We start from the raw sequence: 230,686 nt of genomic DNA, 5'->3' as shown, positions 1-230,686 counted from the left end.
CGGTGAGCAGGCATATGCAAAGGTGCTGGATGTTACACCCATGGGTGAAGCGGGATCCGATAAAATTAAGCTTCAATTTACGCTGAGTGTAACGAAAAGCAACGGCGATACCTTTAATGTAACCACGCAAAAGGATGTTTTTTCTTCCCAACTATCCAAGCTGCAGCAAGGAAGCATTATAGAGGTCATTTATTCACCTCAAGATCCTTCAAAATTGGTCTTTAAAACACAAGTGAGTGAAGCCGAGGTACAGCAAGCATTTGGTTCTTCTCGATCATAAAAAAGTTTTTTATGATACCTGTTTCAGATACAGCCTATAGGTGTATTATAATAGTATCCCGACACCAGGAGGTTGATAACGATGGATAACCAAAGTAGATCCGAACTGGCGAATAGGGATGGCCTGTCACGGCCGAGAGGCTTAAATAGACAGGTTGTCGGAAACAACTATGAAATGGGCTATGATCAGGACAAAAGTCCACCACATCTAGGGAGACCCTGATCACAACAAGGCGAGGACAGACACTTTGGGATCACACAGCACATTGGAACTGAGGTAGGACATTCTTGGATACCAAGACTAGAGACCTTAAGGAAAGAAGTGATGCGGGATGGATAAAGTGGAGTTTCCGAGCAAGCGTAGAGTAATCAGGCGAGGCTGACATGAATTTCAAATGAACATGAAATGTGGTTCGTTGAAGACAGATGGAAGCAACATCGCAACAGTGTAATCGAACCCGTGATCTAATTGCAGTATTGAAAGTATAGGGGCGAAGCCCCAGGACCGTCTTCCTCTCTGGCTTGGGCTGGGGAGGAAGACGGTCCTTTTCACGTTCGAGGCTACTTTTGAGAAAGTTGCTCGACCGTTTCTCGGAAGGTATCAATAAAAGCTTCGGCAGCTTTAGACAAATAACGTCCGTTCCGGTAAGCAATGGCCAGGGTACGGCTGGGAGTAGGTTCGGCGAGTGGCAGCAATGCTGGAACAAACTCGCTACTGGCGGCCCGTGCGATAAAACGTGGGACGAGTGTCACGCCCATACCTGTCGCTACGAGCGATTGAAGGGTCTCCATATTAGTGCTTTCAAACACCACATTGGGTTCAAAGCCTGCTTGATGACATAGATCCATCGTCAGCTTGCGAAAGCCTTGCCCTTTTTTCAGGACGACAAAAGGCTCGTCTTTCAGTTCTTCCATATGCACTGGCAGCGGCTGGGTACCATTTTTACGCAGGGCTAGGGGATGACCCGGAGGAACAGCGAGATCAATCCATTCTTCACCGATGGGTACATAAGAAAGTGTAGGTTCTACTAAGGGAAGAGAGAGCAGGCTGAGATCTGTATCGCCACTTGCCGTTTTTTTCTCCAGATTCATGGATGAATCTTCGACTAACACGATTTCAATGTCTGGATGAGCCCTCTTGAATACAGGCAGCACATGCGGCAGCAAATGGGAGCCTGTGATAGGCATACTGCCAACGACGACCTTCCCTTTTCGCAGCTGAGAAATATCGTCCATTTCCTGCCGGAGCTGCTCGACTGCATCAACTATTTTTTTTGCCTTTTCTACAAAGCTTGCTCCTGCATGTGTTAATTCCACCGTGCTGGTGTTGCGTTGAAATAAAAGTACCCCAAGTTCTTTTTCAAGTTTGGACAATTGTTGGCTCAAAGAAGGCTGAGCAATATGCAGTTTTTCTGCTGCGCGTGAGAAGTTTTTTTCCGCTGCAATTTGCAGGGTGTACTGAAGCTGTCTGAATTCCATCGAATTTCATGCTCCTTATCTTATAAACTTTTCCTATTACATCATAGACTGATTATACAATAATAAAATTAAATGCCCAGTCCTGACGAATCTCATGTGTCACAAGTATTATATAGATGAAGCGTTTTGTCACAAATATCGTCTTTTAATATAGATAATGAATTCCTTTAACATTCTCCTGATAAAACATAATTAATCTTAGTTCTGGTTGTACAAAAAAGATCTGGGAGGAAAATGAATGCTAAAATGTTGGGGGCTACATACGAAAAAATCGGTGGCTGCACTCGTAGCGACGATGATGCTAGCAGTAAGCGGTGGGACGGCGATGGCAGTCGAAAAGGACACGTCGATTAAAAACGTAATTATTTTGATTCCAGACGGTATGGCTAATGACGCCACTGCACTGGCTAGATGGTACAAAGGATCCTCCTTAACGTTAGACAGCATGGCAAGCGGCATGGTGCGTACGCATTCTGCGGATGCTCCAATTGCCGATTCTGCTCCAGCGGGTACTGCTTTTGCCACAGGACATAAATCTCATACTGGGTATGTGGGTGTCCTTCCTGATGAGGCGACAATGCCTGGACAACAACCCATTGCAGGGGGTGACGCCAAAAAGCCTGTAGCTTCCATTCTTGAGGCTTCCAAGCTGGCAGGAAAATCGACCGGAATTATTGCGACTTCCGAGATTATGCATGCGACACCAGCTGATTTTACCGCACATTATCCTGATCGTAAAAATTATGATGCACTCAGCATGCAGCAAGCCTACAACGGGGTTGACGTAGTGTTAGGTGGAGGCGGCAAGTTTTTGGAGGCAGCAGGGCGTAAAGATGGCCAAGATTTGGTAGCCCAAATTAAAGACCAGGGTTATGACTTTGTCACGACACCTGAAGGGTTGAAAAAATCGACCTCCAGCAAGCTCTGGGGCAGCTTTTCTCCCGAAGCCCTTGCGTATAACCTGGATCGCGATGCATCCAAGGAACCTAGTCTGGCGGAAATGACATCGAAAGCCATTGATGTGTTGTCCAAAAACGATAAAGGCTTCTTCTTAATGGTAGAAGGCAGTAAAGTGGATTGGGCCGCCCATGCAAATGATCCAACCGGAATTATTAGTGACGTGCTTTCATTTGACGATGCGGTGAAAGTGGCTGTGGATTACGCCAAACAAAACCAAAATACTGTCGTCGTAGCAGTGACAGACCACGGAAACGGTGGATTGACGATTGGTAGCAGCGATACAACTAGCAATTATGACAAAACGCCTTTAGCTGCTTTTATAGACCCGCTGAAAAAAGCGAAGCTGACGGGTGAAGGCTTGGAAGCCAAGCTGAATGCAGATCGCAGCAATATTAAAGAGGTGCTTTCCACGTATTTTGGCATCACCGATTTGACAGACGAAGAAGTGAAAACCATTAAAGATGCCAAAGAAGGCAGCATGAACTATGCTGTCGGACCGATCATTAGCAAACGTGCGAATATTGGCTGGACTACAGGCGGACATACAGGAGGCGATGTCGTGTTGTACACGTACGCGCCGAACGGAGACCGTCCATCCGGTGTAATCGACAATACGGATGTAAATAAGTATATGACACGTGTACTTGGACTGGACTTGGATACAGTCAGCAAGCAGCTTTTTGTTCCTGCAAAAGCCGCTTTTGAAGCTAAAGGAGCCAAGTTTACTGCGGATACGAAAGTCATTACAGTGACCAAAGGCAGTAACAAGCTGGAACTTCCGGTATACAAAAATATTGCTATGCTGAATGGTAAAAATACCACGCTCAACGGTGTAGCTGTATTTAACGGTGTTGATTATTTTGTACCCCAGCAGGCAATTGATTTGATTCAGTAATATGCAGAACCATTCGACAAGGGCTGTTTCTTCCATTAGAGGAAGAGACAGCTTTTTTGTGTGTTGAGCTAAATGTGTATTTTTTGAGGCGGAAGTTGAAGAAGGTTTTTATAAAATGGGATTTTTTGTGAAACTAGTCACGTTACATCTTCTTCGATATTGCTAGAATATACATGTACGGTACAAGCCGCCGATGATGTGAAGTCCGGATGGACGAGGGAAGAAGGGATGAGTCACGGACGAATTATTACTGCGTCTGGCTGACGGCAAGGAATGGACGCATACGGAAATGATGGAGTTGCTGACACGTTTGGACGATGAGCCGACGCTGCGGGCTCAACTGAGGCACCTGGCAGCTCGCACCAAATTGGAGCGCTATGGCAAAGGTGTTTTTTTACGGGGATTAATTGAATTCTCCAGTATATGTCGTCAGGACTGCATGTACTGTGGGCTACGTGCTTCGAATAAACAGGCAGATCGTTACCGTTTGCAGCCGGAAGAAATTCTGGTCTGTTGTGCGGAGGGCTATGAACTCGGCTATCGGACCTTTGTGCTGCAAAGTGGGGAAGATTACTGGTTTACAGCAGCCCGGCTGACGAAATTGATTCGAGAAATTAAAAGCCGTTTCGCGGATGTGGCAGTCACACTGTCCATCGGTGAACGAGATGATGAAACTTATGAGCAATTATACGAGGCGGGCGCGGACCGTTTTTTGCTGCGGCATGAGACAGCTTCCCCCCTTTTGTACGCCAAGCTGCATCCGACGATGACGATGGAAAGCAGGCGCAGCCGTCTGCTGGCTTTGCAACGAATCGGCTTTCAGATCGGGGCCGGATGTATGGTGGGGTTACCAGGACAAACAAATAGTGAATTAGCAGACGATTTGGTCTATCTGCATAGCCTGTCACCAGATATGATCGGGATTGGTCCTTTTTTACCGCATAGCAACACGCCGCTTCGGAATGCCAGTCAGGGGAGCATGGAAAAAGCTCTCGATATTATTTCGTTATCCCGACTGGTTGTTCCAGATGCACTTATTCCGGCGTCCACGGCAATGGGAACGATTCATCCCCAAGGCAGGGAGAAGGCGCTTCAGGCAGGGGCAAATGTGGTGATGCCCAATTTGTCGCCACTGGCGGTGAGGCCTAAGTATGCGATTTATGAGAATAAAATATGTTTGGGAGATGAGTCTGCCCAATGTCGTCATTGCCTGGAACTGCGGATTCGTGGAGCGGGATTTGAAGTCGATATGGGGCGCGGTGATAGTTTGAGGGTGCAACGACAACTTATGAGACAGGAAACTTTGTGAGGCTATGACGGAAACATTGCAGTAACCATGAATAAGGAGATGGGTATACGTGAGTGGAGTACGGGAGAAAGTGTCGGCGGATTTTATTAATGAAGCAGAGATTATGGCAGCAGTGGAGCAGGGGAAACAAGAGGCAACAGATCGACACCGTATTTTAGAAATTTTAGAAAAGGGGAGAGCCTGCCGGGGACTGAGTGCGAGTGAAGCGGCGGCTCTTTTGCATGTGGATGATCCTGAATTATTGGAAGAGATGTTCAAATCTTCGAGGGCAGTCAAAGAGCAAATTTATGGCAACCGGATTGTGTTGTTCGCCCCTTTATATGTAAGCAACCACTGCGTGAATAACTGCGAATATTGTGGTTATAAACATACCAATGACAGCTTTACTCGTAGCCGTCTGACACCGGAGGAATTGGTGGAGGAGGTTAGAGTGCTTCAAGAACTGGGACACAAGCGACTCGTGCTGGAAGCGGGAGAAGACCCAGTCCATTGTCCCATTGACTATATCGTCGATTGTCTGCGCCAGATCTATGAGGTCAAGGTGGATAACGGCAGCATTCGGCGGATCAATGTGAATATTGCATCCACAACCGAGGAGGACTATCGGAAACTGGCAGAGGTGGGCATTGGTACGTATATTTTATTTCAGGAAACGTATCATCGGGAAAGCTATCGTAAATTCCACCTACAGGGACCAAAGCGGGACTTTGATTGGCATACTACCGCCATGGACAGAGCCATGCGTGCGGGTATAGATGATGTGGGGATCGGTGTGTTGTACGGCTTGTATGATTTCCGCTATGAGACTGTAGCGATGCTGAAACATGCCGAGCACTTGGAAGAAGCCTTTGGCTGTGGCCCTCATACGGTTTCAGTTCCACGATTGCGTCCGGCTGAAAATGTAGATCTGGAGCGATATCCGTACCTGGTCAACGATGAGGATTTTATGAAAATTGTATCCGTTCTTCGACTGGCTGTCCCTTATGCTGGTATGATCCTGTCCACGCGCGAGGAGCCGGAATATAGGGACCGCGTCATTGGTCTAGGCGTGTCGCAGATTAGTGCAGGTTCAGCTACAGGCGTAGGGGCATATGCAAAACAGGAAACTGATGATAAGCCTCAATTTGAGGTAGGGGATCATCGCTCACCATCGGAAATTATTAAAAGTCTGTGCCGTGGCGGATATATGCCGAGCTACTGCACAGCTTGCTACCGCGAGGGGCGAACTGGAGATCGTTTCATGGAGCTTGCCAAATCAGGACAAATTCATAATGTGTGCCAGCCGAATTCACTGCTGACCTTCCAAGAATATCTGCTTGATTATGGGGACGAGGAGGCGCGTGAACTGGGGGCTGCCGCTCTGCGAGAGAATCTGGAGCGTATACCACGTGAATCGACGCGCCGTTTGACACTTGACAGACTGGAACGACTGGAAGCAGGCGAGCGTGATTTGTATTTTTAGCAATTTATATTATTCGTAGTATCATTTTACGCAATGAAAATTCTCATGATTTATAATAGAACTTGAAAATAAAAAGCAGTCGCGTTGAAATCAGCGCGGCTGCTTTTGTGTGTCTGGAAAAAATATGAATGACGAGATAAAGTCTTTTAGGAATAACTGCCGGCTTCTACAGCTTGCTCCCATGCCAGCATAGCAGATGGGAAGCATTCAATAGCACGGGGAAAGACCCCCTGTACATAAGCGATGAAAATACCATAGTTCACAATCGGCACTCCGGCAGCTTTCGTTTCCGACATTCGATGAAGCATCGTACGCCGATTGAGCATGCATGCACCGCAATGAATAACCAGTGCGTATTCGCTCAGATCATCAGGGAAGCTGGAGCCGGATGCATGCTCGATGATAAGACGTTTGCCTATCGTTTGGCGGAGCCAGCGGGGAATTTTCACTCGGCCAATATCGTCAGATTGGCATTGGTGAGTGCAGGCTTCGGCAATGAGTACGCGGTCTCCATCCTTGAGGCGATCAATGGCTCTTGCACCTCGTACCAGTTCGTCCAGATCGCCCTTATGACGGGCAAATAGAATGGAAAAAGAGGTGAGAGGCACATCCTTGGGCGTGTCGGCCGCTACTTTCATAAAAACCTGTGAATCAGTAATAACCAAGCGAGGATTGCGTCCCAATCTCTCCAGCGTCAATCGTAGTTCATGTTCTTTGGTCACTACGGCGATGGCATCGCTCTCTAGTGTATCGCGGATTGTTTGCTGCTGTGGCAGAATCAATCGGCCTTTTGGTGCAGCTTTGTCGATGGGAACGACCAGCACAACAACATCGCCGGGTGACAACAGGTCACCGACGATACGGAAACGATCCTCGTTTTGGGGGAGTGTATTCGTGATAGCCTTTTTTAGTTCCGTGTCTCCCCGGAGCAAAGATGCACTAAAAGGAATCAGAGTGAGATCCAGTTCAGTTGCCAGTTTTGTAGCCGTTTTATCTGATTCAGTAAGGGTATCTATCTTATTCAATACCCCAATAACAGGAATCTTTTTGATGCTGAGCTTTTCAAGTAGCTCATACTCGAATGGTCCGACTCCAACGGTAGCATCGATGACCAGCAGGGCCAAGTCTGTACTATTAAGTATTTCGAGCGTTTTGTTGCGGCGCAGCTCTCCGATCTCACCCTCATCGTCCAGTCCGGCGGTATCTACCAAAACAATGGGACCCGCAGGGAGCAGCTCCATCGGTTTGAAAACGGGGTCCGTGGTCGTTCCTCCTACAGGAGATACCACAGCGGCGGGCTGACCGGTCAGGGTGTTCAGAATGCTAGATTTGCCTGCGTTGCGGCGACCGAGCAGGACGATATGTGGTCGGTTGCTGCGAGGGGTATCATTCATTCCCATGGTGAGTTCCTTCTTCCTGCCCCGGAATTCCGGGCTTGGTTACTGTATAGGGATGGCACAATTGGTCAATCCGCGAACGGGTCAGTAGGCCGCGATCTTCTGCAATATCCTCTGGTGCGCGACCTTGCGCAATAGCTGCAGATGCAATGGAGGCAGCTTCATCATAGCCAAGCTCCGCGACCAGCGCGGAAGCCATCACGGCTGAGTTACGCAGATTTGTAGTACAGCGTTCCTCACGCACGATCAGGCCACGCACACATCGTTCTTCGAATAGTCGAACCGCGCTGTTCAGAATATGTAGCGATTCCAGCAACGATTCGGCAATCAGCGGCAGGAATGCGTTTAGCTCCAACTGACCCGAGGCAGCGGCCATAGTGATAGCCGCATCTTCGGCTATCACACGCATGGCTGTTAGTCCTGCCATTTCAGCTATTACCGGATTGACCTTGCCAGGCATAATAGAGGATCCGGCCTGAACTGGAGGCAGAGTGTATTCGCCAATACCACCGAAAGGACCAGAGGCCAGTAGGCGAAAATCGCCAGATATTTTGTACAGATTCACGGCGGCTGCTTTGAGTAGACCGGACACCTCCACAAAGACATCCATATTTTGAATCGGATCCATCGGGTGGTCGCTGCGACTCAGTCCAAAGCCGGTCTCATCCGCCAGTTTTTCGACCATACGATAGCTGTAAGCGCGGGGCGCATTCATACCTGTGCCAATCGCCGTGCCTCCAATAGGGATTTCCCGCAGCCGCTCTTCGGCCTTATAGAGACGCCAGCGGTCGCGCGCTATAGCCTTTGCATAGGCACCAAAGCCCTGCCCGGCCATCATGGGCAGGGCATCTATTAGCTGAGTGCGGCCTAGCTTGAGTAGGTCGGCATATTCTGTTTCTTTGTGCTGTAAAGCATCCTGTAACGAAGACATTGTGTCACATAAAGGCCGAAGCAGCCGTATCGCTGCAATTCGTAGCGCTGTGGGATAGACATCATTCGTAGACTGACAGCAGTTCACATCATCCAGCGGATGTACAATTTCATACTGCCCTGGTCTGCCTCCTAGCTGTACGATGGCCAAATTAGCAATGACCTCATTTACATTCATATGGGTACTGGTGCCTGCGCCGCCTTGCATAGCATCCACGGTAAACATATGTTGGTGTCTCCCGGCGAGTATTTCATCACAAGCATATACAATGGCAGAGGCCCGTTGGACAGGAAGCCGTTTCTGCTCTCCATTCACTTGAGCGGCTACTTTTTTTACCAACACAAGAGCGTGGATCAGGTTTGGGTTCACAGGCCTGCCACTGACCGCAAAATTGTTCATCGCGCGTGCGGTGTGAATACCGTAAAAGGCGTCTGCGGGAATTTCCATCTCTCCTAACGCATCCCGCTCGGTTCGCGTATTTGTAGGTAGAGGGAAACCTTCAGTCATAGACCTGTTGCCGGAATGCGTGTCATATGCAGCAGCTGACGTGCACTTGCAGCGCGTTTTTCCTCAACCCGAGCATGAACCAGATCTGGCTCGACCAGCTTGAGGGCTTGTGTTGGACATTTACCAATGCAGGCCGGGCCGCCGTCCACACCTTCGCACAAATCACATTTGCTGGCAATCATGCGTTCTTTGGGTTGCAAACGGCCTGACATATTGGTGTACAGTCCGTCTTGAACGACAGGCTGCCCGTTTCGATACTCGGGTACCATGGTAATCGCGCCGTAAGGGCAGGCGATCATGCAGGTTTTACAGCCAATGCAGCTTTCACTGTTAATGAGAATGCAGCCATCTGCGTTCGTAATGGAGCCGTTCGGACAAGCGTTAGCGCATGGGGCATCCTCACAGTGACGACACTGAACGGGTGCAGTGACTCCAAATGATTTAATAACCTTCAGACGAGGGTGAAAATGAAACTCATCATCTGGTGAGATAAAAGGGTTCTCCGCTGAATGTGCGATGACACATGCGATTTCACAGGTACGACATCCGATACACTGGTCGGGATCAGCTAAAACAAAACGGTTCATACAATTCGACTCCTCTCTAACTAACGACAAATATAATGTATACAGCATAAAAAACTTAACGTATTAATGAATGGAGTAATCCGTATCCCCTTTGATAGAAATAGTGCTACTGCGGCTTTGCTTGCCGGGCCCCCGTTGTTGGAAGGTCGTGTGCAGAAGATGATGCGACACATGACCCAGCGGCTCACCTAGAAATTCATCATAAAGTTTAATGATGTGAGGGTTCTCATGCGATTTTCGTACCTGGCGTGCAGCATCATGTCCATAGATGGAGGATTTACGTGCCCGATAAGCTTCAATTCGTTGCTTTTCTAACATGATCTTGGGTTGTCCCCCTCCACTGATACATCCGGCAGGGCAGCCCATCACCTCAATAAAATGATAATCACATTCGCCCGCCTGGACACGATCCAATAGCTGATAGGCATGCTGTAGCCCGGCGACGACCGCTACCTTGAGCTGTAGCTTGCCTACCTGAACCTCAGCTACTCGAATGCCTTCCTCACCACGTACAAAATCGAGTTGGAGCTTCGGCAGTTTTTCATTCGTCAGCAGCTCGTAACCTGTACGGATGGCAGCTTCCATGACTCCTCCAGTGACTCCAAAAATGGAGCCTGCACCGGAATATTGCCCTAACGGTGAATCGAATTCTTCATCAGGCAGGTTTGCAAAATCAATTCCGCTCTGCTTGATCCAGTATGCAAGTTCACGCGTGGTCAGTACCTCATCCACATCACGGTAACCGTCTGATTCCATTTCAGGACGATCGCACTCAAATTGTTTACAGGTGCATGGCATGATGGCCACGCTGTATATATTCGCAGGCTCCACCTCGTCCAGTTGTGCGCCATAAGACTTGATAAGCGCTCCTAACATTTGCATCGGAGATTTGCAGCTGGATAGATGGTCTAGCAGATCGGGATATTCAATCTCGGCAAATCGGACCCATGCTGGACAGCAGGATGTGAACATAGGCAAAGGACCGCCTTCGGTCACGCGACGAATCAATTCCGTGCCTTCCTCCATGATGGTCACGTCAGCTCCAAAGTTGGTGTCATATACCCGGTCGAAACCAAGGCGGCGCAAAGCAGCAGCCATTTTCCCAGGCGTCAAGGTGCCGAATGGCATTCCGAATTCCTCCGCGAGTGAAACACGAATGGCCGGAGCACATTGGACGATCCGAAACTGTCCAGGTTTGGTCATCATATCGCTTACCTTATTCAAGTTGTAGCTATAATAGGCAGCGAATAGCGGCTCTCTGATGTCGGCAGGCATATCGCGTTCTTGTATACGCTCCAGCCGTCTAGCGGCGCTTTCCTGTGGAGATGAACCTGCCCAGTCAGATGCGTATACGCTGCATATTTGTACACATTGACCGCAAATAACACATCGGTCTGCATTAATGGTTTGCGGTTCTCCAGGCAGTCCCTCTATGGCATCTACTGGACAAACCTCAGCACAGCGTCTGCATCCCGTGCAGAGCTTCGGGTCAATATGAATGACAGGGTCTGTGCAATCAGTCGTCTTCATACAAGGAGGTGAAGAGATCTTGTCTATAGTGGTTGACATGTTTTTCTACCTTTCTGCGGCTGATTTTGACCTTACAGGCGTGGGAAAAAGACTTCCCGCCGAGGCTCTGGAGGCGAGTCGGATATACCTTTGGCCAGCCGTAGGACATGATTCGGGCAGGCATCTACACATGCAGGCTGTCCGTTCTCTGTTTCCGCACACAGATCGCATTTGCTTGCCGCGGTGCGGGGAAGGGCCACTCGATTTGCCCGGTGAGTCAGGCCGGACTGCGTCACAAGGTGTCCGGCCCGGTAGACCGGAGACACCTCAATTGCCCCGAAGGGGCAGGCCAAAACACAGGAAGTACAGCCGATACATCGATCCTCATCTATCATGACGACTCCGTCCTCCTGACGAATGGCCTGCACCGGACAGGCATGTGCGCAGGGGGCATTTTCGCAATGCCGGCATTGCACCGGCACATACGTATCCCCTGTACGAACAACATACACCTTGGGTACGACAGGAACGCTGACGGTTCCGACCGAAGCTCCTATACCGTTAGCCTGACTGTGAACGGCGAAGCACGCCAGTTCACAGGCTTTGCAGCCGATGCACTGCCCGGCGTCTGCGACTACAAAAGAAGAAGCAACAGCGCTTGTTCTACCGGCTGCTCCCATTCTACTCATCGAAGCTGACCGGGTATCAGTCGGACGGTGCATCATATTCCCTGTGCCGCTCATCTTGTCACCTTATCAGCCAAAACAGCTTCCTGGACGTTCATCTGTTTGCGAATCTGTTGGTACGATTCATGTACATCACGTTCGGCCTGAGCTTGGTCGGCGATTCGTTCCAGGCGGATGGCACAGTATTTTAATTCCGGGGTTTTGGATACCGGATCGAGAAAATCAGCGGTCAGCTCGTTGCATGCTCCAACCCACCAGTGATAGGTCATGTAGGTCGCACCTTGTTGCACACGGTCACTGATTTGTGCCCGAGCCATGATGCGTCCCCGGCGGGAGGATATGGCAACAATTTCACCATCCAGAATATTCAGATCTGCTCCGTCTTCCGGGCTAATCTGAATAAAGCCAGGCTCATCAGACAATTGGCGCAGCGCACGGCAATTGCCAGTCATGGTACGAACGGAGTAGTGGCCTACCTCACGGACTGTAGACAAGACAAGCGGGTATTTTGCATCCGGTTGTTCTTGTGGCGGACGCCATTCGCAGGCGAATAATCTGCCTTTGCCACTAGGTGTCGAAAATTGATTTCCTTTATACAAATACGGTGTACCTGGATGATCCTCAGTAGGGCAGGGCCATTGCACGCCGCCTTGCTGCTCCATTTTTTGGTAGCTGGCACCGGAGAATAATGGGCAGAGGCTACGCATTTCATCCCAAATTTCCTCTGTGTTTGCATAGGACATAGGGTAGCCCATGGCGGTAGCAACCTCGCTAATAATAGCCCAGTCTGGCTTTACATCACCCTGTGGCTCGACGGCCTTTCGGATGCGCTGAAAGCCCCGATCTGCCGAAGAATATACACCGTCATGCTCGCCCCAAGCAGTAGAAGGGAGGATGACATCGGCATGCAGCGCTGTTTTGTTCATGAAAATATCCTGGACCACGACAAATTCCAATTGGTCTAGGGCTTCACGCAACTCGGCGGCGTTCGGATCACTTTGTACAGGGTCTTCGCCGAAAATGTAATAAGCTTTCAGCTTGTTCTCCTTCAGGATGAGGTGTGGTACCTCCGTAAGTGGATATCCTTTTTTACGCGGCAGCTCAACACCCCATGCTTTTTCAAACTTTTTGCGAACCGTGGTGTCTGTTACATCCTGATAGCCAGGATACACATTCGGTAAAGCACCCATGTCACAGGAACCCTGTACATTGTTTTGTCCCCGTACTGGTCCGATACCCACATTCGGCTTGCCCAGATTTCCGGTCAACAGTGCAAGGGAAGCGAGCCCCTTTACTACGTCAACGGCCTGTGAAAATTGGCATACGCCCATTCCGTACAAAATGGTAGCGGTAGGGGCCTTTGCATATTCCCTCATAGCCGCCCGGATATCGGCCGCCTTGACCCCCGTAATGCCTTCCGCATATTCGGGAGTATATTTTTTAATGCTGTCTACATATTCGGCAAAGCCTTCTGTGTTTGCTTCCACATATCGTTTGTCGTACAGTCCTTCATGCACAAGTACATGACCAAAAGCGTTCACCAAAGCCATGTTCGAACCGCCCTTTAAGGGTAGCCACATATTCGAGATACGAGCTGTTTCGGTCATGCGCGGATCGCATACAATAATTTTGGCGCCTCTTTGCTTGGCAGCTACAATGCGTCTTGCGACGATCGGATGTGTTTCGGGTGCATTATATCCAAATACGAAAATGAGATCAGAGTGTTCAATTTCAGGAATAGAGTTGGACATAGCTCCATCTCCGAGCGAGTAAGTCAAACCTGCCACAGAAGGGCCATGGCATACACGAGCGCAATGGTCAATATTGTTCGTGCCAATGACCGCCCGCATGAACTTTTGCATGACATAATTGGCCTCATTTCCCGGACCACGTGCGGAGCCCGTTCCCATAATGGAGTCGGGTCCGTATTTTTCCTTAATTGCTGACAGCCGTTCGGCAGTATATTGAATGGCTTCCTTCCACTCCACTTCCTCCATAACTCCATTTTTGCGAATCATGGGCTTGCGCAAGCGTGCAGTCAGAATTTGCGGGTCATTCAGAAAATCCCATCCGTAGTGTCCTTTTAGACACAACGTTCCTTCATTCGTACGACCACCAGCCGGCTCTGCGCCAATTACCTGTCCTTTTTCCACCAGCAAATGAAGCTGACAACCGCTCCCGCAGTAGGGACATACGGTCAATACCTTGTCTGCCATAAGTGCAGCACCTCTTTTATATGAAATAGATGAAACTCGAAACATAAAAAAAGCCAATACAAAAATGCCGCTTTACGCTGCATCCTGTACTGGCTTATCCGCGAGCGAGGAGACAAGGCTCCTTCCCGCTAATCCAACCGGTGTATGTGTTGTAGTTCTAGAGTAATGATAATGTGTCCGTCTCCATGGACGGAGGGGCAGACCTCCCAAGTATAAGTGAAGGGACTGCCGAGTGTTTTTTCGGCTTCGTTCATAAACTCCTTTTCCAGATAGGGACGAAGGACGTCCCAATATTCTCTGACCTTGTCCTCAGCCCCTTCATGAACGAGGATTTCGGACAGATTAGACAATGTACCTCGAATTTCTACCGTAATCCGGAGCGGCGAATCCAGTGAAACCTTGACGTTGTCCGGTCCTTTTCCCCGGTAGTGTTTGACAATACATACGGCCAACTTCCTGATGCGCTCACGGTATTCCAATTCGGTATTCAACATCTGGACACTCCGCTTCGAATCAAAATAAAGGCGTACTTGCCGCGCATGCCAGACAGCCTGTGTAACTAGTTTAGAACAAGACGTAACCGTCCCGACCAAAGTGGTCTGCCCAGCACGGCGTATCACTCTTCTATGGTAGAACAGGTTGGCCCGGAAAGATGTGAAATTCATTACACTGAACCAAAATTTTACATGGATTAGCCCCCTCTTGAAGCAGCTTTACCTCTATGGTTTGTATGATGCTTCTCGTTCTATCGCATTGCTTGTACAGTTCTAATACAAAAGCAGTAGATGAATTTATTATTATTACATTGAACGAAAATGCTAGTCGAACACCAGAAGATATAGATATGTTATCCAAAATGGGTGATATCGTACGTGATTCTGCAACTACCATGATATGTGTGGGATTGGAAGTGGTATTCGTGAACATCATCTTCAGGTTATGCGAATTCCGGAAGATTAGTTGCTAAGAGGAATACTGGGTACGCTAAATCATCAATCCAACGCTAATTTGTCTGTACACAAACCAACAGATCCTAAGCAGATCGCCCAAGTCATTGTCTGTTACAAACACCCGACGAACAGCGTTGGTTTCCAAGTCGAGACCCATAATAAAGTGGCAGCAAAGCAATTTATCGCACTGTACAATCGCTTTCATCATGGGGTAAAGTGCGGGTTCAAGATGTAGAATCTATGCGAAATTCAGTTGTAGAAGGGCAACTTAAAGGTCGCCAAATGAAGAAATTACTGCAACGTGTGGCTGAACATAAAGCCGCAAGTCAAGCCATGTATAAATAAAGAGAAGAGGTCCGTGCTAGAATGCATGGGCCTCTTCAAACCTTTAATAATTGATTTTATAAAACTTTACTGTTTAACCAGAACGGATAAATCGCCTTCAAAAACTTGCTCCTCTTTGTGGTTGAAAGTCGACAGCATTACAGTAACGAGTCCTGTTCCATTCCTCATCTCTTTTACTCCAATCACTTCAACGATGGTGTACAATTCGTCGCCTGGATATACTGGCTTAATAAATTTAATATTATTCATAGCAGTTCCAGCAATAACCTCATCACCGTAACTCCCTGTTTCAACCCAAAGCTTAAAAGAAACAGCTAATGTTTGAATTCCTGAAGCGATAATTCCATTAAACCTGCCTTGTAATGCTTTCTCTTCATCTAAATGCATATATTGCGGGTCAAACTCCCTTGCAAATCTGGTAATATCCTCTTGAGTTAATTTCAAAGACTTGGTTTTAAATACTTGTCCGATATAAAATTCATGAAACCGCATTATTACACCTCTTGATTAAATTATTTGCTTATTTATAGAGTAGCATAATATCACCAATCAAGTTAAACTGTCCGTTAGCTTAATGACGTATTGTCCGTCTACAAATTTATATTCACTGAACAATATTTCCCTTTAAAACTCGTAGCGTTATAGCAGCAAATTAATTTAAGATACAAGTATGAAAAGCCACTGATAATTCAGGGGCTTATTTTGCGTCTTGAGGAGGTGACGAAATACATGGCAAAGATAAAATCCACATTGGATATACTACTGGATCTAACCAGATCGGTTCAAGAATTGACTGAGGTTATTTCTGCTGTAATTGCTTCACAGCCAGCACGCCGGAAAGAAATTCTTATAGGTTTGGATATTGCGGTAGGAAATGCATTAGCAGAGATACAGGCCCAAGAGGAAAAGAATCAAAAAGCAAATGATGATAGCTCAGGAAAAGTTTCCTGAACGGAGAGACGGGGGAAGAAGGTTGGATAAGTGGGAGTTTTTAAGTTCTGTACTGCTTTAGGAAGCAGCGATGTGACGTATTTTTATGGTGGGTGGTCGGGAGTATTGGGGGTGTTACTTGCCTGGTCATTATTGATTATGTGACCGGATTATTTGCCGCTGCCGTAGAAGGTAAGAAGGGTACCGGACCAGGTTTAAAAAGCAAGATTGGTCTTATCGGTATAGCTCGAAAGGTATTTATTTTTGCAATGGTAGCAGTATCCCATCTAATTGATGGAGTCTTAGGCGATTCGCACCTATTCCGAGATGCGGTCGCCTATTTTTATATGGAAAATGAGCTACGGTCCATTTTGGAGAATGGTGGCAGACTCGGCGTTCCTATCCCGCCTGTGATCCGACAGGCCGTAGAAGTTTTAAAAAGTAAAAGTGGTAAGGAAGGAGAGAAAGAGGATGCAACGACGAAACAGCCGTAATGCCCAAGGAATAGACGTATCCCGTTATCAAGGAAAGATTGATTGGAAGGCGGTTAAACCGACGGTATTTCATTTGCCTACATTAAAGCAAGTCAGGGGCAAGTTATGTTGACCCAACATTCATTACAAATGCAAAAAAAGCCAAGAAAGCAGGCGTGTTGTTGGGGGCCTATCATTTTTTAGATGCCACCAGTGTTGACACAGAGAAAGCGGATGCACGGCATTTTGCTGATGTGTAGGATCAGGTTGGAGGTGCCAAAGCGCTGGAGCTTCCTGCGGTGATGGACTACGAAAACAATCCTGGCAAGCTCTCCAAACACTTATTAGTGCTGTAGCATTAGCCTTTCTTTTGGAATTGGAGCGCCTGACAGGACGAAAGCCAATCATTTACACGGGTAGTGCCTTTGCCGCCAATTTTAACGCCTCATTGGGCGGTTACCCATTATGGATAGCCCGGTATAGTGACACTCGCGTCCCAAGCGACACAGTGACATGGAAACGTTGGGATATTTGGCAATACAGCGACAGCGGCAAGGTAGCTGGGATAAAAGGGAACGTGGACATGAATGAGTTTGACGGTACAGCGGACGAGCTATGTAAGCGATTCGGCGCTGTTGTCCCTGCACAAGAGACAGAATCCGTTACACCCGGCATATTCCGCGTCAATGGCAAAGAAGCGGGGAGAGCACTTCTACATGGCTCCAGAACTTATGTACCGTTGCGGTCTTTGGCAGATGTATTGGGCTTTTCTTATCACTGGGACAACACCCGTAAGGAAGCGTATTTAAACAGAGCCAAGCTGCAAACTGTCCAACTTGTAGACGATACGGCTTATGTGCAACTCAAGCCAATTGCAGAAGCTTACGGGCAGTAGTGTCCTGGGATTCAAAAAATAAAATCGCATCGTTGAAAACGAAAGGGGAAAAGTAATCATGCAATCAATTATCGAAACTGTGCAACCTTACGTAAATACCATCGCCACAGCCGCTGTGGGTGTGCTTACAGCGTTTGTTTTAGGAGGTCTGAACAAAACTCAAAACTAAGGTTAACGTGTGGCTAGAAGCGCGTACTACGGCGGCACAGAGGGAAATAATCCATAAAATTGCTGGGGAGGGCTTTGCTTTTGCTCAAACAGCATTTAAAGAAGCTGGAGGAGAACGTAAGCTTCAGGAGGCTTTGCAGTATGCTTCACTTACTCTTTCCAGTCAAGGTATCGTAGTATCCCAAGTAGAGTTAAAATCCGCGATTGAGAAGGCATATCTGGAGTATAAGGCCAAAACAAAAGTGGCACTCGCTACTGACGCACAGCCAAACGAGGAGGCAACACGGGCAGCAGCTAAGGAAGCTGTATCGGGTCTTGCCGCGAAGCTTAATGATTTTTTGGCTCAGGCTACAGCAGAGGTATCATCCGGTCAGGTTCAGACAGCAACTGAGTCTATTCAAGAACCAACAGAATCAGTACAAGCGCCTGCTACGGAGCAAGACTAATACGGCTATAGTTACAAAGTAAACACTAAACAGATAAGGAAAGCCGGAAAGATAGCGTAAACTTGCTTCTTTCCGGCTTTTTGGCATAGTTCAACAGAATGATTACTTGTTCAGCAGTATGAAGTTATGGATAAAACCCTCTTCTTGTATGAAAATGGGGGTTTGAATTTTCGATGTGAAATCATAATAATATACGCCGCGTCTTTCTGCCTGATTTTTCTGAGAAGTGCTGCCCAAATAATAGACCCCCTTGCCATCCGGGGACATATAGACAAATTGGCGGGATAAAAAGGGCAACTTTATTTTGGTACGTTTACCTGTTGCAATATCAACCAGACTATACTCGGGATTGCCGTGATTAATGAAACGAGTGGTTATGAGGAGCAGCTTATCATTACTGCTGGACATTGAAGTTATTTTCTCTTTTTTTAGTGTGACGATAGAACGCTCTTGCTTGGTAACGTTATTGATTTCTGTAACCTTGTTGTCCGGGGGGACCATAATGGTCTGTGTTCGGTCTGAGATGTCACCTTGTTTATCTCGCTCCCTCTCCGAATACTGTGAATTGTAAATTGTATTTTTTTCTGAATTATAGGCTATAGACCAAGTGATATTATCTTGGTTTTCATCATGCATAAATTTCATGGCGTGCGTTGTTTTATTGTAGAAAATAGTTTTAAGTATACGTTCTCCTTTTTTGACCGCAACCAGAACGAGTGGGCCATCTGGAGTAGTTGGTACGATACGATTGATGGCAAACAAATTATCGGTAAGCTGTTCGATTTTTTTGGTATTCAAGTCATACGAAAATAATTGGTCTCCCTTATCACCAACATCGGCAGAGTAATAAATTTTGTGATCAGGCAAGGACACTACAGAAAGCGGGTATTGAGAGGTATAAGGAACATCGGCCAGCTTGGTCAATTTTTTGCTGTTTAAGTCGTATGTCATAACTCGCATAACCATGCCTTGATCTGATTTCTTCCCATTCACATACTCTGTATAAGTCATGGATAGATACTGGCCTTTCCCGGCCGACACTACTTTTTCATTTGATTGGGCCTTTTTGGGTACAGATGATTCTGCTGGTGGGGTAAAAGAGGGAGAGCAGGATGACAATAAAGCTGGCACGAGCAGGGAAAGTATAAAGAATCTAAAAAATTTGTAGCTACTTGTTCTCAACACGAAGCATCCTTTCTGAGATAAGTGATGAATCAAACTGAAGATGATAACGAAAAGGGAAAGGATAGGACGCGAGATCCTATCCTTTTTTGGTATAAAGATCTTAAAAATCATAGGAATATCTTGCTGAAAATGAGACGTACGAATGCCATTCTAAACCTAACTTCTCTACACCCGTTTTCCAAATATCAATGACTGCATCTGGAAGACTCCCGTTATCAGCTTTATAAAAATTAGCTACGGCATTATTATCATAATTCCTTACCCGAATTTCTGTCCCGAAGTCGGGATTATCAATGGCTCCTTTTGTTGCACAGTCACCTCTTTGGAGTCTATTGGAATTTTCCCCATACGTGTCTGTGAAGTTTGTTCCTCTCCCTGTGCCTCGAACATAGCCACTAGATGTTCCGTTAATTTTAATTTCATTATCATGATCTCCATATGTATAAGTCCCAGGTGATTTGCGTGTACCGCGTGGTAATGCTTGAAGTGAAACATTATTAGTAGTAATCGCATTTTCTTTTTGATCAGGCAAGATAATATCTTTGATAAAACCTTCGCCATCATAAATTACTTTTAAACCAGGCTGAGGGTCAGGGTTATCAATATGATATACCGGTAGTGATTTGGTTGCTTCATCGATCTCTTTATCCTGTTGTTTTTCTTTTTCTAGCTCAGCCTGTTGTTCAGCAGTCAGTGGAGCAATAGCAGCTTTAGATTTTTGCTGTTCAGGTACCGGAGTTCCTTTTTCCAATACAACCATGTTATTGTTCTCATCGTATTGAATGATGGTACCCGCTAACATGCGGTCAGGGATTTTATCTCCTTTTTCGGCATTGGAGGTAGCTGGATAGGCGACCCCAAAAGAAATGAGTAGCGTTGCAGCTAGAAAAGCTTGTGGTAGAAATTTTACTTTCAAACAAAACGCCTCCTTGAAATATTTGTAAATACAAAGCCAGCGTAAAGGAATCTACTAATATTTTCAACCTTTTTATGGCATATATGAATATATTTAATATTTTTTAAGATGGGTATAGGCTGCGGAGAGTGTTCTTTACGTCATTTCATGCCACCGATTATGCCGAAGTTCTTTAATAAAATGCAAAAGAAATAAAGGTTATTGACAACTGTTAAATTATGGACAACAATAGAATGCAATAATATAAAAGTTTTGGAATTTCTGTATGAAGGGTGGATATGACATGAAGCATACACCTACGATTAGAGCAGAATTAGACGGATATTTAAAACAAGAAGGTTTGAGTCTATCGCAATTTGGGCAAGTTGCAGGCATGAATAGGGGGGCGCTAAGTGCCATTGTGACAGGAAACAAGCCTATGTCTGTTAACCAGCTTGATCTAATTACTGAGGCGATGGGTTTACCGGAAGGCCACTTTTACGACTTATTTATAGAAAACTACATCATCGACACGCCCCCGAATATGAGACGAATCGAGCCATTTTTGTATCGTTGTGCGGAGTTGGACAAGTTGGATGCGATCCGTCGAGTGGTAGGAGCCATCATGGACAATCTACTTTATTCGCCCAAACTGTTTGACATTGCAGAAACCCTATTCGCTCAAGGACGCCATGCTGCGGCGCTGCTGCTCTATGAGAGTGTAGCAGAAGCAGAGAAGTACCAACATTCTGAACGTCTGGCAGTCTGTCAATATCGAATATTTACGATTCAAATTGGAGATGATCAAAGTCGGAATATGAAGGCAGCTATACTGTTTGAGCCTTATGTCGAGCGTTTGGATGAAATAGATCAGCTTGACGCATTGAAGGATTTGGCAAACGTATATAGGTCATTACGTAAATGGGACAAGGTAGACGAAATGGCAAGGCAAATGAGAGCTAAAGCGGAAATCCAGTATAGTTTACAACACCAAGAAAAACGAAAGTTTCTAGATGATGAAAAGAGAACAAGAGGGCCATTATTTGGATACATTGCTTATGCTGACCTGTTGTGTGCTAGTGTTTGTGAAGCTCAAGGCGATTATCAACAAGCTCTACAATATACATACGCCTATGCGGATTTAGACTGGGTTAAAGAGGATGACGAGGACACAAAACACTGGGTAAACCTGTTCAGTCACTGGGCGGTAGGAAATACTTACGTATATAAGCTGTTGTCAGGAGAAATAAGCCTGCTGAACGATTATGTTGAATATATTGCTACAACATCAGCCGCTAACGAGAATGAAAAGCTTTCAAAACTGCTGAATGTTATAATCGCAGCAAACCAGTTTAGCATAGATGTAGACGATATACTCAAACGATTTGAAACGCTAATTGCGACTTTTTCACAACAACCATCATCAGATGATATGTATACCCGACAAGTGATACCGGATTATATCGCGTGGTTTGGTTACGAGTTAGGTTTTTATTATTTATACCGAGGGAAGTACATTGATGGCTTTAAATATTTGATGAATGCAATGGTAAAGTCACATATAATAAATAATGAAACTTACTTTATAAACTGTATGGGGTTGTTTGTTCGTTTTCAAGCCCATGCAGTTCCTGAAACTAAAGCTGAGTATTTCAATTTTATTGAAAGGGTGTGGGAAAACAATGTTCAAAAAAATGGTACTTTTAGTCATCGCGGCTAGCTTTTTGTTTATTGTTACTATGCCGGACCAAGCCTTTAACCACCACCATAGTATTCAGCCTAACGTTACCATTGGAGGATTTTAAAGAAAAAGCTCTGCTAACCTTATGGTTGGCAGAGCTTTCTTCAGTGTAGGAATTACCACACGATTTACTCGAATACTATTTCTGAAGTGATCAGCATGAACTATACATATAGAGTGTCAAAGTCGGATATAGAACTTTTTGCAGATGCGTTAGGCCAGGTAAGAGTATATGTAGTACAGCCGTTGAGCAATGAGTTGATAACGGTCGTTGACTACGGCGGAGTAGTGGAAAAGTTTTCGCCTGATGCAATTAAGATTAACGAGTCGTATTTCTTTCGTAAGCAGTTTGAATTTAGAGTAGATCTTAAAGAACCTACCAAATTGTAATCGGTAGCCTTAAAGGTAGACCATAACAAAAAATAGGAGAGGAAAAGGATGAAGAAAAGAATATTTCTGTTCTCGATTTTATCTTTAGCTATAGCAACTACGGTAGGTGCTGCTTCAGCTTCACCAAGTATAACTAGCAAAAACACCATAATTAATCAAAGATCGGGGGGAAGCGCAACTGTAAAAGAATCCTTTAGTGTCCCTAAAGGATGGGGTCATGTTAAACTTCGTATGAAGAATCACTCTGATCATCCAGTAAAGGTAAGTTTAACTCACAGCGGTTCAAACAAACTATATATTGAAGGATTAGTAATCGCTCCTCACGACACAGTGACTTGGAAATCTACTGACCAAGGTTTCAGCGACGGTTTGCGTTCTGGAGACTACATACTTCAGTGGAGAGGCAGCGACTATAAAGTTAATGGGGAAACATGGGGGGTAGCTGATTCACAGCCTGGAAATCTCTAAGTTATCCTAGCTATACAACTGTCCTTCTAGCCGTTTGGTGAGGAGGGCTAATTATGCGTTTGTTCAAGCCAACAAGTGAATTAATCCCCTTAATTGTTCGGTAGAGCTTTTTTTCATTGATCAGTTTGAATTTAGAGTGGATGTGAATAAGGACTCCGCTGGTATGTAACCAGTATGGAGTCCTTTGGTGTTTATTATTTAGTTGAATACTCACTTACTTCAACGTAAGGATTTTGTTGAATATTACGTAGTCTTTACGGTTGCTGAATGGTCCCTTGTTGTTATTGTGCTTATCAATGGCAAAGAATGAAGGACCTCTACCAGTATCCTTTGCGTCATACCAAGCGGTGAAAGCATTCAATTCTTTTTTACTCAGATCGAATTCTTTATCAAACCCATTACCCATGGTTACAGTAAGAATAGCGCGGTCACCAGTTGCTTGAGAGGCCTCATCTGTATCGGACGAACCAGGTGTTGTAGACGGATCTGGTGTTGGTGTTACCGGCAAATTATTGTACATCTCGAAGGCTCCAAGTGAAAATAGAGAATTACCATTATTACTAGTGATGTTCAAACGGTATTTTTTATATTTTGTTTCATTGGTAAATGAAATTCTTTTTTCTCTTTTTCTTTCCAGTTAGTAATATTTTTTTGTGTATCGAGAATGACCCGTGAAACACCGTCCGACCCTTCGAACATCCAATCTTTTGGCGATTCGGTTAAACTAGATCTACGTGGAGCCAACACATATTTGTTGACAACTACAGGACTTTCAAATTCATAAGCAATCCAGCGTGGATACTTCGCCACGCCTCATAATATAGTATTGAGAAGATTTAATATAATTCCAAGTAATAACAGGGGAGTAGGATCGATCTTGGGTAAGTCATCAGTTAGATAAATATGCAAATATTTAAATTGTATTTATAGATTGGCAGGTTTATGTTTAGACACATTTCGAGGAATATACTTCCAAATATATACAGTAAAATAATGAAGCCTCTGTCACTCCACAAGGAGGAGGTCAAACTGACCCTGAGCAACTCTCAGGTAATCGCGCAATCATGGTATTGACCATGACTACCGGTTTGGACAAGGAATTTGACTTAAGCATGAAAGAGGTCAATGACTTTATCGCTTGGTTGAGAGCAGACAGGCTGGTACTGGATTGACTAAGCATTTTTTGTTAAGAAGCCCTTCCTTTAATCAAGACCTCGCATAGCCTATGGAGTATAGTACCCTAAAATAAAGGAGGCGTTACGTGTGGGGGAAATGAAAAGAGACTACGCGGGAATCACCGGAAGAGTTTGGACGTCGATAGCTGCTGTCTTGGCACTGTTCATTTTGCTGGTAATCATCTTGAAATTAATTCATTTATAAAGATTCTTAAGCTCCACCAGCAGCCACATTAGCTCCTGAGGAATGTATAAGGTTCGCCGTTCGACCCGTCCCCGACCTTAAAGAAGTTGGTGAAACAACAACGTTTTGAAAACAACAGAATGACCTTCAGCCGCTTTTCCGGAGTGGGTAGGGGAATAACCCCTTAACTACGCCTGATCCACGCCGGAGCGGCTGAAATAAGTGGACTGTTTTTACTATTAAGAGCTGATAGAAATCAGTGCAAGGAACCGCCTATATTCACCTCATCTATTCTTATAGCCTTAACCTATCACTTCTATAGATATCATATCTTAGACCAATCAGACATCCCGTGGTATATTGTTGACATTCAAGAGAGAGCCGCTCAGCTTCTCTCCACTAGGTTCGAAAAACACAGGGGTGAATAATGATGAGTAAAAAGACTATGTTCGAGAAAATTTGGGATAACCATGTCATCTATCAGGAAGCAGGTAAGCCGAGTATTTTGTACATCGATCTTCACCTCGTACATGAGGTAACATCGCCACAGGCGTTTGAGGGATTACGTCTTAGCGGCCGTCAGGTACGTCGTCCAGAGCTTACGTTTGCAACGATGGATCATAACGTACCGACTAAGGACCGTTACAATATTACGGACCCGATTTCCAAGCAGCAAATTGATACATTAACTCAAAATTGCCGTGATTTCGGTGTCACACTGTATGATTTGGATACGGTGGATCAGGGTGTCGTTCACGTTATGGGGCCTGAACTTGGTCTGACTCATCCGGGCAAAACGATTGTTTGTGGTGATAGCCATACTTCCACACATGGGGCGTTCGGAGCACTCGCTTTTGGTATCGGAACCAGTGAGGTAGAGCACGTAATGGCAACACAATGTCTCCAGCAAGCCAAAGCCAAAACGATGGAAGTTCGCTTTGTAGGTACCCGCAAACCTGGTGTGACAGCAAAAGACATGATTTTGGGTGTCATCGCCAAATACGGTACAGATTTCGCTACAGGCTATGTTATTGAGTATACAGGTGAATCTATTCGCGAATTGAGCATGGAAGAGCGCATGACTGTGTGTAACATGTCCATAGAAGGCGGAGCCAGGGCAGGAATGATTGCACCGGACGAAACCACCTTCAACTACTTGCGTGGACGTCAACATGTAGCACAAGGAGACGCTTTCGAGCAAGCGGTTGCTGAGTGGAAAGAGCTTGTCACAGATGAAGGCGCTGAGTTTGATGTTGTGCTGGAGTTTGACGTAGATGCTTTGATTCCTCAAGTAACCTGGGGAACGAGCCCGGGTATGGGTACAGATATTTCCTCAACCGTACCGATTCCGGCAGAACTGCCAACCGAAAACGAACGTAAAGCGGCTGAGAAAGCGCTTGAATATATGGATTTGAAGCCAGGTACTCCGATCACGGATATTGCGATTGATTATGTGTTTATCGGCTCGTGCACTAATGGGCGGATTGAAGATTTGCGTGCAGCCGCTGAGGTTGCCAAAGGCTACAAGGTTTCTGACAAAGTAACGGCCATCGTCGTACCAGGTTCGGGACGTGTGAAAATTCAGGCTGAAGAAGAAGGACTGGACATCATTTTTAAAGAAGCAGGATTTGAGTGGCGTGAAGCAGGATGCAGTATGTGTCTTGCGATGAATCCAGACGTGCTGCAACCGGGACAGCGTTGTGCTTCGACTTCTAATCGTAACTTTGAAGGTCGTCAGGGACGCGGAGGACGGACTCATCTGGTATCTCCAGCAATGGCAGCCGCTGCGGCGATTCATGGGCATTTTGTTGATGTACGGGATTGGAAATTCAAGCAGGAAGAAGTAGTCCGCTAGGATACAGGGGGAGGAATTACGATGGAAGCTTTCACAACATTAAAAGGAATTGTAGCACCTGTGGATCGGGTGAACGTGGACACAGACGCTATTATTCCTAAGCAGTTTTTGAAACGAATTGAGCGTACGGGCTTTGGACAGTTTCTGTTCTACGAGTGGCGGTTTGATGAAGAAGGCAATATCAATCCTGAATTTGAACCGAACAAGCCTCGTTATGCAGGGGCGTCTGTGCTGATCTCTCGCGCTAACTTTGGCTGTGGCTCCTCACGTGAGCATGCACCGTGGGCGATTATGGACTATGGGTTTCGTTGCGTAATTGCTCCGTCTTATGCAGATATCTTCTATAATAACTGTTTTAAAAACGGTATATTGCCGATCAAGCTGTCTGAAGAGCAAGTAGAGGAATTGTTCCAGCGTACGGCGCAGCATGATAACTACCAACTGAACGTAGACCTGAATGAAAAAACAATCACAGACGACTATGGTCTGAAAATTGAATTCGATCTGGATGAACATCGCCGTCAGTTCCTGCTGCAAGGCTTGGACGATATTGGACTGACACTCCAGCATGAATCTGAAATTCTGGCGTATGAACAAAGACGCGCTGCGAAACAAGGCGCATAATCATAATTCCCAGTTTAGGTTCAATACGAAGCCATATAGCTTGCTCATTTGTTAGACAGAAAGCCCGTACTGGCAATCCTTTTGCCTGCGGGCTTTTATCATGCTCAAAAAATAAATTGGAAAATAAGGGGTTGACGGTTCGACTCAGCATGGTATTGTAAATGTAAAATGGTTGAAGGACTGTGTCTGTGAGAAACACCAAAAAATACATATATAAGTTAGGGGAATGAGGATGAAGAAATATGGTTGGGTGATACTAGCGGCTATCTTGATTTGGTTGTGGCCGTCCTCCCCTCATGTGAACGCGGCTGGAGCAGATTTGTTTTTAGATGGCAAAAGGGTGGAAGCGCCTGCAGATGCCAAGCCTGAAATGGTCAATGGAAAAATCATGGTACCGCTAAGGGTGGTTGGGGAGCAGCTTGGATATCAATTCAAGTGGGAACCACAATCCTATAAAATCTCAATTCAAAAAAATAGTACCGATATGTCTATGTATGTAGGCCGTACATCGGCTGATGTGAATGGAAAAACAGTTAGTCTGGATGCACCTCCTGTGCTTCGGGGCAGCTCAACCATGGTTCCATTACGTTTTGTTGGGGAGCAAATGGGACTAAAAGTAGATTGGAATAATAAAAGTAAATCCGTAAATCTCAGTCAAAAGGCTGCAACTCAACAAGCAAATAAACAGTCACAATCCCAACCATCGTCGCAAACGTCAACACGGAGTACAACAAGCACCAATAAAACGTCTTCAGCAACAGCGACGACAATAAACCCAGTTGAAGCAGATAAGCATACTGAAGCTGCATCTTCACCAACCAAGCAGCAAAATACAGAACAGACCGCAGCAAATGCGTTGATTGTAAAAAATATTACTTTTGAGGGTGAAACGTTAAGGATTTCTCTGAATAAAGATGTTACCCCTAAAGTATCCAAAATGACGGGGAATGATCGTATTGTTGTAGATTTACCCGGGGCTTCACTGGCGACTGATTTTCTTCAGCCGTTCCCGATTCGCACCGATGGCACGCGGGCGTTGACGAATAGTGACAGTGAGGATGTGCAGGAAATTAGATTTGCTCCCGCAGATGGACGAGATGGGGGCGTACGCATTGTCATTGCTTTAAATCAGACACATGATTACGATCTTTCAACCAATGGCCTAGGTGATATCACCCTTCAATTGCGTGAGCGTAGTGTGAATTCAGCAGTGGTAACACCAACGAATGTCGAAGGACGGCGAATCGTCGTAATTGATCCCGGACATGGTGGCAAGGACCCTGGGGCAGGTAGTGTGACTGGGCGACATGAAAAGGAATTTGCATTGGCGGTAGCGTTAAAGGTCGAGCAGCTTCTGCAAAATGATCCCGATATCCAAATCATATTGACTCGTAATGGAGATACGTATCCCACGCTGGATGAACGACCACAGCTCGCTAATAATCAGCAGGCTAGCGTGTTTGTTTCCATTCATGGTAACAGTATGCCAGCTTCTAATAACGGAAAAGCTAATGGGTCAGAAACCTATTATGCACGTCAGGAAAGTTTGAGCCTGGCCACGATCATGCACAAGCATCTTGTAGCAGCAACCGAGTTCAAGGATAACGGCATTAAAGTGGCAAACCATGTGGTGACGAGAAAATCACAAATGCCTGCAGTATTGCTGGAGTGTGGCTACCTTAGTAATATATCTAATGAAGCAGCCATGTTCACAGAAGAAACACAAGAGAGGATCGCTGAAGGTATTGTCGATGGGTTGAAGGAGTATCTCGGAACAGCAGGCACAGCAGCAACGGAACCACTTAACTAAGTGAGGTTTACAATAAAAGCTACTTTCCACCTTTTTAATGAAAATTCATGGGGGTGAAAAGTAGCTTTTTTAGTTTTTTCGGCTGTGACTTTTGATGGAAAGCAAATGATCTATATTTTTAGTCAAAATTCGACAAAAGTAGTTCTTTGGCACGTATATTTCTGTTATGATGGAATATATTCGCAACTTTTGGTGTGAGATAACGTCTAAAAGGTTGTCTGATATTACATAAGCGCGTATATCAGGTCGCCGCACCGGAGCATGTGGCAAAAAAATTATGAATGGAAGGGTGACGAATGAAGAAATTTGGTTTTTTGTTGTTATTATTTGTCTTCATGTGGGCGGTTCCGGGTTATGGACATGCGGCTTCGAGTGGAACACAAATCTATCTCGACGATCAACAGTTAAGTGTCCCTAGTGGTGCTAAGGCACAAGTAATTGGCGGAAGTACAATGGTCCCGCTACGCGTAATTTCTGAAAATTTGGGATATGACGTGACATGGAAGCAGCAGGCGCGAACCATAACGATTGAGAAGGACAGTACCTTGATCCGAATGATAATCGGAAGTAAGACGGCGACTGTCAATGGAAGCGACATTAGTCTGGATGCTTCGCCTCTGCTGCGTTCCAATTATGCCCTTGTACCGCTTCGTTTTATCGGCGAGCAAATGGGACTGGACGTAAAATGGGACAGCAGCTCCAAGTCCGTAAAATTATATACCCGCAGTAGCGGGTCTGGAAACGGGGAATTTACACCTCCCAAGTCCGGAAATAACAGTACAGGTACTGGAAGTGTAACTGCACCAACGAATAATGCAAACTCAGGTGTTACACAGGTGCAGGGAATCAGTTTCAGCCAAAACCGTTTAACTATCACAACAGCCAGTGCCGTCAAGCCGAAAGCGTTTACGATGACAGGCCCTGATCGGGTAGTGGTGGATTTGCCAGCGACTGCGTTTGCTGACAATTTCGGAGACCAGCAAAAGCTGGATAGCAGCTTAAATGGTTCGCTGGACATTGAGAATGAAGCGGATGTGTCCGGTATCCGTTATGCTTTATTCCAAAAGGAACCTTCAACGGTGCGCGTTGTTATTGATTTGAAACATGCCATGAATTATACCGCATATAATGATGGCTCGAATCGTGTTATCGTCGATCTGGCTTCCAAAGATTCAGTGAATACCATGCCAGACGCAACGTTACCAGATGGCTCACAGCCGGATGACACACAGACATCACCAACGAACAGCAATGGTAAAAAGGTCGTTGTTATTGATGCTGGTCATGGAGCAAAAGATTCTGGAGCAGTTGGTGTTTCGAGAAAAAACTATGAAAAGACCTTCAACTTAGCGATGGCTCTGAAAGTAGAAAGCATATTAAAGCAGAACCCCAAACTTGAGGTTGTGCTGACACGCAGTGATGATACATTCTTGGAGCTTAAACAGCGCGTAAAAGTAGCTGAAAACCTTAATGCTAACGTGTTCGTGTCCATTCATGCTAACAGCAGCGGTAGCTCAGCTTCCAACGGTACAGAGACGTATTACCAGCGTAGTGCAAGCAAAGCGTTCGCCAACGTTATGCACAAGTACTTTGCACCTGCGACGGGCCTAACAGACCGCGGCATTCGTTATGGCAATTTCCATGTAATTCGGGAAACGACTATGCCAGCCGTATTGCTTGAAGTAGGATATCTGAGTAATGCAAAAGAGGAAGCCACACTGTTTGATGAAGATTTTCAAAACCGGGTAGCTCAAGGGATTGCAGATGGAATCACAGAGTATCTCGACGTAAAATAAATCTTCAACAAATCGCTTGTCAACGTCAAGCAAGGAGGGGGACATATGAACAAGAAAATCGTAATTGCAGGTCTGCTGGCACTGTTTGCCATTGCAGGTGCAGGGTGTGCCTCTAAGCAAACAACGGCTCCTGCGACTCCATCTCAGGAAACACAAACTTCTAATGCACAAAATAGCACACCCGAACAGACGACCCCTGATCCATCGGCTCAGTCTGCTGAAAATAATGGGGCGAGTCAAACACCTGCATCTCCGTCAACAGAGCCTACAAAGACCAAGACGGACACGGAAAATTCAGGAGATCGACAAACACAACAGATTACGGTGTACTATACGGATACTCAAGAGAATGGCTTGAAAGAACAGAAAAAGGAAATTACCTATCCAAGCGAGCTGGAAAAGTTGCAAAAAGCGTTTGAAGCTCTGCAAAAGAGTGGGGATTCTGCTCTAATCCCGTTGTGGTCCGAGAAAATTTCCGTGCATAAGATCAAATTGGATAACGGTGCATTGACTTTTGATATTTCCCTGCCGGACGAGGCTCGATTGGGAGCTGGCGGCGAGGAATTGGCTATCGATGCCTTGAAGAAAACGATGTTCCAATTCAAGGAAGTCAAAACGCTGGATTTGCTCGTAGATGGTCAATCTCTAGAGTCCTTAATGGGGCATGTAGATTTGGATCATCCCATGAGTCGCTAACCGATCAGACGCTATGAAAATTTCTTGGGAATTTGCACACTTTTCACGTGCAATCTGTGACAGATAATGATAATATAGGAGTGTATTTCTCGCCTATGCAGGCAGTCATGCACAAATAGTATTCGTTTCTTTCCGGATGATTATTTAGAGTGACCGTCTTGATGCGGGCTATCCCGTATCAAGACGTTTTTTTTGGTAGGAGGTAGGATTTCCGTGAATGCAGCAACCGCACGTCATATATTGGACACCATCGGTACGATGTTTCCGGATGCCCATTGTGAGTTGAACCATGACAATGCTTTTGAATTAACGATCGCCGTGTTATTGTCTGCTCAATGCTCCGATCAGATGGTCAATAAAGTAACGGCAGACCTGTTTCAAAAATACAAGTCACCTGAGGATTACCTAGCTGTTCCTCTTGAGGAACTGGAGCAGGATATTCGCAGAATCGGCTTGTACCGAAACAAGGCCAAGCATATTCATAACCTCTGTCGTATTTTAATAGACCAGTACGGGGGAGAGATACCTTCGGAGCACGATCAACTGGTTAAGCTACCCGGTGTTGGCCGCAAGACGGCTAATGTCGTTGTATCTACTGCTTTTAATGTACCAGCTATTGCGGTAGATACGCATGTAGAGCGCGTTTCAAAACGACTCGGCTTTGCAGGGTGGGATGATTCAGTGCTTGAGGTGGAAAAAAAGCTGATGAAGAGGGTTCCTAGGGATGAATGGTCTTTGACCCACCACAGGCTCATTTTTTTCGGGCGCTACCATTGTAAAGCTCAAAACCCTCAATGTCAGGTGTGTCCGTTGCTTGATGTATGCAGGGAAGGCAAGAAACGTATGAAAACGTCTCTTATCAGAAAAGATAAGGAACGTAGAGCTTAAAGACCCACAAAGGTAACAAGAGGGTTTAACCATTTATGTGTAGAAAAGGATGAAGAGTATGAAGTGCATTTCGGTATATACAGACAATTTTGAAGCATTCTCTGATATTTTTGAGCAAATTGTAACAACAGAATTTGCTGAAAACGAAGAGCGCGAGCTTGAGGGAATCACGGTTAGTCATTCCGGTGATGTACCTGAGCATTATCTGGAGCGTATGTCACAAAAGCCAGAAGTGGTCGTAATGAAGGATAAATCCCGTGGGATTACGATTTTACAGCATGGTCAAGTATTTGAAATTTTGCTGCCAGTGCTTGAGACTGCAGCCAATTAAGTTCAATTAGCGGACGACATGCGTTGCATGTTCCGGTATAGGCGGCTCGGCTGGTTTAACCAGCCCGAAGGCGCATATATACACGAACCTTGCAGACCATCCTGATGTGGATAGAGCCTCTTCCAATGAAGTGTGCATACATTTTGTACCCTGAATTATGGTGTCTCGTTCCGCATGTTCCAAAAGGTGAATGTACGTAATGAGCAGGCTCACCCGTTGTTTACATATCTTGCTTCGTCGTTGTCCCTTGAGGGCTTTGATAAATGCATTCGGTTGCCTAAATACTTATTCCTAATGATCCGTTTTGGACAGAATAAAATGAACTTTTTGTTATCATGTACGAAAACAGCGTTCCCTAAAGCCAGGTACTGGCGGGGAGCGCTGTTTAGTTTTTTTGATGTGATGATTCTCACAATGGCTTAGGAATGCTACAATATAGCTATTTGGTGCAGACAAGTGATAAGGAGTGGAACCGTAGCTTATGATGCAAACGATTACAGGGGATGCGGGAAAGTGGTTGGATACGATAGAACAGATACAGAATACACTGCGTAAAGCCGGGGATGAAGCGGGAGCGAAGGCGGTAGGGGATCTGCTGGAAAAAGCATATGCGCAGGAGCTGACCATTGCCTTTTGTGGACATTTTTCAGCGGGTAAATCGAGCCTGATTAACAGCCTGTGTGGTAAAACCGTCCTGCCATCTGGACCGGTGCCTACGAGCGCTAATGTAGTGTCCATCCGTTATGGACGTCCGAGAGCACTCATTCATCCAGCCCAAACAGCGGAAAATCCAGAGCCGGAAAGCATGGAAGCCTCCCTGTCCGAGCTTGCTGAGTATTGTAAAAATGGTGGAGCCTATGAATCGGTTCAAGTGTGGGAGGATGTTCCCATATTATCTAACGGAGGAGTGCTGCTGGATACACCCGGCGTCGATTCCACAGACCACGGACATGCGCTGGCGACACATTCTGCTTTACATTGGGCAGATATTGTTTTTTATGTAATGGATTACAACCATGTCCAATCTGAAAATAATTTGTCTTTTGCCAAAAGTTTATCGGATTGGGGCAAGCCGTTATATTTGATCATCAATCAAATCGATAAACACCGGGAGCGGGAGCTTTCATTTACACGTTATCGTAATGAGGTGGAGACTAGCTTTCACGCCTGGCAAGTTCATTATACGGACATCCTTTTTACTTCCTTGAAGGAGCAGAATCATCCATGGAACCAGTGGAAACAGTTGACGCACCTGATTCCGAAATTGCTGGAGCGAAAAACAGAGCTTTTGGCATACAGTTTAGTGTCCTCTATGCATCATTTGGTAGAGCAACATGTAGAGACTGTGCAGTCAGCTGAAGAAGAGGAACTGAACACACTGCTAAAAGAAGCGGGTGGGGAAGAAGCCATTTTGCGGCTGGATATAGAGCAGAAAACCTTGCAGCAAGAAGACGAACACTGGAAGATGCTTCCCGAGCAGGAGCGTAAACGGCTGCGTCAAGAGCTGGATCATCTACTGGAACACGCACATTTGACGCCAGCGGAGCTACGTGAAGCCGCAGGCGAATACTTAGAGAGCCGCAAGCCGGGCTTCAAAACAGGACTATGGTTTGCAGGAGGAAAGACTGAGCGAGAAAAGGAAAGCCGTTTGGAACGGCTGACAGGAATGCTGACTGATCAGGTGGAGGGACAATTGCTTCCTCATGTACGGGAGCTTCTGCGGTCTTGGGGTGACGGTCAGGGGTTGTGGACCTCTGCGATGGAGCAGGAGCTGGATGGCATCCGTCCTGTGATAGACCGGCAACTGGTAGAGCAGACGGTGAAGGAAAATGCGTTGTCGCCAGAGTATACGTTAAACTATTGCAAGGACCTACGCGCTGCTGTGACCGCCGATTGCCGCCGCAAGGCGCTGACGCTGCTAGACCGCCTGCTGGCCCAGCTAGCAGTGCGAGCCAAAGCCCGCCGCGCGGCTCTCGCAGAGAAGCGCACTGCGCTGTTGGCGCAGGCAGAGGCGGCGGGCTGCTACAGCACCCGCGTGCAGGCCTCGGCTTCGCATGCCACCCTGTTGCGCAGCTTGCTGCCGCAGGCTTCCGCGCCAAGCGGGTTGCCCCGTGCGGACGCGCCTGTACCTGCGTCCGATACCGCCGCTGCTGCGGCGCCAACGGGCGTTGCGCGCCCTGGCATCGCTGGCCCGCGCAACGCATCGGCACAGCCGCTAGCAGGGACGGCGGCAGCACAGCCTGCCGCTGGAGGCCGCCGCACGCGGTTGGATGCAGCAGCGGCCCAATTGAAGGCTGCCGCTGCCCTCGTAAGTCCGTACCCTGCCATGCAAGCGGCGGTACGGGATTTACATGCCCGCGCCGCTGCGCTGGAGGGCGGGCAGTTTACGCTGGCGCTGTTCGGAGCGTTCAGCGCTGGGAAATCCAGCTTCGCCAACGCTTTGTTGGGTGAAGCTGTGTTGCCCGTATCGCCGCATCCGACGACAGCGGCGATTAACCGCATAATGGCGCCTGCAAGTGCTGAGCGCCATGCCACGGCTGACGTCCATATGAAATCAGTGGACGCGTTGCGGGAAGATCTTAAATACTCATTTCGGTTATTAGGATTGGGAGAGCCAGAGGCAGCGGGCTGGCAAGAAGCCGTTCATGCTTTATCTCCGGAAGGCATCCATCCTGCGGGCAGGCCTCATTATAGTTTTTTAAAGGCTGCCGCAGCCGGATGGGAAGAAGCTGAAAGCTTGCTGGGACAACAGCTTCAGGTGAATTTAGAGCAGTATCGAGATTTTGTCGCGTCTGAGCACAAATCATGCTTTGTGGAGCATATTGACCTTTATTATGATTGCGCTCTGACCCGTCAGGGCATCGTGCTAGTGGATACGCCAGGAGCGGATTCTGTGAATGCACGGCACACAGGCGTGACCTTCAACTATATGAAGCATGCGGATGCTCTTGTATTTGTCACATATTATAACCATGCGTTTACGCAAGGCGACCGGCAGTTCCTGAATCAACTAGGTCGAGTCAAAGAGACCTTGGCACTGGATCAGACGTTTTTTATTGTTAATGCATCAGATCTGGCTTCTTCTGAAGAAGAACTGCATTCTGTTACCCGGCATGTACAGGAACAACTACAGGCGAATGGAATCCGAAAACCACGTATTTATCCGCTTTCCAGTATGCTGGCGTTGGAAGCTACCGAACAGGGAGAGGCTTCGCTGCGTTCAGCTTCACGTTTTGATGCATTTGAAGATGATTTCTCGGCATTTGCAGCCGAAGAGCTGGCAGGTTTGTCCATCGCTTCGGCTATGCAGGAACTGGCCCGGCTGCGGAACCGCATAGAGCAACATGCAGCCGATGCCCGCTATAGCGTGGAAGAACGGGAGATACGATTAGAGCGATTAACTCGCATCCGTGGGGAATTGGAGCATACGCTCCTAGGCCTGACTGATAGCAACGGTGCATCTGTGTTATCGGGCGAGACCGATGAACTGCTGTATCATGTACGTCAAAGGCTGTCCTATCGGACTGGAGAATTTATGGCAGAGGCGTTTCATCCATCTGTTCTGCGTGAAGGAGTAGGTGATCTTCGTTCGGCTTTTGCATCTTGTGGTCGTGAGCTGATGCGTTTAATCGAACTGGAGCTGTCTCAGGAATTACTGGCAACCACACTCCAGCTGGAAAAAACGGGACAAACTTTGGTGCACAAGGCTATACAACAGTGCGTAGAACACATGAACCATCAGTTGCCAGGACTAGATTGCACAATACCTGAATCGAGAAAATGGGCTGTTCCCGAGCTGAAGGAAATTTCCCTGCAGGAGTCCATTCATTGGAAGGATTATTGGAATAGCTTTAAAAATCCAAAGCTATTTTTTGAAGGAACTGGTCGAGCGAATCTACAAACCAAACTGGAGCCGATATTACGCGAGCGAATCGGGGAAGCTGTGGATCAGCAACGTGAACGAATGTCTGCTTTTTACGTTACGCTGATGCAGGAGGAACAATTGTGGCAGAAAGCTCAGCTTCGAGAGCAAATGCTGGAGACGACTCGTGGCATGGAGCATGCCCTTATGGGCGGTGAGCAGCCACAGGTTTGGGAAGAACTTGCTGGCAAGATTGCGGCTTTGGAGTAAAGATAAATATGTTCACCAATGATTAAAGATCAGGACACCGGGTTGTGGGACAACCCGGTGTTTTATGCATGCTCCAAAAAGAAAGCAATACTGAGGAAATAGCCACATTCAATAATAAGAAAGCGATTTAATTTGTCTAATCAGCCACCAATTGATAACCTGCCTGAATACGGCTCGTTATCCTCTTTGCCGCCTTGGAACGCGAATGGTAAACTTCACTAAGCCATATAACAACGTCGTGCAACTAATGGAGGGACATTGACATGGAAGTGCTCAGGCAACTGCAAGTTTTTTTTCGCGAGAGGAGACACTATCTGTTTCTTTCTATTTTATGCCTTGCGATAGCGACGGCTCTGGGACTGGTGTATCCGAACCTGCTCCAAAGGCTTATTGATAACGCTATCATCCCCGGTGACTTCGGGAAAGTTCCGGCGCTGGCTCTGACTGTGCTGGGAGTAGTCATCATCAAAGGGTTCATGCAATTTTTACATGGTTTTTTTGGTGGACGGCTAGGTAACTACCTGGCATACCGCCTCCGCAATGCTTGTTACGAAAAGCTGCAATTTTTGTCCTTTAGATATTATGACACGGCCAAAACGGGAGATCTCATGTCCCGACTGACTGGTGATTTGGAGGCAATTCGTAACTTTATTGGGTTTGGTTTTGCCCAACTCCTCAATGTGCTACTGATGGTCGTATTCGGCTCTATGATGATGCTGTATATTAACTGGCAGCTCACCCTCATTACGATGATCAGCATGCCATTGCTGCTCTTCGTCACATTCAAGTTTGAATCCCGGATTCATCCCACCTTTCAGGAAATGCGGATTGCCCTTAGCGCCTTGACGACAGCGGTCCAAGAAAATATAACAGGTGTGCGAACCGTCAAATCTTTTGCCCGCGAATCATATGAAGTTGAGAAATTTTCAGTACGTAATGAGCAATACAAAAGTAATCAAATTCAAGCTGCTTCCTTATGGAGTCGGTTCTTCCCTGCTATGGAACTAATTGCTTCTGTCAGTGTGGTCCTTCTGTTGGGCATGGGCGGGTATCTGGTCATTCAGAAGTCAATGACCTTGGGGCAGCTCGTCGCTTTCTTTAGCTTAATTTGGTATATTATCGGCCCCATCTGGAGCATTGGCTTTCATATCAATAACTATACGCAGTCCAAAGCATCCGGTGAAAGGGTCTTGGAACTGCTAAATCAGTCCATAGATGTAACCGATGAAGCCGGAGCACTTACACTCGATGCCGATCAGGTGGAAGGACATGTTACGTTTGAACATGTTACCTTTGCTTACGGAAATAAGCTTCCTGCTGTTGTTGACATTAATTTAGACGCACCGCCAGGATCAGTCATTGGAATTTTAGGAGGAACGGGGTCAGGGAAGTCTACCATTATTCAATTACTCATGCGTGCTTATAATGTGAATGCAGGAAGTATCAAGTTGGATGGCAAGGATATACGTCACTTGAAGATTCGCGATTTGCGTGCTCAAATTTCTTCTGTGTTTCAGGAGACGTTTTTGTTTTCGTCCTCTATACGTAATAATATTTCATATGGTTTAAGCCATGTCAGTATGGATGACATCATACGCGTTTCCAAACTGGCTCAGGCGCATGAATTCATAACTGAACTACCGCTGGGATATGACACTGTCGTTGGAGAACGTGGATTGGGACTATCCGGAGGGCAGAAACAACGGATCGCCATCGCGCGCGCACTACTCAAAAATCCGAAAATTCTGGTACTGGATGATGCTACCAGTGCGGTTGATATGGAAACAGAGCATGAAATACAGACCGGTTTTCAAGAGGTTATGCGTGGTCGAACAACATTTATAATCGCTCATCGAATCTCTTCGCTTCGCCATGCCAATGAAATTGTGGTGCTTGAGGAAGGACGAATCGTCCAGCGTGGAACACATGAACAGCTTATTGCTACTCCAGGTCCATATCAGGATGTGTATCATATTCAATACGCCGATTACATAGCTCAGGCTCCAGACGGTGTATCCGAAGGGCAGGTGAGACCATGAATATACCCGCAGAAAAAGCCAAACCGTTAAAAAAACCGACGAATGAGCGCTTTGTCTATCAAGATGATGATGTCATTGATAAACCGTTTAACTGGTCAGAATTCAAACGTTTGCTGGCATACATGAAGCCCTATGCCCGTCAGATTCTGCCGATCCTTCTGGTCATGATGATTCTTGGTACCATTACCAAACTGACGGTTCCTTATTTGATCAGTCTGGCCATTGATAAGGCAATTGCTCCCGCATGGCCTGCATTACCCAGCGTAAAGTTACTGCTGCTCATCACGGGTGCCGTGCTCTTGTTATATTTAATTCAATGGGCAGCCAGCACGTACCGCATTAAATTCACCAATATTATCGGTCAACGGGTTATTTACGATTTGCGTGAAGATTTGTTCAAGCATATTCAAAAGCTATCCTTTAACTTTTTTGATAAGAGACCGGCAGGTTCTGTATTAGTGCGCGTGACGAATGACATTAACTCGCTACAGGATCTTTTTACGAACGGTGCAGTGAATGTCCTGATTGACTGCGTACAGCTTATCGGAATTATTGTCATTTTGCTGCTTATTAACTGGAAGCTCGGTTTGGCAGTAATTGTGACCGTTCCGATCATGTTTTTGATCTCGACCAAGCTGCGCGTTCGCATCCGTCGCGCTTGGCAAGAAGTGCGTATGAAGAACTCGCGTATCAACTCTCATTTGAATGAGTCTATTCAGGGGATTCGTGTGACACAAGCGTATACGCAGGAGCAGGAAAACATGGCTTATTTCGACGACATGAACAGCTCTAGCAAAAAATCGTGGGATAAGGCTTCTGCCATGAATCAGGTTTTTGGCCCACTTATTGATATTACCGGAGGATTTGGTACGCTTGTGCTATTCTGGTTTGGAGCGCATTTAATTCAGACAGATCAGCTTACAGTGGGGCTGCTGGTTGCGTTTGCCAACTATGTTGGGAACTTTTGGGAGCCGATTAATCGGCTGGGCCAAATGTATAATCAGTTACTGGTTGCGATGGCTTCGTCAGAACGAATTTTTGAGTTTATGGATGAACAGCCGAATATTGCAAACAAACCGGGAGCAAAAGCCTTGCCACCCATTCGGGGTGACATCCAATTTGAAAAGGTCATTTTTGAATATGAGAAGGGACGTCAGGCGCTTAAAGGTATTAGTCTTTCCGTCGAAGCGGGTCAATCTATAGCGCTTGTGGGTCACACCGGCTCAGGTAAAAGTACAATTATTAATCTGCTCAGCCGTTTTTATGACATTACGTCAGGGAGGCTTACGATTGACGGTCAAGATGTGCGTGATGTCACGGTGGAGAGCTTGCGAAGCCAGATTAGCATCGTGCTTCAGGATACATTTATTTTTTCGGGGACGATACGCGATAATATCCGATTTGGCCGTTTGGATGCAACGGATGAGGAAATTGAAGCGGCTGCGAAGGCGGTCAATGCTCATGAATTCATTGTTCACTTGCCAGCTGGCTATGAAACAGAAGTAGAGGAGCGGGGGGGAATGCTGTCCATGGGCCAGCGACAGCTCTTATCCTTTGCTCGTGCCTTGCTGGCTAATCCGCGAATTCTTATTCTGGATGAGGCCACAGCCAGTATTGATACAGAAACGGAGCTGAAAATTCAGGAGGCTCTTCAGGTTTTACTGGAAGGCAGAACTTCTTTTATGGTCGCTCACCGTTTGTCTACCATTCGAAATGCTGATCATATCGTTGTACTGGATCATGGGGAAATCCAAGAAAGTGGTAATCATGAACAATTGATGAAAAAACATGGAATATATCGGGGGCTGGTGGAAGCACAGTTCAGATTTTTGTAAAAAAAAGATCAAAAAATCGCGTTTTTTGTAAATTTAAATGCCGAGCACTATTGCATTCTTGGAGCTAAACCCTGAAAATAAAGATGAAAAGAGATCAGAGCAATTTTCGTCAGAGGGGGAAGAGTTCAAGATGTGGGGTGCTCCTTTTTCTGCCAAGGCTAAGAAGATGCTGCTGCTGGGTAGCGGCGAATTGGGAAAAGAAGTCATTATTGAAGCTCAGCGGCTTGGCGTGGAATGTATTGCTGTTGATCGCTATGAACTGGCTCCAGCAATGCAGGTAGCCCATCGCTCTCACTGTCTGGATATGCAGGATGCTGAGGCGTTGAAGGCACTAATTCGTGAGGAAAAGCCCGACATAATTGTACCTGAAATCGAAGCTATTGCTACGGGTGCTTTGGAAGAATTAGAGCAAGAAGGATTTCACGTAGTACCAACGGCCCGTGCCGCCCGTCTTACGATGGACCGGGAAGGTATCCGCAGGCTGGCTGCCGAGAAATTACAGCTTCCGACTGCTGCCTATCGTTTTGCAGATAACTTTGAGCAGTTGCGGTCGGCGGTTCATGAGCTGGGCACGCCATGCGTGGTCAAGCCCTTGATGAGTTCGTCGGGTAAAGGGCAGTCTGTATGCCGGGCAATCGAAGATGCAGAATCCTGCTGGAATACGGCGCTGGAAGGCGCGCGTGCCAAAACTACACGTGTCATTGTTGAAGCTTTTGTCCCGTTTGAGAGCGAAATCACCTTATTGACCGTCAGATCGGTTTCGGGTACGACTTTTTGCCCACCGATTGGCCATATTCAGAAAGATGGGGATTATGTCGAATCCTGGCAGCCCCATGGCATGACGGACAAGCAGCTTTCGGAGGCGGAAGACATTGCCCGTACGATTACGGATGAACTGGGTGGTTACGGATTGTTTGGCGTAGAGCTATTTTTAACGACTGATGGCGTCATATTCAGTGAAGTATCCCCTCGTCCGCATGATACAGGTATGGTGACCATGATCACGCAGGATTTGTCGGAATTTGCACTTCACGTGCGGGCCATCCTCGGATTCCCAGTGCCATCTGTCACGTTGCTTACACCAGGAGCTTCAGCTACTTTGAAGGCAGAAGTGGCTACGCGGGATTTTGTAATAAGCGGTCTGCATGATGCATTATTGCTACCCCGGACACAGGTGCGAGTGTTCGGGAAGCCAGAAACCAAGCCGGGTCGCCGGATGGCTGTAGCGCTTAGCGCTGCAGAAGATGTGGAAACAGCACGGAAGACGGCCAAAGAAGCTGCTAATATGCTGAAAGTGGAGGTAAATCATGTCTAACAATGTGATGATTCCAGTACTGACAATTCGTTCCGTAGAGCTTGGCGATTGCGAAGCCGTAACAGGACTACTAAGAGAAGTCGGATACCCGATGACTTGTGGTGTAATGAAAGAAGTTATGGGAACAACGCGGGAGGACAGTCAAGCGAATATGATGGTTGCAGAAATGGATGGTCGTGTTGTCGGAGTAATCGGCATGCATACGGCTCAAAGCTTGGCTTATCCTGATCCTGCCGTACAAATCACCATGCTAGTCGTGAGCGGGGAGTATCGCGGCGAGGGCATTGGCAAGCGCCTGGTGGCTTGTGGTGAGGAGTGGGGACGTGCGCAAGGATGCTATCATTTATTCATTACTGGAGCGAATAACCGCATCAAACAAGTAGAGGCCCGGGCTTTCTACAACCGAATCGGCTTTGAAAAGCAAGGCTACCGTTTCAGCAAAAAGCTTAGATAATCAGCCTACAACAAGACAATTTAATACTTAAAGCCTCACTACTTTTAACTTAGTTCCGCATGGTTCATTCCGAGCGGGGCTATTTTTTTTCCAACTTTTATACCATTGATCCTGCTATAAAACATGATATACTGCTAGAGTAAAGATTACAAAGTTGTAACCGGACGCGTTCACACCAAGGCATTTATACAACAAGGAGATGACGAAATGAAGAATATGTTGAAAAAAACACTTGTGATGGGAAGTCTAAGCGCCATTTTATCCGCAGGATTCATCGTTCCGGCATCAGCTTCACCAGCTGACGATTTGACTGCCCAACTACAACAGTGGTTTCAAAATAACGGATATACCGTCAATATGTCCAACGGGACGACTACGATAACAAAGACCGTAATTAAGGATGCATCTGAAAAGGACAAGGCTAAAAACAAAACAGCAAATCCTTCATCCGGCAAGCAAACAACAACCAAACAAGGTAGCCAAAAGGCTTCGCACTCTAGTAACAAGCAACAGGCCCAAAAACAAAACACAAATTCAGGCGCGAGTCAGTCTGCAGGGTCTGATGCACAACTCAGCAAGTCCCAATTTGCAGCTGAGGTTGTAAAGCTTGTAAACAACGAGCGCAGCCAAAAAGGTCTGAAGCCCCTTACATCTAATGCGAAGCTTACAGAAGTAGCCTTAGCCAAGGCGAAGGACATGAGCACGAACAATTACTTTTCCCATACATCTCCGACCTACGGTTCACCCTTTGATATGATGAAAAAGTTCGGTGTAACTTATACGTATGCGGGTGAGAATATTGCTATGGGACAACAAACACCACAAGAAGTAATGAAAGCTTGGATGAACAGTCAGGGACATCGTGAGAATATTTTGAAGGCAGAATATACGCAAATCGGTGTGGCTTACTACAATGGATATTGGGTACAAGAGTTCACACGTAACTAAGATGATAGTAAATACGTTCGAAACGTCATGCCGCTGTTATGAAAAGATAGTGGCATGACGTTAATCTGGAGACCCGCTGACACGTTCAGCGGGTCTTTTGGTGTCTCTTATTCCTCCACAGGCATAACCCTTGCTTTATACCAGAAAAGACATAAGGGACGTATTTATAGTATGATAGCAGCAAGTTGAATGGATAGCAGACTATTTATGGAAAGCTAGGTGAGCAAATGAGCTACGAAATTGTGCATGAAGGTGCCTTTGCTATGCTCAAGGTGCAGTTGAACCCCGGGGAAATGATTAAAGCGGAAATGGGAGCAATGGTTTCCATGTCTTCCAGTGTAGATATAAAGGGGACAGTAGACGGTGGACTGTTACGTGGTTTAGGCAGAATGCTAAGCGGAGAAAAATTCTTTTTTCAAGAACTGAGGGCAGCCCGTGGGCCGGCTGAAGTGTTGTTAGCCCCTGCCAGTATAGGTGATGTACAAGCGGTAGAATTGGATGGCACGTATAGGTTGATGGTCCAAAAGGACGGTTTTCTAGCTTGTACAGAAGGCATTGAGGTTAGCACCAAAATGCAAAACCTGATGAAAGGTTTATTCTCCGGTGAAGGTTTTTTTATCGTAGAAATCAGTGGTCGAGGTACGGTATTCCTATCCTCTTATGGAGCCATTCATCCCATTTATATCGCGCCAGGAGAGGAGCGTATTATTGATAATGCTCATCTGGTGGCATGGCCGGATTATATGGATTATAAAATTGAAAAAGCATCGAAAGGCTGGTTGTCCAGCGTAACGAGTGGAGAAGCGCTTGTATGCCGTTTTCGCGGTGAAGGAACGGTACTGATACAAAGTCGAAATCCGGGCAGTTTTGGACAATGGATCAAAAGTTTCATACCTGATAGCAAATAGTTTGATTCGTTTGATTAGAGAAGAGAGGATAAACTGTTCGCACAAGAAAGTATAATATAAGGGTGGCCATTTGCCATCCTTTTTTTGCATGTTCATGGGAAATTATATATGACTCTAAGCATTTATTGCGCTTTTATTCCGAACGGTTTATTTGCAAAATGATATAAGAAGCTTTATGTTTATTTCACTAAGCTATCAGGAGGGAACACGAGTGAATTCATCAAAATGGATTTGGCGGTCTGTCGGTTCCGTTTCCATTGCCGCCACATTGCTATTATTGTACGGATTTATTACAGCAGTACAAAGTATCACGGCTCCAGAGCCAATGGTTAGCACTCAACCTGTACATTCCGGTACATCGCAGACACAAACTGCGCCATCCGCTACTAATCAGACGGGAGAGTTTCGGGTAGCTGCCATTGGAGATTCGCTAGCCAAAGGCACGGGGGATGACTCCGGAAGTGGTTTTGTGCGTCGGTCGGTGAGCTTGTTAAATAATCAGGAAGGCCATAAGGCTCAGCTCATAAATAATCTGGGGATTAATGGACTGACGACTCAAGGACTATTGACCAAGCTGGATGAGCCTGGTGTTTCTTATGTGTTGAAAAAGGCTAACGTTATTATGGTCTCGATTGGCGGAAATGATTTATTTCAGGGGGCTCAGGCTGCCCAAACCGGCAAAGAGCCGCCTACACTCAGTGGTTTGCGTAAAGCTGTGCCTGATGCCGCCAAACGTCTGCAAAAAGTGCTGACAAAGGTAGGGAAAATCAATCCGAATGCTAAAATTATCTATGTCGGATTATATAATCCATTCAGTGATCTGCAGGAAATGAAAATTCCCGGTAATCTTGTGGTAACAGAATGGAATCTGGCTGCCATGGCAATTACCAACCAAAACAGCAATATGACTCTGGTTCCAACTTTCGATTTATTCCAGCAAAATTTGCCCGTCTATTTATCATCCGATCATTTTCATCCAAACGGACAGGGCTATCAGGCAATCGCTGAACGTATCGCGCAAGGGTTTGCAGTTGCAAACACGAAGGATGCCGATAAAGTGGATAATGAACAACAGTCTACAAGCAGCCAACCTGCTGAAGTTAAAAAGGGAGGGAACAACTAATGAGCATCCAATCTGCTGACAAGAACGGGACTGGAATAACCGAAAATTCGACCTCAAGGGATGCAGTGTCCAGTTTCCATTCCGCCAATCAGGTTGGCAGCACAGGCAGAGACAGAAGCAATAACGAAACAGTTCTCTCTGTTCAGCACGTTAAGAAACGTATCAAACGCAAAATGATCATTCATGATGTCACATTCGACGTTCGTGCGGGTGAAATTTTCGGATTTCTCGGCCCTAATGGGGCTGGGAAAACGACGACTATTCGTATGCTGGTCGATTTAATTAAGCCTACGGAAGGGACGATTACTGTCTGTGGACATAATGTAAATCGTGACCCTGAGCAGGCTTTACGGCATATTGGTTCTATTGTGGAAAATCCAGAGGTGTACAGCTATCTGACAGGTTGGGAGAATTTAGAGCATTTTGCCCGTATGCAGCCTGGTGTAGACGAACAGCGTATCCGCGAAGTCGTTGAGCTGGTTCGGCTCGATCGCCGTATCCATGATAAAGTAAGTACGTATTCTCTCGGAATGCGCCAGCGTCTTGGTATAGCCCAAGCCTTGCTCGGTAGACCGAAATTGCTGATTTTGGATGAACCGACCAACGGGTTAGACCCCAAGGGGATCAAGGAAATGAGAGCTTTTATCCGTTTGCTAGCGGCAGAAGGCATGGCTGTATTTGTTTCCAGTCATTTGCTTAGCGAAATCCAGCTGCTATGTGATCGGGTGGCAATTATAAGTCGGGGAAAGGTGCTAGCTGTAGGTGGTGTACGAGAACTGGTTGAGACGCACTCACATATGGCCGTATGGCAACTGGAGCCTCGTGATCAGGGTCTTGCCATATTGCAAAATTCTCCGCATGTGCAAATGATTACGAACGCCGATGAATTAATTGATGACAGTATTGTTGCAGGTAGCGGAGCCGATGCAATTTTTACAGAAATGGATGAAGAGCATATTGCGGAGCTGGTGACACAAATGACGGCTTCCGGTATTTCCGTAAAAGGTGTAACCAAAATCAACCCTACACTGGAGCAGCTATTCCTGAAAATGACGGAAGGTGAGATACTTGAATAACATTTTACCGCTCGTACAAAATGAAACACTCAAAATTATCAAGAAGAAACGATTTTATGTCATTTTACTAGTTTTACTTGTGCTTGTGCCGATTTTTACGTACGCTCAGATGAAAGTGGCAGAAAACAATCGCGAAAAATTCGGCAATGATTGGCGGCTTGAACTGCGTCAGGCGATTACCGATAATCAAAACTCGCTGGGAAGTGACCGGGTTCCCGAGGAATGGAAGACCTACCGTCGGGTCTTTGTGCAGCAGATGCAATATTATTTGGAAAATGATGTGAATCCGAATGAGCCGAGTGGTGTCACTTTTACCAGAGAGTTTATGGAGAATTCCATAAATCTGTTCGTTCCGTTGTTGATTATGGCTATAGCCTCCGACTTGGTTTCAGGAGAACGGACGACAGGCACGATAAAAATGTTACTGACCCGCCCAGTCAGGCGGTGGAAAATACTGCTGAGTAAGCTGCTGACATTGTACATGTTCGTTTCGCTCATCATTTTGGCTGTATTTGTAATTAGCTATGTGATATCAGGCTTGTTTTTTGGTTTTCGCGGTTTTAATGTTCCGGTATTTACCGGATTTCAAATTGTTGGATCGACGGTGGATTTGTCTGCTGTACATGCGATTCCACAATGGCATTATCTGATGCTGCAAGCCGGATTAATCTGGTTTGTCAGTCTTGTGGTAGCTTCGTTAGCCTTTATGGTATCTGTCCTGGTACGAAGTACGGCGGCAAGTATCGTGGTCATGATGGCTGCACTCATTTCGGGCACTATTTTGACAAACATGGCTTCGTCTTGGCAGAGTGCTAAATATTTATTTATGGTTAACCTCCAATTAACCGATTATTTATCTGGAAGCCCCGCCCCGATTGAGGGAATGACTTTACCCTTTTCTTTAGCTGTACTGGGCATTTGGGGGGCTGCGGCATTGATTGTTTCATTCGCCGTCTTTACGAAACGGGATATATTGAATTAAAATGGACAAGGTAAAAGAAAACATCTGTTTGCATTTTTGGTGAAAATCATCAAGAATAAGGCAAAACACGGTTACGATTAGACAAAGGGGGAGCATGAATGGTCGACAAAATCGACTTGTCTGCGGGAGTGTCCGGCACACAAAGCGGAGCTTCAGAATATGGCGCGGACGACATTCAAGTGCTCGAAGGGCTTGTGGCAGTTCGCAAACGGCCGGGCATGTACATCGGGAGCACCAGTTCTTCGGGGCTGCATCATTTGGTATGGGAAATTGTAGACAACGCGGTGGATGAACATCTCGCCAAGTTTTGCTCTCGCATTGATATTACAATGCATAAGGACGGTTCCATTACGGTATCAGACAACGGGCGCGGTATTCCTACGGGAATGCACAAAACGGGAATTCCTACGCCTCAGGTTGTATTCACCATTTTGCACGCCGGAGGTAAGTTTGGCGGTTCGGGATATAAAAAGTCCGGGGGTCTGCACGGTGTAGGTGCGTCTGTAACGAACGCTCTTTCGGAATGGCTTGAAGTAGAAATTTACCGAGACGGTAAGATTCACCGTCAGCGGTTTGAATATTGGCAGGACAAGAAGGGCGTGGAGCATGTCGGGGAACCGACCACAGGCCTTGAAGTGCTGGGCAATACTAACAAGACGGGCTCGAAAATTACATTTAAACCGGATATTCGTGTATTTCAGGCAGGCATTCATTTTAACTACGATACGTTGGCTGAACGCCTTCAGGAGATTGCTTTTCTAAATTCGGGCCTTCGTATTCAACTTAAAGACGAACGCAGCGGAAAGTCAGATGAGTATTTTTATGAGGGTGGCGCAAGTCAGTTTGTTGCTTTTCTGAATGAGGGCAAGGATGTGCTGCATGACGTTATTCACTTTAATGCCGAGAAAGAAGACATTGAAGTAGAGATTGCCATCCAGTACAATGCGGGTTATACAGAGACGATTGCTTCGTTCGTTAACTCCATTCCGACACGTGGCGGAGGTACGCATGAAACGGGATTCAAAACCGCTTACACTCGTGTCATGAACGACTATGCGCGCAAAACGGTGATGTTGAAAGAAAAGGATAAAAACTTGGAGGGCAACGATCTACGTGAGGGCATGATGGCTGTAATCAGTGTCAAGATGGCTGAGGTTGAATTTGTCGGTCAGACAAAGGATCAACTGGGTAGCGCTTCGGCACGGAGTACAGTGGATGCCATCGTATCTGAGCAGATGCAGCGTTTTTTGGAAGAAAATCCGCAGATAGCACAAACTTTGATCAAGAAGGCAGTTCAAGCATCCAGAGCGCGTGAAGCTGCACGTAAAGCTCGGGATGAGATGCGTTCCGGTAAAAAGCGCAGTGAAAGTTCCAATTTGAATGGTAAACTGTCGCCTGCGCAGTCCAAGGATTTTACACGTAATGAGTTGTTTATTGTGGAAGGCGATTCGGCTGGAGGATCAGCCAAGCAGGGACGGGATTCCAAAATTCAGGCCATCTTACCGCTAAAGGGTAAACCGATGAATCCGGAGAAATCCAAACTGGCGGATATTATGAAGAATGATGAGTACCGTGCTATTACAGCAGCTATTGGTGCGGGGGTAGGAACAGAGTTTTCGCTGGAAGACAGCAATTATTCCAAAATCATCATTATGACCGATGCAGATACAGATGGTGCGCACATTCAAGTGCTGTTGTTGACGTTCTTTTATCGGTACATGAAAGAGCTTATTGATGCAGGACGCATATTTATTGCTCAACCGCCATTGTATAAAATAACTCGAAAGTCGGGTAAGCTCGAAACGGTGCGTTATGCTTGGACTGACGAGCAGCTTGATAATTATTTGAAAGAATTTGGACGAAATTTTGAGCTTCAGCGCTATAAAGGACTTGGGGAAATGAACCCTGATCAGTTATGGGAAACAACGATGAATCCTGATTCACGCACCTTGTTACGCGTTCAGATAGAGGATGCAGCCAAGGCTGAACGTAGGGTGTCCACTTTGATGGGGGATAAGGTGGACCCGCGCAAACGCTGGATCGTGGAAAACGTAGATTTCACGGAATACGTAGAGTAGTGCTATCAAATGAGGTGTAAACATGAGCTTATCGGAGCAGTTTTTGCCAGCTTTTCTGGAGGAAGTGGTCGGTGACCGCTTTGGCCGATATTCCAAATATATTATTCAGGATCGGGCGATACCCGATGTAAGGGACGGATTAAAACCCGTACAACGTCGTATTCTTTATGCAATGTACGATTCGGGCAATACGCCGGATAAAGCATATCGTAAATCGGCCAAAACCGTTGGGGACGTTATGGGTAATTACCACCCCCACGGTGACTCGTCGATTTACGACGGCATGGTACGGATGGCACAACCCTGGAAAATGAGTCACGTGCTGGTGGACGGTCACGGTAACTGGGGTTCCCAGGATGATGACCCGGCAGCAGCTATGCGTTACACGGAGGCTCGCTTGTCTCCGATCGCAATGGAAATGCTACGCGATATTGAAAAGCGTACGGTTTTGTTCAAGGACAATTTTGATAACTCGGCCAAAGAGCCTGTTGTGTTGCCGTCTCGTTATCCAAATTTATTGGTGAACGGTTCCAGTGGGATCTCGGCGGGATTTGCGACAGAGATTCCTACACATAGTTTACGCGAAGTTATTGATGCCAGCATTGCGGTGATGGAAAAGCCGGAGATTGAGTTGGAAGAGATTATGACCTTTATTAAAGGTCCTGATTTCCCGACTGGTGGACTCATTATGGGTGGCGAAGGTATCAAGGACGCTTACCGCACGGGAAAAGGACGCATTTATATTCGTTCCAAAACGGAAATCCAGTCCTTGCGCGGAGGTAAGCAGCAACTGGTCATTACCGAAATCCCATACCAGATCGTCAAATCAAGACTCGTTACCGCCATGGAAAATATCCGTTTGGAGAAAAAGGTGGAAGGGATTGCCGAGGTTCGTGACGAGAGTGGACGAAATGGTTTGCGCATTGTTGTCGAGCTAAAGAAGGAAGCCGATGCGGAAGGGATTTTAGCATATTTACTGAAAAAAACCGATCTACAGGTGGCATATAACTTCAACATGGTAGCCATTGTGAACAAAGCGCCACATCAGCTTGGGCTAAAGTCCATTTTGGAAGCGTATATTGCTCATCAACGCGAAGTTGTTACTCACCGTATCCAGTATGAACTGGAAAAGGCAGAGGATCGTGCCCATGTGCTGGAAGGTTTGGTCAAGGCGCTGAACATTCTGGATGAGGTCATCGCAGCCATTAAAGCTTCCAAAAATCGCCAGGACGCGCAAAATAATTTGCAATGGATGTTTGGTTTTAGCGAACGTCAGGCAGATTCTATTTTGACTTTGCAGTTGTACCGTCTCACCAATCTGGAAATCACCACGCTTGAAAAAGAACTGGGTGACATCCAGAAAAAAATCGCGCAATATCGTTCTATTCTGGAAAGTGACCGTAAGCTGATCAGCCTAATTCGCAAGGAACTGTTGGAAATTCGCGAAAAGTACGGCATTGACCGTCGTTCAGATATCCAGGGCGAGGTAGAAGAGATTAAGGTAAACCTGGAAGTCATGGTAGGAGCAGAGGATGTGTTGCTGACACTCTCGAAAGATGGCTATGTGAAACGTACAAGTATGTTGTCATTCACTCGTTCAGGCGGGGAACGTTCAAGTTCCGGTGTTAAAGAAGGGGATTACGTTACCCAATTACTTGATGTGAATACGCTGGATGTATTGCTCGTCTTCACTCAGCGCGGACAATACTTTTTATTGCCTGTACATCAGGTGCCAGAGTATAAGTGGAAAGAGCCGGGCACTCCAATTGTCAACGTCATTCCGTTATCGAAGGAAGATCGTATCGTAAGTGTTATTCCGCTCAAAAACATTGAGGAAATCGGCAAAAGCCTGGTATTTGTAACCAAGAAGGGCCAAGTAAAGCGTACAGAATTGAAAGAATATGCTACAAAACGTTCTAGTGCCGTAGCCGCCTGCAAAGTAGCAGGGGACGATGAGGTATTATCGGTAACGTTAAGCGAGGGTACCCGGGATATTATGCTGATTACCCGCGCGGGTATGAGTATACGCTTCAAGGAGCAAGAGGTTAATGCGATGGGCCGCGTCTCGGCTGGTGTCAAAGGTATACAGCTAGCGGAGGGCGATGAAATTATCGCGGCGTTATGGGTAGAAGAGGATGAAGGAGAAGTGTTGGTGCTGACCGAGTCCGGTTATGGTAAGCGTACGCTTCTGTTGGACTATCCTACACAGGGAAGAGGCGGCAAAGGTATCACCACCTTTGAGTTCAAGGAAGGCAAACGAGTACGTTCGAATGGAACTCGAATCGTGGCTGCCTTCTATTGCCGTGAAGCTGTTCAATTATTTGCAATCACAGCAGAAGGACAAACGATGTCCTTCCTTTCGGAAAAGGCTCCTTTGACCGACCGAAAAGATACAGGCAAGCTGCTGGCTCCAGTGGAGAAGAAGGACGAAATTGTGAATGTGCTGCTGCGTAGTGAGCCGCAAGCTTCTCAGTCTATAGAATAATAGGAAAAGTCAAGCGCTTATTAGCTCGAAAAAGAGAGGTCCTCTCGTGCCATTCCGGCACGAATGAGGACCTTTTTGCCGTCATGGTGTCGAACTCTGACCAGCCTTCAAAACCCAGGTGAGACTTCCTTCCCCTTTTCATTTCATGCTTCAAAAACGGCAGGAAACCGGGGCTAAATGGCGAAAATTTAATGTGATGAAATACAATCCGGACGGTGGCCCATACGGTAACTTTGATGCTTTTACTGACCCTGTTATTTAAAGGAGTGAGGCAAAATGCAAACGACCGAATTTGCGAAAATCTGGTCCAGAATGGCTAAGGATTATAAGGTTCATATGGAGCAGCAGCTGGCTCCATCACTAACGGAAGCTCAACTTACGGTGCTGGAGGTTTTGAACGAATACGGCCGTATGAAACCGTCTCAACTAATCCCATATCTCGCCACCACACCAGCCGCGGTTACGATGCTGCTGGATCGGATGGAGCGGAATCGACTGGTCACCCGTTTCAGAGATGTAAAGGACCGTAGAATTGTATGGATTGTTATCTCGGATCAAGGGAGAGAAGAAGTAGAGCGTGGATTGCGAATCCGGGATGATTTTCTGGGTTCTGCACTAAACCGAATTTCTCAGCACAATCAAAATTTGCTGGTTTATTTGTTGGGGAAAATTACAACGAAGGCGAAGACTTCAGTATCGGCAAGTGAGAATGAGGGAGTAAAGGAACCAATAGAGCGAGCAGAATAACTAGAATGGTGGCTACATGAAAAGTAGCTGTACGCAGCAGGTTATCATTTTAAGGTAAGTAGGAGTGCGCGGATGTAAATACCTATCGTGGTATTCATACCCGCGCCTTTTTTGTGTTGAAGTATAGGTGGTATTTGGGTGAATGTTGACATTTACATAAGAGATGATAAAATAATAGTTATAAATAAATAACATTTCGCATGCAAATAGTTGCTAGTTTATGTATATGGATTGTGAATTGGGTAATAGAAAGAAGGATGGTTTCAGTGAGTGACAGAGAGGAAGACAGACTTGAGGTGTACCGGATTATTCAATCGGTAAGGGAGATTAACAAAACGATATTTTATGCCTTCTGGAATGAGGAGCAGCATTTGGATCTGACGGCCATTCAGCATATGGCTTTGGCAATTCTGAATAAACGCCCCGACATCGGGTTATCCGAGTTGGCAGACATAGCGCATGTGGGAAGCAGCTCTATGAGTGGGGTGGTTGACCGCTTGACCAAGGCAGGATATATTGCTCGCGGACGGCATGAGCATGACCGTAGATCCTTAGTGCTGACGCTTACGCCGGAAGGGAAAGATATCATGCAAAAAGTAGACGACATGTGGATGGAGCGCGTCTTGCCCATTCTGGACATCCCGAAGGAGCAGCTAGAGATGGTCCTGGATATCCATAAACAAATGATCATGAAATTAACACCGAAGGGAATGAATCAACTTGAGCAGTCCTCAAATGACACTACCAGGTAATGTACGCAGAGCACCCATTGTGGCCGCTCTGTTGATTGGCGCGATTGTAGCGATATTAAATCAGACGTTAATCAGTGTGGCTTTACCGAAAATGATGAGTGATCTGAATATAGATGCCAATATAGCTCAGTGGCTTAGTACGGGCTTTATGCTTGTGAATGGGGTACTGATCCCGGTGACCGCGTTCTTAATTGCCCGTTTCTCTACTCGTAAATTGTTTATTAGTGCGATGACTATTTTTTCAATCGGCACGCTGTTATGTGCTATAGCGCCAAGCTTCAGCATATTGCTGATCGGTCGACTTATTCAGGCCGCGGGAGCAGGTATCATGATGCCATTAATGATGGTCGTTATCTTGAACATCTACCCAATAGAGCGTCGTGGTCGGGCGATGGGAACCTTGGGGATTGCGATGGGTTTTGCTCCAGCCATTGGGCCAACCTTATCCGGTTATATAGTACAGCATTATGACTGGCGGGTATTGTTTTGGATCATCCTACCGATTTCAGTAATTTCGATTGTGATCGGATTTATTTTTCTGAAAAATGTAACGGACCAGTCTAAGCCTAAGTTGGACATTCCTGGCATCATTTTGTCTACGCTCGGTTTCGGTGGACTGTTATACGGCTTTAGTGATGCAGGAACATCGGGTTGGGGAAGTATTCCGGTCCTGTCTACGCTTATCGTTGGGACAATTGCGCTTATTTTGTTTATTATCCGCCAGCTGAAGGTAGATGAGCCTATGCTGGAGTTCCGTATCTTTAAATACGATGTGTACAGCTTGACGACAATCATTAATGTGATTGTGACGATGGCTTTGTACGCCGGTATGATATTGCTTCCAATTTATTTGCAAAATATTCGGGGTTTTACACCGCTCCAGTCCGGAATGCTAATGTTACCGGGAGCGATTCTGATGGGGCTCATGTCTCCTGTAACGGGGGCTATTTTTGACCGAATCGGAGCGCGTTGGTTGTCTGTAATTGGTTTGCTGATCATGGCTATAACAACTTGGGAATTTACACGGTTGACCGAAACAACCACCTATATGACACTGTTAATTAATTATACGGTGCGGATGTTCGGGATGTCTTTGCTGATGATGCCGATCCAAACGGCCGGGTTGAATCAGCTTCCGCAACGATTGAATGCACATGGTACGGCGATGAGTAACACGCTGCGTATGATTTCCGGCTCAATTGGGACGGCAATTCTGGTGACGGTGATGTCCACACAAAGCAGCAACCGTTTGACGTCGATTGTTACATCTGAGGGACTAACCGTGACGGATAAAGTGGGGATGCTGGCTGCAGGCAATCAAGCTACAATTTATGGGATTAACTCGGCTTTTATCATTGCAACAGTGTTGAGTGTGGCCGCTCTGATTTTAGCGTTTTTTATCAAAAATACGAATGCAAAAAACGCCCATCCCCGTCAACAGTTGGTAAACAGCAAGAAGGGGCAGTCCGTGGCTTCCTCGTCATAAAAGGATAAGATGACGCATTAATTTAATTTTCTACAAAAAAGAACCTGTAACGCATGTGAACAAACATGCATTGCAGGTTCTTTGTGCAAATGGGGATTGAGGATGTAGATATCCAGATGGAGCAGGGCTTTTCGGTTCAAATTTCAGTCGTAATCATGTTCTCGTAAAGCGACCTGGGCCATTCATTCCATGGAAATTGGACAGGAGGTAACGAGTGAAATCTCATATCGTCCTTGCTAACCGGATGCGGTGCTCCAGCGAGTAAGGACCATAGCGCCAGCTGTTGACCGGGCCGACTCAGATGACCCCCATATTTTTGGTCACCGTAGAGGGGACAGCCGATCGCCTGCATTTGCACACGAATTTGGTGTGAGCGTCCGGTGTGCAACTTAATCTGCACGAGACTGAGTCCATCTGCTTGTCCGATTACGCGATACTCCAAAATGGCTTCCTTCGCACCAGCCGTGCCAGGCCGAACCGTTTGAACCGTGTTGGTTCGACTATCCTTTAGCAGGTAATGGGTCAGACGGCCTTGCGGGGCCGTAGGAACGCCATTCAGAACGGCTGTATACAGTTTGTGAAAATGACGACTTCGAACCGACTCTGACAGGCGAGAAGCAGCTTTGGACGTCTTAGCAAAAATCATGGCTCCACCTACAGGCCGATCCAGTCTGTGAACTAAACCCAAAAAAACGTTACCAGGCTTATTGTGTCTAATTTTTAAATCTTCCTTGAGTAAAGACAACAGATCAGGATCACCACTGGCATCCTCTTGCGTTGGAACATTGACAGGCTTTACAACCGCCAAAACATGATTGTCCTCATATAGGACAGGGATGTTCGACTGTGCATGTTCATGCCAAGTAAGTTCATTTTGAGTCATAAGAGGAATTTAAGCCTCCCAGCGTCCGAGAATACCACAAGGCAAATTCAATCCCGAGCGTGTGATCGGCAATCCGATTTCACCAGCGCTAATTTGGCCGCCGTACTTTTGTTGCATTGTCATGCTCAGCATGTTGCGCAATACAGTAGGCGAAATACCTGTAGTATAGGAGTTAATGAGCATGAACAGCGGTTGATCTGAAATGATGCTCATGCAGGATTCGAGAAACGGGTATAAGCTTTCTTCAAGCTTCCAAGTTTCTCCGTTCGGTCCGCGCCCGTAAGAAGGAGGGTCCATAATAATGGCATCATAACGGTTGCCCCGACGTTGTTCTCGTTGCACGAACTTGAATACGTCGTCCGTAATGAAACGTACCGGACGGTCAGCCAGACCGGACAATTGAACGTTTTCCTTTGCCCACTGTACCATGCCTTTGGCGGCATCCACGTGAACCACACTGGCTCCAGCATACGCAGCAGCAGTAGTGGCTCCTCCCGTGTATGCAAACAGGTTCAGTACAGAAATGGGTCTGCCTGCACCTTTGATTTTATCCATCATCCAGCTCCAGTTTGCTGCTTGCTCTGGGAAAAGACCAGTATGCTTAAAGCTGGTCGGTTTAATGTGGAATTTAAGCGGTCCATAGCTAATGGTCCAGCGCTCAGGGATAGGTTTTTTCATATCCCAGTTGCCGCCACCGGAGGAACTGCGGTGATAATGCCCATGAACATTACGCCATTCAGCTGTTTCCTGGGCCAAAGGCCATATGATTTGCGGATCGGGACGACGCAGGACAATATCACCCCAACGTTCTAGTTTTTCACCACCGCCTGTATCCATTACTTCATAGTCTTTCCATTCTTGTGCTACATACATGTACAATCCATCCTTCAGCAGTCAATTCAGGATTCAGGCAGCAAGCTGCACAGAAATCCCCATATGGAGTCTATTGTACAACAAACCACAGCAACAATCGAATGATTACATAAATAAGTAAGTAGTCACTTGGTCTAAAATATTTTTTCTCGGATATACTTGTAATTATAGCGCTTCCATATTAAAATGAAGCCAATCCCACTTGTACGTACAACCATCCGTTTTTTATTATAATAATGAAAATGGAATAAATTGTACGTACATAATATTTTTTTATCAACACAGCTGAAATTCTACTTCATTAAACAGGCCTCTAATTAATTTGCTTATCCATAGGTTTTCAGCCAGCAGCCGCATGTCATGCGGCTGTTTTGCGTATATTTCCCCAAGATTAAACCTAGTTTTTGAAATTAACATTTGACAATGAGAATCATTATCAAATATTATTTGAGTAACAGGGAGTGAAAGCATCCCATATTTCAAATAAAGGTGAGGGATGAACTTGGGTAAAATCATGATTACTTATGCCAGTTTGACCGGTAATACAGAGGAAATTGCGGAATTGATCGCCGAGGGCGTCCGTCAGGCAGGACATGAGGCTGAGTTGAAGGCTTCGTATGATTGCAGCGCGCAAGAACTGCTCGCATATGACGGGTTCCTGCTGGGTGTATATACATGGGGAGATGGTGAGCTTCCTGATGAATTTTTGGATTTTTACGAGGAACTAGACGAACTTGATCTGTCTGGTAAAAAGACGGCAGTATTTGGTAGTGGAGATACATCCTATACGCAATTCTGTGGTGCAGTGGACTTGGTAGAGGAAAAAGTCAAAGAACGCGGCGCATCGGTCATTCAAGAGAGTCTGAAGATTGAATTCAATCCATTGGATGATGATAAGGAGAATTGCCGAGCTTACGGAAGACAATTTGCACAGGCTGGTATTGAAGTGTCCTGAGAAGAGAGTGAGGGATAGGTATGCGCAATAGCGATAGCTTAAGCGGCTTTCCTCTTCTGCACGACTATCAGCTGGAGGAGATGTGGAGAACTCCACAGCCAATCCGTCAATCACAGAGGAAAAGAGGGCGTGAGGGCTGGAATTGGCGGCAACGGGTTCAATATGCAGTAGGGCATGCGCTCAACGAATACTTTGGAATGGAAGTAAAGGTACGGCGGGAAGTCCCTGTCCAGTATGTGCTGGAGAAATGGTGGCCCAAGCAGTCAGACAGCTTTGAATCTTTGTTCCATTATTGGGATGTCAAAAATAAAGTGTCAGGTGAGTTGTCAAAAATTTGTGGCTTAAATAATGACTTGATGGTGCCTGTGATGCTGTATGAACAATTTTGTACGTCTGTGCCTGAGTTAGAGATCAATATTTCGCTTATTGTTCAGGCTGCTTGGCAACTATCAGCAGAAACAGATTCCCTGCTCATTCAAAAGTACATCGTTGACTATAATCCTAACGTTATTAGTACATTCCAACATATGACAAATGTATTTTGTTATTACGCATTTGGGGCCCTTCCTCAGCTTATTGAGGTATACTGTCTGCTGGAAGGCAAGAAGGTCCGCTTCATTCCGGGACCTGCTTCTTTACAGCAATCTCTGGATTATGTGAGGCTATTGAGGGATTCCAAAGATGATGTACATGGGACGTCAGAACGCTGTCGTTGCGGGGGTTGCATGGAAAAGCAAGCTTCTCAAGGGAATAGAATGAATAAGAACACGAAGGAAGGACAGGAGGCGAAAAACTGCAAACAACGGTCAGCTGTACCTACGCCTTTCTCTTAACATTATTGTGTAACCCTTTAATTGTAAACTATCCCTTTTCGTGAAAGAGCCTTGGAAACAAGGTTCTTTTTTATGAAAAAAAATTATGAAAAAACTGAAAATTTATGTTGCCTGAATAGATAAATATATCTATAATATTTCAATGTACAATAGTTATATGAAAATATTTAAATATAAAAGACGGTTTGTGGACCATGGATCAGATTGTCCTATGTACATAAAATAAGTCCTGTCTTTTGCATGGCACGTTGCCATGTGTTTATTTACGTTCTCCATTTGGTTTAATGGCCTAATATTTCAATTTTAAAATATTAGCGTTGAATAATAAAAATTTTTTGGACAACAGGGGTGGAAGAAGTGAGTAAGAAAACTGTATTGCCAATCCTCATTGTACTGCTCGTTCTGAGCGGTGGAGCTATTGGCTACTATTATTGGTATCAAGCAACACACTTTGTTAAAAGTGACGATGCGCGCATTCAAGCCGATCAATATAAGGTAATGCCGCAAATCTCCGGAGAAATAAGCCACATTGATGTGGAAGAAGGAGATGTTGTTCAGCGTAATGAACCGATTGCCGAGCAGGATGTATCGGGGCTGGATGCGAGCATGATCAGCAAGTCCGTACTGCGCGCGCCGATCAATGGAACTGTCATTAAGATTTATTCGAAAGAGCATGAAATCGGATCGCCGGGTAGTGCTGTTGCAACTATGGTGGATATGAACAGCTTGTATGTATCCACGAATATTGAAGAAAATGACATTAACCGCATTAAACCAGGACAGCTTGTTGACATTACGCTTGATGCAGCAGGGGACCAGGTGATTCAGGGTAAAGTTCGTAAAGTAGGCGAAGCCTCCAACGCCGTGTTCTCACTCGTTCCTGCAGTAAACACAAGTGGTAATTTTAACAAGGTGACTCAGCGTGTGCCTGTAGAGATTGCTGTGAACAAGCCGAAGGATCTGAAGCTTATTCCTGGAACGAACGTGGAAGTAAAAATTCATACACCTTAAAAAGGAGGGGTCCATGTGGCTGCCAATGATATTGCTGCTGCTCCTTCGACAGATTCTTCCAAAGAACGCTGGCTTGCCTTTTTCGCTATCGTTTTAGGCGCCTTTGTCGCCATTCTGAACAACAGTCTGATCAATGTCGCCATTCCTAGATTGACGACGGATTTAGGATCTACGACGACACGTATTCAGTGGGTTATTACAGGTTACACGCTTGCATCTGGTGTAATCGTACCGATTACCGGATATATGGAGCAGCGCCTCGGATACAAAAAGTTTTTGATTCTAGCGCTCAGCGTATTTTCGCTGGGAACGGGAATATGTATTTTTGCATGGAGTGATTCTTCCCTGATCGCAGCACGGGTGCTGGCTGGTCTGGGCGGTGGTGTTATTATGCCGCTGAGTATGACGATTATTTACAAAATTATGCCGCGTGAACAAATCGGTATGTCCCTTGGTATATGGGGGATCGCCGCAATGGCAGCGCCGGCTGTAGGGCCTACGCTTAGCGGATATTTGATTGAGTGGTTTAACTGGCGGTTCTTGTTTATTGTCAGTGTGCCGGTTGCTTTATTTGCAATTTTAATGGTTATTCTTCTAATCAAAGAGCCGCCTAAAGTAGAGCCGAAGCCGTTTGATCTACCGGGCTTTTTGCTGGCCGCAACTTGTGCCGGAACACTCTTGTACGCATTGACCAACGGCCAGCGTGATGGCTGGACTTCTTTTGGAATTGTATCCCTGCTGTTTATTGCTTTCTGGGCACTTGTTTTTCTGATCTATGTAGAAAGCGGCAAGGATAATGCTGTAATTGAAATCTCATTATTCAAGAATTCAAAGTATACGATTAGTGTTATTGCCTCTAGTCTGGTCATGATGGGGATGTACGGAGGAACGTTCCTAACACCGTTGTTTTTGCAAAATATCCAGCGTGTGTCACCGATTGATACTGGTATTATCCTCATTCCACAGGCCATTGCCATGGCGGCTATGATGCCTATTGCCGGGAAGCTGTTCGATAAGTTCGGAATTGTGCCTTTGGGGCTTGTGGGCCTGACGCTAACCAGCTTTATGACCTATCATCTTCACCAGCTTACGCCAGATACTTCGCATGCCTGGTTGGAAACCGTAATGGCATTACGGGGTCTGGGAATTGGTATTTGCATGATGCCATTATCCACGGTCGGTATGAATGCCGTTCATCCGAGCAAGGTAGCCAATGCATCTACAGCATCCAATCTGGTACGTACTGTAGCTGCATCTATGGCGATTGCAGTGCTAACCGCCATTATGCAAAGCCGTTCGGCTGCTCATGCCCAGCAAATTTCGGAGTCCATTACACCAGACTCGGCTCATACGCTACAAGCGACATTGGGCAGCTCATGGATGTCATCCATAAGTAGTTTAATCACACTAGATGCCACATCAAGAGGGATTGGGGATACGTTCCTCATTTCATCCATACCGCTGTTTTGCACGATTCCACTAATCTTTTTGTTTATTCAGAGGAAGAAAGCAAAGACACAGCCGGAAGCTTAATCAAGGAACTATAAAATACGACTGGATGGCTTACATTATTTCCACGGACAGAAAGAAAGGGAATTATCATGAAAATATTGAGAGTAGAAAGTACATTAGCGGCTTTAGTGCTCGGCGGCGCAGTGCTGGCAGGCTGCTCCAGTAATAGCGGGGCGGCTCAGGATATGGTCGTTCCGGTTAAAATCAGCCAAGCACAGCAGGGAATTATCGGACAGGGGAATATTTATACAGGAACGGTTACACCATCGGAGACGGTGAACATCGTGCCTAAAGTGGGCGGTAAAGTGGTTGAACTGCCTGTGGATATTGGCTCCGAGGTTAAAAAGGGTCAAGTACTGTTCAAGCTTGATGATAAGGACATGCGGAATAATGTTGCGAAAGCCCGCGCCGCAGCAGCTGCGGCAGCAGCCGGAGTAAGCACCGCTCAAGCATCCCACGAATCTACGATGGTTCAGGCAAACTCGGGCTTAGTGCAGTCCAAGAGTGGCGTGATTCAATCCCAAAGTGCAATCAATCAGGCACAGGGAGCTATTAATCAAGCCACTACAGCCGTAGAACAAGCAACACATGGTGTCTCCTCGGCAGCCAATACGGTGAAACAAACGCAGCAAGCTTTGGCAGATGCACAGAAGAATGTAACACGTACACAAAGTCTATTTGATGCAGGTGCGAGCACCCAAGCTCAATTAGAACAAGCCAAAACAGCAGTCGTGAATGCGGAAGCGGCTTACAATAATGCACAAAATGCGCAGGCTAACGCGCAAGATCAGCTGGTAGCTGCGCAGAAGGCTCTAACTACAGCTCGCAACAGCTATGATTCAGCAAAAAATAGCTACAGTAATGCAAATAGCGGTTACAGTAATGCGCAAAATCAGCTCAAAGTATCTCAAAATACTGCGGTTATCGAGTCCAGCCAACAATCTCTTAAGCAGGCTCAGCTGAATGTGAACATTGCTCAGGATGCATTGGATGACACCGTTGTTACATCACCGATCAATGGTATTGTGGGCACGAAAAATGCAGAAGTGGGCGAAATGGTATCCGCTCAGTCTCCTGCGCTGGTCATCGCTAATCTGAGTACGGTCAATACATTGATCTATGTTCCAGCGGAGCAGATCAACAATGTAAAAGCAGGTGACAAGGTACAGGTTCGTGTTGCAGCTTCCAACATTGTAACAACAGGTACAGTTAAAAATGTAAGCCCGTTGGATGCAAGTGGAAAAGGCTATCCTGTAAAAATCTCAGTAGCGAATCCAGACACGAAACTGAAATCCGGCATGTTGGCTGATATCAGCTTTGTCGCTGCCAATGCACAAGAAGGAATTGTGGTTCCTACTGCGGCAGTTCAAAAGGATCAAGGTAAAGAATATGTATATGTTGTAAACGGAGACCATGCGAAACGTAAGGAAGTGAAGACTGTTCAGACGGCAGGTTCACAAACACTCGTTACCAGTGGCTTGAGCAATGAGGAGAATGTGATCGTGAATAATCTGGCATTGCTGTCCGATAACTCACCGATTACAATTAGCCAATAATTAGGCTCTAAACTTACGTACTATATAATAGTAGAAGTTTATTATGAATATGCAAAGACAGCCTGCTTAGCGGGCTGTCTTGTTTTTATTTCATTCAGCAAATTTTACATAGGATTAATGTCGATATGGGACTATTTTTGACGAACATTGGTAGAATAGGATAGACTAAATTGGAAATAGATAGTTTACGAGATCTCAGACAAGCGATCGGAGGAATTGTAAGATGGAAGTGAAATTGGTAGTGGATTATGAAGCTTATGAGAATGGCCAAACGATGGCTAAATCTATTGAGGAACTGGCAGCCAAGCCGGAGAGCGCGCAAGTTACAGATCTCATCATTGGAGATTGGGGCGGCGCCTATGAAAGTTCACCAGAGGATTTTATCCCAGTGTTAGTGAAACTCAAAGATCAATTCCCTAAGATACGCAAACTGTTTATTGGTGATATGGAATACGATGAGTGTGAGGTTTCCTGGATTAACCAGACGAATCTGTCCCCATTGTTAGAAGCGTTTCCAGCATTGGAGTCCTTTCATATCAAAGGTAGCCAGGACCTGAGCTTGGAGCCGCTTCGTCATAACCATCTTCAAGAATTGGTTATTATCTGTGGTGGTCTGCCTGTGAGCGTTCTTGAGCAAATACGTAATGCTGAACTGCCTGAACTGCGCAAGTTGGAACTGTATTTGGGTGTCGAGAACTATGGCTTTGACGGTAGCCTGAAAGATGTTTTGCCGTTTTTAGACAGCAATCCTTTTCCCAAACTTACATACTTGGGACTCAAAGATAGTGAAATACAGGATGAAATTGCTATTGCAGCAGCTAATGCCCCTGTGATTGGACAATTGGAAGTGCTGGATCTCTCACAAGGTACGTTGTCTGATAAAGGTGCAGAAGCGCTACTGGCTAGTGAAAGTATAAAAGGGCTGAAGCATCTGGATTTGAGCTATCATTATATGTCTAGTGAAATGATGCAACGTTGGAAAAGCTCAGGTCTATCTGTGAACGTGGAAGATCAACAAGAAGCGGATGAGGAAGATGATTGGCGCTATCCATCACTGACTGAGTAATTTGTACAAATGGATTTCTAAAACGGACTGTTTTCAAAATTAAATTGATCTAAAGTGAGGCGGCTCTATGGTTAGGATGTCAGACTGTAATGTCAGCGAGCCGTTTATCTTGTTCGGTAATCCGGGAAATCGTCGAACTACTGGGCTGCAGGAGGCGAGAAGCAGATTAATGCTTCCGCCCGCTCTGGAGGTTTCCTATAAGAATGTGCTGGAAGCTATTCGGCAGAAACAAGGTCTGAGCGAGCTGATGTTGCGAATAGCTGCACGAGCTACGCAAGATAGCGTGAATGGCAGTTCCTTTGTGCAAGAGAGCATTGATCAGTTACTGGCGGGGCAGATGGACAGTGGTCCGCTGCTTCGTCTGGATGCACCGGGCGAAAGCTTTGAGGTAGAGCGTGAGTTGATTGCTCTGGGTGCCTCGGATGGTGAGGGAGACGATTCTCTGTTGCCATGGCCCGAATGGACACAAGGCACAGGTATATCGGCGGCAGAAGCGCGATGTCTGCAGGAGCAGCACGGTCGTATTTGGCACCCGGCACAATGGTTCCGGGGCTATTGCCGTCTGCTGGCCTGGCTACGGGATGAAGTGGCTCTGCTCTGGCCCTCGTCACACTGGATGAACGACCCGGCGGAAGTTGCCGTGATGTTCGACAAACGGCGTTGTAGCGCCGATTTAGGCAAGGCAGATATAAGGGTTCCACCAGTGCTTGCATCTTCAGGTGGTGCATTTCGTGATGTTGTCGATCTGCACACGGCAATGAAGGAGAGCGGGTTTCACCGCGTATTTGTGAAAATATTTTGTGGGTCCGGTGCTTCTGGTGTCATGGCCTATCAGGTACATCCCCACACACACGCGGAACTGGCAGTGACCACGATTGGAACGGAAATCATACACGGACAGCGCGTGTATTATAATGCCGGACGATTGCGTCGTTATACGGATAAGCAGGACATTCATGCTATCCTTAACTGGCTATGCCTGGAAGGGGTACATGTGGAGCGCTGGATTCCCAAAGCGACCTTGAATGGGCGTGTTTATGATGTGCGCCAACTCGTGTGCGGATCAGAAGCTTGCCATGCGGTTTTACGTTTGAGCCACAGCCCTATTACGAATTTGCATTTGCGTAATGAGCGGCTCTCGCTGAAGGAAGCCGGATTACCGCAGAATACGGTGGAATCGGTCCAGCTTACGGCGAAAGCCGCTATGAGTGTTTTTCCAGCCTCCATGGTTGCTGGACTGGATGTGCTGGTTCCGGCTCATGGTGGTCATCCCTATGTGTTGGATGTTAATCCGTTCGGTGATTTGCTGTACCGGGTTGAGCATCAGGGTTGGAATCCGTATGAATGGGAAATGCAGCACCTCGCTAATAGGAGCGTGGGTACGGAAAGGAAAGACAGATATGACTGATATGAATCAAATTGTCGGCTCTCATGATATTGTCATGATTACGCTTGATACTCTGCGTTATGACGTAGCAAAGCTGGAAGAAGAGAACTGTCCGAATTTGTGCGGCTCCGGGTCGTGGGAAAAACGCCATACACCGGGTAGCTTTACCTATGCTGCACATCATGCTTTTTTTGGCGGATTTTTGCCGACTCCAGCGAATACAGATAAGACTTCACATATTCGTCTGTTCCACACCAAGGATACGGGATTGCGTACGCATTCACATACGTGGCTGTTCGATGCCCCGGATATTGTGTCCGGGCTAGAGGGTGAAGGTTATCGGACCATCTGTATCGGCGGCGTTATTTTTTTCACAAAGAAAAATAAGCTTGCCAAGGTGCTGCCTGGATATTTCCAAGAAAGCTACTGGCGTATGAACTTTGGTGTTACCAACCCCCGTTCGACGGAGAATCAGGTGAATCATGCTCTGAAACTGTTGGAAAATGCAGACCCGTCACAGCGCTTGTTTTTATTTCTGAATGTATCAGCGATCCATGGGCCTAATCATTATTTTGTGAAGGGCGCAGCCAAAGATTCAGTGGAGTCTCAACGGGCAGCCTTGCGGTATGTGGATGGTGAACTTGGACGTTTGTTTGATGCTTTGCGAAATCGGGGCAAGACGTTTTGCATGGTTTTTTCCGATCATGGTACAGCTTATGGGGAAGACGGCTATGAAGGACATCGTCTGGCGCATGAGGTAGTCTGGAATGTGCCTTACCGCGAATTTATTTTATAGAGCAAATAGAAGTATAGATTGCACTGGTAAAATATCAAGAAATCAATCCAGCGTGAGGAAGGAGCAGAAATGAAAGCCATAAATCTGAATCACTCGCATCCAGCGGATGCGCCAGCCCCGGAGATAGACACAAACTTAGCACCGTCTAGGTTTCAGTGGCCTGAAACTCCTGCTGAATGGGCAAGCACAATCCGTGAAGCTCCTTACCGCTCCTATCTGTACTCTTACCCGCATAAAACGGCCTATCGTCCGTTTGATACACCACTCTTATTACAGGAGTTGTGGGAGAAGGAGGAGTTAGAAAGCTATTTTTTGTATATGCATATTCCATTTTGCGCGGCTCGCTGTGGGTTTTGTAACCTGTTCACTTTGCCGGACAAGCGTCTGGATGTACATAAGGAGTATGTGGATGCACTAGAAAGACAAGCCAAGCAATGGGCACCCATTATGGGGCGTCGACCTTTTTCACGTTTTGCGATCGGCGGCGGTACACCGACCTTACTGGAGGCTCCTTTGGTGGAGCGCTTGTTTGACATTGCGGAAAATATTATGGGACTGGACCCTAAGCGAGCTTCTATTTCGGTGGAGACCTCTCCCGATACTGTGACTGAAGACAGGTTGGAGGTGCTCAAGCGCCGCGGGACAGATCGTGTCAGTATGGGAATTCAGAGCTTTGTGGAATCAGAAAGTGCCGCCATATACCGACCTCAGAAGCCCAAACTTGTTAGAGAAGCACTTGAGCGGCTGGTGGAATACAACTTTCCTTTGCTGAACGTAGATCTGATCTATGGCTTGCCTGGTCAAACGGTGGAAACCTGGCTGTATTCTTTAGAGGAAGCCCTGTCTTACTCGCCAGGAGAAATATTTCTTTATCCGTTATATATTCGAGAAAATACGATTTTAAAGCCAGGCTATACCGGGCTGGATCATGATATTCGCCTTAGCTTGTATGAAGTGGCGCGCGAACGGCTCAAACAAGCAGGATATGTACAATACTCCATGCGCCGTTTTGCAAAAAATGATGGTATATCCAGCAAAGAGCTTTTGCCCTACAGTTGCCAGGAGGAAGGTATGGCTGGTCTGGGGTGTGGTGCACGCTCCTATACACGCAATGTCCACTATGCCAGCCGTTATGGGGTTAGTGCAGCAGCTACCCGTAGCATTATCGCAGATTATGTTGCTGCGGAACGTCATGATCTGGCTGACTACGGCTTTATTTTAAATGTGGATGAGAGTAAGCGACGCTTTATCTTAAAGGCGCTTCTTCATCGGGAAGGTTTGGAGCTATCAGCCTATGCAGAGCGCTTCGGTGTATCCCTGTCGGACGATTTTACAGGAATGTCGTTGCTGCTGGAATCCGGTATGGCTGTCGTCGAGGAGGGCACGCTGCGACTTACAGAGGAAGGAATGGCCTATTCCGATGCGATTGGGGACTGGATGATCTCCACGTCAGTACGTGAGCGTATGGAAGGATATGTAGGCGCATGAGAGCGACCTTATATTATCGTGGTTCGTTGACCTCGTGTAACTATGCTTGCCCTTATTGCCCGTTCAGTAAAAACGTTGATAGTCGGGAAACGTTGAACAAGGATCGGGTCCAGTTGGAACGTTTTGCTGATTGGGTACGGGAACAGGGCGTTTTGGGGCATCGTCTCTCTATTTTTTTTAATCCGTATGGAGAAGCCTTGATTCATTCCTGGTATCGCAAGACCATGATTGAGTTTTCCCACATGGCGCATGTGGAAAAAGTGGCGGTACAGACGAATCTCTCGACGAAGCTGGATTGGACGAAAGAACTGAACGCGGAGACTGCTGCGCTGTGGGCTACATATCACCCTGGAGAGACGAAAGAGCAAGTTTTTATATCGCAGGCTATGAAGCTATATGAACTTGGTATTTCCTATAGTGTCGGTACCGTCGGGTTAAGACAAGCCTTCCCAGCTATTCGTTCCTTAAGATCGCAACTTCCAAGGGATGTTTATTTGTGGGTCAACGCCTACAAGGATCGACCCCATTATTATACAGATGCTGAAGTCACTGAATTAACTGCGATCGACCCCTATTTTCAATGGAATTTAAAGGATTATAGCAGTCAGGGACGGGCATGTCGCGCCGGTGAAGATGTATTTTATGTCCAGGGTGACGGAAGAGTAAAACACTGCTATCAGGATCGACGGGTGCTTGGACACTTATATAGGGATGGTCTTGAGGGTCTGAGTGGCAAACGTCCGTGCCGGATGAGAGAATGCGGCTGCTATATCGGCTATATTCATATGGAAGAGCAGCCGTTTCGGGAAATGTACGGTAGTAGCTTACTCGAAAGAGTGCCGCAAGTACAGGTATCTCCGGTTCCATCATTTAGCAGACAGGCTATTCATAGAGATAATGAATCCATATAGCAAGGGGTGTCCACTTCTAAATGTAATACTACAGCACCTTGATCTATTAGAGAAACGATCAACAAAAAACCGACCCTTGCCATCAAGCAAAGGTCGGTTCATTTGTTTTATAATAACTCTATACGACTGTTCTATGCGAAATAATCAAGTTTGGACAATAGCAGTAATTTCTTCATCCAGATCCAATCTGATTTGTTCGCGATAGGCACGAATATTGTATTCGGAATATAGGTATCTCAGAATGGCTTCTATCATATTGGCTTCCACCAGATATTGACTGCGGCCCTGTACATGGACTTCTGCTGAATAACCTGTATCCTCTTCCCAGCTTAGTTCTACTGTCACATCCGTGGGCTGGACACCTTTACGTTCAGCCATATGCAAGCAAATAGCGTTGACAATCTCATCCATACTCAAAATCATAGCTTAGTAACGTCCTCCGCGGGAATCATCTGGTCTGCGACGATTTTTAATAGCACGGTAGATACCTACTCCGACCATGATCAGGACGTAAATGGCCAGAACGTTAACGGCAAGGCCAAGCAAGCTGCCCAATGCGCCCATGTTGCCGAACAATCCGCCGAAGAGCATACCTGCCAAACCGCCCAGCATCATACCTTTCAGAAATCCGCCGCCACCGCCAAGGAATCCACCGGTTCTGCTTGTATTACCAGCAGTTGCCCCTGACTTGGCTCCGCTATCTGACTTATTAATTCCATTGCTGTCATTCGCCTTGCTTGGTGTAGATTGGTATGATTTAGGTCCGGATTTAAACCCGCCGCCTCGCCTTGCGTCAGCTGTAGATGGTGCGATCATAGCAATGAGTAGGGTAAAAGCCATCATCAGCATCATCATATTTTTCAAAGTGAATGTTTTTTTCATGTAAATATAATCCCCCTTAGTAAATTTGTTTATAGGTCAAACAACCGCTTACCAGTAATACGAATGGCATGGAAAAGGGTTTCAAAGAATTTTAATTTTTAAAAAATTAAATAATAACGTCCCATAAATCCTATGCATGGATTGGCTAAAACATTCAGCTTTGCGGCTTAAGTGAAAACGGATTAGTGTCAGCACTGACATCACCGGCAAGCAGCATACGCAGAACCATTTGGCACCATTCCAGACCTGCTTTAGCATTCAAAAGTCCTTTTTGTACTAAAATATAGTCACCAAAGTTCTTACTGCCAAAATGTAAATTCTCTGCAGGAATATCGTTCAGGATATCCTCAAGATGCTGGATTTTCTGAATAAAATGACGTTTGCGTTCCTCCAGCATACGATTGGCACTACTTTTGTCCGTTAACCAAAGACAGAACAGTCGAAGACTTAATTCATCCCGTGTAACCGGAGCAGCTAACGCTTCCTGGGACCATTGCTGAAGCATATGGATTCCCTTGTCGGTAATGGTATACATTTTCTTATCAGGCTTGTCGGACTGCTGAATCCAACGGGAGGCTAGCAGTTCCTTGCTCTCCATACGGGCCAGTAGCGGATAGATCTGACTGTGCTTGGCCTGCCAAAAAGGCTGGATACGCAACATCAGATCATAGCCGGAGGATTCCTCTCTTGCGAGAAGCCCCAACAGACCATACGATAGTAAATTCATAGATCTTATCTCCTTCATCCATCATAGTAACGGTTGTAACAGCACTGCGGCAGCTATTCTGCAGCTTCATGAAAAGTGTACACTGAAACTGTATGGTTTGACAACTTTCAGTCAGGTCGTTCACAGGTTAGCCAAAATTGATTCTTGTCATTCTCCACGTATATGTGCTTTTTTTCATAAAAAAGGGTAGTTTAAGCTCGTATGTACGAGCTTAAACTACCCTGGTAACCTTCTGCCGAAGCGTATCCTATTTACTGTTCATTTCCATCAACGAGAAGTGTTAACGCTCCTGTATCTGGATGAATAACCATGCCGTGAACGGGGGCATTAGGAGGGAGAAGCGGGTGATTTTTAATAAGCTTCACGGTAGTTCTTACCCCTTCTTCAATGTTGTCAAAACCTTTTAACCATTTATTTAGCTTAATTCCTGAATTTTCTAATGTATTCAGCACTTCCTGAGAAATTCCGCGATCGAGCATTTCATTGACCATGTGGTCTGCATTTAATGCAGCCATGCCGCACTCATAATGACCTACAACGACGACTTCGTCTGCTCCCAGCTCATACAGGGCGACTAGCACACTGCGCATTACACTTCCAAAGGGCTGTGAAATAATAGCACCCGCATTTTTGATGATTTTCACATCACCGTTGCGCAGGTTCATGGCTTTCGGGAGTAACTCCGTTAGCCGTGTATCCATACAAGTGATAATGACCATTTTTTTATTGGGGAACTTGCCCGTTCTATAGGCCTCGTATTCTTTGTTTTCTACGAAAACACGATTGTACTCTAAAATTTCTTTGATGTGATTCACGATTGTTCCCTCCAGATTCTATTAAAGTTTGATATGTACAGCCCAACGTTTATTTTAGGTCTTAGGAGCTGGTCGTACATGTTGTGAGTTGATTATACTTTTTAATATAAGTATCATCAAGTATAGGTATTGTAAAGTTTTATCCATTTTAAGTTAAAGAGGTGACCTCAAATATGGCGCAACAGACGTTGGATCAATTGACGGCTTTAAAGGAGCTTTCACACAAAATCAGTAGTTATGGCGAAGCAGTAGGTCTGCTGCACTGGGATTTACGAACTGGTGCTCCGCGCAAGGGTGTTGACATTCGGTCGGAGACGTTGGGTATGCTGTCCACTGAAATGTTCAAGCTGATGATCTCGGATGAAATGGGACAATTGCTGCAATTTTTTGCCACAGTAGATAAGCTGGAGCAACTGGAAGACAATGATCGCAGATTGGTGGAGGAATGCCGTAAAAATTATGACCTTAATCGTTCGGTTCCGGCAGACCGATACCGGGATTATAGCATTCTTGCAGCGCAGGCAGAGAGCAAGTGGGAGGACGCAAAGGGACATAGCGATTTTGTCGGATTTGAACCCTACTTGTCTAAAATCGTAGACATGAAGCGCGAATTTATCGGCTACTGGGGGGTTAAGGATACAGAGTATGACACGCTTTTGGATCAATATGAACCGGGGATGACGGTTGAAAAACTGGATGCTGTGTTTGATCGTCTCAAAAAGCGCCTTGTGCCACTGCTGTCTAAAATTCAGGCTTCACCGAACCAGCCGGATAAGAGCTTTTTAGATGGTGTGTTTGATGTGAAGCAGCAGGAGAAGTTCAGCCTGTTCATATTAGGTCAGATGGGGTATGACTTTGACGCAGGCCGCTTGGATGAGAGCGTACATCCTTTCGCAACAGGATTAAATCCAGGTGATGTGCGTATAACAACACATTATCTGCAAGATGATGTAACCAGTGCTATTTTCAGTTCGTTGCATGAAGGAGGCCATGCGCTGTACGAACAAAATATTGCTCCTGAGCTAGCAGGATCACTACTGTCGGGAGGAACCTCTATGGGGATTCATGAATCCCAGTCCCGCTTGTGGGAAAATAAAATCGGACGCAGTCGTGCTTTCTGGGATCGGTATTACGATGATTTGCAAAAGCATTTTCCTGATCGCTTGGCAAAGGTTACGGCAGATCAATTCTATCGGGCAGTCAACCGTGTGGAAAATTCACTGATTCGTATTGAAGCGGATGAGCTAACATATAATTTACATATCATTATCCGTTATGAAATTGAAAAAATGTTGTTTAATGAAAAGCTGGATGTGAAGCGTCTCCCTGAGGTGTGGAATGCGAAATATAAGGAATACCTAGGGTTACTTCCACCGAATGATGGACTGGGCGTACTTCAAGACGTTCACTGGTCCGGTGGTGATTTTGGCTATTTTGCTTCCTACTCGCTTGGCAATATGTATGCAGCACAAATTTTGGCGACATTACGCAAAGAGTTACCAAATCTAGATGAATTAATCTCTGCTGGAGAACTTGAGCCGATCAAGCAATGGCTGACCGAACGTATTTACCGTTACGGCAAGAGCCGGACGCCTTCCGAGTTGATTGTAGCCATTACAGGTGAAGATCTGAACCCGGATTATCTCGCCGACTACCTGGAAGAGAAATATACCTCCATATACAAGCTGTAAATCATATGCCATCTTCCCCACGTTCCCGGGCGAACGTGGTTTTTTTTTGTGCAATTAACCAATATATCGACAACCGCATAACAATATATGAAGTCAACGGATGTAAAAAGGTGGGGAGGGAATAAGGATGAAAAACGGCGCTCGTTTCAAAGCTGTGGTGGCTGCGGCACTACTCGGATTACTGTTGCTCAGTGGGTGCACCCCCAAAGGGGGGGAGCAGACAATTGAGATCAGACTAGGCGAGGTAGCCCGTACGGTCTTTTATGCGCCGCAGTATGTAGCCTTGAGCCAGGGAATGTTTGCTCAGGAGGGACTGGATGTCCAATTGGCAACGATTCCCGGGGGGGACAAGGCGATGACGGCGTTGTTGTCCAACCAGGCGGATATCGCGCTCATCGGCGCGGAAACATCTATTTATGTGTATCAGCAAGGAGCAGAGGACCCTATCATTAATTTTGCCCAACTGACACAGAAGGATGGAACCTTTTTGTTTGCCCGTCAAACGCAGGATAACTTTGCATGGAAAAAGCTGAAAGGACAAAATTTTTTGGGGCAACGCAAGGGAGGAATGCCGCAAATGTCACTTGAATTTACGCTTCGCAAACACGGCATTGATCCTCATAAGGATCTGAAGCTGATTCAAAATATTGATTTTGCTAATGTTGCCTCTGCTTTCGGCTCGGGTACAGGGGATTATGTACAGCTATTTGAGCCACAGGCATCTATTTTTGAAAAGGCAGGTCGTGGGCGGGTAGTTGCCTCTATCGGTGTGGAGAGCGGCGAATTGCCGTATACGGTATATATGGCTAAGCAAAGCTACCTGAAGGCAAATAGCGAGGCTGCACAGAAATTTACAAATGCTGTATATCGGGCACAACAGTGGATTGCTACGCATTCACCTGAACAGATTGCCGAAGCAATCACGCCCTATTTTAAAGATACAGATTTAGCTATTTTGACGAGTAGTATCAAGCGATATAAGGAACAGAGCACCTATGCTTTGAACCCGATGATTGAGGAAAAGGAATGGAAGAACTTACAGGATGTCATGACCTCGGCAGGGGAGCTTAAAAGTCCAGTTGCACTGGATAAGCTAGTGAACCCAAGTTTTGCACAACAAGCGATTTCGTCAAATTCTACCGGAAATACTGAACCGCCTGTGAAAAAGAGCACAACTGAATCTACGGATGCAGGTGTCGATGCTGGAGGTTCGTCATGATGGAGGAACGGAGTGATCTAACTTCGGACGCGACAAGACCGATGGTGAGACTGGAGCAAGTGACGCATGTCTATGTAACGGATCGTGAAGCTTCGCTGGCGGTTGAGAATATTGATTTTTCCGTAGAGACAGGGGAGTTTGTCAGCTTGGTCGGCCCAAGCGGCTGCGGCAAAACGACGATCCTGTCCATGATCGCAGGGCTACTGCGTCCAGCGGCAGGCCTAGTCATGTTGCAAGGTCAGCCGGTAAGTGGGCCGAGTCCAGAAGTTGGTTACATGCTGCAGCAGGATTATCTGTTCCCGTGGCGGACGATCATGGAGAACGCATTGTTGGGTCTGGAACTAGCCAACAGAGTAGATGAAGCTGCACGTGAGCAGACAAGGCTGTTACTGGAAGGCATGGGTCTGGGAGGGAAGGAGCATCTGCATCCATCCCAGTTGTCTGGGGGAATGCGCCAGCGCGTGGCGCTGGTACGGACGCTGGCGACCAATCCGGGATTGCTGCTGCTGGATGAGCCGTTCTCCGCGCTGGATTATCAAACCAAGCTACAGCTGGAAGATCTGATTGCGGAAACCTTGCGCGAGCGGAGGAAGACGGCTATTTTAGTCACACATGATTTGGCCGAAGCCATTGCGGTCAGTGACCGGATTATAGTGATGGGTCGAAATCCTGGTCATGTCCGACGTACCTTCGAGATTCCGGGTTGCATCCGAGAAGCTCAGCCTTTTTATGCACGCGAGCAGCCGGGTTTTAATGAGCTTTTTCATGAAATATGGGGTGAACTGGAGGCTTCGGGAGCAAAGGAGTGAGTTAACGTATGAAGGACGAAGCGGATCAGCTTGAGCAACGTTGGATTCAAGGACTACATCAGGCGTATTTACGCAGCAGGCGTTCGCAACGATGGTTAGTGACAGGGGTACAGACAGCTATTTTACTGCTTTTGTTTGTATTATGGGAAATTGCAGGTCGATTGAAGTGGATTGATGTACTGTTGTTCAGCTATCCGAGCAAAATTTTCACCCAGATCGGTAAGGATGCGGTCAGTGGTGAATTATGGGGACATGTAGGTGTCACCGTGGGAGAGACGATGGCGGGGTTTTTACTCGGTACACTGTTAGGTACGTTGCTGGCTGTACTTATTTGGTGGTCACCGTTTTTGTCGAGGGTGCTTGACCCCTATATGGTCGTGTTCAACAGTATGCCTAAGGTGGCGCTAGGTCCAATTTTTATCGTTATGTTTGGGGCGGGATTTACTGCTATTCTAATGACAACCCTCTCCATTACGGTCATCATTACGACACTAGTCGTATACAACAGCTTTCAGGAAGTCGATTCGAATCTAATCAAAGTGGTTCGCACGTTTGGCGGATCACGCCGTGATACGTTTCAAAAGGTGATTTTGCCTGCATCCTTTCCTGCAATTGTCTCTACACTGAAAGTGAATGTGGGTATGGCATGGGTTGGCGTGATTGTTGGTGAATTTCTGGTGGCTAAAAACGGCTTAGGCTATTTGATTATCTATGGTTTTCAGGTATTCAATTTCACGCTGGTTATGTCCAGTTTGTTGATCATTGCTGTCGTAGCTACTCTGATGTATCAGGCGGTCGTGTATGTGGAGCATCGCCTGCTTTCGGGTCGTCCTCATCGGTAATAATAAAAGTTCTGAACATTTGTGTAAAACGTGAAAATAAAGTACCATGAAAAATGAAAATACTTAAAATTTATGAAAATGCTAAAACAGATTTCATCCAGAGAGGACAGAATTTTTTCATGGGCTTTCGTACGATTAAAACGGCTATTGCCGCATTAATGGCCGTACTTATTGCGGAGGGTTTTGGCATTCATGGTGCTACCTCAGCAGGGCTTTTAGCGATTTTGGGGGTGGATGTCACACGCAAGAGAAGTCTCCGTACTATTTCGGCGAGATTTTTTGCATCCGTCGTGGGGCTTCTTTTTGCTTGTGTTTTGTTTGTAGTATTCGGATTCCATGATTGGGTACTGGCATTATATATTTTAACGGCGTTTCCAGTCATTGTACGGGTGGGCTTTAAAGAAGGGATTGTCACCGGTTCGGTCGTGGTTTTTCGCGTATTCAGCGGCGGCGTGATTGATATGGAGGTACTGCTGACCCAGCTAGGTCTGCTAGTGATTGGACTGGGTTCCGCAATGATTGTCAATTTAGCCTATATGCCGGGTTCTGATAATACCATGCAACAAATTCGGCAGGAGGTAGATCGGACATTTTCTGTTATATTCAGAAATATGGCCAATACGCTGCGTAGTCCAGCATACATATGGGATGGCAAGGAAGTTATTGAAGCGAACAGCGTGATAGCCAAAGGGGTCACTGAGGCGGGGCGTTCCTTGGAAAATCAGATGCTTCGTCCCCAAGAGGGCTGGAATGTGTATTTTTATATGCGAAAAGAACAGCTGGATTCGATCCAAAACATGATGCAGTTGATCGCACAAATGTATCAGCATATGCCGCAGGCCAAGCTTCTGGCTGAGCTGTTCGACCAGCTTAGCAATGACGTTTTGGCTGGACATTATACGGGACAGACCGAGAAGCTGCTGGAGCAGGTTCGTGAAGAATTTAAAGCCATGGAGCTTCCCGCAACCCGGGAGGAATTTGAGATTCGTTCGGCATTATTACAGCTTACACATGAGCTTCATCAGTATTTGAAAATTGCGAAAAAGGACAAGGCCCCTACTCCAGTAAGAAATTAGAGTAAAGGCCTTGAGCGGCTACTATCCATGACGGACAGTAGCCTTTTCTTGTTCAGTGTCGGTTGAAGCCGGATGGTTTAAAGTCCGTTTGTGCCGAATTCGGTCTGTGATCCATAAGACAGCGGTGATCAGGCAAGGATACAGCATAGCCCATCCGACAAAGGGGAAAACGACCGCTGTAGAGATAAACGATATCCAACTAATGGCAACGCCCCAGCGACTACCACGTAGAAGTTTAATTCCTGCTGCGCAACCGCCGAGATAGGTCAGAATAAAGGTGGCGTTCGGGAACTGGATCAGGTTAGTGAGTGAAACAGTACCACTACCGTACAACACCATAATGATCACGAAGCAGACGCTAAGAAAAGCAATGCCTCCGATAGGGGTGTGGAATCGTTGGGATAACATGCCCATCCAGCGAAAGGCCTGTCCTTGCCGGGATAAAGCATAAGCGACACGTGAAGCGGCACCCACATAAGCAATAATAGTAGCGGTACAAATAAAGATACCCGTCAAGCCTGCAATTATCGCGCCCCATGGCCCAATAGCCCGACTAATCACCCATACGAGCGAAGCATCCGAACCCCCTGCAAGGTAACTTTGTGTGCCCACAGTAGCCAGCGCTGTTAAGAAATAAAGCAAACCAACAATGACGGCTGCAATGGTCACACCTCTAACGGCCGCCCGCCGGGGATTAGTGAATTCCTCTGACATATGGGACACGGCCTCCCAACCGATAAAGCACCAAAACAGAATCGCGGCCGCTTGACCGACGGAGAGCCAGCCATGTGGAGCAAACGGGGTGAAGTGGATTGTTTTCATCTGAGGAAGTGCTGCGGCAATGGCGAATATAAGGACAGCAACGATAGCTATGACGACTGCGATCTGAATACGTCCCGCGACCTTCATGCCGATCCAATTGATGATCAGGCCCACCGCCAGCATAGCAGCGGCTAACATCATGCGGCTTTCCTCTCCCCAGCCCATGGCTGCGGTCATATAGCCGGCTCCGGTGAGTGCGGCAACAGGAGCCCCAATCGGAACTGACATGAGAAAAAACCACCCGATATAAGCACCGGCACGTGGTGAAAAGGCCAACGTGACAAAATGCGATACTCCACCCGCATTCGGGAATTTGGCGGATAGAAGACCCATAGAAAGTGCCATTGGCAAGATGAGCAGGGTCATAAAACCCCATGCCAGCAGCGATGCCGGTCCCGCCATTTGGGCGGCAAGACCAGGCACAATCAATATTCCCGAACCCAGTACAGCTCCGATATAGAGTGCAATGGCCTGTGGAAGACCAATGGTGGATTGAAGTTTACTTTCACTTGTCATGCAGAAAAGCCTTCTTTCTATTGTTATTTTCTCCAGCTTATCAGATAATCAATCTATCGGAAAAACGGAATATAACGATTGCTTGCATCGAAAAAAACGATTGAAGGAGCGGATTATGGAATCGCGGCATTTGTTTACCTTTTTAAATGTAGTTGAGGCAGGCAGTTTTACGCGAGCAGCGCGTATACTGGATTATGCACAGTCGAGTATCACTGCTCAAATTCAAACGTTGGAGACTGAGTTGGGTACGCCGCTTTTTGATCGCATTGGCAAGAAAATCATGCTGACGGATGCCGGGCGACGTCTGCTGCCCTATGCGCAGGAAATTTCCAAGATGCATGCTATGGCTAAGGATGCGCTTCGTTCAGAAACGGAATTGGCAGGCACGCTGAAAATAGGAGCACCAGAGTCTCTGGCCGCTTTTCGTCTACCGAGTTTGATCCGTGAGTACAGGGAGCGGTATCCGAAGGTTAAAATTGTCCTCAAACCCGGCGAATGCTGGGAATTACGCGATTTGATCCGTTCCGGTGAGCTGGATTTGGCTTTTTTGCTTCAGCCCGAGACAGAGGATAGAGAACTGAATGTCACCACGCTTATTCACGAGCCGATGGCCTTGGTTGCGCCACTCGAGCATTCGCTGGTTACCTATACCCAGGTAGAGCCTGCCGACTTGAAGGATGAAACCATTTTGCATACAGAGGCAGGATGTACGTACCGTATCCTTTTTGAGCAGTATCTGAATAAACACGGTATTTTTTCAGACCCTAGCCTGGAATTTTGGAGTATTGAAGCCATCAAGCAGTGTGTCATGGCTGGGCTGGGTATTGCGTTGCTCCCGCTAGTAACGGTACAAAATGAGCTGCGAGAAGGTAAAATGGCGCGTTTAGCCTGGGATGACAGTGAACAGCAGGTGGCTACTCAGGTCGCTTATCACACGAAAAAGTGGAAATCCCCGGCTCTTAGCGAATTTTTACAGATCGTTGAGCAGCATGTAACACATTGGCGTGCATGAGTTCAAGCCATCACGGCATATGCTTATACAAATAATATTTTTTCCTTTTCGCCTATTCACTCAACATTCGCCCACAACCTGCATACATATGTATGGAATGATTGATTGTATGGAGGAGGTTCAAGAATGGCATTAAGTCATAAAAATCGTAGAGAGATTATTACCAAAGCGATCTGTGGTAAAGGTCGCAGATTCTCTACCGTAACCCATACCGTAACTCCGCCGAATAATCCGACGAGCATTTTAGGGGCATGGATTATTAACCACCAGTATGAAGCTGTGGCGGCGGGGGACGGCATTGAGGTCGTCGGGACGTATGATATCAATATTTGGTACTCATACGATAAAAACTCGCAGACCGATGTTGCCAAGGAAACGGTGTCGTACGTAGAAAATGTGCCGCTCTCGTATCTTGATCCGAAGCACCGGGCGTCTACAGTGGAAGTATCCGCCGAAGCTACACAGGAGCCGAGTTGCGTCGAGGCCAGTGTGTCTTCTGGAGGTGGCAGCGTAATGATCCGGGTCGAGCGGGAATTTGCGGTGGAGCTGGTAGCGGAAACGAAGATTGTTGTAGAAGTATTCCCGAATGGCAGCAGCGATGATTTTGACAAAGACTTTGATTTTGGAGCGGAAGAGGGGGACTATGAGGAGCTCGACCCCGACCTCATTGACGACGAGCTCTGACAGAAGCAACCAAAAAGAGGGCCGCTTTACTCTTGCGCCGGCTGATTCTGCGCAGGGGGCAAAGGCCCTCCTTTTTTGTTGTTGCGGGTTGAAATTGGATTGAAATCCGTACGTAGTTCGTAGGGGGGATATAATGCAGCAGCCAGGACAGGCGCTCATACGCTTCAGGCAGATGCCAAATGATGAAAAAAAGCGTAGACTGGAGCGTTCAGGCATAGCGGTGCAGTGGATGGATAGCAGTATAGCAGATTTTGCGATAGGCTACGCGGTGCAAATCCATCAACTGCGAGTATTGGAGATTCGTAGGCGTGCCATCGAAGGCCCTTCCAAAGTCCGCGCATACGATCTGTCTGAACTGGATCAACATTCACCGCTCTATGTCCGGATGGAGCGGCTAGCTGTACGTGCGTTGTATACACTGGGTTTGGACAGTGGTGAGGTGATGCTGACTCCGCTGGGGGAGCGCAGCTGTCAGGTGCGCGAAGTCTCGGCACAGCCATGGTTAAATGATAGACGTTTGGCCACGCTATATGAAATTGCTGCGCGCGAAGGGGATGTTGAGGGTGAGAATCTTTCAGCGCAACGAGGGAGAGATCGACTACTCATCGGAATGGACCCTGAATTTGTGCTGATTCGTATGCCAGAGGGACGGGTCGTGCCGGCCTCAAGATATTTGGGTCGTCTCGGCATAGCCGGCTGCGATGCTGTTACGCGTCGAGGACGAACGCTGTATCCAGTCGCTGAGCTTCGTCCAGCGCCGAGTGGAGATCCGGACCGTCTGCTGAAGCACCTGCGTCAAGCTTTTGCAACCGCAGCCCGGCGCATTACCGACCGCACACTCATCTGGCAGGCGGGGGGGATGCCGCAACCGGGTTTTCCACTGGGCGGACATCTGCATTTCAGCGGGGTTGCGCTAAACGGTGCCTTGCTCCGGGCACTGGATAACTATTTGGCACTGCCTTTGGCGCTACTGGAAGACAAGCGTGCGGCCCGGCGCAGACCGCATTATGGCAATTTGGGTGATTTTCGACGTCAGTCGTATGGAGGCTTTGAATATCGTACACTGCCCAGTTTTCTTATCTCGCCACAGCTAGCGAAAGGTGTGATTGGTATGGCGTTTCTCATTGCTACTCAATATCCGCGTTTGCAACGTAGGCCGCTGGGTGAAGAGGAGGCTCACAGAGCCTTTTATGAAGGAAATCAATTTGTGCTTAAGGAGTATATGGAACCTCTTATTTTGGATATGGTTTCACTGGAAATATACTCGCAATATGAAGCTTATGTAGCGCCATTGCTGGACAGCCTCCGCAAGGGGAAGCAGTGGGATGAATCACGGGATTTGCGCCCCTTTTGGAAGCTTACGTAAAATCAAGTGTCGACACCAGGAATGGTTTCATGTTATCGACTGTCATTTTTGATATAATGAGAGATAATTATAAGTTTAAACGGAACAAAGTGTGGGGGTTAGTAAACGGTATGTCTAAATATACACCGATGATTGAGCAATATTTATCCATAAAAGAGCAGGCTAAAGATGCATTTTTGTTTTTCCGTCTGGGAGATTTTTACGAGATGTTTTTCGATGATGCAATTCTTGCATCCAAGGAGCTGGAAATTACACTTACGGGTCGTGAGGGTGGCGCCACGGAAAAAATTCCGATGTGCGGCGTGCCTTATCATTCAGCGGAAAATTACATACAGCGCCTCATTGAGAAAGGTTATAAAGTGGCCATCTGTGAGCAAATGGAGGAAGCCTCAGCTACGAAGGGGATGGTGCGGCGGGATATTGTCCGCGTTGTGACCCCGGGTACAGTAATGGAAGGCAAGGTGCTGGGTGATAAATCCAACAACTACATGGTATGTGTCACAGAGACGGACGGGATGCTGGCTCTTGCGGCGTGCGACTTGTCAACAGGTGAATTGTATGTGACCTCTGTGCCTGATTCGAAAGAATGGCTACTAGATGAAATAAACATTTATGAGCCGTCCGAAATGTTGGGGGATGGTCATCTGCTTGATTTTGTGGCTTCCCGTATGTCCCCCGTTGGACGGCGTGTTGTGTATACGGCCTGGGACAAATCCAAGGATGATTTGGTTCGGGATCAATTTGGCGAAGCCACGTGGGCAAGGCTTACGGAGGAACGCAGACGGTGCGTATCACGCTTGATTTCCTATTTGAATGAAACGCAAAAAAGATCGTTAGGCCAATTGACCCAAATCTCCGTATATGAGCCAAACCATTTTATGATTCTGGATCCATTTACCCGCAGGAATCTGGAACTGGTGGAGACAGTACGTGAACGCTCCAAGAAAGGCTCGCTGCTGTGGCTGTTGGATCGCACAGAGACTTCCATGGGAGCGCGTCTGTTGCGTCGTTGGATCGACAAACCGTTGTTGAGCAGCAGTCTTATTGAGGAACGCTTGGAAGCAGTGGACAAGCTGTACCACCAGTTTATTTTCCGAGAGGATGTACGTGCTCAGCTTAAAGAGATTTACGATCTGGAGCGTCTGGTTGGGCGGATTGCCTTTGGTAGTGCTAATGCACGTGATCTGATCGCCCTCAAGCTGTCGCTGGCCCAAATTCCTTCTTTACGCGAGCTGTGCGCTGAATCTCCTTCGAAGACGCTGAGACGGATTGCACAAACGCTAGATAGCTGTACAGACCTGTGTGCGTTGATTGAGGAAGCGGTGGCGGATGAACCGCCGATTTCCGTAAGGGATGGAGGTCTTATTAAGGAAGGCTACCATCAGCGTCTGGACGAACTGCGCGAGGCGAGTGTCAACGGTAAACGTTGGATCGCTGAGCTAGAGGCCAAGGAACGTGCAGCAACCGGCATTCGGTCACTTAAAATTGGATACAACAAAGTATTTGGTTATTATATCGAGGTGACCAAATCCAATTTGGCTTCATTACCAGAAGGTAGATATGAACGCAAACAGACGTTGGCGAATGCGGAACGGTATATTACACCAGAGTTGAAGGAAAAGGAATCTCTAATTCTGGAAGCCGAGGATAAAATGGTTGATCTGGAGTACACGCTTTTCTCCGAGCTTCGCAGTAAATTGAACGCTGAAATTCCCCGTTTGCAAAAGCTGGCAGAGCAAGTGGCTGAAATTGACGTATATCAGTCGCTGGCATCGGTTAGTGCGGAACGGGGATTCGTGAAACCTGAGCTGACTACAGGATATGATTTTGTAGTGGAGCAGGGGCGCCATCCTGTGGTGGAGGCCGTAATGAAAGATGGTGGTTTTATCGCCAACAGCACGGTGTTGGAGGAAGGGGATGCGCATATTCTACTTATAACCGGGCCGAACATGGCTGGGAAAAGTACGTATATGCGTCAGGTCGCGCTTATTGCAATTATGGCTCAAATTGGCTGCTTTGTCCCTGCTGCACGTGCCAAGGTGCCGATGCTGGATCGCATTTTTACACGGATCGGCGCGGCGGATGATCTCATCGGTGGGCAGAGTACGTTTATGGTCGAAATGGCAGATATCCAAGTAATGACGGACAAGGCAACTCCGCGAAGCTTGATCATTATTGATGAACTGGGACGAGGTACGTCCACCAGTGAAGGAATGGCAATTGCACAGGCAGTTATCGAATTTGTCCATGACACGATCGGCTGTAAGGCGCTGGTATCCACGCATTTCCATGAGCTGGCACATTTGGAGCAAGGCCTGTCTTCGCTGCGAAATTACTCTATGGCCGTGCAGGAAAGCGGCGACAAGGTGAATTTCCTGCGCAAGCTCATACCGGGAGCAGCTAGCAGTAGCTATGGTATTTATTGTGCTCGGCTTGCAGGCTTGCCCAATAACATTATTGAGCGAGCAAATGGACTGCTGAATGGTTTTGAACAGGCAGCGGCTCAAGTAACGGCAGGTACGGAGATAGTAGTAGGAGGGAAGGAAGGGACTGATCTTCGTACAGTTTCAGGGACGGAAGATATTTCTTCTTTGATCGAATATAATTCAGGCCAGACATTGCGAGAAAGCGGAGAAACTGTATCATCAGCTCAGTCTTTATCACAGCAGGCCACCCTGGTAAAAGAAGATACTCTACAGACTGTGGAGGATTCCAGCACTTTGGAGCAAGGAGCAACCGAAGTGGTACAGCTGTCCATTTTCGGTGAGCAGGAGCTTGCCACCTCCAAGCCCCACGCAGAGGCAGTAGAGACTAATCCGATTGTGCGCCAAATTTTGCGCAAGGTGAAAAATGCTGATGTCATGAATATGACTCCCTTACAGGCAATGCAGCTATTAAATGATCTAAAAAACAAGGCCAATGGCCTGTAGTTAAAATAAGTGACATTATTCTTATTTTTCATCACACTTTGAAGGCAGGAGGAGGTTAAAAGGATGTCTAAAATTCGGGTACTGGATGAACATATTGCGAACCAGATTGCTGCCGGTGAGGTCGTGGAACGTCCAGCCTCCGTCGTGAAGGAGCTGGTGGAAAATGCGATTGATGCAGGCGGTACACGGGTGGACGTATGGGTAGAAGAGGGCGGCCTGCAAAGTATCCGGGTGACGGATAATGGAAGTGGCATTGAGCCTGAGGATGTGGAGACGGCATTCTATCGGCACGCGACAAGCAAAATTGGACATGGTCGCGACCTGTTTCAGATCACAAGTCTCGGCTTTCGGGGAGAGGCGTTGCCCAGTATAGCGGCTGTATCGAAAGTAGAGCTGCTTACAGCAGCCGGAGATGACGGGCGTGCCCGTAAATTAGTGATTGAGGGCGGTAAGCTGTTGCTTCACGAGGATGCTGCTAGTAGGCAAGGGACGGATTTTACCGTACGGGAGCTGTTTTATAACACACCTGCACGGCTGAAATATATGAAAACAATCCAGACAGAACTGGGACACATTTCGGATGTATTGTACCGAATGGCGCTATCGCACCCGGAAGTGGCCTTCACTTTGCGGCATAATGGCAATACATTGCTGCAAACGCTGGGCAATGGTGATTTGCTGCAGGTGATTGCCGCTATTTACGGAACTTCTGCGGCGAAATCCATGCTGCTGCTAGAAGGAGAGAGCCTCGATTACCGAATTAGCGGCTATGTCAGCCGTCCAGAGTGGACGAGATCAAATCGCAATGCGATCTCGACGGTAGTGAACGGACGTTTTGTGCGAAGCTACGGACTTAATCAGGCGTTGCTCAAGGCATATCATACCTTGTTGCCGATCAATCGTTTTCCGCTGGCTGTGATCCAACTGGAAATGCATCCTTCTTTGGTGGATGTTAACGTTCATCCTGCCAAGCTGGAGGTAAGGTTTAGCAAAGAAGCTGAACTGTTTCAGCTGGTTGAAGATTCGGTAAAAGCTGTCTTAGGGCAGCAAGTGCTGATTCCGAAGGCAGTCAAGCGCGAGATCGGTGGCAAGGACAGTGGCTCGTTTGTGCAGGAGCAGTTTCACTTCTCAAAGGGAAATGGTGCGGAAGGGGATGTTCCTTCCGGCAAAGACCGGGGGGGAGCACTGCCACTTTCCGTGACCTCGCCGGAGAGCCAGGAACCGCGCCAGTCCAATTACTTGAACAGGGACGAAGAGAATAACAGGGGTAGCCAGGAGCGTGAGCAACGTCCGAGCAGGGATAGCCTCTCAGCCATTGGACGGACAAACAACATTTCAGGTAAAAGTATTAGTGATGACGAACTGGATGCAGATTTTGTGGAAGAAAACAACGGAAGTGAAGTTAGAGGGGACGTGCCGCTCCCTGATGGAGCGACTGTACACTCGCCCGAAGGAGATAATGCCGCAATAGGCACATCTTCCTTATACAATGGAGGAATACAGGAAACGGCTGCTTCTGCTGCTTACCCATCTTCTATGCCGCCGATTGCAGGACACGCTACGGATTCCCGTCATTTTGCGGATCAGAAGCCGCGCCAGCAACGTCTGAATGCAGAGCAATTGGCAGCGGTGTCGGGGGAAGTTCCAGAGTTGCCCACTTTTCCTGAACTGAATTTAATCGGTCAGCACCACGGGACATATCTGATTGCACAGAACGACCAGGGCTTGTATTTAATTGATCAACATGCCGCACATGAACGAGTCAATTATGAATTTTATTATGAAAAATTCGGCAATCCCGAGTCGGTATCGCAGGAGCTGCTACTACCAATTACACTGGATTTTACGCCATCCGAGACAGAAAAGTTGAAAACAAGGCTGCACTGGTTTGAGCAGGCGGGGGTGTATTTGGAGCATTTTGGCGGTCAAACTTTCCGTGTCAGCTCTTACCCGTACTGGCTTCCCCAAGGGGAAGAAGCGGATGTTATTGAGGAAATGGCCGGATGGGTGCTGGAGGAAAGAGCCATTGATCTTGCTAAGCTGCGGGAAGCAGCCTCAATCATGTGCTCCTGCCGGGCTTCGATTAAAGCAAACCAGAAGCTGACTGATCGACAGGCTATCGTTCTGTTAGAGCGTTTGGCAGCGTGCAAACAACCATATACTTGCCCTCATGGGCGACCTATTGTGGTTTCCTTTTCCACATATGATTTAGAGAAGCTGTTTAAAAGAGTAATGTAAGGGAGTATATATATGTTTGAGGATCGGGAAAACCGTGAAGAAGAAGAGCAGTCGAGGCTACGGGAAAAGCAAGTCGAATTACTGGTCACGACAGGGGATTCCCCCTCGGCTGAGGTTATGGAGCGAGCGAAGCTGCTTGCAGCCGAGTTAGGGGTGCTGTATGCTCCTCGTCGTGGCATATCGGTAGCTAAGCTAATCGTGGCTCACAGAGTCCGTCAAGCGTTGGTTCTGGTGCAGGGCGGAGTGAGGCTGATTAGTCCAGAACAACCACCGATGGTTTTTCACCCGAGTATGGGCTTCATTCGCGCCAAACGGGTATTAAAGGGTGAACCTGACCCGATGTTGACGGCTGCCCGGATCGTCCCGGGTGATACGGTGCTGGACTGCACCGCAGGACTTGGTACGGATTCTCTTTTATTTTCAATTGGAACGGGATGCTCTGGACAAGTCACGGCTGTGGAGAGTTCTTTCCCCGTCTACGCTTTAATCAAGGATGGAATGAGGCATTACCGTTCCGGCAACGCTGAAGTAGATCAGGCCTTTTCCAACATTGATGTTCGTTTTGGACATCACTTGGACTATTTGCGTAGTTTGCCGGATCGCAGTATAGATATTATTTATTTCGACCCTATGTTTCGTGATCCGTTGCTCGATTCCAGCGCAATTGGTCCATTGAGAGGGTTGGCTAATCCAGACGCGTTGAATGAGGAAAGTATTGTTCATGCGAAACGGATTGCACGAAAAACAATTGTATTAAAAGAAAAACGGGGTAGCGGGGAATTTGCCCGCCTCGGCTTCCGTGTGGAGCAGCGGGGCACAACGAAAACTGTGTACGGAGTGATTGATATTGACAGTGGCACCTAAGCCTAAACTACTTGTTCTTGTTGGCCCGACTGCGGTTGGCAAGACGAAACTAAGCATCGAGATGGCTCGACAATTTGACGCAGAAATTATTTCCGGGGATTCCATGCAGGTATACCGTCATATGGACGTTGGAACGGCCAAAATTTCCGAACAGGAAATGGAAGGAATCAAGCACCATTTAATTGATATTCATGAGCCTGAATACCCATATTCAGTAGCCCAATTTCAGGAAGACTGTCGTCGACTCATACCTGATATTCAATCTAGAGGAAAGCTACCGTTTATCGTAGGCGGAACAGGTTTATATGTAGAATCAGTCTGCTATGAATACCAGTTTTCCGAGGTAGGGGCTGACGAAGCTTTTCGTCAGGAACAGCTTGACTATGCCGAACAGTTTGGAGCTGACGCGCTTCATGCGCGACTACAGGCGGTTGATCCCGAAAGTGCACTTCGTCTGCATCCTAATGATCGTCGTCGTGTCGTTCGGGCACTGGAAATTTACCATGTTAGCGGAACGACACTTAGCTCTCAACTTGCCAGTCAAAAAAAGGAATCTCCTTACCAACTCTGCATCGTAGGTTTGACAATGGATAGGCAAATGCTATATAAACGTATTGAAGACCGAATTGACGGGATGCTCGATCAAGGGCTTGTTGCTGAGGTAACCTCCTTAATGGAACGGGGAGTGCGAAGCGATGCCATCTCCATGCAAGGTCTAGGCTATAAAGAGATATCCTCCTACCTGCGGGGAGAGGTGTCTTTGGAAGAGGCGGTGACTTGGCTAAAACGGGATACGCGTCATTTTGCGAAGCGACAGCTCTCGTGGTTTCGCCATATGAAGGATATCCAGTGGGTAGATGTCACTGATTTCGGAAATTTTTCTGCTCATGCAGCCCGAATACACGAAATTATAGCAGGAAAGTTCCGGACAGACCTTGAATATACTTCAAAACAATCCAAATGATTATTGGGGGTACGGCTAAAATGAACAAGTCCATTAATATCCAAGATACGTTTCTGAATCAATTGCGCAAGGATTCTATACCTGTAACGGTATACCTCATCAATGGATTTCAGGTGCGAGGGACGATTAAAGCATTTGACAATTTTACGATTGTGATCGACTCGGATGGAAAGCAGCAGCTGATTTACAAGCATGCCATCTCCACCTTTACACCGCAACGCAATGTATCGCTTGTACAGCAACAGGATAGCGCTAGCGATAACTGATTACGGCTTGACGGTCGTCCGGGTTCATGAAACTTTTCAGGCGTCCGTCTCGTCTAACTGTATAGGAATGTGACCGGGAGCAACCTGATCAGGGTTGTTCTTTTCATTCCGTTTACTTTCAAGCTGCCGACAGCAAGCTTTAAGCTTATGTTAGGTACCATATGATTATTCGCGAAAGGGAGTCAGGGGAATGCCAAACGATTCATTGTCCAGATCCGGCAATCGCAATAGAAACACATCTAAAGAGAAGCCGAAGGGCAAGAAAAAGAAAATTACAGGTAAGCGAATTGGATGGACGCTGTTTATTACCGCGGCGGTAGCTATATTTTGCGCACTTGGTGGCTATTTATTTGTCATGGTAAATGGCGAAAAAATTTACGATGCGAACAAGGACAAAATCACAGTGAATGAGACATCAAAGGTTTATGACCGCAACGGTGTGCTCATGGGTGAGTTGTCTGTGCAAAAAAGTGATCCTGTCAAAAGTGAAGAAATACCAGACTTGCTCAAAAAAGCTTTTATTGCAACCGAGGATAAGCGTTTTATGGAACATCAAGGAGTTGATATTTGGTCTATCGGCCGGGCAGCCGTTAAGGATATCGTGGCCCGTTCGGCAGTGGAGGGCGGCAGTACGCTAACTCAGCAGCTGGCCAAAAACTTGTTTTTGACACGTGACAAAACCTTTTTCCGTAAAGCGACAGAGGTATCCATCGCAATGGCGCTGGAGCGGAGGTTGACTAAAGATGAAATTATTACTCTCTACTTAAATCGGATTTGGTTTGGACGCTCCTATTCTGGAATTAAGGCAGCGTCGGAAGGTTATTTTGGGCAAACCAACTTAAAAGAATTAAAATTGTGGCAAATTGCTACACTGGCAGCTATTCCGAAAGGGCCATCCAAGTATAATCCGATCAGTAACCCGGAGAACTCGAAGGCACGACGTGCGGTGGTTCTCCAGCTGATGTTTGAGCAGGGGATGATTGGAAAGCAAGAGATGGAAGAGGCCAAGGCTGTAAATTACAATTACAAACAACCAGAAAAAGTTCAAAAGTATCAAAATTTTATGGAATACGTCATGGATGAGGCAGAGGATGCACTGCCAGGAGTTAGCGGCAATGATCTGATTATTGGCGGTTACAAAATTCATACCACAATGGATGCCCAGGCTCAAAATGCGCTGGATCAGGCGATGGCAGATGATGACATGTTCGAAAAAAGTCCTGACGATCAGCCAGTTCAAGCTTCGATGGTCATTATTAACAACCAGACAGGTGGAATTGCCGCGATGGCACCCGGACGGGATTACAAAAAGGGAACCTTCAATCGTGCGACACAGAGCCGCAGACAGCCAGGATCGGCCTTCAAGCCGATTGTAGCCTATGCGCCAGCTCTCGAATCCGGTAAATTTACGATGGATACTCCTTTGAGTAACGAACGCCAGAGCTTTAACGGATACAGTCCGAAAAACTTGCATGGTTACTCGTCGACCATCAGCATGCTCGACGCGATTACGAAGTCTGAAAATATTCCGCCTGTATGGTTGCTGAACCAAATCGGTGTGGAAAAAGGGGTTCAATTTGCCGAGAGCGTAGGCATTCCGATGGACAAAAACGATCACTCACTTGCTATCGCATTGGGTGGATTAAGCAAAGGGACGAATACCCTTGAAATGGCGCAGGCGTACAGCTCATTTGCCAATAAAGGACAATTCCAAAAGGCTTATTCTATTAAGCAAATTAACAATAGTGATGATCAAGTAGTTTATACTCATGAAGAGGAAACTAAATCTGTAATGAGTGAAAAAACGGCTTATGAAATGACAAAAATGATGCAAAATGTAGTCAATAGCGGCACAGGTCGCAAAGCACGCATTGACTGGCCTGTAGCCGGTAAAACGGGTACGACCCAAAGTGGAATTAGCGGTAATAGTGGTAACCGGGACATCTGGTTTGTCGGTTATACGCCAGAATATACCGGAGCAGTATGGATGGGTTATGATAAGCCGGACAGTAAACATATGCTCAGAAACTATAGTGGGCAGTCGGCAGCCTTTTTCGGAAGGGTCATGGGTGAAGCTCTCAAGGGGCATCCGGTTACGCAATTCAGCGAGCCGAAGGGATATGAACCACCAGTTGAGCAGAAGCCAGAAGAGCCGGTTCAGGCTACCGCTCCAAGCGGGCTGAGCGGGTCTTATAGTCAGGACACCCAAATTGTATCGTTGTCCTGGAATGCGGCAGAGGGAGACAATGTACAATACCGTGTTTATCGTAAAGAGTCTTCCGAAGGAAGCTTCAGGACGATTATGGAGGCGATGAGAGGCACGAGTGGCGAAGATACGTCTCCTGTAGCTGGAAAAACGTATCAATACTATGTCGTAGCTTATGGAACGGATGGTAAAGAATCCGCAGCTTCGAATACGATTAGTGTAGAAATTCCGACAGAGACTACTCCGATAGATCCGCAGCTAGGAAATGATCCTAATCAGGATGGAACTGTACCGGATAATGGCGAGAATATAGATGGTCAGGACGGCACAGACCAGGGGAATACGACTCCTGGAGGTACTGATAACGGTACTGGTTCTGACCAAGTACCAACGTCTCCTGGAGGTAACAATGGAAATGGTACTGGAGGCACAGGCAACAGTAACGACAATTTTGGGAACGGAAACGATACAAATACGGGGAATGGTCAGACGACTACGCCGGATTCAGGTATAACTGATGAAAATACTATGACCAATCCAGAAAATACAGATGCATCTACCACAGGTGCTATTATGGATGGAAGTCAGGAAAGCAAATCCAACGGTCATTCAAACTCCAATCGTGGACGTCACAACCGGGATTAGCAAATATGTTTTATGTAAGATGATATTGGCTTCAAATCAAAGGTATTTTCGGACTGTTTTGACAGTCTGAAAATACCTTTTTTGCTGTAATACAGGGGTTCTTTTTGAGTGTACAGTTTAAATATGGTAAGCTGGTTTTACCAATGTTGGAGAGGAACATCATTTATGAAGCGCAAATTCGGAGACCGGGCCAACTGGCGCAGAATCACCAATCGCAAGTTTGCTTGCCGGTATGTAGAAAGTGACGCGTTTACAGGATATATGACCCTGTATACCATTTTGAGTCTCAAGGAGCCGTTATGGAAGAGTTACGGTGGTCATACGTTTTGCATAGCCGATAAAGGATATTCCTGGCTGCAATATTATCCAAAAGGTGAGCACTATGTGGTGACTGCTATGTTTGACAATCGGGAGCAAATCGTTGAATGGTATATTGATACCTGCCGAAATCAGGGTGTGACCGATCAAGGAGTCCCTTGGTTTGACGATCTGTATTTGGATGTTGTGGTGCTTAAAAACGGTGAAATCTTCCTGGTGGATGAGGATGAATTGGAGGAGGCATTACAACGGGGGCATATCTCAACGCAAGAGGCAGAATTGGCTAACCGTACAGCGGCTGATGTGTTACATCAGATAGATGCCCACGTGTTCCCTTATTTTAAAATGTCGCTGAAACACCGAGCAGAATGGTTTCACAACGGTGATTTCAAGAGAGAACGGTGAAAGTTTTGCAGTGGATTAAAGACATCGGGCCCCAACGCCCTGAGTTGAAAAGCAGGCAGAGTCGCCTTAAGAAAATATCTATGGTAACCAAGCGTCTTGTACTTTCTTTGATAATTTTCATTTTGATCGGATTGGTATGGGCAGGAATCCGAGTGTGGAACATGAATACGGCCGCCTCTACCACTCCGCTCCAGCAAGTGCAAATTGGTATCGTATTAGGTGCTTCTATGTGGGGGGCTGAGCCCAGTCCTGGATTGAAGGAAAGGCTGGAAGAAGCCTTGCGCTTATACCGCAACGGGACGGTACAGCATCTAATTGTAAGTGGTGGACTGGATAAACCCGATTTTCCGTATACGGAGGCTGAGGGCATGCAACGCTATTTGGTAGATAGAGGGGTCCCTGTACAGCATATTTTGTTGGAAAACCATGCGACCAGTACTTACGAAAATCTGCTCTATAGCCAGCGCATTATGAAGGAATATGGATGGACCTCTACCGTGATCATCACACATAGCTATCATGGCCCTCGGGCGATGGAGATTGCTCAATTCTTAAAGTTTGATCATCCTCAGATGGCTCTGACGGAATCTAAAGTGCTGAATATGCCAATTCATCAATCAAGAGAAGTATTGGCATACGCTAAATGGACGCTGCAACGGTGGTGGATCAGCGCTCAAACTTGGGTTGCCTGAATTAAAGAAAAGGCTTTGTGCACGTTCCCGTTGCTTTTATGCTAATAAGGACATGCCAGACCGAATACATTAATAGGGTAAGCTGTGCCTGAAGAAATGTTGAGGTGATGGATGCATGAACGGACGGGGAATCGCCGCGGGCAAGCGGTCGGAGGAGAGACCTTCCAGACAAATTAATGTCGTGCTGCGTAGCCCGGAGCCGATAGCTTCGGTGACTGTGGACGAGACGGAAGCAGTGGCTTCAACCAAGTCACAGGCGCTACCGCAGTATCTCAGTCTTTATCAGGAAATTCAGAAAGAACTCGATCATCTCGTCGGCTTGGATAACATCAAAGACCTGGTATTTGAGGTATATGCCTTTTTGCAAATCGCCCATATGCGTACGGATGCAGGACTGTTGAGCAATGCACACGTGTATCACATGATTTTCAAAGGAAATCCAGGTACAGGGAAAACGACAGTGGCCCGCATTATCGCTAAAATGCTGCAAAAAATGGGGGTACTGAGCAAAGGTCATCTGATTGAGGTGGAGAGGGCTGATCTGGTCGGTGAGTATATTGGTCACACGGCGCAAAAAACGCGAGATCTGGTAAAGAAATCTCTTGGCGGCGTGTTGTTCATTGATGAGGCTTACAGTTTGGCACGCGGAGGGGAAAAGGATTTTGGAAAAGAAGCGATTGATACCTTGGTAAAGTCCATGGAAGATCAAAAAAATCAATTTATTTTGATTCTCGCTGGATACTCGGGGGAAATGGACTTTTTTTTACGAACGAATCCTGGTCTTCCTTCTCGCTTTCCAATTCAGTTGGATTTTCCTGATTATACTGTGGATCAGCTCATCCAAATTTCCGAGATGATGGCCAAGGAGCGGGATTATATTCTCATGCCTCAGTCCATAATTAAAATGAAGGAGCATTTGCTAAACGAGCGTAATGACAGTCTTCATGCATTTAGTAATGCACGCTATGTTCGTAATGTGATTGAAAAAGCGATTCGGCACCAAGCTGTCAGGTTGCTTAATCAGTACAGGAGCGGGCAACCCGGCAAACAGGAATTGATGACGCTGCGTCCAGAGGATTTGAAAATGGACAAAAGATAGGCGATAATAGGAATCTGAATCACATCGAATGGTATGACATGGAACGGGGGCCGACCTGAACATCAGGTCGGTCTCTGTTCGAGAGTTGACATGAAAATAAAGGAGCAAACAATATGGCGAACTCCACTCATGATACACAAACCGAAATGCAGGACAAGGCGGTTCTGGTCAGTCTGATTACGGATGAAGTCAAACGATCTGGTATTAATACGGAATACTCGTTGGATGAGCTGGTGAAACTGGCTGAGACAGCGGGAGTTGAGGTACTGAGCGTCCTGACACAGAATAAGGAAGCCAAGGACTCAAAATGGTTTATTGGTAAAGGAAAAGTAGAGGAATTGCGTGCAGTTGCTGAAGAATTGGGAGCGAATACAGCTATTTTTGATCAGGAGCTCTCGGGGGCCCAAGTACGGAATCTGGAAGAAAGTCTGGATCTCAAAATTATTGACCGTACACAGTTGATTCTGGACATTTTTGCTCAACGTGCAAAAACCCGGGAAGGTATTATTCAGGTTGAACTGGCGCAGTTGTCATATTTACTCCCCCGTTTGTCTGGACATGGCAAAAACCTCTCGCGTCTTGGCGGCGGAATCGGAACACGTGGTCCTGGTGAAAGCAAGCTGGAGACAGACCGTCGTCATATCCGTGACCGAATCAGTGATCTGAAACGCCAATTGGAGGAAGTGACCCGTCACCGGTATTTGCACAGGGAGCGCAGACAAAAGAGCGGTATTGTTCAGGTTGCACTTGTTGGCTATACCAATGCGGGCAAATCGACGCTGTTGAAGCAACTGACAGCAGCCGATGTATATATTGAGAACCAACTGTTTGCGACGCTGGATCCTACCTCCAGAACAATGGAACTTCCGAGTGGAAAAGAAGTTATTCTTACGGATACGGTCGGTTTTATTCAAAATCTTCCTCATGATTTGGTGGCTTCCTTCCGGGCTACTTTGGAGGAGGCGAATGAGGCACATCTCATTTTGCATGTCGTGGATGCGTCTTCGGATATGCGAGACGAACAGATGAAAGTTGTAGAGACGATCTTGCAGCAGCTAGGGGCTGCGGACAAGCCTCAGATCGTATTATTTAACAAAAAAGATGCCTGTACTCCTGAGCAACTCGAAATGCTTCCTTCCGGGGAGGGTTATTTGAAAATCAGCGCTTTTGATGAAGGGGATTTGCTGGGCATTCGCGAACTGATTCAAGAGCATCTGAGTGGTGATACGCTGAGATTTCGTATTCCTGCGGAACGTGGAGATTTAACATCGGTGCTTTATCGAATTGGAGATGTACTACTGACAGAGTATGATGGCAATGATGTCATTTATGAAGTTGAAATTCAAAGAGGCGAGTACGAAAAGTATGGTCATGCGCTCAGCGAGTTCACAGAAGGTTAACATCTAATGATGTTTTTGGGTCAATAAAATGATAATGCTCATCGTTCAAAGTGAACAATAATATAACATGAATAGCCTAAGGCTGCGTAAGAGAGAGGGTCAAGAAAGTAAATGGTAGTTTTTAGTCCAGAAATACAGCAAATTCAGGAAACGGCAGAACATAAAATACAAGAACGTATACAGCACATAGATCATATTGTAGATTCAAATCAGTGGAAGGTAATTCAGGCATTCCAGCGGAAGCAAGTGAGCGATTTCCACTTTGCGGGTTCGACGGGATATGCTTACAATGACCGGGGACGTGAGGTGCTGGAAGAAGTCTATGCGGAAGTGTTCGGTGCGGAGGCAGCGTTGGTGCGTCCGCATTTTGCTTCGGGTACTCATACAATTGCCACTGCTTTATTTGGTGTGCTGCGTCCAGGGGATGAACTGTTGTACATTACTGGGAGGCCTTATGATACCCTGCATAAAGTGATTGGTAAGCCCGGCGACGGAACAGGATCATTGCAAGATTTTGGCGTTACTTATGGGGAAACCTCACTAACAGCGGAAGGTAAAGTGGACTGGGAAGCGGTGGAGTCTGCGATCCATGCCAATACCAAAGTGATCGGTATTCAGCGTTCACGCGGTTATGATTGGAGAGCTTCGTTTAGTGTAGCAGATATTGAAGAAATGACAGCACGTGTGAAGGAAATAAAACCTGACGTCATTGTCTTTGTTGACAATTGCTACGGTGAATTTACCGAGAAGCTGGAACCTACTCAAGTCGGTGTCGATTTGATGGCAGGTTCGTTGATTAAAAATCCCGGTGGTGGCATTGCAGAAACGGGTGGATATATCTGCGGCAAACAAAAGTATGTAGAACTGGCATCCTACCGATTAACTGCACCTGGAATTGGTGGAGAAGTAGGAGCCATGCTAGGTACTACACGAGGCATATTTCAGGGACTATTCCTTGCTCCAACACTGGTTGGGCAAGCGGTTAAAGGGAGCGTATTCGCAGCTGCGGTCTTTGAAGAGATGGGATTTGAGACCAAACCTGCCTGGCATGAAGAGCGTACGGATTTGATTCAGGCTATTTCTTTTAGTGGACCAGAGCATCTAATTGCTTTTGTACAGGGCATTCAGCGTGCGGCTGCTGTGGATAGCCATGTGGTGCCGGAGCCGTGGGATATGCCTGGTTATGAGCATCCAGTTATCATGGCTGCAGGTACGTTCATACAAGGAGGAAGTTTGGAACTATCCGCAGATGCCCCTATTCGTGAGCCTTATATTGGTTACATGCAAGGGGGGTTAACCTACTCTCATGTTAAATTTGGAGTGCTTATGGCTCTGCAAACGATGAAAGAACGTAAATTATTGTGAGTTTTTCTAACATGTCATTGACACTTTGCATCAGCTAAATGTACAATAAGGTGTATAATAGATCACTGGAAGGTTGATGACAAATGGGCGACGAAATTCGCAGAAATATGGCCTTATTTCCAATAGGTATTGTCATGAAGCTAACGGACTTGTCAGCGCGTCAGATTCGTTATTATGAACAGCATAACTTGATAGTTCCTGCCCGTACATCGGGAAACCAACGTCTTTTTTCTTTTAATGACGTAGAGCGTCTGCTTGAAATTAAGGCGTTGATCGAGAAGGGTGTTAACATTGCGGGAATTAAACAAGTCATGAATCCGGTTACCAAGGAATCGGAGGAAGCTACGGTTATTACTGCAGATACGGAAGTTAAACGCCGTGAAATGTCTGATACTCAGCTTCACCGCTTGCTGAAACAACAACTTGTTGCAGGCAAAAGGCCAGGACAGGTATCCCTGATCCAAGGTGAATTATCACGGTTCTTCAATAAGAGATAATGTCTTGACTTACCTCTTGGTATAAGGTTGCCTTACTTTAAAACCTGGTCTCATCATTTAAGTAATTTATAGAACAACTGATTCGTATATAGTCGTTACAGAAAGGGAGAGGTTAGAGTGAGTTATAGCAGAGAAGATATCCTTCGGATTGCGAAAGAGGAAAATGTTCGTTTTATTCGTTTGCAATTCACAGATTTGCTGGGCACTATTAAAAACGTTGAAATTCCGGTTAGTCAACTGGAAAAGGCATTGGATAATAAAATGATGTTTGACGGATCTTCCATAGAAGGTTATGTGCGTATTGAAGAATCTGATATGTATTTATATCCGGATTTGGACACTTGGGTTGTATTCCCTTGGGTAACCTCGGATCGTGTAGCTCGTTTGATCTGCGATATTTACAAGCCGGATGGAGTCCCGTTTGCAGGTGACCCACGGGGCATCTTGAAACGTGTACTTAAGGAAGCCGAAGAGCTGGGATACACTTCGATGAATGTCGGACCAGAGCCTGAATTCTTCTTGTTCAAAACGGATGAAAAAGGCGAGCCAACTACAGAACTGAATGACCAAGGCGGGTATTTTGACCTGGCTCCGATGGATCTGGGTGAAAACTGCCGTCGTGAAATTGTACTTAAGCTTGAAGAGATGGGCTTCGAAATTGAAGCATCCCATCATGAAGTTGCACCTGGTCAGCATGAGATTGACTTTAAATATGCAGACGCGATTAAAGCTGCGGACCAGATTCAAACGTTCAAGCTCGTTGTTAAGACGATTGCTCGTCAGCATGGTTTGCATGCTACCTTTATGCCAAAACCTTTGTTTGGTGTAAATGGCTCTGGTATGCACTGCAATCAATCGTTGTTTAAGGACAATGAAAACGTATTTTATGATGAAACGGACGAACTCGGATTAAGCCAGACGGCCCGCCACTATATGGCTGGTATTCTGAAACATGCACGTGCAATGGCAGCGATCACGAATCCAACAGTAAATTCCTACAAACGTCTCGTACCTGGTTATGAAGCGCCTTGTTATGTGGCTTGGTCTGCAAGCAATCGCAGTCCAATGATTCGGATTCCCGCGTCTCGTGGTCTGAGCACTCGCGTCGAAGTTCGTAACCCTGATCCGGCAGCGAATCCTTATTTGGCCTTGGCAGTGATGCTGAGAGCTGGTTTGGATGGGATCAAACGTCAGTTGGCTCTGCCAGCTCCGATTGATCGTAACATTTACGTGATGTCTGAAGAAGAGCGGATTGAAGAAGGCATTCCAAGTCTGCCTGCAGACTTGAAAGAAGCTTTGTCTGAACTTATTCGTAGCGAAGTTATCTCTGACGCACTGGGTGACCATGCATTGGCCTACTTCTATGAGCTTAAGGAAATTGAATGGGATATGTACCGAACCCAAGTTCATCAATGGGAACGTGATCAATATCTGACGCTTTACTAAAATGGGAAATCCCTTGGCGCTCTAAGCGTTGAGGGATTTTTGCTTTGGGGGTAGTATATGGATATTATGAAGTTGAATTATAAAGCGCCCCCAAATTGCCCCCAAACTTTTTATTATCGAAATAAATTCTCAGTAAAAGACTCATATTTCCCCATGTTATTCGATTCTATTTTTTTTGAAATATGAGCATAGATGTCTGATGTTACTTGGATGCTACCATGTCCCAAGCGTTCCTGCCATATTTCATATCAGCACCAGCTTCTAATTGCAATACTGCGTGCGTATGTCGAAGAGAATGGATAGGTAAGGGGGGGAGTGCCGTTCGTTTTAATATCCTAGAAAATGAATTGAACAAAGACGATTTCGGGATCGGACTTCCATCTGTACGACACATAATTAGATTAAGATCATGCCTATACATTTCGCCTAAAGTGATCTTGTTTTGATTTTGAACATTTAGGTGGTGTCTTAATGCAGCCAATAAGGTGTTACTTATTTTTAAGGTTCTTTTTGAGTTGAATGTCTTTGTATCACCAAATAAATCATCAGGATTCTCAGGGAGATCGTAATCTAAAGTTTTACTAACGGTTGCCAAGCCATTTTTTAGATCAATGTCTGGCCACTGTAACGTGCCAACTTCTCCTTTTCGCATACCTGTTCTAACATAAACATAAAGAAAAACCAATAAATATATCCGTATTTTTTTGCATTTGCTAGAAATTCAGGAATGTGCTCTGACTCAATAAATTTTACTTTATCTGATTTCTTAATCCCCCTGATAGTCACACCTTCACACGGATTCTTATCCAGTTTACCGAGCGTAACAGCCTTTTCTAGCGCGTCATGCATAGTGGAATGTATGAGTTCTACTATACGTCTGCTATAAACTTTATCCCCTCTACCTTTACTCTTAGAAAGCTTATTTATGAATTTTTGATACATGAGCGGCTTTAATTTTTGTAATGTGATTTTTTTGAAGTGGGGTTTTATGTGCTTTTCAATGTTGTACTCATGAAGATTCAACGTATTATGGAGACGTTCTTTGGTGGAACTTCCCGATTGAAGAACCACCATATTGCGGTACTCCATTGGATGCAGACTGGCCGGATTATCATACACATTGGACGCCAATAACCATACCTATAATGGATAGAAAGGAGTAAGGACATGCCGGAAGTATTTAAAATGCCAAAGTATCCATGTGCATTCTGTAAAAAACGAGAGGCGACACAGCTTTGTGATTTCATAATTGACCACTACTTCACAACAGCTAAGGATGAAAAAGGACGAATGATCGGTATGCAACATGAAACATGAAACATGCAATAAGGGCGGCAGTGGCAAGTGCATGACGGAGGGTTAGGGCGCATTCAAAACTAAATATGAGACAAGGACTCAGCTGTCTAAATGACGATAGTTCTCTAAATAACTGAGACAATCATCATTTAGACCGCTTTGAAATTACTAATTATTCCTGTGTAATTGATCAAACTTAGGGCCAACATTCTTCATGTTTTCTAAAGTAGCGTAATAAGCTTTATACCCCCCTACAATTAAGAAAACAACGAACATGATTGATAGGATTAAAGATAGACAAAATTGGATAGCCCTTTCATTCATTTAACTTATCACCTCCTTACGACCTAATACTTTCGACGCATAAAAAGGTATATCCTTCCTAAGCGTCGAATCCTGTTAGAAAGAAGAGGGGGTGAAAAGAATGTTGCCAGGATTTATAATTGGATATACAACACATATTGGATTAGAAGAATTTACTCGTGAAGGTGTCGTTAGAATTAAAACCAAGTCTGACGAGCATGGTGCAATGCCATAGTGGTTCCGAGAGAAGCCCTTTTTGACTATGAGCATTATGATGAAGAAACGCCATCACCTACAATAGGAGTTAACCTTAATCAAAAAAATATTATGACTAAGCAATAGTAACAGCAAGCTGCCAATAGGCGGCTTTTTTATTTGTTCAGGAAACTTTTCCTTGGCTTAATTTACATGCAATAACATACATAAAACCGCAGTAATAACGAATTAGAAAAAGGATATATTGTATCCATAAAATAACGTAAATTCGAGGTCGCTGAAAAGCGGCCTTTTTGCATTGGAGGAAAGTAATATGCCAATTAAATCTTCACGGAGACCCCGCCTGTCCTGGCTAGGTCACCACGTCAACCCGTTTTATGTAATGGATGTGTCTGGGGCGATTGGACTGGTACTAAACAATTATGTATGTTTCCATCCTCTGTTCAAACAAACATGAAAGGAGCGAAATGCAGTGAACCTCGTTCAGCCGATCCGCGATTCTAAAAAGCTGGAGGCCATTAAGCAATATTTGAAAGAGAAAAATGAACGGGACTACATTTTTTTTTGATTGGAATCAACACAGGATTGCGTATATCGGATATTTTACCCTTGAAGGTCAGCTCAGTTAAAGGAAGCCATATTGTAATTGCTGAAAAGAAAACGAAGAAAAGAAAGAACATCCCCATTCGAGAAAACCTTCGCAAAGAGCTTGATGCAATATATATCCGGTAAACTGGATAGCGATTATTTATTCCCGAGTCGCAATAAAAGGAGAAGATCCGAGATTGTGCCGATCAGCAGCAGTATGGCTTACAAAATACTGAATGGTGTAGCCCGGAAGTTCGGATTGAAGGAAATAGGAACTCATTCTATGAGAAAGACATGCGGGTACTATTTTTATAACGAAACGAAGGATATAGCGTTACTAATGGATCTGTTCAATCACACTGAACAGAAGGTGACATTACGTTATGTAGGTATCCTTCAGGACACTTTAGACGATGTTTTGAAGGATTTTGAGTTGTAGCAATTCTCTACAATAGGGTAACCGTGAATTCAAAATGGGAAAAGGACAACAAAACAAATAGCACCAAGCAATCTACGTGTTTTATGAGTTACCGAGAATATATAGTATAGTGAATTAGTTTTACATTATTTAGTTTAACAAGTGCTAGTTTTCTAGTAGTTAGAACAACATCACGAATAAATGCAAGTGGAGCGCTAGATTTATTTTTAGGCCTCCGCGTTAAAACCAACTCGAATACTTTGGTGGTGGTGAAAATTAAGTGAGCAGAGAACGAAATCCAAACCGGAAAAAGGCGCTGAAAATGTGGTTGGATAGCGGACGTAAAATGAAACTTAAGGATATAGCGTTAAAGCTGGGTGTGAGCGATTCCCGCATCCGCAAATGGAAGGCACTGGACAAGTGGAGCGAGCTTCCCGAAAAAAGAAAACGCGGGGGGCAAACAGGTAATAGGAATGCAAAAGGGAATAAGGGCGGAAGTGGTGGCCCTCCTGGGAACGACAAAGCAGTCACACATGGATTCTTCCGTAAATTTATGCCTCAGAATCCTGAGTTTCTTGAAATCATGGACGCAGTTCAAGAAATGGACCCAGTTGAAATGATCTGGTACAACATAACAACCCAATTCCAAGCCATCGTATGGGCACAACGAATTATGTTTGTTGAGGATAAAGGGGGAAATGATTAAAGAACTTAAAAAAGTCGAATATGAAATACACAATAAAGGCACTAGGAAAGAGAAGAAGCTTGAGCAAGTAGCAATTAAAGAAGAACATGAATTTCAATTTTCATGGGACCGTTATTCCGGGGTTTTATAGCACGCGCAGGCGGCAAGGAACCAGTTAACCAGCGGAAACATGAAACAGCCTGGTCAGAAACCCTTGCGCGGTTCAATTCCGCAGCGTGTCTTCTATTTTTCCATCGATGGGAGAGGTATTGTGAAAAAGAGTCCGAAAACAGGAAAATGTATGCTTTGCAATGACCCTAATCCGAACCGGGAGAACACAACAATGGGCGCATCCTTTTGTAATACGTGCTGGGAAACTATGAAGTCCGGTGATGAGGATAAACTGGGTGAGAGAATTGTCTGGGACGAGTGTTTGATGGAAATAAAATGTTAGACCGTGAAAATATAGTTCTAGACTGGCAGCGGCGGCGTTAAGCCAACGGGCAGGATGGTAGATAAAATATGTTATCATTGGATTGTGCAAAGCTTATTCCGCCTATTCGAAGGGAGATTAGTAGAAATGCAAAGTGCTCAACAGGTGCTAACAAATTATTTTCAAGCATTAGGAAGCAAACAGATTGATAAAGTGATCGAATTGGTTCATGATGAAGCGAAATTTATTATTCTTAAAAAAGAGCCTTCTAATAAAATTCCTTTATACGGCACATTTCATGGAAAAGAAGGTGTTAGAAATTATTTAAACTTATTAGAAGAAGCAGAACAAATAGAGAGTTTTGTCCTTCACAAACTCATCGGTAATAAGGAAGCAGCGTGTGCATGGGGGAATTTCCGCATCAAGGTCAATGTAACCGGGAAAGTGTTCGAGAGTGATTGGGCAATTATTTGCGAAGTAGAACAGGAGAAGATAAGGTTTTTTCAAATCTTCGAAGATACTGCCGCACTAGAAGAAGCTTTTGATTTAAGAGACTGTTGATATGTTAGTGCAGCTACACATCACTATGCTGAGTAATCATACGAAAACGTAGGTTATTGGCCGGCAACATATCGAATTTGGTCAAGTAATGCGTTACGCTAACGAAGAACGTTAATAGAATGATAACAGCGGCAGTCTAAGACTAATATCGAGAAAGTGAGCAAAAGCCAGCTTATAATGGTTTAATTGCCCATTTTCCGGTATTGTCCGGTCTTAGTTCTTTGACGGCCATTTTCTAATATCAGTAAAATGGTCTTGTTTGTTACTAAGTACAAATGCTTTTATGCAACAGCGTAGCGTTTTGCATCCCGCTTGCGGGAATAGAACCTATCGCTGTTTCTTTTTTCGGGTTTTAAATAAGCGCCTCGGTTCATTTGGTGCTCTAAATACATAGGCAGATACAAGTCACTCATTTGGGTGGCTTCTTTTATTGCCTTGAAAGGATTTTTGGTTTGAAGAAGAAGCAGAAGAAAGGAATTTTGCTATACATGAAAGGACCACCAAAAAAGCCAAAAAAATGCAAAGGTTGTGTATGGGGGAAGTGGGATGGGGTTAAGCAGTTTTGTTCCCGTACAGCTTGTGTGAAAGAATGAATTAATCCCATCTAAAATATCTTGCCTTACACAACGTTACACTTCTATGCATAGGCTATCAGGAAGTAAAAACTTTCTGAGGAGTGTGACAAAAATGTATTATACCCACGGGGGAATACAGTATTACCCAGCAGGTAGACCGCCACAACAGCATATTATAAATCCAAATCAGGTTAAAAATTACCTAAATCAAGCCGTTGATATGAGGATGAGTAATGGACACCGTCTTTGTAACGTCTTTATTACGTATGTGTCTCCGCAGACAGATAAAACACAACCAGACTATGGAGATATGACTTATGTAAGAATTATTGATGGGAAGTTCGTTTCTTTATCAAATAATACACAAAACATTGACGAGGTCGGACCTGCTGGTTCCTTATGTGGTCATCGACCATCGTGGTAGAATGTTAAGCACCCATTGAGGTGCTTTTTCTTTTGCTCTTATACGCCAATATGTGAGTTGTTCTAAGCACTTTTTCCGTTATCCGGACGAATACCGGAAAGAGTACAGCAAAGAGCAGAGAGAGGGCATACACACGCTCTGACAGCCTGTTATCCTGCTACCCGAATAGTGGAAACCAACTCAACTCAAATAGCCTTTTGAACATTTACACTACCTCTTTCATAGTATATGGCAGTTGATAAAGAGAGGTGGCTACTGATGGAAATACCAATAACAGGTTTTGTTGTTCATTCCCGTGATTCCGAATCTAACCATTCGCATAAGCTTTTTATTAGTTCGTGGGACGGTAGACCAGTTAATGTTCACGTACATCCTTTTAGTGGGAATACATCACTTGATGTAGGACACTACCACCATTACGCTGGAGTAACAGAACCAGCTCCAAGTGGGGTCCCGCATGTTCATAATTATTATGCAGAAACATCATTTAACGATCAACATACGCATCTAATTAGAGGTACTACAGGACCAGCCATTCACTTGACAGGTGGTGGGCATTACCATCATTTTGAAGGGTATACAACAGTAAACGGTAGAATTCCTCACGCCCATAGGTACAGTGGAAATACTGGAGATGAGAAAGACTACCGATATTAATCAATTTGAAAAACTCATCCCCATACAAATAGTGGGACTGATGGAGTTGGTTATGGCGGCATGTTTACCAGTGTCGGGGTTATTCTCGTACTATTTATACTGCTTATGATACTTGGGGGTTGTAATGCTTAAAGGACTCAGCCACAGGTTACTGAAGATTCGACTTTATAAATACAGTGTAATTGGCCAAACAATTTAAAATCAGTAGTAACAATGACGAGCTACTACTGGCTCGTCTTTTCTTGTTCCAAGGTGCTGACGCTTAGAAAGCAATTTGGATGGGATGGATCGGCTACACTCTTCTAGACAGAAAAATTGTGGTCTAATATAGTAGACTACAGACCAACCTAGAAGGAGCAAACGGATCATGACTAAAAAAGAAAGACGTACCTTTAGCGCTGAATTTAAAGCGTAGATGGTTCAGCTCTATCAAAGTGGCAAAGCACGAAAGGATATCATTCAAGAATATGATTTGAATCCTTCATCGTTGGATAAATGGGTGAAACAGAGTTCCACATCTGGATCCTTCAAAGAGAAAGACAACCGGACTCCAGAGGAATTAGAACTGCTCGAACTTCGAAAACAGAACAAGCAACTGCTCATGGAGAATGACATATTAAAGCAAGCCGCGCTGATCATGGGACGAAAGTAAATGTCATTCGCCAGAATAAACATAAATACTCGGTATCAGCAATGTGCGACGTCCTAAAACTCCCGAGAAGCACCTATTATTATGAAGAAAACAAAGTAGAAGTGACATCGGAGGGTGAGCTTCCCTCTCTGATTATGGACATTTTTCAAAGCAGCCGTCAAAACTACGGTACGCGTAAGATCAAAAAAGCGTTACACCAGCAAGGCTTTACAGTATCCAGGCGGAGTATTGGACGAATCATGAAGGAATACGGGTTGGTTTCCTCGTATACGGTTGCTCAGTACAAGCCTCATCCCACGAGATGCAATGAAGCCAAGCAAGCGAATGTACTGTACCGGAAATTTGAACAAGAGCAAACGTTGTCTGTCGTCGTAAGCGATCTGACGTACGTCCGAGTGGGTTCATATTGGAACTACGTATGCTTCTTTGTAGATCTGTTTAACCGCGAGATTATTGGCTACAGTGCAGGCCCTCACAAGGATGCCAAGCTGGTTTGCCGTGCTTTGGCTTCAATTAAGGGCAACCTGAATGACATTCAACTCTTCCATACCGACCGAGGCAATGAATTCAAGAATAAGCTCATCGACGATGCGCTAAAGGCTTTTCAGATTGAGCGTTCTTTGAGCATGAAAGGCTGTCCCTATGACAATGCCGTTGCGGAAGCTACTTTTAAAAATTTTCAAAACGGAATTTGTGAAGAAACGTCATTTTGAAAGTCTTGCTGAGCTAACCACAGAATTACATGACTATGTACACTGGTTTAACCATATTAGGATTCACGGTTCTCTGGATTACTTGAGTCCAGCTGAGTTCAAGCAGAGACACCACAAAAAAATTGTCTAGTTTAGTGTTTACAATCCATATGTGTTGGTGTTGGATGCCTTGAAGCCTTAGAAAGAAAACAAGTCATTACACCCGGGTATACTGGTACTTCTAAACCACTCACTCTCGAGAGTGACGAGTCGAGTTTTACATTGTTCTTCCTTATAGGATGGCTGGTTTGATGAATAAATACTATGCGAGAAAAATGATCTTTACTACTTACTACAGCGGCAGGTCGGTCTCTGAAGATTAAGGAAATTCGATTACTGGAAGCTTTGGATGAGAGACAGATTTCTGTTTTGAAAATATGCTAAATGATATTTGAGGAGCATCAGCCAAACAGCAAATTCCGTTTCGATATGGTGTTTTGGTGATTGGTAACAGGTAGTGGAACTTATAGGAAGATAACCAAAAGTCCACATACTAAAAAGAAGGACCCAAAGAGTATAGATACAGAGCCTCTAAATTTCATGTCGTCAATGTAAGCGTCGCTTGGTTCTGAGTCACCTTTGATCTTCCAGGCTTCGTTTGCACGCCATCCCCAAGTGGGAATTCGTTTACTTAAAATACCAAGTGAGAAAAAAATAATCGCGATAAAAATAAGCATGAATCCCATTTGATCAACTCCTTAAGTAAACTATACCAAAAAAGAACGACAGATGGAAAGTGTCGTCCCTCAAGGATAGATGGAAAAAAAGAGGGCTTTGCCCTCCCAGGCTGTCGAGAAAGTCTCGACAGCCTATTTTATGTTAATTTTGTTTAAGACGACACCGCGTTAATGTTGTATAATATAGGTAACTATTGTAGAACGGATGGTGTTGATATGCTACGCTCCAACCGCGAAAAACAACAATCCTACGAATTTGTTTCCATCGAAGATCTGGTTCCTCAAGATCACTTGCTCCGCAAAGTAGATAAGTATATCGATTTTTCGTTTATCGATGATAAAGTTCGACCACTGTATTGTGCAGACAACGGGCGTCCTGCCATTGATCCTACCGTATTGTTTAAAATGATCTTTCTCGGTTATTTCTATGGCATTCGCTCAGAACGGCAACTCGAGCGAGAAATTCAGACGAACCTAGCTTATCGTTGGTTTCTGGGGTTGGGCTTAACGGATAAAGTTCCGGACCATACGACGATTAGCTGGAATCGTCGCACTCGCTTTAAAGACACCACGATCTTTCAAGATATCTTCGATGAAATTGTGCTGCAGGCGATCTCTCACCGAATGGTGGGTGGGCGTGTTCTCGTCACCGATTCCACACACGTCAAAGCCAATGCTAACAGGCACCAGTACACCAAAGAACAAGTGTTGCAGAATACTAAAGACTATATGGACGAGCTGAACGAAGCGGTGAAGGATGACCGGAGAAACCACGGAAAAAAGCCTTAAAATCCCGAGAGGAAGTGAACGAAGAAAAAGAAATTAAAGTGAGCAAAACAGACCCGGACAGCGGCTATATGATCCGTGATGGCAAGCCCGAAGGCTTCTTCTATCTGGACCACCGCACGGTGGATATGAAGTACAATCTGATTACGGACGTGCATGTGACACCAGGGAATGTACATGATTCTGTCCCCTATTTGTCCCGTTTGGATCGCCAAAGAGAACGTTTTGGTTTTCAAGTAGAAGCTGTTGCACTAGATTCAGGTTATTTAACAACGCCGATTTGCCGAGGTTTGCAGAACCGAAAGATTTTTGCCGTGATTGCTCACCGAAGATTCCATCCCAGACAAGGACTGTTTCCGAAATGGAAGTTTGAATACGATGCCAAACGCAATGCGTATAGATGCCCAGCCCAACAGGAACTGCCCTACCGAACGACGGACCGTAAGGGATACCGGCAGTATGCCTCTGACCCAGCTCAGTGCCAGCATTGCCCACTGCTAAGTCAGTGTACCCAGTCTCGAAACCACCGCAAAGTGGTGACTCGGCATGTCTGGGAAGACAGCAAAGAGTGGGTACGGAGCAACCGGCTGAGCCCATCTGGTAAAAAGCTGTACCGCAAACGAAAAGAGACGATTGAGCGAAGCTTCGCGGATGCCAAAGAGCTCCATGGGTTTCGCTATTGCCGTTTGCGCGGTCTTCCAAACGTCAGGGAACAAGCCCTTATGACGGCAGCCGTGCAGAACATGAAGAAGATGGCGATCCACCTAGATCGCCTGGAGAAACAGGGGTAACCCCCCCTGCTTCTCCAGAGACCAGAGCATTATGATGTGAAAAAGAAACCCACGTCTCAAAATGACGGGGTTTCTCAACAATCTGAGAGGGCTTTGCCCTCCATATGATGGTGTAATGTTAATCTGAATAGGCAACCGCATTAAAACTTTCTATTCCTATTCGGGTGGCATCCGCTGTGCAAAATAAATATAAGGTATACACCAATTCATTTGATGGTGGTAGAGGGACATTGTAATCGGATGCATTAATGGTAACGACCTGTACAGCGTTTGGGTTTGCTTCGGAGACACTAACAGAGTAAAGGGCGTATGCAACAGGAGAGTCGAGAGTGCCTCTAACAATAGAAATAGCAATAACGGAGTCAAAAGGTGGAGTAGTGGGAAATGAAAGCTCAGCAATCCCTGATAATTGTACACGCATATTTTCCCCAGCGCCCGTCACGTCTAAGCCAAGCTCTGCGATGGCAACAGGAGTATTGGCTGGCATGGAGATTGAGATCGTATTACCGTAACTTGCGTTTTGAGATGTTCGAGCATCTAACAATCTAGTCATTATCTCATCTCCTTTTTTGGGTAAAGATTTTGCAAGCTGGAAATAGAAAGATACATACAGTGCAGGGGCTGGATCGGTTGATAGTAGGGCTATTAAGCTTTAGAAGGATAAGCAGTAATAATCTAACACGATAGGGTCAGACCTATGCCTATTTTCCCAAGATCAAGTCAACAGCCCAATCTTTTTGGTTAATTGCACAATAAGCTACTTTGACTAGACTTCGGAGGTGATCATTAATTATGTTTAGACATTATTATTGGCAAAAGAAAATGCATCGGAGAAAATTTAGAAGATGTGTAGTTAAAAAGGTCAAAGTTTTACCGAAAGTTATTGTTAAAGGGATCCGAGGACCTCAAGGACCTCAAGGACCTCAGGGACCGCAGGGAGCGCAGGGACTGCCGGGTCCACAGGGAGTTCCAGGTGCTCAAGGCCAGCAAGGGCTACAAGGTTTTCAAGGAATTCCCGGACCAACAGGACCCGCAGGAGCAGTTGGGCCAGCAGGACCAGTGGGACCGGCAGGAGCGGTAGGACCAGCAGGAGCAACGGGGGCAGCAGGGCCAGCAGGCGGCGGGATATCAGACTTCTTAAGTGTCTTCCGAGCAGATCCTGGTACGGGAACGGACACAGTTCCGGGTAACTCACCAATTACCTTTACTGGAGTTTTGGCTAATGTTGGAGGTGCATTTACTTTCACTCCTCCATCTACAACGATAACAATCAACGAAACGGGAAGCTATCTAATAGATTTTACAATTCATAACCAAGGTGATGCTGCCTTTAACCTTACCGTAAATGGAATCCCTGTTACTCTTGTTCCCTTCACGGGTAACGGTGGCGGACCAATTTCGGCAGAAGTCATTATTACTGTAGGGGTCGTTCCTACAACTATTCAATTGGTAAATGCAAATGCAACCCCAGCCCAACTTCATAACTTTACCAATACTACTCTTACTATATTAAAGTTGACCGTTTAAGCCATTTTTAATGATATATAGAACATTATATGTAGCCGCTTTAGAAAAGACTGTACGATTTCATATCGTCAGTTTGTCTAATTCACTTATAGTAAGCAGACGAATTTATGGGGGAGGGATTGTATAGCATGGCAAGAGAACGTAGTGGCAGTAATAAGATCCATTAAACACTATCACTACTCCAAAGCCTATCTTTAAAGTTAAAATGGTAAATCCGCAGTAACATTGTAAAAAAACAATGATATTATTCAAACATTGAAATATGAATGCTAAGAAGGTTAGGAAACTTTTCCTACCTTCTTTTTGTTGTGGCATTTAAAAAAGAAATTTATTCGCACGAAGATCAATAGTAAATCTGGATAAGTCAGACGTTATTCTGTATTTATAGTAGTTTGCGAATGTAGTCCATCCGGCATCGGTTAGCGTCAAAGATGGACATTGGTAGGGCGAACAGTTCCAAGTAACTCCAATCAGTGAGGCATTTTTAACTGGCTGTCAAAAAAGCATCAGCGGGCGTAAATAATTGACCTGAATCACACTAATGGAGATTTGCCGGAGCTACTTGTATCTGTATCGCACACAAGTTCACCAGTGGGAACGTGATCAATATCTGTACTTTACTAAATAGTGAAACCCCTTGGGGCTCTAGGGGATATGGCCCATTGGTGAGATAAACCAAGACACCTTCAAGGTAAATGGAAATTCTCTTTCTGAAAATGCCATAGTGGTAAGCGTAAAGGCACAGCATAGTAAAACAGCAAAGGCAATCGAATCATGAAGCTAAAGATTGCTGACAAATTGTCGAAAACATCAGTAAGTTCTTCAACATTAGTCATTAGAGAATCCAATGTGGCTAAGACAAAGAAGAAATTAGACAGTGTTGAGAAGGCTATAGCTAACTATAAGTCCTTCTCTTTTTCTTCCGAATTAGCATGGTCAGGAAAAGGAGGACAGGCAGAGCAATCTGAAAGATAGGCCAAACTCGAACCAAGGCTACATGAAGACCGAACCACAAAAATTCGGTTAACCTAGAGGAGAGAAACGTAAGGGCGTATATGATGATACTTAGCAACAGTAAAGCAGGCTTATATCTAAAGGGGGTTATCGTTTGAAGCCCAATGACGGCACCAAACATAAAACCAGCCGTTTTGATTCCGATTCCAATAAATAGAATCATCGAAAACAGGACATCAGCTCTCTCAACGATCTTCGGTAGCTGAATTAGTTGTGTAACCTCAAATAAGGGATAGGTGCTTGATGCTGCCCATTCCGGACCTAAAACCAGGATTGTTAGTTCATTCATTACAATAAGGAACACAGCAGTGATCCAGTAAACAATGACGATTGACCGCTGTAATTTACGTTTATCCGTAACAATCTTGAACAGCACAAGAAAAAGAACCGTCTGCCCGAAGGGAAAAGACACGATCTCGGGAATGGCAGCCTTCACTACGGGAGTTAGACCATTCTCCAATACAGGAAATAAAAATTCAAAGTGAATGAGTCCTGTAAAAGGAGTAAGCAATAATAAAATGCCATAACCAAAAACCAATAGAAGAAGGAAGATATGACATAGAAGGAACCAGACCCTCGGTCCAAACCACACTACATCGGCACAGACAATTAACGCTATAAACGTAATAACTTCGGTAGGAGTTCTGTTAAGTAATGTCAATGCGCCGAGCTCACCAATGTCCCTGACACTCCTGGAAGCTTCATAAGCAAAGTAACTGATGAACAGAAGACCACCCAGACTACCTATCCATTTTCCCCAATAATGGCATAGGAGCTCGTACAAATCTCGATGTGGATCAAGTTTATGCATGTATAAATACATGATTAGCAAGACGAAGCCTACAAGTGCGCCGATCAGCATGGCTAGCCATGCATCCTGCTTGGCTGTAGCTCCCAAGAGGAATAAGGTTGTACTGCCAACCTGAAACAAGGAAAAAGCGATAGCTAACCCGGATACCCTGGTGACGGTTTTATTCATACTTTTAAAGCCCCTTTATACAAAATGGGTTAGGTTTGACTTCCGATATGCTTCTGTAGGAGGCCAGGACGCTGAATCCGTGCATCCACTCGAATGTCCAGTTCTATCTTCTTGAATTCCTGATCCCAGTCTTTTTTCACCGTTCCCCACTCCCTTGGGAACCTCCGGTGAATCCGGTCAGCAAAACCAGTTGCGTCTACACCAAGTTCCTGAAGTTTAGCCCAGCCCTTATTTATCGTACTGGTCACTTCTTTTGCAATCTCTTCTTCCAGATCATGTATGGTCTTCGTCTTGGAAATATCCTTAGTGCATGTAGTTTCATTTAAAGTCCCATTAATTTTCACTCCAACCTGCATAGTGTAATGAGAACTGGTTTTTCTGGGTGTAAGCTTTACATTAGCAGAGTTTACTAGTATGGAAGAGTACATTTCCCTACCGGGCTGTTTGCTGCATGGGAACGAAATTTCGCTGTTGTTAATCTTTTGAGACAGATAAGATACACCCAGACTCTCTTCCTTGTTGAGAAACCCTTTGAGCTTTCCTTTTTGGAATACCGCCAATTTAGTCAATGCCAGTTTGAGCGGGGCCGAGGTTTTTTTGAAGACATCCAGACTCTCTGCTTCCTTCACATCCTGATAGTCCCCTTCTCCGGTCAACTCGGCGACCGGTACTCCAATAGATTTGGAATCCGAGTTCATGCTTAATACGAAATCATAAACCCTAACTTTCGGAAACACCGATAAAATATCACTCTCTTTGTCGACTAATTCAGCCATGGCGACGCCTTGAAGTTTTTCAGGCGGCAGTAATTTCTTTAATAGATCGGATGCTAAGCCGTCCGTTACAATCATAGTTACCATCTCCCTTGCTTCCGTATTACGAAGATAAAAATCAATTAAACGGTCCATTCCTTTCTCAGCCGCTCTCTTACCGATAAATACAACACGATTATGTGCTATGTAGATTTGTCTTGATGTTTTTAAATTGCTGTACGATAACGCCTGGTTATAGGTTTTGGACTTTACTGAGAATACATGGGATGCCGGTTGAGAAGACCCTCCCGTTCCTCCTCCGGTACCACTTGCAAGGGCGGAGGGAATAATAATCTGATAGGACATCATCCACTGTCCGTCGTCCATCATATCTACTCCTGTAGCCGCAGTTACCCACAGCTCATTCAGTTCGACTCGGTTCCAGCAACCCGCCAAAATGAATAATATGACCAAGGCCAAAATAAATCTGCCTAATTGGGACATATCGGTTCCTCCTTACGCCATGGGATCTCGGCTGTGTTCCCCCGCTTGTTCTGCAAATGATTCCTGTTCCGTTGCCTGTCTTACTGGATTGACATCCCCAATCATTTTCGGCCGTTTCTTCATCTTCCACCAAGGTACACGCACAAACAGGTCTTTCATATTGCTCGTATAGAAAGGTGCGAGCGGCATCATATAAGGAACGCCGAACGAATTCACAGATACTAATCGAACGAGGATGGGAACCAAGCCGGCCAAAACGCCGTATAATCCAAATAAACCCGCTAACAGCATGAGTCCAAATCTGAGCAAACGAACAGCCCCCGCCATATTGATCGCAGGTAGTACAAAGTTGCAGATAGCTGTGAATGAAACCACAATCACCATAGCTGCAGAAACCAATCCCGCCTGTACAGCAGCTTGTCCAAGAACCAATGCCCCAACGATAGAGATTGCAGGCCCTACGGCGCGCGGCATTCGTACTCCTGCTTCGCGAATAACCTCAAAGGTCAGCTCCATTAGCATTGCTTCAAGCAGGGCTGGCAATGGTGTATTCTCTCTCTGCGCAGCCAAAGTGATGAGCATTGTTGTAGGCAGCATTTCCTGGTGAAACGTTGTTGTTGCAATAAAGAATGAGGGTAATAGCAATGCCAAGAAAAAGGATGCCATTCGAACGATTCGAAGAAAAGATGCCAGATCATAACGTTGGTAGTAGTCTTCACTGGATGCGATGAACCGAAAAAAGGTTACAGGAGCAATCAATACAAATGGAGTCCCATCAACCAATATCGCTACTAACCCCTCAAGCAAGCTGCCTGCTACAGTATCCGGGCGCTCAGTGTTATATATGGTTGGAAAGGGGGTCCATACCCCATCTTGAATAAATTCCTCGATATATCCACTTTCGAGAATACTGTCCGTGTTAATGGAATCTAATCGTCTGGAGATTTCCTTAACCACCTCTGGATCTGCAATGCCTCGAATATATGCCACCGATACCTTCGTCTGCGTGTATGATCCGATAATTCGAGAATCAAAGTGGAGTTCAGTTGATTTGATCCTTCTCCGGAGGAGTGCGATATTGGTGGATATATCCTCTGTAAACCCCTCTTTAGGACCGCGAATTACTGTCTGCGATGTTGGCTCCTCAACCGCTCTTTTAGCCCCCCCGCTCATAGAAGCAGCAAAGGCCTTGGTGCTGCCTTCGACAAGGAGAACCACCTGTCCATAAAGAACGGCATGGATAAGTGCTTTCTCATTTTTAAGGCAAGTGATGCCCCCAATAGGAATACGATCCATCAACCAACTTTCAACATTACGATCGGAGAGATCCCCATTTCGAATACCTGCAGTAAGTTCCTCCAGCAGTGTCGTTAAAATTTGCTGATCAATCAGGCCTTGAAGAAAACCTACAGCGAGAACCGGATTGCCCTGTTTATCGTTCAAACAACGAAGAATGAAATCCGTGCTATGTCCTATTTCCTGCTTCAGCAAGGTCACGTTGTCCTTAAGCGTGCCACTCAGTTCCTTGGATAACTCAGTCGATTTTTTATCATTAACTGGTTCAGAGCTCGTGCCATTTTTAGATCGTGAAGGCTGCTTAAACAGCCATTTTTTTAACTTGTCAACCATAGCAATACAGTTCCCTTCTAGATAGCGGTTAACTGTAATATGTTGCTATTCCACGATTTATATGTACACACCTTCCAAAAGATGTTTTTATATCAATTTATTTCAACTATGTTTACAATAGTAGAAGCTTTTTTAGTGGCATACGGCAAAAATTGTTGGCCGGTATAGACACAGTCTAAGAGAAGGGCTTGCGGATGTCGTTTTTGTATTGGATGGATTCGTTGTAGCCAAAGACCTTCATTCAGAGTTTTTAAAAGATGAGTCATTTCGAATGGTGGTATCTCCAGATCATCTGCTGGCATCTCGTTCCTCATTGATTGATGATGACTTTCACAGAGAACAAATTTGGTTGCTTTACCATAGGATTTACCGGATATATCATTTTCTGCGCAAATGCTCTGGCATCGGGAAAAGTGGATTTTCACATCGTTGGCTGCTCTAATACATGTTGCAAAGAATGAATTAAAATCAAATGAAGCATCTGGCTCATAAGAGGAGCACTTGCGAAGTTATTTAAAGCACAAAAAAGTCCTCCGGAAATCACCATTTAAAGACATTCTTGCCAGATGTCATAAGGGGAGACGATATTATGGAAGCAAAACCCGCTGTAGAATAATATAGCTCTCAGTCTTAGTGAAATAACTATTAGAATGCCCCCAATAGAAAGAATCGGCAGCCATGGATAAGAAAATAAAATAAAATCCTAGACTGCCGATGTTCTATTGAACTCTCGTGTCCCTTAAGTTCAATCGCTTCCCTTTTCATAAAAGTTGTTGTGTAAAGCTTTCTGCCGTTTAAATCATGTCTTACTCCAAGTCACTTTGTAAAATTCTAATCTCCACCGAGTTCAATCGTTTTCGTGGCGACACGGTCATGAAATTCCCGATCATGTTCCACGAATACAATGGTCGGCGTGTACTCAAGCAACAGCTCCTCAATTTGCATCCGGGAAATCACGTCGATAAAGTTGAGCGGTTCGTCCCAAATATGCAGATGAGCCTCCTCACATAGGCTTCTCGCGATTAGAACCTTCTTCTTCTGCCCGCCGCTAAACGCCGATATATCCTTCTCAAACTGGATGCGGGCGAAATCTAGCTTACGTAACACGGCCTTAAATAAGCTTTCGTCAATTCTGTGCTCTGCTGCATAATCGGAAAGCGTTCCTCGCAGATGAGAAGTATTCTGGGATACATAGGAAACGCGAAGCTGCGGCTCCCGCTGAAACGTACCTGTATAATGTAGCGTCTCATCGTTCAGCAGGCGAAGCAAGCTAGACTTACCTGAACCATTTGGACCTGAAATTGCAATCCGATCTCCTGGTTCGATCGTCAGACAAATGTTCTTGCAAACCGCTCTTTCCCCGTAGTAAATCGTGACGTGATCCAGCATAGCCAGTTCCGATTTGGGATACACGAGCTGAGAGATCGCAAGGCTTTCTGACTGTTCGATATTTCGGAGCAATTTCGATTTTTCCTCTAAAGCGGCGTGTTGCCGCTGTTCGATGGATTTCGAGCGTTTCATCATTTTCGCTGCCTTATGCCCGACGTATCCCTTGTCAAGCTTGGAGCCGGAGTTTCGTGTGCCGTTCTTCGATTTTTCGGTCTCGAAAGACCAGCCGCTAGTACGTTTAGCAGAAGCAGATAAACGCTGTATGTCTTTGTACAGCTTTTCGTTTTGTGCCATTTCGAACGTATCTTGGCGAGTTTTGTTCGTCCACCAACTGGAGAAGTTGCCTTTTTGGATTTCGATATTCGTTTTGTTGATCGATAGAATATGATCCACGCAGCGGTCGAGAAAAGCCCGGTCGTGTGAAACAAGAATAAAACCGCGCTTCGTATTCAGATAATCGGCGACAAGCTTGCGTGCGTGCAAGTCGAGATGATTGGTCGGTTCGTCGATGAGCAGAAATCGATTGTCTTGGATGAATAGCACGGCCAGCAATACCTTCGTCTGTTCTCCTTGGGACAGCGATTCGAATGGCCTGTACAACACGTCTTCTGAAACCTTAAGCAGGTTCAGTTCGCGCATCAACTTCCAGCTCTCATAGCTTGGCACGATCTCTTCGACGACGTCTAAGGTCAAATACTCCGGGTGATCGACGGGAAACGGAAAATAATCAAAGGCGACTGGTGTGGAGATCGTACCGCTGTATTCGTATTTCTCCTGCAACAGGTTTAAGAACGTCGTTTTCCCCCGACCGTTTCGCCCCGTAAAGCCCAACTTCCAGTCTGTATCAATTTGAAAATGAACATTTTCGAATATGGGGTCATAGCTGCCTGGATAGGCAAAAGTAAGATTGGTTACCTGAATGGCGGGCATGGCAGTCATCCTTTCGTTTGGAAATAAAAAAGAGCCGCAAGAAAGGTGCTATCTTGCGACTCTAATCCATACGAGGAAATACGGCCCCATTTCAAGGGGCCGTATGACTGTCCGGAGAGGGAGCGCAAACGAAACGCAGACCTTTCTTGCAGAGATGAATAAAACGACCACAGCCGATCGCTGAGTCCGTTCTTTTCGTGATCTCAAAGCAAGAAAGTTCTACATGTATCCGTTCAACTCCCGTCATCAAATTACATCCAGTTTATCACAATAGTAATTTAACTACAACCTGCGTAGCCCTGTTAGGCTGAAGCCTCGCGTAGTTCGACATGCTCCTTAGATTGATTACTGTTATTTAACTATCCTGCTCGTTCGTATTAGGTTGATAACATATAGGTTTTTAAAATACCTAGCGTTATAGCAGCAGAACCAATTTAATATTTAAGTATGGAAGGTCTCTGATAACTCAGGGGCTTATTTTGCGTCTTGAGGAGGTGATGAAACCCATGGCAAAATAAAGTCAACATGGATATATACAACTGGATCTAACAAGACCAGTTGAAGAATTGACTGTTAGTCATTTCTGCTGTCATTGCTTCACAGCCAGCACACCGGAAAGAAAAATACTTAAAGGATTGTATATAGTATTGGGGGTGTTGCTCGCGCTGGTCATTATTGATTATGTGACCAGATTATTTGCCGCTGGCGCAGAAGGTAAGAAGGGAACCGGACCCGGCTTAAAAAGCAAGATTGGTCTTATCGGTATCGCTCGAGAGGTATTTATTTTTACAATAGTTGCTGTATCTCATCTAATCAATGGAGTCTTAGGCGATTCGCACCTTTTCCGGGATGCGGTCGCCTATTTTTATATGGCAAATGAACTGCTGTCCATTTTGGAGAATGGCGGCAGACTCGGCGCTCCTATCCCGCCTGTGATCCGACAGGCCGTAGAAGTTTTGAAAAGTAAAGGTGGTAAGGAAGGAGAGAAAGAGGATGCAACGACGAAACAGCCGTAATGCAAGAGGGATCGACGTATCCCGTTATCAAGGAAAGATTGATTGGAAGGCGGTCAAGGCAGATGGTATATCTTTTGCTTTTATTAACGCCAGCCAGGGGCAACGTTACGTTGATCCTACATTCACCACGAATGCAAAAGGAGCCAGAGCAGTCGGGGTATTGCCGGGTGCATACCACTTTTTAGATGCCACCACTGTTGAGGCAGCTAAAGCGGAAGCGCGGCATTTTGCCGAAGTATTGGAACAGGTAGGTGGTGGGAAAACGCTAGACTTGCCGCCTGTAATGGATTATGAAAATAATCCCGGTAACCTGTCCAAAACGCTTATTAGCGCTGTAGCTTTGGCTTTTCTTCTCGAACTGGAGCGACTTACAGGACGCAAGCCCATTGTCTATACAGGTAATGCATTTGCAGCGAATTTTAACGCCTCTTTGGGTGGTTACCCATTATGGATAGCTCGGTACAGTGATACTCGTGTCCCAAGCGACACAGTGACGTGGAAACGTTGGGATATTTGGCAATACAGCGACAGCGGCAAGGTAGCAGGGATAAAAGGGAACGTGGATATGAATGAGTATGATGGTACGGCGGACGAGCTGCGTGAACGTTTCACAAAGCGCCCTGAGCAGCCGGAGACAGTCACGTCCGGTACGTTCGTCGTAAATGGCAAACAGGTGTAGGGAAGACGCTGCTCTATAGTGGCAGGACGTATGTTCCGCTGCGTGTGCTTGCTACTGTGTTAGGCTTATCGTGTCATTGGGACACCAGTCTCAAGGTCGCTTATTTAAATGGAGCCAAGCTGCAATTTATCCAACTGGTCGAAGGAGTGGCATACGTGCAGCTCAGACCCGTTGCGGCGGCATACGGTGCTGTAGTGTCCTGGGATTCAAAAAATAAAATCGCATCGTTGAAAACGAAAGGGGAAAAGTAATCATGCAAACAATTATCGAAACTGTACAGCCTATGTAAATACCATTGTCACAGCCGCTGCGGGTGTGCTTACAGCATTTGTTTTAGGAGGTCTGAATTAAACTCAAGACTAAGGTTAACGTGTGGCTAGAAGCGCGTACAACGGCAGCACAACGTGAGGTAATCCATAAAGTAGCAGGAGAGGCTTTTGCATTTGCTCAGACTACGTTTAAAGATGCTGGTGGGGTTCATAAGATGCATGAGGCTTTACAGTATGCATCCTTACGGCTTACGGAACAGGGCATTGTGTATCGTCTACGGAGTTACAAGCAGCAATTGAGAAGGCATATCTGGAGTATAAGGCTAAAACAAAAGCGGTACTCGCTACTGAAGCACAGCCAAATGAGGAAGCGGCACAAGTAGCAGCTAAGGAAGCTGTATCGGATCTGGCTGCAAAGCTTAATGATTTCTTGGCACAGGCTAAGGCTGAGGTAATGCCAGACGCTCAGGTTCAATCTGCACCCGAGCCTATTTCTGCATCAGTAGATTCCGTACAAACTCCAGTCATTACGGAGTAAATCTAAAAAACTAATGCCCTGCTGGTTTCGGCTGGTGGGGCTTTTTTTGTTTTTGCTCATATAGGATGTACCCATAAGATTTGGTATGTAATATAAAAGCCCTCCATTTAAGGAAGGCTCTTGTTAAACGCTGAGCATGCAAATCATAAATCAATGTGATTTACTACGTCTTTTCAAAAAAATTACAAAAAGCATAACAAGCAGTATACAGAAAAATATTGCAAAAGCAATCACGATCCACCACTGAGGGTCAATTATATACAACACGACTCCGACAAGCAGGACTGTTGTTGTTATTGCAATTCTCACTTTCAACATTGTGCTTTTACTTATCCGAGGCTCCAATTTTCGTATTGTAATTTGAATTATTATAGCAAGTACAACGAAAAATATTGAAGTGAATGAATTATAGATAATATCAGTTCCCTTTACTCATTATGCCTATCTTGTACTCCGATGGGGGCTGTTAAAGATGGGAATTAAGAGTTGTTTGTGATGGAATATCCTGTACGCATCAAGTTAATCGTAATTCCTTTGCCCTTATCTTGGTTTTTAAGGATTTGTGCAATAAGCCCTGCTCCTGCCCCTATTACTGCGCCAAAAACACCCGATCAAATGACTGTTACTACCGAATAGACTAATCGGATACAATTTCAAAGTAAACACTAAAAGCTCTACTGGCCAAGCTAGTAAGAGAAGAGTGCTCAAAGGTGCGACTGGTGGGAGAAGTTGCGCAATAGGTTTAGTGATTGGAATCAGATAAAGAAAGCCGGAGAGAAAGCGTAAGCTTCTTTCCGGCTTTTTGGCATAGTTCAACAGAATGAGTACTTGTTCAGCAGTATGAAGTTATGGATAAAACCCTCTTCTTGTATGAAAATGGGGGTTTGAATTTTCGATGTGAAATCATAATAATATACGCCGCGTCTTTCTGCCTGATTTTTCTGAGAAGTGCTGCCCAAATAATAGACCCCCTTGCCGTCCGGGGACATATAGACAAATTGGCGGGATAAAAAGGGCAACTTTATTTTGGTGCGTTTACCTGTTGCAATATCAACCAGACTATACTCGGGATTGCCGTGATTAATGAAACGAGTGGTTATGAGGAGCAGCTTATCATTACTGCTGGACATTGAAGTTATTTTCTCTTTTTTTAGTGTGACGATAGAATGTGTGGAGAAGGTGGCGTAGGTGCTGATATCAGATACATAACCCCTAGTGATAACCGGGGAGCAGGATCATGGGTAAGTCATCAGTTAGAAAAGTATGCTCATGGAATCAAAGTGAGGTTTATCGTGAAATAAAAACAAGGACTCAACCAGTATAGAAGCTGGAATGAGTCCTTTTTAATACCCAATAAAAAATAAATATGCAAAAATATAGAACATATTTATAGATAAGCAAGTTTATGTTTAGACACATTTCCTCAATTAAATTATTCTTAGTTCTATCAAACATATTGGAGGATCATTTAATGAAGAAAGCATGTATAACGATTTTATTTTTAGTTCTTTTATCTTTACCCATATCGAATGTTTTTGCGGCTGAAGCAGAGTATTCAGAAAATCTGGTTCCGCATATGACAACTAACATTTTGCCATCTGGAGTAGCAAGCGCAAGTAATGAATATTCATATGCATATGAGGCGTTTAACAAGGAATTTGCGACAATTGCTAGTGCATGGACATCAAGTACAACTTCTGCTTGGTTAAGATATGATTTTCCTAAAGCCGAAGTTATTGAGCAATATGTTATATATCCACAGACAACGGCAACTGATCGTGCCCCTAAAGACTGGACTTTCGAAGGCTCAAATGATGGGGTTACTTGGAACGTGCTAGACACTCAGTCAAATATCAGTGGATGGGTAGATAGTACTCCAAAAAAATTCGCTTTCTCTAATTCTAATTCATACAAGGATTATAGAATTAATATTACAGGTAATAATGGAAGTCAGTATCTAGCTCTTAGCGAATTAGAGATGATGTCTAAGGTATCAAGTTCCACTCCTAACCCAGGAACAGAGGAACCGACTCCAAACGGGGATCGTACAATTCTGGTAGTTACCATGACAACTGGTTTGGAAAAGGAATTCGACCTAAGCATGAAAGAAGTCAATGACTTTATTGCCTGGTACGAAAGCAAGCAGGCTGGTTCTGGATCATCATCATATGCTATCAATAAGCACGATAACAATAAAGGCCCATTCAGTAGCCGTAAGGATTACATGCTATATGATCGTATCCTAACGTTTGAAGTAAGTGAATACTCTAAATAAATAAAAAGCTCTGCTAACCTTAATTGGTCGGCAGAGCTTTTAACGTTTCTAACAGGTCTGTGTTAGGCTGAATTATATTTCGTTTTAGCTTCTTCATATAATTTGCCGAGGTTACGAAACTCAATTGATGTCCTTTATCACGTTGAAAATATGTTTACTATTTAATATTTTTCGTATATATTAATATTTGGAAATTAGTCTTCATAAATTTTTCCTGCAAAACCAGATTAATTTAACAAAGGAGATTATTTTAATGAGTATTTCATTAAGAATAGAACGCAAATCCGGTGGTGAGCCAATTGAGTTTGTAAAAGGTGAAATCACTGGCTTTACTTATAAGAATAATAGTTCCATAAACCTTTCAGCTAAGTCTCCAAACTTGGCTCATTCGCTACATATTCGAAGCAAAATTCCGCTTCATTCGCTTCCTTCAGTTATAGACAATGCGGATAATTCCAACATGCTGTATACATGGGCAAATACAGAATATAAACCTGATAGTGAGGATTACTATCGCAAATGTAATATCCAAATCGTTAGAAATGAAAACACAATCCGAGATATTACGTTTACACACGCTTATGTAGTAAAGTATCAAGAACAGATTGATACCAGCAAAGAAATCCTTGAGTTTGAACTCGTTCTAAAACAAAAAGAAGATCAATTGGGAAAAATTCAATACAGTCCTCAGTTAGAACCTAAGGAAACAAGAGAAAAGGATCAGTCTGATGTCTCGCAAAAAGTACTGGAAGGTGCATATAGTAAGAATATGTTAGTGTATGTAGGAAATATTACTTTTCCGTTTGAAAATCCTATGGTAGAACTAGAAAAGACTTGGGTACGAGGCGTAGAGAAGGTAAAAGATTCGACAGATACTGTAATACATTATCCTGATCGTAAAGCATTTACATTAGTAGCTGTTCCTATAGCTCGAAAGAAGTACGGAGACATCACAGCCAATTTACTTCAACATTCACTTGATTACAAACCAGGACATTTACACTTTAACGAGTGGTCGTATGAGGCGCAGCAAATTAAAAAATCCAAAGAACATAATATGTATGTAATTGATAAAGCAGTACAAAAAGCTAACGACAAAAAAGTTAAAAGTTTTTCAAGTGATGGGTCTATTGCAATTGAAAGTGACAGAGATTTGTATAACGCTTTTCACAAAATGAAGTACAAAATAGATGGAACATATGTAAAAGGACAATGGGAAATTACTACAATATATTATGATAAATATAATTTTGAATATAATTTTAAACAAATGTTTACTGGGGACAACAAACTCGGTTGGGCTGCGGCCAATCTAACAAATTTAATGGAATCATGGGGAACACTCAATGAGTATACATCTTATGTTACAGTAACTGATACAAAAAAGGCTTGGAAGTGAGGTGTGAATTGCAGATGAAACGCAGATACAAGATTTACATCTTGATCTCTCTACTAGTTATAACTACTACTATAATTTTTCTAGCGAATTCTGGAGACGATACGATAAGGAAGTACCCATATGGCAAAGATACGTTAGAGTTTTTTGGAGATGGGACTTTTCAGATTTACAGGGGAGGAGGATCGGGTGATCCTCCAATACTATACACTCATCAAATTGAAGCTCCTAATTCAGTGATTGATAACGTTCTGTCTTATAAAATAGAAAAAAATATCGTATATGTGGTTGGTGAAAATAGCTTCATTAAATTGGATTCAAGTACCAACACATACGAACAAAAGAAACTGATTTCTGACTTTACTTCCAAAGATAGAGATATATTTAATGAATTAATGGAAAAATAGAAGCTATCATAAGTAAATGTGATAGCAAGGGAGCTTTAACTTGTTCACAAAGGTTAACTTAACATGCGCTTTAGTTGAGCTATTGTTATGTAAGTATTTTAAATTTATAAAGAATGGTTACCACCAGTGGTGATATTATGATTATTAAAATTGAAGGTTTCTTTTTCCAGAATTTGATTACTGGTCCCCTATGCACACAAGAAGAACTATATCAAAAGTATATACAAGCAAAAATGCTGAGTCTTAATATTAGAGATTTACCTGATATATTTTGTCGACTTCATAATTTTGATCGATTACGTTTTGAAGATGACACAGAGGTTGGTTTCGTGATTGATACAGATACGGACAGGATATATAGACCGATATATTGATGTTTAAAGCGATGTATTCGAAAGATATCTTCCCATCTCCTTTAATTACAAGTAATGAAGGACTCACATAACTGGCTACTATATTCGATTTTATAATCAAAGTCGATCACAACGAAAGTTAAATAAGTTGCCTCCGAAAGAATACCGAAAGCAGCTTATAGTCTAGTGTTATTTTTATTTACCTGCATGCCCTATCATAGAACGTATTTAAACATATATTAAGGTAACGACAAATAAAGGAGGTTAAAAGAGATGGGTGCCTATGAAAATACAGGTGGCGGCGGTGTATGGACTTCTACAGCGGCAATTTTAGTGCTCTTTATTCTCTTAGTTATCATCACTAAATCACTTTGGGTTTAGTTTGTAAAAAGAACTGTTGGAAAATATCACTTCACTCATGGATATTCAATAGTTGAGCCCATCGAGCGCATAAGCTATTTGGCAATAGCCACCGTATTCGCTTCTCTTTCGGCAAATACTTGGTGGATTCCTGCCATAATAGTTTTGCGCTTATTGTATTTCATTTTATCTTTTCAGTAGCGAGTCAAGACCACTGCTGGCTTATCAGGCTTCTGTTAGATAAAATTCTCAAAGAGATGGTAGGATGAAGGTTGAAGTAAACAAATGTAATTACAGCATCAAAAAACCAATATATCTAAAGAGTAATGTTACTTTTACCACAGTAGGTAAGGAGGCTACAGTGCTGCAAATTGATGCTAACTAGGGATAATGGAGCTTTAACTTCGAACAATTCAAACCGGGCATTGAATGTAATTATTAAAAATTTAACAGTGCATGGTGTAGCAACAACCGAGCCTGATAAAGTGCCAAGTTATGTTAGAATTACAAATTATGGTATTCTGTTGGAAGGTAGTAGCTATGTGAACGATAAGGTACTCTTTGAGAAAGAACATAGAGATTAAAAATACAAATATAGGGCTCCATATAAAAGGATTTTCCGACGTAACGGTACAGAATAGTGAATTTCACGACAACGGTGGGGGTTCTAAAAAATCTAGCTAAAGCCCATACATGTATTGTGACGATACGTGAGCTTTAGCTTTAACTAATTGCCCAAAAAGTACCAATAACTCACAATAATGACCTTGCCAGTACGAAATCACAACTAATACATATGGAGAAGTTAGTACCTAGCGTTTGAAAGTTAAGACTGTGAAACTGCTATTAACGGTCGGCAAACCGCTTGAAAACGATTGATCCACGCCGGATCGTAGCCTTTTCCACTGCTCTAAAGTCGGCTTGATTCCAAAAGTGTATTTAAGTAAGTGAATACTCTAAATAAATCGAAAAGCTCTGTTACCTTAATTGGTCGGCAGAGCTTTTAATTGTTCACGGTTTTTAAAATATATCCAGGTATTCTTTCTGGAATTTGATGAAATCTTGCACACTGTCGTGATAGGTAAATCTACCGCCATTTTTATCAATAATCCAGTTGATATTCTCGTCATTTAACAAAATTCCATACATGCAGTGATGAAGCAGTTCAATTTGCTTTTCATCCCTAATTCGGATCAAATGTTTTTCTTGTTCGATAATGAGGTACCATTTCGTTTCTGTTTCATCTACATCCGCATCCACATACAGTATTGATACCGATAAGGGGAATGGCCAGTCAAACCATTGTCCTCGCTTGTCTTCTCTATAACCTTCAAATGCCATGGTTATTCCCTCCTACTTGGATAATTTCCTGATTAGTTTAAATGTATCTAACGTGCTGCGATTGTACGCTTAATTAGGTTCTTGTCTATCCTACTGGCACAGGAATATCGCCCCCATATTCTTCTCCTTGGCTTCACGTACACCATCATAAACATCTGTAAAAGTTCAGTGTCACTTTGGCAACCGTCTAATTCCGCTATTGTTGCACAATAGTTGTATCCGCTTTTATCGTTCATTGTTCTGATCTGTACAGTATACGGAAAACGACAGGTAATAAAGAAGCTGAACGCTTTGTTACCCGATATCAAAACGCTATTACCAATACTGTACAATTATTCTACTGAGCAATGACGTGGTCCAACATGAAGGACTGGAGATAAAAACAGGTAGCAGTGTGATGGACATAAAGGCGCGTCTGCTGGTTTTGGAAGAGGGGACCACAAGAGCGATATACGCTCTATATTGTAATCATAGGGGGCTGGGATGGTGACCAAAAGATCATTACATTTTCTCGTATGGAATAGGCGCTGTATTAAACCTCCAATGATATGGAGCAAGGCTACACTCATGTCTTGAATGTATATTATTTCTGGAGGGTCAAAAGTGAAAACCCCTTATTCACAGTCCGTTTTGCGCCATAACCAAATTTTAATGTGGCTTTGTGTTCTTTCGTTTTTAAGTGTGTTAAATGAAATGGTTCTTAATATCTCTTTACCTGATATTGCTGATGAATTCAATAAAACACCTGCCATTACAAATTGGGTGAATACTGTCTTTATGCTAAGCTTTTCTATATGAACAGCTGTATACGGAAAGCTATCTGATCAGTTAGGTATTAAAAGGTTGCTCCTGTTTGGAATCATAGTGAATTGCATAGGATCATTAATTGGATTTGTGGGACATACTTTTTTTCCAACACTTATCTTGGGGCGATTTATACAAGGGATTGGTGCAGCTGCATTTCCTTCACTTGTGATGGTCGTAGTTGCTCGCTATATCCCAAAAGAAAACAGGGGAAAGGCATATGGCCTCATCGGGTCTATCGTAGCAATGGGTGAAGGGATAGGACCGGCTATTGGTGGGATGATTGCTCATTATATTCATTGGCTTATTTACTGCTTCTTCCTGTTTTAACGTTTGTAACTGTTCCCTTCCTGATAAAATTATTGAAAAAGGAAGTCATTTCAAAGGGCTCGTTTGACATTGCAGGAATCGTGCTTATATCTCTAGGTATTGTATTGTTTATGTTGTATACAACTTCTTACAGAATTTCTTTTCTGGTGATAAGTGTTCTATTTTTCTTGATCTTTTTAAAACATATCAGACAAGTAACCAATTCTTTTGTTGATCCTTCATTGGGGAAAAATACTGCATTTATGATAGGAATCCTTTGTGGCGGGCTTATGTTTGGTACCGTAGCTGGATTTGTTTCTATGGTCCCTTATATGATGAAAGACGTTCACCACTTAAGTACCGCAATGATTGGCAGTGGAATTATTTTTCCTGGAACGATGAGTGTTATTTTCTTTGGTTTTCTTGGAGGAGCACTTGTTGATAAGAAAGGTTCCTTACATGTGCTAGCAGTCGGCGTTGCATTTCTTGCCGTCAGTTTTTTGGTAGCTGCTTTCTTTATTGAAATGACACCTTGGCTGATGTCTATTATTCTAGTCTTTGTTTTCGGTGGTCTTTCTTTTATTAAAACAGTAATATCCACTATTGTTTCAAGTAGTTTAAAACAAGAAGAAGCTGGCGCAGGAATGAGCTTGCTTAATTTTATAAGCTTTTTATCAGAAGGAACGGGGATTTCAGTTGTAGGAGGCTTATTGTCAATACGTCTTATTCATCAAAAATTTATACCAATCATTAATTTTCCATCTGCTTATTTATATAGCAATATGTTATTGATTTTTTCAGTGGTCATTATAATTAGCGGGATTTTATCTGTTATTGTATATAAACGTTCAGTTTCAGATTCCTGATAAGAGCAAAAAAGGATTACATGCTGAAAATGATCTCATCCTCACGTTTGAAGTAAGTGAATACTCTAAAAATAAATCAAAAGCTCTGCTAACCTTCATTGGTCGGCAGAGTTTTGTGTGCTGATCAGTTTGATTTTACTAGATACGGGAAAAGTAGCAATGCAAAGTGTGCGTACAAGATAGTATTGTTTTTAAATTCGGCCTTATTACAGAAGGATAGGCTAATTTGAATACTTAAACTTATAATACCAAAAAATCGCTTTCTCATGGGCTGTGGAAAAATTAGAATATAGCATAGTATCAACTCCGCCGATTACAAAGTTATTTTTAGCATAGAATTGACAAGCTAAAATATTCACATCCTGTGTTTCAAGCATAAGGCCAACAAGATTATTCTGCTTAGCCCACTCGGTTGCTTTACTCAATAAGGCTGCTCCGATTCCCTTGTGTCTCCAGTCTTTAGCGACGGCAATATCCTCAATTAGAGCATAGCCATTCCAATTAGTACAAAGTTTAATTTTCCCAACACAGTCGTCCTCATCATAATATAAAAAAATAGATTTTCCTTGTTCATTAATATAACTGATATCGACGTCATCATCCTCATACTGTTTAAAATATGGTTCGGGAAAACTTTCTTCTATATATGACCAAATGTTGTTCTCGTATTTAGGTATAATTTTTCCTGACACAATAAAGCTGTTATTCTCATTTGACTTTTTAAAATCCCCCATATTTGAAAGTGACATTTTAATTATCATGGCTTGTCTCCTTCTGGTTTAATTTCTCTATGCACATTATTCTAAAAGAGAACCACTTTTTCCTGTCTGTTAGATTTATAAAAGAGTAAAATAGTAGCGACTGTTCAACTATGTGTGATATTTACGATCTCGTCCGCTTGCTTAAACGATTCATAGCAGTAGTTAGGTGTGCTGCTTAACACAAAAAAGCAGGAAGAATTTCTCCCGCTTTTTGCATGAAAACGATTATTAACGTCTGCGTTGTCTATCGTTTACGCTAAACAAATTAACAGCCAGTGCGTTACCTCTTGCACGCGCAGTGGCTCTTTGATTGGAACGGATGTTCAATCTTCTTCTTCTTAAATCACGTCTGCAATGTCTTCTGCTCATAATATCACCTCCCTTCAAGAAATGAAGGTGCGGTTGAATCTTAGTGGCGTTTATGCTTACGCTTGGAAATTTTGATATTCAAGGCATTGGTTGCTAGTGCATTTCCGCTTCCTGTTTTAGCAGCTGCGGCTTGAAAGACTTTAACGACCAGATATCTGTTTTTCCCGATGCGATGCTTATACGTTTTAACTCTATTTCTGATCATCTGCATATCTCCTTTGCTTAGTTCTGCTATATATATATGTCAATTGTGATAGTAATGTATCAGCATAAATCTATTAGAAGCAAAAAGAAGCTAGTACCTATATCCCTAAAGGTTAACAAAAAAACTCATGCGAACCTGTCTTCGCCTTTTCAACTTTACGTTGCAGGAGATTTTACAGGCAGGTCGGCATGAGTCTAATGTGTAGAATAAAGATAATATGCAGTTTGTATGAAAATTATTTACTATTAAGGGTGTTAAGTTTTTTTTCGTAGTACGCCTCTTGGGCAAAAATATGATTCAGTTGTTCTGAGAGCTGTTTATATTCTTGGCTGGCCTCTGGGTAATTATTTCTTTCGGAAATTACAGCTTCAAGTTGCTTTTCTAAATACCTGAAATGGATGAGTATTTGTAAGTACTGAATACGATCGTAGGTTGTTATGTGTGATTTCTCTTCTGCATACAAATGATCCATTGTTGGAACTGCACAGCTTACGACGATAAATATCATAACAAACGCTGAAATTATTATTTTTTTCATTTAATTCCTCCTACAGAGCTATGAGTAATTAATATACCATATTTAGCTAAAAGAAAGAAAGATCTATTAGTTTTGCCCACAACAGTATAGCTGTTCAAGATCAGTGGGGGATTTTTGAGACGATGAGGCTGATTTTATAGTAGATACAATAGGAATAGGTTGCTAAAAGGAAAGAATAGTTGTGAGATACATAATAAGCATAATAACAATACAAAACCGGCTTGCCCTAGGCAGCCGGTTTTGTATTAGGGGATAGAATAACGGGGAAGGAAGAACGAGAAATCAGTGGAAGTCCCGGAAGAGTCCTACAACTTTGCCCAAAATACTGACGTGTGTCAGACGAAGCGGTTCAAAGGCTGGATTTTCAGGTTGAAGCCGGATATGATCTTTTTCTTTGTAGAAGGTTTTAACTGTAGCTTCGTCTTCATCTGTCATAGCTACAACAATATCGCCATTATCAGCGGTCTGCTGCTGACGTACGATTACATAGTCTCCGTTAGCAATCCCAGCCTCAATCATGCTTTCGCCTACAACAGATAACATGAATATTTTATCCTCACCAACAAAGTGTTGGGGAAGAGGAAAGTAATCTTCAATATTTTCTGTCGCCGTAATAGGAAGACCAGCGGTTACTTTGCCGACGACGGGGACACGACTAATGGAGTAATTAATCAAGTTGCTGTTATCCGATTCGTCTTGACCGAGTAACTCAATAGCCCGTGGTTTTGTAGGATCGCGGCGAATGAGTCCTTTTTTCTCTAAACGATCCAAATGACCGTGAACCGTAGAACTGGAGGCCAATCCGACAGCCTCGCCTATTTCGCGTACAGAAGGGGGGTATCCCTTTAGACGCACTTCATTGCGGATAAATTCAAGAATGGCCTGCTGGCGGCTCGAAATCTTAGACATACCGTATCAACCCCATTTAGTAACGTTTGGGAAAATTATAGCATAGAACCTCCGTTCGTACAAACATAAGTTCTAAATAATCCCTAAAAAAATTGCGAACTTTTGTTCTCTTTTCTATTGAACAAAACAAACGTTCGTGTTATATTGTGAAAACATAAGAACAAACGTTTGGAGGACACAACCATGATGAAATATAGCACCTATCAAAGTATTTTTCCAATGAATATAGAAAATTTACAGGAGACCCGAAAAGAGGGTAGGGCGCGTTTTATGCAGATTATTACCCATACTCTTTTACTTAAGCTTCTTATTATAGTGATTGTTGCTTGGATTGCAGGAGCAGGTGTACTTACGGTTTTCGCGGCTCCTTCAGCTTCCAAGGAAGAAGTGACTAAACTGACAGTACAACCTGGGGATACGTTGTGGCAGATTGCCTCGAATCATAAACCGGAACGAATGGATACACGGGTATATATAGAAGGAATTGTGCGGATTAACGGTTTAGAGGATCGGGGAGTGCAGGCAGGTCAGGTACTCAAGCTTCCTGACTTATGATCAATAGACTATTAGAGCTTGTCAGGGAGCGTAATGCGGGAGCCTTGACAAGCTCTTTTCTACATGTCAAAGTGTATTATATCTTTGCTTTTATGGAGGGGACACAATTTGGATATAGACAGCTTGGTACAGCGCATTAATGAATTAGCGCGCAAAGCAAAATCCGAGGGATTAACAGAAGAGGAAACCACAGAACGTGCCAATCTTCGGGAAATTTATTTAGGTAACATTCGCCGTAATTTTCGGCAGCAGCTAGAAACGATTGAATTTGTGGACGATGATACATCGAAGGGAAATGACGGGCTGAAGCATTAATGTTGTTAAAGCGGCCAAGCCTGCAATTTGCCTTTTGTTTTAGGTACCTCTCATGGTATCTATATAGATCAGCTTTGAGGCAATTGTTTTAATGTAATATATCTGGGAAGGAATTGAGAGATGGCCCGATCATTTGAAAGAAAAGTACGCAAAAACACAGCGCATTTAAATAAATCGCGCAAAAAGCAAGGTATTCAAACCATTAGCGGCGCAGGTTCTGCAATGGATATTTTTCGTGGCCGTAATATTACTGTGCCAATTATGCTGGCTGGTCTTTCTGTATTGTACATGCTGATGAGTTACTTTTTGACTAAGACCGGTATGCGAGGGATGGATTGGCTTGTATTCGGCCTGTACTTGATGCTGGCTGTTATCTTTTTTATCCGTCGTCCTTATCTGAAAGTGGGAAAGGATACTCTCTATATGCTGAAAGGTGGTAGAGAACGTCCAATGACGGCAGGGGACATGAAAGCCATCAAGATTGAAAAGGGTTACGTAACCGTTGAAAGAAAAGGTAAGGGTGGTAATTTTATTTTCACAAAATCATTAGGTCGCTATGACACGGATGCCATTGCAGAGCGACTTGAGAAGTTTGCGCTATCCAATCAGATACAGGTTGACAAGAAATAACTGATTTAGCCTGTAGCTCTGTAACAAAGGCCGTATGATGTTATTTCATATAACATGCTGCGGCCGCTTGCTTAATATGGGCACACATAACGATTCAAATGCTTAATCAAGCAAATAGGCGTACATATACTGTGGAAAGAGAGTGGATAATTCAGATGACGATTCAAGCGGTAATGTTTGATCTTGATGATACCCTTTTGTGGGATGAACGTAGTGTAGAAGAGGCATTTGATGCAGCGTGTCAAACAGGCTCCCGTGAAGCAGGTGTTGATCCAAAAGCTCTGGAGGAAGCCGTACGTAAAGAAGCACGCGCTTTGTATGAATCCTATGAAACCTTTAGTTTTACTCAAATGATCGGCATTAATCCGTTTGAAGGATTGTGGGCGAATTTTACAGCAGGTGAGCAACCTGAATTCCGTCAATTGGAACAGTTGGCCCCTGTTTATCGAAAGGAATCATGGCGCAGAGGACTCCAGCAACTAGGGATAGATAATGAGAAGTTGGCGGAAAAGCTGGCTACCCAATTTGCTTCGGAAAGACGCGCACGTCCCCATGTATATGAAGAAACGTTTGAAATTCTAGAACAATTGAAGGGACAATACAAGCTGTTATTATTGACAAACGGTTCCCCTGATTTACAACAGGAGAAACTGGATGGAGTTCCTCAATTAGCTCCTTTCTTTGATCATGTGGTCATTTCAGGTTCATTTGGTCGAGGCAAGCCGGATCCGTCTATATTCCAGCATGCGTTGGGGCTTCTTGGTATTGAGCCTGAACATGCTTTAATGGTAGGAGATAAGCTGACGACTGATATTCAAGGAGCGTTGGCAGCAGGTGTTCACTCGGTGTGGGTGAACCGAAACGCCAAAACCAATACCACAGAGATCAAGCCGAAGTTTCAAATCAAGCATCTGTCTGAATTGGATGGAATTATTCAGTCGTTAAAGTAAGAAATCTACACCTTTAGAAACGAGTATTAAGAAAACTCCCTTCGCTCGATTGTCACAGAGCAGAGGGAGTTTTTTATTTACACAAGGATAAATTCGTAATTATGCTTTAATGAAGGTTGGATCTTCGAACGGTTCCGCAATCCAGCCATTTTCTTCAATGAACAAGCGGACTGCTACGATCTTTTGATTCTCCATTAAAGTGAAGAAGTGAGGTATATTTTCGGGTACGGAGATAACGTCCCCCGGTGAAAGCTCTACGTTAAAATAGTCGATCTCTTCAGGTCCTTTAATAATAAAGATGCCTTTACCAGCGATAATGGCACGGATTTCATCCTCGGTATGGGTGTGAATTTGCTCAAACTTGGCTAGCAACTCGTCCAAATTCGGCGTTGCTTCAGATAGAGTGATAACGTCCCATATTTTATATCCGCGACGTGCGGCTAAATCCTTGATTTCGGGTTCAAATGTTTTGAGAACAGCGGCCTTTTGATCATCTGTTAAGGTAAAGTTCTCTTGCAGCTCCCCGGACAATTTGGAAGCATCCCAATGTTCATACAATATCTCGTGACTCTCCAGAAATTCACGTACTTGTTCTTCACCGCTAATTCTTTCATTCGTATTACGTATTAAGATTTCGGCCATGTATTTATCCCCTCTTTTCCACTTGGATTAATGTTATATAAAGAATACCATGTCTTGAAACGTTGTACAATACAGGATTTCAACATTTTATAATGCAAATGAACATAGCTAAAGGATGCAGGGTTAAGTACGTTTAATAATGCTACAAACTATAAAAATGGATAAGAGAAGTCGTTTTTACAAAGAACAACCTGTATAAAACGTATGTTTTTACTTCAATCTATCTAAATGATACGGTTTCTGCTAAACTAGGATTTAACGTTTTGCGGGGGTGAAGAAATTTGGATAAAGTTAGCTTGCAGGATGCATTACAACGAAGAATACTCCTTCTTGATGGGGCCATGGGCACCATGATTCAACAGGAAGACCTTTCCCCCGATGATTTTGGTGGGGAAGAGCTGGAGGGCTGTAATGAAATGCTGGTCTTAACGAGACCGGATGTCATTCAAGGGATTCATGAAGCATACTTGAAGGCCGGAGCAGACCTAATTGAAACGAATACATTTGGAGCAACATCCGTCGTTTTGGCGGATTACGATATACCAGAACGTGCCCGTGAAATTAATCTGGTGGCGGCCAAGCTGGCGCGTAACGCGGTGGATAAATACAGCACTGCGGACAAGCCTCGTTTTGTAGTAGGAGCTATGGGCCCAACCACGAAAACCTTGTCTGTCACAGGCGGTGTTACATTTGCTGAGCTGATTGACAGCTATCAAGAGCAGGCCTTGGCACTTATTGAAGGCGGCGTGGATGTACTCCTTTTGGAGACCTCACAGGATACGCTTAACGTCAAGGCTGGAAGTATCGGAATTCGGCAGGCTTTTGAGCAGACAGGTATCGAGCTTCCGCTAATGATTTCAGGCACGATTGAGCCTATGGGAACGACGTTGGCCGGACAAAATATCGAATCCTTTTCCATATCACTGGAACACTTACATCCAATTTCGATTGGGTTGAATTGTGCTACGGGTCCAGAGTTTATGCGTGATCATATTCGCTCTCTGTCTGAAATGTCCTCTGCAGCTATTAGCTGTTATCCAAATGCGGGCTTGCCCGATGAAAATGGCCAATACCATGAATCGCCTGATTCATTAGCACGTAAAATGGCTGCTTTCGCTGAAAAAGGCTGGTTGAATATTGCTGGGGGATGTTGTGGTACCACGCCTGAGCATATTCGAGTTATGAGTGAAAGTATGTCGCAGTTTGAGCCGCGTCCGCTGGTAGGTCATCATCCTCCTGCCGTATCAGGCATTGAGCCTGTATATATTGAACAGGACAATCGTCCGTATATGGTTGGTGAGCGAACAAATGTTCTTGGCTCCCGCAAATTCAAGCGTTTGATTGTGGAAGGCAAATATGAAGAGGCGTCTGAAATTGCCCGTGCTCAGGTAAAAAGCGGAGCGCATGTCATTGATATTTGTGTGCAGGACCCGGACCGCGATGAAATGACGGATATGGAAGCGTTTTTGAAACTGGTTGTAAACAAGGTAAAAGTACCTTTGGTGATAGATACAACGGATATTAAAGTCATTGATAAAGCACTTCAATATTCGCAAGGTAAGGCGATTATTAACTCCATTAATCTGGAGGATGGTGAAGAGAAATTTGAGAACATGGCTCCTCTTATTCATAAGTACGGCGCAGCTGTTGTTGTTGGTACGATTGATGAACGCGGACAGGCTATTTCACGTGAGGATAAGCTTGAGGTAGCTAAACGTTCTTATGATCTGTTGGTGAACCGTTACGGTTTGGCAGCGGAGGATCTAATTTTTGATACGCTTGTATTTCCAGTAGGAACAGGTGATGAGCAATATATCGGTTCAGCTAAGGAAACGATTGAGGGTATTCGCATTATTAAAGAGGCGCTTCCCGGAGTGCATACTATCTTGGGCATCAGTAACGTTTCTTTTGGTTTGCCGGAAGCGGGTCGTGAAGTGCTCAATTCCGTCTACTTATATGAATGTACCAAAGCAGGTCTGGACTATGCGATTGTAAACACTGAGAAGCTTGAGCGTTATGCATCCATTCCAGAGCATGAGCGGAAACTTGCGGAAGACTTGATCTATAAAACAAATGACGATACTTTATCCGCTTTTGTAGCAGCTTTTCGTAACAAGAAAGTGGAGAAAAAAGAAAAGATATCAAACCTTTCGCTCGAAGAAAGACTGGCTTCCTACGTAGTGGAGGGAAGTAAGGAGGGACTCATTCCGGATCTGGAGCAAGCGCTTGTGAAATATTCTTCGCTGGAGATTATTAACGGCCCGCTGATGAAGGGGATGGAGGAAGTAGGACGACTGTTTAACAATAACGAATTGATTGTAGCAGAGGTGCTGCAAAGCGCTGAAGTGATGAAGGCGTCCGTGGCTTATTTAGAGCCGTTCATGGAGAAGAATGAATCCTCAGTAAAAGGTAAGATTTTGTTGGCTACAGTCAAAGGTGATGTGCATGACATTGGTAAGAATCTGGTGGAGATTATTCTATCCAACAATGGTTACCATATTGTGAATCTGGGTATAAAAGTACCACCAGAACGCATTATTGAGGCTTACCGTGAAGAAAAGGCCGACATGATTGGCTTATCCGGGTTGCTTGTTAAATCGGCACAACAAATGGTGCTGACCGCACAGGATTTGAAAAATGCGAATATTGATATTCCAATAATGGTGGGTGGAGCTGCTTTAACACGTAAGTTCACTAAAAATCGTATCCGTCCTGAGTATGATGGTCTGGTTGCCTATGCAAAGGATGCTATGGATGGCCTAGATATTGCCAATAAGCTTATGAATCCTGAGTCCCGTAAAAAAATGGCCGAGGAGATGGAGGCTGAGCGAGAAGCTGAAGCGGCAATCGTCGTGGAAGCCAAGCCGCTCCCTAAACTCACTCGAGCTGTGCGCTCTAACATTGCTCAGGATCTGCCCGTCTATATTCCACCAGATACGGATCGCCATGTACTGCGTAACTATCCACTGAATTATATTTTGCCTTACGTGAATATGCAGATGCTAATGGGGCATCATCTTGGTTTAAAAGGCAATGTTGAGCAGCTGCTGGCTTCGGAAGATCCGAAAGCGATTCAGTTGAAGGAAACCGTGGACAGCATCATGTTTGAAGCTGTGACAGACGGAATCATCCAGGCACATGCCATGTATCGTTTCTTTCCAGCGCAGTCGCAAGGGAATCAAATTCTGATCTATGATCCGTCGGATGTGAGCAAGGTACTGCACACATTTACATTTCCGCGCCAGCAGGTAGAGCCTTATCTGTGTCTGGCTGATTTCTTGAAATCAGTGGAATCCGGAGTTATGGACTATGTGGGTTTCATGGTCGTTACAGCTGGTCATGGGATTCAGCAGATATCTACCCAGTGGAAAGATAAAGGGGATTATCTGCGCTCGCATGCACTTCAAGCGGTAGCACTCGAAGTAGCAGAAGGGTTAGCGGAACGGCTTCACCATATTATCAGGGATAGCTGGGGTTTTCCGGACCCTGCCGATATGACAATGAAACAGCGGCACGGTGCCAGATATCAAGGCATTCGGGTATCCTTTGGCTACCCTGCATGTCCAGATCTGGAGGAACAGGGGCCGTTGTTCCAGTTGTTAAAACCTGAGGATATTGGCGTTGAGCTGACGGAAGGGTTTATGATGGAACCGGAGGCTTCTGTATCAGCCATGGTGTTCAGCCACCCTCAGGCGCAGTATTTTAACGTCGAAAAGGTTTAACACCTTTATCAGATGGGATAGCAAATACCCTCCGAGCTTCGGAGGTTTTTTGCTGGTCAGCAGGAAGAAGGTTAATGTTATGGAATTTTATTTTCTCGGTACAAATGCAGGGGTGCCTACGATTCAGCGAAATGTAACGTCCATCGCTCTTCGTTTGCTGGAAGAACGAAGAAGCATGTGGCTGTTCGACTGCGGTGAAGGCACTCAACAAGAGGTATTGCGTTCGCCGCTCAAACTAAGCAGACTTGAAAAAATATTTATCACCCATTTGCATGGGGATCATCTTTTTGGTCTGCCGGGGCTGCTGTCGAGCAGAGCGTACCAGGGGGGAACGACACCACTGACGGTATATGGACCGCCTGGAATCCAGCAATATATCGAGCTATCTTTAGGGATCAGCCAATCGCGTATCAATTACCAACTACATATTGTGGAGCATACGGGCGGGGTTCTGTTTGATGACGGACAATTCCGGGTAGAGTCAGCTTTGCTGGATCATCGGATCGACAGCTATGGCTACCGAGTTGTAGAGATGGATAAGCCCGGTAAGCTTAACCAAGAACTGTTGGAGCGATATGGAATCAAGCCCGGCCCGGTGTACGGTAAGTTAAAGCGTGGGGAAAGCGTGGAGGTAGAGGGTGGAGTTATTTTGCACCCTCAGGATGTTTTGGGTTCGCCGAAAAAGGGGCGTATCATCACGATTTTGGGGGATACGAGACCTTGCCCGAATACGGTAGTGCTGGCTCAAGATGCAACTGTCGTCGTTCATGAAGCCACTTTTCTGCATGAACTGGCAGATACAGCGTACGAGTATCATCATAGTACGGCGCTTCAGGCAGCGGAGGCTGCAAAAGCCGCAGGTGCGGGTCAGCTAATCATGACACATTTTAGTTCTAGGTATAAAGATCAGGAGCAGCTTCAGCCATTGCTGGAGGAAGCGCGAAGCATATTTCCCAATTCATTGCTTGCGGAGCAGCATGTGTTGTTACCGGTACCCGATATCGGTTAATAAACGATTGGAGAAAGATATGTGCATGGGTACCGGGGCTTGCTCCGGTGCCTTTGTTTTTCACCGAAATTATTTTCCGGGAAAGCGCAGGATGCGACAAGAGATGAGAACCCGTACACGGTGGTGGGGATGAATTTGTTCTACCACATATGGAGGTATGTCATATTCGCGTTTCTATATATCGAATTTAAAGGATTTTATGTCTTGAGCATGATCAGGAAATACAGAAGATTTCCTTTGAGGAAATAGCGCCTTCGATGGATTTCGACGAAGATGTGAACTTATGTCATGTGAAAGCGACGGCTTTTAGCGAGGAATGGCGCTATTTTGCACGGTTTACCAGCAATTCATGGACTTCATAAGCATTTTTGACTTAAGATAGATGGGATGAATGGAGACAGCCGATTATTTTATAACCTGAATCATTAAGGTGGTTAAATAAGAAGGAGAACATCGTTCATAGGATGAATTATAATTTTCAATGCTATGATGTGAATGGATTTGAAGTGGGGGAGGGGATTGCGATAAAATCGTTACTAATTGATCTGGATGGAACCCTTTATCATGGAAATCGGATGATCAAGGGTGCGGATCTGTTCATATCCCGATTGCGTACAGACCAGATACCTTATGCTTATGTTACAAACAATGCTTCACGCACACCCGAATCGGTGGCTGAGCATTTGGTTGGTATGGGAATTAAAGCGGCCAGCCATGAAGTATATACTTCGGCGTTAGCAGCTGCACAATATGTAGCACAGCAAAGTCCTGGAGCTCGTGTATATTGTATTGGTGAGACAGGATTACGTGATGCACTCACAGGAGCCGGTTTGCAGCTTGTTGAGAACCATCCTGATTATGTGGTGCAGGGGATAGATCGTCAATTTACATATGATGCGCTGGCCGCTGCCATGCGTTGGATTCGGGAAGGAGCCACTTTTATTTTGACAAACCCGGATCTCCAATTGCCTTCACATGATGGGCTAACGCCAGGAGCAGGTACGATTGGAGCAGCAATTGAAGCGGCTTCACAGGTAAAGCCTATTGTCATCGGTAAGCCTTCAAGCGTATTGATGAATTATGCACTGAACCGCTTAAACATTAGGGCGGATGAAGCTCTGGTTGTGGGCGATAATATGCTTACAGATATTGCGGCAGGTGCAGCAGCAGGTTGTAAAACAGCTCTGATCCTGTCGGGCGTGACGACCCGCGCTAATATGGACGAGCATGTGCGTACCGTTGGAGTAAAACCTGACCTGATGTTTGAAAATCTCGCTGAATTGCAGGACTGGATGAAAGAAGAGCTGAGATAATAGAAAAAAGTATATGCCTTAGAAAACTTGCGAGCATTAAAAGCTATGTAGCTACGAAAGGAAAGATGTTGATATGCCGGAACTTCCTGAAATGGAAAACTACAGAATCTTATTATCCAAACAAATTTTGGACATTCCGATTACTGGAGTGACGGTTAGCCGTGAAAAGTCCATTAATACTGAAGTGGAAACGTTTGAGAAGCAATTGCTCGGAACGACCGTTGTATATTTAGAGCGTCGAGGCAAGCATTTGATTTTTCATTTAAACACGGGCGGACGGCTCGTACTTCATCTGATGTTGGGAGGGCTGTTATTTCTGGGAACGGAGGAGCAGCGTCCAGATCGTACAGTTCAGATCGAATTAGATTTTAGTGGAGTAAAGCTTTATTTTATCGGACTGCGCTTAGGTTATCTGCACTTGCTGACGGCTAAAGAAACAGAGGAGGCTTTGTCAGACCTGGGACCTGACCCGTTAGACCGCCGCATGACGTTGGAAAAGTTTACAGCACGGCTGAAGGGACGCCGGGGGATTTTAAAAACAACACTGGTGAATCAGCAGATTTTTTCAGGTATTGGCAATTGTTATTCGGACGAAATTGCTTATATCGCCGGATTTACACCGGGTTCCAAAGTACAAAACATTGTGCAGTCGCCAGAAAAAGTGGAAAAGCTATACCATGCCACTCAATCCGTACTACGTGAAGCTACTGCGGAAGGCGGGTACATGGAAATGCCTCTAATGGAGGGAGACACGCTAACAGGTGGATTTGATCATCAGTGTCGAGTATATGACCGCGAAGGAGAAGAATCTCCAAGTGGCGGAAAAATTGTAAGGGTTGAACTGGCGGGGAAAAAAGCATTTTATTGCCCGGTACAGCAGCATGATGCCTAAATTGCTCATCGGCTCCCATGTGAGTACGCGTGGTGGCTTTTTCAAAGCCGCTATGCGTGCGCGAGAGCAGGAGGGGCGTTCATTTCAATATTTCCCGAAAAATCCTCGTAGTCTGAGACTGAAGGAATGGAGTGCTACTGATGCTGCTGCTTGCAACGCTTACTGTGTAGAGCACCAGCTTCAATCCATTGCTCATTCGCCATATCCCGTTAATCCGGCTCATGGGTCTGAGCGTGGTCAGGAACTTTATGAGCTGACGATTGCTTCATTACGCAATGATCTGGATATTGCTGAAGCCTGTGGGTCAAAAGGGATTGTCGTTCATTTTGGTCACATGCATTCGTTAGACCCTCTAGAGGGCTATCGTAACATCATTAACTGTTTTAATGATGTGCTGGAAGGCTGGCAGGGAAATGCTAAAATATTGATTGAAAATCAGGCGGGGGATCATGGACCTATGGGAACCACGCTTGAGGAAATGGTGCAAATCCGTCAGTTGTGCCGGTATCCTGACAGTATCGGCTTTTGCTTGGACACTTGTCATGCGTATGCAGCAGGATTGTGGAACGGTGGAATGGACGAGGCTTTGATTGATAAAGGAAACCGTCTCGGCTATTGGTCAGCTCTATGCGGAGTTCACTTGAACGATTCTAAATACCCGTATGGCTCTAAAAAAGACAGACACGCTCGTGTGGGGCAAGGTTACATTGGTACTGAGGGCATGCGCTGGATGACAGATCAGGAGGCTGTAAGAGGCATTCCTATCGTTTTGGAGAGTGAGACGGGACCTGATGGAACACATCAGGAGGATATTCAAATGATTCTAAGCTGGGAGTAAATCAATCTGATTGATAATAACTATCTTTGAGGCATGTGAGCTTGCATATATGGGAAAAGGAGGAGAAGTTGATGTATTTGTTTATGGACGATTATCGGCCTTGTCCTCCGGGCTTTAAGCTGGCAAGAGATGCGGAAGAGTGTCTGCTGCTGCTTCATGAATATCCTATTACGATACTATCGCTAGATTATGATTTGGGTTCAGGTCAACCCACGGGAAAAGATGTGGCTGCTGCTATCGCAGGGAAACGGTTATATCCGTGTGAAATTTACTTGCATTCCTCCAGTCCAGAGGGGCGGCGAGCCATGTATGAGCTGCTCTATGCGAATAAGCCAGAGGGAGTCACCGTGCATAATGGGCCCATACCCGAGGAGCGTATGCGAGAGATCAGAAAAGGGTCTGAACAATGAAAGAGATCGGACAAAAAGACGCGCGCCGTGCCATATGGGAGGGATGCAAGCTGGCTTTGTTTGTGTACACTCCCATGTGCGGAACATGCGCGGCTGCCCGTAAGATGCTGGAGGTAGCAGAGCATTTGCTCCCCGAAGGAGCAGTGGTGCAGAGCAACATTAACTATATTCCTGAACTGGTACAGGAGTACCGGATATCCAGCGTTCCCGCGCTTCTTATATATAATGGTGAAAACAATAATCCTGAAATCATCTACAAAATGGAATCTGTAGAACACTTGCTGAGCAAAATAAGGAGCGTGATGGAATGATATCCATGAAGAGCATTACGTTGCAGCGGGAAGAAAGACGGATATTGGACGATGTAAGCCTGGATATACGAGAAGGTCAACATTGGGCTATTCTGGGTCGCAATGGTTCCGGTAAAACAACTTTGCTGGAAATGATGACAGGGTATATGTTTCCAAGTCGTGGTACGGTTGAAGTGCTTGGGCAAATGTATGGTCAATGTGATGTGCGGGAGGTCCGCAAGCAGATCGGATATATCAGTCAGACCTTATTGGAAAAGCTGGCGCTAAAAGATCCAGTTTGGGAAGTAGTCGCTACAGGTGCGTATGCTTTTTTGCGCTTTTATCAGGAAATTCCAACAGAGGCAAAAGAAAAGGCCATATCTTTGCTGGAGGGTATGAATTTAGGTGACTTGATTCATCATCCGCTGGGGACGTTATCTCAAGGAGAACGTAAAAAGGTGATGTTGGCCCGCTCACTGATGGCGGAACCCCGTCTGCTAATTATGGACGAGCCTTGTGCTGGGTTGGATCTATTTGAGCGGGAAAAAATGCTGGTCGAGATTGATCGGCTCCGCAAGCGGGACTTATCAGTGGTCTATGTGACTCATCACATTGAGGAGATTGTCCCCCTATTTACACATGTTGCATTGATTCGTGATGGTAAGGTTGCAGCAGCTGGACCGAAAAAAGAAGTTTTAACGAAAGAATTGATTATGCACACATATGAAGTTCCGGTTGAGCTGGATTGGGATGGAGAACGTCCCTGGATTCGGGTGTGCGCTGGAGGGTAATGTTATTTTGGAGGAACTATATATGAGTACAGATGAACAAAGTGAATCTACTTTGTCATCATCAAGATTTATTTGTACGGCCAATCACGGTTTTGCACCCTATGCTCAAGAGGAGCTTAGAAGAATATTTGGCTCTGTGAAAAGTACGATGCTTTTACCTGGTGAAATTTTTCTGGCTACATTACCTGCGGAAGAAATTGAGGCAGTGAGGACAATTACAGGTCAGCCGCCGATGTTTTTACGTCACTTGTTTCCTGTTCATTTTCAGGAAGAAGGAACGGATCTGGTTCAGGTGCAGGAGCGTCTGGTTGCATTCATCCGTAACCGCAAGGAACTGATGGATCAACGTGTTTCTTTACAAGTGCGCAAAGGATCTAATAGCAGCTGGACTGAAAGCGCAGGTGCACTTAAGCAGGCTTTGAGTGAACAATTAAGTGATCTACCTATGGAGCAAACAGTACAAGGCGCCGATGTTATTGTGTCCGTTTTTGCAGATACAGATACGTGGTATGCAGGTGTATCACGTCCTGAGGACAACCTATCGGATTGGAGCGGAGGTGCGGTTCGTTTTCAGAAAGAAGACGGACAAATTTCCCGTGCCAAATTCAAGCTATTGGAAGCAGAAGTAACGTTCGGCATAGATTTTGGCGCTTTCCATCAGGGACTGGATATTGGGGCAGCACCGGGTGGATGGACTTCCTTCTTACTGGAGCGGGGACTGAAAGTTACTGCGGTTGATCCGGCAAAGATGGAGCCATCACTGATGAAGTACGCCAATCTGACTTTTTTGCGTAAAAATGCAAGTGAAGTCAAATTTAAAGAGAATTCGTTCGATCTGCTGGTTTGTGATATGAGCTGGAGTCCTAAGCAAATGGCAAGGCTTGTTACTGATTTACTATATAGTTTGCGAAGTGGTGGTACTGCTATCGTTACGGTCAAGCTAATGCATAAAAAGCCCTTGGCGCTCATTCATGATGTAATTGCTTCATTTGAGGAGTCCGGCATGCAGATTCAGCGAGCTAAGCAGCTATTCCATAATCGAGATGAGATTACCCTGTACATGATTAAGTATGGAAAATAACACTTTACAATAGATACAGGTGTGCTATATAATAAATCCAAATTGTTCCTTAAAAATAATAATGATGTTTAAATCAAGGGAAAGCATCCCGCGAAACGGTTTTCATGGCGACATGGAAATTTGATTTTGCGGCAGCTTTCCCTTTTTTGCGTTGTTTGCTTAAGAAAGGAGGTAGGAGAATAATGAAGCAACCATCACAGTTGGAATTCGGATCAATTGTTGGTGAGCGTTACCGTATTGTGCGCACATTGGGTTCGGGAGGAATGAGCCGCGTGTTCATGGCAGAGGATTTAAAACTGCCAGGCAAGCAATGGGCAGTGAAGGAGTCGGTTGCCGAGCCACAAGTGATGAAGCTTGTACGCACGGAGGCAGAGATGCTGATTTCACTAAGCCATCCACGTTTACCAAGAATTGTTGATTTTTTTGAGCATCCCCCATCTGGAGCGGTATACCTGGTTATGGATTACATCGAAGGAATTACGCTGGAAGCATATATGAAGGGCTACCAAGGCTATATTCCACAGGAGCAAATCGTCCCATTCGCTTTGCAGGTACTGGATGTGTTGGATTATTTGCATACCCGTCAACCACCAGTCATTTACCGGGATCTGAAACCAACGAATATTATGCTGACACCGGAAATGGAATTTATACTGATTGATTTTGGAATAGCGAGGAGCTACAAGGCTGAGCTGGATCAAGATACGGTAAAGCTGGGCACAGTGGGCTTCGCTGCCCCGGAGCAATATGGAGCAGGTCAGACGGATGCTCGTTCAGACTTATACAGTTTGGGAGCGCTGCTATTGTATCTCTGTACAGGAGGCAAATATAGCGAGTGGACTGCGGGAGTAGAAGGATATATACGCGGGGAATTGTCTCGTCATTTGATTCCAGTAATTCGAAAACTGCTGCGTGAGAATCCTGAGGAACGATTTCAATCCGCCGGGGAGGTCATTGGAGAACTGCGTCGCAGTGCTGATTTTCAACCTGCTCAACAAGGAATATCCGTTAATGATGCCTCAATGGATTATGCAGGTACAAGGGTAGTGGCTGTACTGGGTGTCTCTGCCGGCTCCGGTGCTACGCATACAGCAATTATGGTGAGCCACTATCTGGCTCGAAGATCCCGCTCCGTAGCTTTGGTTGAGCTGCACAGCACAGCCAAAGCATTTGCCCGACTTCAAGAAGTTGTAGAAGGCACATCCGTTGGACAAATGAGTTCAAGTCGGCGTTTTGAAGTCGATGGAGTACATTACTGGCGACAAACATCGCGTGCGGATGTCATTTCTTTGTTGGGTGGTTCTTACAGATTTATCGTACTGGACCTGGGGAGTGGGCAGGATAATGAACGTCTGGAAGAATTCTTGAGAGCCGATTATCCGCTCGTCGTTGGCTCAGGGGCCGAATGGAGGGTTCAGGATATAGCAGGGCTAACCCGATCTCTTCAGCGCCACCCACAGCACAAATGGAATTACTGCTTGCCATTGGCAACTTCGGAGGCGGTTCGCAGGCTTCGTAAGGAGCTGGATCACGATAAAGTATTTGCTCTACCGTTCCACTCAGACCCCTTCGAACGGGATGATGAGATGGATCAGGTGCTGGACGAGCTGTTTCGCGGAGTTATTCCAGACACCCGGAGAAGACGCTTCGCATTCCTTAAGCGACGGCGCTAAATAGAAAGTATATATCAAAAAGAGGCAGGGGAGAAGTTGTGTGTCCAAGCTAAGAAAAAGCAGTAAACAAAAACTGTATGCCGGTTGCATTGGCGCTGGGATTGTTGGCATTATCTTTGCCGGCTACCTTATGGTTAATATCCATCAAATGAATGAGGTTAGGAAACAGGCTGAGGTAGAGGCAGAACTGAAATGGAAAGTGTATGAACAAGAGCAACGAACCGCGAAAAAAGGCTGGGCGGTTGTCCGTGATATTTCTCCAGGTGAACAGATTGCATCTAATGATTTGAAGGGAATTAAAGTTCCCGGTTCTCAGGCTCCATCAAATTTGCTGGCAAATAAAAGTGAAGTTTCCGGAACCACAGCCAAGATTGAGCTTAAAAAAGGATCTGTGCTTACATCGTCTATGATTACTGCTGATGAACCCACACCTAAAGATTTACGCAACCGTGAGCTAAAGGTGGTGGTACTACCCAACAGTCTAAAGTCGGGGGACGAAGTAGATATCCGCATACAATTTCCAACAGGTCAGGATTACATTCTATTATCCAAAAAGAAGATTTCCCGACTGGAAGGTCCAATTGTCTGGGTCACTTTGAATGAGCAGGAAATATTATCGCTTTCGAGCGCGATTGTTGATGCCTATCTGCATAAAGCATCCATTTATGCTCTGACGTATGTCGATCCCCAATTTCAGCCTAAGGCAATCCCGACCTATCCACCTAACGCGCAGGTGTTAGCGTTAATGAATAGTGATCCGAATTTGATACACATTGCTGAACAAAAGCTGTCTAAGCAGCTGCGGGATTCCCTTGAAAAAGCAATTAGTTCATCAAACAGTGTAATTTCAACACCCGTGGAAAGAAGTCTGAGTGAGGAAATTGCAGCTCAACATGCGGGTGCTACTATAGAAAACCCAACAAGCGGGATTGATGTTACAAGAAATGAATATGAGAATGAGCAGGATCATCAAGAACAAACAAAGATTCTGACGCAGGGTGGAAGCTCTGACCCGTATGCCAAATAAATGAGAGAAAAGGAACGGAAGTATGAAAACATGGATATTTGCCGGGCTTTGTGACAAAAGCGATACCTTGTTATACATCAGCAGCATATTAGCAGCTTCCGGCCAACGGGTACTGCTTGTAGATGCTACGCTGCGGGGACGGTATCGGTATAGCATAGGGATGCTTGACAAACCACTTCCCATTACGCAGTTTAGTGGTTTTGATGTAGCAATTGGATTTACAGCATGGGAAGACCTGCATATAGGTATGACGGCTGATCAGAAGGCAGAGCAGGTTTATGACATTGTTATTTTAGATGTAGAGTTACTTGATTTTTGTCCAATTTCTGTTTGGAAAAGGGCAGAACTGCGAGTTTGGGTCAGTGATTATAGCCGCATGCTAATGCATAACGGACAGAATTGGCTTCAGCATTTATTCAGTCAACCTGAATTCCCCAAAGATCTTGTATTTCACAAGCTATTTTTACAGGCCGTGGATTGTGGTCTGGAGGAGCCGTATCTGTGGGAATACATGAATCATTTCCCGGCATCTTGGCAGCAAGAGCCATATATACTGCCATGGGATGAGGGGTTGCTTGCTCTGAAACTGGAAAATGAGCATAAAAAACAGCTAATACTAAAACCGCTATCCAGAATGTATAAGAAAGAACTATGCCGTTGTATTGGGGAATGGATGAGTTGGGAATTAAAGGTGATTCGTCGTGCGCTAAAGCGTGCGGAAAGGAGTAGAGCATGAGTACCATTTTGTTTTGGAGCCCCATTAAGGGGGCTAGTGGAAGTAGCTCTTTGGCGGCAGCAATAGCAATTACCATAGGCAATCTATATAGAGGAAGACTATTATTGACTCATTTGGGTCGTAGACATACTGGTATTGAATCAGGATTACCTATACAAGAGTATGGTATGGATGATCCAACCCTACAGCTTCAGGAAGGGGGCTGGGATGCTGCCGCACGTTTAGTTCTGCGAGGGACACTGTCTAAAGAAAATATTCGTAATTATACGACACCTGTACTCGAACATACTTTGGATGTACTTGAGGGAACCTCCAGCTTTGGAGCTGCACCGCCGTTACTGTCTCCAGGGCTTGTACGGGCAGTAATAGATACAGCGAACCAATATTATGATTTAACGCTAATTGATGCAGGAAGTGGAGCAGGATGGGGGGCTGTACAGCATGAAGCATGTGCACGAGCCAAACTGGCTGTTCTTTCACTCACTCAGAATATGCGAGAGTTAGACGCTTATTTTGAATCCGTGTCTCCGTTATCTACCTACTCATCGTTACCCTTATTAATAGTACTTGGAAAATATGATGTGCATTCTCAAGTGAATGAAGCGAATATTCGCAGGAGATATGGCTACAAAGGTGCTCTGTATACAGTCCCTTATAACACCGGATTTATGGACGCATGGAACCGCAGGGATGTGATCGGCCATGTGCAGCGTGAGGTACGAAGTGGAAAAGGGCAGCCTCGCAAGCTTTTTATGACTGTAGGATGGGCGCAGAGTATACGTCATATCAGCAAAGCTATTCTGGAGGCGGCAGAGTCCGATCTTCGGCTCAAGGCTTTGGAGAGGGGCGCTTAAATGCTGTCCGCTCAAATGATCAACGGATTGATTCTTACCTGTATAGTATTGATGTGCATCGTACTGATTATTGTTAAATATCGAGGGAATTTTCACTCGCGACATTCAACCCTTCGAGTAGAAAAAAAGAATGAAGATGCCACATTCGAAACATTAATAGAGTATATCAAAAATGCACTTCATGAACTAAGTCATAGCCAGATGGCGGATGCCGGATTGCATGAAGAGGAATATAGACGGCGTATCCATCAAAGGGCGGAACTACGCAGGGCATTAAAGGACTGTGCCAATGGTAGCAGTGGAGATAAACGTTTTGTTAAAAATCTGATGGCTGAGCTTCTGATTCACGGTTACGGCTTGAACGAGAAAATCGTCGATACTGTTATGCCATTCTCCAGACCTGAGTTGTTTAGCATACAGGATCAATTCGAAATTATATTTTACCAATACCAGCAGAAGTTTGGCGCTGATGCACTATCACGTTTACTGGATACTTATGACTTGGCCGAAATGAGATATTCACAGCAAGGTGAAGAAGATGGAAGTTATCTCGTTACCGCAGAGGACATTCGTTATATCTATGATTGTGAGTACCGGCCCCTTTCCTTTTTGGAGAAGGTGGATATTATTGTCCAGCGGATTTATCAGCATTATAAAGGCTTTTCCGTCATTGATGATATTCGTGACCAGCGGATCGACGGTGTAAGTGGGGGCGTCAGTGGTATGCCGGAAGGTGGGATTCCTGCATCATCAGACTGGCCTTCCGATGGGTATGTATTTGAACAAACAACTATGCCTACTGCCAATAGTTATGAGAGCGTATGGATTTTTTATAAAGGTAAAACGATCCATCTTTCGTTCCTTTCCTTCGGATCTGAGCGTGAACTTAAAAGGGTGTGCCAAAATATTTACAAATACAATTACCCGGGACAGCTTTCCGAAGCAAATGGTTATAAGGTCAATGAAATGAAGGATGGGTCACGGGTAGTGGTGGTACGACCTCCTTTCTCAGAATCGTGGGCTTTCTTTGTCCGTAAATTTGATATTCAAAGCGCATCGCTGGAACAGTTAATTAAGGGACAAAATGCTGATTTTCCAATCCAGCTACTTTCTTATTTAATGAAAGGCAGCCGGATTACTGCTATCACAGGCGCGCAGGGCTCAGGTAAGACGACGTTGTTAATGGCGATGGTCAAGCACATTTATGCTTCGTATACGCTTCGCGTTCAGGAAATGGCTTTTGAACTGCATCTACGCAGCATCTACAGTCGCCGTAACATTCTTAGCTTTCGAGAAACGGATCATATTTCAGGACAACAAGGGCTTGACTTACAGAAAAAAACAGATGGAACCGTCAATATTCTAGGCGAAGTAGCAAGTGATGAAGTAGCTGCTTGGATGATTCAAATGTCGCAGGTTGCCAGTCTGTTCACCATTTTTACTCATCATGCCAAAACATTTCGTGATCTCGTGTTTTCACTTCGTAATTCATTGCTCAAAACAGGAGTATTTCAGCATGAAGGCATTGCTGAGGAACAGGTAGTTCATGTCATTAACTTTGATGTGCATCTCAAACGTGATGCGGAAGGGCGACGCTACATCGAACGGATCACAGAATGTGTGCCGCGTGACCCGGATCATACGGATGCAGGCTCCAATGCTTCAACGAGCTACAGTTATCGCCACGTTATGGAATATCAGAACGGAAGCTATATACCGATGGAGCCCTTAACAGCCAAAAATGTACAAGAAATGTGTGAGCAGATGAATGTAAATGATGCCAGAGATTTCCGCAGTTTTTTGACCCGCTATTGGGAGGAAGACTATGAGTCTTAAAGAAATTTTATTATGGATTTTACTTATATCAGGTGGGGGCTTTACGCTTCTATATATAGCTTTATGGGGGTTGCGTAAGCGCAGTAGTCATGCAGTTCGCACAGGACGAATTTATTCTGTGAAGGAAGGTCGCAAGGGAAAAGCGGTACTGCAACGTGAGCTACAAGCCTTACTGCATAAGTTGTACACGCTGTGTATGAAGGTCCCTTTCTTGTCCGGATACATCACGAGTATACGTAAGCGACTAGCTGGTCAGCATGCCTACGATGAGTACAAGCTTCGCCTACAGACGATGAAGATGACACTGTTCATCTGGGGAGCTTTTGCTTGCAGTGGTGTTGTGCTGGTCATGATGAAGCCAGGAATAGAGTTTGCTATATTAGCCGTTTTATGCGGAGTGGTAATCAACGGTCTTATTTTGGATATGGCCATTAGCCGGATGGAAAAAAGGCTACTTGCACAGATGATCGAATTATTCGCCAATGTGCGTCACTATTACCATCAGCACGGTATGGTGGAGGAAGCTATATCCGAAGCGGCCGATTTGGCGGAGGCAGAGGCCGGAAGACACGCACGACTCATCCATGAGGCGCTAACAGATGTTGATCCGCACGAAGCATTGGAAAGATACTATGAATCGGCTCCTAATCGATTTTTAAAAGCTTTTGCCGGTATCTCGTATATGGTAATGGAGTTTGGTGATCGGGTTGAGGAGGGTGGCTCCATTTACTTGAAGGGGCTCGGCAGTCTCGCACGCGAAATCCAGTTGGAGTTGCTGCGAAGAAATAAACTGGACTATCTGTTAAAAAGTCTAAACGTGATCGCACTAGCACCTGTTTTCTTTACCATCCCAATCGAGACATGGGCGAGATCCAGCTTTCCCTCCATGGATGAGTTTTATCAGGGAAAATTGGGTTATATCACAAAATTATCCGTTTATATTGTGATAATCGTATCTTATTTCCTATTACAGAAGCTACAACAGACCGACGAGACAGGATATCGTGCGGGTAGAGGACGGAGGGTTTGGGAGCAGAAGCTATACCGTTTTCCTATCATTCGTAATGTGGTGGATTCTTTAATTCCGCGTCAGAATATGTCTTCTTATTTTCAAATAACCCGCCTATTAAAGGAAAGTGGTGCGGAGATTAGGCTGGAGTGGCTCTACATACGCAGAATGGCTCTTTGTATCATAGGATTGGTGCTCAGTATCAGTACGATATTTTTTTTACATGAAGCTGAGAGAACGCATATCCTTCACGCACCAGTGCAATCGGGTCAAATGTTTGGACGTTTAAGTCCGGTGGAGCAAAAAGAAGCTTTGAAGCAGAGTGAGATTGATCGCAAAATCATGCATTCGCTGAACATGAGGTCGAACAGCACATACGAACATACGTACGCTGTTTTAGAGCATAATGCTAATGGAACTGCTACTCCTGAACAGTTATCCACAAATACTTGGCGTATCCTCCAAAAGCTAAAAGATTGGAATGATGAATACATCAAGTGGTGGGAAGTGCTGATTAGTTTGATTGTTGGGTACGCAGCCTATCAAATGCCTATGCTTTTATTATATTTGCAACGAAAAATGCGTCGGTTGGATATGAGGCATGAGGTGTATCAATTTCAAACAGTTATTTCCATTTTACGGGTTATGGAACGAATGTCTGTCGAGGAAATATTGGAGTGGCTGAACAGATTTTCAGTTGTATTCAAAAGACCTCTGCAAAAATGTTTGCTTCATTATGAACATGGGCCAGAGGCAGCTCTCGACTTGCTAAAAGAAGAAGCGCCTTTGCCGGAATTTCAACGTCTCGTGGATAAGCTTCATTTGTCTTTAGGTAAAATTACGATTCGAGAGGCCTTTGATGATTTGGAATCCCATATGTCCTACTATTTCGAACAAAGAAAACAGGAGTATGAAAAAATAATAGACAGTAAGGCTATCTGGGGAAGGATGATTGGTTTTGCCCCGATGTATGGTCTTATCTTTTTATATTTGGTGATTCCGTTGATCGGCATGAGCTTTGTTCAAATGGATAACTATTATGAACAAATACAAAAAATTCAGTAAGAAAGTTAACCTATGACTAATACAAAATAACAAGCTAGGGGAGAAAAATAATGAATAACGCATCAACAGCTTTAAAGGTAGCTGCTGGGATATTTTTGACCATCGCTCTAATTACGATTGTAGTTATACTATTTATTTCAGCCCAGGAGGCGACTAAAACGGCACAAAACAATTTTGCTGATATTCAGACCGAATTGTCTCAAGCCTCTTTTACGGTATATGACGGCACAACGATTAGCGGTTCCCAGGTGACCAATGCGCTGCGAAAGTTTCAGGGGAAGGACCAATTCGGCATTCAGATTAAAACCGGCAAAAATATGGCAGGCCAGTGGTACGGTAATGCTCTGAACATTAGCCCAGACAGTGAACAGTATGGCGCCGTGAATGGTGGCAGTGATAAGACAGGGAAAATCACGAATACACTTAATGAGAAAGAGAATGAATACGTAAATCCGAGTGGTAAATTTAAAGCTGAAATCGTCAAAGACAAATCGAACGTGGTACGTGGGTTGTTGTTTACCCAGTCCTAAGCACTACAGCAGAGATAATAATCATAAAGGGGATGAGAGTATGTCTGATCACGCTTCAAGTATGCTGCGGCTTGGTGTGTCAGTTATTCTGTTCATAACCGCATGTGTAACGGCAGCAGACTTGTCCAGGCAGCTGGATGGTGCACTGGAATTAAGATCACAGCAAGAGGAGCATTCTGAAGGGCGAATAGCCCGTACTGCTGGGGTGGGGTTGCCGGAGCGGATTAAAGGAACTCAGGTCATACAGGCAATTCGCATGAACTTACAGGAGGGGATTTCGATTCAAGTCGACGGGACAGAGTATGATGTATTTTCTGAACCGTTTGAGCCTGATGTATCGACCCTGGATGCTTCCTCATTATATTCCATGTACCCCCAGCGTAATGGGAATGGGGACATAACATCTGTACGTTTTGAGAAATTGGGGGAAGACTGAAGTGGTTCAAACAATATCGAAGCTGTTGGGGGCGCTGCTCGCTGTATTGCTTTTGTACATCGTACCCGCAGCTCAAGCTGCTGAACGGCAGGATGATATATCCGGGTTAAATACATATCATGCAACTGTACGTTTTGTTGATATGGTAAGAACCAAAGGTTACATTACACCGACGATGTATAACGATTTTATGCATGATCTGGAATTGACAGGCAATATGTACGAAGTTGACTTGGAGCATATGCACAAAAAGTATGTACCGGACTATGCAGATGCCGTGAAGCCAGATAGTTTTCTGGGCAATTATGAAGCTGTATATGATGGGTACTATAATTCGCAAATTTTTCTTGTACTGTTTCCTGACAATCAGCAGCCAAAATCAGATCAGACGCGTCGATATACCTTGATGGCCGGGGATTATTTTACGGTCCGGGTACATAATACGAATCGGACTCCTGCGGACTTGTACAAATCATGGCTTTTTGGTGGGGCAGATAGCGGCAAGCCGGCAGTTACAGCTTCTTACGGGGGCATGGTTCTGAATGAAGATTACTGATTTTGCGGTCATATTTATACTTTTGTTTTTGCCCTTTGGTGTAGTTAGTGACTTACGGGTGCAGAATCAGCGTGAAGTGCAGCAGCTAGAAATGAAATATACGTCGGCTCTCCGTACCGCAGTTCAGGATGCAGGGGTTGTGCTCTCACAGAATGAACGTCAGGAACGCGAGGCCGGATACGGATCGGATAAGTTTTTTCGGGTAGATAAAGAAGTAGCGCTGAACACGTTCCTGCACACCCTTTTTCTTAATGTAGGCATTGATGGGGATATAGTAGCACAACGTGCATTATTGGATTACATACCGGCTATTGTAATTCTGGATTATGACGGTTATTATGCGTTCACCTCAGAAGCCTATACAGACGAGCATGGACAAGCTGCTATTGGCCACAAATGGAGCGAAAAAAAGCCATATGCCTATGTTGATTCAGTAGGCAACAGTGTGGGGTTCACCTTGGATAATTATGTGCACGCATACGATACTCGAAATCACAGGTGGGTAGAAGGCTTTCAAAAGGAACTTCAGGATCAGACCGCTATATCTTTGCTGAATAATTCAGAAACTTTTGAGCAAATACGTCGTTCCACCATTGTTCGCAGCGTTCAAGAGGACTTGGCGCGAATTATTAATGTCCATAACGAAAAAGCAGCGCGTAACGGCATAACTTATTCGTTCACGCTACCGATCATTCCGCAAGAGGAGTGGTACAACACGGTAGATGATGTGGGGCTGATCGCGTTTATCCAAGGCATTCCGGTCGGAGACAGGTATTACAATAACTATGGATTTGGTGGTGGGAGAGTCGTTAGAAAGCAAGACATTATCGGTGGCATAGAACCAGATACTGGAATAAAGTATTTTTATAGAGATTCATGTCCAGCTCCCTTTAAAGCGAGTGAACGTTTCACGGATGAAAAATCTGCAGCAGCTGCGGGTTACTTTGAGTACAAATGTTATAATGGCTTAAAATAATCACCCTCATGGGTGGTTTTTCTTTTTTTAGGCAGATCCATACCAAAAAACCTTAAAATTCACTGTTTTCAATATTCCGATATGGTTGCAGAATGTGCTACAATAAAGCTTTGAGAGAAACGAAATGCATATGAAATAAGAACAGTCGGCAATGCCGATGACAATAAGGAGCCAAAAACAGCTTATGAGTTTATTGACTGTAGAAAATGTATCCCACAACTTTGGGGACCGCGCATTATTTAAAAATGTTTCCTTTCGATTGCTTGCGGGGGAACGTGTAGGTTTGGTAGGAGCTAACGGTGTTGGTAAATCGACACTCATGAACATTCTCACTGGAAAATTGCTTAAGGATGAGGGTAAAGTGGAATGGACTCCACGTGTGCGTTACGGCTATCTGGATCAGCATACCAAGCTGACACCGGGCAAAACGGTACGTGATGTATTGAAGGATGCTTTTCTTCCTTTGTTGGAATTGGAAAAGGAAATGATGCAGATTACTGACAAAATGGGGGATGCTTCTCCTGATGAGTTGGAAGTGTTGCTGGAACAGATGGGGGAAATTCAGGAGCAACTGGATATGGGGGATTTTTACCTCATTGATGTAAAGGTTGAAGAGATGGCGAATGGACTAGGTCTGTCGGCCATAGGACTGGATCGGGATGTATCCGCACTTAGCGGCGGGCAACGGACAAAGGTTCTTCTTGCTAAGTTGCTGTTGGAAAAGCCGAACGTCCTGTTGCTGGATGAACCTACCAACTATTTGGATGTAGAGCATATTGAATGGCTTACGCGCTATTTGAAGGATTATCCTTATGCTTTTATTCTTATTTCACATGATACTGAATTTATGAACCAGGTCGTTAATGTTATTTACCATCTTGAATTTGCCAAGATGACCCGTTATTCAGCTAATTATGAAAAGTTTCTCGAAATGGCGGATCTGAACAAAGCCCAGCATATTGATGCTTATGAGAAGCAACAGGATTTTATTAAGAAACAGGAAGATTTTATTCAGCGTAATAAAGCGCGTGCCTCTACATCAGGCCGAGCAAAGAGCCGTGAAAAGCAGCTTGATCGGATCGAACGTATTGATAAGCCTGAAGAAGCCGCAAAACCAACCTTTCAATTCAAAGAGGCACGTGCAAGCGGAAAGACGGTATTTGAGGGTATTGATTTTGAGATTGGTTATACACATGCCCTTTTGCCTAAAATGTCCATGACGATTGAACGTGGCGAAAAGATTGCAATTGTCGGCTACAATGGTGTCGGTAAATCGACATTGCTCAAAACCATATTGGGAAAAATTCCGCCAATCAGTGGAAAAACTTATCAAGGTGATTTTTTGCAGCCCGCTTATTTTGAGCAGGAAGTAAAGGCCGAGAAAATTACACCGATTGACGATGTGTGGAATGAATTTCCGCATTTGAACCAGCATGAAGTACGAGCGCATTTGGCGCGTTGCGGTTTGAAAAATGAGCATATCACGCGTCCGCTATCTGCGCTCAGTGGTGGAGAACAGGCTAAAGTCCGTCTTTGCAAACTGTTAATGCGTGAAAGCAACTGGGTACTGTTCGATGAGCCTACCAACCACTTGGATGTTAAAGCAAAGGATGAGCTGAAACGTGCCTTGAAGGAATACAAAGGGACCGTATTGCTTGTATCTCACGAACCGGACTTTTACGAGGATTGGGTAACCAAAACGTGGAATGTGGAAGAGTGGTCAAGTAAAGTTAACTAAAATCAGCTAAATCCAGTTCCAGCAAATTTCACACGAAGTGGGGTTTGCAGAATTAGAAAAATATGCTAAGCTATCTTTAGCTTATACAATAAAATAGTCACACTAGGGGAGCCGCCCATGCGGCTGAGACGGAATAAATGGATTTCGGACCCTTTGCACCTGATCTGGGTTATGCCAGCGTAGGGAAGTGAGCGCCGTACAAACAAGGCAACACCATCTTTATTTTTGTTTGTGCGTGGGACGATACACGTATACGGATATCATGGTCCGTTCGATTATTGGACGTTCGTTAAACCACTTCCTTGGGGAAGTGGTTTTTTTGCGTTTCGTTCATTTTAAGTAGTTCGAGCTTCCGTAGACGATTCACATATAATCCCCTTTCATTCCTGCTGGTAGACGTGGCTGGCTAAGCTTAGATCCTTTAGTCCAATGTGAGGTGAAGACAAAATCGAATTACACGCAATTTCGATGGAAAAGGGCACTTTTGCACAAGCCGCCCAAGTGGCTGCTGTGATTTGTCCGTATGTTCATTATGTACACGCACGTTTAAAACAGAATGGTGCCTCTGCATTGCTTTCTTTGACTCGCAGCCTGGTGGAGCAGGAAGTTCCTTTGCAACAAATTGTAGTAAATGATCGTGTGGATGTAGCTTTACTTACTTTGGTCGGAGCCGTTCAATTACCAGCTAATGGATTACCTGTTGTGGATGTGAAAAGCCTACTTCCAAAGGGTACACGCTGTGGAGTGTCTGTACATTCCTTGGAGGAGATGCAAATTGCTGAGCGGGCAGGAGCGGACTATGTACTTTATGGTCACGTATATGAGACCCATTGTAAGCCCGGTATTGTACCGCGGGGTTTAGCTCAGCTTGAACATATTTGCAGACTGTCAAACATTCCGGTGATTGCGCTAGGCGGCATACAACCGCATCATATCCCGGAGCTTTATAGGGCCGGAGCAAGCGGAATTGCGGTGATGTCTGGTATATGGGAGGCTGAGTCGCCCGTTGCAGCTGCAATGGAGTATAGGCGAATGGCAGACCTTGTAGTTCACAGCCTGTAGCGAGAAAACGAGAGTAGAGGCAAGCTGAAAGCAGAAGGGTTTATGGAGAGGAGATACGGAACAAATGCTAAAGATACACACAGAGGAAAGAGTGATTGGACACGCTGAATGCTTGGTCATAGGTGGAGGTGTCATCGGCAGTTCCATTGCTTATCATGTGGCCAAGGAGGGAAGAAGTACGATTATGCTGGAACGATTGATCCCGGGTGAGGGAGCCTCAGGAGCAGCGGTTGGAATGCTGGCAGCGGAAAGTGAAGAGTTCACCGACTCTGAGCTATCACGATTTGCTCGCATAAGTCGAGATGCATTCCCTGAGCTTGTCTGTGATCTAGAGCGTTTGTCAGGTATTTCGGTGGAATTCCGTACTGAAGGGTTTGTGACCCCTTTCCGTACGGAGACTGAAGGCCAAAAACGCTGGAAAGCTGCTAAAACGCGAGAGGGTGATTGTCCTATCTGGTGGGATGCGAAAGAATTGGCCCGACGAATTCCAGGTTTGGATGAACAAGCGATCGGGGCAATATATCGTTCAAAGGAGACACAAGTGGCTCCTGTCCAGCTTTGCCGTGCTTATGCAGGTGCTGCTGCGGTGCTGGGAGCAACGGTATGGTCTGGTACACAGGCAGAGCAACTGGTCATACAGGATGGTCGAGTTTGCGGTGTCCGAACAGATAGTGGCTTTTTTTCCTGCGATCAGGTCATTATTGCCGGAGGCTTGGATAGCATGAAATTGCTAGCGCAGGTTGGGTTTGAATATCCACTTTATCCGGTCAAGGGCGAAGCGGTAGCGGTCTCCTTGAAGGATCACCCGTTAGAATATACCATTTATGCTGATGATATTTACCTCGTGCCTAAACAGAATAACGAGCTTTGGATTGGGGCAACGAGCCTTCCACATCAATATGACGAAGAGGTGACCGTAGGAGGCTTGGAGGGGTTGCTGGCACGTGCCTCTGCCTGGCTGCCGCGCGTCCGTGAAGCTTCTTTTATACGCGCTTGGGCGGGCTTACGTCCGCAGGCTGTATCAGGTCATCCTTTTATAGGCATTGTTCCTGGGGTCGAGGGCGTATATGCTGCAGTCGGGCATTATCGCAACGGTGTCCTGCTGAGTGATGCTACCGGGCGTGCGATGGCAGCTATGCTTAATGGGGCTTGTGCAGCAGAATTTGGGATAAGTAGTTTTTCTTCTGAGCTCCTCAAGGAGAAAAGCTTATGAAGCTGACGATTAACGGCCAGAGCCTGACCTTTTCTAATCGAATCACTCATGTGAATCAATTGCTACATGAGCTTGATGTAAAGGTGAAAACCGTAGTGGTGGAGCTGAATCGGCATATATTGACCCGTGAAGATCATGATGAAGCGGTACTGAAAGATGGAGATTGCCTAGAGATTGTACATTTTGTGGGAGGCGGTTGATTATGTTAACCATTGGAAAAGCATCTTTTACCTCGAGGTTGTTGTTGGGAACAGGAAAATTCTCTGATCTAGATATCCAATCCCAAGCCGTAGAGGCTGCTGAGACGGAAATATTGACGTTTGCTGTACGGAGATTGAACTTGGAGGAACGGGATAAGCAGCATTTTCTCGATATGCTGGATTTGAGCCGGTATACACTTCTTCCCAACACAGCAGGGGCTACAACAGCAGAGGAGGCGATTCGTATTGCCAAATTGGCAAAAGCCTCCGGCCTGTGCGATATGATTAAGGTGGAAGTCATTGGGGATAGCAAGACACTGCTGCCGGACCCATTTGAAACGTTGAAAGCTAGTGAAAAGCTGTTAGAAGAAGGCTTTATCGTGCTGCCCTACATATCGGACGATGTGATTCTAGCAAAGAGGCTACAAGAGCTTGGGGTACATGCCGTTATGCCTGGAGCTTCACCGATTGGTACAGGACATGGTTTGCTTAATCCGTTTTCATTAGGTCTAATTATTGAACAGGCGGAGGTTCCGGTTATTGTCGATGCGGGTATTCGCTCACCCGGTGACGCGGCAATAGCGATGCAGTTAGGGGCAGATGCTGTTTTGTTGAATACAGCCGTATCAGGAGCGAAGGACCCGGTAAAAATGGCCGAGGCCATGAAACTGGCTGTTCGTGCTGGAAGATATGGTTTTGAGGCGGGCATGATTCCTGTAAAGCGTTACGCTTCAGCAAGCAGTCCGACAGAAGGTATGGTTCAGGCATGAAGGTAACTGACAAATCCGGTGCAGGAGGAACACATCCAAGTGATCGTTATTCCAGACAGGAAAGATTCGCGCCCTTTGGACCGACAGGACAACGCCGGCTTGCTTCCTCTCACGTACTAATCATAGGTACCGGAGCGTTAGGTACAGGTATTGCGGAAACGCTCGTTCGCGGGGGTGTAGGTACGGTGAGCCTCGTAGATCGGGATTACGTGGAATGGAGCAATTTGCAGCGTCAGCAGCTTTTTCAGGAAAGTGATGCTGCGCAAAGATGTCCCAAAGCAGTAGCTGCTCAGCGAAGATTAAAGGATATTAATTCGGAAACGGTTATACATGCGCATGTACTGGATGTTGGGGTGGAAGAACTGGAAGAGTTGATTCAAGGGGTAGATCTCATAATGGATGCAACCGATAATTTCGATACCCGACTTCTTATGAACGACATGGCACTCAAGCATGGGATTCCATGGATTTATGGGGGATGTGTGGGCAGTTATGGTGTAACCTACACCATTTTACCGGGTCAAACGCCTTGTCTTCACTGTCTGCTGGGAACTGTACCGTTTGGTGGGGAAACCTGTGATACCGCCGGGATTATTCCGCAGGCTGTACAGATGGTAACGGCTAACCAAACTACGGAAGCCTTCAAACTTCTTGGCGGATATCCGGAAGATTTGAGAGGAAAGCTACTTTCGTTTGATTTGTGGAAAAATGAGTATGTAGCGATAGCAGTAGATAGCGTTAAAAAGGAGAACTGTCCTTCTTGCGGTAGCCAACCGACGTATCCATATTTGTCGGCCTCTCATCGGCAGAAAACAGATGTTTTGTGCGGCAGGGATACCGTTCAAATTAGACCAGCAAACCCGATACATCTGAATCTTGCAGAAACGGCAGATAGATTTGCTTCTTTGGGAGAGGGGGAAGTAGAGCGAAATCCGTTTTTGGTTTCCTTTAGTACAAGCGAGCATCGCTTGGTTGTTTTTGCAGATGGCAGAGCGCTGATCCATGGGACAAAGGACGTGGCAAAAGCAAGAAGTCTGTATCATCGCTATTTGGGTTAAACCATAAAAGCAGAAAGCCATTCTTTGGAGAATGATTTTCTGCTTTTTTGTTACAATAATATTAATATGCTTTAATGGATTATAACACAAACTTGTTCGTATCCAATATGTAATGCTATGTCCAAACCAGGTGGGTGAAAAGATGAGCCCGTTAATTTTGCTTGTGAATGTAAATGAAGCGTCTCCCGTAATTGTTCGTCCATTGGAGCAGGCAGGTTATCAGGTGGTACATGTTAGCAATACGACGGATGCAAGCTCTTATGTAGCCCATAATCCTGTGGATTTGTTACTGCTCAATATAGAAGAAGAACAGACGGTTTCGCAAGGCTTGCTTCGCACATGGCAGCAATACCATCCTCATGTCCCGCTATTAGCAATGACTTCATCAGATGAGGAAGACCATATTGTTTCCTGTTTTGAACAAGGAGCACATGATGTGATCGTTCTGCCCTTTTATCCTAGGGTTTTTCAGGCTAGAGTGGCTAATTTATTGCGAATTTTTGGTATTGAACGTGATGTGAAAAGGGCGATCGAGGCGGGTGATATACATATAGACAATGCAAGCAGAATGGTGAGCAGAGCGGGACAAAAGCTGGAATTAACTCCGAAAGAATTCGATCTTTTGCTTCATCTGGCGATACATCTTAACCAAGTTTGTAGCAGACAGCAAATTCTGAAGGATGTTTGGAAACATGATTATATCGTTGATACGAACGTTGTAGACGTCTATATCAGACATTTGAGGGTTAAAGTAGATAAGGGGTATAAGTTTAAAATGATCCGTACGGAACGAGGTATTGGTTATTCACTCAGAACACCAACCGTATCAGAATAGTATTGGGCATATAAAAAAAACCGGAACTTTTCGTCCCGGCTCGCATATTTCAAAATGAGTTTCATACTACAGCACGCGGCGTGCTTTAATGTATGTTCTTTTCCAGTTGCCAGAGTTCAAATCGGAGATGGTCACGCCAGGTCCGCCGTAAGTGTGCAAAATTTTACCCCCGCCCATATAGACTGCTACGTGGGTAATGTTGCGTCCTGTAGCACGACTACCGCTTGAAAAGAAAACTAAGTCGCCTTTTTTCAAATTGGACTTGGATACGGCATGTCCAACTTTAGACTGTTGAACAGAAGTACGCGGCAAATTTACTCCGTATTTCTTGAATATGTGCTTCATGAAAGAAGAACAGTCAAAATTACGTGTAGTGCTTGTGGAAGCTCCAAACTTATAAGGAGTTCCCATATATTTTTCACCGTAGTTAATTACTTTTTGGCCTACTGAAGTCGTAGTGGCGGCTTGTGCCGTATTTGTTCCCTCAATTGCAAAAGTACCAAAGCCGATCGTGGCTGCGACCCCTGCTATAATTACCTTTTTTATGATTTTCTGCATATTCATGTTGTAAGTACCTCCAAAAATTGATTTGTGCAATATTTTGCTGAGTTGCTAACTAACTGACAGCGTTGAGTATAACAGTTTTGAAGCCGCCTAATAGTTGGAAAAGAACGCTCAAATGCTTGAGGGACAAGACTTACACAGTGATTATTAAAAAACCATTAAAAATTACAATTTGTAAAAAATATATCGATTCATAAATCTCTATAAACGGAAAAACCCTTGTTCATCAAGGGTTTTGGGTGAAAAACAATTTATACAATGGTTACAACAATGTCATAATTAATCCTTGCTTTGAATAACGAGTAGTAGACCGCTTTTGATGGAAATCGTACCTTTTGAAGCCGTTAGCTTATTACTGACAGCACGCGATTGTCCCATTTTGAGGGTGGCATTATGCAGCGGATACATAAATCCTTCCAGTTGTATGCCTGTTACTTCGGAGGTCATAGGAAGCAGGGATGTATATGTATAGCCCATAGGCTGGATCTCAAGCGTTGATCCGGTGAGCTCAATATAATTATGTGCGTCCATAATAGCGCAGCTAATATGATGCTGCATTGCGCGTACCAATATTTGAACATTAGCCAATGTGTGGTCCATCCGGGTACCAGTCACACCAAGCATCAGTACATGATCTGCCTGTTCGTCCATAGCGATTTCTAAAGCAAGCTCAGTATCTGTTAAGTCTTTAAGTACTGGATCGCACGCAATCATACGTTGGCTTGCTGATTCTACCTTTTCTTTTTCCTCTGGTGTGATTGAATCAAAATCTCCTACAGAGATATGTGGTGTAATACCGTGCTCGATCAGGAAAAGAGCACCTTTATCTGCACCTATAATAAAATCATCGGGCTGTATTTGATGTAAATCTTCTTCATTAAGACGACCACCTGAAAATACAATCGCTCGTTTTTTTGTCATAATCAACATCCTTTCTTTCTGATACTATCCTATATATACCATCGTTTTTAAGTATACCGCGTTAAATATGGCTTGCACAATTTTGGAGGACATGGCTACAATGAAACAGAAAAAAGGAAGTGTAACGTGTAATAGGAAGGAGAACGAAATGATTAACGTTTTGTTTGTGTGTTTGGGCAATATTTGCCGCTCTCCGATGGGGGAGGCAATACTGAGACATAAAGCGCAGGAACGGGGATTGGGTGCAGAAATCGGGGTGGACTCGGCCGGGACAGGCGACTGGCACATCGGAAATCCTCCGCATGAGGGAACACTAAAGCAACTTAAACTGCATGGAATCAGCGAACAAGGCATACAGGCGCGGCAAATAACGGGCCGTGATTTTGACGCGTTTGATTATATTGTGTGCATGGATGACTCTAATGAACGAAACATGCGAAAGATTGCAGGTGGAGCGGAGGCAGATATTCTAAAATTTATGGATTTGCTCCCTCAAGAAAAATTAAGAGAAGTACCCGACCCATATTTTACAGGGAATTTTGAAGAGACCTATCGATTAATGGACGCAGGTTGCGACGCCTTGCTGGACAAGATCGTAGAAGAAAAGCTATAATGTGAACGACAGATGACGGCAATCATTGCCGTTTTTCGTTATACATTTGTGAAAGCGCAACCAAATCATGAAAAAGAAGAAGGAGCTTTATAACCTAGTAGGTCAAATGCTCCATTCCCTTTTAGTTACCTTGGAGAATTTACTCAGGCGCGATCCAAAAAATACATTAGCGCGTCAGGCAACTCGTTTTGCCAAAAGCCCCACAAATGTTTGCCATCCTTTTCACGGTAAGAAACTTCAGCGTTCCGTTCGCGCAGCAAATCTGCGCATTGACGGTTAAGCTCTACAAAGTTGTAAATGCCAGTATCACTCTCAAATGCATCTTCCTGAAGGCCAACCGTCATCCACACCCGCAAATGAGACAGATCTTTCTCACGGGCGATGATTTCCTGCGAAGCTTCATAGTAAGCACCTGAGAGGCTGATAATGCGGTTGAACAACTGAGGATACATCAAAGCCAAATGCAGAGACACACTGCCTCCCAGTGAATCCCCCGCCAAAATACGGGACGCTGCATCTTTTCTTATAGGATACTTTTGCTCTACATAGGGAATAATCTCTTCTGCAAAACAGGCGGTATACGCCTCAAAACGATTGCCAAAGGGAGCATACTCCTGCGTTCGAATTTTTGTATTCACTTCCACACCTACAATAATGAAGGGTTCGACGCCCTCATCTAGAATGAGGCGGTTGGCATGAGTTGCAATGCGGCCAAAATTGAAAAATTCTTCTCCGTCCTGACAGTACACGACCGGGTAGCTCAATATTTCATTATAGCCGGGCGGCAAATAAATCCGAAGAGTTCTGGTCTCGCCAAGAAAGCGGCTGTCTACTTCGTCTTTAAGGATGGTTCGTTTTAAATACCGAGAATCCGTCATTTTTCGTCACCTTTCTTGGGTATTATTTTGCATTCGGGATCACAATAAGTTAAGATTACCCTGATTGCAATAGATGTTTAAAATTTCAATCATGTACTAAGCTGTTACAGTAAAAAATATACCCTGTTACACACACAAAAATGTGACAAACTCAAAAAAAATAACTAAATCTTTGACGCGAGCGATATAACAGGTATATAATAATCCTATAACAGCGGAACTTGATATTCAAATTTTTTTGTTGAGGTGAAGAAAATGAGCAAGGTTCCTTATGAAGTTTACACAGAGGAAGTTGAGGCGCTGTCCGTACTTTCTCCGGATGGTGAAATTATCAATAAAGATATGTTGCCTAAACTTACAGATGATCAATTGAAAGAAATTATGTATCGAATGGTATTTACACGTACTTGGGATGATCGTGCCGTTAACTTAGGCCGTCAAGGGCGTCTCGGTTTCTATGCTCCGGTATCCGGACAAGAAGCAACCATGGTTGGTAGCGAATATGCGCTCCAAAAAGAAGACTTTATTGCTCCAGGCTACCGCGATATTCCGCAAATCGTTTGGCATGGCCTGCCATTATACCAAGCTTTCTTGTATTCCCGTGGTCATCAACACGGCGGCCAAGTGCCGGACGGTGTTAATGTACTGATGCCGCAAATCATCATTGGCGCGCAAATTTTGCATGCTATGGGTATTGCTATGGGTTACAAGCTGAAAAAACAAAAACAAGTCGCCATTACATATACAGGTGACGGCGGTTCTTCCGAAGGTGATTTCTACGAAGGCCTGAACTATGCTGGTGTATACAAGTTGCCAGTTATTTTCTTTGTGCAAAACAATGGTTACGCGATCACGACTCCATTCTCAAAACAAACGGCTGCTCTTTCGATCGCTCATAAAGCAGTAGCTGCTGGTATTAAAGGCGTGAAAATTGACGGCATGGACGTGCTTGCAGTTATTAAAGCCGTTCAAGAAGCTGCAGAGCGTGGACGTAATGGTGAAGGTGCTACTTTGATTGAAGCCGTAACGTACCGTTTCCGTCCGCATTCCCTTTCTGATGATGCAACAAAATATCGTTCTAAAGAAGAAGAAGGCGAATGGAATGCGAAAGATCCAATTGCCCGCTTTGCGAAATACCTTGAGAAAAAAGGCCTTTGGACTGAAGAAGATACAGCTCGCGTAAAAGAAGAAGCTAAGGCAAAAGTGAACGAAGAGATCAAAAAAGCCGAGAAAACAGAGAAAATGACAATTCCTGGCCTGATCGATAGCATGTTCGAAACAACGCCTAAGCACTTGGAAGAACAAAAAGCTGATTTTAAATAATTGAACTTGAAAGAGACCGGGCCGTAACCCGATCCGGTCTGCTTTTCGATTGACCTGAACTGAAATTGATCTGTCAATGTTTAAGGAGGAAATGAAGCAAATGGCACAAATGAACATGAAAGAAGCGATTCGTGACGCACTGCGCGTAGAGTTGAAACGCGACCCTAACGTCCTGCTTTTCGGTGAAGACGTAGGTCATGTAGGTGGCGTATTCCGCGCTACAGAAGGTCTGCAAAAAGAATTTGGCGAAGAACGTGTATTCGATACTCCGCTGGCGGAATCCGCAATCGGGGGTCTTGCTGTCGGTTTGGGTATTCAAGGCTTCCGCCCTGTAGCTGAAATCCAGTTCGTAGGCTTTATCTTTGAAGCGCTTGATCAAATGGCAATTCAAGCATCCCGTATGCGTTACCGTTCCGGTGGACGTTACAATTCTCCAATCGTATTCCGTACACCTTTTGGTGGCGGTGTTAAGGCAGCCGAGCTGCATACAGATTCCTTGGAGGGCCTGCTGGCTCAAACACCTGGTATCAAGGTTGTTGTTCCATCCAACCCTTATGATGCAAAAGGTCTCATGATTGCGTCTATTCGCGACAACGATCCTGTGTTTTTCATGGAGCATTTGAACTTGTATCATGCATTCCGCGCTGAAGTTCCTGAGAATGATTACACAGTTGAACTGGGCAAAGCTAATGTAGTTCGCGAAGGTTCCGATGTGACGATCATTACTTACGGTATGATGGTACACACTTCGATTAAAGCTGCGGATGAGCTGGAAAAAACAAAAGGTATCAAAGTAGAAATCATTGATTTGCGTACCATTAGCCCGATTGACATTGATACCGTTGTTGCTTCTATTCAAAAAACCAATCGTGCCATCGTTGTTCAAGAAGCGCAAAAGAGCTCCGGTGTAGCTGCTGAAGTTATTGCACAAATTAACGAAAAAGCAATCCTGCATCTGGAAGCACCCGTTCTGCGTGTAGCAGGTCCGGATACCGTTTATCCTTTTGCTCAAATTGAAGATACTTGGTTGCCAACGCCAACACGTATCATTGATGCGGTTAATAAAGTATTGGAATTTTAATTAAAGCACACCGTAAATTTGGGAGGTTTTAAACGTGGCTAAATTTGAATATAAATTCCCGGAGCTAGGTGAAGGTCTTCACGAAGGCGAAATCATCAAGATGCACATTAAGCCCGGCGACAAAGTAACCGATGAAGATATCATCATGGAAGTACAAAACGATAAGGCTGTAGTTGAAGTTCCTTGTCCGGTTAATGGTACAGTACAAGAAGTATTTGCCAAAGACGGTGACATCTTTAACGTAGGTCAAGTCGTAGCTGTAATTGATGCAGAAGGTGAACTTCCCGAACAAGAAGATGCACCAGAAGCACCAGCTGCTAGCCCTGAGCCAAGTGCTGCTGCACAAAGCGGAGCTGCAGGTACAGCTAGATTTGAATATAAATTCCCAGAGCTGGGTGAAGGTCTTCACGAGGGCGAAATCATCAAGATGCACATCAAGGCCGGCGACAAAGTAACCGATGAAGATATCATCATGGAAGTACAAAACGATAAGGCTGTAGTTGAAGTTCCTTGTCCGGTCAATGGCACAGTACAAGAGGTATTTGCCAAAGACGGCGACATCTTTAACGTAGGTCAAGTCGTAGCTGTAATCGCTGCAGAGGGTGAACTTCCTGAACAAGAAGAAGCACCAGCTGCTGCTAAACAAGAACAGGATGCTGCACAAGGCGGAGCTAACACTAAACCAGCTGCAACTCCTGTTGCTTCTAACAAAGATGTACTAGCTACACCTAGCGTCCGCAAATTTGCTCGTGAGCAAGGTGTAAACATCGCTCAAGTGAGTGGCTCCGGCAAAAATGGTAAAATCACCAAAGAAGATGTAGAAGCTTTCAAAAATGGTGGAGGCCAAGCGGCTGCACCAGTAGCGAAAGAAGCTGCAAAAGCACAAGAGCCTGCTAAGAAAGAAGCGAAAGCTGCAGCAGCATCCGCACCAGCAGCAGATCCACGTGCTGAGGAAGAGCGCGTACCATTTAAAGGTATCCGCAAGGCTATTTCCAATGCTATGGTTAAATCGGCTTATACGGCTCCGCACGTTACGATTATGGATGAAGTAGATGTAACTGAACTGGTTGCTTTCCGTACTCGTATCAAACCAATTGCTGAGAAGAAAGGCACAAAAGTAACATACCTGCCATTCATCGTAAAAGCTTTGGTTGCTGCTTCCCGTCAATTCCCGGCTCTGAATGCCTCAATCGACGAAGAAGCAAACGAAATTGTCTACAAAAAATACTACAACATCGGTATCGCTACAGATACAGACAACGGTTTGATCGTTCCTGTTATCAAAGATGCTGATCGTAAGAGTATCTGGATGATTGCTGATTCCATTCGTGATCTGGCTGTGCGCGGTCGTGATGGAAAATTGGCAGCAAATGAGATGAGAGGAAGCACAATCTCCATCACTAACATCGGTTCCGCAGGCGGTATGTTCTTTACTCCAATCATTAACTTCCCTGAAGTTGCGATTTTGGGTACTGGACGCATCAGTGAAAAAGCAGTCGTGAAAAACGGTGAAATTGTTGCCGCTCCAGTAATGGCTCTTTCTCTGAGCTTTGACCACCGTATTATTGACGGTGCAACTGCTCAAAACTTCATGAACTATATCAAACAGCTGCTCGCTAACCCTGAGTTGCTTGTTATGGAGGTGTAATCAATGGTAGTAGGAGACGCTTCTCTGGATATTGACACATTGGTTATCGGTGCGGGTCCTGGCGGCTATGTAGCTGCCATCCGTGCCGCACAATTAGGACAAAGCGTATTGATCGTTGACAAATCTGAGCTGGGCGGTGTCTGTCTGAACCGTGGATGTATTCCATCCAAAGCTTTGATCTCTGCAGCTCATCAATACGAAGCAGCTAAACATGGCGAGTCTTTCGGTATTTCGGCTGAAAATGTAAAAGTAGACTTCGCTAAAACACAAGAATTCAAAAACGGCGTTGTTAAGAAAATGACAGGCGGCGTAAGTGGCTTGCTCAAAGGCAACAAAGTTGAAGTTTTCAATGGTGAGTGCATGTTCATCAACGAAAACGAAGCGCGTGTATTCAACGAACATGAATCACCACGTTACCGTTTTAAAAATGCAATTATCGCAACAGGTTCCCGTCCAATCGAACTGAAACCATTTCCTTTTGGTGGACGCATTCTGTCTTCTACAGAAGCATTGAACCTGCCTGAAATTCCGAAAAGCCTGATCGTAATCGGTGGTGGATACATTGGTGCAGAGCTCGGACAAATGTACTCCAAATTCGGTTCCAAAGTAACGATTATTGAAGGTATGGATACAGTGCTTCCTGGTTTCGACAAAGATATGACTTCGATCGTTGCGAAAAGCATGAAGAAAACGGGCATCGAAATCTTCACTGGTGCTAAAGCGGAAAGTGCAGAGCAAACAGATAAAGACGTAACAGTGAAATTCTCCGTTAACGGCGAAAGCAAAGAAGTAACTGCTGATTATCTGCTTGTAACTGTTGGACGTCGTCCAAACACAGACGGTGAACTGGGTCTGGATCTGATCGGCCTAGAACTGGATGAGCGCGGAATGGTGAAAGTTGATCACCAAGGACGTACTAGCATTCCTCACATCTTTGCAATCGGCGATATCGTAGCTGGTCTTGCTCTGGCGCACAAAGCTTCTTACGAAGGTAAAGTAGCTGCTGAAGCAATTGCAGGCGAGCCGTCTGTAGTAGATTACAAGTGTATGCCGGCTGTCGTTTTCACGGATCCAGAATGCTCCAGCGTAGGCTACACAGAGTCACAAGCCAAAGAAAAAGGCTACAATGTCAAAGTTGGCAAGTTCTCTTATGGAGCAAACGGTCGTGCGGTTTCCCTGAACGCTGCTGAAGGTTTTGTGAAAATCGTTGCTGACGCTGACACAGGTTTGGTACTGGGTACGCAAATCGTAGGTCTGGAAGCTTCCAACCTTATTGCTGAGCTGGGTCTGGCGATTGAAATGGGTGCTACACTCGAAGATATCTCCTTGACTATTCATGCTCACCCTACACTGGGCGAGATCGTTATGGAAGCAGCGGAAGTCGTGCTGGGTCATCCGATCCACGCATTGGCACCACGTCGCTAATACCATTTTTCATTATCTCGTTTTCGTTTTCATACATGACAAAGAGAGGCAAGGAGCGCTATATCTGCGCTCTTTGTCTCTTTTTTTTCAAACTTTAGGATTTTCAGGACTACCATGAAAATTCACACAGTACATGGTCAACGAAGTACCGTACATGATAAACTAACTATAGATATGGGTGCAGAAAAGAATTTTAAAGATTAGAATCTGGCGATGCCAGGTTTTTATTCATGCTCAAAGGAGAGGAATAACGTGCGTAACTATTTGGAACTGCTGGAGGATATTTTAGAGAATGGAGTAAAAAAAGAGGATCGTACAGGAACAGGTACACTATCTGTTTTCGGAAGGCAACTCCGTTTTGACCTGGCCAAGGGCTTCCCCTTGGTGACCACCAAAAGAGTACATTTGAAATCCGTTATTCATGAGCTGTTATGGTTTTTGCGGGGAGATACCAACATTTCTTATCTCAAGGAGAACGGAGTTACCATTTGGGATGAGTGGGCAGACGAGCAGGGGAATCTGGGGCCTGTATATGGGTCGCAATGGCGCTCGTGGGAAACAACAGACGGACAACATATTGACCAAATTGCGAATGTCATTGAAGCTATTAAAAAAAATCCGGATTCACGTCGACACATTGTCAGTGCTTGGAATGTGGCTGAAATCGAATCGATGAAGTTGCCGCCATGTCACTTTGTATTTCAGTTCTATGTAGCTGGAGGGAAGCTTTCCTGTATGCTAACGATGCGTTCTGTGGATACCTTTTTAGGGTTGCCGTTTAATATCGCAAGTTATGCATTACTAACGCATATGGTTGCACAGCAGTGCGGTTTGGAGCCCGGCGAATTTATTTGGTCAGGCGGCGATGTGCATATTTATTCAAATCATATGCAACAAGTGCATACACAGTTGGAACGTGATCCTTATCCGTTGCCTCAGTTGAAAATTCTGCGCAAGCCGGATTCGATTTTTGATTATACCTACGACGATTTTGCTTTTGAAAATTACGAATATCATCCAGGGATTAAGGCGCCTGTCGCCATTTGATTAGAGGAGGTGGGAAAATGGGCATTTCAATGATATGGGCTATGGCACAAAATGGTGTGATCGGCCGAGATAACAAACTTCCCTGGCGCCTCCCTAGAGACATGGCCTTTTTCAAAGAGCAGACGATTAATAAAACGGTACTCATGGGACGCAAAACGTGGGAATCCTTTGGAGGAAAAAGCCTGCCAAACCGGCGTAACGTTGTCTTGACCCGAGATCTGCGCTATCAGACGGAAGGTGCGGAAGTAATTCATTCAATGGAAGAAGGACTCCAATTAGCAAAGCAGGAAGAGTTAATGGTCATCGGAGGAGCAGAGATTTATTCACTGTTTTGGCCACATGCTGATCGGCTGATTGTGACTCGGATTGAGGAGGTTTTTGAAGGCGATACAACCTTCCCTGAGCTGGATTGGAACGGCTGGAATATAGTTAGTGAGACCCCAGGTATCAAGGATGACAAAAATCCCTATGAGTATCGTTTTGTTGTTTACGAGAGAACCGAATAAGAATAGACTATATCCGACCCCACTCATTTGAAAAATTAATAAACCATATAAAAAATCCTTTTGGCTGTTGATGCAGAAAGTTGCATAAGTTTTCATCACTTTTACGCTGTATTGTGATACAATAAATCAAATTCAATGAGAACAGACCCTTTCATAATACAAATAGACAAATTCGAATTTGACTTAAATTCTGAATGGATGATCGGGGTTCATAAGCGAAGAGATGGGGGAACGTAACATGTCTACACCAACTGGATTTATGGAATACACACGACAGCTTCCTACAGACCGGGACCCGGCAGAGCGTATAAAGGATTGGGAAGAATTCCATAAGCATATGTCTGAGGAAGAGCTGCGTACCCAAGGGGCGCGTTGTATGGACTGCGGAACCCCTTATTGTCATACGGGGATGGATATCATGGGAGCAACTTTAGGCTGCCCGGTTCATAATCTCATTCCGGAATGGAACAATCTCGTATATCGTGGTTTGTGGAAGGAAGCGCTAGAGCGGCTGCACAAAACGAATAACTTCCCAGAATTCACAGGTCGTGTTTGTCCTGCGCCATGTGAGGGTTCATGTACTGTGGGACTGATCGGACAGTCTGTTACAATTAAAACCATTGAGGAAGCTATTATCGAAAAGGGTTTTGAGGAAGGCTGGGTTGTCCCTAATCCGCCAGAAAAGCGTACAGGCAAACGAGTGGCTGTTGTCGGTTCGGGTCCGGCAGGTTTGGCTGCAGCGGCTCAGCTTAACAAAGCAGGGCACAGCGTGACTGTGTATGAGCGTGCAGATCGTGTGGGTGGATTATTGATGTATGGCATACCGTCCATGAAATTGGATAAAAAGGTTGTTCAGCGGCGTGTGGATTTGCTGGAGGCTGAAGGTATTCAATTCATCACCAATACGGAAATCGGCAAAGATATCCCTACCGATCAGTTGATTGGTGAATATGATGCTGTTGTTCTATGCGGTGGTTCTACGAAGCCAAGAGAATTCAACATTGAAGGTAGCGATTTGAAGGGTGTTCATTATGCGATGGATTATCTGAATGGTACCATCAAAAGTTACTTGGACTCCAATCTGGAAGATGGCAACTATTTGTCTTCCCAAGGTAAGGACGTTATTGTAATCGGTGGCGGTGATACGGGTTCGGACTGTGTAGCTACTTCTTTGCGTCATGGTTGTCGGAGTGTCACTCAATTTGGCACACATACCAAAGCACCTATGGAGCGTGACCCGATTGCCAATCCTTGGCCACAATTTCCAAACGTGTACTCTCTTGATTATGCACAGGAAGAAGCTAAGGCGCTGTTCGGAGAAGATCCACGTGAGTTCTCCATCATGACGACCAAATTTGTAGGTGATGAAAACGGTAATCTGAAAGAGCTGCACACCATTCAAATTCAACGGATTGTTGATGAAACAGGGCGCAAAATCTATCAACCGATTCCAGGTACGGAGCGCGTATTCCCTGCACAAATTGCTCTTATTGCCATTGGATTTGATGGTCCTGAGCAAACGATTGTAGAGCAAATTGGCTTGGAGACGGATCGTCGTTCCAACGTTAAAGCACGTTATGGAAAATATGTTACTAATGTGGATAAGGTTTTTGCTGCAGGTGATATGCGTCGCGGACAAAGTCTTGTTGTGTGGGCTATTAATGAAGGTCGAGAAGCTGCGCGTGAAGTTGATAAATACCTCATGGGCGCTACCGTTTTGGTGTAATTATAAATTTTATGTTACGGATCAGTCAAAGCTCCATCTTCGGATGGGGCTTTATTGTATTTCAAGCTGAGTCTGCCAGAAGCGAAAAATGAATAAATGATTATTGAGCTGTGAAACATTGTGAAATATATGTTATATAATATAACTTAAATTTAATCGTATCACCATATATTTCTTATCCAAATTGATCATAACATAAAAAAGAGTGTTTAGTGTAGCTTTTTTATAGAAAAAAGAATTATTTCACAAGAAAATCTGATATATATGTGTGATGTAAATTAACATACACATAACTTTCGGTGACTATTTAAAATCATGACCTGAGAGAACCATGGTATCTATGGTATAATACACGTATATTGTTGAAGCGTTTGACTAAATGAATTTACAAAGGAGCTTTCGTCGGGAGAAGGCTCCTTTTGCATGAGGCCGGGATACCTGTGTTTTCATTAATATCCATGTATATGTATGATTCATGGAGGAGAAACAGAAGGCCGTCAGGAAGGAATGGAGTATGAATGAAGACGTTGATTATTGCTGAGAAACCGGATATGGGACGGACGATTGCCGCTGTTATGGAGCCGCGGGCTAAAAATAACCGTACCTATTTGGAAGGGGAGAAATACATTGTAACCTGGGCGATCGGGCATTTACTGGGTTTGGCTGAGCCGGATGCATACGATGCTAAGTACAAGCGATGGAATATTAAGGATCTTCCTATTATCCCTGAGCAGTTCAAAATTGTACCGAATCCGAAAACAAAAGATCAGCTGAAAATGATTGGTGAACTGGCCAAACGCTGTGATGCCATCGTAAATGCTTGTGATGCTGGACGGGAAGGGCAATAAATGGGAAGTAAATAATGTAAATCTCGAAACCCCTTATCTTATCTATGGATAGGGGGTGAATTATTGTTGTCAGAATGCAACGTATTGTGTAGAATTAAAGAAAATTATGGAAACATAATTGAGGTGGGGGTGGTCCCTCTATACTCAACTTATACAGAGGAATGAATAAAAATGCTTGGGAGAGGGGGGGGTGTGTATAAAGAGCTTCTGAGCATAGCACAGCTAATGGGGGAAACAATGCGATTGGTTGGGTATGCCCGATACTACAAATCCCTTAACATTGATGGTTTACATTACATACATCAAGTAGAAGGTACCCAAGTGATCGCTATTGTTAAACCAAATCATAGTACTCATCATGAAGCTACAACATTTTTAATGAATCTATTATTAACGGAAAAGCTAAAAATGAATACGGTTACAGGGCATGCCCAGAATCTGAAAAAGTTCTTGGATTACATGATGTTCTGGAGGCTAGAGGAAGATTTTGAACATATCCATAATATCGAAGTAAAAGCAGGTGGACCGTATCCTATTGAAGTAATATTACTGGGATTTGCGGATTACCTTCGATGTATTCCAAAAGGTTACAAGCCATTTGAAGATTTAAAGGTGGCGACTCACGGGATTCATTGGTCTATGTTAAAGAATATCCCCCTTAACAAACATGCAATGGCAGAAGGGAAGCTATCAACCGTAATTCGAAGCAGTCATAACGATTTAAAGAAAACCAACTGGTGTGAGTACCCGTCTGGTGCACTTGCTCCGATCATCTATACTGCATGTGCATATCTGAAGTTCTTGCGTGATAGAACAACAAGATTTAAATACCTGCCATTAGAGCAGGTTCCGAGAAAAGAAATAAGAGATAATCATTCATTAATAGCGGGTACTGCGGGTAGTAGGGTGCGGATAGTGTTTGATGTGGAAAATATTGCTCGAGATTCCGGTACTGCAGGACCTGGAGGAGGGAAGAGCAGGCAAGCCTCTCCCATTAACCACGACAAGGTCTTTAGTGAGACCGAAGCAGACATGTTCTTTGAATTGATCGATCCGTATGAAAATGCTTTGGATCTTCTTCTCTTTGCGATATTGCGTTACTTTGGATTACGCCCTGGTGAAGCAGCTGAGATTCGAATTGAGCCGTCAACAATTCCTTCCAACTTAAACGTGTATCATACAGCAAGAGAGGAATTAACCGACTCTCTTTCCGGGAACTTGCAGTTTGTAAAAGAACGCGGGTTGCGGGGGAATTGGGTCATTGATACGGGGTGGAAAACGAAGGCTTCCTGCAGGGACGTGGCGTTGATAACTCACAAAACAATTGATCCATTTAGCAGGAAAAATATCCGATTTCCAACACAAGAGGAGTTCACTGATCTTCTGTATTGGGCACTTCTTCAGCGGCGGGAACTTTTGTCTTATTACACAAGTGAAGATCATGGCTATCTATTTGTATCAGAGTCAAACAATTCAAAAGGGAAGCCATTAAGTAAGAAAGGCGTTTACAGTAAGTATAATAATTTGGCTGATGACTTATTTCAACGAACTGGGGGAAGCGTAGACCCACGTTCCTACTATCCACACACCTTCCGACACTTATTCGCGACATCACTTCTCCTAAGATATCGCAGACCAATCGAAGAGATCAGCAAGTGGTTGGGGCATTCTTCTGTCGTGATTACGCGCGATACATATATTCATTGGATACCTGAGTGAAATAATGACACAGAAAAAGGTAAAGTAGATCATTTAGGGAGGGTATTTATGCGACAGGCGGAGATCTCAGAGGGAATCCACGCGCATGAGGAGGACTCGGAATGACACTAGAATGGACTCCATTATCGGAATTTCGCAAATTTTTAAAAAACACGCTGCGTTTGAATCATGTGAATCAAGTATTTTCTTCTATAAAAAATCCCGTCCTTCAATTATTTACTACATTTCCGGCCCCGGATAACTGGTTAGCTGTACCGCCTGAAGAGAGAGCAACCTTTCGGCATCGCGACAGTCGAGACCTATGGTATGTCATTTTCTGGGCTTGGCATACAGGTTTTTGCAAGGGAAATGATGTAGTAGCACAATATCGTCGAAACGACTTGGTTTGTTACCTGTCAACCAGAGGTCGTGTTAATCTGTCGGATTTCCCCGTCAAAATGGGCCTCCTCAAAAATTCAGAAGCAGAACACATCCGCAAAAAAGACTCAAACCGTATAGGTTTGTTCAACAAACTATCTATACACCTTCTAGGTGTTATGAAACCGCTGGGCGATTTCACGGAAGAAGATATAGCGTTAGCGGATGTAATGCGTCCGAACGACAAACGTTATAACGCCAAGTGTTTAAAGGACATTCTTTTTGAGCTTGGATATTCGGATGAACCAGGAAGACGTAGGCAAAGAATACTGTTTGACGATTGCTGTGAGCATCCAAAGTGGGGGGATATCGCACGTGAGTTTCGCGAGCATTTAAAACGAAGTAATTCGCTAGACTATTATATTCGTAAAGCGGGCAGTGCTTTGCATAAATTTTTCAAATGGCTTGACCAGCACGGGGAGTCGGATGCTTCATCTCTCGAGTATGAAGATTTTCTCGATTTGTTTGATTACATTTCAAAGAATAACGATGGAGAGGAGTTTTCAGCTAAGTATACCGGGAACAATCTTGGATTTATCAGGTTCCAGGGGTCGTTTTTTTATTTCAGGAGGTTGGTCTCTATGACCCAAAAGAGAAGTCCCAAGTCCGATAGGATGTACCCCTGGTATGTCTTATCTGTAACCAGTCTCGGAGCGTTCCTGGTTCTGGTCAGTATCGGAACGCTTAATGTCGCATTGCCGGAATTAAGCCAGCAATTTCATGCGAATGCGGCAGCTTCCAGCTGGATTTTACTTTCCTATATGCTGGTAAACACTATCCTGATTTTAATCTTCGGACAAATTTCGGATATTTTCGGAAGAAGCCGAATGTATTTAATAGGAATGGCCATCTTTACCGTATCCAGTTTACTACTCGGTTATGCTTTTAATGTAGAGGTACTAATCCTTCTTCGGATCGTACAGGCTGCCGGAGGAGCGCTCGTAGTGACGAACACAACACCGCTGATTACCGATGCGTTTCCCCAATCGCAGCTGGGCACCGGTCTCGGTCTGAATTTATTGTCCGCTTCCGTCGCGCAGGTGCTTGGCCCGGTCGTCGGCGGCGTGGTCACGACCGCCTGAGGCTGGAGGTGGGTGTTCTGGTCTAATGTTCCCTTCGGGATCTTTGCTCTCATCTGGGGGCTCTGGATTCTAAGGGTGAAGCCCCTAGCGCAGCTCCATAAAAAAGTGGACGGATATGGAGGCATCATGATCTTTGTCGCTTTAGCGGGTCTAATCATTGCTTTATCCAAGGGGAGAGAACTGGGCTGGGGAGACAAGCAGGTGATCGGAGGTTTTGCGATATTCGCCATATTTACTACTATATTTTTATGGCATGAGCATCGTTCAGCATCACCTCTACTAGATTTAAGCCTTTTTGAAAGCTGGACGTTCAGTATGGGGAACATCGCTACATTCTTTAATTCTTTTGCCCGTACGGCGGTTGCTCTGCTCTTCGCTCTCTATTACCAATTTGCCTTCCACCAAAACGCGCTTAATGCCGGTCTAAGGATCCTTCCAATTACGATAGGGATGTTGGTCATTTCTCCGATTGCTGGCATGTTGACTAAGAAGGCGGCCATTCGAGTTCTGGCCTCACTTGGAATTCTTATTTCTATAGCAGGACTACTACTACTCCTATTCGTGGTCGGTGGAAATTTCTCTTACGGGGTCACCGCTTGCGGCATGTTGTTAATCGGGGTCGGGACCGGTTTATTCCTTACCCCCAATACGACGGAGATCATGTCAAGCGTTCCGGAGCAAAGCCGCGGGGTGGCGAATGGACTGCGGTCCATGCTATATAACTTGGGTCAAGTGCTGAGTACGGCTCTTTCTTTAACCATCGTCGGCGCAGCGCTGCCAGCCCACCTGAAGAACGTGCTGTATTCCGGAAAGAATAATGTGATTTCTGCCGTTGATTTTGCTTTCGTCATTCACGGTTACCGCTGGGTCATCATCGCACTAATAGGGACTTCTCTACTCGCTCTTGCTGCCTCGTGGTTCCGTCCGCAACAGAAAAAAGCTTACGAAAGCTCTTCAGCGGCCTCTTGACTTTGACGCATTGATGCCGCGTCAATCCGTCCGATCCTCATCGATCGGTCCTGCGGCTGCCGCCATAACCCCAGCGCGTCCGGTAAGCCCAAACTTCTGGAGCTAGCGATATATATCCGGCGGGTAGTGGAGCGTTGACAATAATATTGCTTACCAACCTGTAACTAAAGAAGTTTTTATTAGAAGGATACCTTTTTACTTCTACAAACCCGATACACGCTCAAAAAATGTAGGTGGCTTCCTTGCTATAATACGTTGCTCTCATTTTAAGATTTCCAGCCTAATAAAAATTTCAAGTAAAGTAGAACTTATGACCTATTGGAATTATTTTCATATTACTGTATTATCATTGAGTGTAAACATGATCGATCAGGACTTTTTAAAAGAACACATAAAGGATAAATACGGATACGAAAGACTCATCACTTATTTCTCAAGACATGAAGTAATTGGGGAAGAAATTTTTCCGTATCTTGGTACTGCCATTCACTAAACGGACTGGTTTATTTGCGTTTATGGGAGGATTTCACGGAATGTCGCTGGGGAGTCTGGCTGTTACCAGCAACATTCAGAAAAGATCTTCCTCCGGCATAGCATTATCCGATGTTACCTTTTTCCCATACTCCGAGAGTCCAATTGACTCATTCGATACTATTGAATACATGGAAGCCGTTCTAAACGACGGTCACTCGGGAATCGAAAAACCGGCGGCTATTATATTTGAAACCATTCAGGCGGAAGGCGGCGTAAATATAGCTTCACCCGAATGGATGCTCAGGCTGAGGGAACTTAGCGACAGACACGGTATTCTACTGATTTGCGATGACATTCAGGTTGGCTGCGGACGCACCGGACCGTTCTTTTCATTTGAACGTGCCGGGATGATCCCTGATATTGTACTGCTTTCCAAGTCAATCAGCGGGTATGGCCTTCCCATGTCTATTCTGCTGATGAAACCGGAACTTGATGTCTGGAAGCCTGGTGAGCATAACGGTAGGTTCCGGGGAAACCAGCTTGCTTTCATTGGAGCTACAGCTGCGTTGGAATATTGGGAAATGAATAATTTGGAACAGTCTGTGAAATATAAGGAAGCATTTGTAAGAGAATATTTAACCAAGCAGATTTTGTCATTACATAAGGGCCTGACCATTCGGGGTGCAGGTTTGATTTGGGGTATTGATTTTTCCAATGTGGAGGATGAGCGAATCACGCAAAAAGTAGTAGAGGAATGTTACCAAAACGGTTTAATCATCGAAAGCGCAGGAAGAAAAGACAGTGTTATAAAACTTATGCCTCCGTTAACCATCGAGCTTGAACTTTTGCAGCAGGGTTGTTCAATTATCAGACAAGCTATTCAAGAGAATATAAATAAAGTATTGGAGGTCGAAAGTTATGGATAAAATCGCCATTATAGGAATAGGATGCCGTTTGCCAGGAGGAATAAGGGGGCCTGAGGAGTTCTGGGAAGCATTGACTGCGGGAAAAGATATGACTTCCGATTTACCCGAAGGCCGCTGGGATTTAGAAAAGTTTTATGATCCTGACAAATCAAAGCCAGGCAAGCATTACACCTGTCATGGTGGATTTTTAGATAAAATAGATGAGTTTGACCCTTTGTTTTTTGGTATTTCTCCAAGGGAAGCGGCCTTTCTTGATCCACAGCAAAGACTGATGCTGGAGACATCATGGGAAGCAATGGAAGATGGAGGCTTGGATCCGGCCAAGCTAGCAGGAACCAATACCGGTGTCTTTGTAGCGGGCTTCACCCTTGACTATCAAGCAATACAATTTAAAAACGAATCGGTTGAAAGTTTAGATACACATTCGGCAACGGGTATGATGATGACAATGTTGTCCAACAGGATTTCATATATATATGATTTCAGAGGTCCAAGTTTGTCTGTAGATACAGCGTGTTCGGGCTCTTTGGTTGCAACACACCTTGCATGCGGGAGTTTATTGAATAATGAATGTAATCTCGCAATAGCAGGCGGAGTAAGTGTTATAGCTACACCTGAGTATACCATAGCGGAAAGTAAGGGTGGTTTTTTATCTCCCGATGGACGGTGCAAAACTTTCGATTCCAGTGCAAACGGTTATGCAAGAGGAGAAGGAGCCGGCGTTGTGGTTTTAAAACGCCTGTCAGATGCTATCGAAGACGGAGATAGGATTTATGCCGTAATAAGTGGATCGGGTGTAAACCAGGACGGCCACACAGACGGGATTACTGTTCCAAACGGGCAGGCTCAGGAAAACTTAATGAAGGAGGTATACAAAAAGGCAGGAATATCACCTTCAGATATAACATATATTGAAGCTCACGGCACCGGCACTCCGGTTGGAGACCCTATTGAGGCTAATGCAATAGCACGAGTGGTTTCAACAGACAGGCCAAAAGATAAAAAGTGTATTGTCGGATCTGTTAAGACAAACATTGCCCACCTTGAGGCCGCTGCAGGAGTTGCCGCACTGATAAAAGCTTCACTAATCATAAAGCATAAGCAAATACCTCCACATCTGCACTTTAAGAATCCAAACCCTAAAATTCCCTTTGACGATTTATGTATACGAATTCCTCAGACCCTGGAGCCTTTGCCGCAACCCGCATTGGTTGGCATAAATTCATTCGGTTTTGGAGGAACAAATGCCCATATCCTCTTGGAGGAAGCTACAGATCTCCAAAAACAGGGTACTCCTGAAGTTAATGTAAATACCGGATGGCCATATATGATTCCCATATCTGCGCGCTCAGAAAAGGCGCTAAAAAACTATGCGCAAAAGTATGTTGATTTTATTAATGGAAGTGGAGAAAGTATTTCTTTATATGATATTGGAAGCATGATGAGCAAAAAGCGCACCCATCATGACTATAGACTAGCGGTTTCGGCATCTTCAAAGGAAGAACTTGCAGGAAACCTGGAAGCGTATATTAAAGGACAAGCACGCCAGGGGATGTCTGCGGGAAATGTTGAGGCAGGAAAGTACAATAAAGCTGTTTTTGTATATACAGGTATGGGGCCCATATGGTGGGCTATGGGCAGACAGCTCCTTGAAAAAGACCCTGTGTTTAGAAATATGATAGAAAAATGCGATAAACTTACACGTCAGTATGCTGGATGGTCTCTACTGGAGGAACTTCTCGCCGATGAGGAGAATTCACGTCTGGACCAGCCCCAGTTTGCTCAACCTGCCAATTTTGCTGTTCAGGTGGGTTTGACTGAAGTATGGAAATCCTTGGGTATTATACCCCATGCGGTGGTAGGACACAGTGTTGGAGAAGTGGCTTCTACATATGTTGCAGGAATTTACAGCCTTGAAGATGCCATGTTGGTAAGTATTCACAGAAGCCGTGCACAGCAAAAAGCAGTAAACAAGGGCACAATGCTGGCGGTAGGTTTACCAGAAAAAGAAGTTGTGGCCCTGCTGGATGAGAACATAAAAGGTGTTTCAATGGCAGCAATCAATAGCCCAAATTCGGTAACTTTGTCAGGTGATCCTGATGCCCTTGAGCAGATCCAAAAACAGTTGCAGGATAAGGGGGTTTTTGCGCGGCTTTTAAAGGTCAATGTAGCGTATCACAGTTACCAAATGGAACCATATGAGCAGGAGCTATTGGAGGCATTAAAAGGAATAAAGTCCCAGCCTGCCGGGATACCGATATATTCCACGGTTACAGGGAAAATGCTGACGGGTACAGAGTGTGATGGACATTACTGGTATAAAAATGTAAGAGAGCCGGTACGTTTTGAAGCAGCAATGTATGAAATGATTTCGTTGAATTATAACTTATTTATTGAGGTGGGCCCTCACCCTGTTTTAGCAGCTTCTATTTCTGATTGTCTGTCAGCTAAAAACGTTGAAGGTAAGAAGTTGTTCTCTATAAAAAGAAATGAAAACGAACAGGTTTCAATACTGGAGAACTTAGGGAATCTATATGCACTGGGATACCCTATAGATTGGAACAAGATTTACCGGTACCAAGGTGAGTTTGTAAGTCTCCCTCTTTATCCATGGCAATGGGATAAATACTGGATGGAAACGCAGGAATCAAGTGAATTTAGGCAGGGAAAAAATAAGCACAAGTTTTTAGGACGCCGTTTGAAAACTTCCAGCCCTATATGGGAGATTGAACTTAATACTACCTATATGACGTATCTTTCTGATCATAAAATACAAGGTATAGAAGTTTTCCCCGGAGCAGGGTATGTAGAGCTGGGAATGGCTTGTGCCAGAAGCTATTTTGGAGAGGGTTTTTATACAGTTGAAGATATAAAGTTTGAAAATGCTTTATTTTTAAATCAAGGAGTATCACCTGTGGTGCAGGTGGTTTTGGATCCAAAAACCGCAAAATTCGAGATTTCAAGCAGGATACCGGGACAAGATAAGACTTGGACATGCAATGCATCCGGCACAATAAGAAAACGGCAAAACATAAAGATCACTGCTAAAGATGAGTTGATTCAAATACTTGGCAATTGTACCAAAGAATACGGAAAAGAAGTATGTTATAAAACCTTCTATCAAATGGGTTTCCATTATGGTCCTTATTTCCAAGGTATAGACAAGATATGGAAAGGCGATAACGAAGCTCTTGGCAGGATTGAGATCCCTAAAATACTGGAGATTGATAGCTCTATCTACGGTCTTCACCCGGCGGTATTGGACGCCTGTTTCCAGGTTACCATTGCGGCAGTTGCACCACTTAATGAAGATGAAAATAACGAAGGCCAATCATTCCTACCTGTAGGAATAGACAGGGTGCAGCTTTATGGAAGGCCGGAGCCTGTCATGCTTTGTCATACGCAGATGGTAGATAGGAAAGATAATAATTTGAACGCCAACATCCGTCTATATAGTGAGGACGGAAATCTAATCGCCGAAATACTGGGCATAAGAACTAAGGAACTTGGAAATAGTGGAGGGTCTGATGCTGGAAGAGTTAAGGATTATCTTTATGAGATAAACTGGGAGCTTCTAAAAAGTGAAGAAGTTGATACCCGCACAGCTGCTGCTAACTCTGGAGCATGGCTTATTTTTGTGGATCATAAAGCAGCAGGAAAAGAACTGGCAAATCTCCTTGAAAAAAGGGGAGAAGAATGCTTTATGGTATATCCTGGTGAGAATTTTGGTTGGCAGTATGAAGAGCGTGAGATATATATAAACCCTCGAAGCATTGAGGATCTTAGAGCGTTGTTTGATGAATTCTCAAAAATTAAAACGAAGCTAACAGGTATTGTATATATGTGGAGCCTCAATATCCTTGAGATCCAGGAAGTTAGCAATACAGCTATAGAAAAAGCTTGTTTTGAAAACCTGTTTGTATTAAAACACCTGGTACAAGCAACCACAAATCTGGGATTAAATTTTAAGCTGTGGGTTATTACAAGAGGAGCCCAAATGATCAACAGGGCTACTCCAAATTCTGCATTCTTACAGTCGTTGGTATGGGGCCTTGGCACCGTCATAGGTTACCATGAGTTGCCTTCAAATTGGGGAGGCCTTGTAGACCTTGACATAGAGGCCAATGCGGGTGAAATGGAAATGCTGTTAAAAGAAGTCTTAGGTAATGGAGAGAACCAAATTGCTTTCCGTAATGGGAATAGACTTGCAGCAAGAATCGATAAACTGCGGATTGATATGCAGCATCAAGTACCCGTACATCTTCGCCCCGATGGAAGTTATGTTATTACAGGTGCTTTTGGTGGCATAGGTATGATTACAGCCCAGTGGATGGTTGCCAAGGGAGCAAGACATCTGGTACTGCTTGGACGCGGAGAATTTCCAAAACGTTCTGAATGGAACAATGTAGAGCCAGGCAGCAGCCTTGCAGAGAGGATTGAGTTTGTTCGTAAGCTGGAGTCCCAGGGGGCAACAGTATATATTGGATCAGTGGATGTAACTGATGAGGAAAAGCTTGCTGGATTTTTTAAAGATTTTGATAAGGAAGAAAGGCCTCCTATTCGAGGTGTTGTACATTCTGCTGGTATTACGGATGATCAATTTCTTGAGGTTAGTAAAGATGAGACTTTTTATAGGGTCCTTTCGCCTAAGGTAAATGGTGCATGGAACCTTCACCGTATGACAGAGGGACGGCCTATTGACTTCTTTATTTTATTTTCTTCAGTTGCTTCTGTATTTGGTTCACCAGGCCAGGGAGCATATGCAACTGGGAATGCCTTTTTGGACTCACTTGCACATTACCGTTTATCGAGAGGACTTCCTGCACTGAGTATCAATTGGGGACCATGGTCAGAGGTTGGAATGGCTGCAAGGTTTATGGAACGTGATCCGGAGTATTATATACAAAAATCCATAGAATCTGTAACGGTAGAAAAGGGAATTAGGGCTATGGAGCACCTTGTTGGAGAAGCTGTTGCACAGTCTGTGGTTCTACCTATACTCTCGTGGCAAACGTTTGGGGAAAAATGGTTCTCACCCATGAGTTCTCCACATGTGCTTAAAACTCTTTTGCAAGATGAGTCAGGACAACAAGAGAATATAAATAAATCAAAGGTGGATGTTGATATCCTGGAGGATATTATTTCATCTCCAATACAGAGCAGGCAGAATATCGTTGAAATGCATATTAAAACAATAGTAGCGAAGGTTTTGCGTTATAATCCTGAGGATCTAAGTACCAAACAACCACTAACTGTTTTTGGGATGGATTCATTAATGGCCACCGAAATAAAAAACAGGATGGAGGTTGCCTTTAAAACACCTGTTTCCATAGTAGAACTTCTTAAGGGTTCCAGCATATACGATCTTTCCGAGCAAATGATATCAAAGCTATACGAATCGGGAAAGATTTCAGAACAGGGTTCCCTAAATATGGGTAAGGCTGAGCTTGAAAGAATACCTAAAGTTTCTGAAAAAGAGTACTATGAAACCTCATCTGCACAAAAGATGATGTATATCATTAATAATCTTGAGGGTAACAACATTGGGTATAACATACCTGTGGGAATTTTATTTGAAGGTGGGATTGAAAGGGTTGCCCTTGGGGAAGCATTAAAAACATTGATACAAAGGCATGAAGCATTTAGGACATCCTTTGAGATGATTGATGGGGAGCTTGTGCAAAGGATACAAGATGAAGTTGATTTTACTATAGAATATTTTGAGTCTGAGGAAGACGGAGTAGAGAAAATAATCGATGAATTTGTAAGACCGTTCGATTTAAGCAAAGCACCCTTAATAAGAGTAGGTCTTATAGAAATCCATGCTAGCAGGCAAATACTTTTGCTTGATGTACATCATATAGTCTCGGATGGAACTTCAATAATCAGGACTTTTGATGAAATAGTTTCTATATTAAGTGGTGAAAGCCTTCCGGCAATGGAGGTGCAATATAAGGATTTTGCCCAGTGGCAGAATGGCTTGTTTAGCACTGAGGTTTACAAAAAGCAGGAAGAATACTGGCTTAATAGGTTCAAGGGTGAAATTCCTATCCTTGATATGCCTACAGATTATCCTAGGCCTGTCCTTCAAAGCTTTGAAGGAAATAGGTTGCTATTTGATTTAGACAGTCATTTGATGGATAAATTAAATGTACTTTCCTCCCAAACAGGAGCCACCGTGTATATGATACTTCTTGCGGCATTAAATACACTAATGTATAAATACTCAGGACAGGAAGACATAATTATTGGTACTCCTATAGCGGCAAGAACTCATTTTGATACTGAAAGAATACTGGGGATGTTTATAAATACCCTGGCATTAAGGAATTTCCCAGAGGGAAATAAGGCCTTTACTGAGTTCTTGGAAGAAGTAAAAGAAAGCTCCTTAGAAGCATATGAAAATCAGGAATACAGGTTTGATCAGTTTGTGACAAAACTTAACGTAAAGAGAGATTCAAGCAGAAATCCTTTATTTACTGTTATGTTTAATATTGTTCCTTCTGATGAGCATATTATGGAACATCGTGGTGAATTAAAGTATTCCAAATATCCGGTTGAAAGTAAAACATCGAAATTTGACCTAACATTCCAGTTGATACCAGATGGTCATAATATAATATTATGGATGGAATATGCTACACGTCTGTTTAAGAAGGAGACGGTAGAAAGGCTTGTTCAGCATTACTTTAATATCCTTGAAGAGATAACCTCAAACCCTGAAAAAAAACTATCAGAAATCAATATGTTATCCCAAGAAGAAAAGGAGCGAATAATATACGGCTTTAACGATACGAAGGTTGAATTTGAACATCACCTGACGGTACACCACCTGTTTGAGCAGCAGACGAAAGTACGTCCAGACAATATAGCAGTAGCGTATGAAGGCCGTAGATTTACATATGGCCAGATTAACCAAAGGGCAAACAGGATAGCAAGGTACATGCTAAAGGCTGGCACTGGTAGAGAAGAAGCCGTAGTTGTCATGCTGGAGAGGGGACCCTTATTTGTAGAATCGGTACTTGGTATATGGAAAGCAGGGGGGGCTTACATACCTGTAAATCCAAAATACCCTACACAAAGGGTGCTTGATATATTTAAGGAATCTAAAGCTGCCTATGTGTTGACCTTATCAGATTATGTGACCCAGCAGCTTAGTGAGAACTATAAAGGCCGAATTATATACCTTGACCAGTGTGAAAAAGAGATTGAGGCTGAAAGTGGCGAAAACCTAGATCTAGATATAGACATAAATAGTTTGGCCTATGTTATATATACATCTGGTTCAACTGGTGTACCAAAGGGAGCTATGATAGAGCATCTTGGCATGATAAACCACATCCATGCGGAAATAAAGGAACTTTGTATAACTAACAACAGCATAATATCCCAGAACTCGCCTCAATACTTTGATGTATCTGTATGGCAGTTCTTTGCAGCCCTAACCATAGGAGCTCAAATTATCATCTATCCAGATGAAATAGTAAAGGATGTTGCAAGGTTTACGAATCGGATCATAGAAGATGGCATAACGGTCCTTGAGGTGGTACCTTCATACCTTGCTTTAATGCTTGAGTATGTGGAAAATACAGGGAATAAACCGGAAAAACTTCATTACTTGCTGATAACGGGAGAAACCGTAAAATCCGGCATAGTAAGGAAATGGTTTGACCTATGTCCAAATACTAAAGTAGTTAATGCCTACGGACCTGCAGAGGCAGCGGACGATATTACTCTATATACTATGGAAGCTGCTCATGAAGGAGAGAACATTCCTGTAGGCAAGCCTATACAAAATATGAATCTATATATAACAGATAAAAACATGAACCTGTGCCCTATCGGAGTAAAAGGAGAGATCTGCGTCTCTGGAACAGGTGTAGGAAGGGGTTATTTAAATGACCCTGAAAAAACAGCCCATGTATTCCTTGAAGATCCTTTCAGAGAAGAAAAGGGGATAAGGCTGTACAAAACAGGAGACCTGGGAAGATGGCTGCCTGACGGGAATATCGAATTCCTGGGCAGAATAGACCATCAGGTTAAGATCCGCGGATACCGAATAGAGCTTGGAGAAATAGAAGCTCAGCTTCTAAAACATTCTTCAATAAAAGAAGTTGTGGCAGCAACAAGGGAAGACCCCCAAGGGAACAAGTACATCTGTGCATATATAGTTGGAGAAAGTGAATTGACAATACCGGAATTAAGGGAGTATCTCTCCAAAGATCTGCCAGACTACATGATCCCTTCATATTTTGTACAGTTGGAAAAACTGCCTTTATCAGCGAATGGCAAGGTAGATAGAAATGCCCTGCCTGCCCCTGATGGAAATATTAATACAGGGGTAGACTATGCTGCACCATTCGGTGAAATTGAGGAGAAGCTTGTACTGATATGGAGCCAAATCCTTGGAGTCCAGAAGATTGGAGTAAATGATAACTTCTTTGAATTAGGAGGAGACTCATTAAAGGCAACCAATCTTGTATCAAGGGTTCATAAAGAATTTGACATAGAATTTGCATTAAAAGAAGTGTTTATGGGTCCTACAATTTCGGCAATAGCAAAAAGTATTAAAAATAGACTTAACGATACAGTGGAAATCGAAGAAATTTTAAGCATGATTGAAAATCTATAAATAGGAATTAAAAGAGATGAAATAGAGAAGAGGGACGAAGTTATGGATAATTTGATGAAAAGAATAGAATCTCTTTCTCCAGAAAAAAGAAAGCTATTTGAGACGATGCTAAAAGAAAAAGGAAAAGATGTTTCAAAATATACGCCAAATGCCTTTTCTGGAATACCTTCTGCCAGAGAGCAGGAATTTTACCCTATGTCATCTGCCCAGAAAAGGCTGTATATACTAAACGAGCTTGAAGGAGCAGGTACTGCATATAACATGCCAGGCGTCGTACTGCTGGAAGGAAACATTGATGCAGTACGCTTCGAACAGGCATTCAAGGAGCTAGTAAAAAGACATGAGGCTCTGCGCACATCATTTCATATGGTTGAGGGTGAACCAGTACAAAAGGTTCATGATTACGTGGATTTCAGTATTACGTACCTGGAACTGGATGAAGAAAAAGCAGCAGAAATAGTCAAAGAATTCATAACGCCCTTTGATCTTAGCCAAGTTCCATTACTGAGAGTAGGACTTGTAAAAACGAACGAAGACAGGCGTGTTATGATGTTTGACATGCACCACATAGTATCAGATGGTATATCAGTCAATATACTTATGAGTGAGTTTTTGGATTTGTACCAAGGGAAGACCCTTTTGCCACTACGGATACAGTACAAGGATTTTTCTGTATGGCAGAAGGAGATGTTTGCCGGAGACTCAATAAAGAAGCAGGAAGAATACTGGCTCCAGACATTTAAGGGTGATATACCGGTACTGGATATGCCTACTGACTATCCAAGACCGGCGGTACAAAGTTTTGAAGGAGATGCTGTAAGCTTTGAAATAAACCCTGAACTTTCAGTCAAACTAAATAAGCTTGCAACAGATAATGGAGCTACCTTATACATGGTACTGATGGCTGCATATAACGTACTCCTGTCCAGATACACTGGACAGGAAGACATCATAGTTGGAAGTCCTGTAGCCGGAAGGCCCCATGCTGACCTGCAGGGTATCATTGGTATGTTTATAAATACCTTGGCCATAAGGAACTATCCTGAGGGAGAAAAGACCTTCGTCCAATTCTTGCAGGAAGTAAGGGAAAATGCGTTTTTGGCTTTTGAAAATCAGAACTACCAGTTTGAAGAACTTGTAGAAAAACTTAATCTCATGAGGGACATGAGCAGGAATCCTCTTTTTGACACTATGTTTGCACTGCGCACTTCAAACAAGACAGAATTTGCAGCATCGGGTATAAACTTCAAACAATACAACAACTGGCTGGAAGGCAGAAAGGCAAAATTTGACCTTATGCTTGAAGTGGTAGAGGGTCAAGAAGGTATAACATTTAACCTTGAATATTGTACCAGGCTGTTTAAGAAGGAGACAATAAAAAGGTTTGGAACCCATTACATTTCCGTTCTTGAAGAGATAACGGCATGCCCTGAAAAAAGGTTGTGGGAAATTGATGTACTGTTACAGGAAGAAAAACAGCAAATCCTATATACCTTTAACGCTACAGAGGCACAGTATCCTAAAAACAAGACTATCCATCAGCTTTTTGAAGAGCAGGCAGAGAAGAACCCTGATCATGTAGCTGTGGTATTTGAGGGTAAAAAGCTTACATATAGTGAACTCAATAAAAAATCAAATGGGTTGGCCCATGTATTAAGGGCTAAAGGAGTCAAACCGGACAGTATCGTAGGTATTCTGGCAGAACGCTCACTTGAGATGATAGTAGCAATCCTAGGGGTATTAAAAGCAGGAGGGGCATATCTTCCCATAGATCCAGATTATCCTGAGGAAAGAATAAGTCATATGCTGGAAGACAGCCGGGCAGTGATCCTGTTGACCCAATCACATTTTATAGACAAATATACATCAATAGGTACAGTAATAAATTTAGAAGATGAGCAGGAATATTCAGATGAACAATATAACTTATCGGAGGTAAATAAACCTTCCGATCTAGCTTACTTAATATATACCTCAGGCTCTACAGGTAAACCCAAAGGGGCAATGATAGAGCATAGAAACATAGTAAGGCTGTTATTTAACAGTAAAATGCAGTTTGATTTTAACGAAAATGATGTATGGACTATGTTTCATTCTATGAGTTTCGATTTTTCCGTATGGGAGATGTACGGGGCGTTGTTATATGGGGGCAGATTGGTGGTAGTTCCTAAAATGACAGCACGCAGCAATGTAGAGTATCTGAGACTTCTAAGGAATGAGAAGGTGACCGTATTAAATCAGACACCTTCAGCCTTCTATAATATAGCCAATGAAGAAGTATCATATGAAGAAAAAGAACTTAAGATAAGATATGTCATATTCGGAGGGGAAGCATTAAAGCCTGCATTGTTGAAGGAATGGAGAAAGAAGTACCCGCGGACTAGACTCATCAATATGTATGGAATAACCGAGACAACAGTGCATGTCACATATAAAGAGATAGAAGAGGAAGAAATTAGATCTAATGTGAGCAGCATAGGAAGGCCTATACCAACACTTACAACATATGTAATGGATAAGAACATGAAAGTTGTTCCCATTGGAGTAGCCGGAGAGCTTTGTGTAGGAGGAGACGGAGTTTGCAGAGGATATCTTGGAAGACCGGAGCTTACAAAGGAAAAGTTCGTTCAAAATCCGTACAAGCCGGAAGAGAGGTTATATAGATCTGGAGACCTGGTCCGGTTATTATCTGATGGAGAAATGGAATACCTGGGTAGAATAGACCACCAGGTAAAGATAAGAGGCTTTAGGATAGAGCTTGGTGAAATAGAAGCACAACTGCTAAAGCATCCTTCAATTGAGGAATCTTTGGTGATTGCAAAGGAAGACCATCAGGGCAGTAAATACCTGTGTGCATATATAGCGGGAGAAAATGAGCTGACAATATCAGAACTAAGGGAGCATCTCTTAAAAGAACTGCCCGAATACATGGTACCATCATACTTTGTGCAGCTTGAAAAAATGCCATTGACAGCTAATGGCAAGATAGACAGGAAGGCATTGCCTGAACCCGAAGGTAATATAAATACGGGAATAGAGTATGAAGCGCCTATAGGCGAATTTGAAGAGAAGCTTGCACTGATTTGGCAAGACATCCTTGGAATTAAGAAGATAGGAAGAAATGACAACTTCTTTATGTTAGGTGGACACTCTTTAAAGGCTACAAGCCTTGTAGCGAGAATTCACAAAGAGTTCAATATAGACATGCCTCTTAAGGAAATATTTAAGGCTCCAATTATAGCGGAAATAGCAAGGTATATGAAGGAAGCAAAGGAGAGTATATATCAATCCATCCAAACTGCTAAAGAGATGGAATACTACCCTATGTCATCAGCCCAAAGAAGGCTGTATATATTAAATCAGTTTGAAGGAGCAGGGACAGCATACAATATGCCAGGCAGCTTGCTGGTTGAAGGCAGTATTGATCTGGAGCTTTTTCAGAAGACCTTCCAACAGCTTATAAATAGGCATGAGACCCTTCGAACATCTTTCCATTTCATAGAGGGTGAACCCGTCCAGAAGATCAATGATCCTGTGGGTTTTAGTGTAGTGTATCTAGAATCTTACGAAGAAAAAGTGGGGGAAATCGTAAAAGAATTTATAAAGCCGTTTGATCTTGGAATTGCTCCGCTGCTAAGAGTAGGCCTTGTGAAAACGGGAAAAGACAAGCATGTCATGATGTTTGACATGCACCATATCATATCTGACGGTACGTCCATGGATATACTGGTACATGAGTTCATGGATATGTATGGAGGAAATAACCCTTCTTCCCTCCGTATACAGTACAAGGACTATTCTGTTTGGCAGAAGGAACTATTTGCTGGGGACAAAATAAAGAAGCAGGAGGAATACTGGCTCCAGGAATTTAATGGAGAAATTCCTGTGCTGAATATGCCAGTAGATTACCAAAGGCCTGCGGTTCAAAGCTTTGACGGAGGTTTTATCCGTTTTGAAGCAGGCAGTGAGCTTACGGGAAAACTTATTAAGCTTGCAAGGGATAATGGGGCTACTCTTTACATGACATTGCTTGCTTCATACAACATACTGCTGTCTAAGTATACGGGGCAGGAAGATATTATAGTGGGAAGCCCTATAGCTGGAAGACCTCATACAGATTTACAAGACATAATAGGTATGTTTGTAAATACTTTAGCCATGAGGAACTATCCCCAGGGAGAAAAGACCTTTGCTGAGTTTCTAAAGGAAGTAAGGGAAAACTCTATAAGGGCTTATGAAAATCAGGACTACCAGTTTGAAGAACTGGTGGAAAAGCTTAATGTAAAGAGGGATATGAGCAGGAATCCTCTTTTTGATACTATGTTTGTATTGCAAAATACCGGCTCATCAGAATTGAAGATAGATAGGCTTAAGTTTATACCCTATACAAATGAATTTAGAATATCCAAATTTGACTTGACATTAAATGCTCGGGAAACCCAGGAAGGTATTGCATTTGATTTGGAATATGCCACAAGGCTGTTCAAGAAAGAGACTGTAGAAAGGTTTGCAGCCCATTACCTTAATGTTCTGGAAGAGATAACGGTTTATCCTGGAAAAAGGTTGTCAGAAATTGATATGCTTTCACAGGAAGAAAAGCAGAAAATACTATATGACTTTAACGATACAAAGGTCCGGTATCCTAAGGATAAGACTATACATCAACTGTTTGAAGAGCAGGTAGAAAAGACACCCAATAATATTGCTGTAGTGTTTGAAGATAAACAGCTGACTTATAAGGAAGTAAACGAAAAGGCAAACCAACTGGCCAGAAAATTAAGAGAAAAGGGAATAAAACCTGATAGTGTAGTGGGAATTATGGTAGAACGTTCCCCGGAAATGATCATAGGGATCATGGCTGTCCTAAAAGCTGGGGGGGCTTATTTACCCATAGCTCCTGAATACCCTGAAGACAGGATCCAGTTTATGCTTGATGACAGTGGCAGCCAAATTATTCTGATACAGGATAAATTTATAAATGCTAAAGGTAGTTACAGAAATGCTGAATTTATTAGCATAGAAAATCAGGAACTATTTACTGGGGATGTATCAAATCCAAAGTTAATTAGTAAACCTGAAAACTTGGCTTATGTAATATATACATCCGGTTCTACCGGCAAACCCAAAGGGGTAATGATAGAGAACTACTCCGTAATCAACCGGATCAACTGGATGCAGAAGCAATACCCGATAGCTGAAGGTGATGTGATCCTGCAGAAAACTCCCTATACCTTTGACGTATCGGTATGGGAATTATTGTGGTGGAGCTTTACTGGGGCCAAAGTCTGCCTGCTGATACCGGGAGGAGAAAAAAATCCGGAAGAAATCGTGAAGGCAATCGAAAAAAATAAAGTTACCACAATGCACTTTGTACCATCCATGTTGAGTGTATTTTTAGAGTATGTAGAGGAAAAGGGGATAATAGAGGAAATAGCAAGCTTAAAGCAGGTATTTGCCAGTGGAGAAGCACTGAACCTGAAGCAAGTAGAAAAGTTCAACAAGCTGCTGTACAAAGAAAAAGGAACAAGCCTGCATAACCTGTACGGACCAACAGAAGCAACAGTAGATGTATCCTACTTTGGCTGCTCTACGGAAGAAGAATTGGAGCTTGTACCTATAGGAAAGCCCATAGATAACATTAAGTTGTATGTTGTCAGTAAGGAAAAGGGCCTGCAGCCGATAGGAGTAGCGGGAGAACTATGCATAGCAGGGGATGGACTGGCAAGAGGGTACTTGAACAGACCGGAACTTACAGAAGAAAAATTCGCAGCAAACCCATTCGCACCGGGTGAAAGGATGTACAGGACAGGTGACCTGGCAAGGTGGCTGCCTGACGGCAACCTAGAATATCTGGGCAGGATCGACCATCAGGTAAAGATAAGAGGCTACAGGATAGAACTGGGTGAAATAGAGGACCGGTTATTAAAGCATGAAGCAATAAAAGAAGCGGTGGTATTGGACAAAGAAGGAGCTGACGGAAATAAGTATCTTTGTGGATACGTCGTACCGGATCAAGAAATAACCGTACAGGGGATGAGGGAACACTTGTCAAAAGAGCTCCCGGACTACATGATCCCTTCCTACTTTGTGCGGATGGAAAAGCTGCCATTGACCCCTAATGGAAAAATAGACAGGAAAGCATTGCCTGTGCTCGATAGCAATGTTAATACCGGCGTAGAATACGTAGTACCTTCGGGAGAAATAGAGGAGAAACTTGCGCTGTTGTGGCGGGATATCCTTGGAATAGAGAAGGTAGGAAGAAATGATAACTTTTTTATGCTTGGGGGACACTCGTTAAAGGCAACAAGCCTTGTAGCAAGAATTCACAAAGAGTTCAATGTAGACATACCTCTTAAGGAAATATTCAAGACACCAACCATCTTAGAAATTGCCAGATATATTAAAGACTCAAAGGAGAGCCTATATCAGTCAATCCAACCGGCAGGAGAAATGGAATACTACCCTATGTCATCTGCACAAAGAAGGCTGTATATACTAAACCAGCTTGAAGGGGCAGGGACAGCATACAACATGCCTGGTATTATGCTGCTGGAAGGAAGCATTGATACAGCGCGTTTCCAGGAAGTCTTCAGGCAGTTGGTAAAAAGGCATGAGACTCTTAGAACATCGTTCCACATGATCGATGGTAACCCGGTCCAGAAGGTTCATGACCATGTGGAATTCAGCGTGATGTACTTTGAAACTAACGAAGAAAAAGCCGCAGAGTATGCTGGGGAATTTGCCAGACCTTTTGATCTTGGCAAGGCTCCTCTGCTAAGGGTAGAGCTTGTAAAAACGGGAGAAGACAGGCATCTTATGATGTTTGATATGCATCACATTATATCCGATGGTGTCTCCATGGACATACTGATTCGTGAGTTTATGGATCTTTATGAAGGAAACAACCCTCCAGCACTTCGGATACAGTACAAGGACTACGCTGTATGGCAGAATAAACTGTTTGATGAGGGCGGAATTAGCAGCCAGGAGGAATACTGGCTCCAAGCATTCCAGGGAGAAATACCTGTACTGAATATGCCGCTAGACTATCCAAGGCCTGTAATACAAAGCTTTGAAGGGGATTTTTTTAGCTTTGAAGCAGGCAGTGAGCTTACGAATAAATTAAACAAGCTTGCAAGGGATAATGGGGCTACGCTTTACATGACACTGCTCGCGGCATACAACATATTGCTGTCTAAGCACACCGGACAGGAAGACATAATCGTTGGAAGCCCTATAGCCGGAAGGCCACATTCAGACCTGCAGGATATCCTTGGTATGTTTGTAAATACCTTGGCTATGAGAAATTACCCCAAGGGAGATAGTACCTTTGTAGAATTCTTGAATGAAGTAAGAGAAAACGCTCTAAGGGCTTATGACAATCAGGATTACCAATTTGAAGAACTGGTTGAGAAGCTTAACTTGAAGAGGGACATGAGCAGAAACCCACTGTTTGATACTATGTTTACCATGCAAAATGCCTCTAAGGTAGAATTTGCAGTACCTGGTATAAGCTTCAGACCTTTTAATAACGGGCTAGAGTATAGAATATCAAAATTTGACCTATCCATTGATGCAATAGAGCGTGAAGATGGTATGGCTTTTAGCTTTGAATATTGTACTCGGCTTTTCAAAAAAGAGACTTTAAAAAGGTTGGCGGCTCATTACCTTAACGTGTTGGAAGAGATAACCGCAAATCCGTTTAAAAGGTTGTCGGAAATAAATATGTTGTCCCAGGAGGAAAAACAGCAAATAATCTATGGCTTCAATGATACAAAAGTAGAATATCCTAAGGATAAGACCATACAAGAGCTATTTGAAGAACAAGTGGAAAAGACGCCTGATAACATAGCAGTAGTATTTGAAGATAAATACTTGACTTACGGAGAACTTAATGAAAAGGCCAATCAACTGGCTTGGATCTTAAGGGACAAGGGATTAAAACCTGACAGTGTAGTAGCTATAATGGTAGACCGGTCCATAGAAATGATAATAGGTGTAATTGCTGTATTTAAAGCAGGAGGCGCGTATTTACCCATAGACACCGAATATCCTGAAGAACGAATCAGATATATGATCGATGACAGCTTGGCTGGAATTATTCTTACGCAAGAACATCATAAAGAAAAAATTAAATTTGATCTTGATATTATAAGCTTTGATGACTGTGTGAATTACAACGGGAGAACAGAAAATCTTCCTGTCATTAATAAATCTTGTAATTTAGCATATGTCATTTATACATCAGGAACCACAGGAAAGCCAAAGGGGATCGTGATAGAGCATAGAAGTCTTGTCAACATATCTTACGCATGGAAAAAGGAATATAGGCTTGCGGATATGGATGTAAAGCTGTTGCAAATCGCAAGTTTTTCTTTTGATGTATTTGTGGGAGATGTTTCGAGAACGCTGCTCAACGGAGGCCAAATGGTTATTTGTTCATCCGAGGAGAGATACGATCCTGCACGATTATATTCACTTATTAAAACCCATAAAATAACCATCTTTGAATCCACACCGGCACTGATTATTCCTCTTATGGATTATATCCATGATAATGCTTTGATTATTGATAGCCTCAAGTTGCTTATACTTGGATCAGATACTCTCTCTGTGGAAGATTATGAAAGATTACAATCCTGGTATGGAGAGAAACTGCGGGTTGTTAATAGCTATGGGGTTACTGAGTCCACCATAGATTCCAGTTATTACGAAAAGAGACTGGGAAGCTATTTGGAATCCGGGAGTGTACCTATCGGAAAGCCAATGCAAAATATAAAATACTACGTTGTTGACAAACACTTGAGACCTCAGCCTACAGGGGTTTTGGGTGAGTTGTGCATAGGGGGAGAAGGGCTTGCAAGGGGATATCTAAACCGGCCCGAACTGACAGCTGAAAAATTTGTACCTAACCCGTTTATACCAGGGGAAAGGATGTATCGTACAGGGGATCTGGCCAGATGGCTGTCTGATGGGAATATGGAATTTTTAGGAAGAGTAGATCATCAGGTAAAGATAAGGGGATTTAGAATAGAGCTGGGGGAAATAGAAGCACAACTGCTAAAGCACGTTTCAATAAAGGAAGCAGTGGTTATTGCAAGGGAAGATCAGAAGGGAAACAAGTATCTGTGTGCCTATGTGGCAGGGGAAAATGAATTAACAATAGCAGAACTAAGGGGACATCTCTTAAAGGACCTTCCAGACTATATGATACCATCCTATTTTATGCAGTTAAAAAAGCTGCCGCTGACTCCCAATGGCAAAATAGATAGGAAGGCATTGCCCGAACCTGACGGCAATATCGATGCTGGAATAGAGTATGTCGCACCCTTGGGTGAAGTGGAGGAGAAACTTGCGGGGTTGTGGCAGGATATCCTTAGTATAGAGAAAGTGGGAAGAAACGACAATTTCTTTGAGCTGGGGGGACATTCCTTAAGGGCAGCAAATCTTATTGCCAGGATTCACAAAGAGTTCAATGTAAACATACCGCTTAAAGAAATATTTAAGAGCCCAAATATGTCTGAAGTTGCCGAGTGCATCAAGATTGCAAAGGAGAGTGTATTTCATTCTATTGGGCCGGCTGGGGAGATGGAGTACTATCCAATTTCATCCGCCCAGAAAAGGCTGTATATTCTAAACCAGCTTGACGCAGTTGGGATGGCATACAACATGCCTGGTATTATGCTAATTGAAGGCAAACTCGATAAACTGCGCTTTGAACAGGCTTTTAGGGAGCTTGTTGACAGACATGAATCTTTCCGTACCTCATTCCATATGATAGATGGTAAACCGGTACAAAAGGTCCATAGCAATGTGGATTTTAGTGTTATGTATATGGAAACCGATGAGGAAAGAGCTGCGAAAATAGCCAGTGAATTTATTAGGACCTTTGACCTTGATGAGGCTCCTTTACTTAGGGTTGGGCTTATAAAAGTTGGAGAAGACAGATATATTATGATGTTTGATAAGCACCATATTATATCTGACGGGGTGTCTGACGACATACTGGTAAGAGAATTTATGAGCCTGTATGAAGGTAAGGAACTTCCGGAACTTAAGATTCAGTACAAGGATTTTTCCGTATGGCAGAACAGGCTGTTTGCTGATGGGACAATTAGTAAGCAGGAAGAATACTGGCTCCAAGTATTCAAAGGAGAAATTCCTTTGCTTAATATGCCGCTAGACTACCCTAGGCCAGCTATACAGAGTTTTGAGGGAGATGTGATCAGTTTCAAAGCAGGCAAGGAGCTTGCTGTTAAACTGAACAAACTTGCAGTGAATAATGGTGCCACGCTCTACATGGTACTTTTAGCTTCATACAATGTCCTTTTATCCAAGTACACCGGACAGGAAGATATTATAGTTGGAAGTCCCGTTGCAGGAAGGCCGCATACTGATCTTCAGGACGTTATTGGTATGTTTGTAAACACGCTAGCCATGAGGAATCACCCTCAAGGTGGAAAGACTTTTGTGGACTTCCTTAATGAAGTAAGAGAAAACTCCTTAAGGGCTTACGAAAACCAAGATTACCAATTTGAAGAACTGGTAGATAAGCTTAACCTGGAAAGGGATCTGGGCAGAAATCCACTTTTCGATACTATGTTTGTACTGCAAAATATCGAGGCATCAGAAGTGAAGATGGATGGGCTAAGGTTTATGCCCTATGACAGTGAAGTAAGAATATCCAAGTTTGACTTGACTTTAAACGCTGAGGAAACAGAGGACGGTATTGCATTTGAATTGGAGTATGCTACCAGGTTGTTTAAGAAAGAGTCAGTTATAAGGCTTATTGCCCATTACCTTAATGTATTGGAAGAGGCAGCAGCCTTTCCTGAAAAAAGGCTATTAGAAATTGATATGCTGTCACAAGACGAAAAACATCAAATATTATATGAATTTAATAATACAAAAGCAGGATACCCTCGGGAAAAGACCATCCATCAGATTTTTGAGGAACAGGTGGAACGGACACCCAATAATATTGCTGTAGTGTTTGAAGATAAACAGCTGACTTATAGGGAGCTAAACGAAAAGGCAAACCAACTGGCCAGAAAATTAAGAGAAAAGGGAATAAAACCTGATTGTGTAGTGGGAATTATGGTAGAACGTTCCCCGGAAATGATCATAGGGATCATGGCTGTCCTAAAAGCTGGGGGGGCTTATTTACCCATAGCTCCTGAATACCCTGAAGACAGGATCCAGTTTATGCTTGATGACAGTGGCAGCCAAATTATTCTGATACAGGATAAATTTATAAATGCTAAAGGTAGTTACAGAAATGCTGAATTTATTAGCATAGAAAATCAGGAACTATTTACTGGGGATGTATCAAATCCAAAGTTAATTAGTAAACCTGAAAACTTGGCTTATGTAATATATACATCCGGTTCTACCGGCAAACCCAAAGGGGTAATGATAGAGAACTACTCCGTAATCAACCGGATCAACTGGATGCAGAAGCAATACCCGATAGCTGAAGGTGATGTGATCCTGCAGAAAACTCCCTATACCTTTGACGTATCGGTATGGGAATTATTGTGGTGGAGCTTTACTGGGGCCAAAGTCTGCCTGCTGATACCGGGAGGAGAAAAAAATCCGGAAGAAATCGTGAAGGCAATCGAAAAAAATAAAGTTACCACAATGCACTTTGTACCATCCATGTTGAGTGTATTTTTAGAGTATGTAGAGGAAAAGGGGATAATAGAGGAAATAGCAAGCTTAAAGCAGGTATTTGCCAGTGGAGAAGCACTGAACCTGAAGCAAGTAGAAAAGTTCAACAAGCTGCTGTACAAAGAAAAAGGAACAAGCCTGCATAACCTGTACGGACCAACAGAAGCAACAGTAGATGTATCCTACTTTGGCTGCTCCACGGAAGAAGAATTGGAGCTTGTACCAATAGGAAAGCCCATAGATAACATTAAGTTATATGTTGTGAGTAAGGAAAAGGGCCTGCAGCCGATAGGAGTAGCGGGAGAACTATGTATAGCAGGGGATGGACTGGCAAGAGGGTACTTGAACAGACCGGAACTTACAGAAGAAAAATTCGCAGCAAACCCATTCGCACCGGGTGAAAGGATGTACAGGACAGGTGACCTGGCAAGGTGGCTGCCTGACGGCAACCTAGAATACCTGGGCAGGATCGACCATCAGGTAAAGATAAGAGGCTACAGGATAGAACTGGGTGAAATAGAGAACCGGTTATTAAAGCATGAAACAATAAAAGAAGCGGTGGTATTGGACAAAGAAGGAGCTGACGGAAATAAGTATCTTTGTGCGTACGTCGTACCGGATCAAGAAATAACCGTACAGGGGATGAGGGAACACTTGTCAAAAGAGCTCCCGGACTACATGATCCCTTCTTACTTTATGCAGATGGAAAAGCTGCCATTGACCCCTAATGGAAAAATAGACAGGAAAGCATTGCCCGAGCCTGACGGAAGTATGAGTACGGGAACAGAATATGTAGCGCCGCGGAATGAAGTGGAAGAGAAACTGGTTGAAATATGGCAGGAAGTGCTTGGAGCAAAACAGGTAGGAATAAGGGACAACTTCTTTAAAATAGGCGGAGATTCTATACGTGCAATATCATTAGTCAGCACAATATGCAAAAAGTTGGATATAAACATCCAAATCAGGGATATATACATGAATCCTGATATTGAGAGATTGTCTGCATTCTTAAAAGTAAAAGATACGGAAGCTTTTAACAGTAAGATGGGTAAAGCAAGGGAAGAACTGGAGTTATTTAAACAGCGAATATTGATGAATGAAACTCTCTCAGAAAAGTTACCTTCGGACATGGAAGATATATATCCGATGAGTCACATAGAGCTGGGTATGATTTATCATTCCAAAAAAGACTATGAAAATGCAGTTTATCATGACCAATTTGCATTTCATCTGAATGACAAAGACTTTGATTTCCCAGCATTTAAAGAAGCGATGCTTCTAATGACGTCAAAACATGATATTCTAAGGACGGTTTTTAATTTAGAGGATTTTGAAACTCCTGTGCAAATTGTTTACAAGGGCAGTAGTCTTGATATTGAGCAGATAGATATCATGAATTTTAGCAGGACAGGGCAGGTTGAGTATATAAACAAATATTTGGAAAATGACAGAGCGAATCCGTTTGATATATCAAAGCCCCTTTGGAGGATAAGAATATTCAAACTTGACGCAAACCATATTTGTCTGGTTCTGATATTCCACCATGCTATCCTGGATGGCTGGAGTGTTGCTTCATTGATTACGGAAGTTTCAAACCTATACTCTAAGCTTAAGCAAGAAAAAGATTATATACCAACACGGCTTAAATGCGGCTATAAAGATTATATAGCAGACCAAATGACAATTAAGGACAACCAGGAAGTAATTAATTATTGGAGAGAGGAATTAAGTGAATATAAAAGGTTGAATATGCCTGCAAATATTCATGGAAAAACAAAAAAATCTTATAAAGTAGACCATGTAACACGCCATTTAAGTCAGGAATTTTTAGGTGATTTAAGAAGTACTGCCAGAAGATATGATGTAAGCTTAAAGACACTTTGCTTTGCTGCATACACTTATATGCTCAATATGCTTTCATACGAGGATGACTTTGTCGTAGGTTTGGTAGAAAATAACAGACCTGTATGCGAAGATGGAGATAAGATGCTGGGGTGCTTCTTAAATACGGTTCCCGTCAAAATGTGTTTTGATAAAATCGATATATGGGAGGAATTGATAAAAGTTGCAGAAAAGAAATTAATAAACTTAAAGCTTTATGGAAGACTGCCTTTATTTGAGATCATAAATATCCTGGGCGGAAAAGAAAACAAAGAGGAAAATCCTTTATTTGATACCATATTCAATTATGTGGATTTTCATATATATAACGAGATAATAAACAAAGAAATCGCTGATGTTAAAGATAGAATTTCAGTTGATGAATATGAAGCAACCAATACAAGTCTTGACTTTACAGTAAGTAATACATTCGATGATCTTAATATAAGCTTGATCTACTCGGACAAAGTATTGGAAAGAAAACAGGCAGAAGAGTGTATAGACTATTTTATTAATATTTTAAATATGTTTATCCATAACCCCAAAGGGTCAGTTGACAAGCTTATTATATTAAGTCATGAAGAAAGAAAGCAGTTGCTGATAGACTTTAATGATACTAAGAAAGACTATCCGCAGGACAAAACCATACATGAGCTGTTTGCTGAGCAGGTGGAAAGGACACCTGACAACATAGCTGTGGTATATGAAGACAAGCACTTGACTTACAGGGAATTGAACGGAAAGGCAAATCATTTGGCCAGAGTATTGAGGAACAAAGGGGTAAAGCCTGACCGTATTGTAGGAATTATGGCCGAACGTTCATTTGAGATGATTGTGGGGATATTTGCCATATTGAAAGCTGGAGGGGCGTATCTGCCGATAGATCCTAATTATCCTGATACAAGGATAAAGTATTTGTTGGACGATAGTGGTTCCCAGATCCTTTTGACCTCCAGGACCTTTATGGAAAATAAGCAGATTGATGCGGATATTATATATCTGGAGGAAGAATATTTAAATGAAGAGAACTCAAAGCTTGAAAATGTAAACAAACCCTCGGACCTTGCGTACGTCATTTATACATCAGGTTCGACAGGGAAGCCCAAAGGTGGAATGATTGAGCATACTAGCGTTGTAAACATAATTACAGCCCTCCAGGCCATGTATCCGCTTAAAGCGGAAGACGCTTTTCTATTTAAAACAACTTATACCTTTGACGTATCCGTAGCTGAGATATTTGGCTGGTTCCTCAACGGAGGAAAGCTTGTAATATCACGCCAAGGTGTGGAAAAGGAAGCTATGGAGTTAGTAGAGGTAATAAACAAGCATAAGATAACCCATGTAAACTTTGTACCATCAATGCTGAATATAATGGTACAGACTTTAAAAGATAATGGTATAAAACTGCCATCAACTCTCAGGTATATTTTTGCTGCTGGAGAAGCGCTGCCCAAAAAGCTTGTCCATGAGCTTTTCGATGTCTCAGAGAACACATCTCTGGAAAATATCTATGGGCCTACAGAGTCCACGATATATGCAGCGGGTTACAGTATAACAAAGAAAATAGCAGAAGAACTTATAACAGTACCTATAGGGAAAGCTTTACAGAATGTATACCTTTATATACTGGACAAGCACAACCAATTAACTCCTGTAGGAGTGGCCGGTGAACTTGTGATAGGTGGAAGCGGTCTTGCAAGGGGCTATTTGAATAGACCTGAACTGACAGCAGAAAAATTTGTACCTAACCCGTTTATTCCCGGCGAAAAAGTGTACCGCACAGGGGACTTAGTAAGGCGGCTTCCTGATGGGAACATCGAATTCATGGGCAGGATCGACCACCAGGTAAAAATAAGAGGCTTTAGAATAGAGCTTGGAGAAATTGAAGCACATCTGGTGAAGCACACTGCTATTAAGGAAGCAGTGGTTATTGCAAAGGAAGAGCAGCAAGGGAAGAAGTACCTGTGTGCATATATTGTAGGGGAAAATGAATTGACCATTTCCGAGCTAAGGGAGCATCTCTTAAACGAACTACCTGACTACATGGTACCAGCATATTTCATGAAGCTGGAACGGCTGCCATTAAATGCCAACGGTAAAATTGATCGGAAAGCATTGCCTGAACCACAGGGGAATATTAATACCGGAGTAGAGCATGTAGTTCCTAGAAACGAAAGAGAAGAAATACTGGCCAAAGTATGGGAAGACGTACTAAAAACTGAAAACATCGGGGTAAAAGATAATTTCTTCAGCCTTGGAGGAGACTCAATAAAAGCCATACAGGTAATGTCGCGTCTTAACGTCCATGGGCTAAAGCTTGAAATGCGGGACTTATTCAAACATCCTGTAATTGAGGAACTCGTCGAATATATACAATCTACAAGCCGAAGAATTCATCAAGGCCCGGTAGAAGGCATAGTACCGATAACACCTATACAAAGATGGTTGTATAAACAAGACAGCAAGGATATCCATCATTTTAATCAGGAAATAATGATATATGGGCGTAACGGATTTGAAGAAGCTATTATTCGAAAAGTATTGTCAAAGCTTGTAGAGCACCACGATATTTTTAGAACAGTGGTAAAAATAGAGGATCAAAATATACTCCAATACAACAAAAACCTTGAAGGTGAACATTTTTCATTGGAAATTGTAGACCTTAGGGACAGCTATAATTACCGGGAAAAAATAGAGCTGGAAGCGTCGAGGATTCAGAGGAGCATGGACTTGTATAACGGTCCTTTAGTTAAGGTTGGTCTGTTTAAGACTAAAGAAGGGGACCACCTGCTAATAGCTATTCACCACCTTGTAGTTGATGGGGTATCGTGGAGAATCATACTGGAAGATTTGGACATAGGATACAGACAGGCGCTAAACAATGATGAAATAAAATTCAGCAACAAGACCGACTCTTTCAAAGATTGGGCACAGAGGCTTGATGAGTATGCCAATAGCCCTGAACTATTAAAAGAAATAAATTACTGGACCAATTTGGAAAAAACTGAAACAATACCGCTTCCAAAAGACCGAGAGATTGAAGAAAGAAGGTATATGAATAACAATAGCGTCAAGATCGAGCTGAGTATTGAAGAGACTGAGAAGATGCTAAAGCGGGTAAACCATGCTTATAACACAGAAGTAAACGACATATTGCTTACCGCCTTGGGATTAGCAGTGAGGGAATGGACCGGAAATGATAAGGTTCTGATCAGTCTGGAGGGGCACGGCAGGGAGGAAATCATTAAAGACATTGACATAAGCAGGACCGTGGGATGGTTCACCACCCAGTATCCCGTGGTGTTAGATGTCAGCGGACAACTCGATATTTCCCGCATGATCAAATCGGTAAAAGAAAACATCAGGCAGATACCTAACAAAGGGATAGGTTACGGCATACTAAAATATCTTACCTTGCCGGAAAACAAAGCCGATTTAAACTTTAATCTAAACCCTGAAATAAGCTTCAATTACCTCGGTCAATTCAACCAGGATAATGTAGACAATTTATTTGGAGTGTCTGATATTCCTGCCGGAGAGTCTACAGGACCAAACTATAAAAGTGAGTATTGTATTGATATTAACGGCGGAACTGTAGAAGGCGGGAAGCTGGAATTAAACTTTAGCTACAACCAGGGCGAGTATGAGAAGAGTACTATTGAAGGGGTAGCGGTGAGTTTTAAAAAGCATTTAGTAAACATAATAACCCATTGTGCAGAAATGGACTATTCAGAAGCTACACTCAGTGATTTTACAGTAGACGATCTGAATATGGATGAGTTTGAAGACGTATTGAATAACTTCGAATAAAAAGAGTTTGTATTTAAGGAGGAGTACTTATGAGTGATTTGAAGAAACAAAACATAAAAGATATGTACCGGCTCACTCCTATGCAGCAAGGGATATTGTACCACTATATGATGGATAAAAATTCAGACGCCTACTTTGAGCAGATATCACTTTCTATAAAAGGCATCCTGGACATTGATTGTGTTGAAAAGAGCGTTAATATCATTATTGAAAAGTATGACGCTTTGAGAACAATTTTTTTGTATGAAAATGTAGCCAAGCCCTTACAAGTAGTCATGAAGGAAAGAAAGCTGTCTGTCAGCTATGAGGATATTACCTCCCTTGCCGAAGAACTAAGGGATAGGTATATAGAAGAATACAGGGTTAAAGACAGAAAAAAGGGCTTTGACTTATCAAGGGATATTTTAACAAGATTAAGTGTAATTAAAACAGGCTACCAATCTTATAACATGGTATGGAGCTTTCATCACATCATTATTGATGGGTGGAGTCTCGCAAATATATTTAGAGAATTTATGGAAAACTATGAAGCCCTGATGAATAGCCGGGAGCCGGAGTCAGGAAAGGTATATCCTTACAGCCGCTATATCAAATGGTTGGAAGGCAGAAATCAGAACGAGGCCGCAGATTACTGGGAAACCTATCTTAAAGGTTACGAGCATCAGACAGTCCTTCCCCAAAACGGCAGGTCTGCAAGTGATGATTTCAGGATTGAAGAAACGGAGTTTAAAATATCTGAACAAATAACTAGCGATCTTGAGAAGTTTGCAGCCAAAAACAATACAACCATGAGTACCATTATAAAGACCATATGGGGGATATTATTACAGCGGTATAACAATACCGATGATGTGGTGTTTGGTGAGGTGGTATCGGGAAGGCCTCATGAAATACAGGGAATTGAGAGCATGGTGGGTTTATTTATAAATACCGTTGCAGTAAGGGTGAGTTGTGATGAGGATAAAACTTTTACCGAACTGATCAAAGAGATGCAGCAATCGGTGCTTGAATCTGACCGGTACAGTTTCTATCCTCTGGCGGATGTGCAGTCAAAAACATGCTTGAAAGATGCCTTGATACATCATGTTATGGCTTTTGAAAATTACCCTATGGATGAAGCGGTTAATGCTTCATCCAGTAATGGCATTTTAAATGTAGTTGGAATGGAAATATTCGAGCAGACGAATTATGATTTTGGGATACTCGTTGATGGCGGTAAGGAATTATCTATTAAATTCAGTTACAACTCACTGGTATATGATGGTAATTTCATAGAAAAAATCAAGGGACATTTTCAGTCGGTAATAGAAATTGTAACCGATAGTCCCGATATGCATATTAGGAATATTGATATACTCACCGAAGTGGAAAAGAAAGAAATAGTACACTGCTTCAATAATACAACGGAGGAATACCACAGGGAAAAGACCATTCACCAACTATTTGAGGAACAAGCGGTGAAGACACCTGACAATGCGGCAGTGGTGTTTGAGGGTAAGCAGCTAACCTATAGGGAACTCAATGAGAAGTCAAATCAGCTTGCAAGAGTGTTGAGGGATAAGGGAGTTAAACCAGACAGCATAGTGGGTATTATGGTAGAACGCTCACTGGAGATGGTCATAGGTATATTTGGCATACTTAAAGCCGGAGGGGCATATATGCCTATAGATCCTGACTACCCTAAGGCAAGAATCGAATATTTACTCGAGGACAGCGAGATAGGGGGGCTGATTTCCCAAAAGCAATTCCTGGAGAAAGTGGAGTTTTACGGGAAGTATATAGACATAGAAGATGAAAGCCTTTATGCCGGAAACCCTATGAACCTGGAAGTGGTATGTTCACCGCAAAATTTGGCATATATCATTTATACATCTGGGTCTACAGGAAAACCTAAAGGGGTTATGGTAGAACATAAAGGGGTAGCAAATCTGGAGGCGTTTTTCAAGACCCGCTTAAATGTAAGTGAAAGCGATAGGATTATTCAATTTGCATCAATTTCATTCGACGCTGCAGTTTGGGAAATATTTATGGGACTACTGGCAGGAGCAACACTATATATATCTTCAAGCGATATTATCAATGACTATCGAAGATTTGAAGAATACCTAAATGAAAATGAGATAACTATTGCTACTTTACCACCTCCGTATCTGGCAAATCTGGACCCGGAAAAAGTAACTTCCTTAAAGAAGGTAATTGCAGCAGGTTCGGCTTCCACTCCCGAACTTTTAAAGAAATGGAGCAACAGGATTTCATATATAAATGCTTATGGACCTACTGAGACAACCGTATGTGCAACGGTATGGAAAGCAGATGATTGTGAGACGGCCGATAAGTCGGTACCTATTGGTAAACCTATTACCAATACCCGGGTGTTTATAGTTGATGAAAACAATAATCTTAAGCCCATAGGTGTTGAGGGTGAACTCTGTGTTTCCGGGGCAGGATTGGCGAGAGGATACTTGAAAAAACCGGAACTTACCAGGGAAAAGTTTGTACCGAACCCATTTATGCCTGGAGAACTGATGTATAAAACAGGAGATCTTGCAAAGTGGCTTCCTGACGGGAATATTGCATTTGCCGGCAGAAAAGACCACCAGGTTAAAATAAGAGGGTATAGAATCGAGCTTGAGGAAATAGAAGCAGCCCTTTTGAAGCATGCTGATATAAATGAGGCGGTGGTCATTGACCGGGAGGATTCAAGTGTAGGCAGGTATCTTTGCGCTTATATAGTGTCTGACCGAGAAGTGACAGTGACCGAAATAAGGGAGCTTATATCTAAAGAGCTACCCGATTATATGATTCCATCCTATTTTATGAGGATAGCAAAAGTACCGTTAACCATAAATGGAAAATTGGACAGAAAGGCGCTGCCTCTGCCTGATGGAAGAATAAATACAGGAACAGAGTATGCAGCGCCTTCAGGTGAAGTGGAGGAAAGGCTTGCGCTGCTGTGGCAGGACATCCTTGGAATAGAGAAGGTAGGAAGAAATGATAACTTCTTTATGCTCGGAGGACACTCGTTAAAGGCAACAAGCCTTGTAGCAAGAATTCACAAAGAGTTCAATGTAGACATACCTCTTAAGGAAATATTCAGGACACCAACCATCTTAGAAATTGCCAGCTACATTGAAGACTCAAAGGAGAGCCTATATCAGTCCATTCAACGTGCTGGGGATATGGAATATTATCCCATACCTTCCGCCCAGAAAAGACTATATATATTAAACCAGCTTGAAGGAGCTGGAATCGCCTACAATATACCTGGCATAATATTGCTGGAAGGTACTGTTGATAAAGCACGTTTTGAGCAGGCTTTTCATAGTCTGATAGAAAGGCATGAGAGCTTTCGAACCTCCTTCCATATGATCGAGGAAGAGCTGTCTCAGAAAGTCCATGACAAGGCGGACCTAAGTATCATGTACCTGGAAACCAGTGAAGAGAAGGTTCCCGAAATAGTGGAGAAATTCATAAGGCCCTTTGACCTTGGAAAGGCTCCACTATTAAGAGTTGGACTTGTAAAGATTGGAGAAGCCAGACATATTATGGTGTTTGACATGCATCATATCATATCGGATGGAGTGTCCAACGACATACTGGTAAGAGAGTTTATAAGCTTATATGAAGGGAAAATACTTCCTCCACTGCGTATACAGTACAAGGACTACTCAGTTTGGCAGAGGAAATTGTTTGCAGGAGCTGCCATAAGTAAGCAGGAGGAATTCTGGCTCCAGACCTTTCAGGGAGAGATCCCTGTGCTGGATTTATCCACCGACTACCCAAGACCCGCAGTACAAAGCTTTGAAGGAGACTACATCAGCTTTGAAGCTGATAGCGAGCTTGCGGTTAGACTTAACAAGCTTGGATCAGACAATGGAGCTACATTATATATGACGCTTCTTGCTGCATACAATGTGCTGTTATCTAGATACACTGGACAGGAAGATATTATTGTGGGAAGTCCTATAGCTGGAAGGCCTCATGCTGACCTTCAAGACATCATAGGTATGTTTGTAAACACTCTGGCCATGAGAAATCACCCGCAAGGAGAAAAGACTTTTATTGAATTCTTGAAAGAAGTTAAAGAAAATGCTTTGAAAGCATACGACAATCAGGACTATCAGTTTGAAGAATTAGTGGATAAGCTGGACATAAGGAGGGATATGAGCAGGAATCCCCTCTTTGATACCATGTTTGCCATATACAATGTTGGAAAAGCAGAGCTCATAACGTCTGATCTAAGCTTCAAGCCGTACAACAAAGGGATAGAAGGCAGAATATCAAAATTTGACATCACCTTAAATGCATTTGAGACTGAGGATGGTATAGCCTTTGAACTCGAATACTGTACAAGACTGTTTAAGAAAGAAACAGTTGAAAGACTTGGGGCTCATTACATCAATTTGCTGGAAGAAATTGCAGCATACCCCGAAAAAAGGCTTTATGAAATCGAAATGTTATCACAGGAAGAAAAACAGCAAGTATTATACAGCTTTAACGATACTGCTCTCGAATATCCCCTGGATAAAACCATACACCAAATGTTTGAGGAGCAAGTGAAAAAGACTCCTGATCATATTGCAGTGGTTTTTGAAGGTAAACAATTAACCTACCGAGAACTGAATCAAAAGGCAAACCAATTGGCCAGGGCATTAAGAGAAAAGGGAGTAAAGCCTGATGATATTGTAGGCATAATGGTGGACCGCTCGCCTGAAATGGTTATAGGTATAATGTCAGTAATCAAGGCTGGGGGGGCGTACCTTCCTGTAGATCCTAATTATCCATTGGAAAGAAAAAGGTATATGATGGAGGACAGCAAGGCCAAAATTTTACTCACCCAAAATCATCTTATGGATCGTGATGATTTCGATGGTGAGATTATTGATTTATCTGATTATGATTATAATTTTATAAACGATGTGAATATAAAATGTATAAATAAGCCTGGTGATACAGCGTACATCATCTATACCTCTGGCTCAACGGGAAACCCTAAAGGTGTTTGCATTGATAATAAGAGTGTATTAAACCTGGTAGAGGGTCTGTTCCAGAGAATATATAGCAAATATGAATCACCGTTGAATGTTTGCCTCATTGCCCCTTATGTTTTTGATGCTTCGGTGCAGCAGATTTTCGCAGCACTGCTAATGGGGCATGCATTGTACATTGTACCGGAGGAAGCAAGGAAAGACGGTAAAAAGCTGCTGGACTTCTATAGTGAAAATAGGATTGATATTTCGGATGGAACGCCCATACACGTAAATATGATGTTAAATTCTCCTCCTATAGATAATAACCTAAAAGTGAGACATTTTATTATAGGCGGAGATGTTCTTCCATTTGATGCAGTAAAAGACTTCCTAAGCAGATTTGAGGATGTGCAACCTTGCATCACAAATGTTTATGGTCCTACCGAATGCTGTGTGGATTCTACGGAATATTTGATTACTGCGGAGGGGCTTAGTGGATTGGATAATATCCCCATAGGCCGTCCTTTGCCAAACACCAGAGCATACTTACTTGGTAAGAAATTAGAAGTAAATCCTATAGGTATCGCTGGGGAATTATATATATCTGGGGATGGTCTTGCCAAAGGCTATTTAAACAAGACGGGGCTTACTGCAGAAAGATTTGTATCTAACCCGTTTATAAAGGGAGAAAGAATGTATCGTACTGGGGACTTGGCAAGATGGCTGCCTGACGGGAATATAGAATTTTTAGGCAGGATGGACCACCAGGTAAAGATAAGGGGATTTAGAATAGAACTTGGAGAAATAGAGGCTCAGCTATTAAGACATGCTTCAATAAAAGAAGCTGTGGTTATTGTAAAGGAAGACCAACAGAAGAACAAGGATCTGTGTGCATATTTCGTTGGGGAAAATGAACTGACAATAACTGAACTAAGGGAATGCCTTTCAAAAGAATTGCCCGAGTATATGATCCCGGCATACTTCATGCAGCTGGATGAAATGCCTTTGACAGCCAATGGTAAGATAGACCGGAAGAACTTGCCCCACCCTGCTGCTCATTTAAATACTGGAGTAGAGTATGAAGCACCTTCAGGTGAAGTGGAAGAGAAGCTTGTACAATTGTGGCAGGATATCCTGGGGGTTGAGAAAATAGGGAGAAATGATAATTTCTTTGTGCTTGGGGGGCACTCATTAAAAGCAATAAACTTTGCAGCCAAAATTCACAAAGAGTTCAATGTAAATATATCTCTTAAGGAGATATTCAAGCTGCCGACAATTGCAGAAATTGCCAATTACATCCAGGAAGCCCAAGAGAGTATTTATCAATCTATCCAGCCCACTGGAGAAATGGAATACTATCCTATGTCGTCTTCCCAAAGAAGGCTGTATATATTAAATCAGCTTGAAGGAGCAAGGGTGGCATACAATATGCCAGAGTTTATGTTGTTAGAAGGCAGTATTGATATAGAACGTTTTGAGAAAGCCTTAGATCAGCTGGTAAAAAGGCATGAGGCTTTCCGGACCTCCTTCCATATGGTAGATGGTGAACCGGTGCAGAAGGTCCATGATGAGGTGGAATTTAGTATCATGTACATGGAAACCGGCGAAGAAAAAGCCTCAGAAGCAGCAAATGAATTCATAAGGCCATTTGACCTTGGCAAGGCTCCTTTACTAAGAGCAGGGCTCGTAAAAATTAGAGAAGACAGGCATGTCATGATGCTTGATAAACACCATATCATATCTGACGGGGTGTCGGATGAAATACTGGTAAGAGAATTCATAAGCTTGTATGAAGGAATGAATCTTCCAGCACTTCAGATTCAGTACAAGGACTATTCCGTATGGCAGAATAAATTGTTTGCTGACGGCACAATCAGTAAACAAGAAGAATACTGGCTCCAGGCATTTAGGGGAGAAATACCAGTACTTGATATGCCGGTAGACTACCCAAGGCCGGCTATACAGAGTTTTGAAGGCGATATGGTCAGTTTTGAAACAGGCCGGGAACTTGCACATAAACTGAACAAGCTTGCCGTGGATCATGGAGCAACACTGTATATGGTGCTTCTAGCTTCATACAATGTGCTTCTTTTCAAATACACCGGACAGGAAGATGTCGTAATTGGAAGCCCTATAGCAGGAAGGCCACATACAGATTTGCAGGACATCATAGGCATGTTTGTCAATACCCTAGCTATGAGGAATTACCCTCAAGGTAAAAAGAATTTCAGCGAGTTTTTGATGGTAGTAAAAGAAAACGCTCTAAGGGCTTATGAAAACCAGGATTACCCATTTGAGGAACTTGTGGAGAAGCTTAGCATTAAGCGGGATTTGAGCAGAAATCCGCTGTTTGATACTATGTTTGTCTTGCAAAATAAAGAGGCATCAGAATTTAAGATGAATGGGCTAAGGTTCATGCCCTATGATAATGAGTTCAGGGCGTCCAAATTTGATTTGACCCTAAACGCCCAAGAGACCCAGAATAATATTGTATTTGGGTTAAAGTATGCTACTCGTCTGTTTAAGAAAGAGACAATAGAAAAACTTGGGGTCCATTTCATCAATGTACTGGAAGAGATCACAGCTTACCCCGAAAAGATGCTGTCCGAAATAAATATACTATCTCAGGATGAAAAACAGCAAATACTAAATAGTTTTAATGATACAAAGGCAGAATACCCTAGGGATAAGACTCTACATGAGCTGTTCCAAGACCAAGTGGAAAGGACACCTGATAATGTAGCTGTAGTGTTTGAGGACAAGCAATTAACCTACAGGCAGCTCAATGAAAAGGCAAATCAGCTTGCCAGAGCACTAAGAAGTAATGGTGTAAAGCAAAACAGCATAGTTGGAATAATGGTAGAAAGATCCGTAGATATGCAGGTTGGAATACTGGGAATTTTAAAAGCAGGAGGTGTCTATTTACCAATTTCAACCAAAATTCCTGAACTAAGAATAAAAAAATTACTGGAAGATAGTAATGCAACTATGCTGTTGACGCAATCACATTTAGCGGATAAAGCAGAGTTTTACGGTAATATATTACTGCTTGATTCCCCTGAAATATACATTGGAAGTGCTGAAAACCTTGATAAAATAAATAAACCAGAGGACTTAGCTTATATCATTTATACATCGGGATCTACTGGAGTTCCGAAGGGTTCAATGATAGAGCATCGAAGTGTAGTTAACTTGGTTTATGGACTAAGAAAGCTTGTCTATGAAAATTATGATAATTATTTAAATGTTGCCCTTGTGTCCCCTTACTTTTTTGACGCATCTGTAAAACAAATATTTGCGGCTTCTCTCCTTGGCCATACGCTGTTTATAGTTCCTGAGGATACAAGGCTAGATGGTGAGGGCCTTCTAAAGTACTATAACAGGAATTCAATTGCTGTTTCAGACGGAACACCAGCACATATAAAGCTTTTAACAGATACTGCCAGGCCTGGCGAAAGTCTTTCAGTTATGCAGTTTATTATCGGAGGGGAAGAACTTTCATGTAAAGGTATACAAGGTTTCTATGATCGGTTTAAAGATAATAACCCTACTATAACAAACGTTTATGGTCCAACAGAATCCTGCGTAGATTCAACTTATTACCATTTAAGCCGTGAGAAGGTGAGAAATCTAACAAGTATACCTATAGGTATGCCATTGCAGAATTATAAGATATATATACTTAATGAAGACATGAATATCTTACCGGTTAATACAACTGGTGAAATATATATATCTGGAGATGGGCTGGCAAAAGGCTATTTGAACAAACTTGAATTGACTACGGAAAAATTTGTAGCTAATCCTTTCAGCTCTGGAGAAAGAATGTATCGTACCGGTGATCTTGGAAGGTGGCTTCCTGACGGAAACATCGAATTTATAGGCAGAGTAGACCATCAGGTAAAGATTAGGGGCTTTAGGATAGAGCTTGGGGAAATAGAAGTGCAGCTATTAAAGCATCCTTCAATAAAAGAAGCTGCGGTAATTGCAAAGACAGACCAGGAGGGCAACAAGTATTTGTGTGCTTATATAGCAGGGGAAAGTGAATTTACAATATCAGATTTAAGGGCGCTTCTCTTAAAAGAACTTCCCGATTACATGATACCACAATACTTTGTTCAGCTGGAAAAGCTGCCTTTGACAGCCAATGGCAAAATAGATCGGAATAATTTACCCCAAAATGACGGTACTTTAGCTACATCAGTAGAGTATGTAGAGCCTTGCGGTGAAGTTGAGGAGAAGCTTGCACTGCTGTGGCATGATGCCCTTGGAGTACAAAAAATTGGTGTGAATGATAACTTCTTTGAACTGGGAGGATACTCACTGAAGGCAATATCCCTTATAAGCAGAATTTATGAACAGTTAAATGTTGAGGTACCACTAAAAGACTTTTATATGGCCCCAACCATAAAGGAAATTGCCCGTTTTATACACAATACGTACGCCAATGATTATATTACACCAAGTCCGGCAATTCATTTTAATTCAGCAATGGAGAGTCTTATGTTTGCATTCCCTCCAGGAGGAGGAAATGGAATAGCTTATGGTAGTTTATCAAAACAAATGAATGCTTATTCCATATATTCCTTTGACTTTATAGAAAATGAGAGCAGGATGGAGGAGTATGTGAAGGCAATTACTTCTGTCAAACCCGAGGGCCCATATATTCTATTTGGTTACTCGGCAGGAGGTAATCTGGCATTTGAAGTTGCTAAAGTATTAATTGAAACTGGACATCATGTATCCGATATAATCTTTCTGGATTCGGCTAAATCATTTGTCCTTATTGAGGAAGAAAGCGAAGATGCTAAGAAACTTGCTGAGCAACAGGATAAAGAATTTATAGAAGAAAATGAGAAACTTATAAAAGGCATGTTTGGAGATAACCAGGCAGTTATTGAAAAGGCCATTGAAAGAATGAGAAATTATCATAAATACACTAGAAGTGTTATAAACTCGGGACAGATAAACTCCAATATCCATCTTATTATATCACAGCAGCAAGACAATGAAGGTGAAGCTGATTTATGTGAAGGATGGAGAGAGGCAACAACGGGAGAGTTCAAAGTATATAACGGATTTGGCAGTCATTTTGATATGTTAAGTACAGGATATATAGATAAAAATGCGGCTATTATTAAAGAAATATTGGAAGAGATCAACCAATAGTTCAGATATAAGGGGTAGATATAATGGATAAGATTAAATTGTTTTGTCTGCCGTATGCAGGAGGTTCTGCAGCAGTATATAAATATTGGGAACAATACTTGCATGATAGGATTGAGCTTTTCCCGATTGAGCTTGCGGGAAGAGGCAGCAGGATTGGTGAACCGTTTTACGGAAGTGTTGAGGAAGCGCTTGAAGATATACACCGTATTATCATAAGCAACCTTGAAGAACAACCTTATGCGTTGTTTGGCCACAGTATGGGCAGTGTACTTGTATATGAACTTGCCTATAGAATAAAGGAGCTCGGACATCCATATCCTGTCCATATGTTTATTTCCGGCAGATATCCTCCGGGTTTTGTAAGTAAGAAGAAGGTACTCTATGATTTGCCGGATAAGGAGTTTGTGGATGAGGTATTTAAGCTGGGAGGCACGCCCAAAGAGGTTCTGAAAAGCAATGAATTAATGGAGTTGTTTTTACCGATACTCAGAGCGGATTTTAGAATTACTGACACATACAGGCACATTGAAAAAAACACTAAGCTTGACTGCGATATAAGTGTATTGTGGGGAAAAAGAGAAAAGGGAGCCACTATTTTTGACGTTGCAAAATGGCATGATTATACGTCCAAAAGTTGTAAAATTCATATGTTTGACGGGGATCATTTTTTTATACACGATTACAAAAAGGATGTAGCAGCAATAATAAATAGTAGTCTCATCGACTTTGCAGACAATGTTATGTGAAGACTGAAGTTTATTTAAAATTTAATATGAAATCAAGAGGCTAAGTTTTTAGGTTGACTTTAATGACCTGTAGACTTAGCCTCTTTCCAGTCTAATCAAAAATTTCAAGAAAGTAGAACCTACGTCCTATTGGAATTATTTTCATGTTTCTGTATTACCAGAATTGTAATCATTTGTTTAAGCGCTTTAATTATGGAATGAACTTGAAGTATTTGTGAAAACAAAGGGGGGAAATAGTGCTGATAAATGTTGAAAATGAGCAACACAGGAAAATATCAGAAGAAAAATACAAGGAGGTTTGAAAATGACTAGCAAAAAGTTTTCTTTTAAAGCCACATCACTTTTGGTAGTTTTAGCAGTATTCTTATCCACCTTTTGCGCAGTCTTGCCGGTGAGCGCAGCCGCTAGGGGAGCATGGGCACCAAATACTGCCTATGCAGTAAATGATACAGTAACATATAGTGGAAGTACTTATACCTGTCGTCAGGCACATACTTCCCTCGTAGGTTGGGAACCACCTATTGTTCCTGCTTTATGGGAGAAAGGCGGCAGCGGAACTACGCCACCTACAACACCGCCAACAACGCCACCAACAGGTCCTTCAGTAACAAAGCCTTCCGAAGTTCCAAGCCACATATGGACATACACAATGAATGCGGGCGATAAATTCGGTAAAGGCGGAGATTTTGCTTTATTGCTGAGTGCTGTGATCAAAAAGGAAAGCAGCTTTGGAGCAGGCTTACCAGGCAGTCCATCAGCCGGCGACGGATTGATGCAGGTAGAACCAAACACACGTAATGCTTATTTATCTCAATTCAGTTCAAAATTTGTCCCTGCTTATAATCACGGCAGTGAACAAGATCAGGTATACTTGGGCGCCCTGATTTTAAATGAAAAGATTATTAAATTCGGCAATATATATAACGGCTTATTACACTATAACGGAGGAGATTACTGGTATCCGGGAGCTACAGATTCTTATGGCCGTCCTATTCTGGCCAATCAATATGCAGATGCAGTTTACTCTACTTATAAGGGCTATGGCGGTAAGAACTAAGGTGGATTTTAAAAAAAGATAAGCAAAATCGGGCTGAAAAATGCGTTTTTTCAGCCCGATTTTTTTAGGGCCTGTACGCAAACTGTACAACTCGTAGAAATCTAGTAAAATAAGGCACATGAGACGAAGATACGAGTTAACGGATGAAGAATGGAATATAGTTGACCCCCTGTTGCCCCCAGCCCGAAAAAAACAGGGAGGACGTCCGCCCAAGGATCGGCGCCAGATGCTCAATGCCGTGCTTTGGGTTGCTCGAACGGGCACGCCATGGCGGGATTTACCGAGTTACTATGGCCCTTGGTCTTCAGCCTACAGCTTTTTCTGGCGGCTACAAAAAGCGAATATTTGGGGTGAAATACTGAAGCATGTCGCCATCGAGCCGGATTGGGAGCAGGTCATGGTCGATGCCACCATCGTCCGCGTCCATCAACATGGAGCGGGCGCAAAAGGGGGCAGGACCGGCAAGCAATCGGACGTTCGCGCGGAGGATTAACTACCAAAATTCATGCGATGGTGGATGCGCTCGGCTATCCGCTGCGTTTCGAATTGACGCCAGGACAAGACCACGATTCTGTCATCGGCTATCGCCTTCTTCATGAACTGGACTTCTGCCCGGGCGAAGTGTTGGCTGATCGCGCCTACGATACCAATGCCATTCTGGAGCTTTTGCAAAGCCGAGCGATCACTCCGGTTATCCCAAGCAAACGCAATCGGCGGGTAAAGCGCCCGTTAGATTCTGAAACGTATAAAGAGCGACACTTAATTGAATGCTTTTTCAACAAAGTAAAAAACTATCGACGCTTGGCCACTCGCTATGAAAAAACAGCGCACATGTTCATGGCTTTTTTGACGCTGCTTTCAATTCGTTTATGGCTCAAATAGGTTTGCGTACAGGCCCTAGAGAATTGTACAATTAAATTTTTGAATAAGAACAAAGAGAAGGTTCTAAAACAGGCATTCTCTCTAAAAAATATGTACAATATACTATTTGTGAAAAGTTATGTAGATACTCGAGCATTTGAAGTCCAAAGAAGAAGCGGTTATTATCAACACGACTTCGTCACTTGGATTCGTGCCACTGGCGGGTGCTGCTGTTTATAGTGCGACGAAAGCAGCGCTCCATTCCTATACGCTATCCCAACGGTACATGCTTAAAGACACATCGGTGAAAATCCTGGAAATTGCGCCGCCAGGGGTTCAAACGTATTTCAATAACGATCCGAGCTCTATGCTACTAGCATCATTCATTGATGAAACGATGAAGGTACTTGGTACGGATGCGGACGAGGTTCTAGTGGAAGAAGCGAAAGTATTTCGAAACAACCCGGGCCCGAACGAAGGTATTTTTGTGAACCAGTTAAACAATATGATGTTTGAGCCGCCAAAGGGTCATTAATCCGTTTAATACTTAGCGTATATTTTCGTTAATTATCTCAACTCGCTTTTAGAAAATCCTTGATTATCAAGGGCGTGTACATCGAAGACATGTAAACAACGTATTCGCCTTGACAATGAGCCTCGCGGCATCGGAGTCTAAACACGTGCGCCGATGCCCATAGGACACGGTTTACCTAGGGCTTGCTGAACGAATCAAAACTCCAACAGGCACAAGGGTTTAGGGCCTCTTATGTCGAAGGAAAACGGGGCAGCCCCGTGAAAAACCGTGCACTTGGAGGCGTCAGGATTGTATCAGCGAACCGAGAACCAGATGAACCTGCCCGTCGACTTTTTTCTGCCGTTCGGCGGAAAGCTCGCAGAAGATAACCGCTGGGTGCTGCTGGCCCAGATGATTCCGTGGTGGATGCTCGAAGAGAAGTATGCGAAAAACTTCAAGAAAAGCCTCAAGGGCCAAAAAGCCGTTTCGATCCGTATCGCGCTCGGCGCACTCATCATCCAGGAGCGGCTTGGCACCGATGATCGGGAGACACTTCGTCAGATTCTGGAGAACCCGTATCTGCAGTACTTCCTCAGTCTGCCGGAATATCGGTACCGCCGCCCGTTTCATCATTCTCTCATGACGCATTTCCGCAAGCGATTGGGTGGCGAAATTCTGGATGAAGTGAATGAATGGATCGCTCTGGAAGAAGCGCGCAAGTGTCAGATGATTCATCGGACGACGATGAACCTGGCAGCGGAACTGACGCAGCGTCCGGTAAGCCTTCAGAAACGCAGCCACAGCAGATGGAACTGACGAACGAGGGCGAACTGCTGCTGGACGCTACCTGCGCGCCGGCGGATATCGCCTACCCGACGGATTTGTCGTTACTGAATCAGGCCAGAGAAAAGCTGGAGAAGATCATCGACATCCTGCACGAACCGGAACGTGGAAAGACCCGCAAGCCCAGAACATACCGAGAGCGTGCCCGCAAAGCCTATCTGGCGGTTGCCAAGCAGCGGCGCGTGAAGCCGCGCGCGATACGAAAAGCGATCGGCAAGCAGCTCAGGTTCGTTTCCCGTGATCTACGCATGATCGCCGAACTCGCCGATATGACGAGCGGCCTGCCGCGGCGTTTGTACAAGGAACTGCTGGTCATTCAAGAGCTTTATCGTCAGCAGCAAACGATGTATGACAAGCGGACACACAGCATATCGGATCGGATTGTCAGTATCGCACAGCCACATGTCAGACCGATCGTGCGCGGCAAAGCCAGGGCAAACGTCGAGTTCGGAGAGAAGCTGGCGATTAGCGTGGTGAACGGCTACGCTTTCCGCGAGCATCTGTCGTGGGATAGCTACAACGAAGGGCAGACATTGCAGGACGCCGTAGAGCGTTACCGCGCCAGATTTGGTTATTATCCCAAAGCGGTGCTGGCCGACCAGATCTATCGAACCCGCGACAACTTGCGCTTCTGCAAAGAGGGAATTCGCTTAAGCGGACCGCAGTTGGGTCGTCCGTCAGCCGATCAGCAGGAGAAAAAGAAAATCGCCAAGACGGATGCAGCCGCACGCAATGCGGTGGAAGGCAAATTCGGCGAAGGCAAGCGCAGTTATGGGTTTGGCCGTATTCGAGCACACCTTCAGACGACGAGCGAGACCGTGATCGGGCTGCAACTGCTGGTGATGAACCTCGAAAAGAGACTTCGGGTTCTCTTTTTGTCTATTTTGCAATGGCTGTGGTTGAGACTCGCGGTCCGCTTGCTCGTTCCACTGTAAAATGTGACCCGTTCAGCAAGCCCTACCTAGCAAGGTTATCCGATGCCTCTCATTGTAAAGGCACCACTACGCTGAATACGTTGTTTACAGAGTTAAGATATCCCGTAAACAAAGTAACATTATCGGTGAAATTCGTTACTTTGTTTACTATTAATAGCATGGTTTAAGCTAGTCAAGATAAAGTTAAAATGTTGGCGGATCGCCAATAGGACTAATGACAAATTGAAGGTGAAATTGCATATCGACAGCGGACACGATGCCGGGGCGATGTGGTTTGCGTACTCGACCGTCTATTCTTCACCGGACGGAAGCGGCTGGTATTCGCTCGTTATCATTGAAAAAAATGGTTCTTTTTTCAATGCGCCACACGGAGCAAAAGCCAGTGCAACGATCTACAGTGTCATTGAAACAGCGAAGAAAAACGGGCTAAATCCTTTCAAGTATTTGACGGACCTGCTCGAACAACTTCCGCAGCTTGCGAATCCGAAAGATCCGGTTGAGCTAGACGAATTGTTGCCATGGTCGCCTTCGCTCCCACTGACGTGCCGCCTATTTCAATCAAACTAAGACTAACAGGCCCTCATTTTGGGAACAAGGTGGGGGCTATTTTGCGCTTACACAACTGCTGGTGATGAACCTGAAAAGAGACTTCGGGGTCTCTTTTTGCCTCTTTTGCAATGGTTTTTGTCAAGGCTCGCCGTTCATTTGCTCGTAACATCGTAAAACATGATCCGCTAAGAAAGCCCTAATTATCAAGATTCAATGTGATGTCTGAAAAGAAAATTGAATTTACCTAAGAATGGATATAAAAAAAGAGGGAGTGAAGCCCAGCAACTATTTCATACCACTTATTATCATTTTGCTGTATATAATTCTAAGTCATGAAATTGAACCGATTTGCTGATATAATCAATTTATAGTTCTCTCAGAAAGGTCCGTGACATATTGAAACTTATTATTGCGGAAAAACCGGATCAAGGGGCGAAGTTGGCTTCACCTTTTAAACATAAAAAACAACAAGGGTATATTGAAATCTCACCGAACGATACATTTCCAAAAGGAGCCCTAGTGACTTGGGCTGTTGGTCATGTTTGCGAATTGGTGCCTCCAGAGGAATACGATCCTAGTCTTAAGAAGTGGAGTCTAGACACTTTGCCGATATTACCCGAAAAATTTAGACATCGCGTTTCTCCTTCTAAAGCCAAGCAATTTCAAGTGATTAAATCCCTTTTAATGCGTCCAGATATCAAAGAAATCGTCCATGCCGGGGATGCCGGGAGGGAAGGAGAGTACATAGTCCGCATAGCGGTTCAGCTTGTTGGAGTGAACAAACCTATGAAACGGCTATGGATATCATCGTTAACACCCAAAGCCGTCGAACAAGGTTTTATGAATTTGAAAGGTGAAGAGGATACCCGGTCCTTATATTATGAAGCCGTTAGCCGTTCTTGCGCTGATTGGCTCGTAGGAATGAATGGTTCACGGGTATATTCACTTCTGTTCCAGCGTAGAGGAATTAGAGAAGTATTCTCAACTGGGCGTGTACAAAGTCCGACATTGGCGCTAATCGTAGCACGCGAGAAAGAAATTCAGAATTTCAAACCGGAACCGTTCTGGGAATTAAAAGCCAAATTCCTAATAAATGATACTGTCTATGAAGGCACATGGTTTCGGGAGGAGCAAACACGGTTTGCAAGTCGGGATGAAGCGGAGTCCGTCAAAAGAAACTGTGAAAATAAGCCGGCATCAGTCAATGAAATTGAGAGAGAGCGAAAAGAATTTCAACCGCCACAGCTCTTTAACTTATCTTCATTGCAAGCAGTTGCCAATCAAATTTATAAATATTCGCCTCAAAATTGTTTAAATGCGCTGCAGCAGCTTTATCTGGAAGGATACATTTCCTATCCGAGATCGGATTCGGCTTATGTAACACCTGAAGAAGCCAGGCAATTTCCTGAGATTCTTTCAAAGTTAAGTCGTCAAGAATCATTCAAGGATTTCTTTCCTTTGCCCATACAATCTATTGCCAATAATAAGAGATTTGTCAATGCGGCAAAAGTAAGTGATCACTATGCGATCATTCCAACAGAAGTGATCCCCCAAATCGGACGATTGAAACCAGAAGAGCGTAATTTATACGAGCTGATTGTCAAGAGGCTGATAGCTGCGCATTATGATAAGGCTATTATTGATTATTCGCGCTTAATTACAGTCGTAGGTGATCAAGAAACATTTCTCACCAAAGGAAGACTTATTGTGCAGGAAGGTTGGCGAAAAGTTCTGTATGATTCTGATTCTCAGGAAGAATCCGAACCAGATGTATTACCTCCATTGGAGCAAGGCGACTCAGGAACAGTTGAAGAATTACTTGTAAAAGAAGGAAAAACTCAGGCTCCAAAGCGATACACCGAAGGGCAATTGATTACTTTAATGAAGACGGCTGGAAAGCATCTTGAAGACGCAGAGTTAGAGAAAATTCTTAAAAAAACAGAAGGATTGGGCACGGAGGCCACGCGTGCCGGTATCATCTCAGTTCTTAAAGACCGCAAGTATATTGAGGTAAAGAAAAACATGGTTTATGCTACAAGCAAGGGGATTATATTGATCGATGCTTTAGGCGACAGCATATTAGCATCCGCAGAAATGACAGCCAAGTGGGAACAACGACTTCATGATGTCGGGCAAGGCAATGCGTCCCCGCAATCGTTTATGGAGCAGGCTAAAAGATTGTCGCAAAAAATTGTCGATGATGCAATTCGAAACTCGATGACTTGGACTTTTACAGCAAAAAGTATGGAGAGTAAAGAGCAGACTGAAAAAGCGGATAAGGTTTCTGGAGGTTTAGGTCTTGGTCCGTGTCCGAAATGCAAAGAGGATGTTATAGATAAAGGGGCGGCTTATAGTTGCTCGGCAAGGCCGCGATGCGATTTTTCATTTTCTAAAAAAGTATTGGGTAAAACCATAACAGAAACGCAGATCAAGAGGTTTTTGGGGAAAGGGAGGACAAACCTTATTAAGGGATTCAAAAAAGGTGACAAAACTTTCGAGGCCGCACTTGTCTGGAAAAAGGAAGAAGGTAGGGTCGGTTTTGAATTTAAACCGAAGTAAGGATATTATCTTGACAAGACTAGGTAAAATAATTAAATTAAACGTATGACTATGAATCATTATGCGAGATGTGACAAGAGTTGCATCGAGCTCTAGCCAGGCGGCAAAAGAGCACTTGTAAGATTTCATTACAGGATTCAATCGAGTCCCGTATGATTTCTTTTAAGTTGCTCTTTTTTTATTGAAAAGCGTGCGTCATTATGACTCAAGTACTACAACTCAAAATGTATAAATATGCATTTGATTCTATGTATCCTTTAACTGGTTTAATCCAGCTCTCTAAAAGACGAAAAAATCCCTATGCGAGGAGTGAAGTTATGAAATTATTAGATGTCGTTGGATTAAACGGAGTAGGACATATAAAAGGTTTTTTCACAACATGCATATGCGAACTTTCCATTAGGGAACATATTTTTGCGTTGATCCAACAGCAATTAAAGTTGCGTCAGCCAGTTAAGCGACTGTGGATTTCAGACTTGACAGCGGAAAGTATTGCGACAGGCTTTGAACGATTGCGAGATGCTTCGGAGTTTGAATTTCTGACTCAAGCTGCGCGGGCACGAAGTGAAGCGGACTGGCTGATCGGCATGAACGCTTCCAGAGCGTTCACAACACGACATAACACACTGCTGTCGGTAGGACGGGTGCAGACTCCCGTGCTGGCACTGATTCATGACCGGGAAAAAGAAATTGAGGCATTTCAGTCTCAAACCTTCTATGACGTGTGGGCAGAATTTAAGCAAGATCAGATCAAGTACAAAGGTGCGTGGCAGGGGGATAGGCTGACGAAGCCAGAGGAAGCTGAGGAAATCGCTGCGGCTGTTCGCGGAAAAATAGGTAAAATCACCAAATATGACACCAAGCAGACAAAAGAGTATCCTTTTAAATTGTACGATTTAACGCTGCTTCAACGAGAGGCGAATGCCAAGTACGGTTATTCGGCCAAAAAAACACTGGATGTGGCACAAGCGCTTTATGAGCGCCACAAGGTCATTTCCTATCCGCGTACCAATTCTAACTATGTGACAGAGCAAAATATAGACGGCATGCACAAGGCACTACGGATGCTGGGCACAGGTCCTTATGCTGATCTGGTCCAACAAGCCAACCCCAATTTGGTTCATAAACAGAATAAATCGGTCTGCAATCCATCTCGTGTTGAGGATCACCATGCTATTTTGCCGACATTAAAAAGGCCAGGAACACTAAGCAAAGAAGAGCAAAATGTATATGACCTGGTTATTCGCAGGTTTTTGTCGCATTTTTTTCCGCCTGCTGAATACAAAATGCATACCGTAATGACACAGGTGGACAAGCATCTGTTTAAAACAAATATTAAAGAGCTTCTTTCCTTGGGGTGGAAAGTAGTTTTAAGTAAGGTTGATCAGGATAAAGGTAAAAAGAGCAAATCACCGAAAAAAGAAGATGAAGAGGAAACGGACGAGTGGACGGACAAGAAGTTTGAGATTGATGCGGGGCGTCCCGTGGATTGTGTTCGCGCCGAGATGAAAGAAAAGGCAACTCAGCCCCCTAAAAGCTACACGGAGGGTACATTGCTTAAGGCGATGGAAAGCGCGGGTAAACAGATGGAGAATGAGGAATTGCGTGAGGTCATGAAGGATGCCGGTTTAGGCACACCTGCGACGCGGGCCGCCACAATTGAACGATTGAAAAAGGTTGGCTATATTGAAATGAAGGGTAAAAAGATTCTTATTACGGAAAAAGGAAAGATGGCTATTGACCTGATCCGTCATGCTGGGGTTGATCTATTAGCCTCCCCGGAGATGACAGGTCAATGGGAACGTCGCCTACATCAAATTTCCAAGGGTGAGGCGGCTCAAGAGAAGTTTATGGAGAACGTTAAAAGATTTACGTTGTCCATCATTGATAAGGTGAGGCAGCAGCCGCCGGCTCCGGCAAATGCCTTTGGTGAGGAAGCAAGGGGGAAGCGTGCGGTTGGAAAAGAAGGCGCAAGTAGTGCGCGTGCGAGCGGACGCACCGCCGCCAAAGGGGTGGGGCGTGCTACATCAGGACGCGGTGGCAGCGCTGGAAGCGCAACGCTAGAGCAAGCAGCACCACCAGCACGCAGCTCTTCCGACGGATCCTCAGGCATTTCAGGAAGCCAAAGGCAAGCTTTAGGTAGCTGTCCACGCTCTAATTGCGGCGGAAGCATTATTGAAGGGCGTAAAGGGTATGGGTGCAGCCACTACAAGCAGGGTTGTGGCTTTGTCGTCTGGAAGGAATATGCTGGAAAGCAGATTACCGAAACGATGCTCAAGTCCTTGTTGACGAGGGGACAGACGCAATTGTTGTCTTTTAAGCGTAAAGATGGATCGACCGTCAAAGCGCGAATTGTTCTGAATGAACCTGGTACAGGACAACTTAGCGTTCGAGAGGAATCCTGAGACAGGGTTTAGACCAATACAAAAAAGGACCCTATCCGAGGGTCCTTTTTTGTTGGTGCAATTGTATGCTTTCGTGGATAACCCGTGGTACTTCCGTTAGCTTCTGTATCGTATACATCACGGAGTTCACGTTTTTTTGCAGTTCAACCATATTGTAAATCCATTCCTTAGGCTGCTTGAGATATACAGCATGAATACCTGCGGCAAGGGCTGGAGAAACATCAGTGCGCAGAGAATTCCCGATCATCCAGGTGATGCTTCGGTCCAAGCGATTCATCTGGATGATTTCTTCTAGGGCTTCGACATTTTTATGCTGGCGAATGTAGATGCGGTCATCAAAGTAGGTAGCCAGTTTCATTTGTTCAATCTTTCTTTCTTGAATGATCTGCTCACCGCCAGTATACAGATGGAGGGAATGCCCTGCTTTTTGGAGGGAGTTCAGCGTTTCGACCATGCCTGGATATGGTTCGATTTCCTGTTCGTACACACTTCGGCCAAGAGAGCGAAGCTCCTGCTCTTCCCGAGAATCGAGACGGCGTCCGAATTGTTCCGAGAAAAATTGGTACGTATCTATCAAAGATTGTGGGAAATGCTCGCTGGCAAAGCCTACTTGATGAACTCCAGCCACATCAATTTCGATTTGTTTTTCACGAATCGTATTTTTCGTTAGGTTATGATTTGCAAACCATTCCTGAAGCAAATCGAAAAAGTGGTTGAGGATCAGGTCAAAATACTTGTTGCAGTGGACTAAGGTGTCATCAAGATCAAATAAAATGTGCTGCTTCGGATACGACACGATGCATACTCCTTCCAAGCCAAAGCTTTAACGCTGCTTCGGTTATAACTAAAAGTACAATTCAAATTACAATCCAATATAGGATTCCAAAAATACTTGTAAATCAGCCGCGCCATCGGGACGGATGCTGAATTTTTCCTTATGATAACGTCCGATGTGAATACGAAGCAGACCAGCCACTCGTAAAATCATCATATCAGACATGAGTGTATCTTCCAAACGGCTCAAATCATGGCGCATATCTTCGAGAGACTTAGGACCTTGAGCTACATAACGCAGAATTCGTAGCCGCTGCGGATCATTAACCGCACGAGTGAGCCGTAGCAGAAGCGTAGGCGGTTCTTCCTCGCTCTCCTCGGGGATATCTACTGGATACTGGATCAGCAGTGTGCGGGTATAAAAACAGTATGAATTAATCGGGCGATTATGGACAACTGGAAATAGGACTACTGTATCCAGGTCTTCCATGTGTGGCACGACTAGTCCAGCTGTCGCATATTCAACCAGTGCTTCCGGTTCCATTTTACTCAGCAGCATGCGCTTTTCCGCAGCGTCTTCTTCTGCCAACACACGCAGTTCGCCTTCCAGGGCCCGAAAATAATCACGATCCCACAATTTGAGGAGTGGTGCGTATACCTTACGAATGCGTAAAGATTCTTCAAAGGTTAAAAAAGGGATATGCGGAACGAGCAACTCAAACATATCTTTATCCGGACCGTGGTCCAAATAAGAGATATAATCAGATATTTCATCTGATTCCGGACGAAGTAACGCCCAAGCATAGAGTGCGTCATAATCGCTAAAAGGGCAATCCTGAGCTGTAGCCAGCTCAGTACGAACTTCATGTTGTAGTCGTGCATCTACCTTGTCGATCCATTCATGGCCCAAGTCCATATCTTGAACCCACTTTTTAGTCACATAGGCCATGAAGCTGCCGAGCAATTCATAAATTGGAGAAGTGTCTATTTTAATTTGATAACTCATGGAACCCAATGCCTCCTATTCTGTCTTCTAGCCCAGAGCGGTGAACGTAATTAAGCCCGTCCATAAGCAAAACATGAGCATTTTAATGATTGCTCACTTATTTATTATGGCTTGTTCTGCCAGGGATTGTCCACTATAATATGAAATAGTGCGTTGTGACGTGAATGGGTTCGGATTGAACATACGAGGCTCCTTAACCGAAGGAGTCGGATACATACCAGACAAGCTCTTTCCGTAAAATCGTCATCTCAGATGGCGATTTTTTTCTTCTATTCTTTAATACACTAATTACACCTGAATTTGTATATGTGATTTGCCGGTTTTGCAGGACGGCATGGAATACATAGTGATAAGAATTATTATTGATTATGGAATCAAATGCAAATCATTTCTTAACATTGATTTTAATTATTTTATTTGTTCGATCAGGAGGAGCTAGGATGTCGTCGTCGTTACGGGTTCATTATTTTATTTTAATTGCTGTTATTATTGTTGCCGGATTATGCCAAGGTTTATTATTACCTATTCTGTCAATCTCGTTGGAACAAATGGGAGTTTCATCTTCACTAAATGGAATGAATGCGGCTGCTCTGTATATTGGTTCATTTGCAATGACGTTGGTGGCAGAACGGACATTGGGCTGGTTAGGGTTTAAAAAGCTGATGGCCGGTGGGCTTGTGCTAGTGCTCATTACGCTGCTGCTGTTTCCGCTAATCCCTGATATTCGAGTATGGTTCATACTGCGTCTGCTAGTAGGTATTGGAGACAGTGCATTGCACTACTCTGCGCAGCTATGGATATTGCTGGTGACTCCAGCAGAGAAGCGAGGCCGCAACATTTCCTTTTATGGTATGTCATATGGTCTGGGTTTTGCGTTAGGACCATTGGGATTATGGCTACTTGATTATGGAATGCTGGTTCCATTTGCTGCGTTGGCCTTATTGTGCTTGCTTGTTTTGCTGTTGGTGTTAATTAAGCTGCCGGACTCCAGACCAGAGAAGCTGGAGTCCGAGGCGCGTCCCACTCAAAGATTTCGTCGCAGTTACAGCTGGGCATGGTACGCTCTTTTGCCTGCATTTCTATACGGCTATATGGAAGCGAGCCTGAACAGTAACTTTCCAGTCTATGGCCTGCGTATTGGCTTTCATACCGATGAAATCGCCGCCTTGCTGCCGTTCGTCAGTTTGGGAGGGTTAGTGCTGCAGCTGCCGCTAGGGATATTGAGTGACCGTTGGGGACGTAAAAAGGTGCTAATGAGCGTAGGCATAGCAGGGGGAATGACCTTTATGTTGCTACCATGGAGCGGCAATCATTTTATGTTCACTTTGATATTGCTGACCCTAGCAGGTGGTTTAGTAGGCTCCTTTTTCTCTCTCGGTTTGGCCTACGCCGCTGATCTGTTGCCCAAATCATTTTTAGCAGCCGCGAATGTACTGGCATCCTTTCATTTTAATCTGGGAAGTGTGATCGGACCTAATATTAGCGGAGGGTTGCTGGACTTTGGAACTCAAGGCAGCATGTTTCTTGTCCTTGGTGGTAGTTACATTGTTTTCGGATTGTTAGGTTTGTTTTCCAGAAAAAGAGTAACGGCGGTTTAAAACTGCGGTTTGCATGGTATTTGTTTCACATTTACTATAAAATATAAACAGTATTGATGGTGCGCAAAGGGGAATCACTTAGATGATTAAAATTCGGAAGCTGACCAAACAAGTGGGACCTGAACGGACCCAGCTACTTCGAGGAATTGATGCTGAAATTCATCAAGGCGAATTCATAGCCATAGTGGGGCCAAGTGGAAGCGGCAAAACGACGCTGCTTCGCTGTCTTGCTTTACAAGAGCCATGGGATGAAGGCAGTTTAATTGTAGGTGGCAATGATGTGCTGAAATCCGGTTGGACTGGAAAGATGAAAATAAAGCGGGAATGGGCATACCTGGAGCAAAACCCGCATCTAAATATGAATCGAACCGCTCTTAAAAATGTGCTCATTGGCAGATCCGGTCAAACTCCAATGTGGAGAATGGTGACCGGTATGGTGCGTTCCGACGATTATATGGGAGCGATGGACGTACTGGAGGATCTGGGTCTGCTGGATAAGGCGCATGATAAATGCGACAAGCTCAGCGGTGGCGAGCGGCAGCGGGTAGCGACTGCGCGTGCTCTCGTGCACGGAGCTAAAGTTATTTTAGCGGATGAGCCTGTAAATGGACTTGATCCAGCTTCGGCAGCGCATGTATTGGAGACTTTTCGCAAGCTGTGTTCTGACGAGCGGGTGACGATCATGACTGTACTGCCGTTGGAAATGGCTGAACGATTTGCTTCCCGTATATGGGGGTTGAATGATGGTGAATTGGTGTTTGATATTCAGGGGAGACGATTGACACAAGCGGAAAAGAACAAATTGTGAAGGGGACGGCAAGAGAAGTGAAAATAATGCTGTTGAGAATGGTGACTGGCTGCTGTTCCTTGCTGCTCCTTGCTGGATTTTTAAGCGGCTGTAATGTTATTAGCGATCCCATTTCGCTGATGGAGACACCGACGATGTCTGACGAGAAGCAGGAACTGAATGGTGCAGTGAATACGCAACTAGGGGCGGTACAGCCTTTAAGGCCGAATGATCCAGATGACCCGACGCCAATTCGAACGGGTGATTTGAACAATGATGGCACAGACGAAGCAGTGCTCTTTTATGAAACGCCTGATGAGAGCGTAAAAATACATGGTGCCTTGTTTGAAGATCAGGGGGGAACGTGGGTAAAGAAGCTGACGTTTGATGGGGAAGGCACTGTGCTGGAGTCATTTAAGCTCGTGGATTTAACGAATGATGGAACACTCGATATTGTAGCGGGTTTTTCCAGCGGAGATAGTGGCGATGGCGGGGACCAGAAGGGACTCATCGTGTATTCCTATACCGGAGGAACTCTGGAGAAAATATATGCTACAGGTTATACGGACTTCGTCGTAGATGATTTTAAGCATAACAAGATGGACTTAAACGGGGATAAATTGAATGATTTGACGATTATCACGCTGCGACGTAATGAATTCTTTACAGTTAAAACATTCCAATTCAGTGGGGGGACCTTTAAGGAAATCGGATCGTTGGATTTGGACAGTCAGGTCTTAGATGTCTATAATGTCGTTGCTGGCAAGGTAGCCGAGGGTAGGCAGGGGATTATTATAGACACCAAAATTGCTCAGACCACTACCGTTTCCAATGTTATTGTGATGGATCACGGCAAGCTTAGGAAGCTTAATCTTATGGATGTCACCTTCAAGGATGCGACCATCGCCAGTGGTGATGT

Annotated in this window: 165 protein-coding genes, 15 pseudogenes and 1 riboswitch (2 of these 181 only partly in view); of the genes and pseudogenes, 139 read left to right on the top strand and 41 right to left on the bottom strand. The window is 44.3% G+C overall.

Translation table 11 applies throughout. The features are described from left to right. Both MKX46_RS04220 and MKX46_RS04215 read left to right on the top strand, forming a co-directional pair. A protein-coding gene (locus MKX46_RS04220) for a hypothetical protein (RefSeq protein WP_165146856.1) crosses the window boundary here: on the top strand, window positions 1–280 show its 3' end. 524 nt of this gene lie to the left of the window's left edge; the window shows 280 of its 804 coding nt (coding positions 525–804); the start codon falls outside the window, past its left edge; its stop codon occupies window positions 278–280. Window positions 281–361: 81 nt separating this feature from the next. Beyond that, window positions 362–502 carry a hypothetical protein gene (locus MKX46_RS04215; RefSeq protein ID WP_165082404.1) on the top strand — a complete coding sequence of 47 codons (141 nt, stop codon included), beginning with the start codon at window positions 362–364 and terminating at the stop codon, window positions 500–502. 338 nt (window positions 503–840) lie between these two features. On the opposite strand, the gene MKX46_RS04210 is transcribed toward MKX46_RS04215, so the two are convergent. Next, window positions 841–1,758, bottom strand: coding sequence for a LysR family transcriptional regulator (locus MKX46_RS04210; protein ID WP_029517394.1), 918 nt, complete (start codon window positions 1,756–1,758; stop codon window positions 841–843). A 238-nt stretch (window positions 1,759–1,996) separates the two neighbouring features. On the opposite strand from MKX46_RS04210, the gene MKX46_RS04205 reads away from it, so the two are divergent. The 3 genes from MKX46_RS04205 to hydG all read left to right on the top strand — a co-directional run bounded on the left by MKX46_RS04205 (window position 1,997) and on the right by hydG (window position 6,384). Beyond that, entirely contained in the window at window positions 1,997–3,613 is a 1,617-nt protein-coding gene (locus MKX46_RS04205) for an alkaline phosphatase (RefSeq protein WP_341070941.1), read from the top strand. A gap of 256 nt (window positions 3,614–3,869) precedes the next feature. Next, window positions 3,870–4,922, top strand: coding sequence for a [FeFe] hydrogenase H-cluster radical SAM maturase HydE (gene hydE / locus MKX46_RS04200; protein WP_256026076.1), 1,053 nt, complete (start codon window positions 3,870–3,872; stop codon window positions 4,920–4,922). A gap of 49 nt (window positions 4,923–4,971) precedes the next feature. Further along, complete coding sequence (gene hydG / locus MKX46_RS04195) at window positions 4,972–6,384, top strand: [FeFe] hydrogenase H-cluster radical SAM maturase HydG (protein WP_013310651.1); 1,413 nt, start codon at window positions 4,972–4,974, stop codon at window positions 6,382–6,384. Between the two features lie 146 nt (window positions 6,385–6,530). On the opposite strand, the gene hydF is transcribed toward hydG, so the two are convergent. The 8 genes from hydF to MKX46_RS04155 form a co-directional block, all read right to left on the bottom strand. Continuing rightward, on the bottom strand, window positions 6,531–7,784 hold the full coding sequence (gene hydF, locus MKX46_RS04190) for a [FeFe] hydrogenase H-cluster maturation GTPase HydF (protein WP_069011524.1): 1,254 nt from the start codon (window positions 7,782–7,784) through the stop codon (window positions 6,531–6,533). Beyond that, window positions 7,771–9,219: an aspartate ammonia-lyase gene (locus MKX46_RS04185; protein ID WP_081317575.1), complete on the bottom strand. Its 1,449-nt coding sequence runs from the start codon at window positions 9,217–9,219 to the stop codon at window positions 7,771–7,773. The genes hydF and MKX46_RS04185 overlap by 14 nt, the downstream gene beginning before the upstream one ends. Continuing rightward, on the bottom strand, window positions 9,216–9,806 hold the full coding sequence (locus MKX46_RS04180) for a 4Fe-4S dicluster domain-containing protein (protein WP_013310648.1): 591 nt from the start codon (window positions 9,804–9,806) through the stop codon (window positions 9,216–9,218). Before MKX46_RS04180 ends, MKX46_RS04185 begins: the two co-directional genes overlap by 4 nt. 63 nt (window positions 9,807–9,869) lie before the next feature. Next, window positions 9,870–11,375 (bottom strand): [FeFe] hydrogenase, group A, encoded by a 1,506-nt coding sequence (locus MKX46_RS04175; RefSeq protein ID WP_238437745.1) that lies wholly within the window; start codon window positions 11,373–11,375, stop codon window positions 9,870–9,872. Window positions 11,376–11,407: 32 nt separating this feature from the next. Beyond that, complete coding sequence (locus MKX46_RS04170) at window positions 11,408–12,058, bottom strand: 4Fe-4S dicluster domain-containing protein (RefSeq protein WP_029517399.1); 651 nt, start codon at window positions 12,056–12,058, stop codon at window positions 11,408–11,410. Beyond that, window positions 12,055–14,217 (bottom strand): formate dehydrogenase subunit alpha, encoded by a 2,163-nt coding sequence (gene fdhF, locus MKX46_RS04165; RefSeq protein WP_029517400.1) that lies wholly within the window; start codon window positions 14,215–14,217, stop codon window positions 12,055–12,057. The genes MKX46_RS04170 and fdhF overlap by 4 nt, the downstream gene beginning before the upstream one ends. A 128-nt stretch (window positions 14,218–14,345) precedes the next feature. Beyond that, window positions 14,346–14,711, bottom strand: a complete 366-nt coding sequence (locus MKX46_RS04160; protein WP_013310644.1) for a hypothetical protein — start codon at window positions 14,709–14,711, stop codon at window positions 14,346–14,348. An 867-nt stretch (window positions 14,712–15,578) separates the two neighbouring features. Further along, window positions 15,579–16,004 (bottom strand): MaoC family dehydratase, encoded by a 426-nt coding sequence (locus MKX46_RS04155; RefSeq protein ID WP_341070940.1) that lies wholly within the window; start codon window positions 16,002–16,004, stop codon window positions 15,579–15,581. A 237-nt stretch (window positions 16,005–16,241) separates the two neighbouring features. Here MKX46_RS04155 and MKX46_RS04150 point away from each other — a divergent pair, with 237 nt between their 5' ends. The 4 genes and pseudogenes from MKX46_RS04150 to MKX46_RS04135 all read left to right on the top strand — a co-directional run bounded on the left by MKX46_RS04150 (window position 16,242) and on the right by MKX46_RS04135 (window position 18,424). Next, the gene (locus tag MKX46_RS04150; RefSeq protein WP_039271168.1) at window positions 16,242–16,463 is read left to right on the top strand and encodes a hypothetical protein; all 222 of its coding nucleotides are present in this window, start codon (window positions 16,242–16,244) and stop codon (window positions 16,461–16,463) included. Between the two features lie 92 nt (window positions 16,464–16,555). Continuing rightward, window positions 16,556–16,936: a phage holin family protein gene (locus tag MKX46_RS04145; protein WP_239645201.1), complete on the top strand. Its 381-nt coding sequence runs from the start codon at window positions 16,556–16,558 to the stop codon at window positions 16,934–16,936. Beyond that, window positions 16,914–17,543, top strand: a pseudogene (locus MKX46_RS04140) (glycoside hydrolase family 25 protein); the annotation flags it as partial. The gene MKX46_RS04145 and the pseudogene MKX46_RS04140, both read left to right, overlap by 23 nt. A 443-nt stretch (window positions 17,544–17,986) precedes the next feature. Beyond that, the gene (locus MKX46_RS04135) at window positions 17,987–18,424 is read left to right on the top strand and encodes a phage holin, LLH family (protein WP_069010183.1); all 438 of its coding nucleotides are present in this window, start codon (window positions 17,987–17,989) and stop codon (window positions 18,422–18,424) included. A gap of 102 nt (window positions 18,425–18,526) precedes the next feature. Here MKX46_RS04135 and MKX46_RS04130 read toward each other — a convergent pair whose 3' ends face one another. Then, a complete protein-coding gene (locus tag MKX46_RS04130; protein WP_341070939.1) occupies window positions 18,527–19,606 on the bottom strand; it encodes a hypothetical protein in 1,080 nt (359 codons plus the stop codon). Window positions 19,607–19,709: 103 nt separating this feature from the next. Next, complete coding sequence (locus tag MKX46_RS04125; protein WP_245231627.1) at window positions 19,710–20,525, bottom strand: hypothetical protein; 816 nt, start codon at window positions 20,523–20,525, stop codon at window positions 19,710–19,712. A gap of 283 nt (window positions 20,526–20,808) precedes the next feature. On the opposite strand from MKX46_RS04125, the gene MKX46_RS04120 reads away from it, so the two are divergent. Then, window positions 20,809–22,224, top strand: coding sequence for a helix-turn-helix transcriptional regulator (locus MKX46_RS04120; protein WP_039271170.1), 1,416 nt, complete (start codon window positions 20,809–20,811; stop codon window positions 22,222–22,224). Window positions 22,225–22,683: 459 nt separating this feature from the next. Next, entirely contained in the window at window positions 22,684–23,103 is a 420-nt protein-coding gene (locus MKX46_RS04115) for a hypothetical protein (protein WP_069010667.1), read from the top strand. Between the two features lie 194 nt (window positions 23,104–23,297). On the opposite strand, the pseudogene MKX46_RS04110 reads toward MKX46_RS04115, so the two are convergent. Together MKX46_RS04110 and MKX46_RS04105 are read right to left on the bottom strand one after the other, a co-directional pair. Continuing rightward, window positions 23,298–23,596 (bottom strand): annotated as a pseudogene (locus MKX46_RS04110) (SPRY domain-containing protein); the annotation flags it as partial. 77 nt (window positions 23,597–23,673) lie between these two features. Next, window positions 23,674–23,913, bottom strand: coding sequence for a hypothetical protein (locus MKX46_RS04105; RefSeq protein WP_029514978.1), 240 nt, complete (start codon window positions 23,911–23,913; stop codon window positions 23,674–23,676). Window positions 23,914–24,152: 239 nt separating this feature from the next. On the opposite strand from MKX46_RS04105, the pseudogene MKX46_RS04100 reads away from it, so the two are divergent. The 23 genes and pseudogenes from MKX46_RS04100 to MKX46_RS03990 all read left to right on the top strand — a co-directional run. Beyond that, window positions 24,153–24,271: pseudogene (locus tag MKX46_RS04100) on the top strand (fibronectin type III domain-containing protein); the annotation flags it as partial. 621 nt (window positions 24,272–24,892) lie between these two features. Next, a complete protein-coding gene (gene leuC, locus MKX46_RS04095) occupies window positions 24,893–26,317 on the top strand; it encodes a 3-isopropylmalate dehydratase large subunit (RefSeq protein ID WP_029514977.1) in 1,425 nt (474 codons plus the stop codon). A 21-nt stretch (window positions 26,318–26,338) separates the two neighbouring features. After that, a complete protein-coding gene (gene leuD / locus MKX46_RS04090) occupies window positions 26,339–26,941 on the top strand; it encodes a 3-isopropylmalate dehydratase small subunit (RefSeq protein ID WP_165146838.1) in 603 nt (200 codons plus the stop codon). A 232-nt stretch (window positions 26,942–27,173) separates the two neighbouring features. Next, on the top strand, window positions 27,174–28,751 hold the full coding sequence (locus MKX46_RS04085; RefSeq protein ID WP_341070938.1) for an N-acetylmuramoyl-L-alanine amidase family protein: 1,578 nt from the start codon (window positions 27,174–27,176) through the stop codon (window positions 28,749–28,751). Between the two features lie 296 nt (window positions 28,752–29,047). After that, window positions 29,048–30,547: an N-acetylmuramoyl-L-alanine amidase family protein gene (locus MKX46_RS04080; RefSeq protein ID WP_029514972.1), complete on the top strand. Its 1,500-nt coding sequence runs from the start codon at window positions 29,048–29,050 to the stop codon at window positions 30,545–30,547. A gap of 45 nt (window positions 30,548–30,592) precedes the next feature. After that, window positions 30,593–31,243 carry a GerMN domain-containing protein gene (locus MKX46_RS04075; RefSeq protein ID WP_029514971.1) on the top strand — a complete coding sequence of 217 codons (651 nt, stop codon included), beginning with the start codon at window positions 30,593–30,595 and terminating at the stop codon, window positions 31,241–31,243. A gap of 213 nt (window positions 31,244–31,456) precedes the next feature. Next, complete coding sequence (gene nth / locus MKX46_RS04070; protein ID WP_029514969.1) at window positions 31,457–32,131, top strand: endonuclease III; 675 nt, start codon at window positions 31,457–31,459, stop codon at window positions 32,129–32,131. A gap of 58 nt (window positions 32,132–32,189) precedes the next feature. After that, the gene (locus MKX46_RS04065) at window positions 32,190–32,462 is read left to right on the top strand and encodes a hypothetical protein (RefSeq protein ID WP_013310628.1); all 273 of its coding nucleotides are present in this window, start codon (window positions 32,190–32,192) and stop codon (window positions 32,460–32,462) included. 481 nt (window positions 32,463–32,943) lie between these two features. After that, complete coding sequence (locus MKX46_RS04060; protein WP_341070937.1) at window positions 32,944–36,594, top strand: dynamin family protein; 3,651 nt, start codon at window positions 32,944–32,946, stop codon at window positions 36,592–36,594. Window positions 36,595–36,857: 263 nt separating this feature from the next. Then, the gene (locus MKX46_RS04055; protein ID WP_029518158.1) at window positions 36,858–38,633 is read left to right on the top strand and encodes an ABC transporter ATP-binding protein; all 1,776 of its coding nucleotides are present in this window, start codon (window positions 36,858–36,860) and stop codon (window positions 38,631–38,633) included. After that, window positions 38,630–40,468, top strand: a complete 1,839-nt coding sequence (locus tag MKX46_RS04050) for an ABC transporter ATP-binding protein (protein WP_029518157.1) — start codon at window positions 38,630–38,632, stop codon at window positions 40,466–40,468. The genes MKX46_RS04055 and MKX46_RS04050 overlap by 4 nt, the downstream gene beginning before the upstream one ends. A gap of 130 nt (window positions 40,469–40,598) precedes the next feature. Then, window positions 40,599–41,783, top strand: coding sequence for a formate-dependent phosphoribosylglycinamide formyltransferase (gene purT / locus MKX46_RS04045; protein ID WP_318627360.1), 1,185 nt, complete (start codon window positions 40,599–40,601; stop codon window positions 41,781–41,783). Then, a complete protein-coding gene (locus tag MKX46_RS04040) occupies window positions 41,776–42,237 on the top strand; it encodes a GNAT family N-acetyltransferase (RefSeq protein ID WP_013310623.1) in 462 nt (153 codons plus the stop codon). The genes purT and MKX46_RS04040 overlap by 8 nt, the downstream gene beginning before the upstream one ends. Before the next feature lie 207 nt (window positions 42,238–42,444). Then, a complete protein-coding gene (locus tag MKX46_RS04035) occupies window positions 42,445–43,185 on the top strand; it encodes a CAP domain-containing protein (RefSeq protein ID WP_340885681.1) in 741 nt (246 codons plus the stop codon). Between the two features lie 227 nt (window positions 43,186–43,412). Further along, window positions 43,413–44,093, top strand: a complete 681-nt coding sequence (locus MKX46_RS04030; RefSeq protein ID WP_029518154.1) for a TIGR00266 family protein — start codon at window positions 43,413–43,415, stop codon at window positions 44,091–44,093. A 175-nt stretch (window positions 44,094–44,268) separates the two neighbouring features. Then, on the top strand, window positions 44,269–45,216 hold the full coding sequence (locus MKX46_RS04025) for a GDSL-type esterase/lipase family protein (protein ID WP_341070936.1): 948 nt from the start codon (window positions 44,269–44,271) through the stop codon (window positions 45,214–45,216). Continuing rightward, window positions 45,216–46,292: an ABC transporter ATP-binding protein gene (locus tag MKX46_RS04020; RefSeq protein WP_029518152.1), complete on the top strand. Its 1,077-nt coding sequence runs from the start codon at window positions 45,216–45,218 to the stop codon at window positions 46,290–46,292. Before MKX46_RS04025 ends, MKX46_RS04020 begins: the two co-directional genes overlap by 1 nt. Next, complete coding sequence (locus tag MKX46_RS04015) at window positions 46,285–47,274, top strand: ABC transporter permease (RefSeq protein ID WP_341070935.1); 990 nt, start codon at window positions 46,285–46,287, stop codon at window positions 47,272–47,274. The genes MKX46_RS04020 and MKX46_RS04015 overlap by 8 nt, the downstream gene beginning before the upstream one ends. A 98-nt stretch (window positions 47,275–47,372) precedes the next feature. Next, a complete protein-coding gene (gene parE / locus MKX46_RS04010; RefSeq protein WP_013310617.1) occupies window positions 47,373–49,352 on the top strand; it encodes a DNA topoisomerase IV subunit B in 1,980 nt (659 codons plus the stop codon). Between the two features lie 22 nt (window positions 49,353–49,374). Next, window positions 49,375–51,837 carry a DNA gyrase subunit A gene (gyrA, locus tag MKX46_RS04005; RefSeq protein ID WP_254325447.1) on the top strand — a complete coding sequence of 821 codons (2,463 nt, stop codon included), beginning with the start codon at window positions 49,375–49,377 and terminating at the stop codon, window positions 51,835–51,837. Between the two features lie 276 nt (window positions 51,838–52,113). Continuing rightward, the gene (locus tag MKX46_RS04000; protein WP_318627193.1) at window positions 52,114–52,584 is read left to right on the top strand and encodes a MarR family winged helix-turn-helix transcriptional regulator; all 471 of its coding nucleotides are present in this window, start codon (window positions 52,114–52,116) and stop codon (window positions 52,582–52,584) included. Between the two features lie 266 nt (window positions 52,585–52,850). After that, window positions 52,851–53,336, top strand: a complete 486-nt coding sequence (locus MKX46_RS03995; protein ID WP_341070934.1) for a MarR family winged helix-turn-helix transcriptional regulator — start codon at window positions 52,851–52,853, stop codon at window positions 53,334–53,336. Continuing rightward, on the top strand, window positions 53,320–54,822 hold the full coding sequence (locus tag MKX46_RS03990; protein ID WP_341071899.1) for a DHA2 family efflux MFS transporter permease subunit: 1,503 nt from the start codon (window positions 53,320–53,322) through the stop codon (window positions 54,820–54,822). Before MKX46_RS03995 ends, MKX46_RS03990 begins: the two co-directional genes overlap by 17 nt. 136 nt (window positions 54,823–54,958) lie before the next feature. Here the strand turns inward: MKX46_RS03990 and MKX46_RS03985 are convergent, their stop codons facing one another. Together MKX46_RS03985 and MKX46_RS03980 are read right to left on the bottom strand one after the other, a co-directional pair. Then, window positions 54,959–55,705 (bottom strand): RluA family pseudouridine synthase, encoded by a 747-nt coding sequence (locus tag MKX46_RS03985; protein WP_069010639.1) that lies wholly within the window; start codon window positions 55,703–55,705, stop codon window positions 54,959–54,961. Window positions 55,706–55,714: 9 nt separating this feature from the next. Continuing rightward, window positions 55,715–56,578, bottom strand: coding sequence for a class I SAM-dependent methyltransferase (locus MKX46_RS03980; protein ID WP_028540694.1), 864 nt, complete (start codon window positions 56,576–56,578; stop codon window positions 55,715–55,717). A 496-nt stretch (window positions 56,579–57,074) separates the two neighbouring features. Here MKX46_RS03980 and MKX46_RS03975 point away from each other — a divergent pair, with 496 nt between their 5' ends. The 10 genes from MKX46_RS03975 to MKX46_RS03930 all read left to right on the top strand — a co-directional run bounded on the left by MKX46_RS03975 (window position 57,075) and on the right by MKX46_RS03930 (window position 68,093). Continuing rightward, entirely contained in the window at window positions 57,075–57,533 is a 459-nt protein-coding gene (locus MKX46_RS03975; protein WP_039271202.1) for a flavodoxin, read from the top strand. A 20-nt stretch (window positions 57,534–57,553) separates the two neighbouring features. Continuing rightward, complete coding sequence (locus MKX46_RS03970; RefSeq protein WP_069010637.1) at window positions 57,554–58,366, top strand: hypothetical protein; 813 nt, start codon at window positions 57,554–57,556, stop codon at window positions 58,364–58,366. 357 nt (window positions 58,367–58,723) lie between these two features. Beyond that, window positions 58,724–59,377: an HlyD family secretion protein gene (locus MKX46_RS03965; RefSeq protein ID WP_069010635.1), complete on the top strand. Its 654-nt coding sequence runs from the start codon at window positions 58,724–58,726 to the stop codon at window positions 59,375–59,377. Window positions 59,378–59,392: 15 nt separating this feature from the next. Continuing rightward, window positions 59,393–60,910 carry a DHA2 family efflux MFS transporter permease subunit gene (locus tag MKX46_RS03960; protein WP_061831583.1) on the top strand — a complete coding sequence of 506 codons (1,518 nt, stop codon included), beginning with the start codon at window positions 59,393–59,395 and terminating at the stop codon, window positions 60,908–60,910. A gap of 68 nt (window positions 60,911–60,978) precedes the next feature. Continuing rightward, a complete protein-coding gene (locus MKX46_RS03955; protein WP_039271208.1) occupies window positions 60,979–62,445 on the top strand; it encodes an efflux RND transporter periplasmic adaptor subunit in 1,467 nt (488 codons plus the stop codon). Window positions 62,446–62,668: 223 nt separating this feature from the next. Further along, the gene (locus MKX46_RS03950; RefSeq protein ID WP_039271210.1) at window positions 62,669–63,511 is read left to right on the top strand and encodes an STM4015 family protein; all 843 of its coding nucleotides are present in this window, start codon (window positions 62,669–62,671) and stop codon (window positions 63,509–63,511) included. A gap of 67 nt (window positions 63,512–63,578) precedes the next feature. After that, a complete protein-coding gene (locus MKX46_RS03945) occupies window positions 63,579–64,919 on the top strand; it encodes an STM4014 family protein (RefSeq protein WP_165146815.1) in 1,341 nt (446 codons plus the stop codon). Further along, window positions 64,912–65,694, top strand: a complete 783-nt coding sequence (locus MKX46_RS03940; protein WP_069010631.1) for an STM4013/SEN3800 family hydrolase — start codon at window positions 64,912–64,914, stop codon at window positions 65,692–65,694. Before MKX46_RS03945 ends, MKX46_RS03940 begins: the two co-directional genes overlap by 8 nt. 69 nt (window positions 65,695–65,763) lie before the next feature. Further along, window positions 65,764–67,182, top strand: coding sequence for an STM4012 family radical SAM protein (locus MKX46_RS03935; RefSeq protein WP_165146812.1), 1,419 nt, complete (start codon window positions 65,764–65,766; stop codon window positions 67,180–67,182). Then, window positions 67,179–68,093 carry an STM4011 family radical SAM protein gene (locus MKX46_RS03930; protein WP_341039450.1) on the top strand — a complete coding sequence of 305 codons (915 nt, stop codon included), beginning with the start codon at window positions 67,179–67,181 and terminating at the stop codon, window positions 68,091–68,093. The genes MKX46_RS03935 and MKX46_RS03930 overlap by 4 nt, the downstream gene beginning before the upstream one ends. Window positions 68,094–68,237: 144 nt before the next feature. Here MKX46_RS03930 and MKX46_RS03925 read toward each other — a convergent pair whose 3' ends face one another. The 4 genes from MKX46_RS03925 to MKX46_RS03910 all read right to left on the bottom strand — a co-directional run bounded on the left by MKX46_RS03925 (window position 68,238) and on the right by MKX46_RS03910 (window position 70,517). Continuing rightward, window positions 68,238–68,516 (bottom strand): YxcD family protein, encoded by a 279-nt coding sequence (locus MKX46_RS03925; protein WP_013310599.1) that lies wholly within the window; start codon window positions 68,514–68,516, stop codon window positions 68,238–68,240. A gap of 3 nt (window positions 68,517–68,519) precedes the next feature. Then, window positions 68,520–68,975: a hypothetical protein gene (locus tag MKX46_RS03920; protein WP_341070933.1), complete on the bottom strand. Its 456-nt coding sequence runs from the start codon at window positions 68,973–68,975 to the stop codon at window positions 68,520–68,522. Between the two features lie 154 nt (window positions 68,976–69,129). After that, window positions 69,130–69,702 (bottom strand): PadR family transcriptional regulator, encoded by a 573-nt coding sequence (locus MKX46_RS03915; protein WP_013310597.1) that lies wholly within the window; start codon window positions 69,700–69,702, stop codon window positions 69,130–69,132. 251 nt (window positions 69,703–69,953) lie between these two features. After that, the gene (locus MKX46_RS03910) at window positions 69,954–70,517 is read right to left on the bottom strand and encodes a beta-class carbonic anhydrase (RefSeq protein WP_029518130.1); all 564 of its coding nucleotides are present in this window, start codon (window positions 70,515–70,517) and stop codon (window positions 69,954–69,956) included. A 173-nt stretch (window positions 70,518–70,690) separates the two neighbouring features. On the opposite strand from MKX46_RS03910, the gene MKX46_RS03905 reads away from it, so the two are divergent. From MKX46_RS03905 to MKX46_RS03885, 5 genes are all read left to right on the top strand, one after another. Continuing rightward, on the top strand, window positions 70,691–72,208 hold the full coding sequence (locus MKX46_RS03905) for a carboxypeptidase M32 (protein ID WP_069010624.1): 1,518 nt from the start codon (window positions 70,691–70,693) through the stop codon (window positions 72,206–72,208). A gap of 127 nt (window positions 72,209–72,335) precedes the next feature. After that, window positions 72,336–73,427: an ABC transporter substrate-binding protein gene (locus MKX46_RS03900; RefSeq protein WP_069010623.1), complete on the top strand. Its 1,092-nt coding sequence runs from the start codon at window positions 72,336–72,338 to the stop codon at window positions 73,425–73,427. Then, window positions 73,424–74,236 carry an ABC transporter ATP-binding protein gene (locus MKX46_RS03895; RefSeq protein ID WP_069010621.1) on the top strand — a complete coding sequence of 271 codons (813 nt, stop codon included), beginning with the start codon at window positions 73,424–73,426 and terminating at the stop codon, window positions 74,234–74,236. Before MKX46_RS03900 ends, MKX46_RS03895 begins: the two co-directional genes overlap by 4 nt. Before the next feature lie 8 nt (window positions 74,237–74,244). After that, a complete protein-coding gene (locus MKX46_RS03890) occupies window positions 74,245–75,078 on the top strand; it encodes an ABC transporter permease (protein ID WP_013310592.1) in 834 nt (277 codons plus the stop codon). 119 nt (window positions 75,079–75,197) lie between these two features. Further along, on the top strand, window positions 75,198–76,154 hold the full coding sequence (locus MKX46_RS03885) for an aromatic acid exporter family protein (RefSeq protein WP_029518125.1): 957 nt from the start codon (window positions 75,198–75,200) through the stop codon (window positions 76,152–76,154). A 21-nt stretch (window positions 76,155–76,175) separates the two neighbouring features. Here the strand turns inward: MKX46_RS03885 and MKX46_RS03880 are convergent, their stop codons facing one another. Continuing rightward, window positions 76,176–77,492, bottom strand: a complete 1,317-nt coding sequence (locus MKX46_RS03880; RefSeq protein WP_029518124.1) for an amino acid permease — start codon at window positions 77,490–77,492, stop codon at window positions 76,176–76,178. A gap of 115 nt (window positions 77,493–77,607) precedes the next feature. On the opposite strand from MKX46_RS03880, the gene MKX46_RS03875 reads away from it, so the two are divergent. The 16 genes from MKX46_RS03875 (at window position 77,608) to glnA (ending at window position 97,889) form a co-directional block, all read left to right on the top strand. Further along, window positions 77,608–78,504 carry a LysR family transcriptional regulator gene (locus MKX46_RS03875; protein ID WP_029518123.1) on the top strand — a complete coding sequence of 299 codons (897 nt, stop codon included), beginning with the start codon at window positions 77,608–77,610 and terminating at the stop codon, window positions 78,502–78,504. 126 nt (window positions 78,505–78,630) lie between these two features. After that, entirely contained in the window at window positions 78,631–79,188 is a 558-nt protein-coding gene (locus tag MKX46_RS03870; protein WP_013310588.1) for an outer spore coat protein CotE, read from the top strand. Window positions 79,189–79,321: 133 nt separating this feature from the next. Next, window positions 79,322–80,554: a putative amidoligase domain-containing protein gene (locus MKX46_RS03865; protein ID WP_193373361.1), complete on the top strand. Its 1,233-nt coding sequence runs from the start codon at window positions 79,322–79,324 to the stop codon at window positions 80,552–80,554. A gap of 110 nt (window positions 80,555–80,664) precedes the next feature. Continuing rightward, window positions 80,665–83,484, top strand: coding sequence for a DNA mismatch repair protein MutS (mutS, locus tag MKX46_RS03860; RefSeq protein ID WP_341070932.1), 2,820 nt, complete (start codon window positions 80,665–80,667; stop codon window positions 83,482–83,484). Window positions 83,485–83,547: 63 nt separating this feature from the next. After that, window positions 83,548–85,722, top strand: a complete 2,175-nt coding sequence (mutL, locus tag MKX46_RS03855) for a DNA mismatch repair endonuclease MutL (protein ID WP_341070931.1) — start codon at window positions 83,548–83,550, stop codon at window positions 85,720–85,722. A gap of 12 nt (window positions 85,723–85,734) precedes the next feature. After that, the gene (locus MKX46_RS03850) at window positions 85,735–86,586 is read left to right on the top strand and encodes a class I SAM-dependent methyltransferase (RefSeq protein ID WP_341070930.1); all 852 of its coding nucleotides are present in this window, start codon (window positions 85,735–85,737) and stop codon (window positions 86,584–86,586) included. Then, complete coding sequence (gene miaA / locus MKX46_RS03845; RefSeq protein WP_069289755.1) at window positions 86,570–87,550, top strand: tRNA (adenosine(37)-N6)-dimethylallyltransferase MiaA; 981 nt, start codon at window positions 86,570–86,572, stop codon at window positions 87,548–87,550. Before MKX46_RS03850 ends, miaA begins: the two co-directional genes overlap by 17 nt. 20 nt (window positions 87,551–87,570) lie before the next feature. Then, window positions 87,571–87,816 carry an RNA chaperone Hfq gene (gene hfq, locus MKX46_RS03840; protein ID WP_029518117.1) on the top strand — a complete coding sequence of 82 codons (246 nt, stop codon included), beginning with the start codon at window positions 87,571–87,573 and terminating at the stop codon, window positions 87,814–87,816. A 190-nt stretch (window positions 87,817–88,006) separates the two neighbouring features. Continuing rightward, window positions 88,007–90,667, top strand: a complete 2,661-nt coding sequence (locus tag MKX46_RS03835) for a PBP1A family penicillin-binding protein (protein ID WP_165146788.1) — start codon at window positions 88,007–88,009, stop codon at window positions 90,665–90,667. 165 nt (window positions 90,668–90,832) lie between these two features. Then, window positions 90,833–91,390 (top strand): DUF402 domain-containing protein, encoded by a 558-nt coding sequence (locus MKX46_RS03830; RefSeq protein WP_029518115.1) that lies wholly within the window; start codon window positions 90,833–90,835, stop codon window positions 91,388–91,390. Continuing rightward, window positions 91,387–92,082 (top strand): YdcF family protein, encoded by a 696-nt coding sequence (locus MKX46_RS03825; RefSeq protein WP_341070929.1) that lies wholly within the window; start codon window positions 91,387–91,389, stop codon window positions 92,080–92,082. Before MKX46_RS03830 ends, MKX46_RS03825 begins: the two co-directional genes overlap by 4 nt. Window positions 92,083–92,197: 115 nt before the next feature. Further along, the gene (locus MKX46_RS03820; RefSeq protein WP_025718768.1) at window positions 92,198–93,181 is read left to right on the top strand and encodes an AAA family ATPase; all 984 of its coding nucleotides are present in this window, start codon (window positions 92,198–92,200) and stop codon (window positions 93,179–93,181) included. Between the two features lie 113 nt (window positions 93,182–93,294). Beyond that, on the top strand, window positions 93,295–94,581 hold the full coding sequence (hflX, locus tag MKX46_RS03815) for a GTPase HflX (protein ID WP_029517891.1): 1,287 nt from the start codon (window positions 93,295–93,297) through the stop codon (window positions 94,579–94,581). A gap of 111 nt (window positions 94,582–94,692) precedes the next feature. Then, complete coding sequence (locus MKX46_RS03810) at window positions 94,693–95,946, top strand: methionine gamma-lyase family protein (protein WP_318627206.1); 1,254 nt, start codon at window positions 94,693–94,695, stop codon at window positions 95,944–95,946. 83 nt (window positions 95,947–96,029) lie between these two features. After that, window positions 96,030–96,443: a MerR family transcriptional regulator gene (locus tag MKX46_RS03805; RefSeq protein ID WP_007430683.1), complete on the top strand. Its 414-nt coding sequence runs from the start codon at window positions 96,030–96,032 to the stop codon at window positions 96,441–96,443. Between the two features lie 117 nt (window positions 96,444–96,560). Next, a complete protein-coding gene (glnA, locus tag MKX46_RS03800) occupies window positions 96,561–97,889 on the top strand; it encodes a type I glutamate--ammonia ligase (protein WP_013310575.1) in 1,329 nt (442 codons plus the stop codon). A gap of 202 nt (window positions 97,890–98,091) precedes the next feature. On the opposite strand, the gene MKX46_RS03795 is transcribed toward glnA, so the two are convergent. Together MKX46_RS03795 and MKX46_RS03790 are read right to left on the bottom strand one after the other, a co-directional pair. Further along, a complete protein-coding gene (locus MKX46_RS03795; protein WP_341071897.1) occupies window positions 98,092–98,541 on the bottom strand; it encodes a tyrosine-type recombinase/integrase in 450 nt (149 codons plus the stop codon). After that, on the bottom strand, window positions 98,493–98,963 hold the full coding sequence (locus MKX46_RS03790; RefSeq protein ID WP_318627208.1) for a hypothetical protein: 471 nt from the start codon (window positions 98,961–98,963) through the stop codon (window positions 98,493–98,495). The genes MKX46_RS03795 and MKX46_RS03790 overlap by 49 nt, the downstream gene beginning before the upstream one ends. 93 nt (window positions 98,964–99,056) lie before the next feature. Between MKX46_RS03790 and MKX46_RS03785 the strand changes: the two genes are divergently transcribed. The 7 genes and pseudogenes from MKX46_RS03785 (at window position 99,057) to MKX46_RS03750 (ending at window position 105,540) form a co-directional block, all read left to right on the top strand. Continuing rightward, on the top strand, window positions 99,057–99,206 hold the full coding sequence (locus tag MKX46_RS03785) for a hypothetical protein (RefSeq protein ID WP_318627209.1): 150 nt from the start codon (window positions 99,057–99,059) through the stop codon (window positions 99,204–99,206). Window positions 99,207–100,176: 970 nt separating this feature from the next. Then, window positions 100,177–100,731: pseudogene (locus MKX46_RS03775) on the top strand (tyrosine-type recombinase/integrase). Between the two features lie 259 nt (window positions 100,732–100,990). Next, the gene (gene terS / locus MKX46_RS03770) at window positions 100,991–101,416 is read left to right on the top strand and encodes a phage terminase small subunit (RefSeq protein WP_341070927.1); all 426 of its coding nucleotides are present in this window, start codon (window positions 100,991–100,993) and stop codon (window positions 101,414–101,416) included. Further along, a complete protein-coding gene (locus MKX46_RS03765; RefSeq protein WP_155271700.1) occupies window positions 101,409–101,546 on the top strand; it encodes a hypothetical protein in 138 nt (45 codons plus the stop codon). The genes terS and MKX46_RS03765 overlap by 8 nt, the downstream gene beginning before the upstream one ends. Before the next feature lie 429 nt (window positions 101,547–101,975). Further along, complete coding sequence (locus tag MKX46_RS03760) at window positions 101,976–102,389, top strand: nuclear transport factor 2 family protein (protein WP_029517858.1); 414 nt, start codon at window positions 101,976–101,978, stop codon at window positions 102,387–102,389. A 1,257-nt stretch (window positions 102,390–103,646) separates the two neighbouring features. After that, the gene (locus MKX46_RS03755; RefSeq protein WP_081317533.1) at window positions 103,647–104,045 is read left to right on the top strand and encodes a YmaF family protein; all 399 of its coding nucleotides are present in this window, start codon (window positions 103,647–103,649) and stop codon (window positions 104,043–104,045) included. Window positions 104,046–104,460: 415 nt separating this feature from the next. After that, window positions 104,461–105,540 (top strand): annotated as a pseudogene (locus tag MKX46_RS03750) (IS3 family transposase). A 373-nt stretch (window positions 105,541–105,913) separates the two neighbouring features. Here MKX46_RS03750 and MKX46_RS03745 read toward each other — a convergent pair. Then, entirely contained in the window at window positions 105,914–106,135 is a 222-nt protein-coding gene (locus tag MKX46_RS03745) for a DUF6199 family natural product biosynthesis protein (RefSeq protein ID WP_069010594.1), read from the bottom strand. A gap of 207 nt (window positions 106,136–106,342) precedes the next feature. On the opposite strand from MKX46_RS03745, the gene MKX46_RS03740 reads away from it, so the two are divergent. Continuing rightward, a protein-coding gene (locus tag MKX46_RS03740; RefSeq protein WP_241113430.1) for an IS1182 family transposase occupies window positions 106,343–107,703 on the top strand; the annotation gives its coding sequence in 2 pieces (ribosomal slippage) (window positions 106,343–106,910 and window positions 106,910–107,703; 1,362 coding nt in all). 118 nt (window positions 107,704–107,821) lie between these two features. On the opposite strand, the gene MKX46_RS03735 is transcribed toward MKX46_RS03740, so the two are convergent. Then, window positions 107,822–108,256, bottom strand: coding sequence for a hypothetical protein (locus MKX46_RS03735; protein WP_029517855.1), 435 nt, complete (start codon window positions 108,254–108,256; stop codon window positions 107,822–107,824). A gap of 239 nt (window positions 108,257–108,495) precedes the next feature. Here MKX46_RS03735 and MKX46_RS03730 point away from each other — a divergent pair, with 239 nt between their 5' ends. Next, the gene (locus MKX46_RS03730) at window positions 108,496–109,230 is read left to right on the top strand and encodes a collagen-like protein (protein WP_341070926.1); all 735 of its coding nucleotides are present in this window, start codon (window positions 108,496–108,498) and stop codon (window positions 109,228–109,230) included. Between the two features lie 895 nt (window positions 109,231–110,125). On the opposite strand, the gene MKX46_RS03725 is transcribed toward MKX46_RS03730, so the two are convergent. The 4 genes from MKX46_RS03725 to abc-f form a co-directional block, all read right to left on the bottom strand. After that, the gene (locus MKX46_RS03725) at window positions 110,126–111,223 is read right to left on the bottom strand and encodes a GerAB/ArcD/ProY family transporter (protein WP_029517853.1); all 1,098 of its coding nucleotides are present in this window, start codon (window positions 111,221–111,223) and stop codon (window positions 110,126–110,128) included. A gap of 29 nt (window positions 111,224–111,252) precedes the next feature. Continuing rightward, window positions 111,253–112,479, bottom strand: coding sequence for a Ger(x)C family spore germination protein (locus MKX46_RS03720; RefSeq protein WP_029517852.1), 1,227 nt, complete (start codon window positions 112,477–112,479; stop codon window positions 111,253–111,255). A gap of 12 nt (window positions 112,480–112,491) precedes the next feature. Then, window positions 112,492–114,108 (bottom strand): spore germination protein, encoded by a 1,617-nt coding sequence (locus tag MKX46_RS03715; protein WP_029517851.1) that lies wholly within the window; start codon window positions 114,106–114,108, stop codon window positions 112,492–112,494. An 831-nt stretch (window positions 114,109–114,939) separates the two neighbouring features. Further along, window positions 114,940–116,427: a ribosomal protection-like ABC-F family protein gene (gene abc-f, locus MKX46_RS03710; protein WP_318627228.1), complete on the bottom strand. Its 1,488-nt coding sequence runs from the start codon at window positions 116,425–116,427 to the stop codon at window positions 114,940–114,942. 623 nt (window positions 116,428–117,050) lie between these two features. Here abc-f and MKX46_RS03705 point away from each other — a divergent pair. Continuing rightward, a complete protein-coding gene (locus tag MKX46_RS03705; RefSeq protein ID WP_238794834.1) occupies window positions 117,051–117,443 on the top strand; it encodes a phage holin family protein in 393 nt (130 codons plus the stop codon). After that, window positions 117,421–118,373, top strand: a pseudogene (locus tag MKX46_RS03700) (GH25 family lysozyme). The gene MKX46_RS03705 and the pseudogene MKX46_RS03700 overlap by 23 nt, the downstream one beginning before the upstream one ends. 1,368 nt (window positions 118,374–119,741) lie before the next feature. Here the strand turns inward: MKX46_RS03700 and MKX46_RS03690 are convergent. After that, the gene (locus MKX46_RS03690) at window positions 119,742–120,059 is read right to left on the bottom strand and encodes a hypothetical protein (RefSeq protein ID WP_318627230.1); all 318 of its coding nucleotides are present in this window, start codon (window positions 120,057–120,059) and stop codon (window positions 119,742–119,744) included. Between the two features lie 36 nt (window positions 120,060–120,095). On the opposite strand from MKX46_RS03690, the pseudogene MKX46_RS03685 reads away from it, so the two are divergent. From MKX46_RS03685 to MKX46_RS03665, 6 genes and pseudogenes are all read left to right on the top strand, one after another. Further along, window positions 120,096–120,230 (top strand): annotated as a pseudogene (locus MKX46_RS03685) (NucA/NucB deoxyribonuclease domain-containing protein); the annotation flags it as partial. Window positions 120,231–120,400: 170 nt separating this feature from the next. Then, entirely contained in the window at window positions 120,401–121,204 is an 804-nt protein-coding gene (locus MKX46_RS03680; protein WP_341070924.1) for a discoidin domain-containing protein, read from the top strand. 253 nt (window positions 121,205–121,457) lie between these two features. Beyond that, window positions 121,458–122,603 carry a hypothetical protein gene (locus MKX46_RS03675; protein WP_341070923.1) on the top strand — a complete coding sequence of 382 codons (1,146 nt, stop codon included), beginning with the start codon at window positions 121,458–121,460 and terminating at the stop codon, window positions 122,601–122,603. Window positions 122,604–122,617: 14 nt separating this feature from the next. Then, window positions 122,618–123,007, top strand: a complete 390-nt coding sequence (locus MKX46_RS03670) for a hypothetical protein (RefSeq protein WP_029517406.1) — start codon at window positions 122,618–122,620, stop codon at window positions 123,005–123,007. A gap of 441 nt (window positions 123,008–123,448) precedes the next feature. Next, on the top strand, window positions 123,449–123,547 hold the full coding sequence (locus MKX46_RS25550; RefSeq protein WP_416145682.1) for an IS3 family transposase: 99 nt from the start codon (window positions 123,449–123,451) through the stop codon (window positions 123,545–123,547). Between the two features lie 86 nt (window positions 123,548–123,633). Continuing rightward, window positions 123,634–123,741: a sporulation protein YjcZ gene (locus tag MKX46_RS03665; RefSeq protein ID WP_080658622.1), complete on the top strand. Its 108-nt coding sequence runs from the start codon at window positions 123,634–123,636 to the stop codon at window positions 123,739–123,741. A gap of 999 nt (window positions 123,742–124,740) precedes the next feature. On the opposite strand, the gene MKX46_RS03660 is transcribed toward MKX46_RS03665, so the two are convergent. Further along, window positions 124,741–125,061 carry a hypothetical protein gene (locus MKX46_RS03660; protein ID WP_029517409.1) on the bottom strand — a complete coding sequence of 107 codons (321 nt, stop codon included), beginning with the start codon at window positions 125,059–125,061 and terminating at the stop codon, window positions 124,741–124,743. A gap of 603 nt (window positions 125,062–125,664) precedes the next feature. Here MKX46_RS03660 and tet point away from each other — a divergent pair. Beyond that, window positions 125,665–127,040, top strand: a pseudogene (tet, locus tag MKX46_RS03655) (Tet(L)/Tet(K)/Tet(45) family tetracycline efflux MFS transporter). 221 nt (window positions 127,041–127,261) lie between these two features. Here the strand turns inward: tet and MKX46_RS03650 are convergent. From MKX46_RS03650 to lexA, 5 genes are all read right to left on the bottom strand, one after another. Then, a complete protein-coding gene (locus tag MKX46_RS03650; RefSeq protein WP_341070922.1) occupies window positions 127,262–127,801 on the bottom strand; it encodes a GNAT family N-acetyltransferase in 540 nt (179 codons plus the stop codon). Window positions 127,802–128,029: 228 nt separating this feature from the next. Beyond that, a complete protein-coding gene (locus MKX46_RS03645) occupies window positions 128,030–128,170 on the bottom strand; it encodes a hypothetical protein (protein ID WP_165146693.1) in 141 nt (46 codons plus the stop codon). 40 nt (window positions 128,171–128,210) lie between these two features. After that, entirely contained in the window at window positions 128,211–128,375 is a 165-nt protein-coding gene (locus MKX46_RS03640) for a hypothetical protein (protein ID WP_013310546.1), read from the bottom strand. A gap of 235 nt (window positions 128,376–128,610) precedes the next feature. Continuing rightward, on the bottom strand, window positions 128,611–128,913 hold the full coding sequence (locus MKX46_RS03635) for a hypothetical protein (RefSeq protein WP_341070921.1): 303 nt from the start codon (window positions 128,911–128,913) through the stop codon (window positions 128,611–128,613). A 282-nt stretch (window positions 128,914–129,195) separates the two neighbouring features. Continuing rightward, on the bottom strand, window positions 129,196–129,822 hold the full coding sequence (gene lexA, locus MKX46_RS03630; protein WP_013310545.1) for a transcriptional repressor LexA: 627 nt from the start codon (window positions 129,820–129,822) through the stop codon (window positions 129,196–129,198). 186 nt (window positions 129,823–130,008) lie between these two features. Between lexA and MKX46_RS03625 the strand changes: the two genes are divergently transcribed. The 4 genes from MKX46_RS03625 (at window position 130,009) to MKX46_RS03610 (ending at window position 132,272) form a co-directional block, all read left to right on the top strand. Continuing rightward, entirely contained in the window at window positions 130,009–130,377 is a 369-nt protein-coding gene (locus tag MKX46_RS03625) for a LysM peptidoglycan-binding domain-containing protein (protein WP_341071896.1), read from the top strand. 108 nt (window positions 130,378–130,485) lie between these two features. Beyond that, complete coding sequence (locus MKX46_RS03620; protein WP_029517413.1) at window positions 130,486–130,692, top strand: DUF896 domain-containing protein; 207 nt, start codon at window positions 130,486–130,488, stop codon at window positions 130,690–130,692. A 120-nt stretch (window positions 130,693–130,812) separates the two neighbouring features. Continuing rightward, window positions 130,813–131,322, top strand: coding sequence for a hypothetical protein (locus MKX46_RS03615; RefSeq protein WP_025724118.1), 510 nt, complete (start codon window positions 130,813–130,815; stop codon window positions 131,320–131,322). Window positions 131,323–131,477: 155 nt separating this feature from the next. Further along, complete coding sequence (locus MKX46_RS03610; RefSeq protein ID WP_029517414.1) at window positions 131,478–132,272, top strand: HAD family hydrolase; 795 nt, start codon at window positions 131,478–131,480, stop codon at window positions 132,270–132,272. 99 nt (window positions 132,273–132,371) lie between these two features. Here MKX46_RS03610 and MKX46_RS03605 read toward each other — a convergent pair whose 3' ends face one another. Then, window positions 132,372–132,914, bottom strand: a complete 543-nt coding sequence (locus tag MKX46_RS03605) for a 1,2-dihydroxy-3-keto-5-methylthiopentene dioxygenase (protein ID WP_341070920.1) — start codon at window positions 132,912–132,914, stop codon at window positions 132,372–132,374. A 281-nt stretch (window positions 132,915–133,195) separates the two neighbouring features. Between MKX46_RS03605 and metH the strand changes: the two genes are divergently transcribed. The 26 genes from metH to MKX46_RS03475 all read left to right on the top strand — a co-directional run bounded on the left by metH (window position 133,196) and on the right by MKX46_RS03475 (window position 160,834). Further along, entirely contained in the window at window positions 133,196–136,636 is a 3,441-nt protein-coding gene (metH, locus tag MKX46_RS03600) for a methionine synthase (RefSeq protein ID WP_340932365.1), read from the top strand. A gap of 79 nt (window positions 136,637–136,715) precedes the next feature. Next, on the top strand, window positions 136,716–137,645 hold the full coding sequence (gene rnz, locus MKX46_RS03595; protein WP_029517417.1) for a ribonuclease Z: 930 nt from the start codon (window positions 136,716–136,718) through the stop codon (window positions 137,643–137,645). Window positions 137,646–138,109: 464 nt separating this feature from the next. Then, complete coding sequence (locus MKX46_RS03590) at window positions 138,110–138,958, top strand: TIGR01457 family HAD-type hydrolase (protein ID WP_081317588.1); 849 nt, start codon at window positions 138,110–138,112, stop codon at window positions 138,956–138,958. 73 nt (window positions 138,959–139,031) lie between these two features. Then, entirely contained in the window at window positions 139,032–139,850 is an 819-nt protein-coding gene (locus MKX46_RS03585) for an Fpg/Nei family DNA glycosylase (RefSeq protein WP_025724124.1), read from the top strand. Continuing rightward, window positions 139,840–140,688, top strand: a complete 849-nt coding sequence (locus tag MKX46_RS03580) for a deoxyribonuclease IV (protein ID WP_185156338.1) — start codon at window positions 139,840–139,842, stop codon at window positions 140,686–140,688. Before MKX46_RS03585 ends, MKX46_RS03580 begins: the two co-directional genes overlap by 11 nt. A gap of 71 nt (window positions 140,689–140,759) precedes the next feature. After that, window positions 140,760–141,098 carry a cyclic-phosphate processing receiver domain-containing protein gene (locus MKX46_RS03575; protein WP_341070919.1) on the top strand — a complete coding sequence of 113 codons (339 nt, stop codon included), beginning with the start codon at window positions 140,760–140,762 and terminating at the stop codon, window positions 141,096–141,098. Continuing rightward, complete coding sequence (locus tag MKX46_RS03570; RefSeq protein ID WP_029517421.1) at window positions 141,095–141,409, top strand: thioredoxin family protein; 315 nt, start codon at window positions 141,095–141,097, stop codon at window positions 141,407–141,409. Before MKX46_RS03575 ends, MKX46_RS03570 begins: the two co-directional genes overlap by 4 nt. Further along, window positions 141,406–142,179, top strand: a complete 774-nt coding sequence (locus tag MKX46_RS03565; protein WP_340932359.1) for an ABC transporter ATP-binding protein — start codon at window positions 141,406–141,408, stop codon at window positions 142,177–142,179. The genes MKX46_RS03570 and MKX46_RS03565 overlap by 4 nt, the downstream gene beginning before the upstream one ends. 22 nt (window positions 142,180–142,201) lie before the next feature. Beyond that, entirely contained in the window at window positions 142,202–143,260 is a 1,059-nt protein-coding gene (locus MKX46_RS03560; RefSeq protein WP_165146666.1) for an SAM-dependent methyltransferase, read from the top strand. Between the two features lie 179 nt (window positions 143,261–143,439). Further along, window positions 143,440–144,933: a serine/threonine-protein kinase gene (locus tag MKX46_RS03555; protein ID WP_318627362.1), complete on the top strand. Its 1,494-nt coding sequence runs from the start codon at window positions 143,440–143,442 to the stop codon at window positions 144,931–144,933. 40 nt (window positions 144,934–144,973) lie between these two features. Next, window positions 144,974–145,960 carry an SAF domain-containing protein gene (locus MKX46_RS03550; protein ID WP_341070918.1) on the top strand — a complete coding sequence of 329 codons (987 nt, stop codon included), beginning with the start codon at window positions 144,974–144,976 and terminating at the stop codon, window positions 145,958–145,960. A gap of 22 nt (window positions 145,961–145,982) precedes the next feature. Continuing rightward, window positions 145,983–146,696, top strand: coding sequence for a hypothetical protein (locus tag MKX46_RS03545; protein WP_039271283.1), 714 nt, complete (start codon window positions 145,983–145,985; stop codon window positions 146,694–146,696). Beyond that, entirely contained in the window at window positions 146,693–147,550 is an 858-nt protein-coding gene (locus MKX46_RS03540; RefSeq protein WP_165146657.1) for a hypothetical protein, read from the top strand. The genes MKX46_RS03545 and MKX46_RS03540 overlap by 4 nt, the downstream gene beginning before the upstream one ends. After that, window positions 147,551–149,386 (top strand): ATPase, T2SS/T4P/T4SS family, encoded by a 1,836-nt coding sequence (locus MKX46_RS03535; RefSeq protein ID WP_069011706.1) that lies wholly within the window; start codon window positions 147,551–147,553, stop codon window positions 149,384–149,386. It abuts the gene before it with no gap. After that, a complete protein-coding gene (locus MKX46_RS03530) occupies window positions 149,376–151,460 on the top strand; it encodes a hypothetical protein (RefSeq protein ID WP_341070917.1) in 2,085 nt (694 codons plus the stop codon). Before MKX46_RS03535 ends, MKX46_RS03530 begins: the two co-directional genes overlap by 11 nt. 50 nt (window positions 151,461–151,510) lie before the next feature. Continuing rightward, entirely contained in the window at window positions 151,511–151,990 is a 480-nt protein-coding gene (locus tag MKX46_RS03525) for a hypothetical protein (RefSeq protein WP_023988985.1), read from the top strand. A 40-nt stretch (window positions 151,991–152,030) separates the two neighbouring features. Then, window positions 152,031–152,426 (top strand): hypothetical protein, encoded by a 396-nt coding sequence (locus tag MKX46_RS03520; protein WP_341070916.1) that lies wholly within the window; start codon window positions 152,031–152,033, stop codon window positions 152,424–152,426. A 1-nt stretch (window position 152,427) separates the two neighbouring features. Continuing rightward, window positions 152,428–152,982: a hypothetical protein gene (locus MKX46_RS03515; protein ID WP_341070915.1), complete on the top strand. Its 555-nt coding sequence runs from the start codon at window positions 152,428–152,430 to the stop codon at window positions 152,980–152,982. Continuing rightward, window positions 152,969–153,958, top strand: a complete 990-nt coding sequence (locus tag MKX46_RS03510; RefSeq protein WP_341070914.1) for a hypothetical protein — start codon at window positions 152,969–152,971, stop codon at window positions 153,956–153,958. Before MKX46_RS03515 ends, MKX46_RS03510 begins: the two co-directional genes overlap by 14 nt. Before the next feature lie 184 nt (window positions 153,959–154,142). Further along, window positions 154,143–155,696 (top strand): ABC-F family ATP-binding cassette domain-containing protein, encoded by a 1,554-nt coding sequence (locus MKX46_RS03505; RefSeq protein WP_029517433.1) that lies wholly within the window; start codon window positions 154,143–154,145, stop codon window positions 155,694–155,696. A gap of 94 nt (window positions 155,697–155,790) precedes the next feature. After that, a riboswitch (TPP riboswitch) is annotated at window positions 155,791–155,899 on the top strand. 265 nt (window positions 155,900–156,164) lie between these two features. Next, entirely contained in the window at window positions 156,165–156,758 is a 594-nt protein-coding gene (locus MKX46_RS03500; protein ID WP_029517434.1) for a thiamine phosphate synthase, read from the top strand. Window positions 156,759–156,822: 64 nt separating this feature from the next. Next, a complete protein-coding gene (gene thiO, locus MKX46_RS03495) occupies window positions 156,823–157,971 on the top strand; it encodes a glycine oxidase ThiO (RefSeq protein ID WP_341070913.1) in 1,149 nt (382 codons plus the stop codon). Further along, window positions 157,968–158,171: a sulfur carrier protein ThiS gene (gene thiS / locus MKX46_RS03490; protein ID WP_029517436.1), complete on the top strand. Its 204-nt coding sequence runs from the start codon at window positions 157,968–157,970 to the stop codon at window positions 158,169–158,171. Before thiO ends, thiS begins: the two co-directional genes overlap by 4 nt. Window positions 158,172–158,173: 2 nt before the next feature. After that, window positions 158,174–158,941 (top strand): thiazole synthase, encoded by a 768-nt coding sequence (locus MKX46_RS03485; RefSeq protein ID WP_341070912.1) that lies wholly within the window; start codon window positions 158,174–158,176, stop codon window positions 158,939–158,941. Beyond that, window positions 158,938–159,999 (top strand): ThiF family adenylyltransferase, encoded by a 1,062-nt coding sequence (locus tag MKX46_RS03480; RefSeq protein ID WP_341070911.1) that lies wholly within the window; start codon window positions 158,938–158,940, stop codon window positions 159,997–159,999. The genes MKX46_RS03485 and MKX46_RS03480 overlap by 4 nt, the downstream gene beginning before the upstream one ends. 142 nt (window positions 160,000–160,141) lie before the next feature. Further along, entirely contained in the window at window positions 160,142–160,834 is a 693-nt protein-coding gene (locus tag MKX46_RS03475; protein ID WP_341070910.1) for a response regulator transcription factor, read from the top strand. 66 nt (window positions 160,835–160,900) lie between these two features. On the opposite strand, the gene MKX46_RS03470 is transcribed toward MKX46_RS03475, so the two are convergent. Both MKX46_RS03470 and MKX46_RS03465 read right to left on the bottom strand, forming a co-directional pair. Further along, on the bottom strand, window positions 160,901–161,398 hold the full coding sequence (locus MKX46_RS03470) for a C40 family peptidase (protein ID WP_069011717.1): 498 nt from the start codon (window positions 161,396–161,398) through the stop codon (window positions 160,901–160,903). Window positions 161,399–161,677: 279 nt separating this feature from the next. Then, window positions 161,678–162,319 carry a thiamine diphosphokinase gene (locus MKX46_RS03465; protein WP_341070909.1) on the bottom strand — a complete coding sequence of 214 codons (642 nt, stop codon included), beginning with the start codon at window positions 162,317–162,319 and terminating at the stop codon, window positions 161,678–161,680. 148 nt (window positions 162,320–162,467) lie between these two features. Here MKX46_RS03465 and MKX46_RS03460 point away from each other — a divergent pair, with 148 nt between their 5' ends. After that, a complete protein-coding gene (locus MKX46_RS03460; protein ID WP_029517442.1) occupies window positions 162,468–162,932 on the top strand; it encodes a low molecular weight protein-tyrosine-phosphatase in 465 nt (154 codons plus the stop codon). Between the two features lie 143 nt (window positions 162,933–163,075). Here the strand turns inward: MKX46_RS03460 and MKX46_RS03455 are convergent, their stop codons facing one another. Further along, a complete protein-coding gene (locus MKX46_RS03455; protein WP_025724149.1) occupies window positions 163,076–163,810 on the bottom strand; it encodes an alpha/beta hydrolase in 735 nt (244 codons plus the stop codon). 255 nt (window positions 163,811–164,065) lie between these two features. Here MKX46_RS03455 and pdhA point away from each other — a divergent pair, with 255 nt between their 5' ends. The 22 genes and pseudogenes from pdhA (at window position 164,066) to MKX46_RS03345 (ending at window position 225,602) form a co-directional block, all read left to right on the top strand. Then, the gene (gene pdhA / locus MKX46_RS03450) at window positions 164,066–165,133 is read left to right on the top strand and encodes a pyruvate dehydrogenase (acetyl-transferring) E1 component subunit alpha (RefSeq protein WP_029517443.1); all 1,068 of its coding nucleotides are present in this window, start codon (window positions 164,066–164,068) and stop codon (window positions 165,131–165,133) included. A gap of 100 nt (window positions 165,134–165,233) precedes the next feature. Then, entirely contained in the window at window positions 165,234–166,214 is a 981-nt protein-coding gene (locus tag MKX46_RS03445) for an alpha-ketoacid dehydrogenase subunit beta (protein WP_013310510.1), read from the top strand. Window positions 166,215–166,248: 34 nt separating this feature from the next. Further along, window positions 166,249–167,862, top strand: a complete 1,614-nt coding sequence (locus MKX46_RS03440; RefSeq protein ID WP_208332708.1) for a 2-oxo acid dehydrogenase subunit E2 — start codon at window positions 166,249–166,251, stop codon at window positions 167,860–167,862. Window positions 167,863–167,865: 3 nt separating this feature from the next. Continuing rightward, window positions 167,866–169,287 (top strand): dihydrolipoyl dehydrogenase, encoded by a 1,422-nt coding sequence (lpdA, locus tag MKX46_RS03435; RefSeq protein WP_039271311.1) that lies wholly within the window; start codon window positions 167,866–167,868, stop codon window positions 169,285–169,287. Window positions 169,288–169,539: 252 nt separating this feature from the next. Then, window positions 169,540–170,334, top strand: a complete 795-nt coding sequence (thyA, locus tag MKX46_RS03430; RefSeq protein WP_069011721.1) for a thymidylate synthase — start codon at window positions 169,540–169,542, stop codon at window positions 170,332–170,334. Window positions 170,335–170,351: 17 nt separating this feature from the next. Beyond that, window positions 170,352–170,840: a dihydrofolate reductase gene (locus MKX46_RS03425; protein WP_069011722.1), complete on the top strand. Its 489-nt coding sequence runs from the start codon at window positions 170,352–170,354 to the stop codon at window positions 170,838–170,840. Between the two features lie 238 nt (window positions 170,841–171,078). Further along, window positions 171,079–172,566, top strand: coding sequence for a glutamate synthase subunit beta (locus MKX46_RS03420; protein ID WP_069011727.1), 1,488 nt, complete (start codon window positions 171,079–171,081; stop codon window positions 172,564–172,566). Between the two features lie 518 nt (window positions 172,567–173,084). Then, window positions 173,085–173,411 (top strand): annotated as a pseudogene (locus tag MKX46_RS03415) (toprim domain-containing protein); the annotation flags it as partial. Between the two features lie 195 nt (window positions 173,412–173,606). Further along, on the top strand, window positions 173,607–175,133 hold the full coding sequence (locus MKX46_RS03410; protein WP_341070908.1) for a tyrosine-type recombinase/integrase: 1,527 nt from the start codon (window positions 173,607–173,609) through the stop codon (window positions 175,131–175,133). A gap of 101 nt (window positions 175,134–175,234) precedes the next feature. Further along, a pseudogene (locus MKX46_RS03405) lies at window positions 175,235–177,601 on the top strand (MFS transporter). Window positions 177,602–178,092: 491 nt separating this feature from the next. Beyond that, window positions 178,093–179,001, top strand: a pseudogene (locus MKX46_RS03400) (aminotransferase class III-fold pyridoxal phosphate-dependent enzyme); the annotation flags it as partial. Continuing rightward, the gene (locus tag MKX46_RS03395) at window positions 178,994–187,633 is read left to right on the top strand and encodes a non-ribosomal peptide synthetase/type I polyketide synthase (protein ID WP_341070907.1); all 8,640 of its coding nucleotides are present in this window, start codon (window positions 178,994–178,996) and stop codon (window positions 187,631–187,633) included. The pseudogene MKX46_RS03400 and the gene MKX46_RS03395, both read left to right, overlap by 8 nt. Window positions 187,634–187,675: 42 nt before the next feature. Further along, window positions 187,676–204,994: a non-ribosomal peptide synthase/polyketide synthase gene (locus MKX46_RS03390; RefSeq protein ID WP_341070906.1), complete on the top strand. Its 17,319-nt coding sequence runs from the start codon at window positions 187,676–187,678 to the stop codon at window positions 204,992–204,994. Between the two features lie 29 nt (window positions 204,995–205,023). After that, window positions 205,024–215,133: a non-ribosomal peptide synthetase gene (locus MKX46_RS03385; protein WP_341070905.1), complete on the top strand. Its 10,110-nt coding sequence runs from the start codon at window positions 205,024–205,026 to the stop codon at window positions 215,131–215,133. 23 nt (window positions 215,134–215,156) lie between these two features. Then, on the top strand, window positions 215,157–215,879 hold the full coding sequence (locus tag MKX46_RS03380; RefSeq protein WP_341070903.1) for a thioesterase II family protein: 723 nt from the start codon (window positions 215,157–215,159) through the stop codon (window positions 215,877–215,879). Window positions 215,880–216,183: 304 nt separating this feature from the next. Continuing rightward, on the top strand, window positions 216,184–216,936 hold the full coding sequence (locus MKX46_RS03375; protein ID WP_029515254.1) for a carbohydrate-binding protein: 753 nt from the start codon (window positions 216,184–216,186) through the stop codon (window positions 216,934–216,936). Between the two features lie 148 nt (window positions 216,937–217,084). Further along, window positions 217,085–217,815, top strand: a pseudogene (locus MKX46_RS03370) (IS5 family transposase); the annotation flags it as partial. 130 nt (window positions 217,816–217,945) lie between these two features. Continuing rightward, window positions 217,946–218,332, top strand: a pseudogene (locus MKX46_RS03365) (SDR family NAD(P)-dependent oxidoreductase); the annotation flags it as partial. Between the two features lie 288 nt (window positions 218,333–218,620). Further along, window positions 218,621–220,089, top strand: a pseudogene (locus tag MKX46_RS03360) (IS5 family transposase). A 327-nt stretch (window positions 220,090–220,416) separates the two neighbouring features. Then, window positions 220,417–220,656 (top strand): annotated as a pseudogene (locus MKX46_RS03355) (transposase domain-containing protein); the annotation flags it as partial. Between the two features lie 378 nt (window positions 220,657–221,034). Next, window positions 221,035–223,197 carry a DNA topoisomerase III gene (locus tag MKX46_RS03350; RefSeq protein ID WP_340932334.1) on the top strand — a complete coding sequence of 721 codons (2,163 nt, stop codon included), beginning with the start codon at window positions 221,035–221,037 and terminating at the stop codon, window positions 223,195–223,197. Window positions 223,198–223,514: 317 nt separating this feature from the next. Continuing rightward, window positions 223,515–225,602, top strand: coding sequence for a type IA DNA topoisomerase (locus MKX46_RS03345; RefSeq protein ID WP_341070902.1), 2,088 nt, complete (start codon window positions 223,515–223,517; stop codon window positions 225,600–225,602). Window positions 225,603–225,633: 31 nt separating this feature from the next. Here the strand turns inward: MKX46_RS03345 and MKX46_RS03340 are convergent, their stop codons facing one another. Both MKX46_RS03340 and MKX46_RS03335 read right to left on the bottom strand, forming a co-directional pair. Beyond that, window positions 225,634–226,398, bottom strand: a complete 765-nt coding sequence (locus MKX46_RS03340; RefSeq protein WP_341070901.1) for an HAD family hydrolase — start codon at window positions 226,396–226,398, stop codon at window positions 225,634–225,636. Window positions 226,399–226,464: 66 nt separating this feature from the next. Then, the gene (locus tag MKX46_RS03335; protein ID WP_023988964.1) at window positions 226,465–227,382 is read right to left on the bottom strand and encodes a hypothetical protein; all 918 of its coding nucleotides are present in this window, start codon (window positions 227,380–227,382) and stop codon (window positions 226,465–226,467) included. Window positions 227,383–227,822: 440 nt separating this feature from the next. Here MKX46_RS03335 and MKX46_RS03330 point away from each other — a divergent pair, with 440 nt between their 5' ends. The 3 genes from MKX46_RS03330 to MKX46_RS03320 all read left to right on the top strand — a co-directional run. Beyond that, entirely contained in the window at window positions 227,823–228,980 is a 1,158-nt protein-coding gene (locus MKX46_RS03330) for an MFS transporter (RefSeq protein ID WP_069011733.1), read from the top strand. Between the two features lie 82 nt (window positions 228,981–229,062). Beyond that, a complete protein-coding gene (locus MKX46_RS03325) occupies window positions 229,063–229,788 on the top strand; it encodes a phosphonate ABC transporter ATP-binding protein (RefSeq protein ID WP_029517452.1) in 726 nt (241 codons plus the stop codon). Further along, window positions 229,785–230,686: the 5' portion of a hypothetical protein gene (locus MKX46_RS03320; RefSeq protein WP_322252736.1), read on the top strand. Its footprint extends 433 nt past the window's final position; only the first 902 of its 1,335 coding nucleotides appear in the window; the start codon lies at window positions 229,785–229,787; the stop codon falls past the right edge of the window. The genes MKX46_RS03325 and MKX46_RS03320 overlap by 4 nt, the downstream gene beginning before the upstream one ends.

This window comes from Paenibacillus sp. FSL P4-0113 (assembly GCF_038009305.1).
Classification (GTDB): domain Bacteria; phylum Bacillota; class Bacilli; order Paenibacillales; family Paenibacillaceae; genus Paenibacillus; species Paenibacillus polymyxa_D.
Note: the sequence above shows the minus strand (reverse complement) of the source record. Positions and strands in the feature narration are given on the sequence as shown.

Coding starts and splice junctions, on each gene's coding strand:
- MKX46_RS03680 (WP_341070924.1), top strand. CDS start 120,401: ATGAAGAAAGCATGTATAACGATTTTATTTTTAGTTCTTTTATCTTTA.
- MKX46_RS04205 (WP_341070941.1), top strand. CDS start 1,997: ATGCTAAAATGTTGGGGGCTACATACGAAAAAATCGGTGGCTGCACTC.
- MKX46_RS03795 (WP_341071897.1), bottom strand. CDS start 98,541: ATGCGAAAAGGAGAAGTTGGCACGTTACAGTGGCCAGACATTGATCTA.
- MKX46_RS04030 (WP_029518154.1), top strand. CDS start 43,413: ATGAGCTACGAAATTGTGCATGAAGGTGCCTTTGCTATGCTCAAGGTG.
- hydF (WP_069011524.1), bottom strand. CDS start 7,784: ATGGGAATGAATGATACCCCTCGCAGCAACCGACCACATATCGTCCTG.
- abc-f (WP_318627228.1), bottom strand. CDS start 116,427: ATGCCCGCCATTCAGGTAACCAATCTTACTTTTGCCTATCCAGGCAGC.
- MKX46_RS03735 (WP_029517855.1), bottom strand. CDS start 108,256: ATGACTAGATTGTTAGATGCTCGAACATCTCAAAACGCAAGTTACGGT.
- MKX46_RS03900 (WP_069010623.1), top strand. CDS start 72,336: ATGAAAAACGGCGCTCGTTTCAAAGCTGTGGTGGCTGCGGCACTACTC.
- MKX46_RS04210 (WP_029517394.1), bottom strand. CDS start 1,758: ATGGAATTCAGACAGCTTCAGTACACCCTGCAAATTGCAGCGGAAAAA.
- MKX46_RS03880 (WP_029518124.1), bottom strand. CDS start 77,492: ATGACAAGTGAAAGTAAACTTCAATCCACCATTGGTCTTCCACAGGCC.
- MKX46_RS03510 (WP_341070914.1), top strand. CDS start 152,969: ATGAAGATTACTGATTTTGCGGTCATATTTATACTTTTGTTTTTGCCC.
- MKX46_RS03375 (WP_029515254.1), top strand. CDS start 216,184: ATGACTAGCAAAAAGTTTTCTTTTAAAGCCACATCACTTTTGGTAGTT.
- MKX46_RS03605 (WP_341070920.1), bottom strand. CDS start 132,914: ATGGCCGAAATCTTAATACGTAATACGAATGAAAGAATTAGCGGTGAA.
- MKX46_RS03670 (WP_029517406.1), top strand. CDS start 122,618: ATGAAACGCAGATACAAGATTTACATCTTGATCTCTCTACTAGTTATA.
- purT (WP_318627360.1), top strand. CDS start 40,599: ATGTGGGGTGCTCCTTTTTCTGCCAAGGCTAAGAAGATGCTGCTGCTG.
- MKX46_RS03380 (WP_341070903.1), top strand. CDS start 215,157: ATGGATAAGATTAAATTGTTTTGTCTGCCGTATGCAGGAGGTTCTGCA.
- MKX46_RS03480 (WP_341070911.1), top strand. CDS start 158,938: ATGAAGGTAACTGACAAATCCGGTGCAGGAGGAACACATCCAAGTGAT.
- MKX46_RS03390 (WP_341070906.1), top strand. CDS start 187,676: ATGGATAATTTGATGAAAAGAATAGAATCTCTTTCTCCAGAAAAAAGA.
- MKX46_RS03325 (WP_029517452.1), top strand. CDS start 229,063: ATGATTAAAATTCGGAAGCTGACCAAACAAGTGGGACCTGAACGGACC.
- MKX46_RS03640 (WP_013310546.1), bottom strand. CDS start 128,375: ATGATCAGAAATAGAGTTAAAACGTATAAGCATCGCATCGGGAAAAAC.
- MKX46_RS03500 (WP_029517434.1), top strand. CDS start 156,165: ATGGAAAAGGGCACTTTTGCACAAGCCGCCCAAGTGGCTGCTGTGATT.
- MKX46_RS03725 (WP_029517853.1), bottom strand. CDS start 111,223: ATGAATAAAACCGTCACCAGGGTATCCGGGTTAGCTATCGCTTTTTCC.
- MKX46_RS04170 (WP_029517399.1), bottom strand. CDS start 12,058: ATGAGCGGCACAGGGAATATGATGCACCGTCCGACTGATACCCGGTCA.
- MKX46_RS03755 (WP_081317533.1), top strand. CDS start 103,647: ATGGAAATACCAATAACAGGTTTTGTTGTTCATTCCCGTGATTCCGAA.
- MKX46_RS03560 (WP_165146666.1), top strand. CDS start 142,202: ATGAGTACAGATGAACAAAGTGAATCTACTTTGTCATCATCAAGATTT.
- MKX46_RS03865 (WP_193373361.1), top strand. CDS start 79,322: ATGCAGCAGCCAGGACAGGCGCTCATACGCTTCAGGCAGATGCCAAAT.
- MKX46_RS03475 (WP_341070910.1), top strand. CDS start 160,142: ATGAGCCCGTTAATTTTGCTTGTGAATGTAAATGAAGCGTCTCCCGTA.
- MKX46_RS03920 (WP_341070933.1), bottom strand. CDS start 68,975: ATGAAAAAAACATTCACTTTGAAAAATATGATGATGCTGATGATGGCT.
- MKX46_RS03720 (WP_029517852.1), bottom strand. CDS start 112,479: ATGTCCCAATTAGGCAGATTTATTTTGGCCTTGGTCATATTATTCATT.
- MKX46_RS03625 (WP_341071896.1), top strand. CDS start 130,009: ATGAAATATAGCACCTATCAAAGTATTTTTCCAATGAATATAGAAAAT.
- MKX46_RS03545 (WP_039271283.1), top strand. CDS start 145,983: ATGAAAACATGGATATTTGCCGGGCTTTGTGACAAAAGCGATACCTTG.
- MKX46_RS03760 (WP_029517858.1), top strand. CDS start 101,976: ATGCAAAGTGCTCAACAGGTGCTAACAAATTATTTTCAAGCATTAGGA.
- MKX46_RS03745 (WP_069010594.1), bottom strand. CDS start 106,135: ATGGGATTCATGCTTATTTTTATCGCGATTATTTTTTTCTCACTTGGT.
- MKX46_RS03930 (WP_341039450.1), top strand. CDS start 67,179: ATGAGAGCGACCTTATATTATCGTGGTTCGTTGACCTCGTGTAACTAT.
- MKX46_RS03580 (WP_185156338.1), top strand. CDS start 139,840: ATGATGCCTAAATTGCTCATCGGCTCCCATGTGAGTACGCGTGGTGGC.
- MKX46_RS03785 (WP_318627209.1), top strand. CDS start 99,057: ATGCCGGAAGTATTTAAAATGCCAAAGTATCCATGTGCATTCTGTAAA.
- MKX46_RS04020 (WP_029518152.1), top strand. CDS start 45,216: ATGAGCATCCAATCTGCTGACAAGAACGGGACTGGAATAACCGAAAAT.
- MKX46_RS03470 (WP_069011717.1), bottom strand. CDS start 161,398: ATGAATATGCAGAAAATCATAAAAAAGGTAATTATAGCAGGGGTCGCA.
- MKX46_RS04060 (WP_341070937.1), top strand. CDS start 32,944: ATGATGCAAACGATTACAGGGGATGCGGGAAAGTGGTTGGATACGATA.
- mutL (WP_341070931.1), top strand. CDS start 83,548: ATGTCTAAAATTCGGGTACTGGATGAACATATTGCGAACCAGATTGCT.
- thiS (WP_029517436.1), top strand. CDS start 157,968: ATGAAGCTGACGATTAACGGCCAGAGCCTGACCTTTTCTAATCGAATC.
- MKX46_RS03615 (WP_025724118.1), top strand. CDS start 130,813: ATGGCCCGATCATTTGAAAGAAAAGTACGCAAAAACACAGCGCATTTA.
- MKX46_RS03585 (WP_025724124.1), top strand. CDS start 139,032: ATGCCGGAACTTCCTGAAATGGAAAACTACAGAATCTTATTATCCAAA.
- MKX46_RS03915 (WP_013310597.1), bottom strand. CDS start 69,702: ATGAATTTACTATCGTATGGTCTGTTGGGGCTTCTCGCAAGAGAGGAA.
- MKX46_RS04035 (WP_340885681.1), top strand. CDS start 42,445: ATGAAGAATATGTTGAAAAAAACACTTGTGATGGGAAGTCTAAGCGCC.
- MKX46_RS03950 (WP_039271210.1), top strand. CDS start 62,669: ATGGAAGTGAAATTGGTAGTGGATTATGAAGCTTATGAGAATGGCCAA.
- MKX46_RS03870 (WP_013310588.1), top strand. CDS start 78,631: ATGGCATTAAGTCATAAAAATCGTAGAGAGATTATTACCAAAGCGATC.
- MKX46_RS03570 (WP_029517421.1), top strand. CDS start 141,095: ATGAAAGAGATCGGACAAAAAGACGCGCGCCGTGCCATATGGGAGGGA.
- MKX46_RS03990 (WP_341071899.1), top strand. CDS start 53,320: ATGACACTACCAGGTAATGTACGCAGAGCACCCATTGTGGCCGCTCTG.
- MKX46_RS03465 (WP_341070909.1), bottom strand. CDS start 162,319: ATGACAAAAAAACGAGCGATTGTATTTTCAGGTGGTCGTCTTAATGAA.
- MKX46_RS03385 (WP_341070905.1), top strand. CDS start 205,024: ATGAGTGATTTGAAGAAACAAAACATAAAAGATATGTACCGGCTCACT.
- parE (WP_013310617.1), top strand. CDS start 47,373: ATGGTCGACAAAATCGACTTGTCTGCGGGAGTGTCCGGCACACAAAGC.
- MKX46_RS03485 (WP_341070912.1), top strand. CDS start 158,174: ATGTTAACCATTGGAAAAGCATCTTTTACCTCGAGGTTGTTGTTGGGA.
- MKX46_RS03395 (WP_341070907.1), top strand. CDS start 178,994: ATGGATAAAATCGCCATTATAGGAATAGGATGCCGTTTGCCAGGAGGA.
- MKX46_RS04120 (WP_039271170.1), top strand. CDS start 20,809: ATGAAGCATACACCTACGATTAGAGCAGAATTAGACGGATATTTAAAA.
- MKX46_RS04215 (WP_165082404.1), top strand. CDS start 362: ATGGATAACCAAAGTAGATCCGAACTGGCGAATAGGGATGGCCTGTCA.
- mutS (WP_341070932.1), top strand. CDS start 80,665: ATGTCTAAATATACACCGATGATTGAGCAATATTTATCCATAAAAGAG.
- MKX46_RS03935 (WP_165146812.1), top strand. CDS start 65,764: ATGAAAGCCATAAATCTGAATCACTCGCATCCAGCGGATGCGCCAGCC.
- MKX46_RS04180 (WP_013310648.1), bottom strand. CDS start 9,806: ATGAACCGTTTTGTTTTAGCTGATCCCGACCAGTGTATCGGATGTCGT.
- MKX46_RS04175 (WP_238437745.1), bottom strand. CDS start 11,375: ATGTCAACCACTATAGACAAGATCTCTTCACCTCCTTGTATGAAGACG.
- MKX46_RS03940 (WP_069010631.1), top strand. CDS start 64,912: ATGACTGATATGAATCAAATTGTCGGCTCTCATGATATTGTCATGATT.
- MKX46_RS03520 (WP_341070916.1), top strand. CDS start 152,031: ATGTCTGATCACGCTTCAAGTATGCTGCGGCTTGGTGTGTCAGTTATT.
- MKX46_RS03590 (WP_081317588.1), top strand. CDS start 138,110: ATGAATTATAATTTTCAATGCTATGATGTGAATGGATTTGAAGTGGGG.
- MKX46_RS04055 (WP_029518158.1), top strand. CDS start 36,858: ATGGAAGTGCTCAGGCAACTGCAAGTTTTTTTTCGCGAGAGGAGACAC.
- MKX46_RS03925 (WP_013310599.1), bottom strand. CDS start 68,516: ATGATTTTGAGTATGGATGAGATTGTCAACGCTATTTGCTTGCATATG.
- MKX46_RS03820 (WP_025718768.1), top strand. CDS start 92,198: ATGAACGGACGGGGAATCGCCGCGGGCAAGCGGTCGGAGGAGAGACCT.
- rnz (WP_029517417.1), top strand. CDS start 136,716: ATGGAATTTTATTTTCTCGGTACAAATGCAGGGGTGCCTACGATTCAG.
- MKX46_RS03895 (WP_069010621.1), top strand. CDS start 73,424: ATGATGGAGGAACGGAGTGATCTAACTTCGGACGCGACAAGACCGATG.
- MKX46_RS03535 (WP_069011706.1), top strand. CDS start 147,551: ATGCTGTCCGCTCAAATGATCAACGGATTGATTCTTACCTGTATAGTA.
- MKX46_RS03575 (WP_341070919.1), top strand. CDS start 140,760: ATGTATTTGTTTATGGACGATTATCGGCCTTGTCCTCCGGGCTTTAAG.
- MKX46_RS04085 (WP_341070938.1), top strand. CDS start 27,174: ATGAAGAAATATGGTTGGGTGATACTAGCGGCTATCTTGATTTGGTTG.
- MKX46_RS03505 (WP_029517433.1), top strand. CDS start 154,143: ATGAGTTTATTGACTGTAGAAAATGTATCCCACAACTTTGGGGACCGC.
- MKX46_RS03335 (WP_023988964.1), bottom strand. CDS start 227,382: ATGAGTTATCAAATTAAAATAGACACTTCTCCAATTTATGAATTGCTC.
- MKX46_RS03875 (WP_029518123.1), top strand. CDS start 77,608: ATGGAATCGCGGCATTTGTTTACCTTTTTAAATGTAGTTGAGGCAGGC.
- thiO (WP_341070913.1), top strand. CDS start 156,823: ATGCTAAAGATACACACAGAGGAAAGAGTGATTGGACACGCTGAATGC.
- MKX46_RS03890 (WP_013310592.1), top strand. CDS start 74,245: ATGAAGGACGAAGCGGATCAGCTTGAGCAACGTTGGATTCAAGGACTA.
- MKX46_RS04150 (WP_039271168.1), top strand. CDS start 16,242: ATGGCAAAGATAAAATCCACATTGGATATACTACTGGATCTAACCAGA.
- hflX (WP_029517891.1), top strand. CDS start 93,295: ATGGCGAACTCCACTCATGATACACAAACCGAAATGCAGGACAAGGCG.
- MKX46_RS03850 (WP_341070930.1), top strand. CDS start 85,735: ATGTTTGAGGATCGGGAAAACCGTGAAGAAGAAGAGCAGTCGAGGCTA.
- MKX46_RS03635 (WP_341070921.1), bottom strand. CDS start 128,913: ATGAAAAAAATAATAATTTCAGCGTTTGTTATGATATTTATCGTCGTA.
- MKX46_RS03425 (WP_069011722.1), top strand. CDS start 170,352: ATGGGCATTTCAATGATATGGGCTATGGCACAAAATGGTGTGATCGGC.
- MKX46_RS03945 (WP_165146815.1), top strand. CDS start 63,579: ATGGTTAGGATGTCAGACTGTAATGTCAGCGAGCCGTTTATCTTGTTC.
- MKX46_RS04025 (WP_341070936.1), top strand. CDS start 44,269: ATGTTTATTTCACTAAGCTATCAGGAGGGAACACGAGTGAATTCATCA.
- MKX46_RS03645 (WP_165146693.1), bottom strand. CDS start 128,170: ATGAGCAGAAGACATTGCAGACGTGATTTAAGAAGAAGAAGATTGAAC.
- MKX46_RS03975 (WP_039271202.1), top strand. CDS start 57,075: ATGAACTTGGGTAAAATCATGATTACTTATGCCAGTTTGACCGGTAAT.
- MKX46_RS04050 (WP_029518157.1), top strand. CDS start 38,630: ATGAATATACCCGCAGAAAAAGCCAAACCGTTAAAAAAACCGACGAAT.
- MKX46_RS04075 (WP_029514971.1), top strand. CDS start 30,593: ATGAACAAGAAAATCGTAATTGCAGGTCTGCTGGCACTGTTTGCCATT.
- MKX46_RS03565 (WP_340932359.1), top strand. CDS start 141,406: ATGATATCCATGAAGAGCATTACGTTGCAGCGGGAAGAAAGACGGATA.
- MKX46_RS03650 (WP_341070922.1), bottom strand. CDS start 127,801: ATGATAATTAAAATGTCACTTTCAAATATGGGGGATTTTAAAAAGTCA.
- leuC (WP_029514977.1), top strand. CDS start 24,893: ATGAGTAAAAAGACTATGTTCGAGAAAATTTGGGATAACCATGTCATC.
- MKX46_RS03985 (WP_069010639.1), bottom strand. CDS start 55,705: ATGACTCAAAATGAACTTACTTGGCATGAACATGCACAGTCGAACATC.
- pdhA (WP_029517443.1), top strand. CDS start 164,066: ATGAGCAAGGTTCCTTATGAAGTTTACACAGAGGAAGTTGAGGCGCTG.
- MKX46_RS03330 (WP_069011733.1), top strand. CDS start 227,823: ATGTCGTCGTCGTTACGGGTTCATTATTTTATTTTAATTGCTGTTATT.
- gyrA (WP_254325447.1), top strand. CDS start 49,375: ATGAGCTTATCGGAGCAGTTTTTGCCAGCTTTTCTGGAGGAAGTGGTC.
- MKX46_RS03530 (WP_341070917.1), top strand. CDS start 149,376: ATGAGTCTTAAAGAAATTTTATTATGGATTTTACTTATATCAGGTGGG.
- MKX46_RS03790 (WP_318627208.1), bottom strand. CDS start 98,963: ATGGTGGTTCTTCAATCGGGAAGTTCCACCAAAGAACGTCTCCATAAT.
- MKX46_RS03540 (WP_165146657.1), top strand. CDS start 146,693: ATGAGTACCATTTTGTTTTGGAGCCCCATTAAGGGGGCTAGTGGAAGT.
- MKX46_RS03345 (WP_341070902.1), top strand. CDS start 223,515: ATGAAATTATTAGATGTCGTTGGATTAAACGGAGTAGGACATATAAAA.
- MKX46_RS03675 (WP_341070923.1), top strand. CDS start 121,458: ATGAGTATTTCATTAAGAATAGAACGCAAATCCGGTGGTGAGCCAATT.
- lexA (WP_013310545.1), bottom strand. CDS start 129,822: ATGTCTAAGATTTCGAGCCGCCAGCAGGCCATTCTTGAATTTATCCGC.
- fdhF (WP_029517400.1), bottom strand. CDS start 14,217: ATGGCAGACAAGGTATTGACCGTATGTCCCTACTGCGGGAGCGGTTGT.
- MKX46_RS03460 (WP_029517442.1), top strand. CDS start 162,468: ATGATTAACGTTTTGTTTGTGTGTTTGGGCAATATTTGCCGCTCTCCG.
- MKX46_RS03835 (WP_165146788.1), top strand. CDS start 88,007: ATGCCAAACGATTCATTGTCCAGATCCGGCAATCGCAATAGAAACACA.
- MKX46_RS03905 (WP_069010624.1), top strand. CDS start 70,691: ATGGCGCAACAGACGTTGGATCAATTGACGGCTTTAAAGGAGCTTTCA.
- lpdA (WP_039271311.1), top strand. CDS start 167,866: ATGGTAGTAGGAGACGCTTCTCTGGATATTGACACATTGGTTATCGGT.
- MKX46_RS03830 (WP_029518115.1), top strand. CDS start 90,833: ATGAAGCGCAAATTCGGAGACCGGGCCAACTGGCGCAGAATCACCAAT.
- leuD (WP_165146838.1), top strand. CDS start 26,339: ATGGAAGCTTTCACAACATTAAAAGGAATTGTAGCACCTGTGGATCGG.
- MKX46_RS04115 (WP_069010667.1), top strand. CDS start 22,684: ATGAAGAAAAGAATATTTCTGTTCTCGATTTTATCTTTAGCTATAGCA.
- MKX46_RS04185 (WP_081317575.1), bottom strand. CDS start 9,219: ATGACTGAAGGTTTCCCTCTACCTACAAATACGCGAACCGAGCGGGAT.
- MKX46_RS04000 (WP_318627193.1), top strand. CDS start 52,114: ATGCAAACGACCGAATTTGCGAAAATCTGGTCCAGAATGGCTAAGGAT.
- MKX46_RS03955 (WP_039271208.1), top strand. CDS start 60,979: ATGAAAATATTGAGAGTAGAAAGTACATTAGCGGCTTTAGTGCTCGGC.
- MKX46_RS03730 (WP_341070926.1), top strand. CDS start 108,496: ATGTTTAGACATTATTATTGGCAAAAGAAAATGCATCGGAGAAAATTT.
- MKX46_RS04160 (WP_013310644.1), bottom strand. CDS start 14,711: ATGTTGAATACCGAATTGGAATACCGTGAGCGCATCAGGAAGTTGGCC.
- MKX46_RS03715 (WP_029517851.1), bottom strand. CDS start 114,108: ATGGTTGACAAGTTAAAAAAATGGCTGTTTAAGCAGCCTTCACGATCT.
- MKX46_RS03980 (WP_028540694.1), bottom strand. CDS start 56,578: ATGTATGTAGCACAAGAATGGAAAGACTATGAAGTAATGGATACAGGC.
- MKX46_RS03765 (WP_155271700.1), top strand. CDS start 101,409: ATGATTAAAGAACTTAAAAAAGTCGAATATGAAATACACAATAAAGGC.
- MKX46_RS03445 (WP_013310510.1), top strand. CDS start 165,234: ATGGCACAAATGAACATGAAAGAAGCGATTCGTGACGCACTGCGCGTA.
- MKX46_RS03525 (WP_023988985.1), top strand. CDS start 151,511: ATGAATAACGCATCAACAGCTTTAAAGGTAGCTGCTGGGATATTTTTG.
- MKX46_RS03970 (WP_069010637.1), top strand. CDS start 57,554: ATGCGCAATAGCGATAGCTTAAGCGGCTTTCCTCTTCTGCACGACTAT.
- MKX46_RS03610 (WP_029517414.1), top strand. CDS start 131,478: ATGACGATTCAAGCGGTAATGTTTGATCTTGATGATACCCTTTTGTGG.
- MKX46_RS03690 (WP_318627230.1), bottom strand. CDS start 120,059: ATGTCCAGCAGTAATGATAAGCTGCTCCTCATAACCACTCGTTTCATT.
- MKX46_RS03420 (WP_069011727.1), top strand. CDS start 171,079: ATGTCTACACCAACTGGATTTATGGAATACACACGACAGCTTCCTACA.
- MKX46_RS04040 (WP_013310623.1), top strand. CDS start 41,776: ATGTCTAACAATGTGATGATTCCAGTACTGACAATTCGTTCCGTAGAG.
- MKX46_RS03885 (WP_029518125.1), top strand. CDS start 75,198: ATGGGCTTTCGTACGATTAAAACGGCTATTGCCGCATTAATGGCCGTA.
- MKX46_RS03805 (WP_007430683.1), top strand. CDS start 96,030: ATGGGCGACGAAATTCGCAGAAATATGGCCTTATTTCCAATAGGTATT.
- MKX46_RS03665 (WP_080658622.1), top strand. CDS start 123,634: ATGGGTGCCTATGAAAATACAGGTGGCGGCGGTGTATGGACTTCTACA.
- MKX46_RS03455 (WP_025724149.1), bottom strand. CDS start 163,810: ATGACGGATTCTCGGTATTTAAAACGAACCATCCTTAAAGACGAAGTA.
- MKX46_RS04155 (WP_341070940.1), bottom strand. CDS start 16,004: ATGCGGTTTCATGAATTTTATATCGGACAAGTATTTAAAACCAAGTCT.
- MKX46_RS03810 (WP_318627206.1), top strand. CDS start 94,693: ATGGTAGTTTTTAGTCCAGAAATACAGCAAATTCAGGAAACGGCAGAA.
- MKX46_RS04065 (WP_013310628.1), top strand. CDS start 32,190: ATGAAGTGCATTTCGGTATATACAGACAATTTTGAAGCATTCTCTGAT.
- hfq (WP_029518117.1), top strand. CDS start 87,571: ATGAACAAGTCCATTAATATCCAAGATACGTTTCTGAATCAATTGCGC.
- MKX46_RS03660 (WP_029517409.1), bottom strand. CDS start 125,061: ATGGCATTTGAAGGTTATAGAGAAGACAAGCGAGGACAATGGTTTGAC.
- MKX46_RS04080 (WP_029514972.1), top strand. CDS start 29,048: ATGAAGAAATTTGGTTTTTTGTTGTTATTATTTGTCTTCATGTGGGCG.